The organism is Phytomonospora endophytica, assembly GCF_014202425.1.
GTDB classification, from domain to species: Bacteria; Actinomycetota; Actinomycetes; order Mycobacteriales; family Micromonosporaceae; genus Phytomonospora; species Phytomonospora endophytica.
On record NZ_JACHGT010000008.1, the window covers coordinates 248,015 to 419,061 of the forward strand.

The window sequence follows — 171,047 nt, forward strand, 5'->3', positions numbered from 1 at the left end:
AGGGCGGGGAAGGCGCGCGAGTCGGGCGAGTCCCTGCACTACGAGGGATCCAAGAAGGGGCAGGGCGCGCTGTTGAAGAGATTCGGCCAACCCGGCGAAGGCTGGCTCGTCGGCGACTCGATGAGATCGGTCGAGCCCAATGTGGCGGTTGAGGTTCAGGAGCCGTTGGAGGAGGCGCACCGTGGAGAAGATCAAGCATGACCTACGACTCTCCGAGATGATCTCACCCTTTGGGGTCGGAGCGATCGTCGACGTTCGCGGAGAGTCGCTCATTGCGCCAGACACTTCCTGGTGGGACAAGAGGTTCGCCCCGGAGATCAGTTGCGAGCGTCTGTTGGCCCGCCTTGGGGCGGGTGTCCTGAGACAGCCCCCGACGCATGCAGGGCATGCCGGCAAGGACACGCAGGCGTTGCCCTACTGGCGCTTCCCGGCCTGGCGGTTCTGCGAGCGCTGCGATCGGCTGTCGAAGCTGACTGGCAGGAAGAAGGGCAGGTGGAGCAACACCTGTGATTGCGGCGGTCTGTTCGTGCCGATGCGTTACGTCGCCATCTGTGAGAAGGGCAGCCACATCCAGGATGTCCACTGGTTCCAGTGGGCGCATCGCGGACGCGGGGTGGAGCTCAACGAAACGGTTCGCTTCTGTCGTGACTACAAGGCCCTCCGATTCAGAAAACTGGCCGACCGAGGGGAGGGCCTCACCGCTCTCACAGTCAAGTGTTACGGATGCGGGAACTCACGTAGCTTCGCCGAGCTCGTCATAAAAGGGGCTCTGCCGCGAGACGGTCTGCGTTGCATCGGACGCCAGCCCTGGGAGCCGGAGAGCGCGGTCAAGGAGCCCTGTTCACACCCGCTGGTCGCCGTTCAGCGCGGTGCCACCGGCAACTACATTGCGGAACGGATCTCGGCCCTCGACATCCCGGAGGAGCGTCCGCGGTCGGTGGAGGCGGCGGACAGGATCCGCGGCCACATATTCTTCGAAAAGGTGGTGACCGACAACGGCGGACCCCAGGCGGAGATGGTGGCGGGATGGATCGCCGACGAGCTGGAGGTGGCGCCGGAGACCGTCCTCGCCGTGGCCGCAGGCGAGGATACCGGCGCGGACGGAATGCTGCTCGATCTCAAGGACGGGGAGTGGGCGGCGTTCCTGAAGAAACTCGGCGGTGGACGCGACCGTACGGGAGGTGACTTCGTCGTGGACGGGCGAGGCGTCGAAGGGCTTGAAGGGCCACAGAGCCTTCTTGGCAACATCGACGGTGTCGGGCAGGTACGCCGGGTCCGGGAGGTCCGAGCTCTCCGAGGATTCCAGCGCGGCAACGCGGAAGCAGCCAGGATCAATGCCGATCTGGGACCCGACCGCAGGCGGCAGCCCACCTACCCGGCGATCGAGCTGTTCGGTGAAGGGATCTTCCTGCGGTTCGACGAGAGGAAGCTCGCCGAGTGGGAGGCCAAGCCGGGGGTACAGGCACGTGCCGGCATTCTCAGGAGGCGCAGGGAAGCCCTCCCGTGGGCTGGCCGTCTCGATGAGCCGGAACCCAGGTACGTCGCCCTTCACACCCTGGCGCATCTCCTCATTCGGCGGTTGGCATTTGCCAGCGGCTACGCGTCCGCCGCGCTGCAGGAGCGGATTTACGCCAACTCAAACCGGATGGACAAGACTGCCGGCATCCTGATTTACACCGCAGCCGGGGACGCGCAGGGAACCCTTGGCGGACTCGTCAGACTCGGGGCTCCCGACAAGCTGATCCCGCTCTTGGTGGCGGCCCTGGACGACGCCGACTTCTGCTCCAACGACCCGGTCTGCATCGAAAGCGACCGGCAGGGAGCCTCGCAGCTGAACCTTTCCGCCTGCCACGGCTGCTCCCTGGTGAGCGAAACCTCCTGCGAAGCCGGAAACCGACTACTGGATCGCCAGCTGGTTCTGGGCGGACGGGACGTGAAAGGACTCCTGGAAGACGTTCTGACGGAGGTTCGGCGGCCCGGATAACCGTTCTCCGGCTATACCGACCCTCCGCTCCTTCCTCTCAAAACGTTGAGGGCGCCGACGGCTAATCCCGCCGGTGTCAGGAAGGTCAGGCAGGCATGGTGTTTGACCTGTTGTTTCTTGCGGACGCATGCCAGTAGGTACACCGGAGGGCCGGCGGCGCAGGACCGCACGAAGAGGAACCGTCTGTGCCGGCGAAGATGTACGGCACCTGTAGCACCGAGCGGCCTTCGCCGACGGCCGCGAAACATCTGCCTTCACCGTCGCCGCCGCGCCCGAAGAACCGAGGGCGGGGTGTCCCTCGGGGGAACGGGGGCGACAGGGCCCGAAACTCCCCCGTCGTCGAAACACCGCCCCGCAGCAGCCCCCGGGCGTGGTGAAGGCGTAGGTCACGGGCATGTGGAGGCGTTCGACGGAAATCCGCGTGGCTTTGTGGCCGTCCTGTCGCGCCTCGCCGGTCGTGATGTCGTCGGCATGTTCGGCGACCGCCGCGTCCTCGCGGCCGGCGAGCGCGGGTTGCCGCCTCAAACACCCTCCAGCACGCGATCGAGCGCCGCCCGGCCCGCCGGTCCCCAGTGGGGCTTGCCGCCGGGGAGGCCGCGATCTCCGTTCTGTCCCATGAGCATCAGGAAGAGGCTCTTCATGGCGGCGAGGCCGCGGGCGCGCCGGATCGTCGCCTCGTCGGCGAGGGCGTACGTGTCGAAGAAGCGTCCGGCTGTGCCGGCCGGGAGGAGGACCCAGGCGGCGGCGAGGTCCCATGCGGGGTCGCCGGCGAACAGGTCGCCGAAGTCGACGATGCCCGAGAGGGTTCCGTCCGACACGACGACGTTCGCGGGGTGAAGGTCACCGTGCACCCACACCGGGGGGCCCTCCCAGTCCTGGGCCGCGACGGCGTCGTCCCACACGGCTCGGACGTCGGTGGGGATGTCGTCGGGGGCGACCGCGTGGAAGAAGTGCTCGAAGCCGCCCGTGCAGTCCCTGGGGTGGGCGCCGCGGTCCGTGGCGGTCGGCGCATCGGCGGGCGCTTCGACGTGGAGCGCCCGCAGGAACTCCGCCAGGGTGTCGGCCGCGTGGGTGCCGCGGCTGATCGAGGCGAGGTCGAGCGGTTCGCCGGGGACCCACGTCATCACGGTCCAATGCTTGGGGAAACGCTCCGACGGTTCGCCGAACCGCACCGGGGCCGGAATCGGGAGCGGCAGGAGCGGGGCCAGCACGGGCAGCCATCGCCGCTCCTTGAACTGGAGCTCCGGGGTGGTGTCCATGCGCTGCATTCGCACGGCCAGCCCGTCTCCGAGTCGCCACATCTGGTTGCCCCAGCCGCCCGGCACCTCGCGGATGGCCAGCCCCGCGAGGTCGGGATGCTGCTCGCGCAGAAGGTCGCGGACGAGGTCGGCGGTGATCTCGGTGTCGGTCATGGAGGATCACAGTACCGAGGCGGCCGACCCTCGCCGGTTCGCCTGGATCGACACCATCACAGGCTAAGCGGCGTTCACCGCTCGCCACCGGATGTGCCACGGGAGCTCGGCGCGCCGGCCGTCTCGCGCGGGGAGTCTTGCGCCTTGTGCGAGGCCACTGTGGTCTCTACACTGATCCACTGCTGCAAGCGTTGAAGTCTTCGGCCAGATGTGCCTGAGCGACGTGCCCGTCCCGCTTCAGTCGTTGATTGGATTGCCTCGTACAGTGGAATACCCTCGCGGTGTCGTCTCCACGGACAAAGGTCCGCAGTGCGCTCTCTGGTGAAGCTGCTGGTCCGTGACCGCGAGTTGAGAGTCTTCGGTCTCTTGTTCTTCCTGGCGGGGATGGCCGGTTCCGCCGCCATTCCACTGGTGCCCCTGTACATGACCCGGGAACTGGGAGCGAGTCTCACCGAGGTCGGTTTACTGGCGGCGGCCGGACTGTTCAAGGCCGCCATCGGCTTGCCCCTGGGGCGATACTCGGATCGGCTGCGATCGCGCTCGACCCTGCTCGGCGTCCTTTCGTGCTGGATGGCCGTCGGCTGGCTGCTCTTGCCCGCCATGCCCGGTTTCTGGTCCGCGGCGGTGGTCTACGTCCTAGGGCTCCCGTTCATCGGAGCCATCAACGCCCAGATCTTCGCCGGGCTGACGGAGACGCTCGATCGACGTGGAGAATCCCGTCCGGCGACGATCACCTCGACACTGCGCGGAGGATATTCCTTCGGTTATGTGATCGGGCCGCTGTTCGGGACGACCGTCGCCGCCTTGGCCGGGCTGTGGTCGGCGTTCGTGGTCGCGTCGGTTCTGTACGTGCTCCTGGCCGCACTGGGATTCCTCGCCCGCCTCACCGGCGGGCACTCCTCCGCGCACCGGGAGAAACCGGCCGCGTCCGGAAAGAGCAGGCTATGGCCTCTCTGGCTTTTCGCGTTCGGTGTCTGCCTCGTCATCATGGGCGACGGATTCCGCGCCCTCTACCTGTCCATTTACGTGGTGGACGGTCTCCACCAGAGCGAGGCGATGTTCGGAGCCCTTGTGTCCGTGGCGGCCGCCGTCGAGATCGTGGTCTTCCCGCTCGTGGGGTTCGCGACGGATCGCCTTGGGGCACGCAAAGTCATACTGGCCGCACTCGGTATCGCCGTGGCCGGCTACACCGTCCTCGCCACGAGCGGCGCCATCTGGCAGGTCTGGCTGTTCCACATGCTCCAGGTCCTCGTGTTCACCGTGACCATCGGCTTGGGCGTCACCTACGCCCAGCGGCTCGTTCCGGGACAAACGGGACTGGCCTCGTCAGCGTTCTTCAGTGCCCAGACCGCGGCGATGCCGATCGCCGGAGTGCTGGGCGCCGCCACGGTCGGGACACTCGGCCTGCCGGGAATCTTCTGGATCCCCGCCGGGATCTGCGCCGTCTGCCTACTGGTCTTCGCGCTGAGCCCGACACCCGTGTCCGAGACCGCGAGACCCGGCGCGGCCACGAAAGAGGCGGTGTGAGGTGGTGGCCGCATCGACGGGGCACGTCACCATGGACATGCCCCGTCTCGTGCCCCAGCACCGACGTGGGCGCGCGGCGCCGGCCACCACTCTCAATCCCGGGAGTGCAGCTCAGGCAAGGGGCCCATCCCGACGTGCGTGGCGCGGGTGGTCGCGGAAACCGTGAGCGGCATGGCCCCACCGTCCTCCGCTCGCCGCTGGGCGATCGCGGCACCGAGCGCCAGTCCCTGGACGATCCAGGAGATGTCGGCCGCACCGAGACGTTCGACCCACTCCACCGTCAGCGTGCGTTTGAGCGAGCCCATCACCAGGGAGCGCATCGAGGCCTCCGCGCCGGCGGTGGACGTCTCTGGCGCGCGACCGTGCAGACGCCACACTTCGTAACCGGAAAGCACCGCGACCTGCCACACGTTGAAGATGTGCGCGGGCGCGAGAAGGTCCTCGACGCCGGTGGCCAACGGAAGCGCATCGGTCCGGAAGTAGCGCGCCATGCTGTGTTCGGACTCACCGATCGAGGCGAGGGTGGCGACGGCGTCGTAGCTCGTGAAGGTGAACGGCTTCGGTTGCGGAACATCGACCACCGCCGCCATGAACCGGTGCGGGATGTGCGGAACCGCGTCCACGCGTGCGATGTCCGCGTTCGACAGAACCGTGTCATCGACCACGTCGAGGTACGACGCCGCCCTGCGGAGGCCGGTGGAGATGTTGCGGTCCCACATGCTCAGTGATGGTGGAGTGTCGTGCTGCACCAGGGACGGGGCGGTGGTCAACGCGATCTCGCCACGGGTGCGGAGGAATTCGAACAGCGCCCGCGAGTCCCGGTCGTCCGGGTGCGTTGGCAGGTACTCCAGCAGGTCTGGAACCAGTGACGTCGGCATGACGGCCGCCACGGCCACCACGGTGTCGATGGGGATGGGAGCCCAGGACGTCCCGGCGAAGGTGGCGAGCCGGACCGCCTGGCCGGCTCGGGCCGTCCACTCCTGCCACAGGTTGAAGACGCGGTCGGGGTGCCAGGCGATGGCCCGGCGCAGTGCCTCCTCGAAACCGTCGGGGATCGTCGCGTCGTCCTGGATCACCAGATGATGTGTGGCGTTGGGCGAGTAGGAGGCCCACGCGCGCTGAGCCGTCGCCATCGCGGAGGGCGGCCCCTCCGGCCGGGGATCGAAGGCGATCACCGGGTCGAATGACTTCAGGGTGTCCGCCAGTGCCTCAGCCCGGTCACGTCGACGCGGGTGCGCCATGATGGCACACGAGATACGCGGGCTTGCGGTCGATGGTGCGGTCATGTCGCTGGTGCCCCTCGGGTTGCTGTCGGCGATGGTCATGATGGTCGCTTCCTGGGACCTTGATCAACCCCTCGCCCATGGCAATCGGTGAAGCGGAAGGTCGGGTACCCCCGGCTGTCGATAGCACAGGATGTCGCCCCCATCCATGACGACCGGTCGGCAACCCTCCATCAACGCGTGCAGTCTGAGGCGGAAGTCCACCTTGACGGATCTTCCCTTGTCGCATGGGACGATAACGGGAACCGAATGGTACGAGAAGAGCGTCGGGGCGCTCTGATCAGAGGTATGGACCCCGATCTGCCCGGGCTTCGGGCGAGTGGTGATCCTGATCCCGTCCGGGAAGAGCTCGTCGAGGGGGTCGACCCTCTTGTTCGCCCGCAGGACCGCGAAGTACTCGATAGTGCTTTCCCACGCCGTCCTCGTCGTATGTGAGCATTCCCGGTCGAGCTCGCGCAAGGCGGCGCCGAGTGTCTCGTCGCGCGGACCGGCGGGCAGCAGGTTTCGCACGTGGTCGGCGTCGATCCTGCGATTCCAGAGGATGCTGTGCAGGATCACGGTGTAGGTCTCCAGGAGCCCGATACCGAGAATCCGGCTGAGCCGTTCGATTCCCGTGTAACGAACGCTCCCGACGGTGGAGTGGAAGATGTCGCGGAACGAGGATCCGAAGTAGTGCCGGCGCTCGTGTTCGAGAGCAGTGGATAGGCTCCGCTCCAGATCTCCGGGGTTCAAGAGGACACCGAAACCCGCATGGGCTTCGTTTCTCGCATCGGCGACGGCCTGCTCGAATTCCGCCCTCCGGTTCGTGTGCGGCCCCAGGGCGGCATGGAATTCGAGCACCGAGACGAGTGATGACAGGCCGAGCTCTTGGACGATGGCATTGAGGTTGGCGGTATAGGATTCGCAGATCCCTTGATCCGCCCTGAACATCCCGGCGTTCAGCCGCCCATCGGACACGACTGACACGGAGAACGTCTTGCCGATGCGTTCACCGAAATGCGTCAGTACACTCGCGAGCTCGGCGAAGCGCAGCAGGACGGAGATGTCACCCAAGTCGACGACGTCACCCCGATACTCGGTCTCCAGTGGATTGAACACCTTCATGGGAAAGCCCGTGCAGAACAGCCGCACGTGATCGTTCTCGGACTTCAGTGCTCGATCGACCATGTCCATGGCTTCGGGGTCATGAAGTACCCGGCCCTTGGCGCGCCCGAAGGATCTGTGCGCGAACGTCGCCTTGATCTTCTGCTCCGGCGATGGATCCGTCTCTCTGAAGAAGGCTCTCGCGCGGCGGGCTATCTGATCCCGGGCCGTGGAGGTGAAAGCGGCCGAGGCTTGCTTTAAGGCCCCGATCAGCTCGTCGAACTTCTGGGCGGACAGCGGTATCGGGTGCGTTTTCGGTACGGTCCGGATACTCATCGCCTCTTGGACCGCGATCTTCGTTCGGTGATGGCGTGGCTCAAGGTCGAAGACCGTTACCGGACGGCGTTCTCCATGGTTCTCGGGCACTGTGGACCTACTTATGAGATGCACGTCACCATCCGCCAGGTCCTTGTGAAGGACGCACGACCGCCTTTGGGCATCGGCATAGTCGCGTGGTACTGGAGGAATTGTCACGTGGTACGGGCACGGGCTGGCGCCACTATACGGACGCGTGCCTCCGCTGTCCATATTGGATTCGCCGGGCCCGCTCCGAACGCGCGTCTAGCCGTCAGATCTCATCCCGATCGCCGGTGTCGCCGAGGATCCAGTGCGCGATTCCGGGCAGGGCGTCGGCGAGGTACCGCGGGAGTGGGGGGCGGGTGACCAGGGAGACCGTGAGGCGGCCGGGGATCGGGGACGAGGCGATGCGGTCGCCGGGGGCGCTCCACCAGCGAGCGGCCAGGAGCGACAGGAGCGCCGGAACCCGCCGGTGTCGGGCGATGCGGAGGGTCGCCTCGATCGTGGCGCCGCGTCGTGGGACGGCGCCCAGGGCGGACAGTCGACTGTGGAGGGTCTCGCCGGTGCGGTCGATCGTCGAGTAGAGGACCGTTCGCCCTGCCAGGGGCCGTTTTCCGCGATCGGGGGCCGCGACGCCCTCGGGCAGCACCAGGACGAGGGGTGATACGCCGAGGCGGATGTGCCGCAGTTCGCGGGGCACCTTCGTCTGCTCGGCGATGGTGACGACCGCGGCGTCCAGGAGTCCATGGTGGACGCGCTGGATGAGGGCGGGCCCGTGGTCGATCTCGGGATGCGTTGTCACCGACGGCAGTTCGGCGTCGAGAGCGGTGAAGACGATCGGTGAGAGCGCCTGGATCGTGCCGACGGTCAGCGAAGGGGCCTCGTCGGCGGTGAGGATCCGGTCGGGCAGCTCGTCGATCTCCGACAGCAGGCGAACGGCGTGGCGGGCGAACTCCCGCCCGGTCGCGGTCGGGCGCGCGCCGGTCGTGTCGCGTTCGAACAGCCGGGCGCCCAGGCGTCGTTCCAGGGCCGCCAGCCGACGCGACGCCGACGGCTGGGTGGTCAGCAGTTCCTTGGCGGCGGCGCCGATCGACCCGTGCCGGGCGACGGCTTCGGCCAAGGCCAGGTCCTCCACGCTCAGACGGGAGCTCATGCTCCCAGTGTATGAGCGCGGCCGGTCGGTCGCTCTCTACCGGCCGGGACGCGTCCTCCGCATGATCAACGACATGAGGAGACCCCTGCTGTTGTTGACCGTGATCACCTTCGTCACCTGGATCGGCGCGCGCATGACCGCGGTCGCCCTGCCGCTGGTCGCGCTGGCGGAGACCGGGGAGGCGTGGACGACCGGGCTGGTGGGCGGGTTCGCCGGGCTGCCGCTGCTGACGGCGGCCTGGTGGGGCCGCGGGCTACGCGAGCGGCTGACCTCCGGACCGGCCCTGGCGGTCGTGACCGCGGTGAACGCCGCCGGTCTGGCCATCGTCCCGGTCGCCGCGCTGATCGGGCGGGTCGACGCGGTCGCGCTGTGCCTGTCGGGCCTGGTCACCGGGACGGCGGGCGCGCTGCTAGGCCCGGCGCAGCGGGCGCTGGTCGCCGACTTCGCCGACGCGCACGCCGCCCGTGGGGGCCGATCGGGCCCGGCGAAGTGGCTGGCCTGGCAGGATCTCGCCCACCGCGTCTCGATGGTCTTCGCACCGCCGCTGGGGGCGTGGCTCGTCGTCGCGGTCGGCACGGGACCGCTGCTGTGGTGCGAGACCGCCGCGATCGCCGTCGCCGCCGTCGTGATGCTCGCCGTGCCCGCCGCCGGCCGACGGCGTGGACGGGTCCCGAGCGGCGAGGAGAGGGTCCCGGCCGGGGACGTGCTGCGCTCCCGGCCCCAGATCGCCGCCGGTGTCGTCATGGGCGGGATAGGCGGTGTCTGCTGGTTCGGTTTCAGCCTCGGCCTGGCCGTCCTCGGCGTGGAGTACGACCGGCCCGGCGCGCTGATCGCCGCCGGGATGAGCGGTTACGGCATCGCCTCGGTGATCGGGTCCCTGCTGGTGCCGATGGTCGTGGATCGCCTGCCGCGCATGGCGATGCAGGTCGTCTCCTGGACCGGTCTCGGCGTGGCCTTCGCGCTCCTGCCGATGGCCGCGCCGAACGTGGCGGGCGTCGCCGCCGTGGCGGCGCTGGGTGGTGCGATGGCGCCGTGGGGGATCGCGGCACTGAACGCGCTGATCGGGGAGCAGACCTCGGGAGCGGCCCGCAGGACCGCTTTCACGGTGGAGACGGTGCTGCACTCCGGCGGGGCCTCGCTCGGTCTGCTCGCCGGGGGCGCGCTGATCGGCTGGGTCGGCGCCGCGCCGATGATGGTCGCGACCGGCGTTCTGCAGGTGCTGGCGGCGATCGGTGGAGCCGCGTGGGCGTGGAGGGTTCGCGGCGCGAGCGACGTGATGCCCGCGCGGCACCGGCTGACGCGAGAAGGCGTTCCGCGCTGAAGCCGCGGCGTGTCCGGCTTGGCGAAGAGGCGGGCACTTCGCGGTCGTCGACGAGGCCCGCCGCCTGCGCGTCCCGTTCGCCGGGCTTTGCCCCGACAACGCGCTACTTTCGGGCCCGCCTCGCCGGGACCGGCCGTCCTGTTGCAAGATCGGTTCCGACGCCGGTCGCGACAGCGCCGGATCGTGAACTCCTCGATGGAACGAGCACCGCCATGACGCAGCACGACCACCCCGAGACCGACGTGCTCATCGTCGGGGCCGGTCCCGCCGGTCTCATGCTCGCCGCCGAACTGCACCTGGCCGGGGTGCGTCCGCTGGTCCTGGAGCGCAAGCCCCGGCGCCGCGACGTCCCCAAGGCCGGTGGCCTCGGCGGGCAGATCCTGGAACTGCTGCGCTACCGGGGTCTCCTGGAGCGCTTCGAGGCGGCGTGCACCGAGCCGGTCCCGCCCCCGCGTTTCCCCTTCGGCGGAGTGCACGTCGACCTCACGGCCCTGACCGACACGCCGATGCATGCCCTGCCGCTTCCGCAGCAGCGGCTCGAACTGCTCCTCGACGAGCGGGCCGCCGAACTCGGCGTCGACGCCCGTCGCGGTCACGGCGTCGTCGGCATCGAGCAGGACGAGACCTCGGTGACCGCGGAGGTGCTCGGCCCCGACGGGACCTACCGGATCACCGCCCGCTACCTGGTGGGCTGCGACGGGGCGCGCAGCCGGGTCCGGGCCGCGGCGGACATCGCCTTCCCCGGCATCGACTATCCCGAGGTCAACCGTCTCGCCCAGGTCACCCTGCCCGCCGAGGTGTCCATCGGCGCCGACGGGGCCCTCGACGTCCCCGGCTTCGGCACGGTCAGCGGTGGCTTCACCCGCACCGAGCGCGGCCTGTTCGGGATGGCCGCCTCGCCGGACTCCCCGGTCGTGGCGCTGTACACGATCGAGGACGAGGAGACCGAGTACGACGACGACGTCCCGATGACCCTGGAGGAGGTCGGCGACAGCATCGAGCGCGTGCTCGGCGCTCGCGTGCCGCTCGGCGAGGCCAAGCGCCTGTCGCGGTTCACCTTCAAGGCCCGCCAGGCCGAGAACTACCGCGCCGGACGCGTCTTCCTCGCCGGTGACGCCGCGCACCTGTTCCCCGCCACCGGCATCGCGATCAACGCGGGGATGCTCGACTCCGTCAACCTCGCCTGGAAGCTCGCCGCCGAAGTGAACGGTGACGCGCCCGACGGGCTCCTGGAGACCTACCACGCCGAACGCCACCTCGCCGGGGCCCGCACCATGCTCCACACCCAGGCCCAGGTGGCCCTGCGGCGAGGCCAGGACCGGGCCGCCGAGGCGCTGCGCGAGGTCTTCCAGGAACTGCTCGGCGACGAGCCGGCCCAGCGCCGCATGGGAGCCCTCCTGTCGGGCGCCGACATCCGCTACCCCATGCCGGGGGCCTCCCCGCACGCCCTCGCCGGGACCTTCGCCCCCGACCTCACCCTGCACACCGACCAGGGCACGACCAGCGTCGCCGAACTCATGCACGAGGCGCGCCCGGTGCTCCTGGATCTCGCCGACCGCGCCGAACTCCGCGACGTCGCCCGCGACTGGGCCGACCGCGTGCGGGTGTGCACGGGGAAGACCGGCGAGCGGACGGCCGACGCCGTCCTCATCCGCCCCGACGCGCACATCGCCTGGGCCGCCGAGACCGGTGAGGACGCCGAGTCGGCGGCTCGCGGGCTGCGTGAGGCGCTGACCGCGTGGTTCGGGAGCCGCTAGAAACGACGTGCGGGCCGGGGTGACCCGGCCCGCGACCGTTCAGAGCATCTCGCCCGACACCCTGAAGCCGCCCCACGACGGGTCCCACACGGGTGCCGTGCCCTGGCAGTCGTTGATCGGCGCGCCGAGGAACTCCCACTGCCAGAAGAAGCGGTCGCGGCGGCCGTCGTCGAGGACCGTGAACGCCACCTTCTTCCCGGTCAGGTCGGTGACGCCCTGCCCGGGGATGTCGGCGCTGCCTTCGGTGATGACACCCGTGGCGACCGCGACGTCGCCGCCGACGGCCAGACACGTGATGTCGCCGTTGAAGGCGGCGACGAAGCCGCCGTCGGGCTTGCGGTGCGACACGTCGAAGGTCCCGGTCGTTCCGCGCGCCTCGATGTCGAAGGCGACGGCGTCGCCGGCCCACTGGCCGAAGGCCGCGGGCAGGTTTCCGCCCGCCGATCCGGACAGCCGCATCTCTTTCGACGCCGGCGATGACGCGTTGGGGCCGGCGGGGCTCGCGCCCGCTCCGGCGACGGCGGTCGTCGCGAGCGCGACGCCGATCGTCGCGGCGGCGGCGAAGCGCCGAAGCCGCCGGTGGGATCGCTTTCGCTTGTCGGACATGGTTTCTGGCCTCTCCGTAGACGGTCAGGCCAGCATCGCGCCGGGACGGGTCCAGGCGCCTCGCTCCGGTGGGGCGGTCGGCTCCCCCTGGTGGGGGAATCCCGCCCCACCGGAGCGCGCGGTCACAGCGAAAGGGTCCAGCTGTCGATGTAACCGACGTCGGCCAAGGCGTCGTCGGACACGCGCAGCTTCCACTCGCCGTCGGCGGTCTCACCGGACAGGTCGACCTCGAAGACCCGGTCGAGGTTGTCGGCGCTGCCTCCCACGCGGTTGTGCAGGACGAAGGGCGTCCCGTCAGGCGCGATGAGGGTCACGACCAGATCGCCGATGTAGGTGTGGACGATGTGCACCTCGACGGTCGCGCCGGGCAGGGCCGCCCCCGGGCAGCCGGTGATGGTCACCGGGCTCTCGACCGTGCCGCGGTCGGAGATCGGGTAGTCGGCGTCGTTGGTCCGCGCGCAACTCGCGGGCCGGGCGATGGTCAGCCCGTACGTCGCCGAGCGGCTCCCGAAGAGGCCCTGCGCCTTGACGACAACGGCGTAGGCGCCGCTCGGGGTCGTCGCGGACGTCGTGATCGTCAGCCACGACGACATGCCCGACAGCAGGTACTTCGGCGCGAACTTCGCCGCGGCGCCGGTGGGCAGGCCCGACGCCGACAGGGCCAGCGGCTGCGGGATGCCCGCGGTGGTCTTGGTGCTCACCTTGATCTTCAGGGTTCCGCCGGGGTCGACGGTGCCCGCGTTCGGTGTCACCGCGACCGAGAAGTCCAGCAGCGGCGGGCGGATCGCGCCGAGGTGGAGGAGCCTGTTCGGCGAACCCGTGCCCGCGTCGGTGACGAGGTCGGGGGTCGCGTCGGCGACGAGTGCGTCGCGGATCTGTCGCGGCGTGTAGCCCGGGTGCGCGCCGAGGACGAGGGCGGTGGCGCCGGCGACGTGCGGTGCGGCCATGGACGTGCCGCTGATGGTGTTCGTGGCGTTGTCGGAGGTGGCCCAGGCGGAGGTGATGTTGTGGCCCGGCGCGAAGAGGTCGAGGCACGTGCCGTGGTTCGAGAAACTCGCGCGGGAGTCGTCGGACGCCGTCGCCCCGACGGTCACGGCGTCCGGGGTGCTCGACGGTGAACCGGCGCAGGCGTCGGCGTCGCTGTTGCCCGCCGCGACGGTGAACGCCACGCCGTCGGCGATCGCGCCGGTGACGGCGTCGTTGGTGGCCTGGTCGTAACCGCCGCCGAGGCTGACGTTGGCGACGGCGGGCTCACCGGCGTCGTGATCGCCCGCGACCCAGTCGATCCCGGCGATGACACCGGCGTAGGAGCCGCTGCCGCCGCAGTCCAGGACACGCACTCCGACGAGCGTGACCTCTTTCGCGACGCCGTAGGAGGTGCCGCCGAGTGTTCCCGCGACGTGGGTGCCGTGACCGTTGCAGTCGGCGGCGTCCCCGTCGCCGTCGACGGTGTCGATCCCCGAGACCGCCCGGCCGCCGAAGTCGGTGTGCGTCATCCGGATCCCGGTGTCGACGACGTAGGCGCGCACACCCGCGCCCGCGTTCGGGTAGGTGTAGGAGTTGTCGAGCGGCAGGTTCCGCTGGTCGACGCGGTCGAGTCCCCACGACGGGGTCGGCGACTGGGTCCCGGTCAGGCCGACCGTGCGGTTCTGCTCGACGTAGGCGACGGCCGGGTCGGCGGCGAGCCGGGCGGCGTCGGCCTCGGACATGGTGGCGCTGAAACCGTTCAGCGCGTGGGTGTAGACGTCGTCGACGTCGGCGCCGTAGCTCCCGGCGAGGGAGTGCGCCTCGGTCGTCGTCACGTCGTGCAGCACGACGATGTAGGACCCGGCGATCGCCGTGGCCGCGCCGGAATGCCTGATCTCACCGGTCTCCGGTGCCGCCGGGGCGGGTGACGCGAAGCCGCCGATCGCGGCGGCCAGGACGGCGGCGGCGACGACGGTCCGCCGGGCAACGGTTAAAGGGCTGGGGTGCATGGCTTCTCCTTGAGGGTTTCGGGCATGCGGGGACCACGACGCGGCGCGCTGGATGTTCGTGGATCCGCTCGGGCAGGGCGGGTCGCGCGCGGCAGGCGACCGTCGCGACGTTCGAAACGGGCGCTCACGGGCCCGTGGACGAAGAGTCGCCCAGTGCTCGCACAGGGTCAAGGAAAGCGTCGGATAATTGGCGGAAGTGCTGGTGGGTCGCACATTCGAGTGCGTCGAGGGTCCTACGTCGACTCGCGGCGGTGATCGGGGTCCGTCGCCCGATCCAGCAATACCGCGTCGTGTGCGTTGACGATGAGCAGGCCGGGATCGCCGCGGCCGTGGAGCTCGGCCAGCGCCTCGTGGTTGGCGCGCACGCGTTTCCAGTCGTGGGCGACCAGGCGCTCCTGCAGGCCCAGCAGCGTCGGCTGGCGTCGTCCACTAAGGACATTGTGGTGGTAGAAGGCGTCGCCGGCGTGCAGGATCAGGCCGACGCCGGTGTCGACCGCCACGGCCGCGTGCCCGCGCGTGTGTCCGGGCAACGGGATCAGGGCGATGTCGGCGCCGATGCCGTCGAGCGGGCGGACGGCCGCGAATCCGCGCCAGGTGTCGCCGGTCGGCTCGTAGGTGGTGACCCGGGGTTCGGGACCCGGGCCGGCCGGGTGGTAGCGGCTGCGTTCGAGGAGCGTGCGCCGGGTGTCCGCGGCGGCCCGTTCGCCCGCGGTGACGTGGATCCGGGCGCGCGGGAAGTCGGCGGCACCGCCGATGTGGTCGAAGTCGAGGTGGGTCACGACGATGTGCGCGACGTCGGCGGGGTCGAGCCCCAGCCGCTCGATCCGGCGGACGGCGGTTCCGCCGGGATCCAGTGCCGGGCGGGCGATGTGGCGGTAGGGGCCGATGCGGCCTCGCGGATCGGCGATGTCGGCGAGGCCGATGCCGCTGTCGACGAGGATCAGCTCGCGCCCGGTCTCCACGAGCAGGACGTGGGTGACGAGGCGGGTGCGCGCGAGGCGCATCGTGCCGCAGTTGAGGTGGTGGACGCGCATCAGGTGGCGAGGTCGCTCGGGGGCGTCGTGGTCAGCAGGCGCGGATCGGGCTCGCCGGAAAGGCTCGCCAGACCGCGCAAGGCGCGCAGGGCGGTCAGCCAGGTCCTCGGGCGCTTGACGGAGACGCCGCCGAGGAGCTGCTTGAGCATCGTGAGACTGTCGAAGTAGACGCGCTCGCAGACGAGCCGTTCGTCATCGTCGAAGATGAAGTAGCCGGTCATCCGCACCCGGAACGGCCGCCCGGTCGCCGGAATCCCGCCCAGCGGGCCGCGATGTGTTCCCTGAAGCCAGAACTCGACGATGACGGCGTCGGCGCTGTGCCGCAGCTCGATGATCTCGTGGTGCTGGTCGGGGAACGCCGTCCGCGTATCGCGGTAGTAGCCGCGGACCGCCGAGTCTCCATCATGGACGGTGAGCGTGGGGACGATCTCGTAGTGTGGGTGGGGGAACGTCGACAGGACGTCGTCCCACTGCTGGACGACCTCGTCGCGGAAGTGGTCGAGGACGAGCCGCTCGCGGGCGCGCAGCACCTCGGCGTCGGGAATGGCTAAGCGGTGCAAGGGATCCACCTCATCGTCGGCGTGGATTACCCACGCTGTGGGTTTTCTGCGCCGAACCTTAATCCACACCGTGGGTTTCGGGCAAGGGCGGGCATGATGGCCGGGTGACCCCATCGAGGACCCGCCCGCGAGGACGGCCGCCGAAGGGATCGACCGCGCTCACCCGCGCGGCGATCCTCGCCGCGGCCGTCGCCGTCATCGACACCGACGGCGTCGAGGCCGTGAGCATGCGCGCGGTCGCCGCCCGCCTCGGCGTCGACGCCAAGAGCCTCTACCACCACGTCGACGGCAAGGACGGCCTGCTCGACGCCGTCGCCGAGCACGTCCTCGCCGGGTTCACGATCCCCGCGCCGACCGGCTCGCTCCGCGTCGACCTGCTCGCCCTCGCCCGCGACTTCCGCCGCGACGCCCTCGCCCACTCCCGCGCCGCCGCCCTCGTGCTCACCCGCCAGGCCGAGTCACCGGCCGCGCTGGCACCGGTCGAAGCGGTCCTGGAAACCCTGCGTGGCGCGGGTTTCCCGCCCGGGGAGTCGGTGCGTCTGCTGCGATCCCTGCTGGCACTGGTGATCGGGACGCTCCTGCGTGAGGTCGACGCCGGCCCGACCTTCGGAGTCGGTGACATCGAAGGGATCGGGCGCCGCCGGGCGGCCCTGGAGGAGTCCGGTTTCGCGCGGCTCGCCGAGGCCGCGACGGAACTGGCGCGCTGCGACCACGAGCGCGAGTTCGAGTTCGCGCTCGGACTGATGGTGGACGCGGTCGTGCTGAGGGCCGAGACGCGACAGGGCTCCGGACCGTGAACCCACCGCCGACGGGGGTGTCCTCAGCCGCCCAGTACGCCCCGCGCGTAGCCCGCCGACACCGCCGCCGCGCGGTCGTTCACGCCGAACTTCGCATAGATGTGCAGCAGGTGCGTCTTGACCGTCGCCTCGCTGATGAACAGCGCGGCGGCGACCGCGCGGTTGGAGTTCCCGCCCGCCACCAGTTCCAGCACCTCGCGCTCACGGGCGCTGAGGGCCGACGGCGAGCCGGTCCGGAGCCGGCCGATCACGCGCGCGGCGACGCTCGGGGAGAGCACGCTCTCGCCTTTGGCCGCCGCGCGGACGGCGGTGAAGAGATCCTGACGCGGGGTGTCCTTGAGCAGGTAGCCGACCGCACCGGCCTCGATCGCGGGGATCACGTCGGCGTCGGCGTCGTAGGTGGTGAGCACGAGGACGGGCGTGGTGGGATGGAGTCGGCGGATCCGCCGGATCAGTACCGCCCCGGAGGGTTCGGGCATGCGCAGGTCGGTCAGGACGACGTCGACCTCGGTGTTGGCCAGCAGGGTCAGCGCCTCGGCGCCGCCGGCGGCTTCGCCGACGACCTCGAAATCGGCCTGGGTCGCGAGCATGCCGCGCAGGCCGTCGCGGACGACGGGATGGTCGTCGGCGATCAGGAGACGCAGCGGCGGCGTCACAAGGCGACCCCGGTGAGCGGGATGCTGACGCTGACGGCGGTTCCGTTGCCGGGCGACGATTCCACCCGTACGTCGCCGCCGAGCGAGTGTGCGCGCTGGCGCATCGCCTTGAGGCCGAAGCCCCCGGTGACGGTGGCGGTGAAGCCGCGGCCGTCGTCGCGGATGTCGAGCACGACCAGGTCCTCCATGTACGAGAGTGTGACGCCGAGCTGGGCGGCACCGGCGTGCCGGGCGGCGTTGGACAGTCCTTCCTGACAGGCGCGCAGGACGGCCTCGTCGACGTCGGCGGGCAGCGCCCGCGGTGTCCCGGTGACGGCGAAGGCGGCGGCGGTGTCGTGCCGCAGCCGCCAGGTCTCGACCTGGGCGGCCAGCGCGCCAGGTCCTTGGCGATGCCGAGCCGGCGACTGTCCGATGTGGGCTCCGCCTCGGCCGTCTCCAGCTGGGTGACGATGCCGACGCCTGTTCGGAGACTCCATCGTGGAATTCCGGCGGCCCGCCCGAATCGGCCCGCCGGTCGACCGGCGGGCCGACCGCGGTGGACGCGCGCATCCGCCGATCGGTGGATGCGCGCGCCGAGCTCGGCCGGGTGGGCTACGGGTCGAGGTCGTCGCCGTCAGAGCTCGGCGTAGAGCGCGACACCGTTCCCGTCGGGATCGAGGACGAGGGAGAAGCGGCGTCCCCAGGGAGCGTCGTAGGGCTCGACGGAACCCTTGACGCCGGAGGCGACGAGCTCGGCGTAGAGCCTGTCCACCTCGGCGGGCGAGCCGCAGTCGAAGGCGACGGTCATGGCCGGGCCGTTGGTGGCGGGCAGGTAGCTGGAGCCGTCGCCCTGGATCATGGCGAGGTCGTCCCAGACGAGCTCGACGCCGTTGCCCAGGTCGTAGTGGACGGACTCCTCGGTGTCGGCCTCGGCGGGGATGTCGAAACCGATCCTGCGGTAGAAGGCGAGGGACGCGGCCATGTCGGCGACGATGAACTCGACGGCGGTCATCTTGTAGCGGGGTGGCATGGCGACAGCCTAGGTAAAGATCATCTCGGTTTGTTAACGATGCGCCGGGGCGGGCGCCGATGCCGCGTCGGCGGGGGCGTGCGAGAGAGTGCCGGTATGGCTTGGTACACGATCGAGCACGCCTGCGGGCATGTGGTGGAGCGGCGGCTGAACGGTACGAAGGTGCTCGGTGAGCGGGAGGCGGCCGCCGAGCGGCTCGCGGAGGGACCGTGCCGTGACTGCCGTCGGCGGGAAAGGGACGCGGCGGCGGTCGAGGCGATGGCCGCGGCGGAGGACGCGGGCGACTGGCCGGTGCTCACCGGCGGCGAGCGGCAGGTGGAGTCGGCGCGGCGGATCCGGCACGAGGCGGCCGAGCAGGTCCGGAGCTGGGAGCACGGCGTGGATCCGGAGCGGGCGGAGGTGGTGGTCCCGCTGCTGCTGAGGGCGGTGGCGCGGCGGGACGCGGCGGCGTGGTGGAACGACCGGCGCGGAACCGACTGGACACGGACCCTGCGAGCGGAGCTGACCGCCGCCGAGCTGGAGCGGGTGGAGGGCTGGACGCGGGAGACGTGATCCCTACGGTCCGTGCGAGGCGGTGAGGAAGTCGAGGACGAGCGGACTCGCCTCGGCGCGGAACTCCTCGAAGTAGGCGTGCCTGGCGCCGGGGATCAGCCGCAGCAGAGCGCCGGGGATGCGGTCGGCGAGGAGCGGTGCGTTGGCCACGGGGTTGAGCAGGTCGTCGGTGCCGTGGACGACCAGGGTGGGCGCGCCGATGCCCGGCAGGAGGTCCCAGGCGTCGTGCCGGTTGCTGGCGGCCAGATGGTGCCGCCGGGAGTGGGCGGGCATGTCCGGGTCGCCCAGGGTGTGGTGCGGGCCGGGGTGGCCGGCGAGCCAGCCGGGCGTGTACATCAGCTCCAGCAGGGCCCGCCGGACCGTTTCGGGTTCGGGCCGGGCGAGGGAACGGCGGACGTCCATGCCGCGCTCGACGCCGTGCGGGCCGCCGGGCGAGGTGCAGCCGAGGACCAGGGCGCGCACCCGGCCGGGGTGACGGGCGGCGAGCTGCTGGGCGACGCGGCCGCCCATGGAGGTGCCGTAGACGTCGGCGCGGTCGATGCCGAGCTCGTCGAGGACGGCGACGACGTCGTCGGCGAACAGCTCGGTGCTGTGCGGACTGTCGGGCTTGCCGCTGGCGCCGGTGCCCCGGTAGTCGAGGGCGAGGGTGGCGCGAGCGGGGTGGAAGTCGCCCCGGACGGCGTCCCACCAGCGGTGGTCGTTCGCCTGGCCGGCCAGCAGGACCAGCGGCTCACCGGTGCCGCGGAGGCTGTAGGCGATGCGGGTCCCGTCGGGTGCTGTCGCATGGGTCATCAGCGGGGAGATTACGCGTCCGCCGAGGGCTCCGGGTGGCGCCGCCACCCGTCACCCGGTGAGCCACACCTGCTCGTCCCCCGTGCCGCAGGACGCGAGGCCGGGGCTCTGGTAGACCCTCGACTCGTCCTTCTTGCCCTTGCCGTGACCGTTCCCCTTACCCTTGCCGTGCCCCTTGCCCTCGCCCGTAGCGTCGACCTCGTCCTGGGTCGTTTCGGCCACCGACAGGCAGCGGCCGGCGTACGTCGTGCTCTCCATGCGCCAACGGTCGCGCCCCTCATCGGCGCCGAGCCACGTGACGGCCCAGCCCTCGGTCCGGTCGCAGGCCCTGGCCTCGATCCGGGCCTCCGCCGCGGCGAGGCAGCGGCGCTCGCCGTCCTCGTCGAGGGCGAGGAGGTACGTGCCGTCGGCGCCGGAGAAGCTGATCGTCGCGGCCGGACCGCAGTCGGCGAGCCGCACCTCGGACTCCACGTCGAGGCACTGCCCCGTGGAGGCGCTGGTGACGCGCGAGTCGGTGGGGGTGGGCGGCACGTCGGTGGTGCCGGCGACGGTCGTGCCGGACGCGGTGGCGTCGGCGTCTTCGGTGTTCGGCGGGGTGGCGATCCTCCACACGACCAGCGCGGCGACGACGACCAGCGCGGCCGCGGCGATCGCACCGGTGCGCAGGCGGTGTGTTCCCGCCGGTGACGCGTCGTCCCGGCAGGCCGCGGCGAACGCGGCCGCCGACGCGTACCTCCGCTCGGGTTCCTTGGCCAGCGCCTTGCTCACCACCGTGGCCGCGGCCGCGGGGACCTCAAGGGGAAGCGGCGGAGGCGGTCGCAGGAGATGCCCGGCGACGATCGCGGCGGTCGACTCCCCGTTGAAGGGCGCCTCACCGGCGAGGCATTCGTGGGCGACCACGCCCAGCGCGTAGATGTCGGCGGAAGGGCCGATCTCCACACCGGAGAGCTGCTCGGGCGCGGCGTACCTGATGGTGGCCAGGATGCTCCCGGCGGCGGTGAGCGTCGCCTCGCCCTTGACCCGGGCGACCCCGAAGTCGACGAGCGTGACGCGGTCGTCCTCGCCGACGATGATGTTGTCGGGCTTGACGTCCCGGTGCACGATGCCCGCCAGGTGGGCCGCGTCGAGCGCGTCGGCGGCCTGGGCGAGCATCGACATCGCCCGGTCCGGTTCGAGCCGGCCCTCCTCGTCGAGCAGCGCCGCGAGGGTCACGCCCGGGACGTGCTCCATCACCAGGAAGGCCAGGGGGCGCCCGTCCTCGCCGACGGTCTCCACGGCGTCGTAGATGCCGACCACCCCCGGCACCCGCAGGGCCGCGACGGTGCGGGCCTCGGCGGCGAAGCGCTCGCGGAAGGTGGCGTCCTGGGCGAGGCCGGGGCTGAGGATCTTCACGGCGACGACGCGATGCAGCCTGGTGTCCTCGGCCCGCCACACCTCGCCCATGCCACCCGTGGCGATGTGCGCGTCGAGCCGGTAGCGGCCGACGAGAACCTGACCGGGCAAGGGGGACATCGGACTCCATGGGTCGGTGGGCACGTCCTGTGCGGATGGACTCCGCCAGGAGTCCCATACCCGGTTTCGCGGGATTGGATGCCGTGTCGTGGCGGGTCGTCGCCGAACCGTGTGGGTGAGCCGTGATCCGTGCGTGGACCGGCTCAGCGGAACCTGTCCGGCCGGCAACCGGCGAGTTCGGGGGCCGGCCGGCCGGTGAGGATCTCGTCGGCGGCGAGGCGGGCGGCCGCGGCGGCCAGGGTGATCGCCGAGTGCATCACGGCGACGTACAGGCCGCGGGTCCCGGCGGGGCGGCCGATGACGGGTTCGCCGTCGGCCGGCATGGGGCGTCGGCCGATCTCGACGGAGACGACCTCGGTGTCGTCGGCGTCGGTGAAGGAGGCGGCGAAGCGGTCGCGGACACGGCGGGCCGTCGCCATGAGCGCGGCCCGGTCGGTCTCGCCGTGGTGGTTCGTGGGGGCCAGGATCGTGCCGTCGTCGAGCTGGCGGGCCTCCAGCGACGGTGTCGCGACGATCGTGCGGACCAGGCCGGGTTTCGCGCGCAGCCGGACGAGGACGGCGGGCGACGACTCGACGGGCAGGTCGACGCCGACGGTCGAACACAGCGCGGCGGCGCCGGTGCCGGCGGCCAGGACGACGGTCTCGGCGGGCACGACACCGTCGCCGGTGCGGACACCGTGGACGGTGCCCGCGTGGTGGTCGAGGCCCGTGACCTCGGTTCCGGTCAGGACCCGCGCGCCTCGGTCGCGCGCGGCGGCGACGAGGAGTTCGGTCGCCGCGAGCGGGTCGAGCGCGGCGTCCTCCGGGCGGTGGACGGCCTCGGCGGGGGGATGGCGCAGATGCGGTTCGAGGGCCGTGACGTCGGTCGTGCGCGTGCCCGGGGAGTCGTCGAAGCCGTCCCAGCTGACCGAACCCGTCCAGCGGATCGCCAGCCCCGGAAGCTCGGTCTCCAGGCGCCGGTACTCGTCGAGCGCGAGGTGGCGCAGCGGCGCCGACGGCAGGTCGCTGACGCGCGGCCGCCCGATCCACGCGAAAGACGCGCGCGTCGCGCCGGAGCCGGGCGAGCCCGCGTCGACCAGCACGACGGGCCGGCCGCGCCCGGCCAGGCGGTAGGCCAGGCACGCGCCGACTATGCCGGCGCCGACCACGACAATGCTGCGATCCGTCATCGGGCTGTTCTACCAAGCGGCGTGACGGCGGGGAAGGAGGTATTGACCGAGGGACCAGAATGCCTTCGAGGCGTTCGTTCCCGTGTCCCGACCGGAGGTTTCCGTTCATGCCCTTCGACATCGCACGTGTCGATACCTTAGCGCTGCCCGAGCGGGTTCTCGACGAGTACTGCGCGTTGATGACGGCGGCGTTCCCGGTGGACCAGCCCTACGCCGCCGTCCCGGGCCGTGCGGCGATGATCGAGAACATCCGGCCCGCGGTTCCCGCCCCGGAGACCTCGGTCTGGCTGGCGCGTCGCGGGGACCGGGTCCTGGGTTACGCCAAGGTCGAGCCGCTCACCGGCGCCAACGCCGCGATCGTGGGACTCATGGTGCGGGTGCACCCGGAGTTTCGCCGGCAGGGCATCGGCACGGCCCTGATGCGCGCGATCGCACCGCGCCTGGGCGACGGCGGCCGCACCAACGTCACCGGCGGCGCCGATGAGGGCGGCCCCGGCCACGCGTGGGCGGTCGGTCTCGGCTTCGCGGTGACCGCCGGTTTCCGCAAACAGCGCCTCGACCTGGCCGAAGCCGACCGCGGGCGGTGGGATGTCGCGCCGGTACCGGGTTTCGTGTCGCGGGCGTGGGGCGAGCAGGCTCCCGAGGAGCTGCTCGCCGAGTACGCCACCGCCAGAAACGCCATCCACGACCGCCCCAGGACCGAGACCTACGACGCACCACAGTGGACCCCCGAGGGCATCCGCGCCCACGAACGCGAACAAGACCGGCTCGGTGTCGAACAGCGCGTGCTCGCCGCCGTCGAAGAACCCACCGGGAAGGTCGCCGGGCTGACGATCGTGGAGTTCATGCCCGCGCGCCCCAGCCTCGCCATGCAACGCGACACCGCCGTCCTGGCCGCCTACCGGGGCAAGGGACTGGGACTGTGGCTCAAGGCCACGATGCTCACCGAACTGGCACGCGACCGCGCCGACCTGACCACCGTGATCACCTCGACCTCGCGCGACAACGTCCACATGGCCCGGATCAACACCGCCCTCGGCTTCGAGGAACCCGCCACCATGCTGGTCTTGGAGCACTCCGTGGAGGACGTGGTCGCGCGACTGGGAGGGTGAGGGTTTCCCGTCGTCGTGCACCGGGCGGTCCTCGCTCCTCGTGTGTCGGCCGGGAATCCCGTCGGTGTCCTGGGAGAAGAACGTCGCACCGAAGTCGGTGATCCCGCCGCTGCCGCCGTACAGGACGGTGAAGGCGCCCGCACCCGCGTCAGCATCGAGTACCGCGAGGTCGCCAGGCCGGTGGTGGAACCGGGGGACACGTACACCGAGCCCGCCCGGGCGCGCCGACGGCCAGATCGTCGCGGGCGTCGGCCGCGCCAAAGCGGTCGCCGTCCTCGTTGCTTCCGGGAACGCCTTCGGTGTCCTGGTGAACAGGGGGTGGCGCTCCCTTAACCGCCACTCCGGCTTCAACCGCGCTCGCCCACCCCAAGCGGAACATTCCGGCGATAAGCGCCGATATTCATCCTAAATCGTGTAAATAGGGAGGGTTAGCCCGAAAATCCGATCGCAGCCGGAGGTCGTCATCAACGCGCCACGTTCTGGAACACGCGGACTCGGTCGGGAGGGTCGCCTCCGGCGATACCTCGGGCTCCTGCTGGCGGTCCTGGTCGCGGCGGGGGTGGCGATCGTTCCGGCGACGCCGGCGTGGGCCGCGGTCGTCGGCATCGCCAAGTCGACGACGGGCGTCCCGGCCGGCGGGGTGGAGCCGGGCGGCACCTTCGACTACGTCATCCGCGTCGACTGCACGTCGCTGGCGGACGACTGCGAGAACGTCACCGTCACCGACACCCTCCCCGAGGAGTTCGACTACGACCTCGTCCCGGGCACCTACACCTGGTCGGGGGGCCCGGACACCGATCCTCCGGGCGGGACGGTCTTCCCCGGCGTCGCGCAGTACACCTACACCTACGACGACTCCACCCGTGAGCTCAGCGTCACGGTCCCGAGTGTCCCGGCCGGTACGTCCGCCTCGGTGCAGATCGGCGCGACGCTCCCGTCGGACACCGAGGTCCCCGACGGCACGGTCGTCCCCAACACCGCCACCGTCACGGCGGACAACGCCCCCTCGGCCAGCGACGACGTCGACGTCCCGGTGAACGTCCCGGTCAACGTCGACGTCACCGCCACCAAGGACTGGCAGGACGGTTCGGCGCTGGCGGCCTCCGGTGAGGCGAGCACGATCACGCTCGGCGTCACCAACGCCTCGACCGGCGCGTCGGACGTCTCCAGCATGACCCTGACCGACCAGACCACCGGCACGCCCGACGGCGACCCGTGGAACTACTTCACCCTCACCGGCTTCGGCGACGTCACCTACCCCGACGGCGCCGACCAGGTCCAGGTCCTCTACTGCACGCTTCCCTATGCGCAGGTCTGCGGTGACGGCGACTGGACGGAGGGCGCGGTCCAGACCGGTTCGCCGCTCCAGCCCGACGCGGGTGTCGACCTGGCCCAGGTGACCGGCGTCCAGTTCGTCTTCTCCAGCTCCACCGGCGGCGAGATCCCCAACGGGGCCTCCGGAAACGTCGCCTTCGAGATGACCCTCCGCGACACCGAGCGCGCCGACGACTCCGTCCCGATCGAGCCCACGACGACGCAGACGGTGACCAACACCGCGACCCCGTCGATCACCGTCCCCGACGGCACCACCGACGGCGATCCGGCGAGCGACACCTTCCAGATCGTGCCGAACATCGCCAAGATCGACGTGCAGAAGCAGTGGTTCGCCGACGCCGACGGCGACTATGTCGCCGACAACCCGCCGTCGGCGCCCGGGCAGCGGCGGTGGCCGGTGTCGGCCGTTGTCGACGCGACCAACAACTCGCCGTTCCCGGTCGAGACGATGACCGTCCGCGAGCCCTCGGTCTCCAACCCGCAGAGCGGCCTGGAGTACATGGACCTCACCCAGCTGCGGCTGGAGTTCCCGGAGGGCGCGGAGACCGCGGCCCTCACCGTCACCTGCGCCGACGGCTCGCTGGTCGAGCTGAACTTCACGGCCCCGCCGACCGAGGTCACCCTCGACCGCCCGGACGACTGGACGTGCCCGGCGGGCGGCCCCGACGACCCGGACATGCAGGTCACGTCCATCGAGGTCGTCTATGCCAGCCCGCCCGGTGAGGCGACGATCGCCATCGGCGCCAAGGCCGGCCTGGACGTCCACGGCACGCTCACCGACAACGCGGTCCCCGGCGACTCGCCGTTCACGAACTGCGCCGACGCGACCGCCGTCAACTCCGGCAACGGCTCGACCTCGGCGACGGCCACGGCCTGCGCCCTGCTGACCGTCGTCGACCGCCTCGGCCCGTCCGGGCCCGGCACCAAAACCGTCAGCCAGCAGGAGCTGCCCGAGGACACGCCGATCGAGTACGACATCAGCTTCACCAACGACTCGGGTCAGTCCCTGTCGGACTTCCACCTGATCGACCCGGCCTCGGCGACCGGCGGACTCACCGACGACAGTCAGCCGTTCGCGTCGGTGCGCATCACCGAGCTGACCGTCGACTGCGGACCGGACGCGACGGTGAACCTGCTCGTCCCGGACGGTTCGGGCGGGTTCACCAGGGTCCCGCAGGACTCGGCGACCGCCGCCGACTACGAGGCGGCCCGCGGGTTCGAGGTCGCCGCGGATCCGCTCGCGGCGGGCCAGACGTGCGACGTGACCGTCGAGGTCATCCGCCGTGACGGTGTCCCGGACGGCGTCGTGATCCCCAACTGCTACATCGTCCTCGCCGGTGGCCAGCCCGCCATCAACGGCGACATCGACGCCTCGACCTCGTGCTCTCCCGACGTGGTCACCAGTCCGCCGAACAGTGCCGCGAGCCTCCAGAAGTTCATCGAGCCCGGCGAGGTCACCACACCGACCGCCGGACTCGATCCGGACCTGGCGACGGTGAAGCTGCGGGTCGCCAACACGGGCAACACGCACCTGAAGTCGCTGACCATCACCGACTTCGACGACGACGGCGCCGGCTCGGACTTCTTCCGCTCCTTCGACTTCGTCGAACTGCAGGGGGTTTCCTTCCCGCCCGGCGCCGACATGGTGCGGGTCGACGTCTGCACGACCGGCTGCGCCGACGGCGACTGGACCCTGGGAACCGCGACCACGTCGGCGACTCCCCCGCTGCCGGGAGGGGTCGCACCCGCCGACATCCAGGGCATCCGGGTGACCTTCACGTCCTCGGATCCCAAGCACAACGGGTACAACCTGACACCGGGGGAGAACTTCCCGACGAGCGGGCCCTGCGTGCAGGCGTCGGTGTGCTTCACCGTGACGCCCCGCGCGACCGACCGCGAGACCGGTGAGAAGGTCCTCGGCACGTACACCGACACCGCTTCCGGGTCCGGGGAGGCGCTCACCGACCTCGGCGGCGGCTTCGCGATCCCGCCCGTCGACGCCGACCTGAGGGTCGTCGAAGGCCGCCCGGCCATCGACGTGAACAAGGCCGTCGTCGGGTCGGCGTCGCTGGCGCCGGGCCAGATCGTGTTCTTCGATCTGACCGTCCGCAACTCCGGCACCGCCGCGCTGCCGGACCTGGAGGTGTCCGATCCGCTGCCCGACCAACTGGAGTTCGACGAGACCGCCGTCAACGGGGGGCCGTACTCGCTGACCTGGACGAACCTGCCCGACGGAACGAGCCCGCCGGTCCCGGAGGAGTTCACCGCCGAGTCGAACGGCGACGGGCGCGTCACGCGGCTGGTGTGGAAGTTCCCAGGACGCTTCGAGGTCGGCAGCGTCCTGGTCATCCGGATCGGCATGAGGATGGCGCCGGGCACACTCGCCGGGGACGTCGTGACCAACGTGATGGGCGCGGGCTCGTCGACGACCGACGACTTCGACTGCTCCGGCGCGCCGCCGGACGGGATCGTCGACGGCGACCCGTTCCTGCCCGGCCGCAACTGCACGTCCCCGGCGAAGGTGACCACGCGGGCCGGGGCGTCGTTCACCGCCCGTAAGTGGGTGGCGGGAAACCCCGAGCTGGGGTTGTACGACGTGAACCGCGAGGAGTACGTCCCGATCGACGATCCGCGGTGCCCGCACCTGACGCGCGACGGCGTCTCCTACACGCGCTACCCGTGCGTCGCCCTGGTCTACCCGGGCGAGAACTTCACGTTCCTCGCGCGGCTGACCAACAGCGGCACCTACCGGGCGGTCGACTCGCGCTTCATCGACGCGCTTCCGGCGCCCGGTGACACCGGCGTGGTCGACCCCGCCGACCGCGGGACCATGTGGGACGTGCCGCCGACGCTGGTGGCACCGCCGGAGGTCGCCGCCCCTTCCGACGGGAGCACCGCCGACACCACGCTCACCTACACCACCGACGACCCGGTCTGCGCCGACGACCTGAACCCGCCGGACTCCTGCCCGGACGGGGCGTGGACGGAGCCGTTCGACGCCGAGGCGACCGGGTTCCAGATGTACGCCGAGTTCACCGCGCCCGGACTCACGCCGGGAGGCTCGGTCGACGTCGTGTGGGAGATGACGTCCCCGGCCGACCTCGCCGAGGCCGCCGACCCGTCGATCGCGTGGAACTCCTTCGGGCACTCCGAGCTGATCGACACGCCCGGGTCGCCGACCCAGCTGGGCGCGGTCGAACCGCAGAAGGTCGGCGTCGGCCTCGTCTTCGGCGGACTGCGCGTCGACAAGAAGGTCGTCGCCGAGCCGGGCGCGACCGTGCCCGGCGGCGAGTACGAGCTCACCTACGAGTGCACGGTGACGCCGGAGACCGGCGACCCCGTCGTGGTCCGCTCGGGCACGGCGACCTTCACGCCAGACGATCCGTGGACGCTCACCGGCGTGCCCGCACACGCCTCATGCGTGATCTACGAGTCCGAGGACCAGGGCGGTGACAGCGACCACGCCAAGGGCGACCCGATCACGATCGTCGTCCCCTGGAACGCCACCGGCGAAGCGGCGACGGCGACGATCACCAACACCTTCCCGCCACCGCCGACGCCACCGACCCCGCCGACTCCGCCCGGTGGCGGTGAGACGCCCGGTCCCGACGACGCGCTGCCGGCGACCGGCGGACGACAGGGAATCGTGATCTACCTGGGAATCGCCGCGCTGCTGCTGGGCGGCGGGCTCGTGGCCCTGGTGCGGAGGCGCCGGGTCTGATCGGGAGTGGAACGTGACAGCGGCCCGCCGTTCCCCGGCGGGCCGCTGTTCGTTGTGGGGCACGTGACCCGTCACAACCGTGTCGTAGGGTCGTCGACCATGGCCTCCCCGACTCTCCTGCTCTCCTCGAAGATCCCGTCCGACTGCGGGATCGACGACTTCGACCTCGTCGCGCACGGCGGGCGCCTCCTCGCCGTCTGCGCCGACTCCGTCAGCAACGTCTACAGCTGGGATCCGGCGGCCGATCGCTGGCGGGAGCATCCGCTGGAGTCGCCTTTCGACGACCCGGACATCGACATCGTCGAGATCGTGGGAATCGCCGCCGTCGAGGCCGACGGGCGGATCGTGGTCGGCGGCGGCGCCGATCACCAGCCGTTCGCCCTGTGGGACCTGGAGACCGGCGCCGTCCGTTCGCACGCGCGGCTCGACCACGCCGGGGTCCGACGGGCTCGTGGTGGCGTCCTCGGCGGGCGTCCGGTGCTCGTCGCGGGGGACGGCAGCGTTCCGCCACGCCTGCGGATCTGGGACGCGCGCGGCGACGACGCCACCGAGCCGCCGGAGTTCCACGCCGGTTTCGAGAGCACCGGCGACGTCGCGATCGGCGAGTACGACGGGAACCCGGTCGTCGTCTGGGGCCAGGGGGACGGGACGGTCACGATGTGGGACGTGGCGAAGGGCGAGGCGAGCCACCTCCCCAGGTGCCCCGTCGGCGTCACGGGCGTCGGTATGGCGACCGTCGACGGTGAGGAGCGCGTCGTCGTCGCCGGCGAGGACCTGGTCGCGCTCGCCGATCCCCATACGGGCGAGTGGTTCGAGCCGGAACCGTCCGAAGAGGACGAGGAGTACGACGAGGACGAGGACGAGTCCGGCATCACCTGCATGGACACCGGCGTCCTCGCGGGCCGGCCGGTCGCCGTGGTCGGCACCGCCGACGGCCGCATCCAACTGTGGGACCTGACGACCCCGCGTCCCATCGGCGAACCCGCGCGGGGGCACGAGGAGGACGTCAACGCCGTCCGCGTCACCGTCCTCGATGGACGGACGGTCGCGATCACCGCCGGCCGCGACGACCACATGCGGGTGTGGGATCTGGCGCCGGTCGTGGACTGGTGACGGGGGCCGAGACGTCCGCGCGTGCGGCTCATTCGCCGCCGACCCGCCCTTCGGCGTACCGCGCCAGTCCCTCGGCCATGCCACGCATGAACTTCCGCAGGTAACCCGGCATGAACCAGGCCAGCCACCAGCTCGTCGCGTACTCGCCGCGCCAGCGGATGACGGTGCCGCCGTCCGTCGTCGGCGTCAGTTCGACGCGGGCTCGGTAGTCGCGCATCGTCGGGTTGAAGGCGTCCTCGTAGGCGAGCAGCCGGTTCTCGACCTTCTCGGTGAGGCGTTCGCCGGTGACGGTGCGGCCCGTGCGGAAGGCGCGGACGGAGCCGACGGGGTCGTCGCCGCCGGGGTCGAGGCCGACGGAGCGGTCGGCGTCGAGGGCGTCCACGGAGGACCAGCCGGGCCAGGTGGTGGCGTCGGCGAGCAGTTTCCAGACTACTTCGGGCGGCGCGCTGGTGGTGGCGGTGACGTCGTATTCGTGCACGAGGGCTCCTCGGGTCGGCGGTCGCCTCGCGACCATCCCGTCGCGGCCGCCGAGTCCGCAAGGCCGCGTGCCGTTCTGGCAAACTCACCCCATGATCGGACGCCTATTCTCCCTCGTCATCGACTGTCCCGACACCTCAGCACTCGCCGGCTTCTACGAGGAGCTGCTGGGCCTGTCACGCGTCGAGGACGGCCCGGACTACGTCGTCTCGGAGAACGCGGCGGGCACCGAGCGGCTGACCTTCCAGCGCGTCGGCGACTTCCAGCCGCCGCGCTGGCGCGACCCCGCCAGGCCCGCGCGGGCGCACCTCGACGTCCAGGTCGACGACCTCGACGTCGCCGAACCGCTCGTCCTCGCCCTCGGCGCGACGCTGCTGGAAGGTTCGGACAAGCCGATCGGCTACCGCGTCTACGCCGACCCCGTTGGGCACCCGTTCTGCCTGGTCACGCCGGAGAGCGTGGTCCTCGGAGGCTGAACCGGCGCCCTCCCGGGCGCGATTCCGCGATCGCGTGTTTCACCGTCTCCCGAAGCGGGCAATCCCATGCTGCGGAACGCCCCTCGTCCGCGCCGAATCAGGAGGCCCGCCATGACCATCGAAGGAATCATCTCCGCCATCATCATCGGTCTGATCATCGGTGCGCTCGGCCGGCTCGTCGTGCCGGGCAAGCAGAACGTCCCGATCTGGCTGACCATCGTCGTCGGTATCGTCGCCGCACTCATCGGTACCGCGATCGCGCGTGGGATCGGCGTCGCCGACACCGACGGCATCGACTGGGTCGAGATCCTCTTCCAGGTCGTGCTCGCGGCCATCGGGGTGGCCGCGGTATCCGCGGTCCGGGGACGTCGCGTCTAGGTACGCCTCACGTAGGGAAGGGGCCCGGCGACGGGCCCCTTCGTCATGCCCGGCGTGGTGCACACGGCTTCCCACCGCCGCGGATGTCTCGTGACGTCTCCACTCGCGACGGGACCCGCGGGCCCTCACCGAGTCGCCATCTATCGGCCGTACCCGGCCGGTTCGCTGATAAACCCGTCCTATCGGCACGTTTAAGCACGTCACCGCGGTGGTATTCAAGATCTGGTGACCCGTCCCGGCGCGCGCGTGAGGCCACGGGACGGCTCAAGAAGCGGGGCTCACCGAGTGTCGCCACCGACAGCGCCCGGCGGTGCAGCCGGGCGTTGTCCACGCCCACCAGGAAGGGAACCGGCATGGATGCCGTCACCGCGATCATGAACGACCACCGCGTCTTCGAACGGTTCTTCGCCGCCCTCCGCGTCGGCGACGGCGATCCCGCCGCGCTCCTCGCCGAGATCGAGGCCCGGCTGCACGCCCACAGCATCGCCGAGGAGGACCACGTCTACCCCGCCCTGGTGCGGGAGGACCCGAGCGAGGTCGGCGACGTCCACCACGGCGTCAAGGAGCACCGCGAGGCCGAGGAGAAGCTCGCCGCGGCGAAGAAGGCGCTCGGGACCGCGGGCTTCGCCGACGCCTGCACCGAGTTCATCCACGCCGTCACGCACCACGTGGAGGAGGAGGAGACCGACATCCTCCCCGCCCTGCGCGACAGCACCCCGAAGGCGAAGCTCGAACAGCTCGGCGCGGCCTTCGAACAGCGACGCCTGGCCGAGCTCGCCGACGCCGGCTACACCGACCCGGACGGCACCCGCGAGAGCCTCTACGAGCAGGCCCGTCAGGCCGACGTGCCCGGCCGCTCCAGCATGAACAAGGATGAGTTGCGCAGGGCCGTCGAAGAGAGCAACTGACGCCTTCAGCCCCGGCGCAGCACGACCGGTGCGCGCGGGTCGGTCATGTCGAGCACGACGTCGGCGTGGTCGGCCGGGCGCGCCTCCGCGCGGTACAGGCGCTGGCCGGGCAGGTAGCGCCGCCGGTACCGCTCCTCGACGACCGCGGCCGAGCCGAAGAGGGCGAGGTCGCGCACGAGCGCCCGGGCGAGGGTCTCATCCTCGCCGACGTGCAGGTAGATCGAGGCGTCCCAGTGTTCGCGCAGTTCGGGTCGCAGCAGGAAGACGCCGTCGAAGAGCACGATCGCCTCGGGCGGCGCCTGTCGCGGGGTGGCCGGGACGACGCTGTCGGCGCGGTGGTCGTAGACGGCGGGGAGGTAGCGGCGGTCGCCGCCGGGCCCGAGCGGGCGCAGGACACCGCCGACGATCACGTCGTGGTCGAAGGAGTCGCGGTAGTAGCCCTCCGCCGACAGCGACCCGCGCCGCCGCCGCACGGCCTCGGGACGGTGGAAGCGGTCGACGCTGAGCCGGATCACCGGCCGCGACGCCGCCAGGTGCGAGACGAGTTCGTCGGCGAGAGTGGTTTTGCCCGCCGCGTCGGGACCGTCGACGGCGACCCGCAGCGGGTGCGGGGTGACGCGGGCGAGCAGGTCGGCGGCGAGGCGGGCGAGGCATGCGTCGCGGGTGGTGGCCACGGGGCGACGATACCGAGGGGCGGGGCCGGCGGACGCCACCGCCGACCCGCGCCGGGCAGGTCTAGGCGTCGGCGTTCGGCGGGTACACGCAGAACTCGTTGCCGTCCGGGTCGGTCATGACCACCCAGTCGACGTCCCCCTGGCCCATGTCGAGCCGCGACGCGCCCAGCGACTCCAGGCGCGCGACCTCGGCGTCGAGGTCGCCGCCGGCGGCCGTGACGAGGTCCCAGTGGAGGCGGTTCTTGGCGGGCTTCTCGGCCACGGGCGGGCCGCCCCAGGCGATCTTCGTGCCGCCCTTCGGCGACTGGATCGCGGTCTCCTCGTTCTCGTCCCAGACCAGCGGCCAGTCGAGGGCCTTGCTCCAGAAGTAGCCGACGGCCTGCGTGCCGTCGGAGGAGAGGGCGCCGATGAAGTCGGTGTCGGCGAGGAAGTTGTTGCCCGCCTCGATCACGCAGAACTCGTTGCCCTCGGGGTCGGCGAGCACGATGTGCCCCTCCTCCGGGAGCTGCCCCACGTCGATGTGGCGGGCGCCGAGGGCGATGGCGCGCTCGACGGTCTCGGCCTGCCGCTCGGGGATGTCGCTGGTCAGGTCGAAGTGCATCTGGTTCAGTTCGGCCTTCACCGTGTCGGTGGGCAGGAAACGCAGCGGGAAACCCGTCTCGGTCCTCGGCAGGACGGTGACGCCGTCGGCCGCGACCTCCCGGCCCAGGACGCCCGCCCAGAAGCGCGCGAGGCCCTGTGGATCGTTGGCGTCGAAGGTCAGGGCGAGCAGCTGAGTCGTCATGCCGGGGACGCTAGGCCGGTGGGGGTGTCCCCGCAACGGAATTAGCCGACGAAACGCACCGTCTCGGCGACGTCGGCGCGGCCGGTGCGCAGCGCGGGCACGTCCTCGTCGGCCTTCCCGACCGACACTCCGCAGTACAGGACGAGCCCGTCTTCGGCGCCGGTGGTCTCGCGCACGGACTCGCGGAACATCGTCCACATGACCTGCGGGCAGCTGTGCAGCCCCTCGGCGCGCAGCAGGAGCATGACCGTCTGGAGGTACATGCCCGCGTCGGCCCACTGGCCGGGGCCCATCGCCTCGTCGAGGTAGCAGAACAGGACGGCCGGGGCGCCGAACGCGCCCGCGTTGAGCGTCGCGATCTTGCGGGGCCGGGCGGGGTCGTCGCGTTCGATGCCGAGGGCGGCGTACCGCTGTGCGGCCGCGGCGGCGAAGCGGTCGCCGTACGGCGAGGGCATGCCCTCGGGGTACATCGGGTACTCGCGGGCGTCGCCGGGGTCGCCCGCCTCGGCCCTGGCCGTGGCGCGCTTCTTCAGGTCGGCGAGAGGTTCGCCGGTCACGACGTACAGGCGCCACGGCTGGAGGTTGCCGCTCGACGGCGCCCGCGCCGCCGTGGCGAGGACCCGTTCGAGGGTCGCGTGCGGTACCGGTTCGCCGCTGAACGCCCGCACGGCCCGGCGGCTGTCGACTGCCTCGTATACGTCCACGTCGTCTTCTTACTCCCCCGCCCAGGCGCGCAGCTTCTCCGGGTTGCGCACGCCCCAGATGTGCCGGATGCGGCCGTCGTCGGTGATGTCGAAGGCCATCACGGTCTCGACGACGCCGTCGCGGGTGGCGACGAGGCCCGGCTGGCCGTTGACGGTGCGTTCGACGACGGTCATCGCCGGCACCGCCTCGGTGATCGCGATCATGTAGTGCGCGACGAGGTCGTGGCCGACGATCGGGTCGATGACGGCGCTGACCACACCGCCGCCGTCGGCGATCGCGGTGACCTCGGGGTCGAGCAGGCCGATGAGGGCCTTGATGTCCTTGGCCTCCCACGCGGCCTTGAAGTCGCGGATCACGTCGGCGCTCCGGGCCGCCGGGGTCGTCGGCGCGGCCTGGGCGGCGCGGATGCGACGGCGGGCGGAGGTCGCGAGCTGGCGGCAGGCGGCGGGCGAGCGGCCGACGATCGTCGCGACTTCGGCGAAGGGGTGGCAGAACACGTCGTGGAGGATGAAGGCGACGCGCTCGGCCGGGGTCATCGACTCCAGGACGACGAGGAAGGCCATGTTGACCGACTCGTCGAGGGTCACCCGGTCGGCGGGGTCGCCGTCGGGATCGGGCAGCGGCTCGGGGATCCACTCGCCGACGTAACGCTCCCGGCGGGAACGGGCCGAGCGCAGCTGGTCGAGGCAGATGCGGCTCGCGACGGTGGTGAGCCACGCCCCCGGCGTGTCGATCGCCGACTGCTGCGCGGGGGTCATCGCGTACCAGCGGGCGTAGGTCTCCTGGACCACGTCCTCGGCGTCGGCGAGGGAGCCGAGGAGCCGGTAGCCGAGGTTGATGAGCTGGCGGCGCTCGGCCATGATCGCGTCGAGGCCCGGGTCCGGAGGGTTGTTCATGGGGTCACCTTCCTGCGGGGGGTGCCGGTACGACGAGACGGGTCGCGGGAATGTGAGGTGGACTCCCAACGTCCCGGACAGAGCATGCTCGCCGCTCGCCTTCCACGCCGGCGTTAGTTCCGGCCGGGGGCTCCGCCCCCCGCACCCCCGTCGGGGCTTCGCCCCGAACCCCACCAGGGACTCCGTCCCTGGACCCGGAACTCCGTGGGGCTCACCGTCCGTGCGATCCCTTGAGGTCTCGTTCGTGTTCCCCGGCACTCCTCGCCCGCCTGGGACGCACGGGAAACGGCCCGCGACCGGGAGGTTTCCCCGGTCGCGGGCCGTTTCGTCCGCCTGCTTCGTCGCCTACCAGAAGGTCCCGAAGCCGTCGCCCGACTCGCCGGCACCGGGAACACCGGTGGAGTCCTGCGAGAAGAACTTCGCGCCCGTCCCGGTCAGGCCGCCCGACGTCGAGTACACGACCGTCAAGGCGCCGAACTTGTCCTCACCGGACGCGCCGACGATCAGGGTCATGTACCCCGTGCCCTTGACGTCGATGAAGCGCAGGCTCGAACCCCAGTAGTCACCGGTCTCGTTCCCGCCGGGGATCCCCGGCGTGTCCTGCGTCCACGACTTCGCCTTGCTCGCCGCCAGGCCCGAGCCGCTGCCCGGGATCACCGTGACGAACGCGTCGCCGGCGGAGTTGATCACCAGTTCGGCGTAGCCGTCGCGGTTGGCGTCGCCGGCGGCCAGCGTTCCGCCGTAGAAGTCGTCCGAGCCGGGGTTGCCCGGCAGACCCGCGGTCGCCTGCGTGTACTGGACCGCGCCGGTCGTGGCGATCTTCGTGCCGTTGGAGTACAGCACCGTCACCGTTCCCGCGTCGGCCTTGCGCTTGCCGTCGGTGCCCGTGACCGGCGAACCCGGCGCGGAGACCGCGAGGTCGGCCTTCAGGTCACCGTTGAAGTCGGCGAGCACGACCTGGGCGCCGAACATGTCGGAGGAGTCGCCCTTGTCGGGGTTGAAGGACCCCGAACCGCCCGGAACGCCCGAGGTGTCCTTGGTGAAGAACTGCGACCCGGCCGAGACCAGCCCGTACGTGGCGCCATAGAGGACGGTCACCGAACCGGTCGACCAGTTCTTGACCTCCCAGTCGTACATGGCGCCGGCCGCGAGGTCGTCGAAGCCGTCGCCGTTGACGTCACCGGCCGACATCGAGTAGCCGAAGAGCTCGCTGGTGTTCCCGTCGCCGGGCACGTCGTAGTCCTCGGCGTCGTGGTACTCACGGTTTCCCGAGCTCAGGCCGGTCGTCGAACCCCGCCAGACGTACACCCCGCCGTAGCCGTAGTAGCCCGCGTAGGGCTCGCCGACCGCGAGGTCGTCGATTCCGTCGCCGTTGAAGTCACCGGCGGCCATGGAGGAGCCGAGGTAGCCGCTGGAAGTGCTGACCGACAGGCTCCCGACACCGCTCGACGTCTTCAGGCCCGTCGCCGAGCCGTAGAAGATCAGCACGCTGCCCGCGTTCTTCGCCGAGCCGAGGTCCTCGCCGGCCAGTGAGGCGGCCAGGTCGGCGTAGCCGTCGCCGTTGAAGTCACCGCTGGCGGTGACCTCGCCGAGGAAGTCGCCGTCCTCGTTGCTGCCGGGGACACCGGCGCTGTCCTGGTGGATGGCGACGCTGCCCGTGCCGGTCGTACCCGCGGCGGTGCCCGGGAGGACGTAGAGCTGGCCGGTGTCGCTGTCGTCGCCCAGGTTCTCACCGGGAGTGCCGGTCACCGTCTCGGCGTAGCCGTCGTTGTTGAAGTCGAACGCGCGCGGCTTGACGGTCACCGACGTGCTCGCCGTGGCGGGCTGGTGCCCGTCGTCCCCGGCGTAGGTGAAGGTGAACTCGTTGACACCGGTGACCGCGGGGATCTGCGGCAGCGTGAACGCGCCGGACGCCGACACCGCGACGGTGCCGAGGTCGTGGACGCCGGTGCGGTCGGTGCGGGTCACCGCGACGGTCGCGGCGACGCCGGGCCCGTCGGTCATGGTCCCGGTGACCTTGAAGCGGTCGCTGAAGCGCACACCCTTGGGGGCCTTGACCGTCAGGGCCGTGCCGGCCTTGGTGGCGTAGCGCTTGAAGTGGACCGTCACGGTCCCGTTCTGGCTCGTGGTGCCGACGAGCGTGCCGTCGGCGAGGAAGGCCAGGTCTGGGCTGAGGCTGGTGTTGTAGTCGAAGGTGTACTTGCGCACGGGAGCGGCGGACGCGGCGGCGGTGAGGTCGTACACGAGGTACGAGTCGGCGCCGGGGTGGTATCCGTCGGTGACCGCGGCGAAGCGGCCGTCGGCGCTCAGGGCGATCTGACCCGCGCCGCCGGGCGTCGTGATCGTCCTCTCCCGCGTCAGGTCGGAGGTCCGGTAGATCTCCAGGTCGCCGCAGGCCGCCATGACGCGCTCGGCGTCGGCGGTCAGCGTGGTGTCGGCGCAGGACGGTCGTGTACCGGTGGCCGTCTCGACCGGCGTCTCACCGGAGACGTCGTAGAGCCGGAACATGCCGCCCGTGCCCCACTCGGAGAACAGCAGGCGGTCGGGACGGTCGGGCAGTGCGGTGAGGTTGCCGGGCTTCCCCGTGAGGATCCCGGTCGTGGCGACGCCGGTCGCGGGATCGAGGACGCCGATGCCGCCCGTGTCGATGCTGGTGCAGGACGCGTAGGAGAACCAGAGTTTCCCGCCCGTGAACGCCGCCGTGCGCGGGCACTCGGTCTCGGGGAGCACGGTGCTGCTCCTCGCCAGGGTCTGCGTGTCGATGGCGTGGATGGTGCGAGTGCTGTTGCCGTCGAGGACGTAGAGGGTCGTGCCGTCACCGCTGAGGACCATTTCCCCGGGGTTGCTGAAGCCGGTGATCGTCTGCTTCACGGTGCCGTTGTGGTCGAGCGCGATGACCGACGCTGGGATGGACAGGGAGACGAAGACCTGCTGGTGGACGGGATCGGCCACGAGATCGGCCGCGGAGCCGTTGAGTACGGCCTTCGCGTCCGGGACGACCACGACCGGCTCGGCCGCCGGATCCGCGACCGCCGCCGACGGCGTCACGGCCACGGCCCCCGCCGACGCCGCGATGATCGCGGCGGCGAAAAAGGGCAGGCGTCGAGCACGAGAGGTTCGAGACAAAGGGCACCTCGGAAATGAAAGGGCACGCGTCCGTGAAGAAGGGAAGCGCGATGGGCCCGAAGATCACATCACGCCGCTGAGGAGGGCGGTATCGGGTGAGCGGATGAACCCGAGATGACGTGGACCGGTGGGGGCACACTGACCCCATGCTCATTCGCCCGGCTGTGCCCACAGATGTCCCCGCCCGCGTCGCGGTCCACCGCGCCTGCATCAGCTATTCGATGGCCAACGAGGCCCTGATGTCCTCGCCCGACGAGCCTGGGTCGCGCACGCTGCGCCTGGTCGCGGAAGTCGACGGGAAGGTGGTCGGCAGCGGCACCGCCCAGCTCGACGTGCACGGCGCCGACGGCACGGGCTCGGTCAGTGTCATGGTCGTTCCGGAGCATCGCGGCGGAGGCGTCGGCGGTGCCCTCTACCGGCGGCTCGACGCACATCTCGGCGAGGTCGGGGCGCGCAGGATCACGGCGAACACCTTCAGCGACGATGCCGTCGGTTTCGGCGAGCGCCGTGGTTTCACGATCGGACTCGCCACCCGTGTCTCCGAGTCGGACCCGGCCGGAGTGGAGGCGGTGACGCCCCCGCCCGGGGTCACCGTGCGGTCGGCCGCCGAGCTGCCCGACCTGCGCTCCGCCCACGAGGTCGCGCTCGCCTTCGGGCCGGACGTCCCCAGCAGCACGCCTTTCGTTCCGCAGCCCTACGATGCGTGGGTCGCCGCGCGCAGCAGCGGCATCGGGCTCGACCGCGAGACCTCGTTCGTCGTTTTCGACGGTGACGTGCCGGTCGCGCTGACCCTGACCTCCCGGATCGAGAACCGCCTGATCACCCGCCTCACCGGAACGCATCCCGAGCACCGGCGGCGAGGGTTGGCGCGCCTGGCCAAGACGGCCTCGCTGTCGGCGGCCGCGGCCGCCGGCGTCGTGCGCGTCTACACGTTCAACGAGGTCGCCAACGAGGGCATCCTCGCCGTCAACGAGCGGCTGGGCTACCGGCCACACATGGTGGTTCGCGAGTTGGTTCGCGAGCCGCGCTGACTGGTCCCGGCGCCGTTTCCCGCCCTATCCTGGCCCGATGCACCTGGAGTTCAGTGGCGAGATCTGGTACTGGCGAGGCCCCGCGCCCTTCTACTTCGTCACCGTGCCCGACGCCGGGTGCGCCGAGCTGGAGGCCGCGTCGTCGGCGGTGACCTACGGCTGGGGGATGATCCCGGTGTCGGCGCGGATCGGTGGCACGGAGTGGGCGACCTCGCTGTGGCCGAAGGACGGCGCCTACATCGTCCCGTTGAAGGCGGCCGTGCGGAAGGCCGAGAAGATCGACGAGGGTGACACCGTCGCGGTACGGCTGAGCGTCGCGGTCTAGGCGGTCCCGGCGTCGGCGGCGCTCCGCGCGATTCCCAGCGTGCCGGTCAGCGCTCCTCCTCGCCGGGGGCGTACTGGGCGATCCCGTCGCCGAAGGACCAGTCGGCCGCGTCGTTCTCGTTGATCGTCACGACGACGTTGCGTGGGTGGGTCCCCGCGTAGACGCGCGCCAGTTCGGCGATCCGCCGGTACAGCGCCCGCTTCCGCTCGGCCGGACGTCCCCGCCGCATGGTGATCCCGACGAAGACGACGCCCTCGTCGCGGTGGAGGCCGAGGTAGTCGCCGTAACGCATGGTGCTCCCGGCGCCGTCGTGGCCGGTGAGGATCTGGAACAGGTCGTCACGCGGGAAACCCATCGTCTCGGTGAGCGCGTCGTGGACCGCGCGGCCGAGGGCGGCGAGCCGCGTGGCGTCGGTGGTCAGCGCGTCGATGCGCACGAGAGGCATGCCGTCACCCCTTCAGGCGTGCGCGGTCGAGCAGCGCGAGCATGCCGTCGACGGCTCGCGCGTAGACCTCCGCCGACTCCGTGGCGCGCGCGAGCACGTACCCGCCCTGGACGACCGCGACCAGGGCCGCCGCGGTCGCCGCCGGGTCGAGGGCGCCGTCGAGCTCGCCGTTCTCGCGGCCTTCGTCGAGCAGCGCGGTGAGGCGGCCGGTGAGCCAGGTGAAGGTCTCCTCGACCGGTGCCCGCAGCGCCGGGTCGGCGACGACGTCGGGGTCCTGCGCGAGACGCCCGACCGGGCAGCCGGCCAGGGCGTCGCGCTCGCGTCGCAGGTAGGCGCCGATTCGCGCGACGACGCCGCCGCGCCCGTCCAGTGTGCGCTCGGCCCGGTCGCGCAGTTCGGCGGCGTTGCGGTCGAGCGCGGCCAGCGCGAGGGCGGGTTTCCCGTCGAAGTGGTGGTACATGCTGCCCTGGCCGGCGCCCGCGCGCGCCTGGATGGCCTTCGGGCTGGTGCCGACGTAGCCGCGCTCGCGCAGGAGTTCGCGGGTGCTCTCGATCAGCCGTTCCCTCGTGTCCATCCGTACATACTAGTAGGTACAGCGTCTCAGGTCACGGGGCGCAAGGGTTTCCCGTGCAGCTCGGTCTCCCCGGCCCTCGACCACCACATCTGGCTTCCGTCATGGCCGTCGAGCAGGTACGGGTGCCAGTACCCGACCGGTCCGCCGCTGTCGAGCGCGTCGGCGACGGCAGCGAGGTAGGCGGCGATGCCGGGCCACAGGCCGTACAGGCCGCAGTCGTCGTGACTCGCCGAGCCGAGTTTCCCGTGGTCGGGGCCCGGTCGCAGGTCGATGACCTGGGAGTCGCCGTCGGACTCGGCCCACGGGATCCACAGCGGATGCCACCACGGTTCCTCGTCGCCGTCCTCGTCGTCCTCCTTGATGTCCATGCACATCTGCCAGTGGTGAGCGATGCCGGCGGCGCTCAGCGGCGGCTGCCGGGGAAAGATGTTGCCCCAGCTCGACAGCCCGTCGTGGCAGCGCAGGGACTCGCGGATCTCGGCGGGAAACTCCCGGCCGACGACGGCCTCGGCGACCGCGAGGGCGCCGTCGGTGACCGGCGGGTTGAGCAGCGCGTGGCTCACGGGGGCGTGCTTCGCGAGCCACGCGTCGATGCGCGCCCAGGAGGCGGTGATGGTCGGCGGCACGTCAGTCGTTCTCCCAGCGCAGCAGGTCGCCCGGCTGGCATTCGAGGATCTCGCAGAGCGCGTTGAGGGTCGTGAAGCGGACCGCCTTGGCGCGGCCGTTCTTGAGTACGGCCAGGTTCGCGGGCGTGATGCCGACGCGGTCGGCGAGTTCACCGACCGACATCTTGCGCTTGGCCAGCATCACGTCGATGTCGACGATGATCGGCATCAGATCACCTCGCCGAGCTCGGCTTCGAGGTGCGCGGCCTGGGCGTCGCGGGCGATGGCCTGCGCGAGGAGCAGTCGCAGGACGAAGACGATGAGGGCGACGCCGAGGACCCCGAGCCCGGCGACGCCGATGAGCAGGACGAACGCGGGTGGCGTGGTCTCGTCGCCGAGGGGTGCCAGGGCCGCGCCGAAGCCGAAGGTCAGCAGGGCGGCGAAGACGAAGGCGCCGATGACGATGTCGACGTGGCGGAAGGCGGCGGGGGAGAAGACGGTCCCGCGTTTGACCATCGTGACGAGTTTCCAGACGCAGAACAGGATGACCTCGGCGGTGACCGTGCCCAGCGCGATGATCACGATGATCGGGAGGCGCTGCGAGAGGGGTGGGTCGTTGACGTCGTGGTCGAAGATCATGATCGGGACCAGGACCGCCTGAACGAAGACCGTCCCGGCGACGAGGCCGAGGATGACGGCGCGGAGGGCTAGTACGGCGAGCTTTCCCATGGACGCTCCTTCTATCGGTGTGCGATAGAAATCTATCGAAAAACGATAGCTATGACAAGTCCGGTACTGCGTGATACCGTGTACTAGTACCTAGTGATACAAGGTAGAGGAGGTGTCGTGGACGACCTGACCGAAATGCTCAAGGGCACGCTCGAAGGCTGCGTGCTGGAGATTCTCGGCGGCGAGGAGACCTACGGGTACGCCATCACGCGCCGGCTCAACGAACTCGGCTTCGCCGGTGTCGTCGAAGGGACCGTCTACACGATCCTGCTGCGGCTGGAGCGCAACAAGCTCGTCGAGGTGACGAAGCGGCCGTCCGGATCGGGCCCGCCGCGCAAGTTCTACACGCTCAACGACGCCGGACGCGAGGAACGCTCGCGCTTCTGGGTGAAGTGGGAGTACCTCTCGACAAGGATCGACCAGCTCAAGGAGGGCCGGAGATGAAGTTCTGGGACACCGTGACCGGTGCCGACCTCACCAGGGAGTGGACGGCCATCGAGGTCCGGGCCGCGGCCCTGCCGGAGGAGCACCGGGCGGCGTGGGAGCAGATCAAGGGCCACCTGTTCGCGTACGGGAACACCTCGGGCCGCAACCTGATCCCGCTCTTCGACGCGAGCCTGGTGCTGCTTGAGGAGACCGCCGCCGACGGGCAGACCGTCCAGGAGGCGCTCGGCGACGACATCGCGGGCTTCTGCGCGGCCGTCGCCGGCGACGAAGGCGCTCGGACCTACCGCGACCGCTGGCGCGAGCAGCTGAACCGCAACGTCGCGCGCAAACTCGGCAGACTGGGAGGCTGACATGGGCATCCACGACATCATCGAGGGCAAGAGGCAGTGGCGGGCGCACCTCGCGCGGGTCAAGGCGCTGCCGCCGGACTACCGCATCGCGTACAAGGAGATGCAGCGCTACCTGCTCAAAGTCGGTGCGTTGGCTCCCGAGGGCGGCAACGTGCTGGTGGAGCTCGTGGACTTCTTCGAACAGGGCGCCGCCGACGGCGCCGGCGTACTGGAGCTCATCGGCGAGGACGTCGCGGCCTTCTGCGACGGGCTCATCGGCGAGGCCTATCGGGAGGCGCCCGGAGGGCCGTCCGCCTAGGATCCACGGATGCCCACGCCCGTACGCCCGCACCTCGCCGCCGCGCTCGCCCGGGCCGGTCACGTCCTGCTCAACTTCCGCACGGTGTCGGGTGTCAGCCGGCCCGAAGGTCTCGGCATGCGCATCCACGACCTCATGCGCGAGCGCGGCGAGAGCTTCTCGATGGTCGCGTGGTTCCTGGCCTCCGACGACGACTGGTACGCGATCGCCGTCGACCACGGCCACGGGCGCGACGCCTTCCGGCTCTTCGCCGACGCCGAGCGGGAGGCGACCGCCGACCTGCCGCCGCGACCGCACGTCGAGGAGTTCCTCGCCGCCTGCCGCGAGTCGGGACGCCGGGTGGCGATCGCGGGGAACTACGACCAGCGCGTCGTCCGCGCCTACCTCAAACGCCACGGCCTCGCCCGCCATGTCGACCGCGTGCTCTGCCGTGAGGCGCTGCTCCCGACGCCTGTCGCCGAGCTCGCCCCGGCTCTCGGCGTCGCCGGGGACACCGTCGCGGCCGTCTCCGACTCGGCGGTCGCCCTCCGGCACGCCGAGGCGGCGGGGCTGCGGGGGATCGGGTTCGTGGGAGGCGGCGACCGGCGGAAGCACCTCGCGGGGCCGGGTCGCCTGCACCTCCTCGGCGTCGGCGCCACCAAGACCGGATCCGTTCCGGCCCTGTGGCGGACCGGGCGGCGAGGCGGGTTGCTGACCGCGCAGTTCACCGGCGGCATCGAGCGTGGGCTGCCGGTCGAGGAGGCCGGGGTGAAGGCGCCCGTCGCGACCGGCCTTGCTCGCCTCGGCGAGGCGATGCTCGCGGTGCCGCCCGCTGTTGTGGGGCGGCGGAAGAGGTGGTGGCGGTAGCCCCACTACCCTCCTCACGATGCCCTCCCTCGGTCCCGACTTCCGCCGCCTCTGGACCGCCTACGCCGTCAGCGAACTCGGTTCCATGGTCGGAGCCGGCGCGCTCCCCCTCATCGCCGTCCTCGTCCTCGGCGCCTCGACCCTCCAGGTCACCCTCATGGCCGCGCTCGCCGGCATCGGCAGCGCCGCGATCGCCCTGCCCGCCGGCGGCTTCATCGAGTTCCGCCGCAAGCGCCCGATCATGGTCGCCGCCGACCTGGTGCGCTTCGCCGTCCTCAGCAGCGTCCCGCTCGCCATGGCCTTCGGTGTCCTCGGCTACTTCCAGCTGTGCGCGGTCGCCGTCGTCCAGACCGCCTGCGTCATCGTCTTCAACGCCGCCTCCGGCGCGCACCTGAAGGCCCTCGTCCCGCCCGAACGGCGCATCGAGGCCAACAGCCGTTTCGAGACGACACTGTGGACGATGCTCGCCCTCGGCCCGCCCCTCGGCGGCCTGCTCGTCTCCTGGTTCGGCGCGACCGCGGCCGTCGCCGCCAACGCCGTCAGCTTCCTGCTCTCCGCGCTCGGCATCCGCCGGATGCGTACGCCAGAGCCGGACCCGCCCCGGCGTGTCCACAAAGGACCCGACCTGACCGCGGGCTGGCGTCACATCTTCGCCCACCCGGGCCTGCACGCCCTGTTCTGGAACGCTATGGTCTTCGGCGGCGCCGTCATGCTCAGCTCGCCGCTGCTGGCCGTGCTCATGCTGCGCGAACTGGGTTTCACGCCCTTCGAGTACGGCCTCGCGATCGGCGCGCCGGGCCTCGGCGGCATCCTGGGCTCGCTCCTCGCCCGCCGGCTCGGCGCCCGCTTCGGCGAACGCGGCGTCCTGCTCGGCGTCGGTGTCCTACGTGGACTGTGGCTGGCCGTGCTGCCCTTCGCGCCGCCGGGGACGACCGGTCTCGTCGTCATCGTCGTGTCGCAGACGATGCTGCTCTTCTGCGCCGGCGTCTTCAACCCGGTCTTCGTCACCTACCGCATGAACGTCACCGGCGACGACCACATGGCGCGCGTCGGCGCCGCCTGGTCGGTGTCGGGCAAGTCGGCGCAGCCCGTCTTCATCGCCGCCGGGGGCCTCCTCGCCGCGCTGACCACGACGCGCACGGCCCTGGCGGTCGCGGCCGTCGCGGTCCTCGCGGGAGCCGCGCTGCTTCCCTGGCGCCGCAAGGCATGGGCTCACCGCAAAGCCGACAGCGCCATCCCCGCCACCGCGTCGGCGTAGGCGTCGTCGAGCGGCCCGAGGCGCAGCAGCCACCGGTAGTACACCGGCCCGAAGATGACCTCGACGGCCACGTCGAGGTCCACGTCGGCCGCGACCTGCCCCGCCTCCCGCGCCGACCGCAGCCGCGTCTTCATCGCCTCCAGGTTCGGGCCGAGGAGTCGTTCGCGGTACTCGCGGGCGAGCGCCGGGTCGGTCTGGATCTCGGTGGTCATGGCGCGGCCGGGCGCCTGGAAGCCGGGGTCGCCCATCTCGGCGACCGTCCCGCGCAGCAGCAGTCGCAGGTCGGCGGCGAGGTCGCCGGTGTCGGGCAGCGTCAGGTCGCCGTCCTCTCCCATCCGCGACAGCAGCGCGTCGAACACGACCGCGCCCTTCGACGGCCACCATCGGTAGATCGTCTGCTTGCCGACCCCGGCGCGGGCCGCGATCGCTTCAATGGTGAGCTTGGGGAAGCCGACTTCGGCGAGGAGTTCGGCGGCGGCGGCGAGGATCGCCTGTTTGGAGCGCTCACTGCGCCGGGCGGGCTGTTTGACGGTCACCGCAACACCATAGCAACAAGTGGAACGAGACGTATCGTCTTGACACGGGCGAGCGTCGGGGGCATACTCGACCACGGCGAGACGTCACGTCTCGTTACACCGACGGACGGAGAAGATCATGGCCAGGGGACGCGACGACATGCTCGGCCAGGGCGGACAGCGGCGCAAGATGTCGAAGAAGGACCTCAAGGGCGGCGCCAACGACGCGACCGGCCGCGACGAGGCCGCCGACAGCAAGGCCGCGATGCTGGAACGCATCCGCGAGCAGGCCGCCAAGCGCGCGGCGAAGAAGGAGAAACCGGCCGCCGAGGAGTAGATCCGAGGTCCGTCGGAGCAGGCATCGAAGGGGCGTGTCGGTCGACGCGCCCCTTTCCGCGTCCCCTGACACCACCGGTGATGTCAGTCTGGCGTTCGCGGACTACCCTGGTCAGGGTGTCGTCCGCCAAGGGTGCGCCCATTCTGCTCTCCACGTCCTCGGTCTACCCCGAGCCCACCGCCGTCGGTTTCGAGATGGCGGCCGAACTCGGCTACGACGGTGTCGAGGTGATGGTCTTCACCGACGCCGTCAGCCAGGACGCCGACACCCTCCTGCGCCTGTCGAAGCACTACGGCGTCCAGGTCGGTTCCGTCCACGCGCCATGCCTGCTCATGACGCAGCGGGTGTGGAGCCCCGATCCTTGGGAGCGGCTGCGCCGGAGCGCCGTCATGGCCGAGAAGCTCGGCGCCTCGACGGTGATCATCCACCCGCCTTTCGCCTGGCAGCGCGGTTACGCGCAGAACTTCGCCGAGGGCCTGGCCAGACTGGCCGAGCGCTTCTCGCCGATCCGTTTCGCCGTCGAGAACATGTACCCGGTGAAGATGGCCGGGCGGAGGTTCGTGCCGTACGCGCCCCACTGGGACCCGACGATCGCCGGTTTCCCCGACTACACCCTCGACCTCTCGCACTGCGCGGCCTCCAGCACCGACGCCTTCGCCATGCTCACCCGCATGGGCGGCGGCCTCGCGCACCTGCACCTCGGCGACGGCAGCGGCCCCGGCCACGACGAGCACGCCGTGCCCGGCCGCGGCAATCAGCCCTGCGCCGAAGTGCTGCGGCACCTGGGCGCGATCGGCTTCCGCGGCACGATCGCCGTCGAGGTGTCGACGCGCAAGGCCGGGCACCGCGCGAGGCGCGAGGCCGACCTGGCGGAGTCCCTCGCGTTCGCGCGCAAGCACCTCGTCTACGGGGACGGGACATGACCGCGATCGTCCATCCCGCGCCCTTGGAGCACCTGCGCGTCGGGACCAACGAGGTCCTGGTCCGCCTGCGGGGTGAGGACACCGGCGGCGCGCTGTCCGTTGTTGAGTTCACGTTGCCGGCGGGCTCGATGGGCGCCACGCCGCACATCCACCACGGCCATTCCGAGGAGTTCGTCGTCATCGACGGTGACGTGACCTTCGACCTCGTCGACGGTGGCCACGCCGAGGCCGCGATCGTGGGCGCGGGCGGAACGGTGACGGTCCCGCCCGGTGTCGGGCACGGGTTCCGCAACGCCTCCGGCGCACCCGCCAGACTGATCGGCCTGTTCCGGCCCGCCGGGTACGAGCAGTACTTCCGCGACGTCCACGAGATGGTCACCGCCGGGCACATGCCCACGGCCGAGGACCTCGACCGGCTCCGCGCGAAGTACGACACGACGCCCGCCTGAGCGTCCATCGTCACAATCCGTGACCGGAATACCCGTCCGGAGCCGCCCGTTGCAAGCTCACATGCGCGTAGAAATCTGGTCCGACATCGTCTGCCCCTGGTGCTACATCGGCAAAGCCCGCTTCGAGAAGGCCCTGGCCGCCTTCCCGAACCGTGATCAGGTCGAGGTCGTCCATCGCTCCTTCGAGCTCGACACGTCCGCGGCCACCTCGGACAAGTCCGGGCCGGTCGCCGAGATGCTCGCCGGGAAGTACGGGATGACGCTCGCCCAGGCCAAGAACGCCGAGAAGAGCGTCGCCGACGCCGCCGCGGGTGAGGGACTGCGCTACAACACCGAGCGCGTCAACGGCAACACCTTCGACCAGCACCGGCTGCTGCACCTCGCCAAGCGCGAGGGCCGCCAGCTGGAGACGCTCGACGCCTTCTACCGCGCCAACTTCGCCGACGCCGTGCCCGTCAACGACGTCGAGGGCACCGTCTCCGCCGCCGTGTCGGCCGGGCTCGACGAGACCGAGGTCCGCGCGACCCTGGCCGACCCCGAGGCCTTCGCCGACGAGGTCCGCGCCGACGAGCGCGAGGCCGCCGCCCTCGGCGCCTCGGGCGTCCCGTTCTTCGTGATCGACCGCAAGTACGGCATCTCCGGCGCCCAGCCGCCCGAGACCTTCGCGCAGGCCCTGTCGACGGCCTGGTCCGACGCGCACCCGACGCTGCTCACCGTCGAAGGCGACCCGAGCGCGCCCGAGTGCACTGACGACGGGTGCGCGGTGCCGCAGAAGTAGGCACGGAAAAACGCCGGGCCCAGGGCCCGGCGTCTCGCTCGGCACGTCTTCAGTTCTCCAGTTTCCCCGCGGCCTTCAGCCACCCGGCGAAGACCTCTTCGTCCACGTCGGCGACGGTCGTGAGCTTCACCGTGCCCATCCCGCGCCCGTTGAGGGCGAGGCGGTCGTCGCCGAGTTCGGCGCCCCGCCAGAAGCCGAAGGTCACGTACTTCGGGTAGGCCTTGAAGAAGGCGACCGGCCGTTCGCCTGGCTTGGCGCCCGCGCTCCACACCGGGTGGCCGTGCCAGACGGCGCCGGCGCCGGGGAGGGCCTCCTCGATCAGCGTGACGAGCTTCGCGGTGATCTCCCGCTGCTCGGTGGGAAGGGCGGCGGTGTAGTCGTTGACGCTCATGTTCATGATCCTTTCGGTGGAGTGGGTGACGTTAGCGCAGGCGGGCGGCGGAGTAGGCGACCCAGAGCATCGCGCTGAAGACACCGACGGCGAGACCGAGCGAGGCGCCGGCCTGGCCGCTCATGGCCCAGGCGTTGCCGAGCAGGATGGCGACGCCCGCGACCCTGGAGGCGACGGCGTGCCCGCGTCGGCCGGTGCGGGTGTAGAAGCGGCCCAGGACGAAGCAGGTGGCCGACAGCGCGGCGAAGGTGGCGGTACCGGCGATCATGTGGCCGGCACTGTGCCAGGACATCGTCGTCGGCAGCTCGTCGTGGCCGACGGGGAAACCCCCGCCCGGGTCCATGACGAGCAACCCGGCGGCGATCAGCCCGACGCCTGCGGTCAGCGTCAGCCTCGGCACCCACGTGGCACCGGGTTTCCCGGCCAGGGCCCGCCGGAAGCCGAAGGACCCGGCGATGGTGAGCAGCCCGGCGAGGACGAAGTTGGTGATCTGGAGCCACCCGAGGTCGCCGTTGGCCAAGGCGCTCAGCGGGTGGCGGGTGAGGTCGAAGCCCTCGCGGGTCGCGGCCTGGGTCAGCGACACCGCGATCCACAGGGGCTGGGCGACGGTGACGAGACCCAGGAGCGTGCGGGTCTTGATCGAAGGGGCGGTGCTGGTGGCGGTGATGGCGGTCATCTCGGTGCCTTTCTCGGCGTTTTCGGTGCTCGCCAACACGTCGAACCGGCAATGTGACAGGGAACGGCTACCATTCCCTGTCACATAGGTCCTTCGACGTGTTGGCGTACCGACCGAAGCGACACCCAAGGAGAACGACATGCGATACCTCATGACGACCCTTCCCACCGGCGACGAGCCCGAGTTCAACGAGCAGATGGCCGCCGAGATGGGCGCCTTCATCCAGGAACTGACCGCCTCCGGCGCGCTGCTCGCCACCGGCGGCCTTGAGCCCGGCGGCGTGCTCCTCACCTCGAAGGACGGCGACGTGACCGTCACCGACGGGCCCTTCGCCGAGGCCAAGGAGGCCGTCGTCGGCTTCGCCCTCATCGACGTCCGCTCCAAGGAGGAGGCCATCGAGCTGTCCAAGCGCTTCTGGCGGATCGTCGGCAACGGCAAGGGCATCATCCAGCAGGTCTTCGGCCCCTGATGGACCTCGCCCGCACGATCGACGCCGTCTGGAAACTGGAATCGGCGAAGATCATCGCGGCCCTCACCCGCCTGGTCCACGACGTGGGCCTGGCCGAGGAGATGGCCCAGGACGCGCTCGTCGCGGCCCTGGAGCAGTGGCCCGAGTCAGGCGTCCCGGACAACCCGGGCGCCTGGCTCACGGCCATCGCCAAACGGCGCGCCATCGACCACATCCGCCGGAGTCAGCGGCTTGAGGAGAAGCAGGAACTCCTCGCCCGTGAACTCGAACGGCCCCCCGAACCCGAGCCGGAGCGCGACGACGTGCTCCGGCTCATGTTCATGTCCTGTCACCCCTCGCTGCCGACCGAGTCGCGGGCGGCCCTCACGCTGCGCCTGCTCGGCGGGCTCACCGCCGCCGAGATCGCGCGCGCCTTCCTGACCTCCGAGGCCGTGATCACCCGCCGCATCGCCGAGGCCAAGCGCACCCTCGCCGAGGCGGGCGCGGCCTTCGAGCTGCCCGAGTCGGGCGAGCTGGCCGGGCGGCTGTCGTCGGTCCTCGAAGTCATCTACCTCGTCTACAACGAGGGCTACTCGGCCACCTCCGGCGACGACCTCATGCGACCCGGCCTGACCCTGGAGGCCCTGCGGCTGGGGCATCTCCTCGCCGATCTCGCGCCCGGCGAGTCCGAGGTGCACGGGCTCCTCGCGCTCATGGAGATCCAGGAGTCGCGCGCGGCGGCCCGGACCGGCCCCGACGGCGAGCCCGTCCGGCTGCACGAGCAGAACCGCGGACTGTGGGACCGGTTGCGCGTCCAGCGCGGATTTGCCGCGATGCTGCGGGCGCGGGCGATCGGCGGCCCGCCCGGCCCGTACCTGCTGCAGGCCGCGATCGCCGTGACCCACGCGCAGTCCGCGAGCGCCGAGGCCACCGACTGGGCGCAGATCGCCGCGCTCTACGACCTGCTGGTGCGGGTGCTGTCGACGCCCGTGGTGCGCCTCAACCGGGCCGTCGCGGTGGGCATGGCACGCGGCCCGGCCGCCGGACTGTCGCTTGTGGACGAACTGCTGGCCGACCCGGCGCTGCGCGACTACCACCTGCTGCCTGGTGTGCGCGGGGATCTGTTGCTGCGCCTCGGTCGTGACGTCGAGGCCAGGCGGGAGTTCGAGCGCGCGGCGGCCCTGACCCGCAACGCCGCCGAGCGGGCCTTCCTGCTGCGGCGGGCCGAGGCGATCGCGCCGGTCGCGGCGGGGCCGCTGCTGGGGGAGGCGGCGGCGTCGTTCCTGGCGCGCGAGGATCTCGACGCCTCGACCGTGCGCTCCTACGGCCAGACCCTGCGGCGGCTGGCGGTCTCGCTCGGCGAGCGCGTGCCCCTGTCCGAGATCGGTTCCGCCGACGTCGCCCGGGTCTTCGCGGTGGCGTGGGGAGGCGCGGCGGCGCGGACGTGGAACCGGCACCGGGCGGCGTTGCGGTCGTTCGCGTCGTGGACGTCCACGGTGGACCTTGTGGCGGAGGTCGCGCGACGGGTCGAGGAGCCGGTCGAGATCGTTGCCGTGCAGGGGATCGACGCGCTCCTCGACCGTGACGACGTCGCCCTGCGCGAGCGCGTGCTGTGGTGGATGCTGCGCGAGTCGGGTGCGACGGTGAAGGCCGTGCTGGGTCTCGGCGTCGAGGACCTCGACCTCGACGACCGCCGTGCGCCCGCCGGGACGGGCTGGGTGCAGTGGCGGTCGCGGACCGCGCGGCTGCTGCCCGGGTTGATCGACGGGCGCTCCCGGGGACCGTTGTTCCTCGCCGATCGCCGCCCCGGCCCGGGACGCATGCCCGCGCCGGGGGATCTGTGTCCGGAGACGGGGCGGGGCCGGTTGTCGTACGAGCGGGCGGAGTACCTGTTCAAGCAGGCCTCGGGAATGACGCTGCGGGCATTGCGTCAGAGGTAGGCCTCGCCGAGGATGAGCAGGCCGATGCCGATGAAGACCGCCGGGACGAGCCACTTCCCGTAACGCTCGACGACGGCGATGACCTTCGGATGCGAGCCGAGCAGCGCCCCGGCCGCGCACCACACCGCGACGCCGACGGCGAACACGGCGATGGTGAGGAGCGTCGGGCCCGTCCCGATCGTGCGGAAGACCGGTGTGTAGACGGAGATGTTGTCGGCGCCGTTGGCGATCGTGACGCCCGCGACGCCGAGCAGGCCGGCGGCCGCGACGGGCGCGGCATCCCCGTCGCGGGAACGGATCGCGGTCACCAGCCCGCGCACGCCGAGCGCGAGCGGCACGAGCCCGAGGAGGCCGACGTGGCCGTCGGGGACGATCGACAGCCCGAGGGCGGCGAGGACCGAGACGGCGACGAGCGCGGCGATGCCGAGGTACTGCCCGGTCCAGATGTGCCACGGACGCGGCCGCCCGTTCGCGCGCGAGGACAGGAAGAGCACCGTCAGCACGATGATGTCGTCGACGTTGGTTCCGGCGAACACGCCGACGGCGGTGGCGATGGTGCCCGGGGTGGCGCTCACGTGGGGAGGTTAGTGGTCAGGGCCTGACGGTGGGGTCGGGAGCCCAGGCGCTCTGCCGTTCGCGGCCGGGGAGGTCGCGCCGTCCGGACGCCCACAGCAGAGTCGCCCACGGCCCTTCCGCCGCGATCTCCACCGTCGGGAACAGCCGCGCCAGCACCCGCGCGCACACCTCCGCCGGCGGATCCCACGGCACGCCGAGGCCCGTCGCGATGTCATCGATGTGGGCCAGCGTCTCGACCAAGGCGAGGGCCTCGTATCCGCTCGGGTCGGTCACCCCGAGCGAATGGAACGCCCGCACCTCCGGGCCCTTCGCGCGCAGCACCGCCGTGAGCAGGCCGCCCGCCGCCTCCACGACCCGCAACAGTCCTTCGACGCCGGCGTCGGGGTCGGCCCAGATCGCGCTCGCCGGGCCGCCGTCGCGCATCGGCTCGACGCGGAAAGGCACGTAGCCGTCGAGCGGGGGCGTGGGCGGGCTGAGCTGGGCGGCGTAGCCGAAGAGGTCGTCGGCGAGGTGTTCGGCGGTCTCCCGGCAGGTCCACGCCACCGGACCGGCGGGGCGTTCCCAGTCGGCGGCGGGCCGGCCCGACAGCGCGGCGACGGCGAGGGGCAGCACGAGCTCAAGGTCCATTCCGAGACCCTAGGCCCGCCCTCCGACAAGGCTGAAACCGCGCTGAAACCGTCCTATTCCGCCGATCCCTACGCTGGTCACAGTGACGCATCCGAGGCCGTCACTGTGACGAAAGAGGGGCGAGAACCATGTTGATTCCCGAGACCTGGGACCTCCACCGCGGCCAGTACTGGCTGCGTGGCCGCGACCCCGAGCACGCCGTCGAGTTCGACACGGAGAAGCAGTACTGGAGCGTCCACCGCTACGCCGAAGTCGTCGCGGCCCTGTCCGACCACACGACCTTCTCCGCCGAGTACGGCCGGCTGATCCCCGACTACCCGGCCGAGGCCTTCGACGGCGACCTCACCCAGATGGACCCGCCGAAGCACCGGCAGCTGCGTGCGATCGCCGGCCGCGCGTTCACGCCGAAGGTCGTCGCCGACCTCGAACCGCGCATCCTCGAACTGACCACGGCACTGCTCGACGACGTCGCCGGGCAGGACGTCGTCGAGTTCGTCAGGGCGCTCGCGCATCCCCTGCCGGTCATCGTGATCGCCGACCTGCTCGGCATCCCCAAGAGTGACCTCGCGCTCTTCCACGCCTGGACCGAGATGGCGGTCGACCCGCCCGCCGAGTTCGACCACACCGACGAGAAGGCGATGAAGGAACTCGGCGAATCCGTCGCCGACATGAACGGGCAGATCACCGAGTACCTGCGCGAGCATCTCGCCGAGCGGCGGGTCAGGCCGCGCGAGGATCTGCTGACGCGGCTGGTCCAGGCCGAGGTCGACGGGCAGGGCCTGACCGAGATCCAGCTGACCAACTTCGTGATGCTGCTGTTCATCGCCGGGCACATCACCACGACGATGCTGCTGGGCAACACGCTCCTGTGCCTCGACCGGAACCCGGAAGCCTTCGCCGCCGTCCGTGCCGACCGTTCGCTGGTGCCGGGGGCGATCGAGGAGGCCCTGCGGGTGATGAGCCCGATCACGCAGATCCCGCGCGTCACCATGGTCGACGTCGAGATCGGCGGCGTCGTCATTCCGAAGGACAACATGGTGACGCTGTGGGCGTCGGCGGCCAACCGTGACCCGCGGCAGTTCCCCGACCCGCACCGCTACGACCCGGCGCGCGATCCCAACGCGCACCTGGCATTCGGGCGCGGCATCCACTTCTGCCTCGGCGCCCCGCTCGCGAGGCTGGAGGGACGGGTCGCGCTGAACCTGCTGCTCGACCGCTACCCGGAACTGCGGGTCGCCAAGACCCCGCTGTTCAAGCCGAATCCGGCATTCACGCGGGTGGCGGAACTGCACCTGGCGACGCGCTGACCACGCGAGGTTCGGCGCCCCGGCCCTGACCCGACCGGGGCGCCGTGTCCATGGTGGACGGTAAGGGGTCGACTGTAGTCCGCGCGGTTCTCGGGTGCCAGGGGCGTGTCAGCGGCAGGCGCGCAGGGGAGTTCCCGCAGATCGGTCGGCCGGTGGCGGGGAGATCCGAGACCGGCGACCGGGAGCGCGCCTCGTGGCGTGCGGTGGGGGGTGGCCGACCGGAATCGTCGGGTCCCGGGCCGTGGCCGGGGACGCTCGCCCACCCCCCATGACCGCGTGTCGCGCGCTCGGCGCGGACCAGGCCGGCCTCCTGATTCCCGGCGCACGTTACGCGCGGGCTCCGACAGCCTCACGCCCGCGCGTGCAGTGCCGCCGCCGACTCCCGGTACAGCCGCACGATCTCCGGCCGGACCTCCGGCCGTTCGCGAAGCGGCCGCTCCCAGGGGATCCGGATCTCCTCCTCGGTCCCGTCGACGGTGACGGCGTAGTCCCCGCCGTCGCCGTCGAAGGTGAGCATCCGGGCCGCCGTCGCGGTGGGGCGGCCACCGACACCGCGGCAGATGAGCAGCGTGTCGTCGGCGTGGTCGTGGTTCATGTGCTTGGTGATCGCGGCGATCACGTCCGCGGTGAAGGGATTGCTCACACCGACCTCCGCATCGTCGCGGCGAGCTCGGTGAGCACGGCGCCGTTGAAGTCGTAGGCGGCCAAGACCTCGTCGATGACGCGCTCCTGCTCGTCGGGTCCCCACGGCGCCTCGTCAAGGAGGCGGCGGTATCCGGCCTTCCATTCGGTCAGGTCACCGAGCCCGTCGAACACGTAGAAGCGCACGCCCGGCCCGTCGGCGAAGCCGTACAGGTCGTTCGCGGCGGCCCGGAAGGCCTGGCCGCCCGACATGTCACCGAGGTAGCGCGTGTACTGGTGCGCCACGAGTCCGGCCGGCCAGGTGCGCCCGACCGCACGGACACGATCCACATAGGACTGTGTGGCGGGCAGCGGCGTGACCGCCGACCGCCAGTCCGCGCCGACGAGCAGCCGCAGGTCGGCGTCGAATCCCGGCAGGCGCGACAGTCCCGGCACGGCGAAGCGCCCGAGCACCGGGTCCCCGGCGAGCGCCTCGACGGCCGAGTCCAGCGCCTCGTAGACGAAGTACTGCTGGGCGTGCCAGGCGGCGTAGTCGTCGAGGTGCAGTTCGCCGTCCAGCAGCGCGCCGAGGATCCCGCGCTCGGCGGGGGTGTCGTCGGCGACGCCCTGGTGCTTGGCCCAGGACGCCTTCCGGATCCGGGCGGAGAAGTTCTCGGGTGGTGCCTCGATGCTCATGGGCTCGTCCAAATCGGTTGAGGGGAAAGGTTCCTTGACCGCCGGGGCACGACGAGCAGTTCGTCGCGGCCGGGGTGGGAGAACACGTCGACGGGCTGCCGGTAGACCTCCGACAGCAGTTCGGCGGCGAAGACCTCGCGTGGGCTCCCGCACGCGGCGACGCGGCCGTCGTGCATGACCGCGACCCGGTCGCAGTAGGCGGCGGCCAGCCCGAGGTCGTGCAGGACGACGACCACGGCGTCGCCGGATCCCGCGCGGGCACGGCAGACGCGCATCACCAGCTCCTGGTGGCGCAGGTCCAGCGCGGCGGTCGGTTCGTCGAGCATGACCAGCGGCGTGCGCTGTGCCAGGACGCGCGCGAGCGCGACGCGGGCGCGCTCGCCGCCCGACAGCGAACCGAAGGGCCGCTCGGCGAAGGCGGTGACCTCGCAGAGTTCCATGGCCTCGGTGACGACGGCCTCGTCCTCGTCGGCCGCTTCCGTCGTGGCCCAGGGTGCGCGGCCCATCGCGACGACGTCGGCGACGGGGAACGGGAAGGACAGCGTCGGGTGCTGGGGGAGCACGGATCGGTGCCGGGCGAGCTCGGCGACGGTCCAGTCGCCGATCGGCCGGCCCGCGAGCGTGATGTCCCCTGTGGACGGAAGGTCGGCGGCGAGGGCGGCGAGCAGAGTCGACTTCCCGGCGCCGTTCGGCCCGACCAGCGCGAGCACCTCGCCGGTCCGGACGGTCAGGGAGACCTCGCGAAGGACCCGGCGGCCGCCGAGGGACACCGAGATGTCCGTGGCGGCGAGGAAGTCCGTGCCCGTGACCGGTCGCGTGGGTGCGGTCCGGGCGCTGCGCCACCTCATGCCCATCCTCCCTGTTTGCGGCGGGTCGCGCGCAGCAGCCAGAAGAAGAACGGGCTTCCGAGCAGGGCGGTGAGCACGCCGAGGGGCAGTTCGGCGGGTGCCGCGGCGGTGCGTGCGACGAGGTCGGCGGCGACCAGCACGAGCGCGCCGCCGAGCGCGCTTCCCGGTATGAGGAAACGATGTCCGGGCCCGGCGGCCATGCGCAGCAGGTGCGGGACGACGAGTCCGACGAAGCCGATGACCCCCGCGACGGCGACGGCCGCCGCGGTCAGCAGCGCCACCACGAGGATCAGCACGATCCGCAGCCGCTCGACGTTGACGCCGAGGTGCCGCGCGGGCCGCTCGCCGAGGGCGAGCAGGTCGAGGCGGCGGGCGTAGCGGGGCGCGACGAGCAGTCCGGCGAGCGCGCAGGGCAGGACGGCGAGGACTTTCGGCCAGGTCGCCTGGGACAGCGATCCGAGTTGCCAGAAGGTGATCCCGGTCAGCGCGCCGTTGTCGGCGGTGTACATCAGCAGCCCGATCGCCGCGCCCGCGAAGGCGTTGACGGCGATGCCGGTGAGGATCAGGGTGACGACCTCGACGCGTCCGCCGCCGCGCGAGAGGACGTAGACGGCGGCGACGGTGAGCAGGCCGGTCACGAAGCCGCAGAAGGCGATCGTCCAGTTCCCGAGGAAGGTCAGGCCGAGCGAGATCGCGCCGACGGCGCCGACGGCCGCGCCCGAGGACACCCCGATCACGCCCGGATCGGCCAGCGGGTTGCCGAACACGCCCTGCATCAGCGCGCCCGCGCAGCCGAGCGAGGCGCCGACGAGGACGGCGAGGACCACGCGCGGGAAGCGGATGTCCCACAGGACGCTCTCGGCGACCCGGTCGAGTTCGTGCCCGCCGAGACCGGCCCGGTGCAGGACCGAGGCGAACAGGTCGGAGAGCGGGATCTCGTAGGCGCCGAGGACTCCCGAGACGACGGCGATCACGACGAGTCCCGCCGCCATCCCGGCGGTCAGTACCGCCGCCCGCCCGCGGCGGACCCCCGCCGGAGCGGCCGAGGTGGCCTTTGTGGACGGTCGCGGCCGGGTGAGCAGCGCCATGTCAGGCGCCCGCGTGGATCTGGGCGACGAGCGAGGCGAGCACCTGGTCGGTGCGGGGTCCGTAGTTGAGCAGCACACCGTCGTCGATGACCGCGACCCGGCGGTCCATCCCGGCCGGGGTCTGCGCGACACCGGGCAGCGCGAGCAGCCCGTCGACGCCGTCGACCGACTCCAGTCCCTTCGTCATCACCAGGATCACGTCCGGCGCGGCGGCGGCCATGGCCTCGGAGGTGATCGGCACAAAGTCGCCTTCGAGTCCGGCCTCCTTGCCCGCGTCGATCGCGCCGGCGGCCTCGATCAGCCCGGCGGCACCGGAGTCGGTGGCCCCGATCAGGTACACCGACGCCGATCCGCGCACGTAGAGGAAGGCGACGCGCGGTCGGTCGGGGCTCACCGGGATGGTGGCCTGGACGGCGGCGATGCGCTCGGCGGTCCGCGCCCGCAGCCGTTCGCCGGCCTCGGGCACGCCGAGAGCGGCGGCGACGTCGGCGATGCGCTTGTCCACACTGGATAGTCCGGTGGCGCCTTCGAAGACCACGACGGGGATCCCGGCGGAGCGGATCTGCGCGATCGCCTCGGCCGGTCCGCTCGACTTCTCCGCCAGCACCACACCGGGCCGCAGCGACAGCACGCCCTCGGCCGACACGTCGTGCCCGCGGGTGACGACCGGCAGGTCCGCAGCCTGCTCGAAGGTGGCGGTGATGTCGCGCGCGACGACGCGCCCGCCGAGACCGAGCGTGAACACGATCTCCGACAGCGATCCGCTCAACGGCACGATCGCGTCGACCGAGGTCAAGGTGACGCTCGTGCCGTCGGCCGAGGCGACGGTGACCGGCAGTTCCGGCTCGGGAACGCCGTCGAGCGGTTCGACCCGGTCGGCGGGGCCCGTGTCCGACGGCGCCGGGGTGGCGGCGTCCGAAGCGCCGCCGCAGCCGGTCAGGGCCAGCGCGAGGACCAGCAGTCCGGCGAGGGGGCGGAGTCGCATGCGGGGGCCTGTTCTGTGGAGGGGCACATCTGAAGCCAGATCAACTTAGGTGAGGCTAGCCTAAATCATTCACCGGGGGTAGGGTGAGCGCCAGATTTCCATAGGTTAGCCTTCCCTAACTTCGAACTCAAGCCCTGAGTTCGCCGCCCCCGAGGAGGTCGCCGCGTGTCCCCCCGCGTGCTCCGACTGACGCTCGCCGCCCTGCTCACCGCCGCCGCCGTGGCCCTGCCCGCCCCGGCGCACGCCGCCGACGCGACGGTCTCCGGCGGCCGGCTCGACTGGGGTGTCAAGGCGTCGTTCCAGAACTACATCACCGGCCCCATCGCCAAAGGCGAGTACCGCCTGACCGGCGGCGCCGCCACGGCCGGCTCGAACCAGTTCCGCTTCCACTCCGCCGACGGCTCCTACGATCCCGGCTCCGGCGACTTCACCGCCGGGTACGCCGGCGGGGTGCACTTCACCGGGCACAAGAAGGACGGCGGCGGCTACGAGCTGGACCTGACCCTGGCCAACCCCAAGGTCGAGATCCGCGACGGCGGCGGCACCCTCTACCTCGACGTCTCCACCCCGAGCGGCACCAGCCGGGGCGTCGCGTTCGCCGATCTCGGCGTCGGCGGCCTCGACACCTCCGGCGGAACCACGCGGATGGAACTGAACAACATCCCCGTCACCCTGTCCGCCGCCGGAGCCGAGTCCTTCGCGGGCTACTACGAGGCCGGAACACAGCTGGATCCCCTGAGCCTCACCGCGGACATGAACCCCGCCGAGAAGGAGAAGGAGTCTTCCACCAAGGCCGGTGAGGGCAGGTTCAGCGGCGCCGCCGTCGACTGGGGCGTGCGCCGCACCTACCGCGAGTACGTCACCGGCGACATCGCCAAAGGCTCCTGGGCCCTTGCCGAAGGCGCGCAGGACGGCGGTGCCCTCTTCCGCTTCGGTGCGGGTGAAGGGAAGTACGACGCGAAGAAGAAGACCCTCACCGCCTCCTTCGCCGGAGCCGTCACCTTCACCGGCCAGGGACTCGACCTCACCTTGAAGGGCTTCAGCGTCTCGGTGAAGGGAGGCGAGGGGGCCCTCGCCGCCGACGTCACCTCGGCGGGTGCCACCAGCGAGGACGTCGCGCTGGTCACCTTCGGCGCGAAACTGTCCGCGAAGGACGGCCTGGTCCGCCTCGACGAGATCCCCACGGTCCTCACCGCCACCGGTGCCACCGCCTTCGGCGGTCTCTACCCCGCCGGGACCGAGATGGACCCCCTGTGGCTGGCCGTTCCCGTCGAGTCCGGCGCCGCCCTGCCGCCACTGCCCGACCTCGGTGAGGACCCCGCCCCCTCGGGCGATCCCGCCTCCATCGCCCCCGCCACCGCATCGTCCGAAGTGGACGACGACGGATTCATGCCCGCCCTGTACTGGATCGCCGCCGCGGTCGCACTGGCCGCTGTCGCGGCGGCGATCCTCCTCGTCCGGCGCCGCAAGTCCGTGCCCGCAACCCCTGTCACCGAAGAGAAGGAGTAGCCCACCCCATGTCCCACACCACCGCACGCCGGAGACGCACACCCGTCCTGGCGGCCCTGGCCGCCGCGGCCGTCCTCGCCGCCACCGGCACGGCCGTCCTGACCGCCGCCACCCCGGCCGAAGCCGCCCCGAACCTGCCCATCACCAACGGCGAGGCCACCTGGGGCGTCAAGGAGTCCTTCCGGACCTACGTGGTCGGCCCGATCGGCAAAGGCCGGATCACCGTCGCCGACGGCGCCCGCTCCTACGACAACGGCCTCTTCGGCTTCACCGGCGGCAAGGGCACCTACGACCTCGGTGCCCACAACATCACCGCGTCCTTCGACGGCAAGGTCACCTTTCAGGCCCACAAGGCCGGCGACGCCTGGTCTCTCGACATGTCGATCAGCCAGGTCCGCGTGACCACCGACAACGCCACCAAGACCGGCAAGGTCATCGCCGACGTCAGCTCCAAGGACATGTCGACCGGCCAGACCGTCCTCTACGACGACGTCGAGCTCGCCGCCCTGAACCTCACCGGCATCGCGCCCGAGCAGGACAACCTCGGTTACACCTGGCTGAAGAACATCCCCGCCACCCTCACCGAGGCCGGTGCCCCCGCCTTCGGCGGCTTCTACAACGCGGGCAGCGCCCTCGACCCCGTCACCCTCAAGGTCAAGGCGACCGCGCCCGACCCGGACCCCACCTCGTCCTCGCCGGCCCCCTCGTCGCCCGCGCCGAGCAGTACCGCGCCGTCGAGCAGCGCGCCCGCCGACCCCGACGCCCCCGCGAAGATCCTCGACGGGACGATCGACTGGGGTGTCAAGAAGTCCTTCCGCGACTACATCGCCGGCCCGATCGCCAAAGGCAAGGTCGAGCTGTCCGGCGGCGCCACCGACAACGGCGACGGCTTCCGCTTCGGCAAGGCCACCGGCACCTACGACCCCGCGAAGAAGCTGCTCACCGCCGCCTACCAGGGAACCGTCCACTTCCTCGGCCACGAGACCGACGGCCACCACGAACTGGACCTGACCTTCACCGACCTCAACATCAAGGTCACCGCCGGCAAGGGCGTCCTCTACACCGGCAAGACGCCCCTGGCGACGTTCACCGCCGAGGTCGCCGTCAAGGACGGCGTCATCGCCCTCAACGCCCTCCCCGCCAAGCTCACCGCCGAAGGCGCCGTGTTCTTCGGCGGCTTCTACCAGGAGGGCGCCGAGCTCGACCCGATCACGACCGCCCTGGCCCTCGACCCCGACGCGAACCTCCCCGGCCCCGGCGCCACCACGACCGGCACCGGTACCGGCGGCGGAGCGGGCGGCCCGTCGGTCTCGCTGCCCCTGACCGGCTCCCCGCTGGTCGGCATCGCCGCCGCCGGCGCGGCCCTGATCGCCGCCGGCGGAGCCGCGCTGTTCCTCGCGGCACGCCGCCGCCGCGCGACCGCCGCGAGCTGACCGCACGCATGACGAAGGGGGCGCGGATCCGCGCCCCCTTCCTCCGTGCCTCCTACTGACCTACCCGCCCGTCGATGCGCTCACGCAGCAGATCGGCGTGGCCGCAGTGCCGCGAGTACTCCTCGATCATGTGGACCATCACCTCCCGCAGCTCGCCCGGGTCGTCGCCGCCGCCCTTGGCCAGGACGTCCATGCTCTCGGCCGTCGCCACGAACTCCTCGGAGAAGGCGACCGCGGCCTCCCAGTCGGCCCAGGCCTTCGCGACCATCGCGGGGTCGGCCTCGACCTCCCACTCGGTCTCGTCGGGGTAGAACCGGGGCGCGTCCGCACCGGCCATGATCCGCTGGAACCACGAGCGCTCCACGTCGGTGAGATGCCGGATCAGGCCCAGCAGCGACAGCGTGGACGGCTCCACGCTGCGGCGGGCCAGCTGTTCGGCGTCGAGCCCGTCGCACTTGAGCCTGAAGGTGAGGCGGTAGTCGCGCAGGTAACCGGCGAGGACGTCGCGCTCGCCCTTGTAGCTGCCGCCGCGCGGGTCGTCGTCGGGGTGCACGAACATGTCCCACCAGCCGAAGGTCCGTCCGGGGGTGGAGAGGTTCGGCACCCGCTGTTCTGTGTTCTCTGCCATGGCGTGACATTGGCCGCTTCGAGCGGCCCGCGCCAGCCCTTTTCACGCGAGAGGGCGGCCCACCGCCGGTGGACCGCCCATGTCGGAAGAGGGGTGTCAGGAGGCCGCGACGGCGACTTCCTTCTTGCGCGCGCGATGCGCGGCGACGTGCGAGCGGGTCGCACATCGTTCGGAGCAGAACCGCCGGCAGCAGTTCGAGGAGGTGTCCAGGAACACCTTCGAGCAGCGTTCGTCGGCGCAGATGCCGAAACGGGCGCTGCCGTAGTTGCACAACCAGACCGAAAGGCCCCACGCGGCGCCCGCCAGATACTCCGAGGCGACCGTCGCGCCCCGGCCGGAGACGTGCATGTGCCAGTCGTTGTCGGGATGCCCGGAGATGCGCGGCTGGACCGGGTAGGCCTCCAGCAGAGCGTTCAAGATCTCCACGGCCGCCTCGTCCTCGCCGGCGGAGCCCCGTTCGAAGACGTCCCGGAGTTTTTTCCGCGCGCGCCTGAACGTGGCGAGGTCACGCTCGGTGACCCTGCTGCGCATGTATTCGCGCTCGGCGAACATGTCCTGTAGTGCTTCCATGTCGGACAGGTCTGTATTGACCAGGTCCGCGGCGGTCTGCGCGTAAGCGTCGAAGTCCACTTCACAACGGTAGGGCAAGAAAGCCGAAGTAACCAGTACAACACCACTGGCCCCTTACTGGCATACCGATCTCGCGGGATCTGTCCTGGGCGGTTACTCTCGGCCTCATGTTGCGTTCGGTAATCCTCGCCGCGGCCCGTAACAAGTGGGTGGAGCGACGGGTGGAGACAACCCCCATCTCCCGCGGGCTCGTGCGGCGGTTCGTGGCCGGTACCACGACCGAGGACGCCGTGCGCACCACGCAGCAGCTGGCCGACGACGGCCTGCTGATCAGCCTCGACTACCTGGGCGAGGACACCTTCAACGCCGCCCAGGCCGAGCACACCAAGGACGAGTACCTGCGGCTGCTGTCGTCGCTGCACGCGGCGAAGCTCACCGAGGCGGCCGAGGTCAGCGTCAAACTGACCGCCCTCGGCCTGCTCTTCGATCCCGAAGGCGCGTACGTCAACGCCAAGGAGATCTGCGACGCCGCCGCCGACGCCGGCACGACGGTCACGGTCGACATGGAGGACCACACGGTCACCGACTCGACCCTCGACATCGTCAACCGCCTGCGCGTCGACCACCCCAAGACCGGTGCCGTGCTCCAGTCGTACCTGCGCCGCACCGAGGCCGACTGCAAGGAGTTCTCCGGCCCCGGCTCGCGCGTGCGGCTGTGCAAGGGCGCCTACAAGGAGCCCGAGTCGGTCGCCTACCAGGCGCGCCTCGACGTCGACCGCTCCTACGTGCGCTGCATCAACGCGCTGATGAACGGCCAGGGCTACCCGATGCTCGCCACGCACGACCCGCGCCTGATCGAGATCGGCCTGGACCGCGCGAAGTGGTTCGACCGCTCCCCGGACACCTACGAGTTCCAGATGCTGTTCGGGATCCGCCCCAACGAGCAGAAGCGCCTGGCCGCCGACGGACACCGCGTCCGCGTCTACGTGCCCTACGGCGACGAGTGGTACGGGTACCTCATGCGCCGCCTGGCCGAGCGCCCGGCGAACGTCGGGTTCTTCCTCAAGGGCGTGACGGGCAAGAACTAGGACTTCAGTGAGGCGGCCCCGGGGAAACCCGGGGCCGTTTCGCGTTCCCGGGCTCCAGCCCTCTCAGCTCCCGTCGGCCGCGTCGTGCGCGAGCAGCGCGAGCTGCACACGGTTGTTGAGCCTGAGCTTGGTCAGCATCCGCGACACGTGGGCCTTCACCGTCGCCACGCTCATGTGCAGTTCCCGGGCGATCTCGGCGTTCGAGGCGCCCCTGCCGACGGCCGTCGCGACGTCGCGCTCCCGCTCGGTCAGCGCGGCCAGGAGGCGTTCGGCGCGGCCCCGCCGCGTCTCGGCCGGGTCGGGGTCGAGGCGCGTCATCAGCCGCCGGATGACGTTCGGGGAGAGGATCGGCTCCCCGGCGGCGACCCGCACGATCGCCTCCACGATCCGCGCCGGCGGACTGTCCTTGAGCAGGAAACCGCCCGCTCCGGCGCGCAGGGCGCGCAGGATGTGCTCGTCGGTGTCGAAGGTCGTCAGGATGACCACCTCGGGCGCCGCCGGCCGCGCCCGCAGCCGCTCGGTGGCGGCCAGCCCGTCGAGGCGCGGCATCCGGATGTCCATGAGGACCACGTCGGGGGCGTGCTCGGCGACGGCCTTCTCGACGTGCGAGCCGTCGGCGACCTCACCGGCCACGACGAGGCCCGGGACCATCGACAGCATCATCGACAGCGCACCGCGCACGAGCGGATCGTCGTCGACGATGAGGACCCGTACGGGCGGCCGGTCGTCGGTCATGGAGGCCACGGTAGCCGCCCGCGCACGACGAAGTCCCCGCCGCGTGCGCCGTGGGCCAGCTCGCCCCCGGCGAGCGCGGCGCGTTCGGTCAGGCCGATGAGCCCGGTTCCGCTGCCGGGGATCCGCGAGGGCGTGTCCGCGCCGGGCAGCCCGTTGCGGACCTCGACGGTCACCGCGTCGCCTTCCCGGCCGTCGATCACGACCGTCACGGTCTCCTCCGGGGCGTGCTTGCGCGCGTTGGTGAGGGCTTCGCGGACGATGGCGTGCACGGTGTGCCCGACGCGGTCGGGGATGCCCTCGGTGCCGGTGAGCCGGTCGTCGAGGACGACGTCGGCACCCGCCCGTCGCGACTCCTCGACGAGCACGGGGACGTCGGCGAGCCCGTGGACGAGCGCGGTCTCCTCGTCGTCGCGCAGGACCGTGATGACACCGCGCAGGTCTTCGAGCGCCTGGTGCGCTCCCGCCTGCATGACCCGCGCGGACTCGGCCAGCGCGGGCTTGTCGGCGGCCCCGTACTCCATGGCCCCGGCCTGCAGGCTGAGCAGCGACAAACGGTGGGCCAGCACGTCGTGCATCTCGCGGGCGATGCGCTCGCGTTCGACACGGCGGACGCGTTCGGCCCGCAGTGCCTGCTCGGCCTCGGCGCGGCGGGCGCGTTCGGCCAGGGAGTCGACGAGGAGCCGGCGGGTGCGGGCGAAGCCGCCCGAGCTGAGCACCGCGACGACGGCGAGGAGGTTGACCAGCAGCCAGCCCGGCGTCGGCAGCAGGGCCGAGGCCGGGTGCAGCCCGATCCGGACGGCGGCGACGGGCAGCGCGAGGAGGCCCAGCGCGGCCGCGAGTGGGAAACGCCGGTAGGCGGCGACCGTGTACAGCCCGACCCCCGCGGCGATCACGGCGGCGGGAGCGACCGCCGAGACGGCCAGGGTGATGACGGCGACCGTGGCGGGAAACCGTCGGCGTGCTCCCAGGGAAACGCAGGCGACGAGCAGACCCGTCACGGTTATCACCAGGTAGGCGTCCTCGGGGCGTGGCCCCGACGCGAGCTCGGCGATCAGCACGACGGCCCCGAGGAGCCCGGCGAGCAGGATGCCGCCGAGGTCGACGGCCCAGGTCCGGGGTGTGGTCATGATCGGACCCTAGTACCGGGCGCGGCACCCTACGAAAGTCGATGGTGGGGGGCGACTTAGGAGACCCGGCCTTCGGCTTCGGTCTGATGTGGGGCGCCCGGACCCGGTCGAGACTTCGACCATGACCACACGACACCTCACCTCCAAGGCCCTGACCAGGGGAATCGCCGCCGCGACCGCCGCGCTGGCGCTGCTCGCCGTGACGGCCTGCGGGAACGGGACCTCACCCGGGCCGTCCGGGCCGTCGGCGTCGGCTTCGGCCCCGGCGGAGACGCCCGCCGCCTTGCAGACCGCGATCGACGGCCTCGTGGCCGGAGGCTTCGTCGGCGCCGAGGCGACGCTGCTGCGCGACGGCACCGCCGTCCAGTACACCGCCGGGCTCGGCGACCTCGCCACCGGCGAGGCCTACCCGCGCGACGCGCACTTTCGTGCCGCGAGCCTGACCAAGCCGTTCACGTCCTCGCTGGTGCTGCGACTGGTCGCCGACGGCCTGGTCGAGCTCGACGCGCCCGTCGACCGGTACCTGCCGGGGCTGCTGCACGGCGAGGGCATCGACCCCGAGGCCGTCACCGTCCGGCAGCTCCTCCAGCACACCAGCGGCCTGCCCGAGTACGCCCAGCTGCCCGAGGTCCTCGTCGCCTACGAGGCGGGAAACACCCGCACGTTCACGCCCCGGGAACTCCTCGACCTGGCACTCGAACACCCCGCGCAGTTCCCCGCCGGGAAGCGGATGCGCTACACCGCGACCAACTACGTCGTCGCCGGAATGCTCTTCGAGGCCGTGAGCGGCAAGGACGTCACGACGGGGCTCACCGAGCTGACCGGGCCGCTCGGGCTCTCCTCGACCTACCTACCGCAGCCCGGGGACCACACGATCGCCGCGCCTTTCGCGCACGGTCACCTCGACGGCGCCGACGTGACGTCGCTGGAGCCCTCGGCGCTGTGGACGGCCGGCGGACTCGTCACCAGCGGCGAGGACCTGGCCCGGTACTTCGCGGCGCTCATGAGCGGTCAGGTCGTCCCGGCCGCGCAGCTGGCGGAGATGCGGACCACCGTGCCGATGGAGGGCGCCGGGCCGGTCGGCTACGGTCTCGGTCTGATGCGGATCCCGCTGACCTGCGGTGGCGTCGCCTGGGGCCACGCCGGTGACACGCAGGGGTACCTCGCCGCCGTTGGCGCGTCGGAGGACGGCAGCCGGGCGGTCTCCCTCGCGGTCAACCAGTCGCCGGAAGGCGCCTTCGGGCCCGAGCAGCTGGTGGAGGTGCTCAGCGCAGGGCTGTGCTGAGCCGTTCGGTCGATCCCGTGGGGAGCGCTCCCACGCCAGCATGACCCCCATGCCCTCGATCCGTCACTACCGTCCCGCCGACGAGGCCGCGCTGCGCGACATCTGCGTACGCACCGCCCACGTCGGCGGTGACGCGCGTCCGCACTATCGCGACCCGGGGATCCTGCCCGAGATCTTCGCGGTGCCCTACGCGCGGCTCGACCCGTCGCTGGCCTTCGTCGCCGACGACGGTGAGCGGGCCGTCGGCTACATCCTCGGGACGGGTGACACCACGGCGTTCGTCCGCCGCTTCCGTGACCAGTGGCTCCCGTCGATCGCCGACCGGTACCCGGCGCCCACTGGCGTCGTCGGCCTCGACCCGACGCCCGACGACGTCATGCGCCACCTCCTGCACACACCCGAGCGGATGCTCGTGCCGGAGCTCGCGGCGTACCCGGCCCACCTGCACATCGACCTGCTGCCGGGTTTCCAGCGTGCCGGGCACGGACGCGCGCTGGTCGCCGCCTTCGTCGACGCGCTGAAGGCGACGGGCGTGCCGGGCGTGCACCTGGGCATGGTCACCGAGAACACCGCGGCCCGCGCCTTCTACGACCGGGTCGGCTTCCACGAGATCGACGTCGCCGACGCCGGGCCGATCACGTACCTGGGGATGCGCTGGTGAGGTGCTTGCGCATCTCGACGCAGTCGGTCTCGTAGCGGTAGACGGTCCCGTCCTCGGTCCGACGGTCCCAGCCGGTGCGGACGGTGTCGAAGGCGCGATAGCCGAGCCTCTCGTAGAGGGCGCGGGCGCGCGGGTTGGTCGTCTCGACGCCGAGTTCGGCGACGGTGAGGCCGCGGGCCGTGACGCGGTCCTCCAGCGCGGTGATGAGGATCGTGCCCAGGCCGCAGGACTGGAGCGCCGGGTGCACGCCGAGCTGCGTGATCTCGCCCGCGCCGGGTCGTGGCGCGAAGTTCACGCCGCCGATCGCGACGGGCAGACCCGAGGCCTCCGGGCAGACGGCGAGGTAGTCGAAGTCGGGGGCGCGCAAGGCGTCGGCGACGGCGTCGAGATGCCCCGGACCGCCCGACCACGCGCAGGTGGCCAGGTCGGAGATCGTGAGCGGGCGGACGGTCACGGAGATGTGGACGGACGGCATGGGGTGATGGGAGCGGATGCGGGCGGCGGCGGGCAAGGGGTTTTGTCCCCCCGCGCTCAGTCGCCGAGCGCGTCGAGGTCGCGAAGTGCCTCGCGAGCCCGTCGCAGCCGGTCCGTCTCGGGCTCGTGCCACCAGTACGGGCCGCGCTCGCCGAGACCGTGCTTCGCGATGTCGACACGTTCGCGGGCGGCGGCCACGGCCTTCGCGTCGCCGTCGCGTTTCGCGTTCCGCACGCCGGAACGGCCCCGGCCCAGGTGCGAGGTGAGGGCCGCGACCAGGTCCTCCGGCAGCGAAGGGTCGGTGCGGCGCCAGCGCCGGCCGTCGACGACGAGCCAGCGCTCGTCCTCGGCGGGGCCGGGCACGGCGCCCCCTGGGGTGCTCACCGATCCAGTGTGGTCGCGCCGGGGGGTCAGGCGTGGCAGGATGCCCGGATGCCTCCCGAGTGGACCAACGAGACCGCGATCGCCCAGTGGGAAACCCTTCCGCGCGACGTCGTCGAGGCCATGGACGCCGACGGCGACTTCGCCAAACGCCACCTCGTCAACCCGCACCTGCTGCGCCTGCTCGGGCCGCTCGACGGCCGCCGGGTCCTGGACGCCGGATGCGGCAACGGGTACCTCTCGCGCATGCTCGCCCGTGCGGGCGCCGACGTCGTCGGCGTCGAGCCGACGGAGGCGCTGTGCGGCTACTCCCGCGAGCGTGAGGCCGAACTGCGGCAGGGGATCACGTACGTGCGGGCGGGACTGACGTCACTGCCGGAGGACATCGGCGGGCCCTTCGACGCCGTCGTGTGCAGCATGGTGCTGATGGCGATCCCGGACTGGCGCCCGGCGATGCGCGCGTGCGTCGAGGCGCTCAAGCCGGGCGGGACCTTCGTGTTCGCGGTGACGCACCCGGCCTTCGAGAACCTGTCCGCGACCTGGCGCGAGCACGGCGAGTACCGCCTCGACCGCTACCTGGACGAGTACGAGATGCCGTCGACGTACGCGACGGACTTCCACCGCCCGCTGTCGGCCTACCTCAACGAGGCCGCCGACCTGGGCTGCCGACTGCGCGAGGTCGTCGAGCCGAGGTTGCCGGCGGAGGCGGCCGACGGGGTCGCGGGCGTGGCCTTCGGCCGCCTGCCGAACTTCCTGATCGTGGCGGTGGGGAGGGAGGGCGCGGCGTGACCACGTCCGATGAGAACCCCGCCGTGCCCCGCCTTCAGAAGGGCTGGTGGGTGCTGCACGGCGCGCTCGCGATCCTGACGGTCCTCGCGCTATTGGCCTTCAGTTCGCCGATCGCCGACCTCACGCTTCTCTTCTTCGCGGTCCCGGGGTTCTTCGCCGCGGGACTGGGCTGGTTCGTCCTGGTCCTCGGCGCCCGCCGGACGTGGCGGGCCTTCGTGGGGCCCGCCGTCGTCGTCGCGCTCCTCGCCGTTCTGTTCGCCGAAGTCCCACGACAGGTGAGGTGGGCGATGAGCCGCCCCGCCTTCGACGAACTCGTCGCGGCCTGGGCCGCCCCCGCCGCGTCGACCACTCCCGCGACAGTGGGCTGGAGCGGCAAGCGACAGGTGGGCGCCTACGAGGTCATCACCGTGTCGCCCGTCGTCGGCGGCTACGTCTTCATCCTGTCCGGCGGCGGTTTCTCCGACGACACGGGCTTCGCCTACCTCCCGTCCGGGCCGAGCGCGGCGCTCGAAGGCGACGGCTATGATCCGGACCGGTTCCACCCCCTCGGCGACCACTGGTACGTCTGGTTCGACGCCTGGTGACCCTCGCTCACTCCACCGGCGCCAGCCACACCCCCATCGTCGCCGGGTCGATCGGCATCGAGATGTGCTCGTGCGTCACGAGCCACGTCCCCTCCACCCGCCGCAAGCACACCGTCGACCGCACCCACATCGCGCTTCGCATTCCGTCCGTCCGCGTCCCCGAGTCCAGGTGCAGCATGTGCGCCCACGCGACGTCGCCGTCGACGGCGACCGTCAGGTCCTTCGTCTCCAGCGAGATGGGCCCGTCGTAGCCGTCGAACCAGCGCTGGAAGTTCTTCGCGACCGCCTCGGTCCCGACGAACCGCAGCGGCGGCACGACGTCGTAGTACACGATCCCGGGCGCGAAGTACGACATCAGCCGGCCGAGGTCCTTCGCCCGACTCGCCTCGATCCGGCCCCGCAGCACTGCCTCGACCTCAACGCTCATGGCTTCCTCCATCGTCGAAAGATGATCACTCCTTCGACGAGATACGCGCGCGGAATGTGACACGCACGCGAAGACGGCAGCCCGCACCCACCCCGGCACGGACCGCCGCCACTTCAAACCTAACCGTCGAAGCGCCCGAGTTTCACGCTCTCGACGAACCCGGTCCAGTCACCGGCCGACGCGGCCAGCACCGGGCAGTGCACCGACGACGCCAGCTTGGAGTCGCGGACACCGATCGACCGGCCGACATCGGCCACTTCAACACAGGCGTTGTTGGCGTAGCTGCGACTGCTCTTGCGCCACAGCGGCACGCGAACGAAATTGGGCACCATTGCCCTCCTTGTCACTCAGGCCGCCGCCTCGGCGATCAGTTTCAGTGACAACTGCGGACTCAAGGCTGAGGCGGACAGGCGATCGAAAACCTGGCTGCACCGTTCCACGTCAACGGGATCGTCCATGACGAAATGACCGGCGAAGCCTTCGCAGTTCACAACAGCGGGATCGGGCTTTTGGTGATGCATGATCTGAAAAGAACCTGCCATGGCCTCGTGCGCGCCATGGTCGAAGGCCAGCACCTGGAGGCGTATGTTCGGCCGGTCGGCCAGCTCCAGCAGGTGCCGCAGCTGCCGTCGCCACACGTCGTCACCGCCGACGCGGTACCGGATCGCGGCCTCACCCAGCACGAACGCGCAGTCCGGCCCACCGGGCGCGGTGAGCGTGCGCTGACGCTCCCTGCGCACGTCGAGCTGCCGCGCGAGTTCGTCGGGGGTGAAACTCGGATCGCTGCCGCGTATCAGCGATTCGGTGAACTCCGGGATCTGCAGCGCCCCCGGCACGGTGCTCATCTCGAACCACCGGATCGAGCGCGCGACCGACTCGAACTCGATGTACTTCAGGTACGCCTTCGGCAGGTCGGTGTACTTGATCCACCACCCGCCGCGCTCGCGGCTCTCGCGCGCGAGGTCGGCCAGTTTGGCGCGTTCGTCGGCGTCGGCGAGGCCGTAGAGGTCGAGGAGCTCCTCCAGGTCGCGCCTGCGCACGCCGACGTCGCCGTTCTCGATGCGGCTGATCTTCGACGGCGAGCAGTCGAGCTTCCCGCCGGCCGCCTCCCGGGTCGTTCCGGACTCCTCGCGCAAGCGGCGCAGCGCTATCCCCAGACGCCTCCGGCGCAGGCTGGGGGAGGTGTGCGCTTCGGTCCTGGCCGTCATGGCAAGCTCCTTCGAGACTGCGGCCGCGGCACGCGGGATCCCTTGCGCGACAAGCAAATCAGCTGGTCAAGGCGCAAGTCCCACTTCGTGTGACCGAGTAAACGGATATACCACCGATATGCTTGCGCCGGTAGTCTTCCCATGCAACCCTCCTGCTAAGACAACGACAGAGGTTGTCACAGGAAACGCGTGAGAGGATCCACGATGGGTGACGACGACCCCGGTCCGGTAGAGGAAGAACCCCGGCGTTTCTTCCTGCACCGCTGGGCCGACGCCTCGGGGGTTTCGGGAACCGGGCGGATCGCCTACGGCGTCGCGTGGTCGGACGGCCGGGCGATCACCCGCTGGATCGGTTCGACGACCGGTGTCCAGCAGATCTGCGTGTGGGACTCCGTCGACGAGATCCTGCGCATACACGGCCATGGTGGGCAGACCGAGATCCATTGGCTCGACGACGCGCCCGTCGGACACCTCGCGGCCTTGGCGCCGAGCCCCGCGGAACCGATATCGTGACCGAATCGTGACCTGATATCCCGGGCGCGCGTAATGACCGCCTCATACGTTCGTATCGGTGAACTCCGAGCCGACGCCGCCGCCCTCATGGCAATCCCACCCGTACGGTCTTCCACCCTCGGGTCAGCCGACGCCGCCGCAGCAGCCGCCCGGCGCGCAGGAGCCCACACAGCCACCTCCGTACCGCCAGCAGCCCCCCGCGTACGGCGCTCCGCAACAGCCCCAGCAGCCGCAGCCCCAGCCGCCGCCGCAACCCTCGTCGCCGTGGTCGTCGCCTTCGACGCCGACGACCTACGGCCGCCCCGCCGGTGAGGCCCAGCCCGCGCGCCCGTCGTGGGGCCCGTCGGCCCCGAGCGCGTACGGCCCGGGCGGCACGCCCCCCGGTTTCCCCCAGCCGCAGCCGCAGCCTCCGACGCCCCTGAGCTATCCGCCCTACCCCGGCGCGCCGCCGGCCGGGATGACCGCGCAGGGCCCGTACTGGATGCCCGGTTCGCCGCCTCCGCCGAAGAGCCCGTGGCCCCGGCGGATCGGCCTGCTCGTGCTCGTCGCGGTGCTCGGTGCGGCCTCGGTCATCACCGGCGCGTTCATCGGCCGCAGCGGCGTCTCGCTCACCGAGGCGATCGAGCCCGTCCCGCCGCGCCCGAGCGCGTCGGCCCCGGACTCCGAGTGGGAGGAGTACGTCTCCGCCGCCGCGCTGGCCGCGCTGAACCGGCAGAGTTCGGCGCTGCTCAGCGGTGACGAGCAGGGCTGGCTCGCCCTGTACGACAGCGAGGACGCCGACCTCGTCGACCGCATGAAGGAGCGCTACGACTCCCTCAAGGCGCTCGAAGTCACCAACTGGACCTACAAGCTCGACGGGAAGGCCGACGCGCGCGGCGGTTCCGGTGGCGAGGACCGGTCCTTCGACATCGACCTCGTCGTCGGTTACTGCTTCGGCTCGAACGACCCGCCGAACTGCGCGCCGACCGACGTCGTCATCCCCACGGAGTGGTCGTCGTCGACGGCGGGCCTGCTCATCACCGAGGTCGACGAGTCCTCGCCGAACCAGGCCGGGCCGCGTCCCTTCGAGGTCAGCGATCTCGCGGTGAAGTCGGGTCCGCGCGTGCTCGTCGCGGCGCCGCCGCAGTACGAGAACCGCCTCAACCAGGCCCTTGAGGTCGCCGAGGCCGCCGCGGAGAACGCCGACAAGTACGCCCACTGGGCCGAGGTCGACCGCTACGTCGTGTTCCTGGCCGGTGAGGACGAGTTCGCCGAGTGGTACGGGACGGGCGACATCGGCCAGAACGTCGTCGGTTTCGCGCTGCCGCTGGGGACCGTCGACGACAACGGCGACTGGAAGCAGACCGGCATCGAGGTCGTCATGCACGTCGAGCGTCTCGGCAACCGCGACGAGTTCAACTCGACGATGCGCCACGAGTTCGGGCACGTCGTGACGCTGCTCGGGACGAGCGACGTCGAACCGCAGCCGGAGGACTGGTTCCTCAACGAGGGCATCGCCGAGTACATCGACCACGGCGATCAGCCGGTGAGCAGCTACCCGCGCCTGTCGAACGTGAAGGACTACCTGTCGACGATCCGCTGGAACGGTGAGCTCGTCGCGCCGACGGCGACCGACGACGGACTGGCCGGTTCGGGCAAGTACGGGCTGGCGTTCCTGGCGGTGCGGTACATCATCGACACCTACGGGATCGACAAGTTCTACGAGTTCTTCGAGACGGTCGCGCGCAACGGCGAGGAGGCCGACGCCGCCTCGCAGACGTCCTTCGGGGAGAGCTGGCCGAACGTGCTGGCGAAGGTCGAGGACTTCGTCAAGTCGACGGTGTAGACGGACGCGTCTCGGGCCGCCCGCGCTTCGGCGTGGGCGGCCTGTTCTGTTCCGGCGCCGATCCCGGCCGCGTCACGAAAACAGCGATACGGGCGAGATGTCGAATTTCCGCCGTGCCGGGAGGTTTCGTGACGGGTGGCGGTGGCCGTCCGAACCGGTAGCGCCGGTCGCCCGAAAACCTTCCGGCCTTCCCGCGCGCCTGCCCACCCGTGACCTCCCCCACCTCATCCCACCCGACCCTGCCGAACCATGGTCAACACCTGCCCTACCACATTACGGTGGATAAACGAAGCATCTACATGTTCGTGTCGTGTCACCGGCAAGCCGACATAACGCCGCCACGGCACTCATCGGGAGGGTAGAGCCGACATGGAGCCCACGAGAAGCACCGGCAGCCAGCAGAACCTGCTCAGCGAGGTCCGCTTCCTCACCGTCGCCGAGGTCGCCGAACTGATGCGCGTCTCGAAGATGACCGTCTACCGACTCGTCCACTCCGGGCAGCTCGGCGCGGTCCGTGTGGGCCGCTCGTTCCGGGTTCCCGAGCAGGCCGTCCAGGACTATCTGCGCTCGGGACTGCCTCCCGGGTTCCCCGACGTGGCGTAACGGCTGGCAGTCGGTATGGTTGAGCGGTTACACACCACCTCCAGCTACTAGGGGTACACCTATGGGTTCGGTCATCAAGAAGCGTCGCAAGCGCATGGCGAAGAAGAAGCACCGCAAGCTGCTGCGCAAGACCCGCGTGCAGCGTCGTCGCCAGGGCAAGTGACCGGGCCGGCTGTTCTCGTCACCGGCGCTGACCGGTATCTGGGCGGTCGTCTCGCCGCGAGGCTGACCGCCGACGACCGTGTCGCGCGGGTGGTGACGGCTGCCACCGATGATCTGCTGCAACCGGCCGGCAACGGACGGACGCGTATATCCGAGCTGCTGGCCGATGCCCAGGTCTGCACCGTCGTGCACCTGGCCATCGGCGCCTCGGCGTCGCGCACCGGTTCCCGTGGGGAACTCAAGGAACGCAACGTCATCGGCACCATGCAGCTGCTCGCCGCATGCCAGCGCTCACCGCACGTCCGCCGCGTCGTCGTCAAGTCCGCCGCGGCCGCTTACGGTGCCTCCATTCGCGACCCCGCGATCTTCACCGAGGACACCGAACTGCGCGCCGTGCCGCGCGGTGAGTACACCAAGGACGTCCTCGACGCCGAAGGCTACGTGCGCGGATTCTCCCGCCGCCGGCCCGACGTCGAGGTCACCGTCCTGCGCCTCGCGCCCCTGATCGGGCCGAAGGCGGACACGACCATGAGCCGTTACTTCGCGCTGCCCCTGGTCCCCACCGTGCTGGGCTTCGACCCGCGCGTGCAGTTCCTGCACATCGACGACGCCGTCGACGTGCTGCACCACGCCACCGTGCGCCCCCACCCGGAGCCGCCCGAGCGCCACGACCGCCCGACGGTCCTCAACGTCGCCGGACCGGGCGCGCTGCCGCTCTCGCAGGCGATCCGCCGCGCCGGCGGCATCACGCTCCCGGTGCCCGAACTCGCCCTGAGCGGCCTCACCGCCCTCGGCAGCGTCGAGTTCTCCCGGGACCAGCTCGACTTCCTGCGCTACGGCCGCGTCATGGACGTCCGGCGGCTCGTCGACGCGTACGGAATCAACCCCCTGCCGACCCCCGAGGCATTCGACGCGGTGTTCGGCGCAGTAAAGGAAGCCTGATGAGCCATCGCTTCGAAGATGCGATCAACAAGGTCTTCGACATCGTCGAACGCCGGTTGTCCGGCGAGTACGAGGTAGACGAGTTCGGCTTCGACCAGGAGCTGACCGAAGAGGTCGTCGCCCCGGCCCTGCGGCCCTTGTACCGCAAGTGGTTCCGGGTCGAGATGCACGGCCTGGAGAACGTCCCCGACAAGGGCGGCGCGCTCATCGTCGGCAACCACTCCGGCGCCATCGCCATGGACGCCGCCATGCTCCAGCTCGGTCTCCTCGACGACCACCCGGCGCGCAGGCACCTGCGCCTCCTCGGCGCCGACTTCGTCTTCAAGACCCCGATCCTCGGCGAGTACGCGCGCAAGACCGGCGCCACGCTCGCCTGCAACCCCGACGCCGAAAGGCTGCTCAACGCCGGCCACCTCGTCGGCGTGTTCCCCGAGGGCTTCAAAGGCGTCGGGAAACCGGTGTGGGACCGCTACAAGCTCCAGCGCTTCGGCCGCGGCGGTTTCGTGTCGGCCGCGCTGAAGACGGGCGTGCCGATCATTCCGGTGTCCATTGTGGGCGCCGAGGAGATCTACCCGATCATCGGCGACATCAAGCCCCTCGCGAGGCTCCTCGGACTCCCCTACTTCCCCGTCACACCGACATTCCCGCTCCTCGGCCCCCTCGGCGCGGTACCGCTGCCGTCGAAGTGGCACATCGAGTTCGGTGAGCCGATCGAGACGACCGAACTCGCCGACCACGCCGACGATCCGATGGAGATCTTCAACCTCGCCGACAAGGTGAAGGAGTCGATCCAGCAGACGATCCACCAGCTGCTGGAGAAGCGCGGCGGGGCCTTCCAGCCCTGAGCCGACGACCGCCCCGGATGCGCGGCGGCCGTCGGATCGGCCCTGGTGTCAGGCCTTCAGGAAGTCCAGGATGAGCGGTTCCGTCTTCGCCGGGTTCTCCAGCGTCGGCAGGTGACCGGCCCAGTCGAGCTCCACGAGCCGGGCGCCGGGGATCTCGCCGGCGAGCACCCGCGCGGTCTTCACGAAGAACTCCAGGTCCTTCGCGCCCTGCACGACCAGGGTTTCGGCGGTGATGTCGGCGAGGTCGAACTCGGGTTTCGTCGAGGGCGCGTCCACCTCGTCGGCGAACTGGACCTCGAAGGCCCTGCGCTGCATGGCGCCGACGAACTCGCGCATCTCCGCGGAGGCCTCCGGGCCGAGCCAGGTGTCGACGTTGAGGGCGACGAGGGCGTCGATGTCGGCCTGCTCGACCAGCTCCTCCTCGCGCTCGTCGAAGGCGTCGAGGTCGGGGGTCGAGTCGATCACGGCGGCGGCGCTGCACAGCAGGAGCAGCTTCTCGACCCGATCGGGCCAGCGGGCGGCGAGCTGGTGGGCGACGCGTCCGCCGAAGGAGGCGCCGACGGCGTGGAAGCGGCCGATGCCGAGGGAGTCGAGGAGTGCGATCACGTCCTCGGAGGCGTTCCAGGGGCCCGTGGGCACGGGCGTCTCACCGAAGCCCTGGAAGTCGAAGCGGGTGACGCGGAAACCGGCGTCGATGAGGGTCTGCCATTGCGGGTCCCACATCCGGCGGTCGCAGACCGAGGAGTGGAAGAGCGCGACGTCGGGACCGTCGCCTGCCGTGTCATGTGAAAGAAGAGTCATCGCGGGGAGCGTAAACGTGCAGGTCACCGCCGCGCAACTCGATTGCCCGAAACGACCGGCGCCCCGGCCCGATCGGTGATCGGGCCGGGGCGTCCGGTCGGTTTCGGCGGCTCTAGAAGAAGGAGCCGAAGCCGTCGTTCTTCTCCTCGCCGCCGGGGATTCCGGTGGTGTCCTGCGAGAAGAACGACGCGCCCGTGCCGGTGATCCCGGCGGCGGTGCCGTAGAGGACGGTGAAGGCTCCGGCGCCGGTGTCCTCGCCCGGTGCGCCGACGATCAGCGACAGGTATCCGGTGCCCTTGACGTCGGCGAAGCGGAGGCTCGCGCCCCAGCGGTCGCCGGTCTCGGTGCCGCCGGGAACGCCCGGTGAGTCCTGGCTCCAGGCGACCGCGCCCGCGCCGGTGAGGCCCGTGGCCGTGGCGGGGATGACGGTGACGAAGGCTTCGCCGGAACCGTAGACGGCGAGTTCGTCGCGGCCGTCGTGGTTGGCGTCGCCGGTGGTGATGGTGGCGCCCCAGCGGTCGTCTCCGCCGGGGTTGCCGGGGACGCCGGGCGACTTCTGGGTCAGTTGGACGGCTCCGGTGGTGCCGATCTGGGTGCCGTCGGAGTAGAGGACGGTGAGGGTTCCGGCGTCGTCCTTGCGTTTGCCGTCGGTGCCGGTGACCGCCGATCCGGGAGCGCCGACGGCGAGGTCGTCCCTGCCGTCACCGTTGAAGTCGGCGAGGCTGACGGCGTAGCCGAACAGGTCCGGGAGGTCGCCGGCGGCCTCGTGGTAGGAACTGGGCGAACCGGGGACGCCGGGAGCGTCCTTGGTGAAAAGCTGAGCTCCGGTCGTCCGGAGGCCATAGCCTTCGCTGCCCTTGAGGACCGTCACCGCACCGTTGGTGAAGTGCTCGTCCCTGTCGTGGGATTCGCCGATGGCGAGGTCGTCGAACCCATCACCGTCGATGTCGCCGGCGTCGATCGCACGCCCGAACTGCTCGCCGTCGTATCCGTAGCCCGGCATGTCGAACCAGTCCCGGTCGTACACGGTCACCTTGGAGCCGGCCGAGTGGACGTACACCGAACCAGTTCCGGCTCCCGGTGCGCCCACCGCGAGGTCGTCGCGGTAGTCGCCGTCGAAGTCGCCGACGGCCAGTGACGTGCCGTAGGCCATGCCCGCGACGGGCTCCTTTGGCTGGTACACGACGCTCCAGTCCGACTGGAATCCGTTCGGGGAGCCGCGGAACACGAAGACCACGCCGACGTCGCGCACGGATCCGATGTCCTCGCCCGGGGCGGACACGGCGAGGTCGCCGTACCCGTCACCGTCGAAGTCGCCGAATGCGCTGGCGTGACCGAGGCGGTCACCGTCCTCATTGGAGTCGAGCACACTCTCGGCGTCTTGGTGGAAGGCCTTGTTGCCCGTGGTCGTCACACCGGTCGCCGAACCGTAGAGCAGGTGGATCTGCCCGGTGTCGGTGTACTCGCCGAGGTCCTCACCGGGAGCACCGACGACCGTCTCGGCGTAGCCGTCGCCGTTGACGTCATCGCGCAGGCCGCGATATCTCACGTACACGTTGCTCAAGACGGGAGGGTGCTCCGCGTCGCCCGCGAAGTACACCATGTACCGCGGGTAGTCCGCTCGCCCGAGGGCGTCGACGAACGTGAAGTTCCCCCACTGGTCGACGATGGTGTCAGGCAGCTCGTACGTGCCGCTGGAGTCGACGCGCTTCACCGAAAGGACGGTCCCCGCGCCCGGGCCGCGGTGAAGGGTGCCGCTGAACCTCGCGGAGTCCATGGCGCCGAGGGTTGACGGAGCCTTGAGCGTGATGGCCGTCTTGCCGGTCGCGGCCTGGTCGATGATCTCCAGCCTCGACCGGTTCGACCAGTCGTGTTTCAGGACCCGGATGAGCTTGTCATCGGCGGTGAAGGCGAGATTGCCTCCGCGTGAGTAGCAGCAGTCGGTGTCGGGCCAACGGGCGACGAAAGCACCGCTCTGGAGGTTCCACACCGAGGTGGCGGCCGGCTTGGGGAAGTACTCGATCGCCCCGGTGGCCAGGAAGCGGTCGTCGGGGCTCACCGCGACGGCCGTGAGGTGCCCGTCACCGGTCATCTGTGTGTCCACCGAGAGGTCGGCGGTGCTCAACACCTGGGGACCCTGTTGGGAAGGGCAGGCGAGGGCGACCTTGTCGCCGTCGGCGAACAGGGCGGCGTCCCAGCATTCGCTCGCCGAGCCCGGAGCGCTGGCGGCGGTCTGGATGGGCGTCTCGCCCGATACGTCGTAGACATGCATGGCACGATCGTCGTTCTGGCGGTCCATCTGGAACAGACGATCCGGCCGGTCCGGGAACGCCCGGAGCCTGCCCGCCTGATTCGTGACGGTTCCGCCGGTGGTCTCTCCGGTGGCCGGGTCGTAGGAGCCGAGCGAGCCGATCCCGGATGCGCAGTCGCGGTAGGAGTACCAGAGCTTCCCGCCGGTGGAGGCCGTCGACCACACACAGTGTTCGGCGGGAAGTGCGACCTTGTCGACGGTGTACGCCTGCGTGTCGATGACGTCGAGGGAGGGCGTGTCGTGTTCGGCGACGTAGACCGTCGAGCCGTCGGGACTGATGGACAAATCCCTCGGCTTGGTGAAGCCGGTGAGGGTCTGGCGGACTTTGCCGCGGAAGTCCAACACCACGACGGCGTCAGGCCCCTCTGTACTGACGAAGATCTGCTGATGGGCGTCGTCGACGACCATGTCCTGGAAAGTGCCGTTCATGTCGGTCGACGCGGCGGCCACAGCGGGCTGTGCGTTCAGTACGGTGGCACCGGTGGCGGTGATCGCGCAGGCGAGGGCACCCGCCAAAAGGCGTCTATTCATATGTTTTCTTGTCCCGGGGGTGTGGGCCGGGTGGGCTCCCGGCCGCGCAAAAGTACCACCGGATGTTCACCCGAGCCGGTTGCTGATCCTCCGGTGCAAACCCACGAAAGCCTTCTGGAACAGCGCATCCGGCATGTTCCTCGCACCCCGCAGCACCGCTTCCCGCTGGAAGAAGGTCTGCGCTCCCGCGACGGCCATGCTGCGCCTGGCGACGGCCCCGGCGAAGGAGGCGCGCTTCCTGCGGCGGACGGAGTACTCGGCCAGTGCCGTCGCCGGGTTCGCCTTGAGGGCCTGGCGCAGGACCCACACGTCTTCCAGGGCCTGGTTCGCGCTGAGCGCCATCGACGGGGGCATGGCGTGGGCGGCGTCGCCGAGGAGGATTGTGCGGCCGCGACCCCACAGTCGCGGGATCCTGTGGCGACTGTGCGGATAGGCCTTAATGTCCACTTCGGACAGTGTCTTGAGCAGTTCCGGGACCGGGGTGCCCCAGTGGCCGTAGCGTTCGGTGAGCAGGGCGAGCGGATCGGTGTCGTCGGTGGGCCAGGGCGTGTCGCAGAACCATTGCGCCAGCCCGTTTCCGGCCGGGCTGAGGCCAACATAGCCTTCGCGGCCGAGCATCATCAGCGCCGTCGAGCCGAGGTCGACGGGAGCCGGGATCAGGCCCTGCCAGCTCGCGACCCCGGTCAGTGGACGCGGTTCCTCACCGAACAGTGCGGTTCGCACCGCCGAGCCGACGCCGTCGGCGCCGATGAGCAGGTCGGCCTCGAAGACCTCGCCGGACTCCAGGACGACCGAGTCGCCCTCGCCCAGCCGGGCGAAGCGGGATCCGAAGCGCACCAAACCTTCCGGGAGTCCGTCGACGATGGCGTTGAGCACGTCCCCGCGCGGGATCACGATCGCCGGAGCGCCGAAGCGCGCCTCCGCCGGCTCCAGGTCGATCGCCATCGCGAGGCGGCCCGACGACGTCAGCGTCTCGACCCGTGTCAGCCGCTCGCCGAGTCCGCCGAGATCGACGCCCAGGTCCCCGAGGATCGTGGTCCCGTTGGCCCACAGGGTAATAGCGCCGCCGAGGGTGCGAAGCTCCGGCGAGCGTTCGAGGACGGTCACCTGGTGACCGTCGGCGAGCAGCCCCCGGGCCGCCGCCATGCCGCCGATCCCCGCACCGACGATGAGTACTCGCATGACGCCTCCCGAGCCGAAGTTCTACATTTCGTAGAGTACGACCGCGTTCGCGCTGCCGGAGTCCACTGTGGGCGACGTCATGCGAGGTGGATCAGGCGATCGAGGGCATCCGCAGCCGGGCTGCGGCCTCCTTCGCCGAAAGCGCCTCGTTCCCGTCGAACGCGCTCGCCAGGGCCGCGCGCTGGGTCTCCGTGGCGGCGTCTAGTGGCAGCCGCACCTCCGGGCCCTCCTCCGGTCGGAGCACCAGGGTCGTTCCCGGCTGCTCCATCGAGGCGGTCGTGGTCGTCGCCAGGTCGACGCGCTTCATCAGCCGCGGCCCGCGCAGGACCAGCACCGTTCCCTCAAGCCGGGCGCTCAGCGGTCGCAGGAAGAAGAGCCATGCCGTCGCGGCGATCCCCGTCAGGAAGGGCGTGACGAGATAGGGCGGGTTCGTCCTCTCACCGGCCAGTTCGGGGTCGAAGAGGAGGACGGCGAGGGCCGCCACGGCGACGCCATACAGGGCGAGGAGAACATAGGTGCCGACCTTGGCCGAGGTCATGGGGAGGGTGATCTTCACGGGGGCTCCTGGGGTGGGGATTGCGCGAGATCGTAGCGCCTCGCCGCCACGCCTCGTGAATCCGCTACTCAGGGTCGTCGGCCGAGCGACCATTCGCGGAGCCGGTTCGCCGTGTCGGTCGCCTGAAGCGCCGACGCCGCCGTGCCCCGGACGCCCGCGTCGATCGCGTGGGCGAGTGCGGCGAGGTCACCGGCGGGAAGGCCGCCCTTGTGCGATCCGAGCGGGAGGCGGACGACCGGTCCGTCGCTGCGCCGGGCGTTGAGGTGGGGGACGATGACGCCGCCGTGGACGGGACTCTCGTCGATCCAGACCTGAAGTGCGGTGGCGAGGTCGACGGAGCTCTTGTCGACGATGAGGACGGTTCCCTTGAGGTGGACGGGAATGCCGCGCCCTTTCGTGAGCCTGGCGATGCCGTAGACGAGGCCGGCGATCGGCAGGATGACCAGCGCGGCCAGGAGGACGACGCCGAGTGCTCCCATGTTTCGCGCGAAGGTGATCAACCCTTGCGCGACGTCCGCCGCCGTGGCGGGCTGGACCGCCACCGTGCCGAGCACGCAGAGCAGGACGGGGGCGAGGACGACGACTAAAAGGAGCGCGATGGTCCAGCGCGCCGAGGACTGCTGCCGGCCGAGCCTCATCCGACGCCTCCGGGTCGAGTGGTCGCGTGTGCACGGATCGTACCGGGGCGGTGCTCGCCAGGTTGTTGGCGCGCTGATCCGCCGAGTTGTGTCGTGGCCGTCGTGTCGGCGGTCCGTCCCGAGGACCGGTGTCAGAGAGGATTGATGTAGCCGGTGTCGCCTTTCGGGGCTTCGACGATCTGTACGGCGGCGTCGTCGGGATGGCCTGACTTCAGATGCACGACGATCCATTGGGTTGGGGAGTGAAAGGCCACGAGGTAGGTGCCGTTGGGCTGCTTCTCGACCTGGTTCGGCAGGCTGGCCGGATCCGGCAGGGTGAGGTGTCGCTCGCCAACGGCGCGTCCCAAGGCTGCGCACGCTGCCAGGTGAGCGTGGGCTGACGTGGTGAGGTCGTGGTGGGCAAGGCGGCGGCGTAGAAGGCGGCGTGTCCTGACACTGAAGCGGTGTTTGAGCCCGTCGAGCTTTGCGGAGGCCTTGTTGCCGATGATTCCGGACGCTGCCGCGAGGAGAAACCACTGGAGGATGTCTGGGGCGGCATCCGGGAGCCAGCAACGACCAGAAGGCTCAGTGTCCTCGAAACGCCAGGGGTTTGCATCCTGCCCGGCCGCGTCTTTCCATAGCTGTCGCCAGCGGTCACGCTCATCTTCGGGCAGTTTCTGCCCCAGCAGGTGGTGGTAGGCCTTGACCAGGAGTTCGAGAGCATCCCATCGAGGCACTCGGACAGCACGGCGCATGTTGACGATCATCGACACGCTCAGGGCCCTGCCCGAGACCGTCCAGGCGGCCTTGGTGAGGGTTTCGAGGGTGGGGGCAGACAGCGCAGGATCGCGAGCGGCCTGTTCCCGCGTGCTGGAATCCAACTGGGCTAACGCCCACTTGAGGACGGTGAGGCCTTCGGTCGGAGGTTGTTCTTCAGGATGGGGCACCCGCGGTTCTCCGTCTGGTGAGGTCGGCACTGGTCTCCTTGCAGCTTAAGTGGTGTGTGCGTCAGCGGCCGCCAAGGCGCAGTACACGGAGGCGACCGAGGGGTGCTTCCCAGCGTTCTCCCCAGCCGGGATGGTCAGGTGCGCGGCGATCGCCTCGACGCCCAAGCCCTTCTCCCGGAGTGCGAGGGCAGTGGTGCCTACTCCCTGGGCCTGAGCTCCACGTAGGGCCGTCCACCGCTGAGGGACGACAAAACCCGGCGGACCGCGCGACAACAACTTGGAGAGCCACAGGTGTTCGTGCTGCCTGTCAAGTCCGCTCGAACCTTGCGGGTGTTTGAGGCCATGACCTGCGATCCGAAAAGCAGCTTCGGACGGTGGCGATCGAGACCGACAGGATGTTCTACGTCGGTGACGTCCTCTGCGGCAGAGTCCGGGGTACTTGGAAGTCATCAGGCAGGTTGAGGAACCAGTCGGCCGCCGCGGCTGCGAGTTCCTCAAGGGAGCCTTCGGCGTGGAGGGCGTACTCGGTGGGTTCGTCGAAGTAGAAGAGCTGGTTGTGGATCTCATCCCCGTGTACGGAACCCTCTTCGAGGACCAAGCCCCAGTGGGTGCGGTCAGCGGTGAGCCGGGCGAACATGGTGCCATCGCACCAGTTCTGAGGAACGACCCAAGGTGGTGCAGAGTGAGACGCGGTGAGCCGCTGCAACTCGACCCAGAAGCGGTGCTCGGTCTCGGTGAGATGCGCTTCGTTGTCTTCCACGAAGCGATGCTAGACCCACCGAGAGGCGAGGTAACGCCACGACCGCACCGCCGTTGCGTTCGATCCGCAAAGTGGATGCGGACTCCGCAGGGCCTGAGCTCCACGTAGGACTGTCCACGCCGGGCACGACAGAACCCGGCGGACACCACGACAACAACTTGGCGGGCCACACCGGGGCGGTGCCCGCGGCGGGATCCCCGAAACCTCCACATCCCTTTACTCCCAGCACATCTGCTGCTACGTTGCAAAAACCCCGCAAGTCCTTGCATCGCCGCAAGTGGAGGCCCCGGCATGGTCCTACGCGTCTGGCGCGGTTCAACCCTCCGTCGCCACATCGTCCTCGTCACGCTTCTCGCGCTGCTGGCCAGTGTCGCCGTGTGGGCGGTGACGGCGAATCCCGCGCGCGGCGGCATCGACACGGCGCGTCTCGGGGCGCGCTACAGCGCCGACCGTACGACCATCACCTTCCGGGTCCACTCCGGGACGGCCACGCGGATCGCCGTCTACCTCTACGACCAGCCGACGGGCGCGGCGCCGGTGCGCGAGGCCGTCCTCGCCAAGTCCGGGAGCGTCTGGGAGGCGACGGTCCCGGCCGCGGGGAAGTACTACGGCTACCGCGCGTGGGGCCCGAACTGGCCGTACAACGCGTCATGGACGCCGGGCTCGTTCGCCGGATTCGTGTCCGATGTGGACGCCACGGGCAACCGCTTCAACCCCAACAAGCTCCTGCTCGACCCCTACGCCCGCGAGGTCAGCCACGACCCGCTCCGTCCGGGCATGACCGATGAATCGGTCTACACCTCCGGTCCCGCCGGGCGCACCATCGACAGCGGACCGCACGCCGCCAAGGGCGTCCTCCTCGCGGCGAGCACGCCCGTGACGGGCACGAAGCCGTCCCGGCCGCTCAAGGACGACATCGTCTACGAGGCGCACCTTCGCGGGCTCACCGCCAACGACGCCTCCATTCCCGCCGCCTACCGCGGCACCTACCGTGGCGCCGGGCTCAAGGCCGCCCAGCTTGCGGCCCTCGGCGTCACCGCCGTGGAGTTCCTGCCCGTCCAGGAGACCCAGAACGACGCCAACGACGTCGACGCCACGGGCACGGCGGGTGACAACTACTGGGGCTACATGACCCTCAACTACTTCGCCCCCGACCGGCGCTACTCCTCCGACAAGTCCCCCGGCGGACCCACGGCCGAGTTCGCCGCGATGGTCAAGGCCTTCCACGACAACGGTCTGAAGGTCTTCGTCGACGTCGTCTACAACCACACCGGTGAAGGCGGCGTCCACGGCGCCGACAAGAACGTCTACAACCTCTTCTCCTACCGTGGCCTCGACAACCCCACCTACTACTCCCTGTCTGCAGACCGCCAGTCCTCTGTGGACAACACCGGCGTCGGCGGCAACTACAACACCTACAACCCGGTCGCGCAGAACCTCATCGTCGACTCTCTCGCCCACTGGCGCGACACCCTCGGCGTCGACGGCTTCCGCCACGACCTCGCCTCGGTCCTCGGCAACACCTGCCAGCACGGTTGCTTCTCCTACAACCGCACCGATCCGGCGACCGCCCTCAACCGCATCACCGCCGAGATGCCCGCGCGCCCGGCCGGCGGCGGCGCCGGGACCGACTGGATCGCCGAACCCTGGGCGATCGGGGCCGGGACCTACCAGGTCGGGAACTTCCCGCCCGGCTGGGCCGAATGGAACGGCCGCTACCGCGACACCCTGCGCAGCGACCAGAACAAGCTCGGCGTCGACGCCGTCACGCCCGGGCAGCTCGCGACGCGCTTCGCCGGATCCGCCGACCTCTACGCCGACGACGGCCGCAAGCCCTGGCACTCGGTGAACTTCATGGTCGCCCACGACGGGTTCACCCTCAAAGACCTGTACTCGTGCGACACCAAGAACAACACGCAGGCCTGGCCCTACGGCCCCTCCGACGGCGGCAGTGACGACAACATCTCCTGGGACCACGGTGGAAACGCGGCCCTGCAACGGAAGGCGGCCCGCAACGCCACGGCCTTCCTGATGCTGTCGGCCGGGACGCCGATGATGACCGGTGGGGACGAGTACCTGCGCTCCATGCGCTGCAACAACAATCCCTACAACCTCGACTCCAGCGCCAACTGGCAGTCGTGGTCCTTCGACGCGACACAAGGCGACTTCCGCGCCTTCACGACCCGTCTCGCCGAGTTCCGCAAGGCCCACCCGGCGCTGCGCCCGGCCGACTTCTACACCGCGGCCGACGCCGACGGCGACGGCATGAGGCAGCTGGACTGGTTCACCCCGGCCGGAACCACGCCCGACGCGTCCTATTGGGACGGCGCCGGGAACCACGCCCTCGGCTGGCGCTACGACGGGTCCGAACTCGGCGACGGCGCCCCGGCCGTCTACGTCGGCTACAACGGCTGGTCCGGCGACGTCTCCTTCACGCTCCCTTCGCCCGGCGCGGGCAAACAGTGGTACCGCGTGACCGACACCGGAACCTGGGCCGAAGGCCCGAACCAGGTCGCCGCGCCCGGCACCGAGGCACTGATCGGCGGCGCCGGAACCGCCTACCTTCTCCGCGAACGCGGCCTGCTCCTGCTCATCGCCAAGTAGCTCACCCGCCCGGCCCGGAAGGGCCGGGCAGACCGGGGATCCGCACCACCGACACCGCCGGATGTGTTGTGGCGTAGGCGTTCAAGGCCTCGGCCAAGCGCTCGTCGCCGACGACGACGCGCAACGGGATGGTGAGCCGGTCGAGGCAGGCGAGGAAGGCGACGAGTCCCTTGTGCGAGGCCGGAAGCGGCCCGTCGTGGCCGACGAGGTCCTCGCCCTTCGTCGCGTAGGCCTGGGGTGCGGTGACCCCGAGATCCCGGTTGAGAGCGCCCAGGATCAGGCTCGCGTGCTTGTTCTGCGGGCCGTCCGGCGAGTAGAAGACGACGGTGTGGACACCGTCGGCGAGCATGCCGCGCTCGGCCAGAGCGGTGAGCAGATCGCCGACGGGCGCGCCGATCCGGCCCGTCGCCCAGACCTGGCCCCAGGTGGTGTCGGCGGCGATGAGGTGCCCGGCCGGATCGAACTTCACCGTGCCGTAGGGGACCGCGCCGCTGAGGATGAGGGCGACACCGGCCGCGACCGCGCAGGCCGCGCGCGAACGCCATCCCGCACGCGGCCGGAAACGCGGCAGCCGTGCGAGCGCGGTCCCGGCCGTGACGAGCAGGATGATCCCGAGGACCTGCGGGAGTTTGCGGAAGTAGTAGGACTGGTGGCCGACGGTGGCCATGTTGTAGGCGAACAGCACGACCGTCAGGCCCCATCCGCCCAGGCCCAGGACGGCGAGCGTCCGCAGCCGGGGACTGCGCCGCCGGACCGGTGCGGCCACACCCAGGGCCGCGACGACGGTGAGTCCGACGAGAACGGAGGTCGGCAAGGGCATGATGAAGCCGTCGGTGTTGAGGTGCTCTGCGCCTTTGAACTCGCGCAGGTACCAGATCAGGGGCTGGATCGCGGCCACCGCGCCGAATCCCGCCGCCATCGTGATCGCCCACCACGGGTGGCGGCGCACCCGCGGCCAGGAGAGGACGGCGGCCGCGACGATCGCGATCGCCGCCGGTGCGGCGAAGAGCGTGTAGGTGTAGGTGATCGCGACGGTCAGCGCGCCGACGAGCAGGAACTGTTCCGGTGCGCGCCGGGGCGGCCGGGCGAGGACCGCGATGAGCAGCGCGAGCAGGGCCATGCCGAGGATCTGGGAGTCGAAGCCCTCCCAGAGCATCGTCGTGTAGAAGCCCGTGCCGAGGAAACCGCAGATCCCGGCGACCAGCGCGGCCCGCCGCCACCCGGCGATCTGCGGGCCGGCGACCCGTCGCGCGGCCCAGGCGACGGTGAAGGTGAAGAGGCCGAAAGCCGCCGAGGCGTACCAGAAGTAGTGGTTCGCGCCCGCCAGGGCGGTGCCCGGATCGCCGCCGGTGACGAAGGAGTCGACGGTGGCGTAGAGGAAGTGCGCGCCCGCCGGGTACTGGCGCAGCATCGCCGGTTCCAGTGCCGTCGAGGCCTCACCGGGGTTCAGCGCCGGATAGCCGCCGATGCGCAGGATCGTGTCGAAGAGGTTGACGTGCCGCACCCGGTCGCCGTTGACGAAACCGTAGGCGGCCCAGTCGAGTCCCCGTGTGCCGAGCCGCGGCAGAACCGCGACCGCCGCGGCACCCGCACCGCCCGCCACCAGCAGCAGGTCGCTGCCCAACAGGCGCCGGGGAAGCTGTGGCCGACGGCCCGTCACCCCGGCGACGACGACCACAAGGGACAGACCGGATCCGGCGATTGGCACCGGCTCCAGACCCCACGGCCAGAAGGTCGTGACGAGACCGGCGATGAGCACGCCGGACACGAGCAGGCCGAGGGCGGGCACGAGCCGGTCGAGCATGGTCCCGCCCGTCCGCAGCACGCTCGCCACCGCCAGCCACAACAGCAGCGGGGACAGGAAATCGGCGTGGGCGAGGTGAAGCAGCGTCGGCACGGCCCATGCCGAGGCGAGCGCCGCCACGAGCATCCCGGCACGCCGGGAGCCGTCATTGAACCGGAACATGTGTGCAAGACGCCCGAAGCCAAAGCACCGGTTGCCCACCGCCGGATGAACACGACATGGCCGTTCGGCCGCGTGACATCGCCACCACGGTCGGTACCGAAAAAGATCGTCGATCTTCAACGCACCAAGGGATCCGCGGTTCCACTACCCTCGGCCTTCGCCCCGGCGCCCCATGGACGTCACGCCCCCGTGCCCGGATGTTCGTGATCGACACCGAACCTCACAGGGCACCCACACCCCTGGAGTCAGTCATGAGCAACACGATCAGCCGCCGCACGCTCATCGGCGGCGGGCTCGGCCTCGCCGTCGGCGCGTTCGCGTTCGCCGCGCCGGCCGCGGCCTCGCCGTACGCGACGATCCGCGTCGCCACCTTCAACATCCACCACGGCGCGGGCGGCGACGGCCTCGTCGACCTCGAACGCGTCGCCGCCTTCATCGAGGACCTCGACGTCGACCTCGTCGGACTTCAGGAGGTCGACAACCACTGGGGCGAGCGCAGCGCCTGGGCCGACCAGGCGGCGATCCTGTCCCGTCTGCTGGGGATGCGCGCGGTCTACGGTGCCAACCTCGACCTCGACCCGCCCGCCGAAGGGCAGCCGCGTCGTCAGTACGGGACCGCGATCCTGTCGCGCGGCCCGATCCTGCGGTGGAGCAACACGCTCCTGCCGAAGCTGCCGGCCGGTGAGCAGCGCGGCCTGCTCCAGGCGACCGTGGAGGCCAGGGGCGCGCGGCTCACCTTCGCCAACACCCATCTCCAGCACACCAGCGCCGCCGAGCGGCAGGCGCAGGCCGACGCGATCGTCGCACTACTCGGCGAGCGCCGGACCATGCTCGTCGGCGATCTCAACGCCACCGCCGAACAGCCCGAGATCCAGACCCTCACCGACGTGTTCGCCGACTCCTGGGCCGCCGTCGGCGAGGGCCCCGGCTACACCTACGACGCGGCGAACCCGCACGCCCGCATCGACTTCGTCCTCGCCACACCGGACGTCAAGCCCGTCGAGGCGCGGGTCGTGACCGAGGCCGCGTCGGCGTCGGACCACCTCCCGGTCGTCGTGGAGTACCGCGTGCGCAAGGGAACCCACTAGTTCCGTCGGGCGGCCCGGACCCGCCGGGCCGCCCGAAGGATTAACGACCTTCCCGACGGGGCACTCCTACATCTGAAGGAGGACCCCATGTCATCCACGTTGATCCTGATGATCGTTTTCGTCATCGTGGTCGCGCTCGCGGCGACGGCCTGGTACCTGTTCCGCGGCCGTTCGCTGCGCAGGCGCTTCGGGCCCGAGTACGACCGCCTCGTCGACGACAGCGGTCGCGCCGAGGCCGAACGCGAGCTGCGCGACCGTATGCGCCGCCACGCCGAGCTCGACCTGCACCAGCTGACCACCGAGGAGCGCGAACGCTACATAGGACGGTGGCGCGCGCTGCAGATCCACTTCGTCGACGAACCGGGCGAAGCCGTCCGGGAAGCCGACACGCTGACCAGCGGCCTCATCGCCGAGATCGGTTACCCGACCGATGATCGCGAAGAGCAGATGGCGCAGTTGTCCGTCGACCACGCCAAACCGCTGCCCGCCTACCGCGAGGCTCACGAGCTCTCGGAGCAGATCAACGGCGACGGCGCCGAGGTCAGCACCGAGCAGCTCCGCAACGCGATGGTCCAGTACCGCGCGATGATCGCCGATCTGCTCGGCGGCGCGCACCACATCGACGGCGACGGTTCGAGGAGGCCCAGCCATGCGTAACGACGCCACCGAGAACCTGCACAACGACGAACCCACCCGTGAACAGCAGAAGAAGCAGCCCGCGTCGGCCAAGAAGACCGACGCCGTGGGCAGACCGTCCACTGAGGACAAGAAGGCGGCCGACACGGCGAAGAAGACGCCGGCGGAGACCGCTTCCATGACACCGAGTTTCTCGGACTCGGCGAAGACGAAACCGGCCACCGCCTCGAACGAGGCCGGCGGATCCGCAATGTCTCCGCGTGAACCCGAGGTCTACTCCCGCACCCCGGTTCCCACCGACCGGCCCGCCGACGCGGACCTGCCCGACGGGGACAAGGCGTCCACCGGCGCACCCGATCACGCCGACCGTCCCGCCGCCACCGAACACATCCCCTCCAGCGGCAAGGCGGACGCGGATTCCACGTCCACCACCCCCTCGAAGACCGAACCGCACAAGAGCTCCGCTCCGGTGAAGACCGAGGCCACCAAGAGCCCCGTGCCGGCGAAGACCGAGGCTGACAAGAGTCCCGCTCCGGTGAAGACCGAAGCGGACAAGGGCCCCACGCCCACGAAGGACTCGGACCTGACGACCCCCGCCGCCGGCCGGGCGGAGGCGGAACTGAAGACCCCCGCCCCCACCAAGGCGGACTCGGATCTGAAGGCCCCGGCCTCGTCGCGGCATGACGGTCCGGTCACGGCCGATCCGGCCCACCAGGAGAACGCGGCACCCGCCCGGGCCTTCGGGCGCGCCGAGGTCACCGACCCCGGTGAGCAGAACTCGTTGCTGCCGAAGGGATCGCGCGACGACCTGCGCGAACGCTGGCAGGCGCTGCAGATGCGCTTCGTCGACGACCCGCGCACCGCCGCCAACGACGCGGGCGCGCTCGTCGAAGAGTCGCTCGGCCGGCTCCGGACGGCCCTCGACGACCGCAAACGCGAACTCGACGGCTGGGACAGCGGCAACGGCACGACCGACACCGAACGGCTTCGCCTGGCCGTGCGCAACTACCGGGAACTGCTGGACAACGTTCTCGGTCACTGACGCGAATGTGTCCCCGCCCACCCGGGGAACCTTTCGCGAAGAGCGGACCTCTTCTGCACTGACAGCCACCGTCACGCAGAAGAGGTCCGCGCATGAGCACCGACCGTTTCACCAGGGCCTGCGCCCGCGTCGTCACCGGCGTTCTCGCCGCCGACAGCGCCTTCCACGTCTACTGGGCGACCGGTGCGACGTGGCCGGCCGCCGACGACCGGGCGCTTTCCCTCGCCGTCATGGGCTTCGAGGTCCCGTTCACCACCCGGATACTCGTACCGCTCGCGGTGGTCCTGGCACTTGCCGCAACATCCGTCCATATCAGACACACGCGCGGCCGCGCGGGCTTCGTCGGCGGGCTCACGCACCTGGTGACCCTCGGCGTCGCGGCGGCCGCCGCCGCGCAGATTCCGCTGCGGGCCGCCTGGGCACTGGGTTTCGGCGCCGACACCGGCACCGTCTTCTACTGGCTCAACCTCTTCGTCTACCTGCCGTTGTGCGCGGCCCTGTCCTACGACGCCTACCGTGTCGCCACCGACGGGATGACGGGCAAGGCCCTGGCCCGCACGGTGATCGCGGTCCCGGCGGTCCTCACGCTGCTGCTGGCCGTGACGGCCCATGGGTACCGGCCGTCCTTCGGCCCGCCCGCGCCGAGCGGCCTCGACTCCCATTACGCCGAAACGGATCTGGCGCGCTTCCACTACCTGCGGGAAGGGTCCGGACCGCCGGTCGTGCTGCTTCCCGGCGGCACCGCCTGGGCCTTCGCGTGGCAGCCGCAGCTCGAAGCCCTGTCGGCGGACCACACCGTCTACGTCGTCGACCTCCCCGGCCAGGGCTACACCGAACTGCGCGACGCGGACTTCGCCTACGACCTGCCCGCGATGGACACCGCCATCGGGGCCTTCCTCGACGCCGTCGGACTCCGGACCACCGCGCTGGCAGGCCATTCGTGGAGCGGCGGCTGGGCCCTGTCGTACGCCCAGAACAATCCCGAACGGGTTTCGCGGCTGGTGCTGCTGTCCTCCTCGGGACTTGACGAGCGTGACAGCTTCTCCTGGGAGATGCTCAAGTACCCCCTCGTCGGTGAGCTGACCGTGAACCTCGGCTACACCCGCGAAGCGCTCGTCGCCTCCGTCCCGGATCTGTTCGAGCACAAGGAGAGGGCCACCCCGGCGGTCGCCGAGGCGATGTGGGCACCCCTGGTCGTCGAGGAGAACCGGCGCTCGGTCTACCTCCTCGAACGCGGACTCGACTGGGGGCGCACCGAGCCCCGGCTTCCGGCGACCGCCCAGCCGGCCCTGATCCTGTGGGGCGACGCCGATTCCGTCCTCCCCGTCGAACAGGCCGCGCGCTTCGCCGCGCTGATGCCGAACGACGAGACGCACGTCCTCCCCGGTTGCGGGCACGCGATCACGCTGGACTGCCCCGGCGAGGTCACCGGTCTCATGCGAACCTTCCTGGCATGACCGACGCCGACGTGCCACTCGTGCGGCGCGCCCAGGGCGGGGACACCCTCGCCATGGGCGCGCTGCTCGACGCGCTGGGCCCCTACGTCGGCCGGATCTGCGGCGCCATCGCGCTCTCCGGCGGTCCCGACGCCGCGCAGGAGACGCTGATCGTGGTGTTCCGCAAACTGCGGACGCTGTCGGAACCCGCCGCCCTCCACGGCTGGGTCCGGGCCATCGCCGTGCGCGAAGCCGTGCGCGTCGCCCGCCGCGACCAGCGCGCGAATCCCCTGCTCACCGAACTACCCGCCCGCGACGACCCCGAACTCGCCACCGACATCCGCGACGTCCTCGCCCGGCTGTCGCCCGAACACCGCGCCATCCTCGTCCTCCGCGACGTCGAGGGCCTCGACGAGCAGGCCGCCGCGGCGCTGCTCGCCGTACCGAAAGGCACCGTCAAGTCGCGGCTGCACCGAGCCCGCGACAGCTTCCGGAAGGCGTGGACGTCATGAACTGGCCCGATGCGGAACTCGACAACGTCCGCCGACTGCGCGTGCTGGCCTCCGGCGTCTCCGGCGCGGTGGTGTCGGAACGGGTGCTCCCGGCCGCCTTCGACGCGGTCTGGTCACGGGTGTCGGACTTCGAGGGCGCCTTCGGCGACTTCGAACCCGACATGCGCGGCGTGCGCTTGTCGAAAGTGGATGGTGAGCGACTGGAACTGCTGGCGCGCAGCCGTTTCGGCTTCCGCGCGAGGCTGCACGCCGTGCACCGCCCCGGCTGGTTCTGGGCGCAGAGCAGGTTCCTGCTGGTTGCGGTCGCGGCCGCGCCGGAACCCGGTGGGGGGACGCGCGTGGCGGTGACCGGAGGCGTTCGCGTGCCCGGCCGCGCGGCGCTCGTCCCGGTCGGGGTTCAGCGCGCCGGGCGGAGGTCGTTGGACCGGCTCGCGGGGATGGTCGGGTGAACCGGCGGGACGATGCGGCCGGGAAGCGGTCGCCTCGCCCGCACGCGCCGCTCGCCGGGGAGCAACTTGCCGCCCGCGACAGCGAGGATGGTCTCTATACGTCCCAGGGCATCGAGCGCCATGCCGCCCTCGCGGTCGGCGGAGACGTCGGCGGCATGCCCCGTCGGCGGGTTCGCGAGCGCGGCGACGCCGCCGCTGAGCAGTACGACGACGATGGCGGCCGCAGCCGCCCTGCGACGGGTGTTCATCGGGCTCCCCTGGGCTGTGGGATGGGGCGGCTGGGCGGAAGCGCGCGGCCGGTCCCCGAGCCGGCGCGCGCCTCCGCGTACCCCGCGTCGGGCACCGCGCCGAATGTCGGCATCTCCACTGTGGTGCCCGATCCCGCTCCAGCATGCGGCCGCGACCGGTCGGCGTCCAGGGGGAGGGGTCCCCTGCGGGAAGGTGCGTGATCCCGTGGTGGCGCTGGGTTGCGCAGGTTCGATACCGTGGCGCCATCGCGTGACAGGTGCCGAACGGGGGGAAGCCGTGGCCGACGAGTTTCATGTGGACGATCTGATGGGGCTGTGGCGCACGGGTGCGGTGCTGATGCCGGAGGTCGGCAGACAGTTCGCATTGGCGGCGATCTCCTTGAACGATGCGGGCGAAGGCGCGTCACTGTTCCAGACGTCGCAGGGGCCGAGTCCGTTGTCGGGTCCGTGGAATCTGTTGCGCGAGACGGTGCAGGGACGCGTTCTCGGAGCGACCGCCGAGCGATGCGTGCGGGCGGGGAGCGCGCTGACGAAGATCGCCGACGCCTATGCGACGACGGATTACTACAGCCGGGCTGATCTGGAGCAGTACGTCGACGACAAGGCCGAGATTCGGGCGGGTGGGAACGGGACGTTTCAGGTGCCGGAGGTTCCGGTGATCCCGACGTGAGAGAGACCGATACGACCACCTCGTCGACCGTCGTCGACGCGGGCTACGACCTCACCAGAGGCACCGCGGCCGCACGGGCGATCGAACTCATCGACGACTGCGCGTTCACCGACGCCATCGCCGACCTCATTGACGCCCTCGGCCGCGCCCGATGGTGCGAGCGGGCCCCGCATCGCGATCCCGAGGACCTCGACAACCTGAGCAGCATCAACCCCGCCGACTTCGCCGCCGAGTGGCCGTGGGTCGAAGAGCGGTTCCGCTACTTCCGCGAACGGCCGATCGCCGAGGTCGAAGCGGCGGCCGACGACATCGAGGCCGCCCTCAACGCACTGCGCGCGAACAGCATGAGCTCGTTGCTCAGTGTCCAGTCGGAGATCACCGGTTGGTCGGGGAAGGCGAAGGACGCCTTCAGCATCGACTTCGTCGGTCCCCTGGCCGGTACCGCCATCGCCGAGCAGCAGCGGCTGCTCGCCGAACTACAAGCGGGCATGTGGGCCTACGACGTCGTACTGCGACAGGCTCGATTGAACGCCTACCATCTCGCCGTCGAGACCACGAAGGTCCTGGATTCACTGGCCGAGACCTCGCCGAACGACGCGAAGATCGCACTCGGGATCCTCGCGGTCGTCGTAGGGGTCGTCACCGCCTTCGAGTCCGGCGGTTCCGCGCTGGCACTCGGCCTCATCAGCACCGGGATCTCGGCCGCCTCGACCGGCGTCGACGCCGCCACCACGGTCACAGGGGACACGACCGGCGAGGTGATGGCGTCCCTCCTGTCCGCGCTGGACATCCTGACCGATGAGATGAACGCCGCCGAGCAGGCCATCGCCACCGCGATGACGGCGACCCAGGAGGCAGTGGAAGCCGACCTGCGAAAGTCGGAGTCCACACTCCTGCCGTGCGAACCGGACGACAGCGTCGTGGACCTCACCTCGGGCGGGATCCCGCCCAAGGACCACTTCCGCCCGAAGACCTGAGGAGACGACGATGACCCGGTACGGCACCGCCGCCTTGGCCGCCGTGATCATCGGTGTCGGCCTGCTGGCCGGATGCACCTCGGCATCCCAACCCGACGATCCACCCTCCCCTACGGTCTCGAACTCGGCGCCGGTCACGGACACCGCCGGCGACGGCGGCCGAGCCGAGATCGTGGAGTCGGCGGTCACCGCGTTGAAGGACGCCTACATCTGGGCCGTGGGCGTCAAGAACACCAGCGCATCGGACCTTCTCGTGGTGGTCCGCCTCAGCGGCGGCGAGGAGACGAACGTGAACGGGGTCCTCCACACGATCCTGCCCGGGCAGACCATGTACACCGGCGCGCGCGTCAAGGCGGACGCCGCTCCCGCGACGATCAGCCCTTCCGTAACCGAGACCCGATGGGTCCCTATGGAGACGCTGGCCCGGAACGACATGGACGCGGGAGTCGAACTCATCGAAGGAGGACTGGAGCACGGCAGTGACAGCTACATCGCGCGCGTTTCGTTCTCCACGCGCGGGGTCGGCGTTCCCGCGCAGACGGTGGAACTCCTGATCCTGTTCAGGGACGCGGAAGGGGTGCTGCTCGGCGGGATGGCGACCGGGTCGACCGGCGTCGCGGCGGCCGGGGCGTCCGCCATCAGGTCCACATTCGACTTCGCGGAATGGCCCGCTGGGGCCGACGAGGCCGCGAGCACGGTGACCATCAGCGTCTCGTGCTGTGCGGTCATCGAGTAGGGAGGCCATCGCATGTCCGTCCTCGCCACCCGCCTCAGCTCCGTCGCCATCACCGCCACCTCCCCCGACGCGAACATCCGGGCGCGGCTCCGTGGGCGCCGCCTCTCCTCCCTCGAACTCCGTCCCGGCGCCTACGACCGCTACACCGAAGCCGACCTCGCCCACCAGCTCGCGCGGACGGCGACGCTCCTCTTCGTCGCGCGCGACAAAGCGGCCGCGCGGCTCATCGAGGCCGAGGGCCTGTCCCGTCGCCGGGATCCCGTCGATGCCCGCGGTGAAGCCGAACGGCGCTACCTCCAGCGCGTCCTCACGCTCCCCGTCGTCGGCACCGGTCCCGATGAGCGGGTTCGTTTCCGGGCGGAGGGCATGGCGCGGTGGTCATGTCGGATCGAGCGGGGGACGCTTCGCCGACTCGGTGAGGCCGAGTTCGTCGCCGAAACGGCGGGTGCTGCCGCCGACCTGCTCCGTCGTGCCCGCCACGAGACGATGCTCCTGCGCGACGAGTGCTTCGGGCTGGCGGTGCCCGCGTACACCCGTGAGCGGGAGCGGCGCGCCGAGGCTGCGCGGCGGGGTGAACCGGGGCCGTACGACGGGGACTGGTGACGGTCAGCCCTTCCCGCGTGCCGCCGCGATCGACTCCTTCAGCTCTCGCGGCACGTCAAGGGACACGTGCCTTCCGTCCTTGACGATCAGCCGACCACCTGCGACGACCTCGGCGACATCAGCGCCGGTGGCGGCGAACACGACGGCGCCGACGGGGTCGGCTTCGGCGGCGCCGGCCATGCGCACGGTGTCGGTGCGGACGGCGACGAGGTCGGCGAGCGCGCCCGGGCGGATGCCGTGGGTACCGGTGAGTCCGGCGGCGTGGGCGCCGCCTTCGGTGGCGGCGGCGAGGAGGTCGGCGGCCTGGTGGCCGCCGCGTTTGTTCGTCGCGAGGCGCTCGTTGAGCTCGACGGCCCTGGCCTCTTCGAAGAGGTCGATGACGGCGTGGCTGTCGCTGCCCAGGGAGAGCCGGGCGCCGGCGGCGACCAGTCGCGCGGCCGGGCCGATGCCGTCGGCGAGGTCGCGTTCGGTGGTGGGGCAGAAGCAGGCGCCGGTGCGGGTCGAGCCGAGCAGCGATATGTCCCTTGTGGACAGGTGGGTGGCATGGACGGCGGTGGTGTTGTCGCCGAGGACGCCGGTGTCGGCGCACAGTTCGGTCGGCGACATGCCGTGCACGGCCTGGCAGGCCTTGTTCTCCTTGACCTGCTCGGACAGGTGCAGGTGGAGGGGCCTGCCGTTCGTCTTGGCCCAGTTGGCGACGACGCGCATGGCCTCGGGTGGGCAGCCGCGCACGGAGTGGATCGCGGCGCCGGGGTGTGGGGTGTCCACATCGGACACGCGTTCGGCCCAGCGGTCGGCGTCGCCGTCGGTGAAGCGGAGCTGGGGTCCCGAGAGCGCCTTACCGTCCACATCGGCCTGTAGGTAGCAGGTATCGAGCAGTACCAGGCGAATCCCGGCCTCGGCGGCGGCCTGGGTGAGCGCGTGGCCCATGGCGTTGGGGTCGGCGTAGGGCTTGCCGTCGCGGTCGTGGTGCAGGTAGTGGAACTCCGCGACGGTGGTGATCCCGGTCAGCGCCATCTCGGCGTAGGTGGCGCGGGCGAGGGCCAGATACGTGTCGGGGGTGAGGTTTCCGGCGACGGCGTACATCTGCTCGCGCCAGGTCCAGAAGTCCCCGAGTCCGGCGGCCGTGGCACCCCGGAGGGCGCGGTGGAAGGCGTGGGAGTGGGCGTTGACGAGACCGGGGACGACGAGCCCCGGCAGGCGGTGGGCGTCGCCGGGCGCGGCATCCCCCGCCACGTCGGTGATTCGCTCGCCGTCGGTGGTGATGAGGACGTTGTCGGCGAAGCCGTCGGCGGCCCCGAGCCAGGCGCGCTCGGCGAAGTAGGCGGTCATGCCGCGAGCTTCCGCAGGACCGTGGCGAGGGCCTCGGCGCCGACGAGGCAGTCGGTCATCTCGGCGAACTCGCCCGGGGCGTGGGAGACGCCGGTCGGGTTGCGGACGAACAGCATCGCGGTCGGCAGACTGGACGCGAGCACGCCCGCGTCGTGGCCCGCACCCGTCGCGAGAACCGGTACGTCGCCGAGGAGTGCCCCCAGGTTGTCGCGGAGGGCGGCGTCGAAGGCGACCTCGGCGCTGTAGGACTCGCGGGTGACGGTCACCCTGGTGCCGTCGCGGTCGGCGCGTTCGTGGGTGGCCTTCTCCAGGTCGGCGAGGACCGCGCCGAGAGTGTCCTCTGTGGACGCTCGGGCGTCGATCCAGGCCCGGACCCGCGAGGGGATGGCGTTGGTCCCGTTGGGTTCACAGTGGACTTTGCCGACGGTGGCCAGCGCCCCGGCGACGCGGGCCTTCTTGCGGGCGGCGAGGACGGTGTTGGCGTAGGTGAGCATCGGGTCGACGCGGTCCTCGATGCGGGTGGTGCCGGCGTGGTTGGCCTCGCCCTCGAAGTCGAAGCGCCAGCGGCCGTGCGGCCAGATCGCCGAGCCGACCGCGACGGGCGCGTCCAGGTCGATCTGCGCGCGGCCCTGCTCGATGTGCAGCTCGACGTAGACGCCGACACGGTCGAGAAGCCTTTGGTCACGGCCGATCGCGGCCGGGTCGAGGCCCGCACCGGCCATGGCGTCGGCGAGGGACACGCCGTGCTCGTCGGTGAGGGCGCGGGCCTTGGCCGGGTCGATCGCGCCGGTCAGCAGTCGCGATCCGAGGCAGGCGATGCCGAAGCGGGCGCCCTCCTCCTCGACGAAGGCGGCCACGCCGATCGGTTTGGCGGGCGTGAAACCACTGGCGCGCAACAGATCCACCGCGGCGAAGGCGCTGACGACACCGAGCGGTCCGTCGAAGGCGCCGCCGTCGGGAACGGAGTCGAGGTGGGAGCCGGTGACGACGGCGTTCCCCTCGTCCGGGTCGCCCCACCAGGCCCACAGGTTGCCGTTGGCGTCGGCCTCGACGGTCAGCCCGCGCGACGTGGCCTGCGCGGTGAACCACGCGCGGCACTCCAGTTCGGCGGGCGTGTAGCTGTACCGGCGGTAGCCCCCGGTGGCGTCGAAGCGGCCGACGGGGGCGAGTTCACGCCACATTTCCTCGAAGAGCATGCGTCGAGGTTAGGCGACGGACCGCCCCCGGCCGGTGTCACACCGTCGCGAAGCCGATGGCGGTGCTGAAGCGCCCGTCGATCTGCTCCTGCGCCTTCATGTGCAGCAGCTGGAAGCCCTCCAGCTCGCGCGCGTGCTTGAGGCCGCCGACGGAGACGGGACGCAACCCGCTGTCGGAGGCGAGTCGGGCGATCTCCTCGCGCGCGTCCTCGTCGTCGCCGGCGATGAAGACGTCCATCGGGGCGCCGCCGGCGAGGTTCCCGGCGAAGGTCGTGTTGAAGGCCTTGACGACGCGGGCTTCAGGCGCGGCCGCCGCGACCTCCTCGGCCGCCGACATGCCCACCGGCGTGGCGAGGTCGTCGAAGGTCGCGAAGTCGACGGGGTTGGAGATGTCGACGACGAGTTTGCCGCGCAGGCCGTCGCGCCAGGCGGCGGCGATCTCCTTGTTGGCGGGGTAGGGGACGGCGAGGATGACGACGCGCGCGTCGCCGGGCCCGTCGTCGAGGGACTCGCCGGTGGCGTCGGCGTTGAGGTCGGCGGCGAGTCTGCGGGCCTTCTGCGGGTCGCGGTCGGCGATGTGCACGGGATGGCCCCCGGCGAGGAAGCGAGTGGCGATGCCGCGGGCCATGTTCCCGGCACCGACGATGAGGATGTCCATGATCGGAAATCTAGGCGGATAATTCAGTGCCTGCCGGACTTCTCCGGCATTCGCGACAATTCCACGCCGAAGATGTCGCGGAAGGCGGCGAGGGCCTCGTCGTCGGACAGGGTCTCCTCGGTGCGTTCGCCGCCGACGGTCCGGATGAGCGTGCGGCCCTTGAGGGTGACGCGGCCGCCGTCGACGGGCATCGAGCACACCGGGTTCTTGGTGAAGTGCGACTTCGGGGAGGTCGTGTGCCACCAGCACGTCGGGACGAACTCGGCGAGCTCGCGCGGGCGCCGGTCGGCGATGAACTCCAGTTCCCCGGCCTTGTGGACGGCGATGTCGCCGTGCTCGGCTTCGGAGACGGTGTAGACGCCGTCGGGGTCGTGCTGCGGTTCGCGGGAGTCGATGCGCAGGGGGTGGTGGGCGAAGGTGCCGAAGCCGACGTCGACGAGCAGGGGTTCGTCGAGGTCGACGCGCAGGGTCAGGTGGTCGAAGGGGATGCCGTGCGGGGAGGTGCGGGCCTGGAGGAGGGTGACGCGGTAGCCGAGGTGGCGGAGGAGGGCGGCGAAGAGGCCGTTGAGTTCGTAGCAGAAACCGCCGCGGCGACGGGTGAGGACCTTGTCGACGAGGGCGGGCTCGGCGAGGTCGACGGGTTCGGGGAGGTGGACGGAGAGGTTCTCGAAGGGGACGGTGTGCAGGTGCGCGCGCTGGAGGGCGCGGAGGGCGTCGGGCGACGGTTCTTCGCGGGCCGCGCCGATGCGGGCGAGGTAGCGGTCGGCGGTGGGGGCGTCCATGGGGGAAGGGTATGGGTTTCACCCTCCCGCCTGCACGTTCGTGCCGCCGACACTGCCCTGCGGCTTCTTGCCGGGAGATGAACGGCGAGCTGAGGTGGGGCAATGGAACCCCCAGTGCCCCAGCCCGGCGGGAAGCCCACCGCCGGCCAGCTCACTCCGAAGCAGGCCAAGGTCGGCGGCCTCATCGTGCTCGGCGTGGCCGCCGTGCTGCTGTTGTGCGTGTGCGGCTTCGCGGTGAACGCGATCGGCGGCGACGACGACGGTGACGGTGGCGGCGACGCCACGCCGGTCGGCGCGCAGGCGACGCCGACGGCCACGCCATCGCGGACGGCCTCGCCGTCGGCGACCCCGTCCAAGACGCCGTCGCCCTCGCCGACGCCGTCGAAGAAGAAGCCCCCGCCGCCGCCCGACACCGACCCGAAGTACGGGACGTGCAAGGACGCCATCGCCGCAGGCTACGGTCCGTACGAGGAAGGCGTGGACCCCGAGTATTACTGGTACCGGGACGCCGACGGCGACGGCGTCGTGTGCGAACCGCCGCGCGACGACGACGGAGACGACGGTGGCGGCGACGACCCGCCCGACGACCCGGGGACGGACCCGCGCTTCGACACCTGCAAGGCGGCGAACGCGGCGGGGTACGGGCCGTACGTGCGGGGGCAGGACCCCGAGTACGACTGGTACCAGGACCGCGACGGGGACGGGGTGGTGTGCGAGACGTGAGGCGTAGCCTGCGACCACGGCGACCGCCCTCACCCCGGTCGCGTCACGCGCGCCCCACGCCGAAGGGCGGGGCCCGCAGGCCCCGCCCTTCTTCGTCAGCTGCGACGGCTACCCGGTCCTTAGACCGAGGGCGCCTCGCCCTTCTTGCCGCGTGCGCGGCGCACGGTCGGCTTCGCCGACGCGGCGGGCTTCGGTGCCGTGGCCGGCTTGGCGGCCGGCGCGGGCTTCGACGCGGGCGCGGTCGGCGCCGTCGTGGACGCCTGGGCGTGCTCGGGCTTGACGACCGTCGCGATCACGCGGATCGGGCTGCGCTCGCCCTTGGCGACGCGCTCGCCGCGCGTCACGAGCTCGTCGTAGGTCTCCTTGGCGCGCTCCTGGGCCTTGGCGGCCGTGGTGAACGCGGTCTCGCGGAGCTTGTCGGTGTCGAGGTCGCGGACCTTGCGGCCGGCCTCGCGCAGGTCCTCGCGCACACCCTGGAGCCGCTCGTTGAGCTTCGCGCGGTCGCGCAGCTCGCTGAACTGCCCGGGCAGCTTGCGCAGCTGCTCCATGGCCAGCTCACCGGCGCCCGCCGCCGCGTAGATCGGCTTGGGGAACTTGCGGGTGCTGTTCGGGTCGGTCGACGACGGCATGACTAGTCCTCCTCGGACGTTTCTTCGGTGGTGGAGCGGCGTCGCTGGCGCGCCCTTGCTTTCGGTGCCTCGGTGACGGTGTCCGCCTCTTCGGCGGCTTCGGCGACCTCGGCGGCCTCCGCCACCTCGGCGTCGAAGACGACGACCGGGGCGTCGCCTCCATCATCGAGGTCTTCGCCTCGCGAGCGGGCGTTTTCCCGCCGGAAGGCCTCGTAGATCTCGGTCAGGGTCTGCTTCTGGCGGGTCGTCAGATCGGGGTCGCCGGCGATCGCCGCCATCGTCCCCGGCCCGTCCTTGTCGTTGAGAAGCCCGGCTCGCAGGTACATCAACGGCGTCGAGACCTTCAACGCGTTGGCGATCTGCTGGAGCACTTCGGCACTTGGTTTACGCAAGCCACGCTCAATCTGGCTCAGATACGGGTTACTGACACCGGCCTGGTCGGCGAGTTGCCGCAGGGACACCTTGGCGTTGTTCCGCATCTCGCGGATGAACTCTCCGATATCGCGTCCGGCCATGACTCCACGGTAGGGCGAAGCGCTAGCAGTTGCAAGCGAAACGCGCGCCTTGGAGAAATATCAGGGTTCCCCTAGGGGTCTGACATGCACTTGTAATCGTTTCGTGATGGCTGCCACATGCAAGCACTACTAACTAGGACAATTACTGGCCTACATAGTCCATACCGTGTCTCTCATGAAGCCTTTCAGCATGGAGATCCCGCAGGCGGACCTCGACGACCTGCACGCCCGCCTCGACGCCACGCGCTGGCCGTCGGAGATCCCCGGCGCCGACGGCTGGAGCCACGGCGTCCCGCTCGCCTACCTCAAGGAGCTCGCCGCCGCCTGGCGCGCGCTTGACTGGCGCGCGATGGAGGCCCGGCTCAACGCCTTCCCGCAGTTCCTCACCGAGATCGACGGCCACGACGTGCACTTCCTGCACGTCCGCTCCGACAACCCCGAGGCGACCGCCCTGATCCTCACCCACGGCTGGCCCAACTCCTTCGTCGAGTTCGCCGACGAGATCGCGCACCTGACACCGCGTTTCCACGTCGTCGTCCCCTCCCTACCCGGTTTCGGTTTCTCCCAAGCCCCCAAGGAGGCCGGTTTCGACGCCGCCCGCGTCGCCGGCATGTGGGCCGAACTCATGGACCGCCTCGGCTACGACCGCTACCTCGCCCAGGGTGGCGACTTCGGCGCCTACGTCGCGCCCGCGCTCGCCGAGGCCGCGCCCGGCCGCGTCATCGGCGTCCACCTCGACGGCGGCATCGGCTTCCCGACCGCCGACGACGTTCCGGACATGGAGCCCGACGAGCTCGCCGAGTGGGAGCAGATGCAGGTGTGGATGAGCGCGGGACTCAACCACCACGCGATCCTCGGCAAGGCCCCGTCGACCTTCGCCGCCGCCTGGCACGACTCGCCGACCGGCCTGCTGGCCTGGATGATCCACAAGTTCAAGGAGTTCACCATCTCGGCCGAGACGCCCGAGCAGGTCATCGACCGCGACCTGCTGCTCGTCAACGTCGCGCTCTACTGGTTCACCGGCGGCACGGCGTCGACGTCGTGGGTCTTCGACTACGTCCGCGAGGGGCGGGCGATGGCGTGGCCGAGCGGGCAGCGCGACGCTCCGACCGGCGTGTACGGCGGCGGCTCGGCCTTCGTCCGGCGGCGGGCCGAGCGCGACAACGACATCGTGCACTGGCCGACCGACAACGCCTTCAGCGGTCACTTCGTCGCGATGGAGCAGCCGGCGGCGCACGCGGCCGACATCGCGGCCTTCGCGGACAAGCTGTAGGGCGACAGGGCGGGACCGCGCAGTCCCGCCCTTTCCCGTCCCACATCCCGAAACGGGCGGGGCCGTGCGGCCCCGCCCGTTCCTCGCGTCCCATCGGGGGCCGCGGACGGCGGCCCGGTCGGGCGCGCCACCGTCAAGGCGAGGCCCACGTTAACCACGTCCGGTCGCCGGAACCTTGACCCGACCTTGACCGGGCCCCTACTTCTTCGGCGCGGACTCCTTCGACCGCGTCGTGAACTCCTCGGCGAAGATGCGGCTCGCGTCCTCTTCCTTGAGGTCGGGCTCGACGAGCATCCGCTCGCACACCTTCATCCACGCGAAGCCCGAGGCCGACGTCAGCGCCGCCGCCGTGCCCGCGCTGACCGCCGCCACCGCGAAGTTCACGTACGGCACGGCCTTGCCCGCCGACTTCGCGACCATCGTCGCGACGAGCTTCGCCACGATCCGCCCGGAGGCGATCGTCGCGCCACCGGAGAAGGCCACGGCCGCCACGCGCATCGTCCGGCGCTTCCCGAGCGTGATGCCGTAGGCGGCGCTGACCTTCGCGATCATCGTCATGACGATCGCGAGCACGCCCGCGTCCGACACGATCGGTACGGGGACCGCGCCGCTCCCACCGGCCGCGGCGGCCGAGCCGAGCACGATCTGCCGCGCCTTCTTGCGCTTCAGGTCGAGATCGACGCGCTGCGCGGCGATAAGGGCTTCGTGTACGGCAGCAGGCACCACCGGAAAGGTGCCCTCCAGCAGCTCGCGCAGGCCGTGCGCGGGCTGGCCGAGATCGGGATCACCGATCGAGTTGACCATGTACACCTTCCCGCGAGGCGTGGAAGGCAGCCGGAGCTTCTTGATGTGCTCGGCCAGCGCGACGGCGTCCTTGTGGTACTCGCCGTCCCTGGTCGTCGGCACCTGCGTGAGCACCATCATCACCGGCAGGCCCAGGTCGGCCAGCGCCCGCACGAAACGCGCGTGGCTCTCCAGGAAGCGGCGACTGTAGCTGTTGGTCACGAACCAGACGACGTGGATGCGCTCGGAAATCGGGCGCGCCTTGTTCTCGGCGACGATCCGCCGCAGTTCGGCGATGATGCTGTCGACGTCGCTGGCGTCGTCGAGGCCGAAGCCCCGGTTGTCGTAGATGCCCAGCGGTTCGGGCGCTCCACCGTGGTAGGTGATGTGCTGCGTGATCGAGTCGCCGATGTCGGTCGCGGCGAGCTGCCGGCCGAACACGGCGTTGATGAGGGTGCTCTTGCCGGCGCCGGTGTCGCCGAACACGGCGACGTTGAAGGTGCCGATCGCGGCGAGCGCCCGCTCGTACTCGTCCTCGAAGCGGTTGGCCAGGTCCCGGAAGTCGTAGTTGTCGACCCTCATGTGCATCAACGGTACCGCGTCGACGCCATAATGCACCGATCTTGACGTCTCGGAGGCGTCTTCGGCGGGCTGTCACGATGGACGGATGCCGCGAAGGCTCTTAGTCCTGTTCTCGACGGCGTGCCTGGTCGCGCTGGTCGTGTGGCTCACGCTGGAACTCTCCGGAGGCGGTCTCGACCGCAACGACAAAATCGCGAGCGTGGTGAGCATGTACGCCGCCATCGGAGCCCTCGGACTGTCCGCGGTGGCCCTGTGGAGGCAGGCGATCGCGACGGGCGAGCGAAGCCCCGAAACGGCCGCACCGGGCCCCGGCCGGCTCGACGAACTGACCCGCCGGCTCGCCGACGCCGTCCGCGCCCAGTGGAAGGGCGAGTTGGGCGTGCACGGCGTGACGGCACGCCGGGCGCTGCCCGTCGCGTGGACCACCGTCGGCGGCCATGGCCTCGACGGTGGCGGCGACGAGATCGGTGAGGTCTTCGCGCGCGTCGACTCGCGCCGGCTCGTCGTGCTCGGACCGCCCGGCGCGGGCAAGAGCGTCCTGTGCTGGCGACTCGCCCTGGACCTGCTCGACGCGGGCGGACCGGTGCCGGTCGTGCTGTCGGCGCGGTCGTGGAACCCCCGTACCCAGGACCTCGGCGGGTGGGTCGCCGCCGAACTGGCCGCCCACCCGGTCTTCGCCATCGACGGTGAACCCGCCGCGGCCGCGCTGATGCGCGCGGGCCGGATCCTGCCCGTTGTCGACGGCTTCGACGAGCTCAGCCGCGACCTGCGCGCCGACGCCGTCGCCCGCCTCAACGAGATGTACGACGGCGGCCTCGTCCTCACCAGCCGCCGTGGCGAGTACGCCGAGGCCGTGACCGCCTCGGCGCCGATCGCCGACGCGGCCGTCATCGCGCTCGACCGGCTCTCCGTCGCCGACATCGCCGCCCACCTGCCCGGCCGGGGCTGGGCGCGGGTCCTCGCCGACGAGGCCGTCGCCGCCGCGCTGGCCAGGCCGCTGATGGTCGCGCTCGCCGAGACCGTCCACGCCGGTGGCCGCGACCCGGCGGGTCTCCTCGACGCCGCCGCGGGCGCCTCGGGTGCGGTGGAGGCGCGCAGGCGTGTCGAGAACCTCCTGCTCGACGCGTTCATCCCCGCCGCGTACGCCGGTCACCGCGATCCGCGCTGGAGCGCCGGGGAGGTCCGGCGCTGGTTCGCCGGGCTCGCGGTGAAGATGGGCCGGACCGACACCGCCGACATGCGCTGGTGGCGGCTGGCGACGGTCATCCCGCAGTGGGTGCACGGGCTGGCGGTGGCCGGGACGGTCATCGCGTCCGGGCTGCTCGTCGCGGGGGTCGGCGCCTGGGCGGGACGCTGGACCGAGGCCGGCGTGCACGTCTGGTTCTGGTCGATGACGACCCTCTCGCTGGCCGCCGGGATCTGCACCGGCGTCGTCACCGCCCTCGGTCAGGGCCTCGCGCCCGTGCCCGCGCGGCCGCGGATCCGGCTGGGCGGGCACCTGTGGCGGCTGCCCGACTTCCGCCGCGAGAACCTGCTCAGCTGGCGGCCGTACCTGTGGATCGGGACGTGGGTCGCGACGGGCGCGGTCGGCGGGATCGTCGGTCTCGCCTCGGGCGGCGAACAGTCGATGATCGGCGCGGGGGTCTTCGGTGGGCTGCTGCTGGGCGTCGCCGTCTGGGCGATCGCGTGTCTCGTGCACAGCCTCAACGTGCCGGTCGACCCGGGCGAGGCCGCCAGCCCGGTCGCGCTGCTGCGCGTCGACCGGGGCGCGGTCCTCGGTCAGGGGCTGCTCGCCGGGTTGTGCGGGGCCGTGGTGATCGGGCCGGTCGTGTGGCTGGAGTTCGACGTCTTCTACGGCTTCGCGGTGGTCGACGCCGGACTGCTGCTGGTGCTCACGCTGGTCGCGCTGCCCTGCGTCGTGGTGGCCTGGGCGCTGGTGTTCAGCGCCTGGGGGCCGTGGCGTGTCGCCCACACCTGGGCGGCGTTGCGCGGCGACCTGCCGTGGCGGGCCATGGCGTTCTTCACCGACGCCCATGAGCGCGGCGTCCTGCGCCAGACGGGCGGCGTGTACCAGTTCCGGCACGCCCGGCTGCAGGAGCGCCTCGCCGAGAACTACCGGTGAGGCGTGTACGGCGGCTGCTGCGACGGGGGCGGGCCCGCGGGCGGGAAACCCTGCGAGGGCCGGCCCGGGTGAGAGTGCCCGGGGTGGGTGTGGCCCGGGTACGACGCCTGCGGGCGGACCTGGGCGAAGTGCGGCTGCCCGGAGTTCGTGGCGAGCGGGACCGAGGGCTCACCGAAGAGTTCACGGGCCAGGAGCGTGCCGCCCGCGACGGCGGCCGGGGTCGCCAGGACGGCGCCGCCGGGGATCAGGAACAGCAGGATGTAGGCGGTGCCGAAACCGACCGACAGCGAGCGGTTCTGCGCCAGGCGCTTGCGGCGGGCGGTGTAGTCGATGCCCCGGCGGGTGAAGGGGACGGCGACGATGCTGACGGTGAAGAACCACCCGGCGACGAGGGCGCCGATGACCGGGACGACGGACTGCCCCACGAGCGGGATGAAACCCGCGACGAACAGGAAGAGCCCGACCACGATCGTGCGCAGCAGCAGCCGGACGGCCTCGACGATCGAGCGGCCGATCCCGGCCCAGAACGTGATCTCGATCTCGCCGCGCACGCCGCCGCAGAGCTTCTCGACCTCACCGGAGATCGACTCGTAGAAGGGGTCGCCGACGATCATCGTGATCGACGTGTAGAGCAGGATCGTGAGCAGGAAACCCAGGCCGACGATGGCGGTTCCGGCGAGGACCTCCATGGTCGTCTTCCAGCCCTCCGACCAGCCGTCGGCCCAGCCGGTCGACCAGGCCGACAGGTCGCCGAGGTTCGCGATGAGGAAGACCCAGCCGACCACGAACAGGATGAAGGTGATCAGTGCCGGGATCGCGCCCAGCAGCATCAGCTTCGGGCGCCTGGCCCACATGCCCAGGCCGCGGGCGGCGAGCCGGAAACCGTGGAAGAACTGGGCGGCGGCGCCGGGCTTGCGAGCGGAAGGTGCCGAGGGATGCATGCGCCATACGGTACGGTCCGGCGGCCACCCGGCTCAAGTTGAGGCGACGGGGGAATCGTGGCGGAGGTGCCCGGGTGGTGGCTCGCGGAGCCCCTCTCCTCACCCCGTGGCGTTGAGGAAACCCGAGATCCGTTCGCGCAACTCCGTCCGGTACCGCCACAGCAGCCCCGGCTCGCCGAACACGTGCGCGGTCGCGTTGGGCAGCGCCTCGGCGAGCCGTCGCGTCACCTCGGCCGGGTGGCGCGGGTCGCCTTCGGTCCCGATGAGCAGGACGGGGACGTCGACGGCCTTGAGCGATGCGGCGTCGGCGAGGGGGCTGTCGGCGGCGATCTCGCCGAACATGCGACGTCCGCGGCGGCCGGTCAACGCGGCGACCTGCTCGCCGACGTACGGGCGGGCCGCCTCGCGCGCCTCCGGCGGGACCTCCTCGGCCAGGAGCGCGGCCAGTTCGGCGGGCTCGGCGGCGAAGACGCGCTCCCAGTAGGCGGCGGCCTCGGGGCCGCGCGGTCCGGCGACGACGGCGGGCAGCACCAGCACCAGCCGCTCGAAGCGGCCGGGCGTCTCGGCGACGACCCGCAGCAGCGTCCCGGCGCCCATGCTCACGCCGAGGGCTCGGGTGGCGTCGTGGGCGTCGGCGACTTCGCGGAGGTCGGCGGCGAGACCCTCGTAGGTCATCGGCCCGCGCGAGGAGCCGCCGTGGCCGCGCGCGTGGAAGAACACCTTCGTGCCCGTCACGCCCGAGGCGAAGGGCCGCGTCGTCGTGATCGACCCGGCGAGGCCGTGGGCGAACAGCGTCACCGGCTCACCGGAGCCCGTGACGAACTCCTCCAGCGCCGCCCCGTGCGAGGTGCGGCGCACGGTCACCACGAATGGTCGCCGATGTCCCGCATGGTCGGCCGGACGTCGACGAGGTACACCAGGGCGCCGATCACCGCGATGAGCCCGATGCTGCTGTAACCCATGAACAGCACGGTCAGCAGGATCGTCCCGGCGAGCACCGCCAGCCACAGGGGCTTCGACAGCGTGCCGATCGCGACGAAACCGTCCGCGCGCTGGAAGGCGCAGTGGATGATCGCGACCCCCTCCACGAGGAGGACCACGCAGAACAGGCCCAGATCGACCCAGCCGGTCACCTCGTAGGCAAACATGCGCCAAGACTACGGTGTGATCGCCCGCGACGGCCAGCGGCGCGGGCAAAGCCCCCTACTCGTCGAGTCGCAGCGGCCAGCGCTGGTCGACGCTCTCCTCACGGCCCTTGCTGCGGAAGAAGCGCTCCAGCCCGGCGGCGTCCTCGGCGTGCCAGTCGGCCTGCGCGTTGTGCAGCTTGCGCACGGCCATGCCCCCGATCGACGCGTGGCGCCGCCCGATAACCCGGCACAGCTCGACGGTGGCGGTCGCGTCGGCGTCGGCCGAGTGCGCGCCGTCGAGGGTGACGCCGTAGTGCTTCGTGACGTCCGACAGGGTCCGCTTGCCCTTGCGGAAGCGGTCGGCCTGCTTGTCGAGGACGTAGGGGTCGAGGACGAGCATGCTGTCCCACTCCGGCTCCGGCAGCCCGTGCCGCCGCAGCTCGCAGGCCAGCATGGTCAGGTCGAAACCGGCCCGGTAGACCACGACCGGCGTGCCCGCCGCGACGGCCGCGCTCAGCGCGCCGGCGATCTCGGACAGCACCTCGGCAGGCGGGCGGCCCTCGGACCGGGCGCGCTCGTCGGTCACGCCGTGCACGGCCGCGGCCTCCGGCGGGATCGGCACGCCCGGGTTCACCAGCCAGGTTCTGCGCATCTCGCCCGGGCCGACGATCGCCGCCGTGACGATCCGGTCGGCGAAGGGGTCCGTGCCGGTCGTCTCCGTGTCGAAGCCGACGAGTTCGCCGCCGGCCCACCCGGCCGATTCGGCGAACAGCTCATCGAGGCCGCCGAGCGCAAATTCGGTCATGCGCGTCAGGTTAGTTCAAGGGGGTGACAGACCCGTCATCCGTGCGCAATGCCGACAGAAGTCCCTGGTCGCCCTCGATGGAGAGCAGATCGAAGGGCACCCGGCCCCACAGTGCGAGGTCGAGATCGGAGGCCGCGCCCGTCACGCGCGTCGTGACCGGTTCGTCGGCGTCGACGCTGAAGGCGTCGAGGACGGCGACGCGTTCGCCGCGCAGGCGCACGAACCACTCCGCCTCGGCGTCGGCCGCGACGAGGTGGACGAGCCCGTCGGCGTGCTCGGTCGCGAGGCGGCGCCCGGCGGGCAGCCACGTGTCGAGGACCTCGTCGACGCCGTCGGCGGCCAGCTCGGTGTCGATGGGCTCGGTCACACCGACCGCGATCTGCGCGTCCCAGCGGTGCACGGCCGTCTCGTGCGCGGCCCGGCGCACCCAGAACATCGCCGTCTTCGGCTGCGGCGCCCAGTTCCACGCCGGACCGTCCTCGGGCATCGCCTGGAAGGTCGCCGACAGCTCGGCGTAGGCCGCGTCGAAGTACCCGGCGACGTCCTCGGGCGACTCGCTCGCGGGCCGCTCGGGCCGGTCGAGGGTCGCGCGCTTGACGATCCCGGCGATCCACCGGTGCACCCACCCGAGATGCGCGGCCAGGTCCCGGACCGTCCACGTCGGACACGGCGGAACCGCACTGTCCAATGTGTCCGGCAGCAGGACCGCGCGGAACGCCGTGGCGTCGCGGTGCAGTGCGTCGAGATAGTCGCCCTTGTCCCAGTTGGCCATGGTCACTACACCCTTTCGCGGCGGGGGCCCGACGGCAAGCCTATGGTGGTCTGCGTGCGTGATGTTTACCCACCCCGGCTCGCCGAATACACCACCCTCGGCCTCGGCGGTGAGGCCGAGCGGCTGATCGAGGTCGACACGGCCGATGACGTGGTCACGGCGGTCCGGTCGGTGACCGGACCGCTCCTCGTGCTCGCCGGGGGCAGCAACGTCGTCGTCGCCGACGAGGGCTTCGCCGGTACCGTCGTGCTGCTCCGGACGAGCGGGATCGACGTGACACCGGCCGAAGACGGCGTCTCGGCCCGGGTCGCGGCCGGGCACGGGTGGGACGACTTCGTGGCCCGGGCCGTCGGCGAGGGCTGGTCGGGCGTCGAGTGCCTGTCGGGCGTGCCCGGATCGGCGGGGGCGACACCGATCCAGAACGTCGGCGCCTACGGGCAGGAGGTGTCGGAGACGATCACCGAGGTGACCGTCTACGACCGGGTCCTCGACCGCGTCGAGACCTACTCGCCCGAACGGTGCCGCTTCGCCTACCGGGGCAGCGTTTTCAAGCACGACGACCGCTACGTCGTGCTCGACGTGACCTTCCGGCTGCGCCTGTCGGAACAGTCGGGACCGCTGCGCTACGCCGAGACCGCGCGGGCCCTCGGCGTCGAGGCCGGGGAGACCGCGCCGCTCGCGCTCGTGCGGGAGACCGTGTTGGGACTGCGTCGCGGCAAGGGGATGGTCCTCGACCCGGCCGACCCCGACAGCCGCAGCGTCGGCTCCTTCTTCGTCAACCCCGTGCTGTCGGCGGCGGAGTTCGAGACCCTCGTCGCCCGCGCCGGCACCGAACCGCCCTGCTGGCCCGACGGCGACCGCGTGAAGACCTCGGCGGCGTGGCTGATCCAGCACGCCGGCTTCGAGAAGGGCTACGGCCGCGACGGCGTCGCCATCTCCGGCAAGCACACCCTCGCGCTGACCAACCGCGGCGACGGGACCACGACCGCGCTGCTCGATCTCGCCGCCGAGATCCGCGACGGCGTGCGGAAGGCCTTCGACGTCGTGCTGCGGCCCGAGCCGGTGCTCGTGGGTGTCGAGGGCTGGTCCTAGGCCTCAGTCGACGGAATGGGTCGCGCGGCCCGGCGGCACCATACCGCCAGCACCAGGACCACGAGCACCTCGGTCAGGGTGAGGCCGCGCTCGACGAGGCCCAGCGGGACGACCTGCCACCAGGCCAGCGGCGAGAACTTCGCGTAGATCATCGACGCGGGCAGGATCGCGAACCACGCCACCGACAACCAGCCCAGACGCGCGGTCCAGCGACCCCAGTTGCCCCACTCGGCGTCCCTGCGCCAGGGCTTCGACAGGCGGATCGCCGCGATGGGCAGGGCGATGAAGGCCATGAGGCTGCCGAACTGGTGGACGTAGCCGTTCCAGCTCGGGCCGACGTCCCAGTCGTGCTTGGGGAAGACGACGACCATCATCAGGCCCAGGCTCCACAGGCCCAGCGCGATCGTGCCGCCCGACCACGGCTTCGCCAGACGCCGGACGATCAGGGCGACCAGGACCGCGGCCGAGCCGAGGGACAGCAGGGCGACACCGGTGTCGAACACCGGCCGCAAGGGGCCGAGGGCGTACTCGCTGATCGTGCGCCACAGGGGATTGCGCGGCCAGTTGACGGTCCACACGTCCAGGGCGCCGATGAGCACGACGGCGGCGAGGGCGCCCGCGATGCCGGTGAGGGCGAGGCGGTGCGCGGCCGGGGTCGCGTTCGCCGGGGTGGCGGCGTCGGCGGCCAGTTCGGTGGTGGACATGGACGCCTCCAGGCGGATCGGACCGGTATTCGAGGCTAGCCGGAGTTGTCACCCGGCTCCTGAGAACGGTCTCAGGGTGCCTGTCCCCCTAGACGCCGGACCGGGGGCTTCGGGTTACCCGTCGTTGGCGGTTTTCTCGTCCTGCGACGAAGCTCACCGGCGTCCTAGAGTTCGCTCCAGGTCGAGTCGTAGGCTTGCGGCCATGACCCAGGCCCTCACCATCGGCGAAGTCGCCGAGCGCACCGAGCTGTCCGTGCACGCCCTGCGCTTCTACGAGAAGGAGGGCCTCCTCGTCGACGAGGTCCGCCGCAGCACCAACGGCCGCCGCCTCTACAGCGAGGACGACGTCGCCTGGCTCACGACCTGCACCTGGCTGCGCGCGTCGGGCATGCCCCTGGCCGAGATCCGCCGCTACACCGAGCTCATCCGCGGTGGCGTCGGCAACGAGCAGGAACGCCTGTCGCTCCTGCGCGCCCACCAGGAGCGGATCGTGGAGCAGCAGGCCGCCCTCGACCGCTGCCTCGCGATGATCACCCACAAGCTCGCCGTCTACGAGGACCACCTCGCCGGCCGGGGCAACGGCTGCGTGGTCGACGCCGACGAGTTCTAGGACAGCCGCCCGATCGCGGCCAGGGCGTCCTCGACACCGCCCGTCACGTCCGCGATCGGGTACAGCACCTCGCGCACGACCCGATCGGCGTCGACGATCAGGGTGAGCCGCTTCAGGCGCACCGAGCCCGCCGCGCGGAAGGTCGGGAGCCGCAGGGCGCCGGTCAGTTCCAGGGAGGCGTCCGACAGCAGCGGGAAACGGATGCGGTTGGCCTCGGCGAAGGCCTCCTGCTCCGCCGGGGACTGCGTACTGATCCCGCGCACGCTCGCGCCCAGGGCCGTGAACGCGTCGAGACGGTCGCGGAACGAGCAGGCCTCCAGGGTGCAGCCGACACCGCCGGGGATCGCCGAGGCGCCCGGCAGTCCCGTCGCCGGATAGAAGTAGAGTACCGTCCACGGTGTCGGCGCGATCGGCTCCAGACCGGTCAGCTCCGGGACGCGCGTTCCGGTCAGCCCGTGCACGCGCTCGGCCTCGGGGGAGCCGGGCTCGGTGGTCGCGGTGACCGTCCCGTCGCCGAGGAGGTGGCGGTCGCCGAAGTCCTGGAGGGCGACGAGGACGGGCAGCAGTCCGCGGCCGAGCTCGGTGAGGACGTAGTCGTGGCGCGGCGGGTGTTCGCTGTAGGGCCGTTTGGCCAGGACGCCGTGCTCGACGAGCATGGCCAGCCGCTCGGTCAGCACCTTGCGGGAAACCCCCAGCTCGGTGCGCAGTTCCTCGAAGCGGTGCAGGCCGCGGGCGGTGTCGCGGACGATGAGCAGTGTCCACCAGTCGCCCACGAGGTCGAGCGTCTGTGCGATCGCGCAGGAGGAGTCGGCGAGGCTGGTTCGGCGGGCCATGAAGATGAGTCTATAGCCAGTTCCCAAAAGAGACTCACTATGCGAGGATCGGCTCATGCGCCGCCTCCCCCGCCAGGTCTGGATCCTGGCCGCCAACCGCTTCTTCACCGCCTGCGCGGGTTTCCTCGGCTTCTACCTGTTCCTTTACCTGACCGGCCCGCGCGGCGTCCCCCTCGCCACCGCCGGGGTCATCGCCGGTGTGGTCGGCGTCGGGTCCATCGCCGGGAACTTCACCGGCGGCTGGTTCGCCGACCGCTACGGCCACCGCCGCGTCATGCAGTTCGCCGGGCTCGCCGGCGCGGTCGGGATCCTCGCGACGCCGTGGCTGCCGATCGGCGTCCTCGCCGTCGCGCTGCCCCTGACCACCTACGTCCTCGGTGTCGGCGGCGTCGCCCAGTCGGCGATCATCGCCGTGGCGACCGGGCCCGAGCACCGTCGCGCCGCCATCGCACTCGGCCGCTCGGCGATGAACGCGGGCGCCATCGTCGGCCCCCTCATCGGCGCCCTTCTCGCCGCGCACTCCTACACCGCCATGTTCGTCATCGAAGGCATGGCGCTGCTCGTCGTACGGCAGGCCGTCGCCTTCCTGCTGCCCGCCGACGCCGGGATCTCCCCCGTGCCCGACGGCCCGGCGCCCGGCATGTGGCGCGCCCTGCTCGCCGACCGGCGCCTGCTGGCGCTGCTCCCGTCGATCCTCATCGTCGACGTCGTCTACCGGCAGCTCTACTCGACCCTGCCGGTGTACCTGCGCGACAGCGGCCACGGCGTCGCGCTCTACGCCGTGCTCATCGCGCTCGGCTCCGGCGCGATCCTGTGCCTGGAGATCCCCGTCGCGCTGGGTCTGCGCCGGTTCCGCGCGCCGGTCATCATCGCGGTGGGATACGGCCTGGTCGGCGTCGGTTTCGCGCTCTTCGGGCTGGGCACCTCGACGGTCCTGATGGCCGGGGCGATGCTCGTGCTCACCGCGGGCGAGATCCTGTACAAGACCACCGCCACCGCGCACCTCGCCGACAGCGCGCCGCCCGGCCTCATCGCCCGCTACCAGGGCCTCTACTCGGGCCTGGCCACCAGTGGGCTCGTGCTCGCGCCGCCGGTCGGCGCGGCCCTGTACGGGGCCGCGCCGGGATTGCTGTGGCCCCTGTGCGGCGTCGCCGCGGCCGGGGCGGGCGTGGTCGCGTGGTGGTCAGGAAAGAGCCGCGCGCCAGGTCGCGAGGAGGGTCACGACCGACAGGACGCCCATGATCGTGTGCAGCAGGTCAGGGGCGACGCGGTCGCGGATGCGGGGTAGGAACGTGTAGGCCCGCTGCTTGTTGACCGCGATGGCGGCCTTCGGGTGACCGGTGAGGTAGGGGATCCACCAGGACATCAGGTGGCCGTTCATCCACACCGCGTACCAGCCGGCGGCGACCCACAGCTCGAAGCGGTGGCCGAGCAGCGTCGAGACGGCCAGGACGGCCATGAACAGCTGGATGTAGAAGTTCGCCTGCCGGTTCTCGAAGCGCAGGTCGTTGAAGCCCCTGAGCGGGATCCAGTGGCTGGCGGCGTAGTACGTGAGGAGCGTGATCTGAGCGGTTCCCGCGAGGACGAGGGGGGTCATGGCGAAGCCTTTCTTACAATGTAAGAGAACTTGTCCGGCTAGTATGTCTCTTACGTTGTAAGAAAAGCAAGAGGGGTGCGATGACGAAACAGGTGAGCCGCCCGCGTGCCGGGCTGAGCAGGGAGAAGGTCCTCGACGCGGCGGCCGCGTTCGTCGACGAGCACGGCCTGCCGGCGCTGAGCATGCGCAAACTCGGCACGGCCCTCGGCGTCGAGGCGATGACGCTCTACTACTACGTGCCCAGCAAGGCCGCGCTCTTCGACGGCCTCGTCGAGCGCACCGTCGAGGCCGCCCTCGACGGCCTCGTCGACCGTCCCTCGGCCGATTGGCGGGAAACCGCCATCTCCTTCGCGCACGGCTACCGGGCCCGTCTCCTGCGCCATCCGGGGGTGCTCCCGCTGATCGCGACCAGGCCGGTCAACTCCCCGCGAGGCTTCGACACCGCCGAGCGCGCGCTCGCCGCCTTCGAGGCCGCCGGACTGCCCGCCGGGCGCGCGATGGACCTCTTCAACGCGCTCGGAACCTTCGCGATCGGGCACACACTGGCCGAGATCGGGCGCCCCACCGGGCACGAGGAGACCGCCGAACCTCCGGCCGAGATCGACGCCGGCACCCATCCGCGCCTGGCCGCCCTCGTCGCCTCCGGTGAGGGACTGGACTTCGACGCGCGCTTCACCGCGGTGGTCGGTTTCATCGTCGAGGGCTTCGCGCCCGAGGTTTGAGCCACGTCCCCTACGGGCAATCGGAGAGTGAAGCATCGAGGTTGGAGGACCGTGATGAGCGACTTCACCGACAAGGTCAAACACCAGGCCGAAGAGCTCAAGGGGAAGGCCAAGGAAGGCCTTGGGAAGCTCACCGGCAACGAGGAGATGACGGGGGAGGGCCAGCGCGAGCAGGCCGAAGGCAAGCTGGGCCAGGCCGGGGACAAGGTCTCCGACAAGGCCGAGGACGTCAAGGACCGCCTGAGCGGCCTGACCGGCAACTCTGACGAGGAACGACGGTAGACCTGGGGTGCGGTAAACGAGGGCCCTCCCGGCTTCAAGCCGGGAGGGCCCCCGCATGCGGGAAACCTCTACGGGACAAGTCGGGGAAAGCACCCGATGCCGACGGTCCACAGGTGACACAGACTCGGGAAGGTCATGATCGTCTCGACCTGAAAGCGAGCTCATGCGCCATATCCGCACCGCCGCCGTCGGCGTCCTCACCGGCGGACTCCTCGTCGCGGCGGCCGTCGCGTCGCCCGCGTCGGCGGCCCCGTCGCCCCCGCCCCTCACCATCCCCGCACCGACCGGTCCGCTGCCGGTCGGTGTCACCGACTTCCATCTCGTCGACGCCGACCGCGCCGACCCGTGGGTGCCCGCCGAGAACCGCGAGCTGATGGTCTCGGCCTGGTACCCGGCCAAGGCGCCCGTCGGCGCGCTCGACGCCTATGCGAGTCCGGAGGAGTCGGCGCTGATCCTGCGAGGGCTCGGCGCCGGTGACATCGCGCCGCCGGACGCGCTCAGCCGGATCGTCACCCATTCCCACGTGGACGCGCCGGTGAGGGGCCGCAGGCTGCCGACGGTCGTCCTGTCGCCGGGTTTCAGCATGCCGCGCTCCTCACTGACCGGGCTCGCCGAAGACCTCGCCGGCCGCGGGTACCTGGTCATCGGTGTCGACCACACCTATGAGGCTTCGGCGATCACCTTCCCCGACGGCCGGATCACGCAGTGCGCCGCCTGCGAGGTCGACCCGGAGGGGGCCGACGTGGCGAGAGGCCGCGCCCTCGACGTCTCCTTCGTGCTCGACGAGCTGACCGGCGTCCTGCCGGTCGACGAGCGCCGGATCATCATGGGCGGCCACTCCATGGGCGGGGCCTCGTCGGTGCCGTTGCTGGCCGCCGATGAGCGGGTCCGCGCGGGCTTCGACCTTGACGGCACCGTGCACGTCCAGCCATCGGGTGACGGCGCGGGCAAGCCGTTCATGCTGGTCGGCGCCCCGTACCACGCGCCCGACGGCAAGTACGGGCCGAAGATCGCGGAGGTGATGGACGGGTTCGGCGGCTGGAAGCGCTGGATCACCGTCGACGGCACCGGGCACTCGTCGTTCACCGACTACGGGCCGATCGCCGACCAACTCGGCATCCCGCTGGGCACCACGCCCGGCGACCGGGCCATGGAGATCACCCGGAGCCTGGTCGGGGCCTTCGCCGACCGGCACCTGCGTGGTCTGCCGAGCCCCGTGCTCAACCACTCCCGCGGTGAGATCCACCGCTGGTGACGCCTCGGGAAACCCCGTCCGATCAGCTCGGACGGGGTTTCCCGGATCACACCTAACATAGATATATGCGAATCGAACTATGGGCGGATCCGGTCTGCGGCTGGGCCTACATCGCCCGCCGCCGCCTGACCACCGCCCTCGCCGACTGGGACGGCGAGCCCGTCGAGCTCGTCTGGCGGCCGTTCCGCATCGATCCCACCGCGCCCGACCCCGCCGAGAGCGCGCGGACCGAGGAGGACTCCTTCGGGATCGCCCGCGTCGCCGCCGCCGAAGGCCTCGGCCCCCGCTGGGGCGCCGCTTGGCGCGGCGACACCCACGACGCCCACCGGCTCCTCGCCGTCGCCCTGGAGACCGGCGGCCCGGAGCTCCAGGACACGCTCGCCGAGCGCCTCCTGCGCGCCCACTTCATCGAGGCCCGCAACCTCACCGACCGGGATACCCTGGCCGGGCTGGCCGCCGAGGCCGGCCTTGCCGACGCGTCGTCCATCCTGGCGAGCGACGCCGGCGAGACGACCGTGCGCGAGGAGCTCCTGCGCGGCAAGGCGATCGGCGTCAAGGGCTCGCCGACCTTCGCCGTCGGCGAGCGGCTGCTGCGAGGTGCGCAGACGCCGGGGGAGATCCTGGACTTCCTGCGGGACAGCAATGACGCCGTCGTGCTGCCGGAGGAGGTTCGGCGGCTGCGGCACGCCGAGTCGCTCATCGAACTGAACGACTCGCTGGGGGCGCTGGTGCTGCTGCGTCCGTTGCTGGAGGACTTCGCCGGTGATCCGAACGTGCGGATGCTGGCCGCGCGGGCCTACTTCGGGTCGGCGCAGTTGCGCCGGGCCGAGGAGCTGCTGTCGGAGCTGGTCGAGGCCAATCCCGGCGATTTCTACGCGCGCTACATGCTGGGCCGGACGCTGCGCCGGATGGGGCGCGCCGAGGAGGCGGCGCCGCACCTGGCGCTGACCGCGGACATGTTCGACTGAGGTCGCCTCCCGTTGGGGGTGGCCTCGGTCACGATCGAACATTCTCATTCTCAATAATGATAATGTCGATTCATGGAAACCCCCGACGCATGGGCCGACCTCGTCCTCCATCCCGTGCGCATCCGCATCCTGCGCGCGGTCGCGACCCGGCGCCGCACCACGCGCGAGCTGGTCGAAGACTTGCCCGACGTGCCGCAGGCCAGCCTCTACCGGCATCTCGCCGCGCTCACCAAGGGCGGCGTCCTTGAGGTCGCCGAGGAGCGCAAGGTGCGCGGGACGGTCGAGCGCGTCTACGTGCTGCCCGGCGGCCGGGTCGCGCCCGCCGATCTGGCGGGGGCGTCGCCGGAGGACCACCTGCGGTACTTCACCGCCTTCGTCTCGACGCTGCTGTCGGACTTCTCGCGCTACGTCTCGCGCGGGGACGCCGACCTCGCCGCCGACGGCGCCGGATACCGGCAGATCGTCCTGCACCTCGACGACGCCGAGCTGGCGGCGTTCGCGACCGGCCTCAACGAGCTCATCGTGCCCCTCCTGGCGCACGGTCCGCGTGAAGGCCGCGTGGCGCGCGCCTTCACGTCCATCCTTCTTCCCGTCGAACCCGAGAGGAACTGACATGGCCACCCTCACCCGCACCCCCACGACCGTCCGCGTCGACTTCGGCCCCTGGGAGCGCCTGTGCACCGGGCGCGCGTCCTACGAGTTCCCCACCACGGCGGTCGTCTCGGCGACCGTGCTGCCCGACCCGGTCGGGTACCTGCGCGGCGCCCGGCGCGGACTGTCGGTGAGCGGCTTCGTCAAGGTCGGTGTGTGGGGCCTGTTCACCTCGCGCCGGACCCTCGCTGCCGCCTACCGGGGGACACCGGGCCTGCGCCTGGTCCTGGCGGGAGCGGAGTTCGCCGAGATCGTCGTTTCCCACGCCGACGCGGCCGCACTGGCCGGGGCCTTCCGCCGCGCGGTGGTGACCGCGTGAACATCGAGGTCACCGACCTGCGCAAGCGCTTCGGTCGCGTGACCGCCGTCGACGGCCTGACCTTCACCGCCCGGGCGGGCGCGGTCACCGCGTTCCTCGGCCCGAACGGCGCCGGGAAGACCACGACCATGCGGATCCTGCTCGGCCTGGTCGCGCCCACGTCCGGGACGGCGACGATCGGCGGCCGCGCCTACCGCGACCTGCCGCGGCCGACCCGCACGGTCGGCGCGGTCCTCGACGCCGCCGGATTCCACCCCAGCCACACCGCCCGCGACCACCTGCGCGTCTACGCCGCCATGGGCGGCCACCCCGACGCCCGGGTCGCCGAACTCCTCGACCGCGCCGGGCTCACCACCGCCGCCGACCGCCCGACCCGGGGCTACTCCACCGGCATGCGCCGGCGCCTCGCCCTCGCCACCGCGCTGCTCGGCGACCCCGCCGTCCTCGTCCTCGACGAACCCGGCAACGGGCTCGACCCCGACGGCGTCGTCTGGCTGCGGGAAACCCTGCGCGACCTGGCCGCACGGGGACGGACCGTGCTCGTCTCCAGCCACGTCCTCGGCGAGGTCGACCGGCTCGCCGACGAGGTCGCCGTCATCCGAGAAGGCCGCCTCGCCGCCGCCGGTCCCGCCACCGGCGACCTCGAAGAGCTGTACCTGAGCACCGGAAGGGAAACCCGCCGATGATCCGCTCCGAACTGCGCCGCCTCCTCGCCACCCGGCTGTCCTGGGCGATCGTGCTGGCACCGGCCGCGATCGGTCTCGGCCTCGTCGGCCTCATGGCGCTCACCGGGCCGGAGAACTTCCAGCCGCCGATGCCCGGACTCGACACCGCCGACGGCGTCCGCCTCCTCCTGGGCGTCCTTGGTCTGAGCGCCTTCGTCCCCGCCGCGATCGGCACGCTGGCGATGACCGCCGAGTACCGCCACCGCACCATCGACGCGACCTTCCTGCACTCGCCCCGGCGCGGTCGCGTGCTGGGCGCGAAACTCGTCGTCCACGCCGGTGCGGGCGTCGTCTACGGCCTGATCCTCGCGGTGACCTCGGCGGTCTCCCTCTACGGCGCGGCGGCCGTGCGCGGGACAGAACTCGGCCTGCCGCCCGGCGAGGTTCTCGGCGTGCTGGCGGGGATCGGTGCGGCCATGGCGGTCTACCTGGTCATCGGGGTCGGCGTCGGCGCCGTGCTGCACCACCAGATCGCGGCCCTGGCCGTGGTCGTCGGGTACCTCTACGCCGGTGAGACGGCCCTGCTGATGATCCCGGGCGTCAACGGCGCCTACCCGCTGCTGCCCGGAGGCGCGACCTCGGCGCTGACGAGGTTCACCTACATCTCCGACTCGCTGTCCGAGCAGCTCGGGACGACGGCGGTGTCGCTGCTGTCGCCGCTGCTGGGAGCGGTCGTGCTGCTCGGCTACGCGGCCCTCGCGGCGGGCGCGGCGATGCTGGCGCCGATGCGGCGGGACGTCGTCTAGGCGGCGACGGCCTTGGTGCGGTCGGTCGCCAGCTTCAGCGCCAGGGCCGCCAGGACCGTCCCCATCACCCAGCGCTGCGCCCGCATCCACAGTGGACGCTTGCCGAGGAAGCGCGCGATCGAGCCCGCGCCCATCGCGATGAGGCCGTTGACGGTGATCGCGATGGTGATCTGCACCAGCCCCAGTTCGAGGCTCTGGAGGGCGACCGGCGCGCCTTCGGGGTCGATGAACTGCGGCAGCAGCGAGACGTACAGGATCGCGATCTTCGGGTTCAGCAGGTTCGTGACCAGGCCCATCGTGAACAGCTTGCGGGGGCTGTCGACGGGCAGGTCCTTCGGCGCGAAGACCGCCTTCCCGCCCGGCTTCAGCGCCTGCCAGGCCAGGTAGAGCAGGTAGCCGGCGCCGGCGATCTTCAGCGCCGTGTAGACCGCCGGGACCAGCGCGAACACCGCCGCGAGACCCGCCGCCGTCGCGATGACGTACACGACGAAGCCGACCGCGACCCCGCCCAGCGAGATCAGCCCGGCCCGCCTGCCCTGCGTGATCGAACGCGAGACCAGGTAGATCATGTTCGGGCCGGGCGTGAGGACCATCCCGAGCGAGATGGCGGCGATACCGAGGGCGGCGTGGAGGCTGATCACGTTCGCAGCCTATGGATCGAGACGGGGTCGGCGGGAGGGCGAGTGGTGGGGGTCACCAGCCGTGGAGGTATGCCTTCGAGGAACCCGTGGCGCGAGTTTCCCCGCTCAGTGCGCCCCGCTGACCCGCCCACTCAGCCTCCCGTGGATCCGCCCGCTCGGCCCGTTGAGCCCGACGATCTCGGCGTCGACACCGTGCCGTGCGTACTTGCCGACGACGTCGTCGAGCACGGCGACCGCCGAGGCGTCCCAGATGTGCGCGCCGGACAGGTCGATGACGACCTTCGGCGGGTCGCCGGTGTAGTCGAAGGCGGCGAGCAGTTCGTTGGTGGAGGCGAAGAACAGTTCGCCGGTGACGGCGTAGACGCGCTGCCCGCCTTCGGGGTCGAGGACGCCGGTCACCTCGACGAGGTGGGCCACGCGGCGGGCGAAGACGACGGCGGAGACGACTACTCCGGCGAGGACGCCGAGGGCGAGGTTGTGGGTCGCGACGACGACGGTGAGGGTCAGGAGCATGACGGCGGTCTCGCCGAGCGGCATCCGGCGCAGGGTCCTCGGTGCGATGGAGGTCCAGTCGAAGGTCATGGCCGACACGAAGATCATGACCGCGACCAGCGCGGCCATGGGGATGCGGGCGACGACGTCGCCGAGCGCGACGACCAGCGTCAGCAGGAACACCCCGGCGGCGAGGGTGGACAGGCGGGTCCGGGCGCCGGACTTCACGTTCACCATCGTCTGGCCGAGGATCGCGCATCCGGCCATGCCGCCGAGGAAACCCGTGACGATGTTGGCGATGCCCTGCCCGCGCGCCTCGCGGCCCTTCGGCGAGTCGGTGTCGGTGGCGTCGTCGACGAGCTGGGCGGTCAGCAGCGACTCCAGCAGCCCGACCGCGGCCAGCGTCAGCGCGTAGGGCGCGATCACCCCGAGGGTGTCCAGCGTGAAGGGCACGTTGGGGAGCACCGGGAGGGGGAGGCTGTCGGGCAGCGCGCCCATGTCGCCGACGGTGGGCACGGCGGTGGCGGTGACGACGGTGAAGACCGTCAAGGCGACGACGGTGAGCAGCGGCGCCGGGACGTACTTGGCGAGGTACGGGACCCGCCGCAGTCCGAGGATCATCGCCAGGCCGACGGCGACGAGCGCCCAGACCTGCCAGCCCTTGCCGATCAGGTGCGGCAGTTGCGCGATGAAGGTCAGGGCGGCAAGGGAGTTGACCGAGCCGGTCAGCACCGAGCGCGGGACGAAGCGCATGAGCCTGGCGACGCCGAACGCGCCGAGCAGGATCTGGACGACACCGGCGAGGACGGTCGCGGCGAGCAGGAACTCCACGCCGTGGCTTCGCACCAGCGGGGCCGCCACCAGTGCCATCGCACCGGTCGCCGCGGAGATCATCGCCGGGCGGCCGCCCGTGAAGGCGATCGTCACGGCCATCGTGAAGGAGGCGAACAGGCCGACGCGCGGGTCCACACCGGCGATGATCGAGAAGGAGATGGCCTCGGGGATCAGCGCGAGTGCGACCAGCAGGCCCGCGGTGAGGTCGTGGCGGGGGCTGGACCACCAGGCCGTCCGCACGCGGCTGCGGAACGTCGGCGATGGCGGGACGGCGGCGGACATGGGCACCTTTCGACGGACGCGCGAGCGCCCGGTACGAGACGGGGTTCGTTCGGCGCCGACGTTGCGCCGTGACGCGATGCCTCTCGCCGACCGGGCCGGTTCCGGGGGTGGTCGGCGGCCGTGTGCGGCCGGCTCGCGCGGCGAACTGTACCCGCCGGTGACCGGTGCCGCCGGAGCACGGCGACGGCCCCCGGGAAACCCCGGGGGCCGTCGGTCCGTCGTGTCTAGAGCGAGCGCCAGAAGGCCAGCTCGTGGTCGCCGACGAACTCCGTCTCGCACCAGCGGCCCGGCTTGATGGAGCGGACGTTGGCGTCACCGGAGCGCACGCGGTCCCAGCCGGGGTCGCCCGTCTCGGCGAAGCGCGTCCAGGTGGTGATCATCCGCTCGCCGAGGCGGGCCTGCGCGGCGGTCAGCGGCTCGAAGAAGTCGACTCCCGGCGTGACTCGCATGTCGAAGATGTAGGGCAGTTCGGCCATGTGCTGCGACCAGACCGGGAAGCTGGGCTTGACGGGGTAGCCGTTGAACCAGGGGGTTTCCTGCCTGGCGAGCTCGAACATGTAGGTGCGGGTCCACTTCGACAGGCCGGTCGCGGTGTCGTGGGTCGCCAGGGCCCAGTCGCGGTCGGTCAGGGCGGTCGACAGGGCGAGCCCGGCGGAGTTCCCGTAGGCCGACAGCGGGTACTTCGCCATGATGCGGTCGGGGTCCTCACCCGGGAAGTACTGCTCGACGGCGGCGCGATAGCCCTCGGGCGGGATCGGGGTCGCCTCGGGCGCGAGCTCCATGCCGCCGATCATGCCGTTGGCCTCGTCGTGGTTGACGCCGATGAGGACGGGGACGCGGTTGAACTTGCCCGTGCGCAGGGCCTCCTCGACCGGCAGGGGCAGCAGGGGCGTGCCGGACACCGGGCGCGGTGAACCCCAGGCGCCGTAGGCGTCGACGAGGGTCTTGGCGTCGACGGTCCGCAGGCAGGTGGCGGTGTCCAGGCCCTCGCAGGTCTCACTGGCGAGCGCGGCCTTGACGACCGCCTCGCCGTCGTCGATGGCGGCCTCCCGGGTGCGGCTGCCGCCGCCGGCCCCGCAGGGCGCCGACTCGATGATCGCCCGGTCGAAGAGGCCCGCGGCCTTCGGTGAGGCGAGCTGGTCGCAGACGCCGTAGCCGCCGCCGGACTCGCCCATGATCGTGACGTTGTTCGCGTCGCCGCCGAAGGCCTCGATGTTGCGCTGGACCCAGCGCAGGGCGGCCTGCTGGTCTTCGACGCCGAGCGAGCCGGAGCCGTTGACCGAGCCGGAGTCGAGGGACGGGTCGGTGAGGAAGCCCAGGGCGCCGAGGCGGTAGTTCGGGGTGACGACGACCGCGTCCTTCGCGAGCCGGCCGGTGCCGTAGATGTCGCCGGAGCCGAACATCATGTCGGCGGGGTGGATCCAGACGATGACGGGCAGGTCGTCGGCCCGGGCGGGGGCGGTGACGTTGAGGTACAGGCAGTCCTCGTTGGTGGTCGGGACGCCGACGGGCAGGCCCCCGGGCTGGGCGCAGGCGCCGCCGGGGGTGGTCGCGTCGCGGACGCCTTCCCAGGCCGTCGCGGGCTGCGGGGAGCGGAAGCGCAGGTCGCCGACGGGGGCGGCGGCGTAGGGGACGCCTTGGAAGCTGCGGAGGCCGTTGGCACTCGAACCGCGGACGGCTCCCTTGTCGGTGGTGACGACGTCGCGGTCGGCGGTTCCGGCGTTGGCGGTCGCGGGCAGGACGCCGACGGCGACCGCGCCGAGGGCGAGTCCGGCGAGCAGTCGTGCGGGGGTGTTCACGGTGGTGCTCCTGTCGATCAGCGGGGTTCTGGTGAGGACCGTACACGAGATTTGGGCAGATGCGCAAGGCAAATGCCTCAGGCGTTCGCCTAATTCGTTCGATCGCACCGTTTGCTATGGTCAGGGCATGGGAAACAAGGAGGCTCTGCTCGCCGGAGCCAAGACGTGCCTGCTCGACAAGGGCTTCGACCGCACCACCGTTCGCGACATCGCGACCGCGGCGGGCGTGAGCATGGCCGCCATCGGCTACCACTACGGCTCCCGCGAAAACCTGCTCTCCCAGGCGATATTCGCGATCCTCGACGAATGGGGGGACATCGCGGGCCGCGCCCTCATCCCCGCCGGCGACGACGCCACCGCCGAAGAGGCCTACATCCGCATGTGGGACGCCAACCTCGAACAGATCCGCGCCCACCCGCGCATGTGGCTCGTCTCGGTCGACCTGTTCATGCAGGCACAACGCCAGGACGACCTGCGCGGCATCCTCGCCGCGGGCATGCGCGAAGGCCGCAGCGGCCTCGCCGGGATCCTCACCAGCACCCCCGAGGAAGACGTCACCGACGAGACCAAGCGGACCGTCGGCATGGTCCAGATGGCGCTCATGTCAGGCGTGGCGATCCAGCTGCTGTCCGACCCGGAGAACGCGCCGACCGGCGCCGACATCCTCGCCGGACTCCGCGGACTGGTGAAGATCACCGAATAAGCGGCCGGAGGCCGCCGCGAAAGGGCCGCAACCCGATCCCATGCCTGGCAGACGGTCTCGCTCGCCTCCCCAAGACCAGCAGAGCCCGGGAGACCGGCCTGGGCCGGGACCACCACCGGTTGCTATGGTCACGACGGGCCGCGACTGGCGCGCTGGGATGGGCTCAACCATCGGGGAGCGGCCGCAGCTCCACCGCCGTGCGCCTGGGCCTTCCTCATGCAGCTTCCACCAATGGAGGGGTCCACCGTGTCCATCAGCACCGAGTCCACCGCGTTCCGGGCCGCCCTCGACGTGATCCGCTCCGTCGAACCCCGCGTGGCCGACGCCATCGGCCAGGAACTCGCCGACCAGCGCGAATCGCTCAAGCTGATCGCCAGCGAGAACTACGCCTCCCCGGCCGTCCTGCTCACCATGGGCAACTGGTTCAGCGACAAGTACGCCGAAGGCACCATCGGCCGCCGCTTCTACGCCGGCTGCCGCAACGTCGACACCGTCGAGTCGGTCGCCGCCGAACACGCCAAGGCCCTCTTCGGCGCCCCGCACGCCTACGTCCAGCCGCACTCCGGCATCGACGCCAACCTCGTCGCCTTCTGGGCGATCCTCGCCGCCAAGATCGAGGCGCCGTTCCTCACCGAACACACCGCCAAGCACGTCAACGACCTCAGCGAAGAGGACTGGGCCGTCCTCCGCCGCGCCCTCGGCGACCAGCGGATGCTCGGCATGTCCCTCGACGCCGGCGGCCACCTCACCCACGGCTTCCGCCCCAACATCTCCGGCAAGATGTTCGAGCAGCGCTCCTACGGCACCGACCACCAGACCGGCCTGCTCGACTACGACGCCCTGCGCAGCGCCGCCCGCGAGTTCCGGCCCCTGATCATCGTCGCCGGATACTCCGCCTACCCGCGACTGGTCAACTTCCGCCTCGTCCGCGAGATCGCCGACGAGGTCGGCGCGACCCTCATGGTCGACATGGCCCACTTCGCCGGACTCGTCGCCGGCAAGGTCCTCACCGGCGACTTCGACCCGGTCCCGCACGCCCAGATCGTCACCACGACGACGCACAAGTCCCTCCGCGGCCCCCGCGGCGGCATGGTGCTGTGCCAGCCCGAACTCGCCGAGCAGGTCGACCGCGGCTGCCCCATGGTCCTCGGCGGACCGCTGCCGCACGTCATGGCCGCCAAGGCCGTCGCCCTCGCCGAGGCCCGCACGCCGGACTTCCAGAACTACGCGCAGCGCATCGTCGACAACTCCCGCGCCCTCGCCGAAGGGCTGCTCAAGCGCGGCGCCACGCTCGTCACCGGCGGTACCGACAACCACCTCGTGCTCATCGACGTGTCGTCGTACGGGATCACCGGCCGCCAGGCCGAGGCCGCGCTGCTCGACTCGGGCGTGGTCACCAACCGCAACTCCGTCCCGCAGGACCCCAACGGCGCCTGGTACACCTCCGGCGTGCGCATCGGGACGCCCGCGCTCACCACGCGCGGCCTCGGCACCGCCGAGATGGACGAGGTCGCCGCACTGATCCACACCGTGCTCGACGCGACCACGCAGGGCACGACGAAGTCGGGCGCCCCGTCGAAGGCGACGCACGTCCTCGACGCGAAGGTGTCGGAGAGCGTCGCGACGCAGGCGGCGGAACTGCTCAGCGGGTTCCCGCTGTACCCGTCGGTCGACCTCGGGTAGTGAACGGACGTGAAGCGCCCGGCGGGTTTCCGCCGGGCGCTTCTTCGTGCTCAGACGTTCGGGGGGAAGTAGTCGAGGACCTCGCCGCGCGGCAGGAGATAGCCGTGGCCGCGACGGTCGGGGGCGCGGCCGGCGAGGTTCTCCGCGTCGTCGGCGCCCGAGGCCTCGACGCCGGTCAGGGCGAGGCTGAACGGGACGCGCGCGAACACCTGCCGCGCGATGTCGGCGAGCCAGTCGTTGAGGGGGACGTTGTGGTCCGGCTCGACCTCGTGGACGCCGTCGCCCCAGATCGGGACCTTCGCGTTGTCGAGAGCGCCGGTCGGGAGGCAGAAGTCGAGCCAGTCGCTGTAGCCCCCGCCTCGGACGGCCATGCAGGTGCAGACCACGCGCTCGCCCGTGGGGAGGCGGACGCGCCCGTCGAGGCTTCCGTACTCGGTCAGGGACGCCACCGTGCACGGAGTCGGGGTCCACTCTTCTGCCTGACCGTGCCTTCCGAAGCACCCCTCCACTCCTGCCGCCGACCACATGGTCTTCAGGGCCTCGTCGAGCCGTGCGTCGTCGGTGGACCCGAGATCGACGGCGAGTTCGTAGTAGAAACCGGCCCAGTTGTCGGCGACGTGAAAGGAGGCGGGATCAGGCATAGCGCGATCATCGAGCGCCGCCGCGCCCACCGCCACCTCTTCCCCGCCTACCCCTCGCGCGCCGCCCGCCACTCCTCCGCCAGCAACCCCAGCACCACCTCGTCCAGGAACTCCCCCAGCACCCACGCCGACGATCGCAGCAGCCCCTCGCGCACGAACCCGTTGCGTTCGGCCGCGCTCAACATCCCGTGGTTGTCGGCGAGGGTCTCGATCTGCATGCGGTGCAGTCCGCGCACGACGAAGCCGTAGTGGCACAGGATCGCGACCACGTCCGTCCCGTACCCCTTGCCGCGCGCGGACGGCAGCAGCCCGAGGCCGATGTGCGCCGACCGGTGGTGTGTGTCGATGCCCCAGAACGACGCGGTTCCGACGAGGGCGCCGCCCTCGCGTTCGACGACGGAGAAGGAGACGCGCCCCTCCTCCTTGTCGTCGACGACGAGCCGGGGGTCGGTCGTGCCCGGCGTGAGCGGCCGCCACGGCTTGCCGTCGGCCCGCGAGCCGACGACCACGTCCTCGTAGAGGCCCGTCAAGAGGATCGGGATGTCCTCGTCGTACCGCGCCCGCAGGACGACCTTTTCGCCGCTCAGCATTGACGACTCCCCTTCGGCCGATGCAAAGAGTCAGAGCGTAACCAAAGGCCGCGGCTAGAACATTCCGTTCCCGTTCGCCGCCTCCTCCGGCACCGGCTGCATCACGTCCCAGTGCTCGACGATCAGCCCGTCGGAGAGCCGGAAGATGTCGACGATCGCCGTTCCCGCCTGCCCCGGCACGCGCACGCCGTGGACGTGCCCGACGACGTGGTCGCCTTCGGCGTACAGCGCCTTGACCTCGGCGTGCAGGTCGGGGAACTCCTCGGCGATCTGGGCGACGAAGGCCGCGAAGCCGTCGATCCCGTCGGCGATGCGCGGGTTGTGCTGGACGTAGTCCGGCCCGATCAGGGCGCGGGCGGCGGTGAAGTCCTTGTCGTTGATGGCGGCCTGGTAGAAGGCGCGCACGGTCTCCTTGTTGCGGGTGAGCTGGTCCACGAGGGGATCTCCTTAACTGAACAGCTGTAGCGCTATGACTGTAGTCCTACTTGTCCGCCAATACAATGGCCGTCATGACCGAGACGCGCGCCCGCAACCGGCGCGGCCAGGGCGAGCTCCTGCGCGCCGAGATCGAGAGCGCGGCCATGCGCCTGCTCGACGAGCTCGGCGACGACGAGGCCCTCTCCCTGCGTGCCGTCGCCCGCGAGGTCGGCATCGCCGCGACCTCCGTCTACCTGCACTTCGCCGACCGCGACGCCCTCGTCCTCGCCGTCCTCCGGCGTTTCCAGCGCGAGACCGCGGCCGAGGCCGACGCCGCCGAGGCGAGCGCGGCCGACCCGCTCGGGAAACTCCGCGCGCGCGTCCTCCGGGTCGGCGCGAGCGCCCACGAGCACGCCGGCCTCTACAAGGTCCTGCACGAGAGCGCCCTGAACCGCCGCGTCGACATGTCCTTCAAACGCTCCATCGCCGAGGACACGACCGCCGCCGTCCGCCGCTGCATGGACGCCGGCGCCATCCCCGACGGCGACGCCGAGGAGGTGTCCCTCGACCTGCGCGCGGCCGTCCACGGCGCGGTGTCCATGCGGGTCAACCAGCCCGACGCGACCTGGCCGCCGCTGGCCGCGCAGATCGAGCGCCTCCTGCGCAAGATCACCGCCGGGTGATCCGGTCACATTCCCCGCGCGCGCTCCGTCATCCTGTTGAGGACCGACCCAGGAGGCGCCACCGATGACCACCCCCGACCAGCTCGCCGCCCGTTTCGAGGAGCACCGCCCGCACCTGCGCGCCGTGGCCTACCGCATGCTCGGCTCGCTCGCCGAGGCCGAGGACGCCGTGCAGGAGGGCTGGTTGCGGCTGAGCCGCGCCGACGCCGGTGAGGTCGGCAACCTCGGCGGCTGGCTCACCACCGTCGTCGGCCGCGTCTGCCTTGACATGCTCCGCTCGCGCAAGTCCCGCCGCGAGGATCCTTTCGGTGACTTCGCGCCCGAGCCGATCCTGTCGCGCCCGGGCGGTGTCGACCCCGAGCAGGAGGCGCTGCTCACCGACTCCGTCGGGCTCGCCCTCCTCGTCGTCCTGGAGACCCTGAGCCCCGCCGAACGCCTCGCCTTCGTCCTGCACGACATGTTCGGCCTGTCCTTCGAGGCGATCGCGCCGATCGTGGACCGCTCGACGGCCGCCGCCCGGCAGCTCGCCAGCCGCGCCCGCCGCCGCGTCCAGGAAACCGTCGTCACGCCCGATCCGGACCTCGCGCGCCAGCGGGAGGTCGTCGACGCGTTCCTCGCCGCCGCCCGCGGCGGCGACTTCGAGGCGCTCGTCTCGGTCCTCGATCCCGGCATCGTCATGCGCATCGACGGCCCGATCGCCGCGCTCGTCGGCCCCGAGACGATCGCGTCCCGCGCGATCATGTTCGCCGGAGGCCCCGACCGGGTCGCGGTCCCGCTGCTGGTCAACGGCGTGGCCGGCATGTTGTCGGTGGACGACGGGAAGCCGTTCACGCTCATGGCCTACACCGTCGTCGACGGCAAGGTCGTCGCCATCGACGCCATCTCCGACCCCGCGCGCCTGGCCGCGCTGGACCTGGCGTTCCTGGATCTGTGAGGGACGTGGGGGGCGGGCGCTCCGTGCTCGACCCGTCCCCCGATCAACCTCCGGGGCCAGCAACGCCATACTGTCCGCATGCGTCGCCTTCGGCCACATAGGACCGCCTGGGTCCTCGGTGTGGTCGCCGCTGTCATCGTCCTGTCCGCCGCCGCCGCCATCTGGATCACCACGCTCTCGGCGACCGCCGCCGAACCCGAGATCGACTGGCGTCACACCCTCGCCGGGCCGCGGCCCCCCGAGGCCGTCGCGACGGGCACGTCCGTGGTCACCTTCGCCGACAGGACCGTGACCGCCCTCGACGCCGCCACCGGCGAGATGCGCTGGCAGGTGCCCGAGGCCGAGGGCCCGATCCGGGTCACCGCCGACGCCGTCGTCTTCGCGCGCGGCCCGCTGATCACCGTCTACGAGCTGAGCACCGGCGCCGAACGCTTCACCTACGAGTCGGAGCTCGGGCACAACCCGCCGTTCTTCGCCGTCAGCGACGACACCCTCTACACCGCCGAACGTGTCGGCAGGGAACGCGAGATCGTCGCGACCGAGCTGGCCACCGCCGAGCGCCGCTGGCACCGGCGTTACGCCGCCGAGGTCGCCGTCGCCACGCCCGTCCTGCCCGACCCGGTCGACCAGTCGCTCGGTTCGGCCAAGGAGCTGCGGCTGGCGGCGTCCTCGCCGGTCGTCTACGCCAACATCGGCCTGCGTGAGGACGGTGACGAGAAGACCGTGGCGCTCGACGCCGAGAACGGCGACACCGTCGGCCGGCCGTCGACGCTCATGGACCTCGACGTCTACCCGATCGTGGCCGTGCACGGCGGGCGCGTCGCCACCGTCGGCGCGCACGACGGGTGCCTGACCGACGTCATCGTCTACGACCCGGCCTCGCACCGCGGCGAGACGGTCGCGTTCGGCGCCGACTGCGCGGCGGCCGCCTCGATCCTCGTGCCCGGCGACGTGCTGCTCGGGCAGAACGTCAACGGTTTCCCGCAGGTCGTCGACCCCTCGACGGGCGGCGTGCGCTGGACGGCGTCGGCGTTGGGCACGACCCGCGCGTTCCGTGACCCGGTCGTGGCCTACAGCCCGGCGACCGCCGAAGAGGCCCTCGTCATGGTCGAGATCACCGGCGGGGCCGCGCCCTGGGAGGCCGAGGACACCGCGCCTCCGCCGGAGAAGACCAACATCGTCGGCGATCTCGTGCTCAGCTCGACCGGCACCCTGCCGACCGAGGCCGCGCCAAAGGACTCCGTCGCCACGACCGCCTATGACCTGGGCTTCGACAAGCTGATGTGGTACCAGCCGGGCGCGCGGCTGGTCGCGATCACCGACACCCACCTCATCCTCGCCCTCACCTCGGGCGCCTTCGGCGCGCAGAAACCGGCGACCCTGGCGGCGGTCCCGCTCTGATTGTGGCGGATGCCACAAAAACCCGCGTTTGACCTGAACCGCGGTTCATGGGGCACGCTCGGCCTGCGCTCACCGCGAAATCCACTACACGGCGGCGGTTAGTGAGCGCACACTCTCAAGGCGGACTTTCGCAAGACGGGTAGGGAGGCCTGGCATGAGCTCACCGGCCACGCGTGAGGTGACACTCACGCGCGCGCAGAAGAACGGCGGACCACCCGGCGAACCACCGCCGTCCAAGGGCGACGGCCGGACGCTGCTGCGGTTGCTGCGGGTCTATCTGCGGCCGTACCGCAAGCCGATCCTGTGGCTGGTCGGCCTGCAGCTGGTGTCCACGATCGCGATGCTCTACCTGCCGACGCTCAACGCCGACATCATCGACAACGGCGTCGTCAAGGGCGACACCTCGCACATCATGCGGCTCGGCGGGATCATGCTGGCGATCACGCTGGTGCAGATCCTCGCCTCGGTCGGGGCGGTCTACTACGCCGCCCGCACGGCGATGGCCGTCGGCCGGGACGTGCGCGCGGGGATCTTCGACCACGTGCAGTCCTTCTCGGTGCGCGAGGTCGGCCAGTTCGGCGCGCCCTCGCTGATCACCCGCACGACCAACGACGTGCAGCAGGTCCAGATGCTGGTGTTCCTGGCCTTCATCCTGCTGGTCTCGGCGCCGGTGATGGCCTTCGGCGGCGTGATCATGGCCGTCGGTGTCGACGCGCCCCTGTCAGGACTGCTGCTGATCGTCGTGCCGATCCTGATCGCCTCGGTCGCGCTGATCGTGCGCCGGATGGGACCCCTGTTCCGGTCCATGCAGGTCCGCATCGACGAGGTCAACCGGGTGATGCGCGAGCAGATCACCGGTATCCGGGTGATCCGCGCGTTCGTCCGCGACGACTACGAGCAGAAGCGCTTCGCGGGCGCCAACACCGAACTGATGGGCGTGTCGGTCGGCGTGGGCCGCCTGATGGCGTGGATGTTCCCGACGGTCATGCTCGTCATGAACGTCTCCAGCGTCGCGGTGATGTGGTTCGGCGCGCACCGGATCGCTGGCGGCGGCATGGAGATCGGTTCGCTGACGGCGTTCCTCGCCTACCTGATGCAGATCCTCATGTCGGTGATGATGGCGACCTTCGTGCTGATCATGCTGCCGCGCGCGCAGGTCAGCGCCGGCCGCATCCAGGAGGTCCTGGACACCCGGACGAGCCTGACGCTCGATCCCGACCCGGTGACCGCGCTGCCCGAGCACGGGCAGCTGGAGTTCCGTTCGGTCGACTTCCGTTACCCGGGCGCGGCCGAACCGGTCCTGTGCGGCATCGACCTCGTCGCGCATCCCGGGCAGACCACGGCGATCATCGGTTCGACGGGCAGCGGGAAGACGACCCTGCTGAACCTCATCCCGCGCCTGTTCGACGTGACCGCCGGCGAAGTCCTCGTCGACGGCGTCGACGTGCGGCGGCTCTCGCCCGAGACACTGTCCAGTGTGGTCGGTCTGGTGCCGCAGAAGCCGTACCTGTTCAGCGGCACCATCGCCTCGAACCTGCGTTACGGCAACCCCGCGGCCACCGACGAGGATCTGTGGCGGGCCCTGGAGGTCGCGCAGGCCGCCGACTTCGTGCGCGCCAAGGACGAGGGCCTCGAAGCCCCGATCGGCCAGGGCGGCACGAACGTCTCCGGTGGGCAGCGCCAGCGTCTGGCGATCGCGCGGATGCTGGTCGCCGAACCCGAGATCTACCTCTTCGACGACTCCTTCTCGGCGCTCGACTACGCCACCGACGCCGCCCTGCGGGCCGCGCTGGCGCGCGAGACCGGGGACGCCACGGTCGTCATCGTCGCGCAGCGCGTGTCGACGATCCGCAACGCCGACCGCATCGTGGTCCTCGACGAGGGCCGCGTCGTGGGGACGGGAACGCACGACGAACTGATGGAAGGCAACGAGACCTACCGGGAGATCGTGCTGTCGCAGCACAGTGAGCAGGAGGCGGCGTGAGCACTCCGGAGAACAACGGCAAGAAGCCGGAGAAGAACGGCGAGGACGGCGGCCCCACCCCGGCTCGCATCAAGGGCGCGCCCCAGCGCGGCGGGCCCGGCGGCCCGATGGCCGGGGCGATGCCGACCGAGAAGGCCATGCACTTCAAGGAGTCCAGTCTCCGGCTGCTGCGCATGATGCGGCCCGAGCGGGCCACGGCGTCGCTGGCGCTGCTCCTCGGCGTGGTCTCGGTGACCCTGTCGGTGGTCGGGCCGAAGATCCTCGGCCACGCCACCAACCTCATCTTCGGCGGCGTGATCGGCAAGTTGTCCCCCGCCGGGCTCACCCGCGACGAGGCCATCGCGACCGCCCGCGCGACCGGCAACGACACCATCGCCGACGTGATGACCACCGTGGACTTCACGCCGGGCCAGGGCATCGACTTCGGTGAGGTCGGCCGGGTCCTGCTGATCGTGCTGGCGCTGTTCGTGCTGTCGTCGGCGGCGATGCTGTGGCAGGGCCGGCTGACCACGACGATCGTGCAGCGCACGGCCTACCGCCTGCGCGAGCAGGCCGAGACCAAGCTCGCGCGGCTTCCCCTCGGCTACTTCGACAAGCAGCCGCGCGGTGAGATCCTGTCGCGCACCACCAACGACATCGACAACATCTCCCAGACGCTCCAGCAGGCCCTGTCGCAGCTGGTGATCTCGCTGCTGACCATCGTCGGCGTGCTGCTGATGATGATCCTGATCTCGCCGCTGCTGGCGCTGATCGCGGTCATCACCGTCCCGGTGTCCCTGTGGGTCACCGTGATCATCGGCAAGCGGGCGCAGCCGCAGTTCCTCAAGCAGTGGGGCACGACCGGGAAACTCAACGGCCACATCGAGGAGATGTTCACCGGGCACGCCCTCGTCAAGGTCTTCGGCCGCCAGAAGGAGGCCTCGGCGACCTTCGCCGAGCACAACGAGGACCTGTTCCAGGCGGCCTTCAAGGCGCAGTTCATCTCCGGCATCATCCAGCCGGCGATGATGTTCATCGGCAACGTCAACTACGTCCTCGTCGCCGTCATCGGCGGCCTGCGGGTCGCGTCGGGCACGATGTCGCTCGGTGACGTGCAGGCGTTCATCCAGTACTCGCGCCAGTTCTCGCAGCCGATCACGCAGGTCGCGTCGATGGCGAACCTCCTCCAGTCGGGCGTTGCCTCGGCCGAGCGGGTCTTCGACCTGCTCGACTCCGAGGAGCAGTCGCCCGAGCCCGCCGAACCGCTCACCCCGGCCGACACCGTCGGCCGTGTCGCCTTCGAGCACGTCTCCTTCCGTTACGAGGAGGACAAACCGCTCATCGACGACCTGTCGCTGTCGGTCGAGCCCGGCCACACCGTCGCCATCGTCGGGCCCACCGGGGCGGGTAAGACCACCCTGGTGAACCTGCTGATGCGCTTCTACGAGGTCCGGGGCGGACGGATCACCCTCGACGGCGTGGACATCGCCGCGATGACCCGCGAGGACCTGCGCGCCCGCACGGGCATGGTCCTGCAGGACACCTGGCTGTTCGGCGGCACCATCGCGCAGAACATCGTCTACGGCGTCGGCGAGGTCAGCGAGGAGCGCATGCTCGAAGCGGCGCGGGCGACCCACGTCGACCACTTCGTGCGGACCCTGCCCGACGGCTACGACACGATCATCGACGAGGAGGGCTCGAACCTCAGCGCCGGTGAGAAGCAGCTGATCACCATCGCGCGGGCCTTCCTCACCGAGCCGACGATCCTCGTCCTCGACGAGGCCACGTCCTCCGTGGACACCCGCACCGAGGTGCTCATCCAGCGGGCCATGACCGAACTGCGCTCCGGCCGGACCAGCTTCGTCATCGCCCACCGGCTCTCCACGATCCGCGACGCCGACCTGATCCTGGTCATGGAGAACGGATCCATCGTCGAACAGGGCGACCACGAAGGCCTCCTCGAAGCCGGCGGCGCCTACGCCCGCCTGTACGCGGCACAGTTCGCCGAGGCGGTCGTCGGCGTCGACTAGCCGTCTCTTGCGGGGTGTCCGGCTTCCGGGCACCCCGCTCACATTGGCCCAGTCGAAAGGCGCCGAAATGGCCCATCCGATCGGGCCGCTTCCGATCTAGGCTGGGACCGTGACCGAGATCGTTCTCCCCGCCGACGCCCAGCGCCGCCAGGCCCGCAACTCCGCCGCCTACTGGGCGGCCACGGCCCGCTCCCGTGGCCACGAGACCATCACCCGCCGGGCCTTCGTCGCCGCCGTCGGCGACGAGCGCGCCGGAACCCGCTTCCTGCTCCAGGAACCCGATCTCAGCGCCGACGAGCTCGCCGAACTGACCGAACTGGCCGCCAAGGCGCGCGCCCGCGGCCCGGTCGACGCCGAAGATCCCTACAGCGCCACCGATCTCAGCGCCCTGAACCTCGTCAGCTTCCAGATGCCGGTGATGCTCCGGCAGGCGGGCGCGGTCGCCGACCCGGTCATGGAGGTGCGGAAGGCCGAGACCGACGCCGACCTGGAAGGCGCCGAACGGGCGATCATCGACGGCTTCGAACTGGTCCGTTTCGAGCCCGTCCGTGCCGGTGAGATGCTCCCTCGCGCGCTCCTGGCCGAGCCGGGCGTCGCGGTGCACGTCGCCGTGCTCGACGGCGAGATCGCCGGTGCGTGCGTGTCGGTGATCGACGACGGGCTGGGCAGCCACTACTGGGTCGGGACGCCCGAGGCCTTCCGCTCGCGCGGTGTCGGCCGCGCGGTCATGCTCGGTTCGCTCGCCGCCATGACGGAGATCCCGGCGACGCTCACGGCGTCGAAGCTGGGGCGGCCGCTTTACGAGTCGCTCGGGTACGAGGTGACGGGGATGTCGACGTGGTGGCGGACACCTTCCTAGAGGCGCGCCGGGGGTCCCGGCGCCGGCCCTGCGCGGTGCCCCGAGATGCGGCACCGAGAAGCGCCCGGCGGCCATCCCGCGCCGGTCCTGTGTTCGCTCAGCCTCGGCCGGCCGGCGGCTTGCGTTTCCCGGCCGCGAAGGGCTTCGGCCACGCCATCGGATAGTCCTGTTCGACGGCGGCGTGCAGCGTCCACTGTGGATCGTAGAGGTGCGTGCGGCCGAGGGCGCAGAGGTCGGCGCGTCCGGCGAGGATGATCGAGTTGACGTCGTCGTAGGACGAGATCGCGCCGACGGCGATGACGGTGACCGCGGGGAAGTCCGCGGCCAGATCGTGGCGGATCCGGTCGGCATAGGGGGTCTGGAAGGACCGGCCGTAGGCGGGCCGCTCGTCGCTGACGACCTGGCCGGTGGAGATGTCGACGGCGTCGACGCCCGCCTCGGCGAAGGCGCGCGCGACGGCGAGGGACTCCTCGTGGGTGAGACCGTCGGGATGCCAGTCGGTCGCGCTCAGGCGGACCGACAGCGGCCCGGGCCACTCCTCCCGCACGGCCGCGAGGACTTCCAGTGGGAAGCGCAGCCGACCGGCGAGCGATCCTCCATAGTGGTCGGTGCGCTTGTTGGTCAGCGGCGAGATGAAGCTCGACAGCAGGTATCCATGCGCGCAGTGGAGTTCCAGGAGGTCGAAACCGGCCTCCCGCGCGCGGCGGGCGGAGGCGGCGAAGTCGTCGCGGATCGCGTCGAGCTCGTCGCGGGTGAGTTCGCGCGGGGTCTGGCTGCCCTCCTTGTAGGGCAGGGCCGAGGGCGCGCCGATGGGCCAGTTGCCCTCGGGCAGCGGGTCGTCGATCCCGTCCCACATCAGCCTGGTCGAGCCCTTGCGGCCCGAATGCCCGAGCTGGACGCCGATCTTCGCCTCGGTGTTCTCGTGCACGAAACGCGCGATCCGTTGCCAGGCCTCGGTCTGGGCGTCGTCGTACAGTCCGGCGCAGCCCGGCGTGATGCGCCCCTCGGGCGAGACGCAGACCATCTCGGTCATGACGAGCCCGGCGCCGCCGAGCGCCTTGGAACCCAGATGCACGAGGTGGAAGTCGCCGGGCAGGCCGTCCTCGGAGGAGTACATGTCCATCGCGGAGACGACGACGCGGTTGCGCAGTTCGAGGCCGCCGAGGAGATAGGGCTGGAACATGGGCGGACGGGCCGTCGCCGGTCCGGGCGTGACACCGCGCGCGACCTCGTGCGCGGCGAACCAGTCGTCCACATCGGACACATAGCCGGGGTCACGCAGGCGCAGGTTGTCGTAGGTGATCCGGCGCGAACGGGTGAGCAGGTTGAACGCGAACTGCGGCGGCTCCTGGTCGAGGTAGCAGCCGAGGTCCTCGAACCATTCGAGACTGGCCTGCGCGGCCCGCTGCGTGGAGAGCACGACGGGACGCCGTTCGGTCTCGTAATCGGCGAGCGCGGTCGCGACATCCCCTGCGGTGCCGAGCTTCTCGACGAGCGCGGCGGCGTCCTGCATGGCGAGTTTCGTGCCGGAGCCGATGGAGAAGTGGGCGGTGTGGGCGGCGTCGCCGATGAGCACGAGGTTGTCGTGCGACCACCGGGCGCAGCGGACGGTGGTGAAGCCGATCCACCTGGAGTTGTTGCCGTGCAGGCGATGCCCGGCGAGTCGGTCGGGGAAGAGGGCGGCGCAGCGTTCGATGGCGTCGTCGTCGGTGAGGCCGAGCGCCGACCAGACCTCTTCGCGCATCTCGACGATGACGGTGGAGCCACCGGCGTCGTAGGGGTAACCGTGGAGTTGGACGACGCCGTGTTCGGTGGGGCGGACGTCGAAGGTGAAGGAGTCGAAGGCGCGGTCGCTGCCGAGCCAGATGTACTTGCAGCGCCTGGTGTCGAGGCTGGGTTCGAAGACCTCGGCGAAGGCGGCGCGGCTGGCGGAGTGGACGCCGTCGGAGGCGATGACGAGGTCGTGTCCGGCCATCAGCTCGGCGGTCGGCGGGGCCTCGGTCTCGAAGTTGAGGTGCACGCCGAGTTCGCCGCATCGCTTGTGCAGCAGGGAGAGCAGCGACACCCGGCTCACCGCGGCGAAGCGGTGGCCGCCGGACGTGGTCAGCGACGGCGGTCCGTCGACGGACCGTCGATAGTGGACTTCGATGTCGTCCCAGCGGACGAAGCGCTCGGCCAGTTCGGCGAAGATCTCGGCGTCGCCGAGTTCGATGGATTCGAGGGTCTCGTCGGAGAAGACGACGCCGAAGCCGAAGGTGTCGTCGGGGGCGTTGCGCTCCCAGACGGTGATGTCCCAGGACGGGTGGCGTCGTGCCGCCAGGGCGGCGAAGTAGAGGCCGCCGGGTCCGCCGCCGACGACGGCGATGCGCATGATGCCGCTCAGGTTGCCCACGGTTCCAGTATCGTGCATGAATGACGGTCGTCAACAGTAAGCGTTTCGATGGGCGGGCCGTGCTCGTCACCGGCGGTGCCGGCGGCCTCGGCCGCGCCGTGCGCGCCGGTTTCGAAGCCGAGGGCGCGACCGTCGCGACGGTCGACCCCGACGGCGGCGACTACCCCGTCGACGTCACCGACGCGAAGGCCCTGGACCTCGTCTGCGCCGAAGTCGCCGACCGGTACGGGCGCATCGATGTTCTTGTCTGTCTGGCCGGGGGCTCCCTCGGCACACCGCGTTCACTCGACGAGCTCGAACCGTCCGATGTGGACCTCGTGCTGGACGTCAACGTCAAGGGGACGCTGTACGCCTGCCGCGCGGCCCTGCCGTACCTGCGCGAGTCGCGGGGAACCATCGTCGCCTGCGGTTCGATCGGCGGGCGGCAGCCGTCGCCGGTCACCGGGATCGCCTACGCCACCGCGAAAGCCGCCGTCGGCGGCCTCGTCCGCAAACTCGCGCGCGAGGTGGGACCCGACGGCGTGCGCGTGAACGCCGTCGCCCCGGGACTGTTCCTGACCGAGCGGGTCGGCGCGATGTTCGAGGCCCTGCCGGACGAGGAGAAGGCGGCGGTGCGGGCGGAGATCGCGCTCGGGCGCATGCCGGAGCTGCGGGAGCTCGTCGAGCCGGTGCTGTTCCTCGCGGGGGAGGCGAGCAGCTACGTGACGGGCGTGACGCTGGACGTGAACGGCGGGCGGTTCATGCCGCTCTAGGGGCGGATCGGCAGATCGACGGCCTTGCCCGGGTCGGCGACGGAGACGCCGGTGAAATCGGCGTCACCGGGGAGGACGCAGCCGCCGAAGTCGGCCGTCTCGGCGAAGCTCGCGCCGGTGAAGAACGTGGGGCCGCGGAACGTCGCCGACCGGAACCAGGCGCCTTCGGTGAACCGGGTGGCGCTGAAGTCCGCGCGCTGGTGGAAGGTCGCGCCGACGAAGTCCACCGAGGCGACGACCGCTCTCCGGAGCCGGAAGTCCACGAGCGCGGCACCGCTGAGGTCCAGGCTCATCCCCGGCCAGTAGCCGTCGTGGGGTTCGCCGTTCGAGCGCCGGGGATGCGTGTGGCGGATCAGGACGCGCTGAGCCGTCCGCCGCACGAGCCGTTCTTCGTGAGCGTAGGCCCCCGCGTCGTCGGGATCGAAGGGCATCCGCAGGTACGCGCAGATCACCTCCACGATCATCTGCCGCTGCGGCGGGTTGTCCTGCGCCAGCCGTTCGAGGGCGTACAGGCCGCCCATGCGCACCGGCGCCTTGTCCGACCCGAGCTGCTCGACGGCCTTCACGTACAACTCGGTGACCCGCTTCTCGGCGGCGTCGTAGCTGGTGTCGTGCGCGACGTGCTCCAGCAGCCATTGCCGCCGCCACGCCAGCAGCAGCGCGACCGCCGCGCCCGTGCCCGCCCCGACGCTCAACGCCGTCCGCAGGACCTCGACCCGCAGCGTCGCCGCCGCGTCCGGGCTGGCGACGCCCTCCGAGGCCGCGCCGAGCAGGAAGTACGCGCCCGTCGCCGCCGCCACGACGGCCAGGAGCCCGAGGGCCGCCGCCCACCAGCGCAGTGGCCGGACGGTGCGGCGGCCGTCGGGCCCGGTGCCGCCTAAGGCCTTTCGCTCGTCGTTCGCCATGGACCGATTCTCGCCGACACCGGTGTCGGCCCGATGCCACCGCGCGGCGGCCGTCTGGTCGAATCAGGGCATGGCCGAGCCTTCGCCCGCCCGCGACACGCCCGACGAGGACACGAGGCTGCACGCCCCCGCCGAGACCGAGGGCCGCGAGCCATCACGCGCGCTCCTCGCCTCACTCCCCATGCGCGGCCTGACCGTCCGCGTCGGCACCCAGACCAACTGCGCGGGCATCGCCCGGGCCGATGCCGACCTCGAAGCAGGCGCGCACCCGCGCGTCGAGGTCGTCGACGCCGTGCCGCCGGATCCGGACGCCGACGTCCGCGAGGTCGCCGCCATGTGCGTGGCGAACATCGGGATCGGCGCGCGGGCGGCGTTCCGCGAGAGCTTCGGCGCGGAGCCGCCGGTCCGGCTCGTGATCCGCCGCGTCCTCCCGCACCTCGTCGACGCCAACGAGAACGTCAACCGCCGAGCGGGCCGCGCGATCGTCGGCGAGGTGCTGCGGAGGTTGTCGTGAAACCGGCCGGCGATCGGTGTGAACCCGCGCGGGGTGAACTCGCGTCTACCAGGGTTCAGGCGACACAACGAGAAGAGGAGTCGACATGTCGAAGCTCAACCGTCTCGCCGACCGGCTGGTGAACCGTCTCGCCCCGAGGGCCACGGCCTCGGCAGGGTGTGGATCCGACACCACCAAGTGCGCGGAGGACCTGCACGGCCGGTGCACGACCAAGCGGGCCCTCTACCGCCGGAAGTGCGGCGAGTGGACCTGGTACGGCTGCTGCTGATCCGGTACACCGACGGGCCGTCGCGGCGAATCCGCGCGTCGGCCCACCCGCCCGGACTCAGACCGCCCTCGCCAGCTCCACGGCCTCCAGCAGCGTCTCGGCGACGGGCACGCCGACCGCCCGCAGCTTCGCCTCGGCGGTGAAGCCGCCCGTGTACAGCACGGCCGCCGCGCCGACGGCGAGCGCGGCCTCGGCGTCGTCGACCGAGTCGCCGATGAGCACGACGGTCTCCGCCTCCACGCCGATGGCGGCGAGGTGCGCCTCCAGGTGCGGGCGCTTCGATCCGCCGCCGGCGCCGCGCAATCCGTCGACGCGATTAAGCAGACCGGTTAGTCCGAACTGGTCGACCAGTGGCACGAGGTTGTCGTGGTGCCACATCGACAACAGTGACTGCGTCCCTTTCCACGCCGCTATCGCGTCGCGGGCGTCGGAGGCCGGCTGACAGGCGAGCCGGTACTTCTCGTAGGAGCCGTGGAACAACTTGTCCATCAGCACGAACTCCTCGGCGGTGACCGGGCGGCCCAATTCCAGGGAGTAGTAGTCGGCGATCGGCCGGATGAAGCGCTCCCGATGCTGCTCGGCGGTCACGGCGAGCCCGCCGGCGCCGGTGAGCACGTCGTTGGTGGCCGAGACCACCGCTTCGAGGTCGTCGAACAGGGTGCCGTTCCAGTCCCATACCAGGTGCCGCGTCGTCATCCGCCCGAGATTACCCGGCGGAACCGACAAGATCACCGGCCCAGATCGGCGACGAGTCTGTCCTCCTCGACATGCCAGTACCCGTGCTCCCGTCCGTCGAGGAGGACCACCGGGAGCCGGTCGCCGTACTCGCGGAGCAGGCCCTGATCGGTCGCCACGTCCACTTCGGACCACGCCACTCCGGTGCGTTCGGCGACCCGGTCGAGGGCCTCGCGCGCGTCGGTGCACAAGTGACATCCAGCGGTCGTCAAGAGCACCACGCGAGCCCCGGAAAATGCTGAGATCACTTCGGATATTCCTCCCCGTCAAGGGTTTTGGAGACCAGGTCGAAAGCGGTACCGTCACTCAACCGGGTGAGGACCCAAACATTAATCGCACAAACTGTCCGTTCCGATCATGGCTACTCTCGGGACACAATCTCTGCGTTGTGTAGTCAAGTCCACACAGTTTCGTGGGTCAGGCCCTATCATGATCCGGGTCGGCACCCCCGTGACCTTGGGTCCCGACAAACCCCTCACCCGAGGAGGCAGGTAAGTGCCCGGTTCCGCGCATGTTGTCACCGACGAGCTGCACATGGCCCGGCTCGCCCTTTCCAGTGGGCTGGCCGCCATGCGCCACATGCTGGCGGTGACGATCCACGCCGACCCGGCCACGGCCACCGGCGCGGACGCCGCGCCATCGGCCGCCCGAGGCCGGGTCCGCCCGGTCCGCGCCCGTGTCGCCGAGAAGTCCGAGACCGACGCCGAGGCCGAGTCAGGCGGCACCGAACCCGAACCCGAGGGCGAGGGCGGCGAACCGGCCCGCGGCACCGAGATCTGGGATCTCGTCCGCCGCGCCCAGGCCGGCGACACCGAGGCCTTCGGCCAGATCTACGACCGCTACATCGACACGGTCTTCCGCTACATCTACTTCCGCGTATCCCGCCGCGATCTCGCCGAGGACCTCACCAGTGAGACCTTCCTGCGGGCGCTCAAGCGGATCAACAGCTTCACCTGGCAGGGCCGCGACTTCGGCGCCTGGCTGGTGACCATCGCGCGCAACCTCATGGCCGACCACTTCAAGTCCGGTCGCTACCGCCTCGAAGTCGCCACCGCCGACGTCCTCGACGCCGACAAGGAGGAGTCCGGTCCGGAGGGGAACCCCGAGACGGCCGTCGTCGACAAGATCACCAACGCGACCCTCCTCGAAGCGGTCAAGGAGCTCAACGCCGACCAGCAGGAGTGCATCGTCCTGCGCTTCCTGCAGGGCTTCTCGGTCGCCGAGACCGCCCGCGCGATGAACAAGAACGAGGGCGCCATCAAGGCCCTCCAGTACCGGGCGGTCCGCACGCTCGGCCGACTGCTTCCCGAGGGATTCGGACGATGACCTCCGCACGAGGCACGGCCTCCGTCGCGCTGCCCTGCGCACGAGGCTTCGAAAACCATGAATATTCGTCAGATGTCCGACAGTTCCCCCTGGAATCCCAGGTGAGTGAGCACACCCTTAGCGCGATGGCCGTAACCGGAAGCGGCCTGTCCGCGTTGAATCGGATACAAGCGGCGAGAGGGGGTGTGCAATGACGCCAGGACCGTTTGGACGAGCCCGAGCCGAACGTTTCGCGCAACTCCTGGAAGAGGCGCAGGGCGCGCCTCGGAAGCACATCAAGACCACCCACGACGAGCACCTCGCACCACTAGTCGAGGTCGGACACACCATGGCCGAACGTCTCTCGGCCGGGACCGCGGAGGTCGTCGCCGACGACGCCTTCCGCACCAAGCTCCGCGGCCGCCTCATGGCGGTCGCGAGCGTCCAGGGCATCGGCGACACCGTCACCGGCCCCGACTACATCCCACGGGCCAAGCCCGAACCGCCACGCCCGGCACGCGGCGGTCGACGCCTCGCCGTCGGCGTGACGGTCGTCTTCGGCATCCTCGCGCTCTCCGGCGTGTCGGCCGCCAGCGGCTCGGCCATGCCGGGCGACGCGCTCTACGACGTCAAACGCTCCACCGAACGCGCCCAGCTCGCGCTCGCCGGTTCCGACGTCAACCGCGGTCAGCTCTACCTGGAGTTCGCCCGCAACCGTCTCGACGAAGCCGTGTCCGTGGCGACCGACCCATCCGCGGTCGACACGACACTCGACGACATGGACGACGAGACCCGTCTCGGTGTCTCCCTGCTCACCGGCGCGGCCGTGGACCGCACCGACGAGGGCGTCCTCGACGCCGTCGACACCTTCGTCGAGACCCACCGCGTGGACCTCGTCGACTTCGTGTCCTCCACCGAAGCGGAGTCGCGCTCGCGCGCGCTCGACTCCCTCGCACTCCTCGACGACGTCGAGAACCGCTCCGAGAAGCTCCGCTTCTCCCTGCTCTGCACCGCCTCCGGCGACGCCGAGATCGACGCCCTGGGGCCGGTCCCCCTGTCCTGCTCGGCCCTCCCGGACCCGAGCGGCCACGAACCGGCCCCCCTCGACGAATCCGACCCGCAGGCCAGCCGGGACTCCCGTCCCGACGAACCCGGCGACGACCCCACCGGCGGCGACGAACCCGACAAGGACAAGCCCGGCGACCCGACCACCGAACCCACCAAGGCGCCCACCGCCAGCCCGTCGGCGAGCCCCGGAACCGACGACGAGGACGAGGACGCCGGCAACGGCGGGCTCCTCGGCCAGCTCGGCGGGATCCTGTCGGGACTCCTCGGCGGTTGAACGCGGTTTTCCGTCTCGTCACCGGCAGGCACTACCCTCGAATGGTGAGCGACGTAGAGGTGCAGACCCCGCCCCAGGTCACCGACACGACCGGGGCGGCGTTCTTCGACGTCGACAACACCCTGATGCAAGGCGCGTCCATCTACTGGTTCGCCCGCGGCCTGGCCGCCCGGCGCTTCTTCCGCAGCTCCGACCTGCTGCGTTTCGGCTGGCAGCAGGCCCGCTTCCGGCTACAGGGCAAGGAGAACCACGGCCACATCGCCGACATCAAGGAGTCCGCGCTCGCCTTCGTGGCCGGCCGGCCCGTCGCCGACGTCGTCGGCCTGTGCGAGGAGATCTTCGACGAGCTCATCGCCGAACGCATCTGGGCGGGCACCCGCGCCCTCGCCGAACGCCACCTCGCCGACGGCCAGCGCGTGTGGCTCGTCACCGCGACCCCGGTCGAACTCGCCGAGATCATCGCCCGCCGCCTCGGCCTGACCGGCGCCCTCGGCACCGTCGCCGAGATCAAGGACGGCGTCTACACCGGCCACCTCATCGGCGACATCATGCACGGCTCGGCCAAGGCCGACGCGATCCGCGCGCTCGCCGCCGTCGAGGGCCTCGACCTGACCCGCTGCGCCGCCTACAGCGACTCCTCCAACGACCTGCCGATGCTCTCGGCGGTCGGGCACGCCGTCGCGGTCAACCCCGACACCGTGCTGCGCCGGACGGCACGCCAGCGCGGCTGGGCGATCAAGGACTTCCGTTCCGGCCGTAAGGCCGCGATGCTCGCCCTGCCGACGGCCGTGGCCGCCGGTGCCGTGGCGGGCGCCGTCGCCGGTGGCTTCGCGCTCCGGCGCCGCAGTAAGCGCAACCGACTCGGACGATGAGCTCGCGCACCTTCATCCGGCCCTCGCTCGCGCTGATCCTGGCCCTGGCGGCGACCGTGGCGTGGGTGACGCTGCCCGTTCCCGAACGGATCCCGCAGACCCCCGCGGGCACGCCCGCGCACCGTTCCGTCGCCGAGGAATGGCCGGGCACGATCCCCTCCGCGTTCCTCGGCTCCTTCTTCGACGGGACGCCGTTCACGCCGCTGCTGTTCCTCGACGAGCTGACGGTCGTGGCCACCGCCTACACACCCGACGGCGAACGCGTCCGCCTCCTCGTCTACACGCCCGGTGAGGAGGCGCGCGAGCTGGCCACGCTCGACGCCGACGACGCGCCCGGATTCACCGCCGTCGCCACCGACGGCGAACGTCTCGTGTGGACCCAGACGGTCCCCGACGGGCAGGGCGTGGCCGGTACGAGCCTCTGGACGGCACCGGTGGGCCTGGCGGCGGCGAAGGCCGTGCGCCTGACCGCCGACACCGGCGACGCGCTGTTCACCGGCTCGTCCTACGACCTCCAGATCGCCGGAGGGGCCGTGCACTGGGCGGCGACGACACGCCGGGCCGGACAGGCCACCGAACTGCGTTCCTACCCCCTGGCGGGCGGTGAGGTGCGGACCGTGACCCTGGAGCGCGAGTTCGCGTGGAGCGCCTGGCCGCACGCGATCAGCAACGGGGGAGCGTCCGGCGAGGGCGTCCTGCTGGTCGACATGGCCGCCGAGACGACGACCACGATCCCGGTGAACACCGGTGAGCTGGCGACGTGCACGCCCGTGTGGTGCAGGGTGCTGACGCTGGGGATGAGCGGGCCGAGCGGGACCGACCTGATGCGCGTCGACGGTTCGGAACGACGGCGGATCGCCGACGAGCGCACGAGCGCGGCCGTGCCGGACCCGATGCTGCTGGATCGTTTCGAGGTGCTGCTGGACGTGTCGGCGGCCGACGCCGACGGGCAGCCGCTGCTGATCTTCGACGCGACACGGGGAGCGACGTTCGCGGTCGCCACCGACGCGCGGATCGTGCGGGCGCGCGGTGGGACGGTGTGGTGGTCGACGGGGGACGAGGAGACGCTGAAGTGGCACGCGCTGGATCTGGCGCGGCTGGATTAGGCGTGGGGAAGGCGCGCCCCCGGTGAGGGAGCGCGCCTTGCCCGGGCGGTCAGGCTCCTGCGGACCCGACCAACCTGCTCCCGTCCGGCAGCTTCTTCGCGCCGAGCACGGCACCGGTCGTCGAGCACTCCTGGAGCGTTGCGCCGCTCAGGACGAACAGTTCCCCGCCCGGGGTCCAGTCGACCTGGAGGTCCATGCCCTGACCGCAGGCCGGAGTGGGCTCGCCACCGTTCAGGTAGGCCTCCAGGTCGAGGATCTGGCCGATGACCCCGCCGTCGGCCTCGCCTCGCAGGTAGAGGGTCTTCCCGTCGGGGGAGACGTCCAGGGGGCCGCCGATGAACGACTGGCAGCGTTTGCCGAGCTCGTTTCCGGTGCTCGTGTCGAGGTACACCAGGCAGGGATCGTCGTTCTCGCGGACCGAGACGAGGGCCCGCTCGTCGGGCAGCGCGACCGTTTCGAGCACCCCCTCGGCCCAGTCCGGCTCGAAGTCGCCGCTCCGCGGGTCCCACACGTCCCAGCGCTGCGGCAGCGTCACGTCGTTGGGCGACTGGCCGATGGCGAGCAGATCGCCGCTCCAGGCGAGGACGTCGACGCCCGGCTCGACCGGGGTCGTGACCTCGTTCTCGGCCCCGGACGGGCCGATCTCGGCGACGTGGAGAACGTCGTCGGGCATGAGCCAGGCGATGAGGGAGCCGTCGGCCGAGACGGCGTTCAGCACCGCGTCCGCGTCCGGTCCGGTCAGCATCGTCAGTTCGCCGTCGCGATCGATGAGTCCGGCGCCGCCGCCGTCCGGTTCGCCGTCGCCGTCGCCGTCGATGTGGCTGTTGCCGTTGGCGCCGAGGACCCAGCCGTTCGGCACGGCGATGACGGTCCTGACGCCGGTGAAGAACGCGGGGATCTCCAACTCCCGGCCGCCGGCCGTGTGGAGGACGTCGTGGCCGTTCGGGCCTCCCGGCGTGATGTACTCCACCGTGTCCAGCCCGGAGGCTCCGTCGATTCCGTCGGAGCCGCCCCCGATGTTCTGCAGCGCCAGCGGGATCGCCACGGCGATCGCCGCCACGGCCGCCAGCGGCGCCGCGGTCATCTTGACCGCGCGGCGGCGCTTGGCCGTCTGCAGCGCCTTGTCGGAGCTGGCGTAGGACGGCGCCTGGCCGGCCAGGCCGCCGAGTTCGTCACGCAGGTTCATCGGGCGACCTCCAGTTCGATGTCGTCGAGGGTGGGGATGAGGGCGCGCATCCGGCGCAGCCCGTCGTAGATGTTGCGTTTGACCGTCCCGTTCGTCACGCCCATGGCGTGCGCGATCTCGTTCTCGGAGAGGTCTTCGTAGAAGCGCAGCACGATCGCGGCACGCTGCTTGGGCGCCAGCGCGGCGAGGGCGGTGACCAGCACGAGCCGGTCGGTCGTGGCGCGCGAGGCGTCGGGCCGTCCCGACCCGACGACCTGCGACACGTCGGCGAAGGGGCGTTCCCGCCCGAACTTGCGCCACCACGACGTGTGCTGGTTGACCATGATGCGCCTGGCGTACCCCTCGGGGTTGCCGCCGTGGACCTTCCGCCAGTTGGCGGCGGTCTTGGCCAGCGCGTCTTGCACGAGCTCCTCGGCGGTGGCGTGACTTCCGCAGAGAAGGTAGGCCGTACGCGACAACGCCGCGCCACGAGCGACCACGAACTCGCGGAAGCCTTCGTATCGGTCCATCCGATGATCCTCCCGTCCTTCACCTGTCAAACGCAGGTGCGGGGAAGGACGTTGGGTACCGCGCGAAGCTTTTTCGCTAGGCCTGGTCGCCGTCTTGGATCACGAAGGCCTGCCGCAGGCCGGTCACGTTGAGCAGGCGTGACAGGAAGTCGCCGAGGTTGGCCAGCACGAGGCGGCAGCGGGCACGGGTCGCCGCCCGGTTGAGCACGACGAGCGTGCCGAGCCCCTGCGAGTCGCAGAAGGTCACCTCGCCCATGTCGAGGATCAACCGGTCGGGAGGGTCGACGAGGGCGTTCTCGACGGCATCCGTGAGCCGCGAGACCGTCCCGATGTCGATCTCGCCGCGCAACGCCACGATCGTGTCACCCGAATCCTGGCGCACGGAGATGTCTAGCTCCGGGCGTACCACGTTGGCAAGCCTAACGGACGAGTCGCGGTCATGGTTCCGGTCGTTACTCGCCGGCGCGGGTCAGCAGCTCAACGGCCTTCTCGGTGGCGCCCTCGCCGCCCGAGCGCAGCGCCGATCGAGCCTCTTCGATCGCGTCGCGCAGGCGGGCGTTCTCCGCCTCGACCGCGCGGACGGTCGCCGCCTGCACGCCCAGCTGCTCCTTGCGGCCCCACAGCTCCACGAACACCGACACCTTCGCCCGCAGCACCCAAGGGTCGAAGGGCTTGGTGATGTAGTCGACCGCGCCGGCCGCGTACCCGCGGAACGCGAGGTGCGCGTCGCGGTCGACGGCGGTCAGGAAGATGATCGGCACGTGCCTGGTGCGTTCACGCTGTTTGATGTGCGAGGCGGTCTCGAAACCGTCCATCCCGGGCATCTGCGCGTCCAGGAGGATGACGGCGAAGTCCCCGACGAGGAGCTTCTTCAGCGCCTCCTCGCCGGAGGTCACCGCGACGGGTTCGACCGGGAGGCCCTGGAGGATCGCCTCCAGCGCCACCAGGTTCTCCATCCGGTCGTCGACCAGCAGGATCTTCGCCGTTCTCGGGCTGCTCACCGCGTCCCCCGCCCGTCCGTCCCGTCAATGATCTCGCCTTCCAGCACCTCGTCATTGTGGACGGTCGGCGCCAGCGCGTTGTCGCCGCCCTCGACCCAGTAGGCCATCAGATCGAGGAGCTCGTCGAGGTCGACGGGCTTGGTGATGTAGGCCGACGCGCCCGCCTTGAGGGAGCCGTCCCGGTCGCCCGGGGTGGCCTTCGCGGTCAGGAACACCACCGGCAGGTCGGCGAAGTCGGGGATCTTGCGGATCGCCCGGGTCGTCTCGTTGCCGTCCATGTCGGGCATCATCGAGTCCATCAGCACGATGTCGATGTCGCCGTGCTCGGTGAGCAGGCCGATCCCGTCGGCGCCGTTGTCGGCGTACAGGACGGTCATGCCATGCAGTTCGAGCGCGCTGGTGAGGGCGAAGACGTTGCGGACGTCGTCGTCGACGATCAGCACCCGCGCGTTCTCCAGTACCTGCGCGCTCGGCGTGGCCCGGCGCTCCTGCTTGTTGCCCGCCTGACGCAGGATCGGGCGGGAGCGGTTCGGTGCGATCTGCACCGGCTGGACCGTGCCCAGCTCGTCGGTGACCTGGATCTTGTCGGCGGTGAGCACGTCGGGCACGAACAGCGTGAAGGTGCTGCCCTTGCCCGGCTGGCTCTCCACCATGATCAGGCCGCCCAGGAGCCGCGCCAGGGACTTCGAGATCGACAGGCCAAGGCCCGTGCCGCCGTACTTGCGGCTGGTCGTGCCGTCGGCCTGCTGGAAGGCCTCGAAGATCAGCGCCAGCTTCTCGTCGGGGACGCCGATGCCGGTGTCGTTGACGATGAAGCCGTAGACGGTCTCGGCGGTGTCCAGCGAGGGCGCGCCGAAGATCATGCCCGCCGGGGCCGGCGCGATCGTCAGCGAGACCTTGCCGGTGTCGGTGAACTTCACCGCGTTCGACACGAGGTTGCGCAGGATCTGCTGGAGCCGCTGCGCGTCGGACACGACCGTGTCCGGTACGCCCGGCGCGCGCTCGACGGAGAACTCAAGGCCCTTCTCCTCGGCCTGCGGCCGGAACGCCTGCTCGACGTAGCCGGCGATCTCGTCGACGGCGAGGGGCCGCGGGTCGACGGCCATCCGCCCGGCCTCGATCTTCGACAGGTCGAGGATGTCGTCGATGAGGACCAGCAGGTCCGAACCGGCGTTGTGGATGGTGCGGGCGAACTCGATCTGCTTGGCCGACAGGTTGCGCTCCGCGTTCTCGGCCAGCAGGCGGGCCAGCAACAGCAGCGAGTTGAGCGGCGTGCGCAACTCGTGGGAGATGTTGGCCAGGAACTCGCTCTTGTACTGCGAGGCCTGCGTGAGCTGGCGCGCCTTGTCCTCCAGACCGAGGCGGGCCATGTCGATCTCGCGGTTCTTCAGCTCGATGTTCTGGTTCTGCTCGGTGAGCAGCTGCGCCTTCTCCTGCAGCTCCTCGTTGGCCCGCTGGAGCTTCTCCGACTGGTCGCGGAAGTCCTGCGCCAGCTTCTGGGAGGCCGTCAGCAGCTCCTCGGTCCGGCGGTTGGCCAGGATCGTGTTGAGGGCTATGCCGATGGTGTTGACCAGGCGGTCGAGGAAGTTCAGGTGCAGCGCCGAGAAGGCGTTGAGGGACCCGAACTCGATCACCCCGAGCGGTTCGCCCTCGAAGAGGACCGGCAGCACGACCACGTCGGCCGGCCGCGCCCGCCCGAGGCCAGAGCGGACCACCAGGTAGTCGCTGGGGGCGTCTTTGAGGCGGATCGCCCGTCTCGACGTCGCCGCCTGCCCGACGAGGGACTCGCCCGGCGCGAACACCAGGTCGGTGTCGGGGCCGACGTAGCCGTAGGAGGAGGTGAGGACCAGGCGCTTGGGCTGGTTCTTGCCCGAGGTCATCAGGAAGAACGCGCCGACCTGCGCGTCGACCAGCGGCGTCACCTCGGTCATGATCATGCGGCAGACCTCGCCGATGTCGCGCTGCCCCTGGAGCAGCTCCGACACGCGCGCGAGGTTGGAGTTCATCCAGTCGGTCTCGGCGTTCTTGACTGTGGTGTCGAGCAGCGCCTCGATCATCTGGTTGATGTTGCCGGTCAGCTCGGCGACCTCGCCCTGCGCGTCGACGGTGATCCGCTGGGTCATGTCCCCGCGCGTCACCGCCGTCGACACCTCGGCGACCGCGCGCAGCTGGTTGGTCAGCGTGCGGGCGAGCTGGTTGACGTTGTCGGTGAGGTCGGCCCAGATGCCCGAGACGTCCTCGACGACCGCCTGACCACCGAGTTTCCCTTCCACGCCGACCTCGCGCGCCACGCGGGTGACCTCGTCGCCGAAGGACGACAGCTGGCTCACCATCCGGTTGACGGTGTTCTTCAGCTGCGCGATCTCGCCTTGGGCGTTGACCGTGATCTTCTGGCTCAGGTCGCCCTCGGCCACCGCGGTGGTGACCTGGGCGATGTTGCGGACCTGGTCGGTCAGGTTCGAGGCCATCGAGTTGACGTTGTCGGTCAGGTCCTTCCAGATGCCCGACACGCCGTGCACGTGGGCCTGGCCGCCGAGCTTGCCGTCGGTGCCCACCTCGCGGGCCACACGGGTCACCTCGTCGGCGAAGGAGGACAGCTGGTCCACCATCCGGTTCACCGTCGATTTCAGCTCCAGGATCTCGCCCTGGGCGTCGACGGTGATCTTCTGCGACAGGTCGCCCTGCGCCACGGCCGTGGCGACGTCGGCGATGTTCCGGACCTGGTTGGTCAGGTTGGACGCCATGAGGTTGACGTTGTCGGTCAGGTCGCGCCACGTCCCGGCCGCCCGGCGCAACTGCGCCTGACCGCCGAGCTTGCCCTCCGTGCCGACCTCGCGGGCCACTCGCGTGACCTCCGCGGCGAACGCCGACAGCTGGTCGACCATCTTGTTCACGGTGTTCTTCAGCTGGGCGATCTCGCCCTGCGCGTTCACCGTGATCTGCTGCGTCAGGTCGCCCTTGGCGACCGCCGTGGCGACCTGGGCGATGTTGCGGACCTGGGCCGTCAGGTTCGACGCCATCAGGTTCACGTTGTCCGTGAGGTCCTTCCAGATGCCGAAGACACCCCGCACGTGCGCCTGGCCGCCCAGTTTGCCCTCGGTGCCGACCTCGCGGGCGACTCGTGTCACCTCGTCACCGAAGGACGACAACTGGTCGACCATCCGGTTGACGGTGTTCTTCAGCTCGGCGATCTCGCCCTGCGCGTCGACGGTGATCTTCTGGGACAGGTCGCCCTTGGCGACCGCGGTGGTGACCTGCGCGATGTTGCGGACCTGGTCGGTCAGGTTCGACGCGAGCTGGTTGACGTTCTCCGTCAGGTCGCGCCAGGTGCCCGACACGCCCGTGACCTTCGCCTGGCCGCCCAGCTTGCCCTCGGTGCCGACCTCACGCGCCACCCGCGTGACCTCGTCGGCGAAGGACGACAGCTGGTCCACCATCGTGTTGACCGTGTTCTTCAGCTCCAGGATCTCGCCCTGGGCGACGGCCGTGATCTTCTGCGAAAGGTCGCCCTTGGCGACCGCCGTGGCGACCTGCGCGATGTTTCGCACCTGGTCGGTGAGGTTGGAGGCCATGGAGTTCACCGAGACGGTGAGGTCCTTCCACGTCCCGGCCACACCCGGCACGGCCGCCTGGCCGCCGAGCTTGCCCTCCGTGCCGACCTCCTGCGCCACACGCGTGACCTCGTTGGCGAAGACCCGCAGCGTGTCGGTCAGCGAGTTGATCGTGCCCGCGAGTTCGGCGATCTCACCCTGCGCGGCGATCGTGATCTTCTGCGAAAGGTCGCCCTTGGCCACGGCGGTCGTGACCTGGGCGATGTTGCGGACCTGGTCGGTCAGGTTCGAGGCCATCGAGTTCACCGAGACCGTCAGGTCGTTCCAGGTGCCCGACGCGCCCGGGACGGCCGCCTGGCCGCCCAGTTTGCCCTCGGTGCCCACCTCGCGCGCCACGCGCGTCACCTCGACCGCGAAGCCGCTGAGCAGCTCCACCGTCTTGTTGACCGTGCGGGCCAGGTCCAGGAACTCGCCCTTGAGCGGGCGGCTCTCGTCGATCTGCATCGACACGCGCTGGGAGAGGTCGCCCTCGGCGACGGCGGCGATGACGCGCGAGATCTCGGCGGTCGGGCGGACGATGTCGTCGATGAGGGAGTTCACGGCCTCCGCGGCGTGCCGGTAGCCGCCGTCGAGGTGTTCCTCGGCGAAGCGTTCGGTCATCTTGCCCTCGCGGCCGACGACCCTGCTCATCCTGGTCAGCTCGCGGACCTGCGTGTCCTGCTTGGCCACGACCGAGTTGAAGCGGTCGATGACCTCTCCGCCCAGTCCGGTGCCGCGCGGGAGCCGCACGCTGAAATCGCCGCTTTCGACGCGCGCGAGCGCGTCGGCGAGGGCCGAGAGGACCTCCTCGTTCTCATCGCGTCGTATCTGTGGCGCTTTGACAGTTGTCATCGATCGCCTCGCTGCGTTGAACCTCGGTGGGGTGTTTCCATCTTTCTTTGCGCATGGGGGACACTGCAAGCTGTGTCCGTAAAAGCCCTACGACGTCTTCGTCTACCGGCCGACCACCAGTCGCCGGCGGCGGCGCGCGCCCTCGTGCGCGAGGTGCTCGTCGAATCCGGCTTCACCGATCTGCTCGACGAGGCCATGCTGCTGACCACCGAACTGTCGACCAACGGTGTCGTACACGCGGGAACCGACCTCGATGTGGAGGTCACGGCAGATGACGACGGCGTCACGGTAACCGTAACCGACTTCCGTGGCGGCCCGCTCGAACCGCTGGCCACCGAACCCCCCGACGAAATGGCCGAACACGGGCGCGGGCTCCTGCTCGTCGACCGTTTCGCCTCCGCCTGGGGCACCACACATGACGCCACCGGCAAGGGCGTCTGGTTCCGCCTGGAACGCGGCACCCGGCACGCCTCGCGCGCACCCGTGGGCCTGGAGGGAAGTGTGGCGGGAGTCGCCCCGGCGACCTCCGTCGTCGAGCCCATCGCCGCCGAGGACGCCGCCGAGCGCATCGCCTGGCTGGTGACGGTCCCGGACGAACTTCGCAATCGGATCACCCTGCCCCAGCTGGTGTCGGAACTCCTCCTCCGCCTCTGCGAGGTGACCGGCGCGGCGGGAGGCGCCGTGTGGCTCGACGAGGGCGACGGCTCCGGCGATCAGCAGATCGGCCGATACGGGCAGGTACCGGACGAAGAGGCCGAAGGCGTCGTCATGGTTCCGCTGACGATGGCGCGGCCGCTGTCGGGACGGCTCGTCCTGTTCCCCGAGGCGAACACACGGGCCGAGCGGTCCTGGAGCGCCCTGGCGACCCTGTCGGCCGACCGCATGGCCTTGACGATCGAGGCCGACCGGCTCCGCGCCGCCGACGTCCGCCGCCGCTCCTGGCTGACGTTCCTGGCCGAGGCGAGCGAGCTGCTCGCCCAGTCGCTCAACGTCGACCTGACGCTGGCCCTCGTGCCGCAGATCATGGTCCCGCGGCTCGGCGAGTGGTGCACCCTGTGGGTCGCCGACGAGTGGGGCGAGCTCAAACCGGCCGCGGGCACCCACCGCGAGGAGTCGCAGTGGCCGGTGGTCAAGCGGCTGCTGTCGGGACCCGACTCGGAGCTGACCGACCGGCTGCACGAGACGGTCGCGCTGGGGCTGACGGTGCCGCTGACGCGCCCGCTCGAAGGCGTGGCGGTCCCGTTGAGCGCCCGGGGCAAGGTTCTCGGCGTGCTCACGCTGGGGCGGCCCGTCGACCGGCTGCACGCGCCCGACGACGTCACCGTCATCGAGGACATCGCCCGCCGTGCGGCGCTGGCGCTGGACAACGCGCGCATCCACGCCGAACGCCAGCGGATCGCGCAGGCGTTCCAGCAGGCGCTGCTCCCGGCGGCCCTGCCGACGCCGCCGGGCATCGAGTTCGCCGCCGAGTACGTGCCGGCCTCGACCGGCACCGACGTCGGCGGGGACTTCTACGACGTCCTCGAAGTCGAGCCGGGGCGTTTCCTGGTGTCGGCGGGCGACGTGTGCGGCAAGGGGCCGCAGGCCGCGGCCGTGACCGGTGTCGTGCGAGACGTCCTGCGGGCGCTGGCGAGGCAGGGCCTGTCGCTGCCCCGGATCATCGAGCTGCTCAACCGGACGCTGCTGGAACAGCCCGACGAGGGCCGCTACGCCACGCTGATCACGGCGATGGTCGAGCGCCGGGGTGCGGAACTGCACGTCGAGATGTGCCTGTCGGGGCACGAGCGGGCGCTGCACCTGAAGAAGGTCGGCGAGTGCGAGTTCGTCGGCGTGGAGGGCACGGCCGTCGGGCTGCTGGAGCAGGTGAAGGTGACGGTGACCGAGTTGTCGCTGGCGCCGGGCGATTCGCTGCTGTTCTACACCGACGGCGTCACCGAACGCCGTAACGGCAACACGATGTTCGGGCTGCGCGGGGTGTGCCGGGCCGTGACGCCCCTGGCGGGGCATCCGGCGTCGGTGGTGACGTCGCGGCTGAAGGCGATCACGATGAACTTCTCGCCCGACGCGCCGAAGGACGACATCGCGATCCTGGGGATCCACAACACGGCGGGCGACGAGGACTAGTCCGCCGGGGCGCGTGACCTTTCCGGCCGTCGAGGTGTCTCCATCTCCGACCCTCGGTGAAGGAGCCCGCGCCCATGACCCCGACCTCTACCGACGACGAGTTCGGCGAGTTCGTCGCGTCGCGCACGCAGCGGCTGCGGCAGTTCGCCTACATCTGCTGCGGCGACTGGTATCGCGCCGAAGACGTCGTCCAGACGGCCCTGGTGAGGCTCTACCTCGTGTGGGGCCGCCCGAAGCACGCCGTCGACGCCTACGTCCGTCGCATCATCGTCAATCTGCTGATCACCGAACGGAAGCGGCTGCGGTTCAGTCGCGAGCGGGTCAGTGACGAGCTCCCCGAACCGCCCGGTCCGGACACGGCGGCCATGGCGACCGACCGGGTCACGGTCGTCGGCGCGATGCTGCGGCTCCCGGCCCGGCAGCGGGCGGCGATCGCCCTGCGCTACTGGGAGGACCTGCCGGTCGAGCAGGCCGCACACGTCCTGGGCTGTTCGACGGGGGCCGTCAAGAACCTGACCATGCGCGGGATCCAGGGGCTGCGGGCCCACCTGTCCGAGTCCGATCTCGCCGACATCGAAGGAGTCACGCGATGACCCGGGATCTGGCCCGCGCGCTCGACGAGGAGTTCGCCGCGTGCACGCCCCCGACCGCGATCACCCGCGAACTGATCATCCACAGGGGACGGCGGGTGCGGCGACGGCGGCGCCTGGCCCTCGGCGGGGGAACCTTCGGTCTCGTCGCGGGAGTGGTCGCCGCCGCGTTGGTCCTCGCGCCGGTCGCCGGGGTGCCGATCGAGCCGCCGGTGGCGATCGCGCAGCCGGAGTTCCCGCTGCCGGAGCTGGATCCGGACGAGGAGTACTTCTGGGTCCCGTCGGTGGCCGATGGAAGGGTCACGCCCGATACCGCGAAGCTCGACAAGGCCTACCTGGAACACCTGGCGGCTTTCGGGCGCCCGCTCGTCACCGCCGGTGCGAACCCGATCACCAGATACACCTACACCCTCGGGCACGGCGATGCCGAATTCCTCGACCCGAACGCCTACTCCTCCCCGGTGTACTTCGGCGGTGACGTCGGTGTCACCGCCACCGACGGCGAGTACATGGACTCCATCCATGTGCGGCTCAGCGCGAAGGGGTCGTTCCTGCCGGGAGCCGGGCAGCCGAAGGGGCCGAACCCGAATGCGCCGGTGCCGTACCTCGTGCCGGGGTGCGAGGACTACACCTTCGATCGACACCTGGGCGCCCCCTCGGAGATCGACTTCGAGTGCGCCGAGCGCACCGGTCCGAACGGCGAGCGGATGATCGTGGTGACACGGGTCAAGACCGCGGGCGGCGGTGAGCAGTGGATGAAGGAGCGTTTCGTGGTCGTCTACCGCCTCGACGGAACCGCGCTGACGGTCACCGACGACCTGGTGCGCATCGACGGGGCGCAGGCCGACCTGCGCGATGCCGGGTTCGGTCTGTCCGAAGAGGACCTGGTCGCCCTCGCACTGGCCATGCCCGACCTCCTCGTCCGCTAGCCTTCCCGCCGGCCCCGCGCGGGGTTGTCCGGTGCCCGTGACCTTTTCTCTTCCCGGCGCATCAATATCGGGGAAGAGCCGGTGAGGAGCCCCATGACCCCCGAACACGAAGCCGAGTTCTGCGATTTCGTCGCCGAACGCTCGGCGAGGCTGCGGCAGTTCGCCTACATCTGCTGCGGTGACTGGCATCGCGCCGAGGACACGGTGCAGGCCGCGCTGGTGAAGCTGTACCTGAACTGGACGAAACCGAACACCTCGGTCGAGGCCTACACCCGCAAGATCATCGTCAACACGCTCCTCGCGCAGCGCCGCCGCCTCTGGTTCACCCGCGAGCACCCGTCGGAGACGCTTCCCGAGCGCCCGCAGGGCGATATCGCCGGCCCCACCGGGGACCGGCTGACGGTCGTGCAGGTCATGCTCGGGCTGCCCGAGCGTCAGCGGGCCGTCATCGCCCTGCGCTACTGGGACGACCTGCCGGTGGAGGAGACCGCCCGGATCCTCGGCTGTTCACCGGGAGCCGTGAAGAACCTGACCATGCGGGCGCTGGCCCGCATGCGCGGAGAGCTGTCGGAGACGGTCCTCGCCGAGATCGAAGGAGCCACGTCATGACGCGGGAACTCGCCCGGGCGCTCGACGAGGAGTTCGCCGCGCTCACGCCACCGTCGGACCTGTCCGGTACCGCCATCGTCCAGAAGGGACGAACGGCGCGCAGGCGCCGCCGCGGCGCCTTCGGCGGTGCCCTGGCGGGGGTGGCCGTGCTGGTCGCCGGTGCCCTCCTCTCGGGTCTGCTGCCTCTCGGCGGCACGACGCCACCACCGCCCGGGGAGATCGCCCAGCCCGACTATCCGCTGCCCGCGATGGACCCGGACGCCGGCTACGTCTGGCACCGCTCGGGCGGCGTCGACCAGGTCACCGACGCCACCGCCGCCATCGACGAGGCATGGCGGGCGGCCTTCACCGCCGCGGCCGCCGAGACCGGCGCGGAGTTGTACGTCAACATCGATGACAGCGCGCCGACCGGCGCGGAGTGGGTTCCCTTCAGCGAGGCGGAATACCGCCGGGTCGTGCGCCGCGAGAACGCCCTGTTCCGCATCGTCGGCGGGACGACGTGGAACCCCGAGCTCGAAGCGACCGGCTATGTCATCCCCTATTTCTGGGCCGGCGATCTGGCCTTGAGCCGTGGCCCCGGCCAGCAGGCGGACCGCCTCTCCGTCCAGGTCCTCCCCAAGGGATCCTTCCACCCCGGCGCCGGACAGCCGCTCGGCGCTCCCGTCGAGCCGTCGGCGCCCTACGCGGTCGCCGGATGCGAGGACTACACCTACCGCCTCGAACCCGGGAGTTCCCCGTTCGAGGTGGACTACACCTGCACCGACGGTGCCGGCCCCGGCGGGGAGCGGGTGCTCGCCGTCGAGACGGTGATCGCCAACGAGACCAGCGCCTTCCATCGCGAACTCACCGTCGTCCTCTACCGCCTCGACGGAACCGCCGTGGTGGTGGAGGACAGTTTCGTCAGCTTCGACGCCCACCGGCCCGGCTCGCTTCCCGACGCGACCGCCCTCGACGCCGCCCGACTGCTCGACATCGCCCTGGCCATGCCGGGGGTGCCGGTCGCCTGACGACCCGTGTGACCTCCCCCCACCACCGCGGCGTATCCCCGGGTGACAATCACTCGAACCCCAGGAGCCGCCATGACCCCCGTGCGGGACGCCGAGTTCTGCGAGTACGTCGCGGCCCGCGGCGAGCGCCTGCGCCGCTTCGCCTATTTATGCTGCGGTGACTGGCATCGCGCCGAGGACGCCGTACAGACGGCGCTCGTGCGGCTTTACCGCGCCTGGCCGCGCGTCCGCCCCGCCACGGTCGACGCCTACACGCGCCGGATCGTGGTCAACATCCTCATCAGCGAGTCGCGCCGCCTGCGTTTCCAGCGCGAGCGCGTCACCGACGAACCACCCGAGACCACCGCCCGGCCCGACGCGACGGCCGAACGCGTGACGCTCGTCGCCGCGCTCCTGTGCATTCCCGGCCGCCTGCGCGCGGCCGTCGTCCTGCGCTACTGGGAGGACCTCTCGGTCGAGCAGACCGCGCGGATCCTCGGCTGTTCCAGCGGCGCCGTGAAGAACCTCAGCATGCGCGGACTGGCCGCTCTGCGGGAGCGGCTCACCGATACCGAATTCGCACGGATCGAAGGAGTCCAGCCGTGACCCGCGACATCAGCTCCATTGTGGACGCCGAGCTCGACGCGATCGCGCCGCCGTCGCCGCTCAGCGGCCCGGCGCTCGCCGCGACGGGCCGCCGCAGCATCCGCCGGCGCCGCCTCGCCGGGATCCTCGGCGGGGTGGCGCTCATCGCGGCGGCCTCGGTACTGGCGGCGACGACATTGGGCGGCACACCACCCGTGTCTCCCGCCTCCGACACGCAGCCGAGCTTCCCGCTGCCCGAGCTCGACCCGTCGGTGACCTACGACTGGGGCCACTACTTCGACAAGGCCACACCGGAGACCGAACGCCTGACCGCCGCGCTCTGGGAGCGCCTCTCGGCACTTGAGGACATCGAGGTCTTCGTGTCCTCCGACGGCGGCGACCCCGTCGCGGCGGAGAATCTCGCGGACCTCCCGGCGATCACCCGCGCCGACAACCACCTCTTCGAAGACCGTCCCGAAGGCCGGTGGCAGACCGGCCACATCGAACCCGTCTACGAGATGTACGGGCGCGGGGAGGTACTGCTGACGCACGACGATCTCCCCCAGATGCGGCTCCTCGTCCAGATGTACCCCAAGGACGGGTACCTGGCCGTGGCCCCGGCCGGCGCCGAGGCCGGAAGCGTGAGCATGCCCGTCCCGTACCTTCAGCCGAACTGCGCGGGACTCGACGACGAGGTGTACGCCATCGCCTACGAATGCCCGCAACCGAGCACCGAGGACGGTGATCGGACGTTCGCGCTCCAGTACCACTTCGCCGACGAGACCGCGGACGCCGGCCGGTACGGGCTGCGAGTGATCCGGTACTTCGCCAACGGGAACGCGCTCGTCCTCACCCTCGGCGGAATCGTCCACTTCGGGGACTGGGAACCCGTCATGAGCGCGGAGGAGCTCACCGCGCTCGCACTGAGCCTGCCCGCCGTCCCCGTCATCTGAGAAATCCCCGCCGGCACCGCATCCGGCACCGCACCTCCTCCCGTCTTCACCATCGACGGACGGAGGACACATGAATCCCGATCAGGAAGCCGAATACCGCGAGTACGTGACCGCCCGAGCCGACCGGCTCCGGCGGTACGCGTACGTCTGCTGCGGTGACTGGCACCTGGCCGAAGACGTCGTGCAGACCGCCCTGGTCCGCCTCTACGGGGCCTGGAACAGAGCGAAACGCCACAGCGTGGACGCCTACACCCGTCGCATCATCACCAACAGCCTGATCGACGAACGACGACGCGCCTGGTTCCGCCGGGAACGCGTCAGCGACAAACTGCCCGAACGAAGCGGCGGCGACCCGGGGGACGCGATCGGCGAGAAACTGACGCTCCTCGGCGCGGTGTTCCGCCTGCCGAAACGGCAACGGGCGGCGGTCGCGCTCCGATACCTGGAAGACCTGCCGGTCGAGCAGACCGCACACATCCTGAACTGCTCGACCGGCGCCGTCAAGAGCCTCACCGCGCGGGGTCTGGACACCCGGCGCGCTCGCCGCCCGCGGCCGCCAACGCCTGCGGGCCAGGCGCGCGGCCCTCGGTGGGGGAATCACCGCGGGCGTCGCCGCGATCGCCGCGGCCGCCGTGGTCCTCCCCGCGGCCTTCGGCGCCGGCGGCGAGCCCGAGCCCTCGGTCTCGGTCTTCGGCGAACAGCGGAGCTTCCCGCTTCCCGAACTCGACCCGAACACGCGGTACTACTGGACCGGCGCCGGTCCCGATCGACTACGTCCAGCCGGTCTACGAGACCGGGATCGACCTGTTCCTGCAGTACGACCCCGATGGCCGCTACTCCGACAATCTCTACGTGAAGGTGGCCCCCAAGGACGGTTTCCTGCCGGGACCCGATGACCGCGACGGCATCGAGGGACTCCCCGACGACGCGTACGCGCCGCACTTCTACGCGAGCTGCCACGACATCCGATTCGACGCGCAGACCTCCACCGGCAAGGCCTGGAACGCCGACTACACCTGCTCGGAGACGACGACGAGCAGAGGCGAGCGCGTCGAGGTCACCGACCTCGTCATGAACAACCCGGCCAACGTGTCGTACCGGACGCTCACCGTCACCGTCTATCGCGCCGACGGCAACGCGGTGAGCGTCACGAACAAGATGATGAACCACTTCGTCGACGGCGCACCTCATCTGGCCGACCTGGCCACAGTGGACTACGCCCTCGACGCCGAAGGTCTCATCGCGCTCGCCGAGGCCCTCCCCGACGTGATCGTCGAGTAGCGCAACACATCCCCGAGACGGCCCCCGTGAAAACGGGGGCCGTCTCGCGTGACTTCCCGCGATCCGGTCCTCGTAGGTACGGGCGACATCGACGACGGAAGATGGGGCCGGTATGAGATCGGACCAGGAGGACGAGTTCCGCCAGTACGTGGTGACGCGCACCGAGCGGCTGCGGCGGTTCGCGTACCTGTGCTGCGGCGACTGGCATCGCGCCGAGGACGTGGTGCAGACCGCGCTGCTGCGGCTGTATCGGGCGTGGAATCGGGCGAGCCGCAGGTCGGTCGACGGCTACACCCGGCGGATCATCGTCAACCTGCTCATCGACGAGTACCGCCTCGTCTGGTTTCGCCGTGTGCATGTCTCCGACCGGCTTCCCGACCGGGCACCGCCCGACACCGGCGGTGGTTCCGAGCAGCGGATGGTGCTGACCGAGGCGCTCATGCGGCTGCCGAAACGGCAGCGTGCGGCCGTCGTCCTGCGTTTCTGGGAGGACCTCTCGATCGAGCAGACCGCGAAGGTCATGGGCTGCTCGAACGGATCCGTCAAGAACCTGACCATGCGAGGCCTTGCCACCCTGCGCGGTCTGCTGGCGGAGGAGGACCTCGTACACATCCAAGGAGTCGCAACATGACGAAGGATTTCGGGCCCGCGCTGGACCGTGAGCTCGACACCGCTTCACCGCCGACGGCGATCACCGCCGACGGCATCATCCACAAGGGACGCCGACAGGGCGCCAACCGGGTGGCCTACACCGGCACGGCCTCGGTGATCGCGGTCTTCCTCGCCGCCGGGCTTGTGTTCCAGCTGGTCGGCGGGGGACCGGGCGGCGGACCCGACGGCGCCCAGGCCTCGCCGAGCGCCTCGGGCGAACCGGATCCGCCCGGACAGGTGGCCTTCCCGCTGCCGGATCTCCCCGAGGACAAGGAGTACGGCTGGATCGGTGGCGGAGGTGACCCGAACGACACCACGAGGGGCCTGACGGATCAGTGGTGGGCGGCGCTCTCCGCCGTCGAGGGCGCCGAGGTGCTCACCAGCGGCGAGAACGACCCGATGGTCCCCGTCACCGACCGCGTGGACTTCCCCGACATCGTGCGGGGCGTCGAGGGGCTCTTCGAGGATCTCAATGTCGGCGGGAGTGGTTTCTCGAAGGGACCCGCCACCGGATACAGCCGGCCTTTCTACACCATGAACGACTGGCCCATGCTCCAGTTCGACGGCGAGCTCGGCCCCGACGTCCTGGAGATCGCCTACTACCCCAAGGGCTCCTACCTTCCCGGCGCCAGGACACAACCGGGTGGTTCCTACGCCGACTACCGCCATCTGACGGAAGGCTGCGAGGACCTCACCTACAACGCGCAGGGCCGCGCCGGCTGGACCACCGGCTTCGAGTGCGCCGAGTCCGACGGGCCCGGCGGCGAACGCGTCCTGTCCATGGAGATCACCACGAACAATCCGTCCCGGACCAGCGAGCACCGGTACAACCGCGTCGTCGTCTACTACCCCGACGGGAACGCCGTCGTGATCACCGACCACGCCCCGAGCTGGCAGGAGCGCGACGACGGGCACAACGCCACGCTCTCGGGCACCAGCCCGGGTCTGGGGACCGACGAGCTGGCCGCGCTGGCGTTCCGCATCCCGCCGGGTGTCATCGCCTGACACGAGCCGCCCCCTGACGAACGGCCCCGCCGAAAGGCGGGGCCGTTCGCGTGACCTCCCGGGCGGCGGATCTCGTACAGATCCACGACAATCGCGGCGGGAGAGCGGGAGCGCCATGAGAGCCGAACACGAAGCCGAGTTCCGTGAGTTCGTCACCGGACGCACCGAACGGCTGCGGGTCTTCGCCTACTTGTGCTGCGGCGACTGGCATCGCGCCGAAGACGCGGTACAGACGGCGCTGATCCGCCTGTACGGCGCCTGGAACCGGGCGAGGAAGATCTCGGTCGATCCGTACGTGCGGCGGATCATCGTCAACGTCCTCATCGACGAGCACCGGCTGTCGTGGTTCCGGCGCGTCAACATCGGCGGCGACGAGGCCGGACCGGCCCGCGCGACCGCCGTCGACGGGCAGCGGACCGATCAACGGCTGATGCTCACCGAAGCCCTCCAGCACCTGCCGAGACGGCAGCGCGCCGCGGTCGTCCTTCGTTTCTGGGAGGACCTACCGGTCGAGCAGACCGCGCAGATCATGGGCTGCTCGACCGGTGCCGTCAAGAACCTGACCATGCGGGGTCTAGCCACCCTGCGCGGTCTGCTGACGGACTCGGTCCTCGATGACATCCAAGGAGCTACATCATGACAAAAGACATGGGGTCGGTGGTGTCCCGTGAACTCGAAGGCTCGATCCCGGCCAGTGGCATCACCGCCGACGGGATCGTCCGGGCCGGCCGGCGCCGGATGGTGGGACGCCGACTGGGATTCGGCGGCCTGTTCCTCACCGGCGCCGCCGCCCTGACCGCGGGGATCCTGGCCATCCAGCCGGGATCCGGATCGCTGCCCGCCGCATCGCCGTCGGCCAGCGGGAGTGCCGAGGAGTCGCCCCCACCGGCGCCTCCGCAGGAGGAGCAGCAGGCGTTCCCGCTGCCCGACCTGGACTGGGAGAACGACTCCTACGACTGGGGCTACGCCGATTCGACGGACGTCGAGACGGCCGAGACGGCGATCCTCACCGAACGTCTCTGGCAGTGGATCTCGGACTATGAAGGCCTGGAACTGCTGGAATACGACGGCAGTGGCGGCAGTGAGCCGGTGACCCGCGAGAACTTCCACCCCTTCCAGCGCACCGTGCAGAAACTGGTGGAGGACCTGGCACCCGAGCCGGGCGACTTCAGTCTCGGACCCGACGCGGGCTACGAGCGCCCGATCTACCTGTGGGCCGGTGGCGCGAGCTACAGCAGCGGATACGCATGGCGCTTCGACGGGGCCGACAACGACGCCCAGATCGGCGTGACGATCTACCCGAAGGGCTCCTACCTCCCGGGCCCCAAGAGCGTGCGGAGCATGCCGTCGACGTGGGACGTGCGGCACCTGGTCGCCGGTTGTGAGGACTACCGCTTCGACTCACAAGGCAGGACCGGCAAACTCGCGGACTTCAGCTGCGAGGAGAAGGACGGACCCGACGGCGAGCGGATCCTCATGGTCGAATGCGTCTTCAACGCCGAGAGCGAGTGGGCGCAGACGATGGTCACCGCCGTGGTCTACCAGCCCAACGGGAACGCGGTCGTCGTCGACGGGTACGCCGTCGACGGTGAGAACCTCCCGTTCAAGACCGGCATGGGCCCCGTCCTGACCGGCGAGGAGATGGCCGACCTCGCCCTCTCCCTGCCCGACCTCGTCGTCAAGTAGCACCCCGAACGCCCGGCCCCCTACCCCGGTAGGGGGCCGTTCTGGCTCCCCCGTGTGACGGCGGAAGGCATGCCACGACCGGATCGTGGCCGTCATGACCCGCCTGTTCGCGCGCATCGCACTGGGGCTCCTCGCCTTCGGTCTCTGGCCGACGAGCACCGCCCCCTACGAGCCTCCCGGTACCGCCGCATGGCCGGCGAACACAGTGGACGGACTCGCCACCCCCGACCCCGTGACCGCCTCGCCCGCCGAGGTCGCCGCGTTCTTCGCCGCCGTCAGCCCCGAGACCGCCGCCGGACTCGCCCGCGAACATCCCGGCGTCGTCGGCAACCTCGACGGCGTCCCCCTCGCCCTCCGCTACGAGGCCAACGAGCGCTCCGCCGGGCTCCCCGGACGCCAGCTGCTCGCCTACGACCCGCGCGGCGACGGCCGCATCGCCGAAGTCGTCGGCGATCTCGCCACCGCCGAACGCATCGCCGTGATCGTCCCCGGCGTCGACACCACCCTCGCCAACTTCCACGACGGCCTCGGCGGCAAACAGCAGCGCTCCCCGCTGTGGCAGGCCCGCCAGGTCTTCGAGTCCGCCGCCGACGACGAACTCGCCGTCATCGCCTGGCTCGGCTACGACGCCCCCGAGAACGGCGGCATCGACACCATCTCCGCCGTCCGCTCCGACCGCGCCGAAAGCGGCGGCGACAGCCTCACCCGCTTCCTCGACGGCCTCGCCATCAGCCGTCCACAAGCGACGGTCACCGTCATCGGGCACAGCTACGGCTCCACCGTCGCCGCCTACGCGGCCCCCGCCTTCCCCACCCAGGTAACGGATCTCGTCGCACTCGGCAGCCCCGGCATGGACGTCGACACCGCCGCCGACCTCGACACCGGCGCCCGCGTCTGGGCCGGACTCGCCGGCGACGACCCCATCACCAAGGTCCCCGACCTGCGCGTCCTCGGCCTCGGCCACGGCGAGGACCCCGCCGACCCCGAGTTCGGCGCGCTCGCCCTCGACACGAGCGGCAACGCCGGACACGACGGCTACTTCGTGCCCGGAACCACCGCCCTGCGCGGGATCACCACCATCATCGAGTCGCACCGGAGCGCGGCATGACACCCGCGCGCGACCGCTACCTGGACCTGCTGCGCGTCGCCTCGCTGGCCGTCGTCGTACTGTCCCACCTGGCCTTCACCGTCGTGAAATGGACCGACGCCGGTCCGCGCACCACGAGCCCCCTTGAGTTCGTGCCGGGCCTGTGGATCGTGACCTGGCTGCTGCAGGTCATGCCGCTGTTCTTCTACATCGGCGGATACGCCCACCTGCGCTCCTGGCAGGCCTACCGCGGCGGGATCACCCGCTTCACCCTGACCCGCCTGCGCGCCCTGCTCGTGCCCGCCGCGGTCCTCGCCGGCGTGTGGGCGGTCGCGGGCGTCGGCCTGACCTTCGTCTACGACAGCGAGACCGTCGCCCGGACGGTCAAACTCGTGCTGAGTCCACTGTGGTTCCTCGGCGTGTACGCCATGCTCGTCGCGTTGCTGCCCCTCGCACTGTGGATCCACCGCCGAGCCGGCGCCCTCGCCCTGCCCGTCCTCGCCGCGGCGGCGATCGTCGTCGACGTCCTCCGCTTCGGCTTCGGCGTCGAAGGCGCCGGATGGGCCAACCTCGTCATCGTCTGGGGCCTCGCCCACCAGGCCGGACTCTCCCACGAACGCTGGCGCGCCATGCCCCGCAAAGCCGCGCTCGCCTGCACCGCGACGGGTCTGGCCGTCCTCACCTGGCTCGTCGCCGGACTCGGCTACCCCGGCGCCATGGTCGGCGTCCCCGGTCGCGCCTTCTCCAACATGACCCCGCCGACCGTCGCCATCGTCGCCCTGCTCGCCGTCCAGATAGGACTCATGGCGCTCCTGCGCCCCGCCGCCGACCGCTGGCTCGCCAAGCCCCGCCCGGCCCGCGCGGTCGACACCGCCAACCGATACGCCCTGCCCGTCTTCCTCTTCCACACCACCGGAGCCGCGCTGTTCCTCTACGGCCTCTACCGCGCCACCGGCATCGCCCTCGTCGACACCACCGCCGACGCCGGATGGTGGTCGACCCGGCCGGTCATGCTCGCCGGATCCGCGCTGTGCACGGCCGTCGTCGTCGCCGCCTTCGGCGTCGGACGGCGGCGCAGGCGCCAAAGCACCGCACAACGCCACGAGCACACCCCACGTGTCCACGCCGAAGCCTGATCGTTACCGGAAAGCCGCACCTCCGCCACCTCGGGCCATTGCCCGCGCCCGCGCGCCCACGCGACGATTACGCATCGGCAGGACCGCGGTGGAGTGCGCTCGGCGAGGAGGGCAGCGGCATGGACGCCTACGAGGAGTTCGTCGCCTTCGTGCACAACCGGATCTTCGATCTGCGCCGGGAAGCGCATCAGGTCACCGGAGACGACCGGCTCGCCGACATACTCCTGGTGCGCGCCCTGGCGAAGGTCGCCGGCGCGTGGCCCAGGGAGCACGATGCCGAGTTCGACCCGGAGCAGCTCGCCTACGACCACCTCACCCGCGACGCCGGCGTCGTCTTGCGGGAGGCCGACAGCGGAGGCGACGGCGGCATCCACATCGACGGTGCCGAGTACGAGGAAGGGCCGCACCGCCTGGGCACGGCCCTGGCCGTCGCCGACGCCGCCTGGGAGCACAGCCAGAAGATGCGGCGACGCCGCTGGCGCGGAGTCGTCGTCGGAGTGATCATCGCGGCGCTGCTGCTCGCCGGCTACTACGTCGCCTCCCGAGGCGGTCAAGGCGGCGACCCCGAACCCGAGACCGTCGACGACCCCAATCGCGTGACCCTGCTCCTGGACGGCGTCGACCTACTCCCCAACGAGGCGACGGTCCCACAGGCTCCACTGTGGAGCGGACCCGAAACCGGTCTGCCCAAGGAGATCACGACCGATCCCGACGACCTCCCGACGGTGTCGGAGAACCCGCCCGGCCGCATCACCGCGGCACTCCAGGCGGGCGCCGCCGGGCCGGTCATCCTCCTCGACGAAGAGGGGCGGGCACACCGCCTCGACACCGTGACGCTGCTCGCCTACAGCAACGAGTACCTGGAAGGCAGCGTCGCTCGCCGATCCGTTTCCCCCAGCGGAAAGTTCGTGGCGCTGGCCCAGCCGAACACCGTCGTCGTCGCCGGACTCACCGCCGACGAGCCGAGGAGGTTCACCGTTCCGATCAACTCCGGCGGCGCCGGCGACTCGATCGTCGACATCGCCTGGTACGTCGACGACACGGCCATCCTGCTCACCCAAGCCGGAGCCACCAGTCTCCTCGACCTGGCGACCGGAACCTGGACGCAGCAACAGTTCCACGGAGTCGACGCCGTCACCCCCACGACATGGGCCGAACCCGCCCACGTCATCACCCCGGGACCGCTCGGCGAACCCAGCGGCGCCTTCCTCAAGAGCGTGAGTTACACGATCCCGACGCCGACCTCCGTCGGTGAGTGGAAGGCGGAGACGATCGTCGCCCCCGGAGCCACCTGGCTGGGACAGTTCACCTCGACCGGAGAGCAGAACGAGGAAGGACTCGTCGCCCGCACCTGCCTGCCCAAGGACGCGGTGTTCAAGATGCCCGACGGCTACGGCCCCGCCGTGGACTGCGTCGCGATCATCGACCCGGCCTCCGGGACGCTCGAACGTGCGCTGATTCGCGACTCCAGCCACCAGGCGGGGCCGAGGTTCGGGTTCGTGAAGTGGCTGGACGCGGCGACGTTGTTGCTGGCGGTGCAGGACGTTTCGGGTGGGAGGACGTTGATCGTGGCGTGGAGTTACTTCACGGGGGAGCTGCATGTGGTGAGTGCGGTGGACGGGGTGGCGATGGTGGGGGGGTAGGGCTGGGGGTTTGGTTGCGGGTTCACCCGCTCCGCACCGAGACGTCTGTTTCTTTGGTTGCGGGTGCGTTGCCGGGGCTCTGCCCCGGACCCCGCAAGGGGCTTCGCCCCCTTGCCCCCCGGCCTCGCTCGGGAGACTGGGGGTGCCTTGGCGGTCTTTGGTCGGGTGGCCGGGGCGCGGGCTGAGGTTGTTTGGCACAACCTGTCTCCGTCTTTTTCGGCCGGTCAAGGGGACACGAAGAACCTGGGGCAGTCAAGGGAAAGAGCGCCCTTGACAGCCCCAGAACCTTCGTGTTGCACCAATCCCTGGCCGAAGCGACGGAGACACAGGTTAGTAGTGGTGGGGGGTGTGTCGCGCTGCGCGCGACCTTGGGGGCCCGTCCCTGAGGGTCGCGGTCGTGTGGTGGGTGGTGCGTCCCGGCGAGCGCGGGAACACACCGTGAGATCAACACCACCCGCACCCGCTATGGTTCCCGCTGTCTCGGCACGTTCCCGCGCGCTCGCCCTGACCCGCTGCCGTCTCGGCACGTTCCCGCGCGCTCGCCCAGACCCCCGCCGTCTCGGCACAACCCGCAGGTGCGCAACGCCCACCATCTCGCCACAACCCGCAGGTGCCTAACCCCCGCTCTCTCGGCACTCCCCCTGCGCTCGCCGTGCCCGCACTCGCCGTGCCCGCGCTCGCCGTGTGTCCTGTCGCTGACCGAGACCACCCCTGCGCCAAAGCGTGCGGTTGGTGTTGACCTCACGGTGTGTTCCCGGGTTCGCCGGGACGCCATACCCACCACACGACCGTGACCCTCGGGAGCCAGGCCCCCAAGGTCGCGCGCAGCGCGACACACCCCCAGGCGTCTACCTGTGTCTCCGTCGCTTCGGCCATTGATTGGACGACATGAAGGTTCTGGGGCTGTCAAGGGCGCTCTTTCCCTTGACAGCCCCAGG

179 protein-coding genes and 1 riboswitch (1 of these 180 cut by a window edge) are annotated in these 171,047 nt (G+C 70.8%); of the genes, 96 read left to right on the forward strand and 83 right to left on the reverse strand.

What is annotated here, in order from left to right:
• Positions 1-201, forward strand: partial view of a helicase-related protein gene (locus tag HNR73_RS19850; protein ID WP_184789021.1) — the 3' portion only. 2,973 nt of this gene lie to the left of the window's left edge; 201 of the gene's 3,174 nt are visible here — the last part of the coding sequence; its start codon lies off the left edge, out of view; it ends in the stop codon at positions 199-201.
• Positions 182-1,984, forward strand: coding sequence for an MrfA Zn-binding domain-containing protein (gene drmB / locus HNR73_RS19855; RefSeq protein WP_184789022.1), 1,803 nt, complete (start codon positions 182-184; stop codon positions 1,982-1,984). Before HNR73_RS19850 ends, drmB begins: the two co-directional genes overlap by 20 nt.
• A 521-nt stretch (positions 1,985-2,505) precedes the next feature.
• Here drmB and HNR73_RS19860 read toward each other — a convergent pair.
• Positions 2,506-3,396 carry a phosphotransferase gene (locus tag HNR73_RS19860; protein ID WP_184789023.1) on the reverse strand — a complete coding sequence of 297 codons (891 nt, stop codon included), beginning with the start codon at positions 3,394-3,396 and terminating at the stop codon, positions 2,506-2,508.
• 309 nt (positions 3,397-3,705) lie between these two features.
• Here HNR73_RS19860 and HNR73_RS19865 point away from each other — a divergent pair, with 309 nt between their 5' ends.
• Positions 3,706-4,923 (forward strand): MFS transporter, encoded by a 1,218-nt coding sequence (locus HNR73_RS19865; RefSeq protein ID WP_184789024.1) that lies wholly within the window; start codon positions 3,706-3,708, stop codon positions 4,921-4,923.
• A gap of 92 nt (positions 4,924-5,015) precedes the next feature.
• Here HNR73_RS19865 and HNR73_RS19870 read toward each other — a convergent pair whose 3' ends face one another.
• From HNR73_RS19870 to HNR73_RS19880, 3 genes are all read right to left on the reverse strand, one after another.
• On the reverse strand, positions 5,016-6,164 hold the full coding sequence (locus HNR73_RS19870; RefSeq protein WP_184789025.1) for a hypothetical protein: 1,149 nt from the start codon (positions 6,162-6,164) through the stop codon (positions 5,016-5,018).
• Between the two features lie 108 nt (positions 6,165-6,272).
• Positions 6,273-7,715 (reverse strand): hypothetical protein, encoded by a 1,443-nt coding sequence (locus tag HNR73_RS19875; RefSeq protein ID WP_184789026.1) that lies wholly within the window; start codon positions 7,713-7,715, stop codon positions 6,273-6,275.
• A gap of 202 nt (positions 7,716-7,917) precedes the next feature.
• Positions 7,918-8,799, reverse strand: a complete 882-nt coding sequence (locus HNR73_RS19880; protein WP_184789027.1) for a LysR family transcriptional regulator — start codon at positions 8,797-8,799, stop codon at positions 7,918-7,920.
• A 73-nt stretch (positions 8,800-8,872) separates the two neighbouring features.
• Between HNR73_RS19880 and HNR73_RS19885 the strand changes: the two genes are divergently transcribed.
• Together HNR73_RS19885 and HNR73_RS19890 are read left to right on the forward strand one after the other, a co-directional pair.
• Entirely contained in the window at positions 8,873-10,120 is a 1,248-nt protein-coding gene (locus tag HNR73_RS19885) for an MFS transporter (protein WP_184789028.1), read from the forward strand.
• A gap of 212 nt (positions 10,121-10,332) precedes the next feature.
• Positions 10,333-11,877, forward strand: a complete 1,545-nt coding sequence (locus tag HNR73_RS19890) for an FAD-dependent monooxygenase (protein WP_184789029.1) — start codon at positions 10,333-10,335, stop codon at positions 11,875-11,877.
• Positions 11,878-11,916: 39 nt separating this feature from the next.
• Here HNR73_RS19890 and HNR73_RS19895 read toward each other — a convergent pair whose 3' ends face one another.
• The 4 genes from HNR73_RS19895 to HNR73_RS19910 all read right to left on the reverse strand — a co-directional run bounded on the left by HNR73_RS19895 (position 11,917) and on the right by HNR73_RS19910 (position 16,053).
• Entirely contained in the window at positions 11,917-12,483 is a 567-nt protein-coding gene (locus HNR73_RS19895; protein WP_184789030.1) for a hypothetical protein, read from the reverse strand.
• 122 nt (positions 12,484-12,605) lie between these two features.
• Positions 12,606-14,459 (reverse strand): S8 family peptidase, encoded by a 1,854-nt coding sequence (locus HNR73_RS19900; RefSeq protein WP_184789031.1) that lies wholly within the window; start codon positions 14,457-14,459, stop codon positions 12,606-12,608.
• A gap of 233 nt (positions 14,460-14,692) precedes the next feature.
• Entirely contained in the window at positions 14,693-15,493 is an 801-nt protein-coding gene (locus HNR73_RS19905) for an MBL fold metallo-hydrolase (RefSeq protein WP_184789032.1), read from the reverse strand.
• On the reverse strand, positions 15,493-16,053 hold the full coding sequence (locus HNR73_RS19910) for an ester cyclase (protein ID WP_239122142.1): 561 nt from the start codon (positions 16,051-16,053) through the stop codon (positions 15,493-15,495). Before HNR73_RS19910 ends, HNR73_RS19905 begins: the two co-directional genes overlap by 1 nt.
• Positions 16,054-16,157: 104 nt before the next feature.
• Here HNR73_RS19910 and HNR73_RS19915 point away from each other — a divergent pair, with 104 nt between their 5' ends.
• A complete protein-coding gene (locus HNR73_RS19915) occupies positions 16,158-16,850 on the forward strand; it encodes a TetR/AcrR family transcriptional regulator (protein ID WP_184789034.1) in 693 nt (230 codons plus the stop codon).
• Between the two features lie 23 nt (positions 16,851-16,873).
• On the opposite strand, the gene HNR73_RS19920 is transcribed toward HNR73_RS19915, so the two are convergent.
• The 3 genes from HNR73_RS19920 to HNR73_RS19930 all read right to left on the reverse strand — a co-directional run bounded on the left by HNR73_RS19920 (position 16,874) and on the right by HNR73_RS19930 (position 18,515).
• Positions 16,874-17,506, reverse strand: a complete 633-nt coding sequence (locus tag HNR73_RS19920) for a response regulator (RefSeq protein WP_184789035.1) — start codon at positions 17,504-17,506, stop codon at positions 16,874-16,876.
• Positions 17,503-17,982 (reverse strand): sensor histidine kinase, encoded by a 480-nt coding sequence (locus HNR73_RS19925; protein WP_184789036.1) that lies wholly within the window; start codon positions 17,980-17,982, stop codon positions 17,503-17,505. The genes HNR73_RS19920 and HNR73_RS19925 overlap by 4 nt, the downstream gene beginning before the upstream one ends.
• A gap of 137 nt (positions 17,983-18,119) precedes the next feature.
• Positions 18,120-18,515 (reverse strand): VOC family protein, encoded by a 396-nt coding sequence (locus HNR73_RS19930; RefSeq protein WP_184789037.1) that lies wholly within the window; start codon positions 18,513-18,515, stop codon positions 18,120-18,122.
• A 96-nt stretch (positions 18,516-18,611) separates the two neighbouring features.
• On the opposite strand from HNR73_RS19930, the gene HNR73_RS19935 reads away from it, so the two are divergent.
• Positions 18,612-19,067 (forward strand): hypothetical protein, encoded by a 456-nt coding sequence (locus HNR73_RS19935; RefSeq protein WP_184789038.1) that lies wholly within the window; start codon positions 18,612-18,614, stop codon positions 19,065-19,067.
• 3 nt (positions 19,068-19,070) lie between these two features.
• On the opposite strand, the gene HNR73_RS19940 is transcribed toward HNR73_RS19935, so the two are convergent.
• The 3 genes from HNR73_RS19940 to HNR73_RS19950 all read right to left on the reverse strand — a co-directional run bounded on the left by HNR73_RS19940 (position 19,071) and on the right by HNR73_RS19950 (position 22,540).
• Positions 19,071-19,859 (reverse strand): alpha/beta fold hydrolase, encoded by a 789-nt coding sequence (locus tag HNR73_RS19940; RefSeq protein ID WP_184789039.1) that lies wholly within the window; start codon positions 19,857-19,859, stop codon positions 19,071-19,073.
• Positions 19,860-19,910: 51 nt separating this feature from the next.
• The gene (locus HNR73_RS19945; protein ID WP_184789040.1) at positions 19,911-21,371 is read right to left on the reverse strand and encodes a serine/threonine-protein kinase; all 1,461 of its coding nucleotides are present in this window, start codon (positions 21,369-21,371) and stop codon (positions 19,911-19,913) included.
• A 143-nt stretch (positions 21,372-21,514) separates the two neighbouring features.
• Positions 21,515-22,540 (reverse strand): NAD(P)/FAD-dependent oxidoreductase, encoded by a 1,026-nt coding sequence (locus tag HNR73_RS19950; RefSeq protein ID WP_184789041.1) that lies wholly within the window; start codon positions 22,538-22,540, stop codon positions 21,515-21,517.
• 107 nt (positions 22,541-22,647) lie between these two features.
• Here HNR73_RS19950 and HNR73_RS19955 point away from each other — a divergent pair, with 107 nt between their 5' ends.
• The 3 genes from HNR73_RS19955 (at position 22,648) to HNR73_RS19965 (ending at position 29,821) form a co-directional block, all read left to right on the forward strand.
• Positions 22,648-23,652 carry a GNAT family N-acetyltransferase gene (locus HNR73_RS19955; protein WP_184789042.1) on the forward strand — a complete coding sequence of 335 codons (1,005 nt, stop codon included), beginning with the start codon at positions 22,648-22,650 and terminating at the stop codon, positions 23,650-23,652.
• 559 nt (positions 23,653-24,211) lie between these two features.
• Positions 24,212-28,708 (forward strand): DUF5979 domain-containing protein, encoded by a 4,497-nt coding sequence (locus tag HNR73_RS19960; protein ID WP_184789043.1) that lies wholly within the window; start codon positions 24,212-24,214, stop codon positions 28,706-28,708.
• Positions 28,709-28,807: 99 nt separating this feature from the next.
• Positions 28,808-29,821, forward strand: coding sequence for a WD40 repeat domain-containing protein (locus tag HNR73_RS19965; protein ID WP_184789044.1), 1,014 nt, complete (start codon positions 28,808-28,810; stop codon positions 29,819-29,821).
• Positions 29,822-29,849: 28 nt separating this feature from the next.
• Here HNR73_RS19965 and HNR73_RS19970 read toward each other — a convergent pair whose 3' ends face one another.
• On the reverse strand, positions 29,850-30,299 hold the full coding sequence (locus tag HNR73_RS19970) for an SRPBCC family protein (RefSeq protein ID WP_203686260.1): 450 nt from the start codon (positions 30,297-30,299) through the stop codon (positions 29,850-29,852).
• 91 nt (positions 30,300-30,390) lie between these two features.
• On the opposite strand from HNR73_RS19970, the gene HNR73_RS19975 reads away from it, so the two are divergent.
• The 3 genes from HNR73_RS19975 to HNR73_RS19985 all read left to right on the forward strand — a co-directional run bounded on the left by HNR73_RS19975 (position 30,391) and on the right by HNR73_RS19985 (position 32,060).
• On the forward strand, positions 30,391-30,774 hold the full coding sequence (locus HNR73_RS19975; protein ID WP_184789046.1) for a VOC family protein: 384 nt from the start codon (positions 30,391-30,393) through the stop codon (positions 30,772-30,774).
• Between the two features lie 111 nt (positions 30,775-30,885).
• The gene (locus HNR73_RS19980) at positions 30,886-31,152 is read left to right on the forward strand and encodes a GlsB/YeaQ/YmgE family stress response membrane protein (protein ID WP_184789047.1); all 267 of its coding nucleotides are present in this window, start codon (positions 30,886-30,888) and stop codon (positions 31,150-31,152) included.
• 353 nt (positions 31,153-31,505) lie between these two features.
• Positions 31,506-32,060: a hemerythrin domain-containing protein gene (locus HNR73_RS19985; protein WP_184789048.1), complete on the forward strand. Its 555-nt coding sequence runs from the start codon at positions 31,506-31,508 to the stop codon at positions 32,058-32,060.
• A 5-nt stretch (positions 32,061-32,065) separates the two neighbouring features.
• Here the strand turns inward: HNR73_RS19985 and HNR73_RS19990 are convergent, their stop codons facing one another.
• The 5 genes from HNR73_RS19990 to HNR73_RS20010 form a co-directional block, all read right to left on the reverse strand.
• On the reverse strand, positions 32,066-32,734 hold the full coding sequence (locus HNR73_RS19990; RefSeq protein WP_184789049.1) for a nucleoside/nucleotide kinase family protein: 669 nt from the start codon (positions 32,732-32,734) through the stop codon (positions 32,066-32,068).
• 61 nt (positions 32,735-32,795) lie between these two features.
• Positions 32,796-33,518: a VOC family protein gene (locus HNR73_RS19995; RefSeq protein WP_184789050.1), complete on the reverse strand. Its 723-nt coding sequence runs from the start codon at positions 33,516-33,518 to the stop codon at positions 32,796-32,798.
• A gap of 41 nt (positions 33,519-33,559) precedes the next feature.
• On the reverse strand, positions 33,560-34,222 hold the full coding sequence (locus HNR73_RS20000) for a nitroreductase (protein ID WP_184789051.1): 663 nt from the start codon (positions 34,220-34,222) through the stop codon (positions 33,560-33,562).
• Positions 34,223-34,231: 9 nt separating this feature from the next.
• Positions 34,232-35,119, reverse strand: a complete 888-nt coding sequence (sigJ, locus tag HNR73_RS20005; protein WP_184789052.1) for an RNA polymerase sigma factor SigJ — start codon at positions 35,117-35,119, stop codon at positions 34,232-34,234.
• A gap of 345 nt (positions 35,120-35,464) precedes the next feature.
• On the reverse strand, positions 35,465-38,245 hold the full coding sequence (locus HNR73_RS20010; RefSeq protein WP_184789053.1) for an FG-GAP-like repeat-containing protein: 2,781 nt from the start codon (positions 38,243-38,245) through the stop codon (positions 35,465-35,467).
• Between the two features lie 146 nt (positions 38,246-38,391).
• On the opposite strand from HNR73_RS20010, the gene HNR73_RS20015 reads away from it, so the two are divergent.
• Both HNR73_RS20015 and HNR73_RS20020 read left to right on the forward strand, forming a co-directional pair.
• Entirely contained in the window at positions 38,392-39,276 is an 885-nt protein-coding gene (locus HNR73_RS20015; protein WP_184789054.1) for a GNAT family N-acetyltransferase, read from the forward strand.
• A 37-nt stretch (positions 39,277-39,313) separates the two neighbouring features.
• On the forward strand, positions 39,314-39,601 hold the full coding sequence (locus HNR73_RS20020) for a DUF1905 domain-containing protein (RefSeq protein WP_184789055.1): 288 nt from the start codon (positions 39,314-39,316) through the stop codon (positions 39,599-39,601).
• 46 nt (positions 39,602-39,647) lie between these two features.
• Here HNR73_RS20020 and HNR73_RS20025 read toward each other — a convergent pair whose 3' ends face one another.
• Genes HNR73_RS20025 through HNR73_RS20045 form a run of 5 tightly spaced genes read right to left on the reverse strand, consistent with a single transcriptional unit; the run spans position 39,648 to position 41,954 of the window.
• Positions 39,648-40,046, reverse strand: coding sequence for a tautomerase family protein (locus HNR73_RS20025; RefSeq protein WP_184789056.1), 399 nt, complete (start codon positions 40,044-40,046; stop codon positions 39,648-39,650).
• A gap of 4 nt (positions 40,047-40,050) precedes the next feature.
• Positions 40,051-40,620, reverse strand: a complete 570-nt coding sequence (locus HNR73_RS20030) for a TetR/AcrR family transcriptional regulator (RefSeq protein WP_184789057.1) — start codon at positions 40,618-40,620, stop codon at positions 40,051-40,053.
• A gap of 26 nt (positions 40,621-40,646) precedes the next feature.
• Positions 40,647-41,246 carry an SMI1/KNR4 family protein gene (locus HNR73_RS20035; RefSeq protein WP_203686262.1) on the reverse strand — a complete coding sequence of 200 codons (600 nt, stop codon included), beginning with the start codon at positions 41,244-41,246 and terminating at the stop codon, positions 40,647-40,649.
• A gap of 1 nt (position 41,247) precedes the next feature.
• The gene (locus HNR73_RS20040) at positions 41,248-41,454 is read right to left on the reverse strand and encodes a helix-turn-helix domain-containing protein (protein ID WP_184789058.1); all 207 of its coding nucleotides are present in this window, start codon (positions 41,452-41,454) and stop codon (positions 41,248-41,250) included.
• A complete protein-coding gene (locus HNR73_RS20045) occupies positions 41,454-41,954 on the reverse strand; it encodes a DUF2975 domain-containing protein (protein WP_184789059.1) in 501 nt (166 codons plus the stop codon). The genes HNR73_RS20040 and HNR73_RS20045 overlap by 1 nt, the downstream gene beginning before the upstream one ends.
• 117 nt (positions 41,955-42,071) lie before the next feature.
• On the opposite strand from HNR73_RS20045, the gene HNR73_RS20050 reads away from it, so the two are divergent.
• From HNR73_RS20050 to HNR73_RS20070, 5 genes are read left to right on the forward strand one after another with little or no spacing between them, the layout of a single operon-like run.
• Positions 42,072-42,398, forward strand: a complete 327-nt coding sequence (locus HNR73_RS20050) for a PadR family transcriptional regulator (RefSeq protein WP_184789060.1) — start codon at positions 42,072-42,074, stop codon at positions 42,396-42,398.
• Positions 42,395-42,751 (forward strand): DUF1048 domain-containing protein, encoded by a 357-nt coding sequence (locus tag HNR73_RS20055; RefSeq protein ID WP_184789061.1) that lies wholly within the window; start codon positions 42,395-42,397, stop codon positions 42,749-42,751. The genes HNR73_RS20050 and HNR73_RS20055 overlap by 4 nt, the downstream gene beginning before the upstream one ends.
• Position 42,752: 1 nt before the next feature.
• A complete protein-coding gene (locus HNR73_RS20060) occupies positions 42,753-43,049 on the forward strand; it encodes a DUF1048 domain-containing protein (protein WP_184789062.1) in 297 nt (98 codons plus the stop codon).
• 9 nt (positions 43,050-43,058) lie between these two features.
• On the forward strand, positions 43,059-43,895 hold the full coding sequence (locus tag HNR73_RS20065) for an HAD family hydrolase (protein ID WP_184789063.1): 837 nt from the start codon (positions 43,059-43,061) through the stop codon (positions 43,893-43,895).
• A gap of 19 nt (positions 43,896-43,914) precedes the next feature.
• Positions 43,915-45,153 (forward strand): MFS transporter, encoded by a 1,239-nt coding sequence (locus HNR73_RS20070; RefSeq protein ID WP_184789064.1) that lies wholly within the window; start codon positions 43,915-43,917, stop codon positions 45,151-45,153.
• Here the strand turns inward: HNR73_RS20070 and HNR73_RS20075 are convergent.
• A complete protein-coding gene (locus HNR73_RS20075; RefSeq protein WP_184789065.1) occupies positions 45,108-45,689 on the reverse strand; it encodes a TetR/AcrR family transcriptional regulator in 582 nt (193 codons plus the stop codon). The genes HNR73_RS20070 and HNR73_RS20075 overlap by 46 nt on opposite strands.
• Positions 45,690-45,807: 118 nt before the next feature.
• Between HNR73_RS20075 and HNR73_RS20080 the strand changes: the two genes are divergently transcribed.
• The 4 genes from HNR73_RS20080 to HNR73_RS20095 all read left to right on the forward strand — a co-directional run bounded on the left by HNR73_RS20080 (position 45,808) and on the right by HNR73_RS20095 (position 48,155).
• Positions 45,808-46,005, forward strand: a complete 198-nt coding sequence (locus HNR73_RS20080) for a DUF6243 family protein (protein ID WP_184789066.1) — start codon at positions 45,808-45,810, stop codon at positions 46,003-46,005.
• A gap of 80 nt (positions 46,006-46,085) precedes the next feature.
• The gene (locus HNR73_RS20085) at positions 46,086-46,928 is read left to right on the forward strand and encodes a sugar phosphate isomerase/epimerase family protein (protein WP_184789067.1); all 843 of its coding nucleotides are present in this window, start codon (positions 46,086-46,088) and stop codon (positions 46,926-46,928) included.
• The gene (locus HNR73_RS20090; RefSeq protein WP_184789068.1) at positions 46,925-47,377 is read left to right on the forward strand and encodes a cupin domain-containing protein; all 453 of its coding nucleotides are present in this window, start codon (positions 46,925-46,927) and stop codon (positions 47,375-47,377) included. The genes HNR73_RS20085 and HNR73_RS20090 overlap by 4 nt, the downstream gene beginning before the upstream one ends.
• 61 nt (positions 47,378-47,438) lie before the next feature.
• Complete coding sequence (locus HNR73_RS20095) at positions 47,439-48,155, forward strand: DsbA family oxidoreductase (RefSeq protein WP_184789069.1); 717 nt, start codon at positions 47,439-47,441, stop codon at positions 48,153-48,155.
• Positions 48,156-48,204: 49 nt separating this feature from the next.
• Here HNR73_RS20095 and HNR73_RS20100 read toward each other — a convergent pair whose 3' ends face one another.
• The gene (locus tag HNR73_RS20100) at positions 48,205-48,546 is read right to left on the reverse strand and encodes a DUF1801 domain-containing protein (protein ID WP_184789070.1); all 342 of its coding nucleotides are present in this window, start codon (positions 48,544-48,546) and stop codon (positions 48,205-48,207) included.
• 31 nt (positions 48,547-48,577) lie between these two features.
• Positions 48,578-49,222, reverse strand: coding sequence for a DUF998 domain-containing protein (locus HNR73_RS20105; protein ID WP_184789071.1), 645 nt, complete (start codon positions 49,220-49,222; stop codon positions 48,578-48,580).
• A 139-nt stretch (positions 49,223-49,361) separates the two neighbouring features.
• Here HNR73_RS20105 and HNR73_RS20110 point away from each other — a divergent pair, with 139 nt between their 5' ends.
• Complete coding sequence (locus tag HNR73_RS20110; protein WP_184789072.1) at positions 49,362-49,691, forward strand: YciI family protein; 330 nt, start codon at positions 49,362-49,364, stop codon at positions 49,689-49,691.
• The gene (locus tag HNR73_RS40795) at positions 49,691-51,610 is read left to right on the forward strand and encodes a sigma-70 family RNA polymerase sigma factor (protein WP_184789073.1); all 1,920 of its coding nucleotides are present in this window, start codon (positions 49,691-49,693) and stop codon (positions 51,608-51,610) included. The genes HNR73_RS20110 and HNR73_RS40795 overlap by 1 nt, the downstream gene beginning before the upstream one ends.
• Here HNR73_RS40795 and HNR73_RS20120 read toward each other — a convergent pair.
• Both HNR73_RS20120 and HNR73_RS20125 read right to left on the reverse strand, forming a co-directional pair.
• Complete coding sequence (locus HNR73_RS20120; RefSeq protein WP_184789074.1) at positions 51,601-52,185, reverse strand: cadmium resistance transporter; 585 nt, start codon at positions 52,183-52,185, stop codon at positions 51,601-51,603. The genes HNR73_RS40795 and HNR73_RS20120 overlap by 10 nt on opposite strands.
• A gap of 16 nt (positions 52,186-52,201) precedes the next feature.
• Positions 52,202-52,813, reverse strand: a complete 612-nt coding sequence (locus tag HNR73_RS20125; RefSeq protein WP_184789075.1) for a hypothetical protein — start codon at positions 52,811-52,813, stop codon at positions 52,202-52,204.
• Between the two features lie 128 nt (positions 52,814-52,941).
• Between HNR73_RS20125 and HNR73_RS20130 the strand changes: the two genes are divergently transcribed.
• Entirely contained in the window at positions 52,942-54,120 is a 1,179-nt protein-coding gene (locus HNR73_RS20130; protein WP_184789076.1) for a cytochrome P450, read from the forward strand.
• A gap of 349 nt (positions 54,121-54,469) precedes the next feature.
• Here HNR73_RS20130 and HNR73_RS20135 read toward each other — a convergent pair whose 3' ends face one another.
• The 5 genes from HNR73_RS20135 to HNR73_RS20155 are packed head-to-tail and all read right to left on the reverse strand — an operon-like array spanning position 54,470 to position 58,358.
• A complete protein-coding gene (locus tag HNR73_RS20135) occupies positions 54,470-54,763 on the reverse strand; it encodes a DUF2470 domain-containing protein (protein WP_239122143.1) in 294 nt (97 codons plus the stop codon).
• On the reverse strand, positions 54,760-55,437 hold the full coding sequence (locus HNR73_RS20140; RefSeq protein ID WP_184789077.1) for a biliverdin-producing heme oxygenase: 678 nt from the start codon (positions 55,435-55,437) through the stop codon (positions 54,760-54,762). The genes HNR73_RS20135 and HNR73_RS20140 overlap by 4 nt, the downstream gene beginning before the upstream one ends.
• The gene (locus HNR73_RS20145; protein WP_203686265.1) at positions 55,434-56,285 is read right to left on the reverse strand and encodes a heme ABC transporter ATP-binding protein; all 852 of its coding nucleotides are present in this window, start codon (positions 56,283-56,285) and stop codon (positions 55,434-55,436) included. The genes HNR73_RS20140 and HNR73_RS20145 overlap by 4 nt, the downstream gene beginning before the upstream one ends.
• A complete protein-coding gene (locus HNR73_RS20150) occupies positions 56,282-57,373 on the reverse strand; it encodes a FecCD family ABC transporter permease (protein ID WP_184789079.1) in 1,092 nt (363 codons plus the stop codon). The genes HNR73_RS20145 and HNR73_RS20150 overlap by 4 nt, the downstream gene beginning before the upstream one ends.
• A gap of 1 nt (position 57,374) precedes the next feature.
• Positions 57,375-58,358 carry a heme/hemin ABC transporter substrate-binding protein gene (locus tag HNR73_RS20155; protein ID WP_184789080.1) on the reverse strand — a complete coding sequence of 328 codons (984 nt, stop codon included), beginning with the start codon at positions 58,356-58,358 and terminating at the stop codon, positions 57,375-57,377.
• A 165-nt stretch (positions 58,359-58,523) separates the two neighbouring features.
• Between HNR73_RS20155 and HNR73_RS20160 the strand changes: the two genes are divergently transcribed.
• Positions 58,524-59,867 carry an HtaA domain-containing protein gene (locus tag HNR73_RS20160; RefSeq protein ID WP_184789081.1) on the forward strand — a complete coding sequence of 448 codons (1,344 nt, stop codon included), beginning with the start codon at positions 58,524-58,526 and terminating at the stop codon, positions 59,865-59,867.
• 8 nt (positions 59,868-59,875) lie between these two features.
• On the forward strand, positions 59,876-61,300 hold the full coding sequence (locus HNR73_RS20165; RefSeq protein ID WP_184789082.1) for an HtaA domain-containing protein: 1,425 nt from the start codon (positions 59,876-59,878) through the stop codon (positions 61,298-61,300).
• A gap of 52 nt (positions 61,301-61,352) precedes the next feature.
• Here HNR73_RS20165 and HNR73_RS20170 read toward each other — a convergent pair whose 3' ends face one another.
• Complete coding sequence (locus HNR73_RS20170) at positions 61,353-61,928, reverse strand: DinB family protein (RefSeq protein WP_203686267.1); 576 nt, start codon at positions 61,926-61,928, stop codon at positions 61,353-61,355.
• 96 nt (positions 61,929-62,024) lie between these two features.
• On the reverse strand, positions 62,025-62,558 hold the full coding sequence (locus tag HNR73_RS20175; protein ID WP_184789083.1) for a CGNR zinc finger domain-containing protein: 534 nt from the start codon (positions 62,556-62,558) through the stop codon (positions 62,025-62,027).
• Positions 62,559-62,665: 107 nt separating this feature from the next.
• Here HNR73_RS20175 and HNR73_RS20180 point away from each other — a divergent pair, with 107 nt between their 5' ends.
• Positions 62,666-63,586: a proline dehydrogenase family protein gene (locus tag HNR73_RS20180; RefSeq protein WP_184789084.1), complete on the forward strand. Its 921-nt coding sequence runs from the start codon at positions 62,666-62,668 to the stop codon at positions 63,584-63,586.
• A 63-nt stretch (positions 63,587-63,649) separates the two neighbouring features.
• On the opposite strand, the gene HNR73_RS20185 is transcribed toward HNR73_RS20180, so the two are convergent.
• Together HNR73_RS20185 and HNR73_RS20190 are read right to left on the reverse strand one after the other, a co-directional pair.
• Positions 63,650-64,321: a response regulator gene (locus tag HNR73_RS20185; protein WP_184789085.1), complete on the reverse strand. Its 672-nt coding sequence runs from the start codon at positions 64,319-64,321 to the stop codon at positions 63,650-63,652.
• Positions 64,318-65,448: a sensor histidine kinase gene (locus tag HNR73_RS20190; RefSeq protein WP_184789086.1), complete on the reverse strand. Its 1,131-nt coding sequence runs from the start codon at positions 65,446-65,448 to the stop codon at positions 64,318-64,320. The genes HNR73_RS20185 and HNR73_RS20190 overlap by 4 nt, the downstream gene beginning before the upstream one ends.
• A gap of 121 nt (positions 65,449-65,569) precedes the next feature.
• Here HNR73_RS20190 and HNR73_RS20195 point away from each other — a divergent pair, with 121 nt between their 5' ends.
• Both HNR73_RS20195 and HNR73_RS20200 read left to right on the forward strand, forming a co-directional pair.
• Positions 65,570-66,733 carry a serine hydrolase domain-containing protein gene (locus HNR73_RS20195; protein ID WP_184789087.1) on the forward strand — a complete coding sequence of 388 codons (1,164 nt, stop codon included), beginning with the start codon at positions 65,570-65,572 and terminating at the stop codon, positions 66,731-66,733.
• Between the two features lie 49 nt (positions 66,734-66,782).
• Positions 66,783-67,394 (forward strand): GNAT family N-acetyltransferase, encoded by a 612-nt coding sequence (locus tag HNR73_RS20200; RefSeq protein WP_203686269.1) that lies wholly within the window; start codon positions 66,783-66,785, stop codon positions 67,392-67,394.
• Here HNR73_RS20200 and HNR73_RS20205 read toward each other — a convergent pair.
• Together HNR73_RS20205 and HNR73_RS20210 are read right to left on the reverse strand one after the other, a co-directional pair.
• Entirely contained in the window at positions 67,369-67,869 is a 501-nt protein-coding gene (locus HNR73_RS20205) for a GNAT family N-acetyltransferase (RefSeq protein WP_184789089.1), read from the reverse strand. The genes HNR73_RS20200 and HNR73_RS20205 overlap by 26 nt on opposite strands.
• Positions 67,870-67,925: 56 nt before the next feature.
• A complete protein-coding gene (locus tag HNR73_RS20210; RefSeq protein ID WP_221331021.1) occupies positions 67,926-68,252 on the reverse strand; it encodes a hypothetical protein in 327 nt (108 codons plus the stop codon).
• Between the two features lie 48 nt (positions 68,253-68,300).
• On the opposite strand from HNR73_RS20210, the gene HNR73_RS20215 reads away from it, so the two are divergent.
• Both HNR73_RS20215 and HNR73_RS20220 read left to right on the forward strand, forming a co-directional pair.
• Positions 68,301-69,038 (forward strand): class I SAM-dependent methyltransferase, encoded by a 738-nt coding sequence (locus HNR73_RS20215; protein ID WP_203686271.1) that lies wholly within the window; start codon positions 68,301-68,303, stop codon positions 69,036-69,038.
• Positions 69,035-69,622, forward strand: a complete 588-nt coding sequence (locus tag HNR73_RS20220; protein WP_184789090.1) for a hypothetical protein — start codon at positions 69,035-69,037, stop codon at positions 69,620-69,622. Before HNR73_RS20215 ends, HNR73_RS20220 begins: the two co-directional genes overlap by 4 nt.
• A 7-nt stretch (positions 69,623-69,629) precedes the next feature.
• Here HNR73_RS20220 and HNR73_RS20225 read toward each other — a convergent pair whose 3' ends face one another.
• The 3 genes from HNR73_RS20225 to HNR73_RS20235 all read right to left on the reverse strand — a co-directional run bounded on the left by HNR73_RS20225 (position 69,630) and on the right by HNR73_RS20235 (position 71,257).
• On the reverse strand, positions 69,630-70,049 hold the full coding sequence (locus HNR73_RS20225; protein ID WP_184789091.1) for a YybH family protein: 420 nt from the start codon (positions 70,047-70,049) through the stop codon (positions 69,630-69,632).
• A 119-nt stretch (positions 70,050-70,168) separates the two neighbouring features.
• Positions 70,169-70,378 (reverse strand): DUF397 domain-containing protein, encoded by a 210-nt coding sequence (locus HNR73_RS20230; RefSeq protein WP_373316614.1) that lies wholly within the window; start codon positions 70,376-70,378, stop codon positions 70,169-70,171.
• An 18-nt stretch (positions 70,379-70,396) separates the two neighbouring features.
• The gene (locus tag HNR73_RS20235; protein WP_184789093.1) at positions 70,397-71,257 is read right to left on the reverse strand and encodes a helix-turn-helix domain-containing protein; all 861 of its coding nucleotides are present in this window, start codon (positions 71,255-71,257) and stop codon (positions 70,397-70,399) included.
• A gap of 204 nt (positions 71,258-71,461) precedes the next feature.
• On the opposite strand from HNR73_RS20235, the gene HNR73_RS20240 reads away from it, so the two are divergent.
• From HNR73_RS20240 to HNR73_RS20265, 6 genes are all read left to right on the forward strand, one after another.
• Positions 71,462-71,770: a hypothetical protein gene (locus HNR73_RS20240; protein WP_184789094.1), complete on the forward strand. Its 309-nt coding sequence runs from the start codon at positions 71,462-71,464 to the stop codon at positions 71,768-71,770.
• Positions 71,771-71,828: 58 nt separating this feature from the next.
• The gene (locus tag HNR73_RS20245; protein WP_184789095.1) at positions 71,829-73,595 is read left to right on the forward strand and encodes a gluzincin family metallopeptidase; all 1,767 of its coding nucleotides are present in this window, start codon (positions 71,829-71,831) and stop codon (positions 73,593-73,595) included.
• 369 nt (positions 73,596-73,964) lie between these two features.
• A complete protein-coding gene (locus HNR73_RS20250) occupies positions 73,965-74,198 on the forward strand; it encodes a helix-turn-helix domain-containing protein (protein ID WP_184789096.1) in 234 nt (77 codons plus the stop codon).
• Between the two features lie 61 nt (positions 74,199-74,259).
• Positions 74,260-74,361: a 30S ribosomal protein bS22 gene (locus tag HNR73_RS20255; protein ID WP_184789097.1), complete on the forward strand. Its 102-nt coding sequence runs from the start codon at positions 74,260-74,262 to the stop codon at positions 74,359-74,361.
• Complete coding sequence (locus HNR73_RS20260; protein WP_184789098.1) at positions 74,358-75,302, forward strand: NAD-dependent epimerase/dehydratase family protein; 945 nt, start codon at positions 74,358-74,360, stop codon at positions 75,300-75,302. Before HNR73_RS20255 ends, HNR73_RS20260 begins: the two co-directional genes overlap by 4 nt.
• Positions 75,302-76,147: a lysophospholipid acyltransferase family protein gene (locus HNR73_RS20265; RefSeq protein WP_184789099.1), complete on the forward strand. Its 846-nt coding sequence runs from the start codon at positions 75,302-75,304 to the stop codon at positions 76,145-76,147. Before HNR73_RS20260 ends, HNR73_RS20265 begins: the two co-directional genes overlap by 1 nt.
• A gap of 48 nt (positions 76,148-76,195) precedes the next feature.
• Here HNR73_RS20265 and HNR73_RS20270 read toward each other — a convergent pair whose 3' ends face one another.
• The 7 genes from HNR73_RS20270 to HNR73_RS20300 all read right to left on the reverse strand — a co-directional run bounded on the left by HNR73_RS20270 (position 76,196) and on the right by HNR73_RS20300 (position 83,852).
• Positions 76,196-76,948 (reverse strand): alpha/beta fold hydrolase, encoded by a 753-nt coding sequence (locus HNR73_RS20270; protein WP_184789100.1) that lies wholly within the window; start codon positions 76,946-76,948, stop codon positions 76,196-76,198.
• 112 nt (positions 76,949-77,060) lie between these two features.
• A complete protein-coding gene (locus tag HNR73_RS20275) occupies positions 77,061-79,790 on the reverse strand; it encodes an FG-GAP repeat protein (RefSeq protein ID WP_184789101.1) in 2,730 nt (909 codons plus the stop codon).
• A gap of 66 nt (positions 79,791-79,856) precedes the next feature.
• Entirely contained in the window at positions 79,857-80,972 is a 1,116-nt protein-coding gene (locus tag HNR73_RS20280; protein ID WP_184789102.1) for an FAD-dependent oxidoreductase, read from the reverse strand.
• A gap of 91 nt (positions 80,973-81,063) precedes the next feature.
• A complete protein-coding gene (locus tag HNR73_RS20285) occupies positions 81,064-81,528 on the reverse strand; it encodes a hypothetical protein (protein ID WP_184789103.1) in 465 nt (154 codons plus the stop codon).
• Between the two features lie 68 nt (positions 81,529-81,596).
• Entirely contained in the window at positions 81,597-82,166 is a 570-nt protein-coding gene (locus tag HNR73_RS20290; RefSeq protein WP_184789104.1) for a hypothetical protein, read from the reverse strand.
• A 131-nt stretch (positions 82,167-82,297) separates the two neighbouring features.
• The gene (locus tag HNR73_RS20295; RefSeq protein WP_184789105.1) at positions 82,298-83,092 is read right to left on the reverse strand and encodes a hypothetical protein; all 795 of its coding nucleotides are present in this window, start codon (positions 83,090-83,092) and stop codon (positions 82,298-82,300) included.
• Between the two features lie 400 nt (positions 83,093-83,492).
• On the reverse strand, positions 83,493-83,852 hold the full coding sequence (locus tag HNR73_RS20300; protein WP_184789106.1) for a hypothetical protein: 360 nt from the start codon (positions 83,850-83,852) through the stop codon (positions 83,493-83,495).
• A gap of 291 nt (positions 83,853-84,143) precedes the next feature.
• Between HNR73_RS20300 and HNR73_RS20305 the strand changes: the two genes are divergently transcribed.
• Positions 84,144-86,456, forward strand: coding sequence for an isoamylase (locus HNR73_RS20305; protein ID WP_184789107.1), 2,313 nt, complete (start codon positions 84,144-84,146; stop codon positions 86,454-86,456).
• A gap of 1 nt (position 86,457) precedes the next feature.
• Here HNR73_RS20305 and HNR73_RS20310 read toward each other — a convergent pair whose 3' ends face one another.
• Positions 86,458-88,422, reverse strand: a complete 1,965-nt coding sequence (locus HNR73_RS20310; RefSeq protein WP_184789108.1) for a hypothetical protein — start codon at positions 88,420-88,422, stop codon at positions 86,458-86,460.
• A gap of 251 nt (positions 88,423-88,673) precedes the next feature.
• On the opposite strand from HNR73_RS20310, the gene HNR73_RS20315 reads away from it, so the two are divergent.
• The 6 genes from HNR73_RS20315 (at position 88,674) to HNR73_RS20340 (ending at position 93,585) form a co-directional block, all read left to right on the forward strand.
• On the forward strand, positions 88,674-89,510 hold the full coding sequence (locus HNR73_RS20315) for an endonuclease/exonuclease/phosphatase family protein (RefSeq protein ID WP_184789109.1): 837 nt from the start codon (positions 88,674-88,676) through the stop codon (positions 89,508-89,510).
• Between the two features lie 87 nt (positions 89,511-89,597).
• On the forward strand, positions 89,598-90,167 hold the full coding sequence (locus tag HNR73_RS20320; protein ID WP_184789110.1) for a hypothetical protein: 570 nt from the start codon (positions 89,598-89,600) through the stop codon (positions 90,165-90,167).
• Positions 90,160-91,188 carry a hypothetical protein gene (locus tag HNR73_RS20325; RefSeq protein WP_184789111.1) on the forward strand — a complete coding sequence of 343 codons (1,029 nt, stop codon included), beginning with the start codon at positions 90,160-90,162 and terminating at the stop codon, positions 91,186-91,188. Before HNR73_RS20320 ends, HNR73_RS20325 begins: the two co-directional genes overlap by 8 nt.
• Before the next feature lie 92 nt (positions 91,189-91,280).
• Positions 91,281-92,645, forward strand: a complete 1,365-nt coding sequence (locus HNR73_RS20330; RefSeq protein ID WP_184789112.1) for an alpha/beta fold hydrolase — start codon at positions 91,281-91,283, stop codon at positions 92,643-92,645.
• Positions 92,642-93,136 carry an RNA polymerase sigma factor gene (locus HNR73_RS20335; protein ID WP_184789113.1) on the forward strand — a complete coding sequence of 165 codons (495 nt, stop codon included), beginning with the start codon at positions 92,642-92,644 and terminating at the stop codon, positions 93,134-93,136. Before HNR73_RS20330 ends, HNR73_RS20335 begins: the two co-directional genes overlap by 4 nt.
• Positions 93,133-93,585, forward strand: coding sequence for a hypothetical protein (locus HNR73_RS20340; RefSeq protein ID WP_184789114.1), 453 nt, complete (start codon positions 93,133-93,135; stop codon positions 93,583-93,585). The genes HNR73_RS20335 and HNR73_RS20340 overlap by 4 nt, the downstream gene beginning before the upstream one ends.
• On the opposite strand, the gene HNR73_RS20345 is transcribed toward HNR73_RS20340, so the two are convergent.
• Entirely contained in the window at positions 93,534-93,833 is a 300-nt protein-coding gene (locus HNR73_RS20345) for a hypothetical protein (protein ID WP_184789115.1), read from the reverse strand. The two genes, HNR73_RS20340 and HNR73_RS20345, sit on opposite strands and share 52 nt — an antisense overlap.
• A gap of 277 nt (positions 93,834-94,110) precedes the next feature.
• On the opposite strand from HNR73_RS20345, the gene HNR73_RS20350 reads away from it, so the two are divergent.
• The 4 genes from HNR73_RS20350 to HNR73_RS20365 are packed head-to-tail and all read left to right on the forward strand — an operon-like array spanning position 94,111 to position 96,819.
• On the forward strand, positions 94,111-94,503 hold the full coding sequence (locus tag HNR73_RS20350) for a hypothetical protein (protein ID WP_184789116.1): 393 nt from the start codon (positions 94,111-94,113) through the stop codon (positions 94,501-94,503).
• On the forward strand, positions 94,500-95,480 hold the full coding sequence (locus tag HNR73_RS20355; RefSeq protein WP_184789117.1) for a hypothetical protein: 981 nt from the start codon (positions 94,500-94,502) through the stop codon (positions 95,478-95,480). Before HNR73_RS20350 ends, HNR73_RS20355 begins: the two co-directional genes overlap by 4 nt.
• A 10-nt stretch (positions 95,481-95,490) precedes the next feature.
• Positions 95,491-96,216, forward strand: coding sequence for a hypothetical protein (locus tag HNR73_RS20360; protein WP_184789118.1), 726 nt, complete (start codon positions 95,491-95,493; stop codon positions 96,214-96,216).
• Positions 96,217-96,228: 12 nt separating this feature from the next.
• The gene (locus tag HNR73_RS20365; protein WP_184789119.1) at positions 96,229-96,819 is read left to right on the forward strand and encodes a hypothetical protein; all 591 of its coding nucleotides are present in this window, start codon (positions 96,229-96,231) and stop codon (positions 96,817-96,819) included.
• A 3-nt stretch (positions 96,820-96,822) separates the two neighbouring features.
• On the opposite strand, the gene HNR73_RS20370 is transcribed toward HNR73_RS20365, so the two are convergent.
• From HNR73_RS20370 to HNR73_RS20385, 4 genes are read right to left on the reverse strand one after another with little or no spacing between them, the layout of a single operon-like run.
• Positions 96,823-98,151, reverse strand: a complete 1,329-nt coding sequence (locus tag HNR73_RS20370; RefSeq protein WP_184789120.1) for a formimidoylglutamate deiminase — start codon at positions 98,149-98,151, stop codon at positions 96,823-96,825.
• A complete protein-coding gene (locus tag HNR73_RS20375) occupies positions 98,148-99,347 on the reverse strand; it encodes an allantoate amidohydrolase (protein WP_239122144.1) in 1,200 nt (399 codons plus the stop codon). The genes HNR73_RS20370 and HNR73_RS20375 overlap by 4 nt, the downstream gene beginning before the upstream one ends.
• Before the next feature lie 37 nt (positions 99,348-99,384).
• Positions 99,385-100,005, reverse strand: coding sequence for an NADPH-dependent F420 reductase (locus HNR73_RS20380; protein ID WP_184789121.1), 621 nt, complete (start codon positions 100,003-100,005; stop codon positions 99,385-99,387).
• A 23-nt stretch (positions 100,006-100,028) separates the two neighbouring features.
• The gene (locus HNR73_RS20385; protein ID WP_184789122.1) at positions 100,029-100,787 is read right to left on the reverse strand and encodes an arylamine N-acetyltransferase family protein; all 759 of its coding nucleotides are present in this window, start codon (positions 100,785-100,787) and stop codon (positions 100,029-100,031) included.
• Between the two features lie 102 nt (positions 100,788-100,889).
• Between HNR73_RS20385 and HNR73_RS20390 the strand changes: the two genes are divergently transcribed.
• Positions 100,890-101,510 carry an excalibur calcium-binding domain-containing protein gene (locus HNR73_RS20390; protein WP_184789123.1) on the forward strand — a complete coding sequence of 207 codons (621 nt, stop codon included), beginning with the start codon at positions 100,890-100,892 and terminating at the stop codon, positions 101,508-101,510.
• 119 nt (positions 101,511-101,629) lie between these two features.
• On the opposite strand, the gene HNR73_RS20395 is transcribed toward HNR73_RS20390, so the two are convergent.
• Together HNR73_RS20395 and HNR73_RS20400 are read right to left on the reverse strand one after the other, a co-directional pair.
• Positions 101,630-102,139, reverse strand: coding sequence for a hypothetical protein (locus HNR73_RS20395; RefSeq protein ID WP_184789124.1), 510 nt, complete (start codon positions 102,137-102,139; stop codon positions 101,630-101,632).
• A gap of 2 nt (positions 102,140-102,141) precedes the next feature.
• The gene (locus HNR73_RS20400) at positions 102,142-102,654 is read right to left on the reverse strand and encodes a helix-turn-helix domain-containing protein (RefSeq protein ID WP_184789125.1); all 513 of its coding nucleotides are present in this window, start codon (positions 102,652-102,654) and stop codon (positions 102,142-102,144) included.
• A 175-nt stretch (positions 102,655-102,829) separates the two neighbouring features.
• On the opposite strand from HNR73_RS20400, the gene HNR73_RS20405 reads away from it, so the two are divergent.
• Complete coding sequence (locus HNR73_RS20405; RefSeq protein ID WP_184789126.1) at positions 102,830-103,927, forward strand: epoxide hydrolase family protein; 1,098 nt, start codon at positions 102,830-102,832, stop codon at positions 103,925-103,927.
• A 198-nt stretch (positions 103,928-104,125) separates the two neighbouring features.
• On the opposite strand, the gene HNR73_RS20410 is transcribed toward HNR73_RS20405, so the two are convergent.
• A complete protein-coding gene (locus tag HNR73_RS20410; RefSeq protein WP_184789127.1) occupies positions 104,126-105,292 on the reverse strand; it encodes a GTPase family protein in 1,167 nt (388 codons plus the stop codon).
• Positions 105,293-105,377: 85 nt separating this feature from the next.
• On the opposite strand from HNR73_RS20410, the gene HNR73_RS20415 reads away from it, so the two are divergent.
• Positions 105,378-107,414 (forward strand): hypothetical protein, encoded by a 2,037-nt coding sequence (locus tag HNR73_RS20415; RefSeq protein ID WP_184789128.1) that lies wholly within the window; start codon positions 105,378-105,380, stop codon positions 107,412-107,414.
• Here the strand turns inward: HNR73_RS20415 and HNR73_RS20420 are convergent.
• The 5 genes from HNR73_RS20420 to HNR73_RS20440 all read right to left on the reverse strand — a co-directional run bounded on the left by HNR73_RS20420 (position 107,405) and on the right by HNR73_RS20440 (position 111,065).
• Positions 107,405-108,355 carry an EI24 domain-containing protein gene (locus HNR73_RS20420; RefSeq protein ID WP_184789129.1) on the reverse strand — a complete coding sequence of 317 codons (951 nt, stop codon included), beginning with the start codon at positions 108,353-108,355 and terminating at the stop codon, positions 107,405-107,407. The two genes, HNR73_RS20415 and HNR73_RS20420, sit on opposite strands and share 10 nt — an antisense overlap.
• Before the next feature lie 99 nt (positions 108,356-108,454).
• Positions 108,455-109,219, reverse strand: a complete 765-nt coding sequence (locus HNR73_RS20425) for an alpha/beta fold hydrolase (protein ID WP_239122145.1) — start codon at positions 109,217-109,219, stop codon at positions 108,455-108,457.
• Positions 109,216-109,503: a DUF2516 family protein gene (locus tag HNR73_RS20430; protein ID WP_184789131.1), complete on the reverse strand. Its 288-nt coding sequence runs from the start codon at positions 109,501-109,503 to the stop codon at positions 109,216-109,218. The genes HNR73_RS20425 and HNR73_RS20430 overlap by 4 nt, the downstream gene beginning before the upstream one ends.
• A gap of 55 nt (positions 109,504-109,558) precedes the next feature.
• Positions 109,559-110,287, reverse strand: coding sequence for an exonuclease domain-containing protein (locus HNR73_RS20435; RefSeq protein ID WP_184789132.1), 729 nt, complete (start codon positions 110,285-110,287; stop codon positions 109,559-109,561).
• Positions 110,288-110,297: 10 nt separating this feature from the next.
• Positions 110,298-111,065 (reverse strand): maleylpyruvate isomerase family mycothiol-dependent enzyme, encoded by a 768-nt coding sequence (locus HNR73_RS20440; protein WP_373316615.1) that lies wholly within the window; start codon positions 111,063-111,065, stop codon positions 110,298-110,300.
• A 48-nt stretch (positions 111,066-111,113) separates the two neighbouring features.
• Between HNR73_RS20440 and HNR73_RS20445 the strand changes: the two genes are divergently transcribed.
• Positions 111,114-112,151 (forward strand): UDP-N-acetylmuramate dehydrogenase, encoded by a 1,038-nt coding sequence (locus tag HNR73_RS20445; protein WP_239122146.1) that lies wholly within the window; start codon positions 111,114-111,116, stop codon positions 112,149-112,151.
• On the opposite strand, the gene HNR73_RS20450 is transcribed toward HNR73_RS20445, so the two are convergent.
• Positions 112,148-112,855, reverse strand: coding sequence for a DUF998 domain-containing protein (locus tag HNR73_RS20450; protein WP_184789135.1), 708 nt, complete (start codon positions 112,853-112,855; stop codon positions 112,148-112,150). The genes HNR73_RS20445 and HNR73_RS20450 overlap by 4 nt on opposite strands.
• 202 nt (positions 112,856-113,057) lie before the next feature.
• On the opposite strand from HNR73_RS20450, the gene HNR73_RS20455 reads away from it, so the two are divergent.
• Positions 113,058-113,465, forward strand: coding sequence for a MerR family transcriptional regulator (locus tag HNR73_RS20455; protein ID WP_184789136.1), 408 nt, complete (start codon positions 113,058-113,060; stop codon positions 113,463-113,465).
• Here the strand turns inward: HNR73_RS20455 and HNR73_RS20460 are convergent.
• Entirely contained in the window at positions 113,462-114,298 is an 837-nt protein-coding gene (locus HNR73_RS20460) for a winged helix-turn-helix transcriptional regulator (RefSeq protein WP_184789137.1), read from the reverse strand. The two genes, HNR73_RS20455 and HNR73_RS20460, sit on opposite strands and share 4 nt — an antisense overlap.
• Positions 114,299-114,353: 55 nt before the next feature.
• Between HNR73_RS20460 and HNR73_RS20465 the strand changes: the two genes are divergently transcribed.
• Positions 114,354-115,586, forward strand: a complete 1,233-nt coding sequence (locus HNR73_RS20465) for an MFS transporter (RefSeq protein ID WP_184789138.1) — start codon at positions 114,354-114,356, stop codon at positions 115,584-115,586.
• On the opposite strand, the gene HNR73_RS20470 is transcribed toward HNR73_RS20465, so the two are convergent.
• Positions 115,482-115,895 carry a hypothetical protein gene (locus HNR73_RS20470; protein ID WP_184789139.1) on the reverse strand — a complete coding sequence of 138 codons (414 nt, stop codon included), beginning with the start codon at positions 115,893-115,895 and terminating at the stop codon, positions 115,482-115,484. The two genes, HNR73_RS20465 and HNR73_RS20470, sit on opposite strands and share 105 nt — an antisense overlap.
• An 80-nt stretch (positions 115,896-115,975) precedes the next feature.
• Here HNR73_RS20470 and HNR73_RS20475 point away from each other — a divergent pair, with 80 nt between their 5' ends.
• The 8 genes from HNR73_RS20475 to HNR73_RS20510 all read left to right on the forward strand — a co-directional run bounded on the left by HNR73_RS20475 (position 115,976) and on the right by HNR73_RS20510 (position 121,563).
• On the forward strand, positions 115,976-116,617 hold the full coding sequence (locus HNR73_RS20475; protein ID WP_184789140.1) for a TetR/AcrR family transcriptional regulator C-terminal domain-containing protein: 642 nt from the start codon (positions 115,976-115,978) through the stop codon (positions 116,615-116,617).
• A gap of 54 nt (positions 116,618-116,671) precedes the next feature.
• Entirely contained in the window at positions 116,672-116,899 is a 228-nt protein-coding gene (locus HNR73_RS20480) for a CsbD family protein (RefSeq protein WP_184789141.1), read from the forward strand.
• 163 nt (positions 116,900-117,062) lie between these two features.
• Complete coding sequence (locus HNR73_RS20485; protein ID WP_184789142.1) at positions 117,063-118,154, forward strand: alpha/beta hydrolase family protein; 1,092 nt, start codon at positions 117,063-117,065, stop codon at positions 118,152-118,154.
• 65 nt (positions 118,155-118,219) lie between these two features.
• Positions 118,220-119,122, forward strand: a complete 903-nt coding sequence (locus tag HNR73_RS20490) for a DsbA family protein (protein WP_184789143.1) — start codon at positions 118,220-118,222, stop codon at positions 119,120-119,122.
• Between the two features lie 72 nt (positions 119,123-119,194).
• On the forward strand, positions 119,195-119,734 hold the full coding sequence (locus tag HNR73_RS20495; protein WP_184789144.1) for a helix-turn-helix domain-containing protein: 540 nt from the start codon (positions 119,195-119,197) through the stop codon (positions 119,732-119,734).
• Position 119,735: 1 nt separating this feature from the next.
• Positions 119,736-120,092 carry a hypothetical protein gene (locus HNR73_RS20500; RefSeq protein WP_184789145.1) on the forward strand — a complete coding sequence of 119 codons (357 nt, stop codon included), beginning with the start codon at positions 119,736-119,738 and terminating at the stop codon, positions 120,090-120,092.
• Positions 120,089-120,778: an ABC transporter ATP-binding protein gene (locus HNR73_RS20505; RefSeq protein ID WP_184789146.1), complete on the forward strand. Its 690-nt coding sequence runs from the start codon at positions 120,089-120,091 to the stop codon at positions 120,776-120,778. The genes HNR73_RS20500 and HNR73_RS20505 overlap by 4 nt, the downstream gene beginning before the upstream one ends.
• The gene (locus HNR73_RS20510) at positions 120,775-121,563 is read left to right on the forward strand and encodes an ABC transporter permease (RefSeq protein WP_184789147.1); all 789 of its coding nucleotides are present in this window, start codon (positions 120,775-120,777) and stop codon (positions 121,561-121,563) included. The genes HNR73_RS20505 and HNR73_RS20510 overlap by 4 nt, the downstream gene beginning before the upstream one ends.
• Here the strand turns inward: HNR73_RS20510 and HNR73_RS20515 are convergent.
• The 3 genes from HNR73_RS20515 to HNR73_RS20525 form a co-directional block, all read right to left on the reverse strand.
• The gene (locus HNR73_RS20515; protein WP_221331050.1) at positions 121,560-122,156 is read right to left on the reverse strand and encodes a LysE family translocator; all 597 of its coding nucleotides are present in this window, start codon (positions 122,154-122,156) and stop codon (positions 121,560-121,562) included. The two genes, HNR73_RS20510 and HNR73_RS20515, sit on opposite strands and share 4 nt — an antisense overlap.
• A 153-nt stretch (positions 122,157-122,309) precedes the next feature.
• Positions 122,310-123,812, reverse strand: coding sequence for a SulP family inorganic anion transporter (locus HNR73_RS20520; RefSeq protein ID WP_184789149.1), 1,503 nt, complete (start codon positions 123,810-123,812; stop codon positions 122,310-122,312).
• 224 nt (positions 123,813-124,036) lie between these two features.
• Entirely contained in the window at positions 124,037-125,611 is a 1,575-nt protein-coding gene (locus tag HNR73_RS20525; RefSeq protein WP_184789150.1) for a carboxylesterase/lipase family protein, read from the reverse strand.
• Between the two features lie 127 nt (positions 125,612-125,738).
• Between HNR73_RS20525 and HNR73_RS20530 the strand changes: the two genes are divergently transcribed.
• Positions 125,739-126,314, forward strand: coding sequence for a TetR/AcrR family transcriptional regulator (locus HNR73_RS20530; RefSeq protein ID WP_184789151.1), 576 nt, complete (start codon positions 125,739-125,741; stop codon positions 126,312-126,314).
• Between the two features lie 130 nt (positions 126,315-126,444).
• Positions 126,445-126,530, forward strand: a riboswitch (ZMP/ZTP riboswitch).
• 30 nt (positions 126,531-126,560) lie between these two features.
• The gene (locus HNR73_RS20535) at positions 126,561-127,997 is read left to right on the forward strand and encodes a glycine hydroxymethyltransferase (RefSeq protein WP_203686273.1); all 1,437 of its coding nucleotides are present in this window, start codon (positions 126,561-126,563) and stop codon (positions 127,995-127,997) included.
• 50 nt (positions 127,998-128,047) lie between these two features.
• On the opposite strand, the gene HNR73_RS20540 is transcribed toward HNR73_RS20535, so the two are convergent.
• From HNR73_RS20540 to HNR73_RS20550, 3 genes are read right to left on the reverse strand one after another with little or no spacing between them, the layout of a single operon-like run.
• On the reverse strand, positions 128,048-128,638 hold the full coding sequence (locus HNR73_RS20540) for a hypothetical protein (protein WP_203686275.1): 591 nt from the start codon (positions 128,636-128,638) through the stop codon (positions 128,048-128,050).
• Positions 128,639-128,685: 47 nt separating this feature from the next.
• Positions 128,686-129,228 carry a GNAT family N-acetyltransferase gene (locus HNR73_RS20545; RefSeq protein ID WP_184789153.1) on the reverse strand — a complete coding sequence of 181 codons (543 nt, stop codon included), beginning with the start codon at positions 129,226-129,228 and terminating at the stop codon, positions 128,686-128,688.
• A gap of 54 nt (positions 129,229-129,282) precedes the next feature.
• Positions 129,283-129,663, reverse strand: coding sequence for a nuclear transport factor 2 family protein (locus tag HNR73_RS20550; protein ID WP_184789154.1), 381 nt, complete (start codon positions 129,661-129,663; stop codon positions 129,283-129,285).
• A 74-nt stretch (positions 129,664-129,737) separates the two neighbouring features.
• Here HNR73_RS20550 and HNR73_RS20555 point away from each other — a divergent pair, with 74 nt between their 5' ends.
• From HNR73_RS20555 to HNR73_RS20580, 6 genes are all read left to right on the forward strand, one after another.
• Positions 129,738-130,328 carry a TetR/AcrR family transcriptional regulator gene (locus HNR73_RS20555; RefSeq protein WP_184789155.1) on the forward strand — a complete coding sequence of 197 codons (591 nt, stop codon included), beginning with the start codon at positions 129,738-129,740 and terminating at the stop codon, positions 130,326-130,328.
• Between the two features lie 64 nt (positions 130,329-130,392).
• Positions 130,393-131,262, forward strand: coding sequence for a sigma-70 family RNA polymerase sigma factor (locus tag HNR73_RS20560; RefSeq protein ID WP_184789156.1), 870 nt, complete (start codon positions 130,393-130,395; stop codon positions 131,260-131,262).
• A 78-nt stretch (positions 131,263-131,340) separates the two neighbouring features.
• Positions 131,341-132,663, forward strand: a complete 1,323-nt coding sequence (locus HNR73_RS20565; protein ID WP_184789157.1) for a PQQ-binding-like beta-propeller repeat protein — start codon at positions 131,341-131,343, stop codon at positions 132,661-132,663.
• A 154-nt stretch (positions 132,664-132,817) separates the two neighbouring features.
• The gene (locus HNR73_RS20570; protein ID WP_184789158.1) at positions 132,818-134,647 is read left to right on the forward strand and encodes an ABC transporter ATP-binding protein; all 1,830 of its coding nucleotides are present in this window, start codon (positions 132,818-132,820) and stop codon (positions 134,645-134,647) included.
• A gap of 107 nt (positions 134,648-134,754) precedes the next feature.
• The gene (locus tag HNR73_RS20575) at positions 134,755-136,656 is read left to right on the forward strand and encodes an ABC transporter ATP-binding protein (RefSeq protein WP_203686297.1); all 1,902 of its coding nucleotides are present in this window, start codon (positions 134,755-134,757) and stop codon (positions 136,654-136,656) included.
• Between the two features lie 109 nt (positions 136,657-136,765).
• A complete protein-coding gene (locus HNR73_RS20580; RefSeq protein WP_203686277.1) occupies positions 136,766-137,515 on the forward strand; it encodes a GNAT family N-acetyltransferase in 750 nt (249 codons plus the stop codon).
• A 97-nt stretch (positions 137,516-137,612) separates the two neighbouring features.
• Here HNR73_RS20580 and HNR73_RS20585 read toward each other — a convergent pair whose 3' ends face one another.
• Positions 137,613-139,907 (reverse strand): bifunctional salicylyl-CoA 5-hydroxylase/oxidoreductase, encoded by a 2,295-nt coding sequence (locus tag HNR73_RS20585; RefSeq protein WP_239122147.1) that lies wholly within the window; start codon positions 139,905-139,907, stop codon positions 137,613-137,615.
• A gap of 20 nt (positions 139,908-139,927) precedes the next feature.
• Here HNR73_RS20585 and HNR73_RS20590 point away from each other — a divergent pair, with 20 nt between their 5' ends.
• Positions 139,928-140,659 (forward strand): SDR family NAD(P)-dependent oxidoreductase, encoded by a 732-nt coding sequence (locus tag HNR73_RS20590; RefSeq protein ID WP_184789159.1) that lies wholly within the window; start codon positions 139,928-139,930, stop codon positions 140,657-140,659.
• Here HNR73_RS20590 and HNR73_RS20595 read toward each other — a convergent pair.
• A complete protein-coding gene (locus tag HNR73_RS20595; RefSeq protein WP_184789160.1) occupies positions 140,656-141,564 on the reverse strand; it encodes a pentapeptide repeat-containing protein in 909 nt (302 codons plus the stop codon). The genes HNR73_RS20590 and HNR73_RS20595 overlap by 4 nt on opposite strands.
• 70 nt (positions 141,565-141,634) lie before the next feature.
• Here HNR73_RS20595 and HNR73_RS20600 point away from each other — a divergent pair, with 70 nt between their 5' ends.
• Together HNR73_RS20600 and HNR73_RS20605 are read left to right on the forward strand one after the other, a co-directional pair.
• Positions 141,635-142,078 carry a hypothetical protein gene (locus HNR73_RS20600; RefSeq protein WP_184789161.1) on the forward strand — a complete coding sequence of 148 codons (444 nt, stop codon included), beginning with the start codon at positions 141,635-141,637 and terminating at the stop codon, positions 142,076-142,078.
• An 85-nt stretch (positions 142,079-142,163) separates the two neighbouring features.
• The gene (locus tag HNR73_RS20605; protein ID WP_184789162.1) at positions 142,164-142,346 is read left to right on the forward strand and encodes a hypothetical protein; all 183 of its coding nucleotides are present in this window, start codon (positions 142,164-142,166) and stop codon (positions 142,344-142,346) included.
• Positions 142,347-142,403: 57 nt separating this feature from the next.
• On the opposite strand, the gene HNR73_RS20610 is transcribed toward HNR73_RS20605, so the two are convergent.
• Together HNR73_RS20610 and HNR73_RS20615 are read right to left on the reverse strand one after the other, a co-directional pair.
• The gene (locus tag HNR73_RS20610) at positions 142,404-143,042 is read right to left on the reverse strand and encodes an HAD family hydrolase (RefSeq protein ID WP_184789163.1); all 639 of its coding nucleotides are present in this window, start codon (positions 143,040-143,042) and stop codon (positions 142,404-142,406) included.
• A 32-nt stretch (positions 143,043-143,074) separates the two neighbouring features.
• Positions 143,075-143,326, reverse strand: coding sequence for a glutaredoxin family protein (locus HNR73_RS20615; RefSeq protein ID WP_184789222.1), 252 nt, complete (start codon positions 143,324-143,326; stop codon positions 143,075-143,077).
• Positions 143,327-143,576: 250 nt separating this feature from the next.
• Between HNR73_RS20615 and HNR73_RS20620 the strand changes: the two genes are divergently transcribed.
• The 4 genes from HNR73_RS20620 to HNR73_RS20635 all read left to right on the forward strand — a co-directional run bounded on the left by HNR73_RS20620 (position 143,577) and on the right by HNR73_RS20635 (position 147,706).
• Entirely contained in the window at positions 143,577-144,407 is an 831-nt protein-coding gene (locus HNR73_RS20620) for an ECF subfamily RNA polymerase sigma factor, BldN family (protein ID WP_308441948.1), read from the forward strand.
• A gap of 190 nt (positions 144,408-144,597) precedes the next feature.
• The gene (locus HNR73_RS20625) at positions 144,598-145,728 is read left to right on the forward strand and encodes a DUF5667 domain-containing protein (protein WP_184789164.1); all 1,131 of its coding nucleotides are present in this window, start codon (positions 144,598-144,600) and stop codon (positions 145,726-145,728) included.
• A gap of 44 nt (positions 145,729-145,772) precedes the next feature.
• Positions 145,773-146,600 (forward strand): HAD family hydrolase, encoded by an 828-nt coding sequence (locus tag HNR73_RS20630; protein WP_239122148.1) that lies wholly within the window; start codon positions 145,773-145,775, stop codon positions 146,598-146,600.
• Positions 146,597-147,706 carry a hypothetical protein gene (locus tag HNR73_RS20635; RefSeq protein WP_184789166.1) on the forward strand — a complete coding sequence of 370 codons (1,110 nt, stop codon included), beginning with the start codon at positions 146,597-146,599 and terminating at the stop codon, positions 147,704-147,706. Before HNR73_RS20630 ends, HNR73_RS20635 begins: the two co-directional genes overlap by 4 nt.
• 49 nt (positions 147,707-147,755) lie before the next feature.
• Here the strand turns inward: HNR73_RS20635 and HNR73_RS20640 are convergent, their stop codons facing one another.
• The 5 genes from HNR73_RS20640 to HNR73_RS20660 all read right to left on the reverse strand — a co-directional run bounded on the left by HNR73_RS20640 (position 147,756) and on the right by HNR73_RS20660 (position 154,844).
• On the reverse strand, positions 147,756-148,892 hold the full coding sequence (locus tag HNR73_RS20640) for a hypothetical protein (protein ID WP_184789167.1): 1,137 nt from the start codon (positions 148,890-148,892) through the stop codon (positions 147,756-147,758).
• Positions 148,889-149,401, reverse strand: a complete 513-nt coding sequence (locus tag HNR73_RS20645) for a SigE family RNA polymerase sigma factor (RefSeq protein WP_184789168.1) — start codon at positions 149,399-149,401, stop codon at positions 148,889-148,891. Before HNR73_RS20645 ends, HNR73_RS20640 begins: the two co-directional genes overlap by 4 nt.
• A gap of 76 nt (positions 149,402-149,477) precedes the next feature.
• Positions 149,478-149,810 (reverse strand): STAS domain-containing protein, encoded by a 333-nt coding sequence (locus HNR73_RS20650; RefSeq protein ID WP_184789169.1) that lies wholly within the window; start codon positions 149,808-149,810, stop codon positions 149,478-149,480.
• Between the two features lie 43 nt (positions 149,811-149,853).
• Complete coding sequence (locus HNR73_RS20655; protein ID WP_184789170.1) at positions 149,854-150,402, reverse strand: response regulator; 549 nt, start codon at positions 150,400-150,402, stop codon at positions 149,854-149,856.
• Positions 150,399-154,844: a HAMP domain-containing protein gene (locus tag HNR73_RS20660; RefSeq protein WP_184789171.1), complete on the reverse strand. Its 4,446-nt coding sequence runs from the start codon at positions 154,842-154,844 to the stop codon at positions 150,399-150,401. The genes HNR73_RS20655 and HNR73_RS20660 overlap by 4 nt, the downstream gene beginning before the upstream one ends.
• A gap of 72 nt (positions 154,845-154,916) precedes the next feature.
• Between HNR73_RS20660 and HNR73_RS20665 the strand changes: the two genes are divergently transcribed.
• The 16 genes from HNR73_RS20665 (at position 154,917) to HNR73_RS20740 (ending at position 170,109) form a co-directional block, all read left to right on the forward strand.
• Positions 154,917-156,968 (forward strand): SpoIIE family protein phosphatase, encoded by a 2,052-nt coding sequence (locus HNR73_RS20665; RefSeq protein WP_239122149.1) that lies wholly within the window; start codon positions 154,917-154,919, stop codon positions 156,966-156,968.
• A gap of 74 nt (positions 156,969-157,042) precedes the next feature.
• Complete coding sequence (locus HNR73_RS20670) at positions 157,043-157,561, forward strand: SigE family RNA polymerase sigma factor (RefSeq protein WP_184789172.1); 519 nt, start codon at positions 157,043-157,045, stop codon at positions 157,559-157,561.
• Entirely contained in the window at positions 157,558-158,487 is a 930-nt protein-coding gene (locus tag HNR73_RS20675) for a hypothetical protein (RefSeq protein ID WP_184789173.1), read from the forward strand. The genes HNR73_RS20670 and HNR73_RS20675 overlap by 4 nt, the downstream gene beginning before the upstream one ends.
• Before the next feature lie 93 nt (positions 158,488-158,580).
• Positions 158,581-159,096: a SigE family RNA polymerase sigma factor gene (locus HNR73_RS20680; protein WP_184789174.1), complete on the forward strand. Its 516-nt coding sequence runs from the start codon at positions 158,581-158,583 to the stop codon at positions 159,094-159,096.
• Complete coding sequence (locus HNR73_RS20685; RefSeq protein WP_184789175.1) at positions 159,093-160,103, forward strand: hypothetical protein; 1,011 nt, start codon at positions 159,093-159,095, stop codon at positions 160,101-160,103. Before HNR73_RS20680 ends, HNR73_RS20685 begins: the two co-directional genes overlap by 4 nt.
• A 72-nt stretch (positions 160,104-160,175) precedes the next feature.
• Complete coding sequence (locus HNR73_RS20690) at positions 160,176-160,688, forward strand: SigE family RNA polymerase sigma factor (protein WP_184789176.1); 513 nt, start codon at positions 160,176-160,178, stop codon at positions 160,686-160,688.
• Positions 160,685-161,620 (forward strand): hypothetical protein, encoded by a 936-nt coding sequence (locus tag HNR73_RS20695; protein WP_184789177.1) that lies wholly within the window; start codon positions 160,685-160,687, stop codon positions 161,618-161,620. The genes HNR73_RS20690 and HNR73_RS20695 overlap by 4 nt, the downstream gene beginning before the upstream one ends.
• A gap of 70 nt (positions 161,621-161,690) precedes the next feature.
• Complete coding sequence (locus HNR73_RS20700) at positions 161,691-162,476, forward strand: SigE family RNA polymerase sigma factor (protein ID WP_184789178.1); 786 nt, start codon at positions 161,691-161,693, stop codon at positions 162,474-162,476.
• A complete protein-coding gene (locus HNR73_RS20705) occupies positions 162,473-162,901 on the forward strand; it encodes a hypothetical protein (RefSeq protein WP_184789179.1) in 429 nt (142 codons plus the stop codon). The genes HNR73_RS20700 and HNR73_RS20705 overlap by 4 nt, the downstream gene beginning before the upstream one ends.
• Positions 162,902-163,013: 112 nt before the next feature.
• Positions 163,014-163,532 carry a SigE family RNA polymerase sigma factor gene (locus HNR73_RS20710; RefSeq protein ID WP_184789180.1) on the forward strand — a complete coding sequence of 173 codons (519 nt, stop codon included), beginning with the start codon at positions 163,014-163,016 and terminating at the stop codon, positions 163,530-163,532.
• Positions 163,529-164,557 carry a hypothetical protein gene (locus HNR73_RS20715; RefSeq protein WP_184789181.1) on the forward strand — a complete coding sequence of 343 codons (1,029 nt, stop codon included), beginning with the start codon at positions 163,529-163,531 and terminating at the stop codon, positions 164,555-164,557. Before HNR73_RS20710 ends, HNR73_RS20715 begins: the two co-directional genes overlap by 4 nt.
• Positions 164,558-164,672: 115 nt before the next feature.
• Complete coding sequence (locus tag HNR73_RS20720; RefSeq protein WP_184789182.1) at positions 164,673-165,197, forward strand: SigE family RNA polymerase sigma factor; 525 nt, start codon at positions 164,673-164,675, stop codon at positions 165,195-165,197.
• Complete coding sequence (locus HNR73_RS20725; protein ID WP_184789183.1) at positions 165,194-166,243, forward strand: hypothetical protein; 1,050 nt, start codon at positions 165,194-165,196, stop codon at positions 166,241-166,243. Before HNR73_RS20720 ends, HNR73_RS20725 begins: the two co-directional genes overlap by 4 nt.
• A gap of 94 nt (positions 166,244-166,337) precedes the next feature.
• Entirely contained in the window at positions 166,338-167,351 is a 1,014-nt protein-coding gene (locus tag HNR73_RS20730) for an alpha/beta hydrolase (protein WP_184789184.1), read from the forward strand.
• Positions 167,348-168,466, forward strand: coding sequence for an acyltransferase family protein (locus HNR73_RS20735; RefSeq protein ID WP_184789185.1), 1,119 nt, complete (start codon positions 167,348-167,350; stop codon positions 168,464-168,466). The genes HNR73_RS20730 and HNR73_RS20735 overlap by 4 nt, the downstream gene beginning before the upstream one ends.
• Before the next feature lie 119 nt (positions 168,467-168,585).
• Entirely contained in the window at positions 168,586-170,109 is a 1,524-nt protein-coding gene (locus HNR73_RS20740; RefSeq protein WP_184789186.1) for a SigE family RNA polymerase sigma factor, read from the forward strand.
• Positions 170,110-171,047: the final 938 nt, after the last annotated feature.

Bases quoted from the DNA above. Each gene is read 5' to 3' on its own strand.
- HNR73_RS20720 (WP_184789182.1), top strand. From the start codon at position 164,673: ATGAGAGCCGAACACGAAGCCGAGTTCCGTGAGTTCGTCACCGGACGC.
- HNR73_RS20570 (WP_184789158.1), top strand. From the start codon at position 132,818: ATGAGCTCACCGGCCACGCGTGAGGTGACACTCACGCGCGCGCAGAAG.
- HNR73_RS20730 (WP_184789184.1), top strand. From the start codon at position 166,338: ATGACCCGCCTGTTCGCGCGCATCGCACTGGGGCTCCTCGCCTTCGGT.
- HNR73_RS19895 (WP_184789030.1), bottom strand. From the start codon at position 12,483: ATGTCCGACAAGCGAAAGCGATCCCACCGGCGGCTTCGGCGCTTCGCC.
- sigJ (WP_184789052.1), bottom strand. From the start codon at position 35,119: ATGAACAACCCTCCGGACCCGGGCCTCGACGCGATCATGGCCGAGCGC.
- HNR73_RS20170 (WP_203686267.1), bottom strand. From the start codon at position 61,928: ATGGCAGAGAACACAGAACAGCGGGTGCCGAACCTCTCCACCCCCGGA.
- HNR73_RS19885 (WP_184789028.1), top strand. From the start codon at position 8,873: ATGAGGAGACCCCTGCTGTTGTTGACCGTGATCACCTTCGTCACCTGG.
- HNR73_RS20385 (WP_184789122.1), bottom strand. From the start codon at position 100,787: ATGGACGCCCCCACCGCCGACCGCTACCTCGCCCGCATCGGCGCGGCC.
- HNR73_RS19985 (WP_184789048.1), top strand. From the start codon at position 31,506: ATGGATGCCGTCACCGCGATCATGAACGACCACCGCGTCTTCGAACGG.
- HNR73_RS20490 (WP_184789143.1), top strand. From the start codon at position 118,220: ATGCGAATCGAACTATGGGCGGATCCGGTCTGCGGCTGGGCCTACATC.
- HNR73_RS20660 (WP_184789171.1), bottom strand. From the start codon at position 154,844: ATGACAACTGTCAAAGCGCCACAGATACGACGCGATGAGAACGAGGAG.
- HNR73_RS20125 (WP_184789075.1), bottom strand. From the start codon at position 52,813: ATGGACCTTGAGCTCGTGCTGCCCCTCGCCGTCGCCGCGCTGTCGGGC.
- HNR73_RS20690 (WP_184789176.1), top strand. From the start codon at position 160,176: ATGACCCCCGTGCGGGACGCCGAGTTCTGCGAGTACGTCGCGGCCCGC.
- HNR73_RS20595 (WP_184789160.1), bottom strand. From the start codon at position 141,564: ATGGCGAACGACGAGCGAAAGGCCTTAGGCGGCACCGGGCCCGACGGC.
- HNR73_RS20475 (WP_184789140.1), top strand. From the start codon at position 115,976: ATGACGAAACAGGTGAGCCGCCCGCGTGCCGGGCTGAGCAGGGAGAAG.
- HNR73_RS20275 (WP_184789101.1), bottom strand. From the start codon at position 79,790: ATGAATAGACGCCTTTTGGCGGGTGCCCTCGCCTGCGCGATCACCGCC.
- HNR73_RS20255 (WP_184789097.1), top strand. From the start codon at position 74,260: ATGGGTTCGGTCATCAAGAAGCGTCGCAAGCGCATGGCGAAGAAGAAG.
- HNR73_RS20375 (WP_239122144.1), bottom strand. From the start codon at position 99,347: ATGCTCTTCGAGGAAATGTGGCGTGAACTCGCCCCCGTCGGCCGCTTC.
- HNR73_RS20060 (WP_184789062.1), top strand. From the start codon at position 42,753: ATGGGCATCCACGACATCATCGAGGGCAAGAGGCAGTGGCGGGCGCAC.
- HNR73_RS19935 (WP_184789038.1), top strand. From the start codon at position 18,612: ATGGCTTGGTACACGATCGAGCACGCCTGCGGGCATGTGGTGGAGCGG.
- HNR73_RS20305 (WP_184789107.1), top strand. From the start codon at position 84,144: ATGGTCCTACGCGTCTGGCGCGGTTCAACCCTCCGTCGCCACATCGTC.
- HNR73_RS19930 (WP_184789037.1), bottom strand. From the start codon at position 18,515: ATGCCACCCCGCTACAAGATGACCGCCGTCGAGTTCATCGTCGCCGAC.
- HNR73_RS20560 (WP_184789156.1), top strand. From the start codon at position 130,393: ATGACCACCCCCGACCAGCTCGCCGCCCGTTTCGAGGAGCACCGCCCG.
- HNR73_RS20040 (WP_184789058.1), bottom strand. From the start codon at position 41,454: ATGCCGATCATCGTCGACATCGACGTGATGCTGGCCAAGCGCAAGATG.
- HNR73_RS19900 (WP_184789031.1), bottom strand. From the start codon at position 14,459: ATGCACCCCAGCCCTTTAACCGTTGCCCGGCGGACCGTCGTCGCCGCC.
- HNR73_RS20265 (WP_184789099.1), top strand. From the start codon at position 75,302: ATGAGCCATCGCTTCGAAGATGCGATCAACAAGGTCTTCGACATCGTC.
- HNR73_RS20085 (WP_184789067.1), top strand. From the start codon at position 46,086: ATGTCAGTCTGGCGTTCGCGGACTACCCTGGTCAGGGTGTCGTCCGCC.
- HNR73_RS19965 (WP_184789044.1), top strand. From the start codon at position 28,808: ATGGCCTCCCCGACTCTCCTGCTCTCCTCGAAGATCCCGTCCGACTGC.
- HNR73_RS20670 (WP_184789172.1), top strand. From the start codon at position 157,043: ATGACCCCGACCTCTACCGACGACGAGTTCGGCGAGTTCGTCGCGTCG.
- HNR73_RS20180 (WP_184789084.1), top strand. From the start codon at position 62,666: ATGTTGCGTTCGGTAATCCTCGCCGCGGCCCGTAACAAGTGGGTGGAG.
- HNR73_RS40795 (WP_184789073.1), top strand. From the start codon at position 49,691: ATGGACCTCGCCCGCACGATCGACGCCGTCTGGAAACTGGAATCGGCG.
- HNR73_RS20165 (WP_184789082.1), top strand. From the start codon at position 59,876: ATGTCCCACACCACCGCACGCCGGAGACGCACACCCGTCCTGGCGGCC.
- HNR73_RS20590 (WP_184789159.1), top strand. From the start codon at position 139,928: ATGACGGTCGTCAACAGTAAGCGTTTCGATGGGCGGGCCGTGCTCGTC.
- HNR73_RS20155 (WP_184789080.1), bottom strand. From the start codon at position 58,358: ATGCGACTCCGCCCCCTCGCCGGACTGCTGGTCCTCGCGCTGGCCCTG.
- HNR73_RS20225 (WP_184789091.1), bottom strand. From the start codon at position 70,049: ATGAGCGTTGAGGTCGAGGCAGTGCTGCGGGGCCGGATCGAGGCGAGT.
- HNR73_RS20710 (WP_184789180.1), top strand. From the start codon at position 163,014: ATGAGATCGGACCAGGAGGACGAGTTCCGCCAGTACGTGGTGACGCGC.
- HNR73_RS20315 (WP_184789109.1), top strand. From the start codon at position 88,674: ATGAGCAACACGATCAGCCGCCGCACGCTCATCGGCGGCGGGCTCGGC.
- HNR73_RS20545 (WP_184789153.1), bottom strand. From the start codon at position 129,228: ATGCTGAGCGGCGAAAAGGTCGTCCTGCGGGCGCGGTACGACGAGGAC.
- HNR73_RS20345 (WP_184789115.1), bottom strand. From the start codon at position 93,833: ATGAACACCCGTCGCAGGGCGGCTGCGGCCGCCATCGTCGTCGTACTG.
- HNR73_RS20485 (WP_184789142.1), top strand. From the start codon at position 117,063: ATGCGCCATATCCGCACCGCCGCCGTCGGCGTCCTCACCGGCGGACTC.
- HNR73_RS19870 (WP_184789025.1), bottom strand. From the start codon at position 6,164: ATGGCGCACCCGCGTCGACGTGACCGGGCTGAGGCACTGGCGGACACC.
- HNR73_RS19925 (WP_184789036.1), bottom strand. From the start codon at position 17,982: ATGGAGTCTCCGAACAGGCGTCGGCATCGTCACCCAGCTGGAGACGGC.
- HNR73_RS20465 (WP_184789138.1), top strand. From the start codon at position 114,354: ATGCGCCGCCTCCCCCGCCAGGTCTGGATCCTGGCCGCCAACCGCTTC.
- HNR73_RS20510 (WP_184789147.1), top strand. From the start codon at position 120,775: ATGATCCGCTCCGAACTGCGCCGCCTCCTCGCCACCCGGCTGTCCTGG.
- HNR73_RS20600 (WP_184789161.1), top strand. From the start codon at position 141,635: ATGGCCGAGCCTTCGCCCGCCCGCGACACGCCCGACGAGGACACGAGG.
- HNR73_RS20415 (WP_184789128.1), top strand. From the start codon at position 105,378: ATGCCGCGAAGGCTCTTAGTCCTGTTCTCGACGGCGTGCCTGGTCGCG.
- HNR73_RS20025 (WP_184789056.1), bottom strand. From the start codon at position 40,046: ATGCCTCTCGTGCGCATCGACGCGCTGACCACCGACGCCACGCGGCTC.
- HNR73_RS20715 (WP_184789181.1), top strand. From the start codon at position 163,529: ATGACGAAGGATTTCGGGCCCGCGCTGGACCGTGAGCTCGACACCGCT.
- HNR73_RS20370 (WP_184789120.1), bottom strand. From the start codon at position 98,151: ATGACCGCCTACTTCGCCGAGCGCGCCTGGCTCGGGGCCGCCGACGGC.
- HNR73_RS20020 (WP_184789055.1), top strand. From the start codon at position 39,314: ATGCACCTGGAGTTCAGTGGCGAGATCTGGTACTGGCGAGGCCCCGCG.
- HNR73_RS20640 (WP_184789167.1), bottom strand. From the start codon at position 148,892: ATGAACCTGCGTGACGAACTCGGCGGCCTGGCCGGCCAGGCGCCGTCC.
- HNR73_RS20625 (WP_184789164.1), top strand. From the start codon at position 144,598: ATGACGCCAGGACCGTTTGGACGAGCCCGAGCCGAACGTTTCGCGCAA.
- HNR73_RS20410 (WP_184789127.1), bottom strand. From the start codon at position 105,292: ATGAGGGTCGACAACTACGACTTCCGGGACCTGGCCAACCGCTTCGAG.
- HNR73_RS20685 (WP_184789175.1), top strand. From the start codon at position 159,093: ATGACGCGGGAACTCGCCCGGGCGCTCGACGAGGAGTTCGCCGCGCTC.
- HNR73_RS20250 (WP_184789096.1), top strand. From the start codon at position 73,965: ATGGAGCCCACGAGAAGCACCGGCAGCCAGCAGAACCTGCTCAGCGAG.
- HNR73_RS20065 (WP_184789063.1), top strand. From the start codon at position 43,059: ATGCCCACGCCCGTACGCCCGCACCTCGCCGCCGCGCTCGCCCGGGCC.
- HNR73_RS20495 (WP_184789144.1), top strand. From the start codon at position 119,195: ATGGAAACCCCCGACGCATGGGCCGACCTCGTCCTCCATCCCGTGCGC.
- HNR73_RS20565 (WP_184789157.1), top strand. From the start codon at position 131,341: ATGCGTCGCCTTCGGCCACATAGGACCGCCTGGGTCCTCGGTGTGGTC.
- HNR73_RS20725 (WP_184789183.1), top strand. From the start codon at position 165,194: ATGACAAAAGACATGGGGTCGGTGGTGTCCCGTGAACTCGAAGGCTCG.
- HNR73_RS20215 (WP_203686271.1), top strand. From the start codon at position 68,301: ATGCCTCCCGAGTGGACCAACGAGACCGCGATCGCCCAGTGGGAAACC.
- HNR73_RS20090 (WP_184789068.1), top strand. From the start codon at position 46,925: ATGACCGCGATCGTCCATCCCGCGCCCTTGGAGCACCTGCGCGTCGGG.
- HNR73_RS20185 (WP_184789085.1), bottom strand. From the start codon at position 64,321: ATGACCGACGACCGGCCGCCCGTACGGGTCCTCATCGTCGACGACGAT.
- HNR73_RS20405 (WP_184789126.1), top strand. From the start codon at position 102,830: ATGAAGCCTTTCAGCATGGAGATCCCGCAGGCGGACCTCGACGACCTG.
- HNR73_RS19950 (WP_184789041.1), bottom strand. From the start codon at position 22,540: ATGACGGATCGCAGCATTGTCGTGGTCGGCGCCGGCATAGTCGGCGCG.
- HNR73_RS20205 (WP_184789089.1), bottom strand. From the start codon at position 67,869: ATGCCGTCCGTCCACATCTCCGTGACCGTCCGCCCGCTCACGATCTCC.
- HNR73_RS20280 (WP_184789102.1), bottom strand. From the start codon at position 80,972: ATGCGAGTACTCATCGTCGGTGCGGGGATCGGCGGCATGGCGGCGGCC.
- HNR73_RS20575 (WP_203686297.1), top strand. From the start codon at position 134,755: ATGGCCGGGGCGATGCCGACCGAGAAGGCCATGCACTTCAAGGAGTCC.
- HNR73_RS20400 (WP_184789125.1), bottom strand. From the start codon at position 102,654: ATGGCCGGACGCGATATCGGAGAGTTCATCCGCGAGATGCGGAACAAC.
- HNR73_RS20190 (WP_184789086.1), bottom strand. From the start codon at position 65,448: ATGACCACACCCCGGACCTGGGCCGTCGACCTCGGCGGCATCCTGCTC.
- HNR73_RS20530 (WP_184789151.1), top strand. From the start codon at position 125,739: ATGGGAAACAAGGAGGCTCTGCTCGCCGGAGCCAAGACGTGCCTGCTC.
- HNR73_RS20455 (WP_184789136.1), top strand. From the start codon at position 113,058: ATGACCCAGGCCCTCACCATCGGCGAAGTCGCCGAGCGCACCGAGCTG.
- HNR73_RS20335 (WP_184789113.1), top strand. From the start codon at position 92,642: ATGACCGACGCCGACGTGCCACTCGTGCGGCGCGCCCAGGGCGGGGAC.
- HNR73_RS20420 (WP_184789129.1), bottom strand. From the start codon at position 108,355: ATGCATCCCTCGGCACCTTCCGCTCGCAAGCCCGGCGCCGCCGCCCAG.
- HNR73_RS19860 (WP_184789023.1), bottom strand. From the start codon at position 3,396: ATGACCGACACCGAGATCACCGCCGACCTCGTCCGCGACCTTCTGCGC.
- HNR73_RS20740 (WP_184789186.1), top strand. From the start codon at position 168,586: ATGGACGCCTACGAGGAGTTCGTCGCCTTCGTGCACAACCGGATCTTC.
- HNR73_RS20235 (WP_184789093.1), bottom strand. From the start codon at position 71,257: ATGACGGCCAGGACCGAAGCGCACACCTCCCCCAGCCTGCGCCGGAGG.
- HNR73_RS20470 (WP_184789139.1), bottom strand. From the start codon at position 115,895: ATGACCCCCCTCGTCCTCGCGGGAACCGCTCAGATCACGCTCCTCACG.
- HNR73_RS20675 (WP_184789173.1), top strand. From the start codon at position 157,558: ATGACCCGGGATCTGGCCCGCGCGCTCGACGAGGAGTTCGCCGCGTGC.
- HNR73_RS20140 (WP_184789077.1), bottom strand. From the start codon at position 55,437: ATGAGCATCGAGGCACCACCCGAGAACTTCTCCGCCCGGATCCGGAAG.
- HNR73_RS20555 (WP_184789155.1), top strand. From the start codon at position 129,738: ATGACCGAGACGCGCGCCCGCAACCGGCGCGGCCAGGGCGAGCTCCTG.
- HNR73_RS20680 (WP_184789174.1), top strand. From the start codon at position 158,581: ATGACCCCCGAACACGAAGCCGAGTTCTGCGATTTCGTCGCCGAACGC.
- HNR73_RS20105 (WP_184789071.1), bottom strand. From the start codon at position 49,222: ATGACCGCCATCACCGCCACCAGCACCGCCCCTTCGATCAAGACCCGC.
- HNR73_RS20515 (WP_221331050.1), bottom strand. From the start codon at position 122,156: ATGGTCCTCACGCCCGGCCCGAACATGATCTACCTGGTCTCGCGTTCG.
- HNR73_RS20130 (WP_184789076.1), top strand. From the start codon at position 52,942: ATGTTGATTCCCGAGACCTGGGACCTCCACCGCGGCCAGTACTGGCTG.
- HNR73_RS20325 (WP_184789111.1), top strand. From the start codon at position 90,160: ATGCGTAACGACGCCACCGAGAACCTGCACAACGACGAACCCACCCGT.
- HNR73_RS20100 (WP_184789070.1), bottom strand. From the start codon at position 48,546: ATGAGCGTCAACGACTACACCGCCGCCCTTCCCACCGAGCAGCGGGAG.
- HNR73_RS20110 (WP_184789072.1), top strand. From the start codon at position 49,362: ATGCGATACCTCATGACGACCCTTCCCACCGGCGACGAGCCCGAGTTC.
- HNR73_RS20030 (WP_184789057.1), bottom strand. From the start codon at position 40,620: ATGGACACGAGGGAACGGCTGATCGAGAGCACCCGCGAACTCCTGCGC.
- HNR73_RS20645 (WP_184789168.1), bottom strand. From the start codon at position 149,401: ATGGACCGATACGAAGGCTTCCGCGAGTTCGTGGTCGCTCGTGGCGCG.
- HNR73_RS20500 (WP_184789145.1), top strand. From the start codon at position 119,736: ATGGCCACCCTCACCCGCACCCCCACGACCGTCCGCGTCGACTTCGGC.
- HNR73_RS19905 (WP_184789032.1), bottom strand. From the start codon at position 15,493: ATGCGCGTCCACCACCTCAACTGCGGCACGATGCGCCTCGCGCGCACC.
- HNR73_RS20070 (WP_184789064.1), top strand. From the start codon at position 43,915: ATGCCCTCCCTCGGTCCCGACTTCCGCCGCCTCTGGACCGCCTACGCC.
- HNR73_RS20635 (WP_184789166.1), top strand. From the start codon at position 146,597: ATGAGCTCGCGCACCTTCATCCGGCCCTCGCTCGCGCTGATCCTGGCC.
- HNR73_RS20540 (WP_203686275.1), bottom strand. From the start codon at position 128,638: ATGCCTGATCCCGCCTCCTTTCACGTCGCCGACAACTGGGCCGGTTTC.
- HNR73_RS19945 (WP_184789040.1), bottom strand. From the start codon at position 21,371: ATGTCCCCCTTGCCCGGTCAGGTTCTCGTCGGCCGCTACCGGCTCGAC.
- HNR73_RS20145 (WP_203686265.1), bottom strand. From the start codon at position 56,285: ATGAGGTGGCGCAGCGCCCGGACCGCACCCACGCGACCGGTCACGGGC.
- HNR73_RS20080 (WP_184789066.1), top strand. From the start codon at position 45,808: ATGGCCAGGGGACGCGACGACATGCTCGGCCAGGGCGGACAGCGGCGC.
- HNR73_RS20435 (WP_184789132.1), bottom strand. From the start codon at position 110,287: ATGACCGAATTTGCGCTCGGCGGCCTCGATGAGCTGTTCGCCGAATCG.
- HNR73_RS20430 (WP_184789131.1), bottom strand. From the start codon at position 109,503: ATGTTTGCCTACGAGGTGACCGGCTGGGTCGATCTGGGCCTGTTCTGC.
- HNR73_RS19955 (WP_184789042.1), top strand. From the start codon at position 22,648: ATGCCCTTCGACATCGCACGTGTCGATACCTTAGCGCTGCCCGAGCGG.
- HNR73_RS20320 (WP_184789110.1), top strand. From the start codon at position 89,598: ATGTCATCCACGTTGATCCTGATGATCGTTTTCGTCATCGTGGTCGCG.
- HNR73_RS19940 (WP_184789039.1), bottom strand. From the start codon at position 19,859: ATGACCCATGCGACAGCACCCGACGGGACCCGCATCGCCTACAGCCTC.
- HNR73_RS20605 (WP_184789162.1), top strand. From the start codon at position 142,164: ATGTCGAAGCTCAACCGTCTCGCCGACCGGCTGGTGAACCGTCTCGCC.
- HNR73_RS20520 (WP_184789149.1), bottom strand. From the start codon at position 123,812: ATGTCCGCCGCCGTCCCGCCATCGCCGACGTTCCGCAGCCGCGTGCGG.
- HNR73_RS20270 (WP_184789100.1), bottom strand. From the start codon at position 76,948: ATGACTCTTCTTTCACATGACACGGCAGGCGACGGTCCCGACGTCGCG.
- HNR73_RS20390 (WP_184789123.1), top strand. From the start codon at position 100,890: ATGGAACCCCCAGTGCCCCAGCCCGGCGGGAAGCCCACCGCCGGCCAG.
- HNR73_RS20340 (WP_184789114.1), top strand. From the start codon at position 93,133: ATGAACTGGCCCGATGCGGAACTCGACAACGTCCGCCGACTGCGCGTG.
- HNR73_RS20330 (WP_184789112.1), top strand. From the start codon at position 91,281: ATGAGCACCGACCGTTTCACCAGGGCCTGCGCCCGCGTCGTCACCGGC.
- HNR73_RS20095 (WP_184789069.1), top strand. From the start codon at position 47,439: ATGCGCGTAGAAATCTGGTCCGACATCGTCTGCCCCTGGTGCTACATC.
- HNR73_RS19880 (WP_184789027.1), bottom strand. From the start codon at position 8,799: ATGAGCTCCCGTCTGAGCGTGGAGGACCTGGCCTTGGCCGAAGCCGTC.
- HNR73_RS20450 (WP_184789135.1), bottom strand. From the start codon at position 112,855: ATGTCCACCACCGAACTGGCCGCCGACGCCGCCACCCCGGCGAACGCG.
- HNR73_RS19980 (WP_184789047.1), top strand. From the start codon at position 30,886: ATGACCATCGAAGGAATCATCTCCGCCATCATCATCGGTCTGATCATC.
- HNR73_RS20700 (WP_184789178.1), top strand. From the start codon at position 161,691: ATGAATCCCGATCAGGAAGCCGAATACCGCGAGTACGTGACCGCCCGA.
- HNR73_RS19890 (WP_184789029.1), top strand. From the start codon at position 10,333: ATGACGCAGCACGACCACCCCGAGACCGACGTGCTCATCGTCGGGGCC.
- HNR73_RS20365 (WP_184789119.1), top strand. From the start codon at position 96,229: ATGTCCGTCCTCGCCACCCGCCTCAGCTCCGTCGCCATCACCGCCACC.
- HNR73_RS20395 (WP_184789124.1), bottom strand. From the start codon at position 102,139: ATGCCGTCGTCGACCGACCCGAACAGCACCCGCAAGTTCCCCAAGCCG.
- HNR73_RS20200 (WP_203686269.1), top strand. From the start codon at position 66,783: ATGCCCTCGATCCGTCACTACCGTCCCGCCGACGAGGCCGCGCTGCGC.
- HNR73_RS19975 (WP_184789046.1), top strand. From the start codon at position 30,391: ATGATCGGACGCCTATTCTCCCTCGTCATCGACTGTCCCGACACCTCA.
- HNR73_RS20240 (WP_184789094.1), top strand. From the start codon at position 71,462: ATGGGTGACGACGACCCCGGTCCGGTAGAGGAAGAACCCCGGCGTTTC.
- HNR73_RS20360 (WP_184789118.1), top strand. From the start codon at position 95,491: ATGACCCGGTACGGCACCGCCGCCTTGGCCGCCGTGATCATCGGTGTC.
- HNR73_RS20610 (WP_184789163.1), bottom strand. From the start codon at position 143,042: ATGACGACGCGGCACCTGGTATGGGACTGGAACGGCACCCTGTTCGAC.
- HNR73_RS20290 (WP_184789104.1), bottom strand. From the start codon at position 82,166: ATGAGGCTCGGCCGGCAGCAGTCCTCGGCGCGCTGGACCATCGCGCTC.
- HNR73_RS20045 (WP_184789059.1), bottom strand. From the start codon at position 41,954: ATGGGAAAGCTCGCCGTACTAGCCCTCCGCGCCGTCATCCTCGGCCTC.
- HNR73_RS20150 (WP_184789079.1), bottom strand. From the start codon at position 57,373: ATGGCGCTGCTCACCCGGCCGCGACCGTCCACAAAGGCCACCTCGGCC.
- HNR73_RS20735 (WP_184789185.1), top strand. From the start codon at position 167,348: ATGACACCCGCGCGCGACCGCTACCTGGACCTGCTGCGCGTCGCCTCG.
- HNR73_RS20055 (WP_184789061.1), top strand. From the start codon at position 42,395: ATGAAGTTCTGGGACACCGTGACCGGTGCCGACCTCACCAGGGAGTGG.
- HNR73_RS20310 (WP_184789108.1), bottom strand. From the start codon at position 88,422: ATGTTCCGGTTCAATGACGGCTCCCGGCGTGCCGGGATGCTCGTGGCG.
- HNR73_RS19995 (WP_184789050.1), bottom strand. From the start codon at position 33,518: ATGACGACTCAGCTGCTCGCCCTGACCTTCGACGCCAACGATCCACAG.
- HNR73_RS20460 (WP_184789137.1), bottom strand. From the start codon at position 114,298: ATGGCCCGCCGAACCAGCCTCGCCGACTCCTCCTGCGCGATCGCACAG.
- HNR73_RS20195 (WP_184789087.1), top strand. From the start codon at position 65,570: ATGACCACACGACACCTCACCTCCAAGGCCCTGACCAGGGGAATCGCC.
- HNR73_RS20015 (WP_184789054.1), top strand. From the start codon at position 38,392: ATGCTCATTCGCCCGGCTGTGCCCACAGATGTCCCCGCCCGCGTCGCG.
- HNR73_RS20380 (WP_184789121.1), bottom strand. From the start codon at position 100,005: ATGGACATCCTCATCGTCGGTGCCGGGAACATGGCCCGCGGCATCGCC.
- HNR73_RS20480 (WP_184789141.1), top strand. From the start codon at position 116,672: ATGAGCGACTTCACCGACAAGGTCAAACACCAGGCCGAAGAGCTCAAG.